The sequence below is a fragment of the Bacillus sp. FSL R5-0659 genome (assembly GCF_038008785.1).
GTDB classification, from domain to species: domain Bacteria; phylum Bacillota; class Bacilli; order Bacillales; family Bacillaceae; genus Bacillus; species Bacillus safensis.
Window position 1 is genome coordinate 403051 of record NZ_JBBOZU010000001.1, and the last position, 230686, is coordinate 633736.

The 230686-nt window shown below is 41.9% G+C and carries 210 protein-coding genes, 11 tRNA genes, 3 rRNA genes, 2 pseudogenes, 2 riboswitches and 1 other annotated feature (2 of these 229 running past the window's edge); of the genes and pseudogenes, 155 read left to right on the top strand and 71 right to left on the bottom strand.

The genetic code is table 11. The features are described from left to right. The 3 genes in view from NSQ72_RS01995 to NSQ72_RS02005 are tightly spaced (at most 13 nt apart) and all read left to right on the top strand, a layout consistent with a single transcriptional unit that may run on beyond the window. Nucleotides 1–5533, top strand: partial view of an amino acid adenylation domain-containing protein gene (locus NSQ72_RS01995; protein WP_341083177.1) — the 3' portion only. 4598 nt of this gene lie to the left of the window's left edge; only the last 5533 of its 10131 coding nucleotides appear in the window; the start codon falls outside the window, past its left edge; the stop codon is at nt 5531–5533. Between the two features lie 13 nt (nt 5534–5546). Beyond that, entirely contained in the window at nt 5547–13742 is an 8196-nt protein-coding gene (locus NSQ72_RS02000; RefSeq protein WP_341083178.1) for an amino acid adenylation domain-containing protein, read from the top strand. Nucleotides 13743–13748: 6 nt separating this feature from the next. Continuing rightward, nucleotides 13749–14489, top strand: coding sequence for a thioesterase II family protein (locus tag NSQ72_RS02005; protein WP_341083180.1), 741 nt, complete (start codon nt 13749–13751; stop codon nt 14487–14489). Nucleotides 14490–14526: 37 nt separating this feature from the next. On the opposite strand, the gene NSQ72_RS02010 is transcribed toward NSQ72_RS02005, so the two are convergent. Further along, nucleotides 14527–15441 (bottom strand): DMT family transporter, encoded by a 915-nt coding sequence (locus tag NSQ72_RS02010; RefSeq protein ID WP_144491723.1) that lies wholly within the window; start codon nt 15439–15441, stop codon nt 14527–14529. Nucleotides 15442–15571: 130 nt separating this feature from the next. Here NSQ72_RS02010 and NSQ72_RS02015 point away from each other — a divergent pair, with 130 nt between their 5' ends. Beyond that, nucleotides 15572–16909 (top strand): aminotransferase-like domain-containing protein, encoded by a 1338-nt coding sequence (locus NSQ72_RS02015; RefSeq protein ID WP_341083183.1) that lies wholly within the window; start codon nt 15572–15574, stop codon nt 16907–16909. On the opposite strand, the gene NSQ72_RS02020 is transcribed toward NSQ72_RS02015, so the two are convergent. The 3 genes from NSQ72_RS02020 to NSQ72_RS02030 all read right to left on the bottom strand — a co-directional run bounded on the left by NSQ72_RS02020 (nt 16906) and on the right by NSQ72_RS02030 (nt 19012). Then, nucleotides 16906–17598, bottom strand: coding sequence for a 4'-phosphopantetheinyl transferase family protein (locus NSQ72_RS02020; protein WP_073979278.1), 693 nt, complete (start codon nt 17596–17598; stop codon nt 16906–16908). The two genes, NSQ72_RS02015 and NSQ72_RS02020, sit on opposite strands and share 4 nt — an antisense overlap. A gap of 94 nt (nt 17599–17692) precedes the next feature. Further along, nucleotides 17693–18283 carry a hypothetical protein gene (locus NSQ72_RS02025; protein ID WP_144491724.1) on the bottom strand — a complete coding sequence of 197 codons (591 nt, stop codon included), beginning with the start codon at nt 18281–18283 and terminating at the stop codon, nt 17693–17695. Nucleotides 18284–18367: 84 nt separating this feature from the next. After that, nucleotides 18368–19012, bottom strand: a complete 645-nt coding sequence (locus tag NSQ72_RS02030; protein ID WP_099662957.1) for a YczE/YyaS/YitT family protein — start codon at nt 19010–19012, stop codon at nt 18368–18370. A 534-nt stretch (nt 19013–19546) separates the two neighbouring features. Between NSQ72_RS02030 and NSQ72_RS02035 the strand changes: the two genes are divergently transcribed. From NSQ72_RS02035 to NSQ72_RS02045, 3 genes are all read left to right on the top strand, one after another. Beyond that, a complete protein-coding gene (locus NSQ72_RS02035; protein WP_341083185.1) occupies nt 19547–23602 on the top strand; it encodes an isopeptide-forming domain-containing fimbrial protein in 4056 nt (1351 codons plus the stop codon). Nucleotides 23603–23608: 6 nt separating this feature from the next. After that, complete coding sequence (locus NSQ72_RS02040) at nt 23609–24169, top strand: class D sortase (protein ID WP_106025706.1); 561 nt, start codon at nt 23609–23611, stop codon at nt 24167–24169. 94 nt (nt 24170–24263) lie between these two features. Beyond that, on the top strand, nt 24264–24548 hold the full coding sequence (locus tag NSQ72_RS02045) for an AbrB/MazE/SpoVT family DNA-binding domain-containing protein (protein ID WP_039176465.1): 285 nt from the start codon (nt 24264–24266) through the stop codon (nt 24546–24548). A gap of 40 nt (nt 24549–24588) precedes the next feature. On the opposite strand, the gene NSQ72_RS02050 is transcribed toward NSQ72_RS02045, so the two are convergent. From NSQ72_RS02050 to tcyA, 3 genes are read right to left on the bottom strand one after another with little or no spacing between them, the layout of a single operon-like run. After that, nucleotides 24589–25332, bottom strand: coding sequence for an amino acid ABC transporter ATP-binding protein (locus tag NSQ72_RS02050; protein WP_041089051.1), 744 nt, complete (start codon nt 25330–25332; stop codon nt 24589–24591). Nucleotides 25333–25344: 12 nt separating this feature from the next. After that, nucleotides 25345–26037: an amino acid ABC transporter permease gene (locus tag NSQ72_RS02055; RefSeq protein WP_024424286.1), complete on the bottom strand. Its 693-nt coding sequence runs from the start codon at nt 26035–26037 to the stop codon at nt 25345–25347. Further along, on the bottom strand, nt 26024–26839 hold the full coding sequence (gene tcyA, locus NSQ72_RS02060) for a cystine ABC transporter substrate-binding lipoprotein TcyA (protein WP_039176473.1): 816 nt from the start codon (nt 26837–26839) through the stop codon (nt 26024–26026). The genes NSQ72_RS02055 and tcyA overlap by 14 nt, the downstream gene beginning before the upstream one ends. 314 nt (nt 26840–27153) lie before the next feature. Here tcyA and NSQ72_RS02065 point away from each other — a divergent pair, with 314 nt between their 5' ends. Beyond that, a complete protein-coding gene (locus NSQ72_RS02065) occupies nt 27154–28587 on the top strand; it encodes an amino acid permease (protein WP_081258475.1) in 1434 nt (477 codons plus the stop codon). Nucleotides 28588–28691: 104 nt separating this feature from the next. Here NSQ72_RS02065 and NSQ72_RS02070 read toward each other — a convergent pair whose 3' ends face one another. The 4 genes from NSQ72_RS02070 to NSQ72_RS02085 all read right to left on the bottom strand — a co-directional run bounded on the left by NSQ72_RS02070 (nt 28692) and on the right by NSQ72_RS02085 (nt 32990). Then, nucleotides 28692–30245: an MFS transporter gene (locus NSQ72_RS02070; protein ID WP_064498666.1), complete on the bottom strand. Its 1554-nt coding sequence runs from the start codon at nt 30243–30245 to the stop codon at nt 28692–28694. A gap of 84 nt (nt 30246–30329) precedes the next feature. Continuing rightward, entirely contained in the window at nt 30330–31184 is an 855-nt protein-coding gene (locus tag NSQ72_RS02075; RefSeq protein WP_126682201.1) for an SDR family oxidoreductase, read from the bottom strand. Nucleotides 31185–31207: 23 nt separating this feature from the next. Further along, entirely contained in the window at nt 31208–32275 is a 1068-nt protein-coding gene (gene uxuA, locus NSQ72_RS02080) for a mannonate dehydratase (protein ID WP_218676955.1), read from the bottom strand. A gap of 37 nt (nt 32276–32312) precedes the next feature. Further along, nucleotides 32313–32990: a GntR family transcriptional regulator gene (locus NSQ72_RS02085; RefSeq protein WP_059374431.1), complete on the bottom strand. Its 678-nt coding sequence runs from the start codon at nt 32988–32990 to the stop codon at nt 32313–32315. 355 nt (nt 32991–33345) lie between these two features. Here NSQ72_RS02085 and NSQ72_RS02090 point away from each other — a divergent pair, with 355 nt between their 5' ends. The 3 genes from NSQ72_RS02090 (at nt 33346) to uxaC (ending at nt 37200) form a co-directional block, all read left to right on the top strand. Next, on the top strand, nt 33346–34512 hold the full coding sequence (locus tag NSQ72_RS02090; RefSeq protein ID WP_151284003.1) for a Gfo/Idh/MocA family protein: 1167 nt from the start codon (nt 33346–33348) through the stop codon (nt 34510–34512). Between the two features lie 58 nt (nt 34513–34570). Continuing rightward, nucleotides 34571–35668, top strand: coding sequence for a Gfo/Idh/MocA family protein (locus NSQ72_RS02095; RefSeq protein ID WP_039176497.1), 1098 nt, complete (start codon nt 34571–34573; stop codon nt 35666–35668). An 80-nt stretch (nt 35669–35748) separates the two neighbouring features. Then, nucleotides 35749–37200, top strand: coding sequence for a glucuronate isomerase (gene uxaC, locus NSQ72_RS02100; RefSeq protein ID WP_341083189.1), 1452 nt, complete (start codon nt 35749–35751; stop codon nt 37198–37200). A 71-nt stretch (nt 37201–37271) separates the two neighbouring features. On the opposite strand, the gene NSQ72_RS02105 is transcribed toward uxaC, so the two are convergent. Beyond that, nucleotides 37272–38765, bottom strand: coding sequence for a peptide MFS transporter (locus tag NSQ72_RS02105; RefSeq protein WP_024425520.1), 1494 nt, complete (start codon nt 38763–38765; stop codon nt 37272–37274). Nucleotides 38766–39028: 263 nt separating this feature from the next. Here NSQ72_RS02105 and NSQ72_RS02110 point away from each other — a divergent pair, with 263 nt between their 5' ends. From NSQ72_RS02110 to NSQ72_RS02155, 10 genes are all read left to right on the top strand, one after another. Further along, nucleotides 39029–40816 carry a right-handed parallel beta-helix repeat-containing protein gene (locus NSQ72_RS02110; protein ID WP_039176499.1) on the top strand — a complete coding sequence of 596 codons (1788 nt, stop codon included), beginning with the start codon at nt 39029–39031 and terminating at the stop codon, nt 40814–40816. Between the two features lie 198 nt (nt 40817–41014). Beyond that, nucleotides 41015–42340: an LLM class flavin-dependent oxidoreductase gene (locus NSQ72_RS02115; RefSeq protein WP_058837321.1), complete on the top strand. Its 1326-nt coding sequence runs from the start codon at nt 41015–41017 to the stop codon at nt 42338–42340. Between the two features lie 16 nt (nt 42341–42356). Further along, the gene (locus NSQ72_RS02120; protein ID WP_107164139.1) at nt 42357–42860 is read left to right on the top strand and encodes a GNAT family N-acetyltransferase; all 504 of its coding nucleotides are present in this window, start codon (nt 42357–42359) and stop codon (nt 42858–42860) included. A 22-nt stretch (nt 42861–42882) separates the two neighbouring features. Next, a complete protein-coding gene (locus NSQ72_RS02125) occupies nt 42883–43677 on the top strand; it encodes an amino acid ABC transporter substrate-binding protein (protein ID WP_024427304.1) in 795 nt (264 codons plus the stop codon). Nucleotides 43678–43701: 24 nt separating this feature from the next. Next, a complete protein-coding gene (locus tag NSQ72_RS02130; protein WP_041089072.1) occupies nt 43702–44376 on the top strand; it encodes an amino acid ABC transporter permease in 675 nt (224 codons plus the stop codon). Between the two features lie 12 nt (nt 44377–44388). Then, nucleotides 44389–45135 carry an amino acid ABC transporter ATP-binding protein gene (locus NSQ72_RS02135; RefSeq protein WP_341083190.1) on the top strand — a complete coding sequence of 249 codons (747 nt, stop codon included), beginning with the start codon at nt 44389–44391 and terminating at the stop codon, nt 45133–45135. Between the two features lie 33 nt (nt 45136–45168). Then, nucleotides 45169–46326, top strand: coding sequence for an amidohydrolase (locus tag NSQ72_RS02140; protein WP_341083191.1), 1158 nt, complete (start codon nt 45169–45171; stop codon nt 46324–46326). Then, entirely contained in the window at nt 46317–47651 is a 1335-nt protein-coding gene (locus NSQ72_RS02145; protein WP_341083192.1) for an MmgE/PrpD family protein, read from the top strand. Before NSQ72_RS02140 ends, NSQ72_RS02145 begins: the two co-directional genes overlap by 10 nt. Before the next feature lie 369 nt (nt 47652–48020). Beyond that, nucleotides 48021–48713, top strand: a complete 693-nt coding sequence (locus tag NSQ72_RS02150; RefSeq protein ID WP_341083193.1) for a response regulator transcription factor — start codon at nt 48021–48023, stop codon at nt 48711–48713. After that, on the top strand, nt 48703–50130 hold the full coding sequence (locus tag NSQ72_RS02155; RefSeq protein WP_047202694.1) for a sensor histidine kinase: 1428 nt from the start codon (nt 48703–48705) through the stop codon (nt 50128–50130). Before NSQ72_RS02150 ends, NSQ72_RS02155 begins: the two co-directional genes overlap by 11 nt. A gap of 38 nt (nt 50131–50168) precedes the next feature. Here NSQ72_RS02155 and NSQ72_RS02160 read toward each other — a convergent pair whose 3' ends face one another. From NSQ72_RS02160 to NSQ72_RS02180, 5 genes are all read right to left on the bottom strand, one after another. After that, the gene (locus NSQ72_RS02160; protein WP_039176521.1) at nt 50169–51014 is read right to left on the bottom strand and encodes a GAF domain-containing protein; all 846 of its coding nucleotides are present in this window, start codon (nt 51012–51014) and stop codon (nt 50169–50171) included. Nucleotides 51015–51178: 164 nt separating this feature from the next. Beyond that, on the bottom strand, nt 51179–52555 hold the full coding sequence (locus NSQ72_RS02165; protein WP_144490729.1) for an aspartate kinase: 1377 nt from the start codon (nt 52553–52555) through the stop codon (nt 51179–51181). Between the two features lie 174 nt (nt 52556–52729). Continuing rightward, nucleotides 52730–54163, bottom strand: coding sequence for an MDR family MFS transporter (locus NSQ72_RS02170; RefSeq protein ID WP_107164135.1), 1434 nt, complete (start codon nt 54161–54163; stop codon nt 52730–52732). A gap of 16 nt (nt 54164–54179) precedes the next feature. Continuing rightward, complete coding sequence (locus NSQ72_RS02175) at nt 54180–55046, bottom strand: TetR/AcrR family transcriptional regulator (RefSeq protein ID WP_228280305.1); 867 nt, start codon at nt 55044–55046, stop codon at nt 54180–54182. A 138-nt stretch (nt 55047–55184) separates the two neighbouring features. After that, on the bottom strand, nt 55185–55562 hold the full coding sequence (locus NSQ72_RS02180) for a hypothetical protein (RefSeq protein ID WP_039176531.1): 378 nt from the start codon (nt 55560–55562) through the stop codon (nt 55185–55187). 137 nt (nt 55563–55699) lie between these two features. On the opposite strand from NSQ72_RS02180, the gene NSQ72_RS02185 reads away from it, so the two are divergent. After that, on the top strand, nt 55700–56011 hold the full coding sequence (locus NSQ72_RS02185; protein WP_126682231.1) for an ArsR/SmtB family transcription factor: 312 nt from the start codon (nt 55700–55702) through the stop codon (nt 56009–56011). Between the two features lie 31 nt (nt 56012–56042). Here NSQ72_RS02185 and gabR read toward each other — a convergent pair whose 3' ends face one another. Then, on the bottom strand, nt 56043–57467 hold the full coding sequence (gene gabR / locus NSQ72_RS02190; protein ID WP_126682209.1) for a MocR-like transcriptional regulator GabR: 1425 nt from the start codon (nt 57465–57467) through the stop codon (nt 56043–56045). A gap of 109 nt (nt 57468–57576) precedes the next feature. On the opposite strand from gabR, the gene gabT reads away from it, so the two are divergent. Genes gabT through NSQ72_RS02205 form a run of 3 tightly spaced genes read left to right on the top strand, consistent with a single transcriptional unit; the run spans nt 57577 to nt 61672 of the window. Then, a complete protein-coding gene (gene gabT / locus NSQ72_RS02195) occupies nt 57577–58893 on the top strand; it encodes a 4-aminobutyrate--2-oxoglutarate transaminase (protein WP_144490731.1) in 1317 nt (438 codons plus the stop codon). A gap of 21 nt (nt 58894–58914) precedes the next feature. Then, nucleotides 58915–60303, top strand: a complete 1389-nt coding sequence (locus NSQ72_RS02200) for an APC family permease (protein WP_144490732.1) — start codon at nt 58915–58917, stop codon at nt 60301–60303. Beyond that, nucleotides 60278–61672, top strand: coding sequence for an NAD-dependent succinate-semialdehyde dehydrogenase (locus NSQ72_RS02205; RefSeq protein WP_106025693.1), 1395 nt, complete (start codon nt 60278–60280; stop codon nt 61670–61672). Before NSQ72_RS02200 ends, NSQ72_RS02205 begins: the two co-directional genes overlap by 26 nt. A gap of 44 nt (nt 61673–61716) precedes the next feature. On the opposite strand, the gene NSQ72_RS02210 is transcribed toward NSQ72_RS02205, so the two are convergent. From NSQ72_RS02210 to NSQ72_RS02220, 3 genes are all read right to left on the bottom strand, one after another. Next, nucleotides 61717–62313, bottom strand: coding sequence for an NAD(P)H-dependent oxidoreductase (locus NSQ72_RS02210; RefSeq protein ID WP_058837334.1), 597 nt, complete (start codon nt 62311–62313; stop codon nt 61717–61719). A gap of 166 nt (nt 62314–62479) precedes the next feature. Next, nucleotides 62480–63094 carry a YcnI family copper-binding membrane protein gene (locus NSQ72_RS02215; RefSeq protein WP_041089100.1) on the bottom strand — a complete coding sequence of 205 codons (615 nt, stop codon included), beginning with the start codon at nt 63092–63094 and terminating at the stop codon, nt 62480–62482. A gap of 16 nt (nt 63095–63110) precedes the next feature. Next, a complete protein-coding gene (locus tag NSQ72_RS02220) occupies nt 63111–64745 on the bottom strand; it encodes a copper resistance CopC/CopD family protein (RefSeq protein ID WP_341083194.1) in 1635 nt (544 codons plus the stop codon). Between the two features lie 507 nt (nt 64746–65252). Between NSQ72_RS02220 and NSQ72_RS02225 the strand changes: the two genes are divergently transcribed. The 5 genes from NSQ72_RS02225 to NSQ72_RS02245 all read left to right on the top strand — a co-directional run bounded on the left by NSQ72_RS02225 (nt 65253) and on the right by NSQ72_RS02245 (nt 70804). Continuing rightward, a complete protein-coding gene (locus NSQ72_RS02225; protein ID WP_039176553.1) occupies nt 65253–66695 on the top strand; it encodes a PTS mannitol transporter subunit IICB in 1443 nt (480 codons plus the stop codon). Nucleotides 66696–66790: 95 nt separating this feature from the next. Beyond that, nucleotides 66791–67225, top strand: coding sequence for a PTS sugar transporter subunit IIA (locus tag NSQ72_RS02230; RefSeq protein WP_064498683.1), 435 nt, complete (start codon nt 66791–66793; stop codon nt 67223–67225). A gap of 1 nt (nt 67226) precedes the next feature. Then, nucleotides 67227–68348, top strand: a complete 1122-nt coding sequence (locus tag NSQ72_RS02235; protein ID WP_251181546.1) for a mannitol-1-phosphate 5-dehydrogenase — start codon at nt 67227–67229, stop codon at nt 68346–68348. 99 nt (nt 68349–68447) lie between these two features. Further along, a complete protein-coding gene (locus NSQ72_RS02240; protein ID WP_064498685.1) occupies nt 68448–70196 on the top strand; it encodes a methyl-accepting chemotaxis protein in 1749 nt (582 codons plus the stop codon). 215 nt (nt 70197–70411) lie between these two features. After that, nucleotides 70412–70804 (top strand): RidA family protein, encoded by a 393-nt coding sequence (locus tag NSQ72_RS02245; protein ID WP_039176565.1) that lies wholly within the window; start codon nt 70412–70414, stop codon nt 70802–70804. Between the two features lie 31 nt (nt 70805–70835). Here NSQ72_RS02245 and NSQ72_RS02250 read toward each other — a convergent pair whose 3' ends face one another. From NSQ72_RS02250 to NSQ72_RS02260, 3 genes are read right to left on the bottom strand one after another with little or no spacing between them, the layout of a single operon-like run. Further along, nucleotides 70836–71069 carry a DUF2651 family protein gene (locus NSQ72_RS02250; RefSeq protein WP_247544597.1) on the bottom strand — a complete coding sequence of 78 codons (234 nt, stop codon included), beginning with the start codon at nt 71067–71069 and terminating at the stop codon, nt 70836–70838. Between the two features lie 25 nt (nt 71070–71094). Beyond that, nucleotides 71095–71388, bottom strand: coding sequence for a DUF5316 family protein (locus NSQ72_RS02255; protein WP_212044261.1), 294 nt, complete (start codon nt 71386–71388; stop codon nt 71095–71097). A 25-nt stretch (nt 71389–71413) separates the two neighbouring features. After that, the gene (locus NSQ72_RS02260; RefSeq protein WP_041089114.1) at nt 71414–71791 is read right to left on the bottom strand and encodes a VOC family protein; all 378 of its coding nucleotides are present in this window, start codon (nt 71789–71791) and stop codon (nt 71414–71416) included. Between the two features lie 184 nt (nt 71792–71975). On the opposite strand from NSQ72_RS02260, the gene NSQ72_RS02265 reads away from it, so the two are divergent. From NSQ72_RS02265 to NSQ72_RS02300, 8 genes are all read left to right on the top strand, one after another. After that, on the top strand, nt 71976–72242 hold the full coding sequence (locus NSQ72_RS02265; RefSeq protein WP_216431101.1) for an excalibur calcium-binding domain-containing protein: 267 nt from the start codon (nt 71976–71978) through the stop codon (nt 72240–72242). Nucleotides 72243–72369: 127 nt separating this feature from the next. Further along, nucleotides 72370–73125 carry a Cof-type HAD-IIB family hydrolase gene (locus NSQ72_RS02270; RefSeq protein WP_024425552.1) on the top strand — a complete coding sequence of 252 codons (756 nt, stop codon included), beginning with the start codon at nt 72370–72372 and terminating at the stop codon, nt 73123–73125. 181 nt (nt 73126–73306) lie between these two features. Beyond that, a complete protein-coding gene (locus tag NSQ72_RS02275) occupies nt 73307–74065 on the top strand; it encodes a LamB/YcsF family protein (RefSeq protein ID WP_341083197.1) in 759 nt (252 codons plus the stop codon). A gap of 26 nt (nt 74066–74091) precedes the next feature. Then, nucleotides 74092–75309 carry an NRAMP family divalent metal transporter gene (locus NSQ72_RS02280; protein WP_341083198.1) on the top strand — a complete coding sequence of 406 codons (1218 nt, stop codon included), beginning with the start codon at nt 74092–74094 and terminating at the stop codon, nt 75307–75309. A 5-nt stretch (nt 75310–75314) separates the two neighbouring features. Further along, nucleotides 75315–76106 carry a putative hydro-lyase gene (locus NSQ72_RS02285; protein WP_341083199.1) on the top strand — a complete coding sequence of 264 codons (792 nt, stop codon included), beginning with the start codon at nt 75315–75317 and terminating at the stop codon, nt 76104–76106. Nucleotides 76107–76124: 18 nt separating this feature from the next. Beyond that, a complete protein-coding gene (pxpB, locus tag NSQ72_RS02290) occupies nt 76125–76871 on the top strand; it encodes a 5-oxoprolinase subunit PxpB (protein ID WP_341083200.1) in 747 nt (248 codons plus the stop codon). After that, nucleotides 76868–77914, top strand: a complete 1047-nt coding sequence (locus NSQ72_RS02295) for a 5-oxoprolinase subunit C family protein (RefSeq protein ID WP_144464122.1) — start codon at nt 76868–76870, stop codon at nt 77912–77914. Before pxpB ends, NSQ72_RS02295 begins: the two co-directional genes overlap by 4 nt. Beyond that, nucleotides 77898–78671 carry an IclR family transcriptional regulator gene (locus NSQ72_RS02300; protein ID WP_216431091.1) on the top strand — a complete coding sequence of 258 codons (774 nt, stop codon included), beginning with the start codon at nt 77898–77900 and terminating at the stop codon, nt 78669–78671. Before NSQ72_RS02295 ends, NSQ72_RS02300 begins: the two co-directional genes overlap by 17 nt. Before the next feature lie 34 nt (nt 78672–78705). Here NSQ72_RS02300 and NSQ72_RS02305 read toward each other — a convergent pair whose 3' ends face one another. Continuing rightward, nucleotides 78706–79341, bottom strand: coding sequence for an FMN-dependent NADH-azoreductase (locus NSQ72_RS02305; protein WP_024720223.1), 636 nt, complete (start codon nt 79339–79341; stop codon nt 78706–78708). A gap of 406 nt (nt 79342–79747) precedes the next feature. Here NSQ72_RS02305 and NSQ72_RS02310 point away from each other — a divergent pair, with 406 nt between their 5' ends. From NSQ72_RS02310 to NSQ72_RS02320, 3 genes are all read left to right on the top strand, one after another. Further along, nucleotides 79748–80380, top strand: coding sequence for a GDSL-type esterase/lipase family protein (locus NSQ72_RS02310; RefSeq protein ID WP_144491731.1), 633 nt, complete (start codon nt 79748–79750; stop codon nt 80378–80380). An 89-nt stretch (nt 80381–80469) separates the two neighbouring features. Next, nucleotides 80470–81552 (top strand): C45 family autoproteolytic acyltransferase/hydolase, encoded by a 1083-nt coding sequence (locus NSQ72_RS02315; protein ID WP_144516377.1) that lies wholly within the window; start codon nt 80470–80472, stop codon nt 81550–81552. A gap of 129 nt (nt 81553–81681) precedes the next feature. Beyond that, nucleotides 81682–83769, top strand: coding sequence for a BglG family transcription antiterminator (locus NSQ72_RS02320; RefSeq protein ID WP_341083203.1), 2088 nt, complete (start codon nt 81682–81684; stop codon nt 83767–83769). Nucleotides 83770–83785: 16 nt separating this feature from the next. Here NSQ72_RS02320 and NSQ72_RS02325 read toward each other — a convergent pair whose 3' ends face one another. After that, nucleotides 83786–84424 carry a class I SAM-dependent methyltransferase gene (locus NSQ72_RS02325; protein ID WP_341083204.1) on the bottom strand — a complete coding sequence of 213 codons (639 nt, stop codon included), beginning with the start codon at nt 84422–84424 and terminating at the stop codon, nt 83786–83788. Nucleotides 84425–84551: 127 nt separating this feature from the next. On the opposite strand from NSQ72_RS02325, the gene NSQ72_RS02330 reads away from it, so the two are divergent. After that, complete coding sequence (locus NSQ72_RS02330) at nt 84552–85421, top strand: SDR family oxidoreductase (RefSeq protein ID WP_024425561.1); 870 nt, start codon at nt 84552–84554, stop codon at nt 85419–85421. 293 nt (nt 85422–85714) lie between these two features. Next, the gene (locus NSQ72_RS02335; protein WP_039176603.1) at nt 85715–86137 is read left to right on the top strand and encodes a pyridoxamine 5'-phosphate oxidase family protein; all 423 of its coding nucleotides are present in this window, start codon (nt 85715–85717) and stop codon (nt 86135–86137) included. Nucleotides 86138–86757: 620 nt separating this feature from the next. Here the strand turns inward: NSQ72_RS02335 and NSQ72_RS02340 are convergent. Both NSQ72_RS02340 and NSQ72_RS02345 read right to left on the bottom strand, forming a co-directional pair. Then, nucleotides 86758–86940, bottom strand: a complete 183-nt coding sequence (locus tag NSQ72_RS02340) for a hypothetical protein (protein ID WP_041089145.1) — start codon at nt 86938–86940, stop codon at nt 86758–86760. Nucleotides 86941–86953: 13 nt separating this feature from the next. Next, a complete protein-coding gene (locus tag NSQ72_RS02345; RefSeq protein WP_058837353.1) occupies nt 86954–87172 on the bottom strand; it encodes a hypothetical protein in 219 nt (72 codons plus the stop codon). A gap of 158 nt (nt 87173–87330) precedes the next feature. Here NSQ72_RS02345 and NSQ72_RS02350 point away from each other — a divergent pair, with 158 nt between their 5' ends. After that, nucleotides 87331–89580 (top strand): hypothetical protein, encoded by a 2250-nt coding sequence (locus NSQ72_RS02350; protein WP_341083205.1) that lies wholly within the window; start codon nt 87331–87333, stop codon nt 89578–89580. 229 nt (nt 89581–89809) lie between these two features. Here the strand turns inward: NSQ72_RS02350 and NSQ72_RS02355 are convergent, their stop codons facing one another. Together NSQ72_RS02355 and NSQ72_RS02360 are read right to left on the bottom strand one after the other, a co-directional pair. Beyond that, entirely contained in the window at nt 89810–90106 is a 297-nt protein-coding gene (locus tag NSQ72_RS02355) for a DUF3817 domain-containing protein (RefSeq protein WP_008347156.1), read from the bottom strand. A gap of 129 nt (nt 90107–90235) precedes the next feature. Next, a complete protein-coding gene (locus NSQ72_RS02360) occupies nt 90236–90910 on the bottom strand; it encodes a GntR family transcriptional regulator (protein WP_041089325.1) in 675 nt (224 codons plus the stop codon). A 154-nt stretch (nt 90911–91064) separates the two neighbouring features. On the opposite strand from NSQ72_RS02360, the gene NSQ72_RS02365 reads away from it, so the two are divergent. The 15 genes from NSQ72_RS02365 to NSQ72_RS02435 all read left to right on the top strand — a co-directional run bounded on the left by NSQ72_RS02365 (nt 91065) and on the right by NSQ72_RS02435 (nt 110737). Beyond that, the gene (locus tag NSQ72_RS02365) at nt 91065–91892 is read left to right on the top strand and encodes an AraC family ligand binding domain-containing protein (RefSeq protein WP_058837355.1); all 828 of its coding nucleotides are present in this window, start codon (nt 91065–91067) and stop codon (nt 91890–91892) included. Further along, a complete protein-coding gene (locus NSQ72_RS02370) occupies nt 91889–92821 on the top strand; it encodes a DMT family transporter (RefSeq protein WP_341083206.1) in 933 nt (310 codons plus the stop codon). Before NSQ72_RS02365 ends, NSQ72_RS02370 begins: the two co-directional genes overlap by 4 nt. Before the next feature lie 97 nt (nt 92822–92918). After that, the gene (locus NSQ72_RS02375) at nt 92919–93974 is read left to right on the top strand and encodes a tartrate dehydrogenase (RefSeq protein WP_058837357.1); all 1056 of its coding nucleotides are present in this window, start codon (nt 92919–92921) and stop codon (nt 93972–93974) included. Between the two features lie 72 nt (nt 93975–94046). Beyond that, a complete protein-coding gene (locus NSQ72_RS02380) occupies nt 94047–96233 on the top strand; it encodes a DNA topoisomerase III (RefSeq protein WP_144490744.1) in 2187 nt (728 codons plus the stop codon). Between the two features lie 196 nt (nt 96234–96429). After that, on the top strand, nt 96430–97512 hold the full coding sequence (locus NSQ72_RS02385) for a glycosyl hydrolase family 8 (RefSeq protein WP_058837358.1): 1083 nt from the start codon (nt 96430–96432) through the stop codon (nt 97510–97512). Next, complete coding sequence (locus NSQ72_RS02390; protein ID WP_151284018.1) at nt 97493–98344, top strand: GGDEF domain-containing protein; 852 nt, start codon at nt 97493–97495, stop codon at nt 98342–98344. Before NSQ72_RS02385 ends, NSQ72_RS02390 begins: the two co-directional genes overlap by 20 nt. After that, nucleotides 98334–100046 carry a DUF2334 domain-containing protein gene (locus NSQ72_RS02395; RefSeq protein WP_064498697.1) on the top strand — a complete coding sequence of 571 codons (1713 nt, stop codon included), beginning with the start codon at nt 98334–98336 and terminating at the stop codon, nt 100044–100046. Before NSQ72_RS02390 ends, NSQ72_RS02395 begins: the two co-directional genes overlap by 11 nt. A gap of 37 nt (nt 100047–100083) precedes the next feature. Continuing rightward, the gene (locus tag NSQ72_RS02400; protein ID WP_395944224.1) at nt 100084–101307 is read left to right on the top strand and encodes a glycosyltransferase; all 1224 of its coding nucleotides are present in this window, start codon (nt 100084–100086) and stop codon (nt 101305–101307) included. A gap of 4 nt (nt 101308–101311) precedes the next feature. After that, nucleotides 101312–103399, top strand: a complete 2088-nt coding sequence (locus NSQ72_RS02405; protein ID WP_341083207.1) for a cellulose biosynthesis cyclic di-GMP-binding regulatory protein BcsB — start codon at nt 101312–101314, stop codon at nt 103397–103399. A 69-nt stretch (nt 103400–103468) separates the two neighbouring features. Next, nucleotides 103469–103613: riboswitch (cyclic di-AMP (ydaO/yuaA leader) on the top strand. Between the two features lie 112 nt (nt 103614–103725). Further along, nucleotides 103726–105552, top strand: a complete 1827-nt coding sequence (locus tag NSQ72_RS02410) for an APC family permease (RefSeq protein WP_048238041.1) — start codon at nt 103726–103728, stop codon at nt 105550–105552. A 67-nt stretch (nt 105553–105619) separates the two neighbouring features. Beyond that, nucleotides 105620–107341 (top strand): pyruvate oxidase, encoded by a 1722-nt coding sequence (locus NSQ72_RS02415; RefSeq protein WP_341083208.1) that lies wholly within the window; start codon nt 105620–105622, stop codon nt 107339–107341. A gap of 231 nt (nt 107342–107572) precedes the next feature. Further along, on the top strand, nt 107573–109279 hold the full coding sequence (locus NSQ72_RS02420; protein WP_247544591.1) for a T7SS effector LXG polymorphic toxin: 1707 nt from the start codon (nt 107573–107575) through the stop codon (nt 109277–109279). Continuing rightward, the gene (locus NSQ72_RS02425) at nt 109269–109715 is read left to right on the top strand and encodes a toxin-antitoxin system YwqK family antitoxin (protein ID WP_041089172.1); all 447 of its coding nucleotides are present in this window, start codon (nt 109269–109271) and stop codon (nt 109713–109715) included. Before NSQ72_RS02420 ends, NSQ72_RS02425 begins: the two co-directional genes overlap by 11 nt. A gap of 13 nt (nt 109716–109728) precedes the next feature. Beyond that, nucleotides 109729–110430, top strand: coding sequence for an endonuclease V (locus NSQ72_RS02430; RefSeq protein WP_144490931.1), 702 nt, complete (start codon nt 109729–109731; stop codon nt 110428–110430). Between the two features lie 82 nt (nt 110431–110512). After that, nucleotides 110513–110737 (top strand): hypothetical protein, encoded by a 225-nt coding sequence (locus NSQ72_RS02435; protein ID WP_059376056.1) that lies wholly within the window; start codon nt 110513–110515, stop codon nt 110735–110737. A gap of 40 nt (nt 110738–110777) precedes the next feature. On the opposite strand, the gene NSQ72_RS02440 is transcribed toward NSQ72_RS02435, so the two are convergent. The 4 genes from NSQ72_RS02440 to NSQ72_RS02455 form a co-directional block, all read right to left on the bottom strand. Then, entirely contained in the window at nt 110778–111041 is a 264-nt protein-coding gene (locus NSQ72_RS02440) for a hypothetical protein (protein ID WP_058837367.1), read from the bottom strand. Between the two features lie 98 nt (nt 111042–111139). Beyond that, a complete protein-coding gene (locus NSQ72_RS02445; protein ID WP_247544590.1) occupies nt 111140–111709 on the bottom strand; it encodes a GNAT family N-acetyltransferase in 570 nt (189 codons plus the stop codon). 71 nt (nt 111710–111780) lie between these two features. Next, nucleotides 111781–113058, bottom strand: a complete 1278-nt coding sequence (locus NSQ72_RS02450; RefSeq protein ID WP_039176681.1) for an Nramp family divalent metal transporter — start codon at nt 113056–113058, stop codon at nt 111781–111783. 223 nt (nt 113059–113281) lie between these two features. Next, entirely contained in the window at nt 113282–113542 is a 261-nt protein-coding gene (locus NSQ72_RS02455) for a GlsB/YeaQ/YmgE family stress response membrane protein (RefSeq protein ID WP_039176683.1), read from the bottom strand. Between the two features lie 156 nt (nt 113543–113698). Here NSQ72_RS02455 and NSQ72_RS02460 point away from each other — a divergent pair, with 156 nt between their 5' ends. Next, nucleotides 113699–114529 carry an EcsC family protein gene (locus NSQ72_RS02460; RefSeq protein ID WP_041089179.1) on the top strand — a complete coding sequence of 277 codons (831 nt, stop codon included), beginning with the start codon at nt 113699–113701 and terminating at the stop codon, nt 114527–114529. Between the two features lie 26 nt (nt 114530–114555). Here NSQ72_RS02460 and NSQ72_RS02465 read toward each other — a convergent pair whose 3' ends face one another. Next, complete coding sequence (locus NSQ72_RS02465; RefSeq protein ID WP_041116739.1) at nt 114556–115653, bottom strand: DctP family TRAP transporter solute-binding subunit; 1098 nt, start codon at nt 115651–115653, stop codon at nt 114556–114558. A 67-nt stretch (nt 115654–115720) separates the two neighbouring features. Between NSQ72_RS02465 and NSQ72_RS02470 the strand changes: the two genes are divergently transcribed. The 8 genes from NSQ72_RS02470 (at nt 115721) to NSQ72_RS02505 (ending at nt 124401) form a co-directional block, all read left to right on the top strand. Further along, a complete protein-coding gene (locus tag NSQ72_RS02470) occupies nt 115721–117340 on the top strand; it encodes an ATP-binding protein (protein ID WP_039182991.1) in 1620 nt (539 codons plus the stop codon). Continuing rightward, nucleotides 117337–118020, top strand: coding sequence for a response regulator (locus NSQ72_RS02475; protein WP_106025675.1), 684 nt, complete (start codon nt 117337–117339; stop codon nt 118018–118020). The genes NSQ72_RS02470 and NSQ72_RS02475 overlap by 4 nt, the downstream gene beginning before the upstream one ends. Before the next feature lie 124 nt (nt 118021–118144). Beyond that, on the top strand, nt 118145–119413 hold the full coding sequence (gene dctP / locus NSQ72_RS02480) for a C4-dicarboxylate transporter DctP (RefSeq protein WP_039176689.1): 1269 nt from the start codon (nt 118145–118147) through the stop codon (nt 119411–119413). Between the two features lie 198 nt (nt 119414–119611). Continuing rightward, on the top strand, nt 119612–120634 hold the full coding sequence (locus NSQ72_RS02485) for an AI-2E family transporter (protein WP_039176691.1): 1023 nt from the start codon (nt 119612–119614) through the stop codon (nt 120632–120634). 63 nt (nt 120635–120697) lie between these two features. Then, nucleotides 120698–120831: riboswitch (cyclic di-AMP (ydaO/yuaA leader) on the top strand. A gap of 76 nt (nt 120832–120907) precedes the next feature. Next, nucleotides 120908–122149 carry a dicarboxylate/amino acid:cation symporter gene (locus tag NSQ72_RS02490; protein WP_039176692.1) on the top strand — a complete coding sequence of 414 codons (1242 nt, stop codon included), beginning with the start codon at nt 120908–120910 and terminating at the stop codon, nt 122147–122149. Between the two features lie 127 nt (nt 122150–122276). Then, complete coding sequence (locus tag NSQ72_RS02495) at nt 122277–123203, top strand: ABC transporter ATP-binding protein (protein WP_338594074.1); 927 nt, start codon at nt 122277–122279, stop codon at nt 123201–123203. Further along, a complete protein-coding gene (locus NSQ72_RS02500) occupies nt 123181–123948 on the top strand; it encodes an ABC transporter permease (protein WP_039176696.1) in 768 nt (255 codons plus the stop codon). The genes NSQ72_RS02495 and NSQ72_RS02500 overlap by 23 nt, the downstream gene beginning before the upstream one ends. 117 nt (nt 123949–124065) lie before the next feature. Continuing rightward, the gene (locus NSQ72_RS02505; RefSeq protein ID WP_008359528.1) at nt 124066–124401 is read left to right on the top strand and encodes a hypothetical protein; all 336 of its coding nucleotides are present in this window, start codon (nt 124066–124068) and stop codon (nt 124399–124401) included. Nucleotides 124402–124498: 97 nt separating this feature from the next. Here NSQ72_RS02505 and fbpB read toward each other — a convergent pair whose 3' ends face one another. Together fbpB and NSQ72_RS02515 are read right to left on the bottom strand one after the other, a co-directional pair. Continuing rightward, a complete protein-coding gene (fbpB, locus tag NSQ72_RS02510) occupies nt 124499–124648 on the bottom strand; it encodes a Fur-regulated basic protein FbpB (protein WP_065215285.1) in 150 nt (49 codons plus the stop codon). Between the two features lie 307 nt (nt 124649–124955). Next, a complete protein-coding gene (locus tag NSQ72_RS02515; RefSeq protein ID WP_012008983.1) occupies nt 124956–125276 on the bottom strand; it encodes a thioredoxin family protein in 321 nt (106 codons plus the stop codon). A gap of 184 nt (nt 125277–125460) precedes the next feature. Between NSQ72_RS02515 and NSQ72_RS02520 the strand changes: the two genes are divergently transcribed. The 7 genes from NSQ72_RS02520 (at nt 125461) to NSQ72_RS02550 (ending at nt 132908) form a co-directional block, all read left to right on the top strand. Next, nucleotides 125461–126543 carry a D-alanine--D-alanine ligase gene (locus NSQ72_RS02520; RefSeq protein ID WP_341083209.1) on the top strand — a complete coding sequence of 361 codons (1083 nt, stop codon included), beginning with the start codon at nt 125461–125463 and terminating at the stop codon, nt 126541–126543. Between the two features lie 80 nt (nt 126544–126623). Beyond that, nucleotides 126624–127988, top strand: a complete 1365-nt coding sequence (locus tag NSQ72_RS02525) for a UDP-N-acetylmuramoyl-tripeptide--D-alanyl-D-alanine ligase (protein WP_039176700.1) — start codon at nt 126624–126626, stop codon at nt 127986–127988. An 18-nt stretch (nt 127989–128006) separates the two neighbouring features. Then, complete coding sequence (locus tag NSQ72_RS02530; protein WP_058837372.1) at nt 128007–128699, top strand: alpha/beta hydrolase; 693 nt, start codon at nt 128007–128009, stop codon at nt 128697–128699. Between the two features lie 127 nt (nt 128700–128826). Beyond that, on the top strand, nt 128827–129165 hold the full coding sequence (locus NSQ72_RS02535) for a glutamate synthase (RefSeq protein ID WP_039176701.1): 339 nt from the start codon (nt 128827–128829) through the stop codon (nt 129163–129165). 165 nt (nt 129166–129330) lie between these two features. Then, nucleotides 129331–130830, top strand: coding sequence for a degradosome RNA helicase CshA (gene cshA, locus NSQ72_RS02540; protein ID WP_024427371.1), 1500 nt, complete (start codon nt 129331–129333; stop codon nt 130828–130830). 112 nt (nt 130831–130942) lie between these two features. After that, entirely contained in the window at nt 130943–131422 is a 480-nt protein-coding gene (locus NSQ72_RS02545; RefSeq protein ID WP_216431082.1) for a PH domain-containing protein, read from the top strand. Beyond that, complete coding sequence (locus NSQ72_RS02550) at nt 131412–132908, top strand: PH domain-containing protein (protein ID WP_341083210.1); 1497 nt, start codon at nt 131412–131414, stop codon at nt 132906–132908. The genes NSQ72_RS02545 and NSQ72_RS02550 overlap by 11 nt, the downstream gene beginning before the upstream one ends. Before the next feature lie 54 nt (nt 132909–132962). Here NSQ72_RS02550 and NSQ72_RS02555 read toward each other — a convergent pair whose 3' ends face one another. Further along, a complete protein-coding gene (locus NSQ72_RS02555) occupies nt 132963–133568 on the bottom strand; it encodes a rhomboid family intramembrane serine protease (protein ID WP_126681956.1) in 606 nt (201 codons plus the stop codon). A gap of 94 nt (nt 133569–133662) precedes the next feature. Between NSQ72_RS02555 and acpS the strand changes: the two genes are divergently transcribed. From acpS to NSQ72_RS02625, 14 genes are all read left to right on the top strand, one after another. After that, nucleotides 133663–134028, top strand: a complete 366-nt coding sequence (gene acpS / locus NSQ72_RS02560) for a holo-ACP synthase (protein WP_059376208.1) — start codon at nt 133663–133665, stop codon at nt 134026–134028. 160 nt (nt 134029–134188) lie between these two features. Then, entirely contained in the window at nt 134189–135205 is a 1017-nt protein-coding gene (locus NSQ72_RS02565) for an outer membrane lipoprotein-sorting protein (protein ID WP_087975235.1), read from the top strand. 141 nt (nt 135206–135346) lie between these two features. Continuing rightward, entirely contained in the window at nt 135347–136528 is a 1182-nt protein-coding gene (gene alr / locus NSQ72_RS02570; protein ID WP_341083211.1) for an alanine racemase, read from the top strand. A 294-nt stretch (nt 136529–136822) separates the two neighbouring features. Further along, a complete protein-coding gene (locus NSQ72_RS02575; RefSeq protein WP_003214273.1) occupies nt 136823–137104 on the top strand; it encodes a hypothetical protein in 282 nt (93 codons plus the stop codon). Nucleotides 137105–137108: 4 nt separating this feature from the next. Next, a complete protein-coding gene (ndoA, locus tag NSQ72_RS02580; protein ID WP_024425388.1) occupies nt 137109–137459 on the top strand; it encodes a type II toxin-antitoxin system endoribonuclease NdoA in 351 nt (116 codons plus the stop codon). A gap of 116 nt (nt 137460–137575) precedes the next feature. Then, nucleotides 137576–138406 (top strand): RsbT co-antagonist protein RsbRA, encoded by an 831-nt coding sequence (locus NSQ72_RS02585; RefSeq protein WP_039176712.1) that lies wholly within the window; start codon nt 137576–137578, stop codon nt 138404–138406. Between the two features lie 4 nt (nt 138407–138410). Continuing rightward, complete coding sequence (gene rsbS, locus NSQ72_RS02590) at nt 138411–138779, top strand: RsbT antagonist protein RsbS (RefSeq protein ID WP_003214235.1); 369 nt, start codon at nt 138411–138413, stop codon at nt 138777–138779. 2 nt (nt 138780–138781) lie between these two features. After that, nucleotides 138782–139183 (top strand): anti-sigma regulatory factor, encoded by a 402-nt coding sequence (locus NSQ72_RS02595; RefSeq protein ID WP_024425390.1) that lies wholly within the window; start codon nt 138782–138784, stop codon nt 139181–139183. 10 nt (nt 139184–139193) lie between these two features. Then, nucleotides 139194–140201 carry a PP2C family protein-serine/threonine phosphatase gene (locus tag NSQ72_RS02600; RefSeq protein WP_039176714.1) on the top strand — a complete coding sequence of 336 codons (1008 nt, stop codon included), beginning with the start codon at nt 139194–139196 and terminating at the stop codon, nt 140199–140201. A 59-nt stretch (nt 140202–140260) separates the two neighbouring features. Next, nucleotides 140261–140590 (top strand): anti-sigma factor antagonist, encoded by a 330-nt coding sequence (locus NSQ72_RS02605; protein ID WP_017358393.1) that lies wholly within the window; start codon nt 140261–140263, stop codon nt 140588–140590. Then, nucleotides 140587–141075 carry an anti-sigma B factor RsbW gene (gene rsbW, locus NSQ72_RS02610; protein ID WP_039176716.1) on the top strand — a complete coding sequence of 163 codons (489 nt, stop codon included), beginning with the start codon at nt 140587–140589 and terminating at the stop codon, nt 141073–141075. Before NSQ72_RS02605 ends, rsbW begins: the two co-directional genes overlap by 4 nt. Continuing rightward, nucleotides 141041–141829 (top strand): RNA polymerase sigma factor SigB, encoded by a 789-nt coding sequence (gene sigB, locus NSQ72_RS02615; RefSeq protein ID WP_024427378.1) that lies wholly within the window; start codon nt 141041–141043, stop codon nt 141827–141829. The genes rsbW and sigB overlap by 35 nt, the downstream gene beginning before the upstream one ends. Then, on the top strand, nt 141829–142428 hold the full coding sequence (locus NSQ72_RS02620; RefSeq protein WP_039176718.1) for a PP2C family serine/threonine-protein phosphatase: 600 nt from the start codon (nt 141829–141831) through the stop codon (nt 142426–142428). Before sigB ends, NSQ72_RS02620 begins: the two co-directional genes overlap by 1 nt. 76 nt (nt 142429–142504) lie before the next feature. Then, a complete protein-coding gene (locus NSQ72_RS02625; RefSeq protein WP_341083212.1) occupies nt 142505–144664 on the top strand; it encodes a Tex family protein in 2160 nt (719 codons plus the stop codon). A gap of 19 nt (nt 144665–144683) precedes the next feature. Here the strand turns inward: NSQ72_RS02625 and cmpA are convergent, their stop codons facing one another. Next, nucleotides 144684–144818: a cortex morphogenetic protein CmpA gene (cmpA, locus tag NSQ72_RS02630; protein WP_008346893.1), complete on the bottom strand. Its 135-nt coding sequence runs from the start codon at nt 144816–144818 to the stop codon at nt 144684–144686. Nucleotides 144819–144917: 99 nt separating this feature from the next. On the opposite strand from cmpA, the gene NSQ72_RS02635 reads away from it, so the two are divergent. The 16 genes from NSQ72_RS02635 to NSQ72_RS02710 all read left to right on the top strand — a co-directional run bounded on the left by NSQ72_RS02635 (nt 144918) and on the right by NSQ72_RS02710 (nt 155131). Continuing rightward, on the top strand, nt 144918–145391 hold the full coding sequence (locus NSQ72_RS02635; protein WP_341083213.1) for a SprT family protein: 474 nt from the start codon (nt 144918–144920) through the stop codon (nt 145389–145391). Nucleotides 145392–145591: 200 nt separating this feature from the next. After that, a complete protein-coding gene (locus tag NSQ72_RS02640) occupies nt 145592–146569 on the top strand; it encodes a thiamine pyrophosphate-dependent dehydrogenase E1 component subunit alpha (protein WP_341083214.1) in 978 nt (325 codons plus the stop codon). Nucleotides 146570–146589: 20 nt separating this feature from the next. Further along, complete coding sequence (locus NSQ72_RS02645) at nt 146590–147627, top strand: alpha-ketoacid dehydrogenase subunit beta (RefSeq protein WP_008346887.1); 1038 nt, start codon at nt 146590–146592, stop codon at nt 147625–147627. A gap of 17 nt (nt 147628–147644) precedes the next feature. Beyond that, nucleotides 147645–148784 (top strand): dihydrolipoamide acetyltransferase family protein, encoded by a 1140-nt coding sequence (locus tag NSQ72_RS02650; RefSeq protein ID WP_341083215.1) that lies wholly within the window; start codon nt 147645–147647, stop codon nt 148782–148784. Nucleotides 148785–148802: 18 nt separating this feature from the next. Beyond that, on the top strand, nt 148803–150182 hold the full coding sequence (gene lpdA / locus NSQ72_RS02655) for a dihydrolipoyl dehydrogenase (protein WP_341085006.1): 1380 nt from the start codon (nt 148803–148805) through the stop codon (nt 150180–150182). A gap of 103 nt (nt 150183–150285) precedes the next feature. Then, nucleotides 150286–152133, top strand: a complete 1848-nt coding sequence (locus NSQ72_RS02660; RefSeq protein ID WP_341083216.1) for a sigma-54-dependent Fis family transcriptional regulator — start codon at nt 150286–150288, stop codon at nt 152131–152133. 223 nt (nt 152134–152356) lie between these two features. Continuing rightward, nucleotides 152357–152431, top strand: a tRNA-Asn gene (locus NSQ72_RS02665). Between the two features lie 4 nt (nt 152432–152435). Further along, nucleotides 152436–152526 (top strand) — tRNA-Ser (locus tag NSQ72_RS02670). 9 nt (nt 152527–152535) lie between these two features. Continuing rightward, nucleotides 152536–152607, top strand: a tRNA-Glu gene (locus NSQ72_RS02675). A gap of 20 nt (nt 152608–152627) precedes the next feature. Then, nucleotides 152628–152702: transfer RNA gene (locus NSQ72_RS02680), tRNA-Gln, on the top strand. Between the two features lie 31 nt (nt 152703–152733). Continuing rightward, nucleotides 152734–152809, top strand: a tRNA-Lys gene (locus NSQ72_RS02685). A gap of 7 nt (nt 152810–152816) precedes the next feature. Continuing rightward, a tRNA-Leu gene (locus tag NSQ72_RS02690) sits at nt 152817–152899 on the top strand. Nucleotides 152900–152947: 48 nt separating this feature from the next. Continuing rightward, nucleotides 152948–153031: transfer RNA gene (locus tag NSQ72_RS02695), tRNA-Leu, on the top strand. 161 nt (nt 153032–153192) lie between these two features. After that, the gene (locus NSQ72_RS02700) at nt 153193–153987 is read left to right on the top strand and encodes an alpha/beta fold hydrolase (protein ID WP_341083217.1); all 795 of its coding nucleotides are present in this window, start codon (nt 153193–153195) and stop codon (nt 153985–153987) included. 262 nt (nt 153988–154249) lie between these two features. Then, the gene (gene cspC / locus NSQ72_RS02705) at nt 154250–154453 is read left to right on the top strand and encodes a cold shock protein CspC (protein WP_008346765.1); all 204 of its coding nucleotides are present in this window, start codon (nt 154250–154252) and stop codon (nt 154451–154453) included. Nucleotides 154454–154747: 294 nt separating this feature from the next. After that, nucleotides 154748–155131, top strand: coding sequence for a hypothetical protein (locus tag NSQ72_RS02710; RefSeq protein ID WP_341083218.1), 384 nt, complete (start codon nt 154748–154750; stop codon nt 155129–155131). 121 nt (nt 155132–155252) lie between these two features. On the opposite strand, the gene NSQ72_RS02715 is transcribed toward NSQ72_RS02710, so the two are convergent. Then, complete coding sequence (locus tag NSQ72_RS02715; RefSeq protein WP_041089237.1) at nt 155253–156302, bottom strand: NAD(P)-dependent alcohol dehydrogenase; 1050 nt, start codon at nt 156300–156302, stop codon at nt 155253–155255. A 208-nt stretch (nt 156303–156510) separates the two neighbouring features. Here NSQ72_RS02715 and NSQ72_RS02720 point away from each other — a divergent pair, with 208 nt between their 5' ends. Then, the gene (locus NSQ72_RS02720; RefSeq protein WP_039176745.1) at nt 156511–156912 is read left to right on the top strand and encodes a MerR family transcriptional regulator; all 402 of its coding nucleotides are present in this window, start codon (nt 156511–156513) and stop codon (nt 156910–156912) included. Between the two features lie 42 nt (nt 156913–156954). Here NSQ72_RS02720 and bglS read toward each other — a convergent pair whose 3' ends face one another. Next, entirely contained in the window at nt 156955–157683 is a 729-nt protein-coding gene (gene bglS, locus NSQ72_RS02725) for a beta-glucanase (RefSeq protein WP_341083219.1), read from the bottom strand. Between the two features lie 247 nt (nt 157684–157930). Here bglS and NSQ72_RS02730 point away from each other — a divergent pair, with 247 nt between their 5' ends. Continuing rightward, a complete protein-coding gene (locus NSQ72_RS02730; RefSeq protein WP_445285733.1) occupies nt 157931–158527 on the top strand; it encodes a TetR/AcrR family transcriptional regulator in 597 nt (198 codons plus the stop codon). A 79-nt stretch (nt 158528–158606) separates the two neighbouring features. Continuing rightward, nucleotides 158607–160046, top strand: coding sequence for a DHA2 family efflux MFS transporter permease subunit (locus tag NSQ72_RS02735; protein ID WP_059376082.1), 1440 nt, complete (start codon nt 158607–158609; stop codon nt 160044–160046). Nucleotides 160047–160185: 139 nt separating this feature from the next. On the opposite strand, the gene NSQ72_RS02740 is transcribed toward NSQ72_RS02735, so the two are convergent. The 3 genes from NSQ72_RS02740 to NSQ72_RS02750 form a co-directional block, all read right to left on the bottom strand. After that, nucleotides 160186–161493 carry an aspartate aminotransferase family protein gene (locus NSQ72_RS02740; protein ID WP_341083220.1) on the bottom strand — a complete coding sequence of 436 codons (1308 nt, stop codon included), beginning with the start codon at nt 161491–161493 and terminating at the stop codon, nt 160186–160188. Between the two features lie 248 nt (nt 161494–161741). After that, the gene (locus NSQ72_RS02745) at nt 161742–162875 is read right to left on the bottom strand and encodes an aminotransferase (RefSeq protein ID WP_341083221.1); all 1134 of its coding nucleotides are present in this window, start codon (nt 162873–162875) and stop codon (nt 161742–161744) included. Nucleotides 162876–162974: 99 nt separating this feature from the next. Beyond that, on the bottom strand, nt 162975–164030 hold the full coding sequence (locus tag NSQ72_RS02750; protein ID WP_341083222.1) for an ornithine cyclodeaminase family protein: 1056 nt from the start codon (nt 164028–164030) through the stop codon (nt 162975–162977). 394 nt (nt 164031–164424) lie between these two features. Here NSQ72_RS02750 and NSQ72_RS02755 point away from each other — a divergent pair, with 394 nt between their 5' ends. From NSQ72_RS02755 to NSQ72_RS02780, 5 genes are all read left to right on the top strand, one after another. After that, entirely contained in the window at nt 164425–165306 is an 882-nt protein-coding gene (locus NSQ72_RS02755; RefSeq protein ID WP_039176759.1) for a LysR family transcriptional regulator, read from the top strand. Between the two features lie 308 nt (nt 165307–165614). Next, the gene (locus NSQ72_RS02760; RefSeq protein WP_039176762.1) at nt 165615–166508 is read left to right on the top strand and encodes an alpha/beta hydrolase; all 894 of its coding nucleotides are present in this window, start codon (nt 165615–165617) and stop codon (nt 166506–166508) included. Nucleotides 166509–166648: 140 nt separating this feature from the next. Then, nucleotides 166649–167026, top strand: coding sequence for an MmcQ/YjbR family DNA-binding protein (locus NSQ72_RS02765; protein WP_341083223.1), 378 nt, complete (start codon nt 166649–166651; stop codon nt 167024–167026). A gap of 112 nt (nt 167027–167138) precedes the next feature. Beyond that, nucleotides 167139–167900 (top strand): SDR family NAD(P)-dependent oxidoreductase, encoded by a 762-nt coding sequence (locus tag NSQ72_RS02770; protein ID WP_341083224.1) that lies wholly within the window; start codon nt 167139–167141, stop codon nt 167898–167900. Between the two features lie 783 nt (nt 167901–168683). Next, nucleotides 168684–169832 (top strand): type II asparaginase, encoded by a 1149-nt coding sequence (locus NSQ72_RS02780; protein WP_144495816.1) that lies wholly within the window; start codon nt 168684–168686, stop codon nt 169830–169832. Between the two features lie 35 nt (nt 169833–169867). Here the strand turns inward: NSQ72_RS02780 and NSQ72_RS02785 are convergent, their stop codons facing one another. Both NSQ72_RS02785 and NSQ72_RS02790 read right to left on the bottom strand, forming a co-directional pair. After that, the gene (locus NSQ72_RS02785; protein ID WP_341083226.1) at nt 169868–170761 is read right to left on the bottom strand and encodes an alpha/beta fold hydrolase; all 894 of its coding nucleotides are present in this window, start codon (nt 170759–170761) and stop codon (nt 169868–169870) included. A 56-nt stretch (nt 170762–170817) separates the two neighbouring features. Then, nucleotides 170818–171270, bottom strand: a complete 453-nt coding sequence (locus NSQ72_RS02790) for a MarR family winged helix-turn-helix transcriptional regulator (protein ID WP_039176776.1) — start codon at nt 171268–171270, stop codon at nt 170818–170820. 308 nt (nt 171271–171578) lie between these two features. On the opposite strand from NSQ72_RS02790, the gene NSQ72_RS02795 reads away from it, so the two are divergent. The 3 genes from NSQ72_RS02795 (at nt 171579) to NSQ72_RS02805 (ending at nt 174344) form a co-directional block, all read left to right on the top strand. Beyond that, complete coding sequence (locus tag NSQ72_RS02795; protein ID WP_341083227.1) at nt 171579–172184, top strand: TetR/AcrR family transcriptional regulator; 606 nt, start codon at nt 171579–171581, stop codon at nt 172182–172184. Nucleotides 172185–172215: 31 nt separating this feature from the next. Beyond that, nucleotides 172216–173418 (top strand): MFS transporter, encoded by a 1203-nt coding sequence (locus NSQ72_RS02800; protein ID WP_058837406.1) that lies wholly within the window; start codon nt 172216–172218, stop codon nt 173416–173418. A gap of 140 nt (nt 173419–173558) precedes the next feature. Next, a complete protein-coding gene (locus NSQ72_RS02805; RefSeq protein ID WP_341083228.1) occupies nt 173559–174344 on the top strand; it encodes a GNAT family N-acetyltransferase in 786 nt (261 codons plus the stop codon). Here NSQ72_RS02805 and NSQ72_RS02810 read toward each other — a convergent pair. Continuing rightward, a complete protein-coding gene (locus tag NSQ72_RS02810; protein WP_341083229.1) occupies nt 174339–174812 on the bottom strand; it encodes a GNAT family N-acetyltransferase in 474 nt (157 codons plus the stop codon). The two genes, NSQ72_RS02805 and NSQ72_RS02810, sit on opposite strands and share 6 nt — an antisense overlap. A gap of 54 nt (nt 174813–174866) precedes the next feature. Here NSQ72_RS02810 and NSQ72_RS02815 point away from each other — a divergent pair, with 54 nt between their 5' ends. Further along, nucleotides 174867–175136, top strand: a complete 270-nt coding sequence (locus NSQ72_RS02815; RefSeq protein WP_268473331.1) for a YesK-like family protein — start codon at nt 174867–174869, stop codon at nt 175134–175136. On the opposite strand, the gene NSQ72_RS02820 is transcribed toward NSQ72_RS02815, so the two are convergent. The 3 genes from NSQ72_RS02820 to NSQ72_RS02830 form a co-directional block, all read right to left on the bottom strand. Then, the gene (locus NSQ72_RS02820) at nt 175133–175672 is read right to left on the bottom strand and encodes a GNAT family N-acetyltransferase (protein ID WP_039176793.1); all 540 of its coding nucleotides are present in this window, start codon (nt 175670–175672) and stop codon (nt 175133–175135) included. The two genes, NSQ72_RS02815 and NSQ72_RS02820, sit on opposite strands and share 4 nt — an antisense overlap. Continuing rightward, nucleotides 175669–176064, bottom strand: a complete 396-nt coding sequence (locus tag NSQ72_RS02825; protein ID WP_039176795.1) for a VOC family protein — start codon at nt 176062–176064, stop codon at nt 175669–175671. The genes NSQ72_RS02820 and NSQ72_RS02825 overlap by 4 nt, the downstream gene beginning before the upstream one ends. Before the next feature lie 68 nt (nt 176065–176132). Continuing rightward, nucleotides 176133–176756 carry a GNAT family N-acetyltransferase gene (locus NSQ72_RS02830; protein WP_047204138.1) on the bottom strand — a complete coding sequence of 208 codons (624 nt, stop codon included), beginning with the start codon at nt 176754–176756 and terminating at the stop codon, nt 176133–176135. A gap of 148 nt (nt 176757–176904) precedes the next feature. Here NSQ72_RS02830 and NSQ72_RS02835 point away from each other — a divergent pair, with 148 nt between their 5' ends. The 6 genes from NSQ72_RS02835 (at nt 176905) to NSQ72_RS02860 (ending at nt 180987) form a co-directional block, all read left to right on the top strand. Further along, nucleotides 176905–177456 (top strand): TetR/AcrR family transcriptional regulator, encoded by a 552-nt coding sequence (locus NSQ72_RS02835; RefSeq protein ID WP_048240359.1) that lies wholly within the window; start codon nt 176905–176907, stop codon nt 177454–177456. An 85-nt stretch (nt 177457–177541) separates the two neighbouring features. After that, a complete protein-coding gene (locus NSQ72_RS02840; protein ID WP_341083231.1) occupies nt 177542–178084 on the top strand; it encodes a dihydrofolate reductase family protein in 543 nt (180 codons plus the stop codon). Between the two features lie 108 nt (nt 178085–178192). Beyond that, on the top strand, nt 178193–178666 hold the full coding sequence (locus NSQ72_RS02845; protein ID WP_059376106.1) for a MarR family winged helix-turn-helix transcriptional regulator: 474 nt from the start codon (nt 178193–178195) through the stop codon (nt 178664–178666). Continuing rightward, complete coding sequence (locus NSQ72_RS02850; protein WP_341083232.1) at nt 178650–179273, top strand: nitroreductase family protein; 624 nt, start codon at nt 178650–178652, stop codon at nt 179271–179273. Before NSQ72_RS02845 ends, NSQ72_RS02850 begins: the two co-directional genes overlap by 17 nt. 17 nt (nt 179274–179290) lie before the next feature. Further along, entirely contained in the window at nt 179291–180343 is a 1053-nt protein-coding gene (locus NSQ72_RS02855; RefSeq protein ID WP_058837413.1) for an LLM class flavin-dependent oxidoreductase, read from the top strand. Nucleotides 180344–180693: 350 nt separating this feature from the next. Then, on the top strand, nt 180694–180987 hold the full coding sequence (locus NSQ72_RS02860) for a hypothetical protein (RefSeq protein ID WP_341083233.1): 294 nt from the start codon (nt 180694–180696) through the stop codon (nt 180985–180987). A gap of 33 nt (nt 180988–181020) precedes the next feature. Here NSQ72_RS02860 and NSQ72_RS02865 read toward each other — a convergent pair whose 3' ends face one another. Further along, entirely contained in the window at nt 181021–181584 is a 564-nt protein-coding gene (locus NSQ72_RS02865) for a helix-turn-helix domain-containing protein (protein ID WP_106025655.1), read from the bottom strand. Between the two features lie 110 nt (nt 181585–181694). On the opposite strand from NSQ72_RS02865, the gene NSQ72_RS02870 reads away from it, so the two are divergent. Next, nucleotides 181695–182282 carry a LysE family transporter gene (locus NSQ72_RS02870; protein WP_064498152.1) on the top strand — a complete coding sequence of 196 codons (588 nt, stop codon included), beginning with the start codon at nt 181695–181697 and terminating at the stop codon, nt 182280–182282. 4 nt (nt 182283–182286) lie between these two features. On the opposite strand, the gene NSQ72_RS02875 is transcribed toward NSQ72_RS02870, so the two are convergent. Beyond that, the gene (locus NSQ72_RS02875; RefSeq protein WP_228280282.1) at nt 182287–182838 is read right to left on the bottom strand and encodes a GNAT family N-acetyltransferase; all 552 of its coding nucleotides are present in this window, start codon (nt 182836–182838) and stop codon (nt 182287–182289) included. Between the two features lie 124 nt (nt 182839–182962). On the opposite strand from NSQ72_RS02875, the gene NSQ72_RS02880 reads away from it, so the two are divergent. Beyond that, nucleotides 182963–183148 carry a CsbD family protein gene (locus NSQ72_RS02880; protein WP_034665964.1) on the top strand — a complete coding sequence of 62 codons (186 nt, stop codon included), beginning with the start codon at nt 182963–182965 and terminating at the stop codon, nt 183146–183148. Nucleotides 183149–183296: 148 nt separating this feature from the next. Continuing rightward, complete coding sequence (locus tag NSQ72_RS02885; protein WP_341083234.1) at nt 183297–183959, top strand: O-methyltransferase; 663 nt, start codon at nt 183297–183299, stop codon at nt 183957–183959. A gap of 36 nt (nt 183960–183995) precedes the next feature. Here the strand turns inward: NSQ72_RS02885 and NSQ72_RS02890 are convergent, their stop codons facing one another. Together NSQ72_RS02890 and NSQ72_RS02895 are read right to left on the bottom strand one after the other, a co-directional pair. After that, on the bottom strand, nt 183996–184322 hold the full coding sequence (locus NSQ72_RS02890) for an AzlD domain-containing protein (protein WP_039176830.1): 327 nt from the start codon (nt 184320–184322) through the stop codon (nt 183996–183998). After that, entirely contained in the window at nt 184319–185044 is a 726-nt protein-coding gene (locus NSQ72_RS02895; RefSeq protein ID WP_058837422.1) for an AzlC family ABC transporter permease, read from the bottom strand. The genes NSQ72_RS02890 and NSQ72_RS02895 overlap by 4 nt, the downstream gene beginning before the upstream one ends. A 296-nt stretch (nt 185045–185340) precedes the next feature. Here NSQ72_RS02895 and NSQ72_RS02900 point away from each other — a divergent pair, with 296 nt between their 5' ends. Then, nucleotides 185341–186216, top strand: a complete 876-nt coding sequence (locus NSQ72_RS02900) for a DMT family transporter (protein ID WP_341083235.1) — start codon at nt 185341–185343, stop codon at nt 186214–186216. 78 nt (nt 186217–186294) lie between these two features. After that, nucleotides 186295–187314, top strand: a complete 1020-nt coding sequence (locus tag NSQ72_RS02905) for a S66 family peptidase (protein WP_341083236.1) — start codon at nt 186295–186297, stop codon at nt 187312–187314. A 35-nt stretch (nt 187315–187349) separates the two neighbouring features. Here the strand turns inward: NSQ72_RS02905 and gltP are convergent, their stop codons facing one another. After that, the gene (gene gltP, locus NSQ72_RS02910; RefSeq protein ID WP_341085008.1) at nt 187350–188600 is read right to left on the bottom strand and encodes a glutamate-aspartate/proton symporter GltP; all 1251 of its coding nucleotides are present in this window, start codon (nt 188598–188600) and stop codon (nt 187350–187352) included. 370 nt (nt 188601–188970) lie between these two features. Between gltP and NSQ72_RS02915 the strand changes: the two genes are divergently transcribed. The 12 genes from NSQ72_RS02915 to tsaD all read left to right on the top strand — a co-directional run bounded on the left by NSQ72_RS02915 (nt 188971) and on the right by tsaD (nt 198210). Beyond that, nucleotides 188971–189047, top strand: a tRNA-Arg gene (locus tag NSQ72_RS02915). An 11-nt stretch (nt 189048–189058) separates the two neighbouring features. After that, nucleotides 189059–189132, top strand: a tRNA-Gly gene (locus NSQ72_RS02920). Between the two features lie 177 nt (nt 189133–189309). Beyond that, a 16S ribosomal RNA gene (locus NSQ72_RS02925) occupies nt 189310–190858 on the top strand. Nucleotides 190859–191040: 182 nt separating this feature from the next. Beyond that, nucleotides 191041–193971, top strand: a 23S ribosomal RNA gene (locus NSQ72_RS02930). Nucleotides 193972–194032: 61 nt separating this feature from the next. Then, a 5S ribosomal RNA gene (gene rrf, locus NSQ72_RS02935) occupies nt 194033–194148 on the top strand. Together the 16S, 23S and 5S rRNA genes with 4 tRNA genes alongside form the textbook arrangement of a ribosomal RNA operon. Before the next feature lie 18 nt (nt 194149–194166). Further along, a tRNA-Met gene (locus NSQ72_RS02940) sits at nt 194167–194243 on the top strand. Between the two features lie 4 nt (nt 194244–194247). Beyond that, nucleotides 194248–194324, top strand: a tRNA-Asp gene (locus NSQ72_RS02945). Nucleotides 194325–194597: 273 nt separating this feature from the next. Continuing rightward, a complete protein-coding gene (thiL, locus tag NSQ72_RS02950; protein ID WP_341083237.1) occupies nt 194598–195575 on the top strand; it encodes a thiamine-phosphate kinase in 978 nt (325 codons plus the stop codon). 13 nt (nt 195576–195588) lie between these two features. Then, on the top strand, nt 195589–196065 hold the full coding sequence (tsaE, locus tag NSQ72_RS02955; RefSeq protein WP_341083238.1) for a tRNA (adenosine(37)-N6)-threonylcarbamoyltransferase complex ATPase subunit type 1 TsaE: 477 nt from the start codon (nt 195589–195591) through the stop codon (nt 196063–196065). After that, nucleotides 196046–196735 carry a tRNA (adenosine(37)-N6)-threonylcarbamoyltransferase complex dimerization subunit type 1 TsaB gene (gene tsaB, locus NSQ72_RS02960; RefSeq protein WP_341083239.1) on the top strand — a complete coding sequence of 230 codons (690 nt, stop codon included), beginning with the start codon at nt 196046–196048 and terminating at the stop codon, nt 196733–196735. Before tsaE ends, tsaB begins: the two co-directional genes overlap by 20 nt. Before the next feature lie 25 nt (nt 196736–196760). Then, nucleotides 196761–197189 (top strand): ribosomal protein S18-alanine N-acetyltransferase, encoded by a 429-nt coding sequence (rimI, locus tag NSQ72_RS02965; protein WP_024424460.1) that lies wholly within the window; start codon nt 196761–196763, stop codon nt 197187–197189. Further along, nucleotides 197182–198210, top strand: a complete 1029-nt coding sequence (gene tsaD, locus NSQ72_RS02970; RefSeq protein WP_341083240.1) for a tRNA (adenosine(37)-N6)-threonylcarbamoyltransferase complex transferase subunit TsaD — start codon at nt 197182–197184, stop codon at nt 198208–198210. The genes rimI and tsaD overlap by 8 nt, the downstream gene beginning before the upstream one ends. 272 nt (nt 198211–198482) lie before the next feature. Here tsaD and NSQ72_RS02975 read toward each other — a convergent pair whose 3' ends face one another. Continuing rightward, a complete protein-coding gene (locus NSQ72_RS02975) occupies nt 198483–200405 on the bottom strand; it encodes an ABC-F family ATP-binding cassette domain-containing protein (protein ID WP_341083241.1) in 1923 nt (640 codons plus the stop codon). Nucleotides 200406–200543: 138 nt separating this feature from the next. Between NSQ72_RS02975 and moaC the strand changes: the two genes are divergently transcribed. From moaC to tatC, 4 genes are read left to right on the top strand one after another with little or no spacing between them, the layout of a single operon-like run. Beyond that, nucleotides 200544–201035, top strand: coding sequence for a cyclic pyranopterin monophosphate synthase MoaC (moaC, locus tag NSQ72_RS02980; RefSeq protein WP_039176857.1), 492 nt, complete (start codon nt 200544–200546; stop codon nt 201033–201035). A 15-nt stretch (nt 201036–201050) separates the two neighbouring features. Next, complete coding sequence (locus NSQ72_RS02985) at nt 201051–201704, top strand: redox-sensing transcriptional repressor Rex (RefSeq protein WP_008355687.1); 654 nt, start codon at nt 201051–201053, stop codon at nt 201702–201704. Between the two features lie 27 nt (nt 201705–201731). Next, on the top strand, nt 201732–201911 hold the full coding sequence (locus tag NSQ72_RS02990) for a twin-arginine translocase TatA/TatE family subunit (protein ID WP_008355689.1): 180 nt from the start codon (nt 201732–201734) through the stop codon (nt 201909–201911). Between the two features lie 6 nt (nt 201912–201917). Further along, the gene (gene tatC, locus NSQ72_RS02995) at nt 201918–202676 is read left to right on the top strand and encodes a twin-arginine translocase subunit TatC (protein ID WP_098676753.1); all 759 of its coding nucleotides are present in this window, start codon (nt 201918–201920) and stop codon (nt 202674–202676) included. Nucleotides 202677–202715: 39 nt separating this feature from the next. Here the strand turns inward: tatC and NSQ72_RS03000 are convergent, their stop codons facing one another. The 3 genes from NSQ72_RS03000 to NSQ72_RS03010 are packed head-to-tail and all read right to left on the bottom strand — an operon-like array spanning nt 202716 to nt 204324. Further along, nucleotides 202716–203342, bottom strand: coding sequence for an NUDIX hydrolase (locus NSQ72_RS03000; protein WP_341083242.1), 627 nt, complete (start codon nt 203340–203342; stop codon nt 202716–202718). A gap of 56 nt (nt 203343–203398) precedes the next feature. Continuing rightward, nucleotides 203399–203593: a YdiK family protein gene (locus NSQ72_RS03005; protein ID WP_003213897.1), complete on the bottom strand. Its 195-nt coding sequence runs from the start codon at nt 203591–203593 to the stop codon at nt 203399–203401. Further along, nucleotides 203590–204324: a CPBP family intramembrane glutamic endopeptidase gene (locus NSQ72_RS03010; protein WP_058837872.1), complete on the bottom strand. Its 735-nt coding sequence runs from the start codon at nt 204322–204324 to the stop codon at nt 203590–203592. The genes NSQ72_RS03005 and NSQ72_RS03010 overlap by 4 nt, the downstream gene beginning before the upstream one ends. A gap of 229 nt (nt 204325–204553) precedes the next feature. Between NSQ72_RS03010 and groES the strand changes: the two genes are divergently transcribed. Beyond that, nucleotides 204554–204838 carry a co-chaperone GroES gene (groES, locus tag NSQ72_RS03015; RefSeq protein ID WP_024426730.1) on the top strand — a complete coding sequence of 95 codons (285 nt, stop codon included), beginning with the start codon at nt 204554–204556 and terminating at the stop codon, nt 204836–204838. A gap of 57 nt (nt 204839–204895) precedes the next feature. Further along, on the top strand, nt 204896–206530 hold the full coding sequence (gene groL, locus NSQ72_RS03020; protein ID WP_024424467.1) for a chaperonin GroEL: 1635 nt from the start codon (nt 204896–204898) through the stop codon (nt 206528–206530). 474 nt (nt 206531–207004) lie between these two features. Here the strand turns inward: groL and NSQ72_RS03025 are convergent, their stop codons facing one another. Next, nucleotides 207005–207541, bottom strand: coding sequence for an LptM family lipoprotein (locus NSQ72_RS03025; protein WP_341083244.1), 537 nt, complete (start codon nt 207539–207541; stop codon nt 207005–207007). A gap of 236 nt (nt 207542–207777) precedes the next feature. Here NSQ72_RS03025 and NSQ72_RS03030 point away from each other — a divergent pair, with 236 nt between their 5' ends. Then, nucleotides 207778–208221 carry a hypothetical protein gene (locus NSQ72_RS03030; protein WP_445285734.1) on the top strand — a complete coding sequence of 148 codons (444 nt, stop codon included), beginning with the start codon at nt 207778–207780 and terminating at the stop codon, nt 208219–208221. A gap of 30 nt (nt 208222–208251) precedes the next feature. Here NSQ72_RS03030 and NSQ72_RS03035 read toward each other — a convergent pair whose 3' ends face one another. From NSQ72_RS03035 to NSQ72_RS03045, 3 genes are all read right to left on the bottom strand, one after another. Then, nucleotides 208252–208602 (bottom strand): DUF4064 domain-containing protein, encoded by a 351-nt coding sequence (locus tag NSQ72_RS03035; RefSeq protein ID WP_047202828.1) that lies wholly within the window; start codon nt 208600–208602, stop codon nt 208252–208254. Nucleotides 208603–208740: 138 nt separating this feature from the next. Continuing rightward, complete coding sequence (locus NSQ72_RS03040) at nt 208741–209208, bottom strand: hypothetical protein (protein ID WP_047202827.1); 468 nt, start codon at nt 209206–209208, stop codon at nt 208741–208743. A 125-nt stretch (nt 209209–209333) separates the two neighbouring features. Further along, nucleotides 209334–210008, bottom strand: coding sequence for a hypothetical protein (locus tag NSQ72_RS03045; RefSeq protein ID WP_058837869.1), 675 nt, complete (start codon nt 210006–210008; stop codon nt 209334–209336). Nucleotides 210009–210217: 209 nt separating this feature from the next. Here NSQ72_RS03045 and NSQ72_RS03050 point away from each other — a divergent pair, with 209 nt between their 5' ends. Together NSQ72_RS03050 and NSQ72_RS03055 are read left to right on the top strand one after the other, a co-directional pair. Next, nucleotides 210218–210586 carry an RlpA-like double-psi beta-barrel domain-containing protein gene (locus tag NSQ72_RS03050; protein ID WP_024424478.1) on the top strand — a complete coding sequence of 123 codons (369 nt, stop codon included), beginning with the start codon at nt 210218–210220 and terminating at the stop codon, nt 210584–210586. 73 nt (nt 210587–210659) lie between these two features. After that, nucleotides 210660–211709 carry a hypothetical protein gene (locus tag NSQ72_RS03055; RefSeq protein WP_341083246.1) on the top strand — a complete coding sequence of 350 codons (1050 nt, stop codon included), beginning with the start codon at nt 210660–210662 and terminating at the stop codon, nt 211707–211709. 214 nt (nt 211710–211923) lie between these two features. On the opposite strand, the gene NSQ72_RS03060 is transcribed toward NSQ72_RS03055, so the two are convergent. From NSQ72_RS03060 to gabP, 3 genes and pseudogenes are all read right to left on the bottom strand, one after another. Further along, on the bottom strand, nt 211924–212295 hold the full coding sequence (locus NSQ72_RS03060) for a carboxymuconolactone decarboxylase family protein (RefSeq protein ID WP_039176890.1): 372 nt from the start codon (nt 212293–212295) through the stop codon (nt 211924–211926). A 275-nt stretch (nt 212296–212570) separates the two neighbouring features. Continuing rightward, entirely contained in the window at nt 212571–214103 is a 1533-nt protein-coding gene (locus NSQ72_RS03065) for a multicopper oxidase family protein (protein ID WP_064497659.1), read from the bottom strand. 89 nt (nt 214104–214192) lie between these two features. Then, nucleotides 214193–215589, bottom strand: a pseudogene (gene gabP, locus NSQ72_RS03070) (GABA permease); the annotation flags it as partial. 482 nt (nt 215590–216071) lie between these two features. Between gabP and NSQ72_RS03075 the strand changes: the two are divergent. From NSQ72_RS03075 to guaA, 5 genes are all read left to right on the top strand, one after another. Next, a complete protein-coding gene (locus NSQ72_RS03075) occupies nt 216072–216971 on the top strand; it encodes a cation diffusion facilitator family transporter (RefSeq protein WP_034282879.1) in 900 nt (299 codons plus the stop codon). Nucleotides 216972–217073: 102 nt separating this feature from the next. Beyond that, nucleotides 217074–218036 carry an AAA family ATPase gene (locus NSQ72_RS03080; RefSeq protein WP_039176899.1) on the top strand — a complete coding sequence of 321 codons (963 nt, stop codon included), beginning with the start codon at nt 217074–217076 and terminating at the stop codon, nt 218034–218036. Nucleotides 218037–218137: 101 nt separating this feature from the next. Further along, nucleotides 218138–219223 (top strand): DUF58 domain-containing protein, encoded by a 1086-nt coding sequence (locus tag NSQ72_RS03085; protein WP_228285989.1) that lies wholly within the window; start codon nt 218138–218140, stop codon nt 219221–219223. A gap of 9 nt (nt 219224–219232) precedes the next feature. After that, complete coding sequence (locus NSQ72_RS03090) at nt 219233–221437, top strand: DUF4129 domain-containing transglutaminase family protein (protein WP_039176905.1); 2205 nt, start codon at nt 219233–219235, stop codon at nt 221435–221437. A 186-nt stretch (nt 221438–221623) separates the two neighbouring features. After that, nucleotides 221624–223165 (top strand): glutamine-hydrolyzing GMP synthase, encoded by a 1542-nt coding sequence (guaA, locus tag NSQ72_RS03095; protein ID WP_039176907.1) that lies wholly within the window; start codon nt 221624–221626, stop codon nt 223163–223165. Nucleotides 223166–223253: 88 nt separating this feature from the next. On the opposite strand, the gene NSQ72_RS03100 is transcribed toward guaA, so the two are convergent. Genes NSQ72_RS03100 through NSQ72_RS03110 form a run of 3 tightly spaced genes read right to left on the bottom strand, consistent with a single transcriptional unit; the run spans nt 223254 to nt 226466 of the window. Further along, entirely contained in the window at nt 223254–223730 is a 477-nt protein-coding gene (locus tag NSQ72_RS03100) for a YbaK/EbsC family protein (protein WP_039176909.1), read from the bottom strand. 18 nt (nt 223731–223748) lie between these two features. Continuing rightward, complete coding sequence (locus tag NSQ72_RS03105; RefSeq protein ID WP_039176911.1) at nt 223749–224804, bottom strand: helix-turn-helix domain-containing protein; 1056 nt, start codon at nt 224802–224804, stop codon at nt 223749–223751. Beyond that, on the bottom strand, nt 224805–226466 hold the full coding sequence (locus NSQ72_RS03110) for a 2-isopropylmalate synthase (protein ID WP_039183004.1): 1662 nt from the start codon (nt 226464–226466) through the stop codon (nt 224805–224807). It abuts the gene before it with no gap. Nucleotides 226467–226525: 59 nt separating this feature from the next. Continuing rightward, nucleotides 226526–226790, bottom strand: a binding site (T-box leader). Nucleotides 226791–227099: 309 nt separating this feature from the next. Between NSQ72_RS03110 and NSQ72_RS03115 the strand changes: the two are divergent. Further along, nucleotides 227100–227201, top strand: a pseudogene (locus NSQ72_RS03115) (GMP synthase (glutamine-hydrolyzing)); the annotation flags it as partial. A gap of 90 nt (nt 227202–227291) precedes the next feature. Here the strand turns inward: NSQ72_RS03115 and NSQ72_RS03120 are convergent. Continuing rightward, nucleotides 227292–229664 carry a hypothetical protein gene (locus tag NSQ72_RS03120; protein WP_039176914.1) on the bottom strand — a complete coding sequence of 791 codons (2373 nt, stop codon included), beginning with the start codon at nt 229662–229664 and terminating at the stop codon, nt 227292–227294. A gap of 253 nt (nt 229665–229917) precedes the next feature. Next, nucleotides 229918–230686, bottom strand: partial view of a hypothetical protein gene (locus NSQ72_RS03125; RefSeq protein WP_039176916.1) — the 3' portion only. It continues 122 nt past the right edge of the window; only the last 769 of its 891 coding nucleotides appear in the window; the start codon falls outside the window, past its right edge; the stop codon is at nt 229918–229920.

A 230686-nucleotide genomic window follows, 5' to 3' on the forward strand; every position in this document is an offset into this window, starting at 1 on the left:
GTATGACTACACGCGTCCGGCCGTTCAATCCTATAGGGGAAAAACGAAAAAATACCGCTTGTCGAAGCCGTTATCAGAACAGCTGGCGGTTCTTTCTAAGAAAACAGATAGCACCCTTTATATGACATTACTTTCGGCTTTCTCTACCTTGCTGCATCGATTGTCTTCACAGGATGAGTTTGTCATTGGATCCGTCATTGCCGGGAGAAATCGGACGGAGATGGAGCAGCTCATCGGATTTTTCGTGAATACGCTGGCACTTCGGATCGATCATAGCGGGAATCCGGCTTTCACAGAGCTATTAGAGCGAGTGAAGGAAACAACAATGGGTGCCTATGCACATCAAGATGTGCCGTTTGAGATGGTCGTAGATGAACTGAATATTGTACGTGAGGCTGGAAAGCAGCCGCTGTTTCAGGTCATGTTCGTTCTGCAAAACCTGCCTCTTGAAGCATCACCGATGGGTGAGGCGACATCCGTTTTAGCCATTGAAGATAACGATACGGCCAAGTTTGATCTATCCCTGTTTGTTTTTGAAGGGGCGGAAGGTCTTCAATTAAAACTAGAGTATGATGCAGACTTATTTTCTGACGACACGATGGAACGGTTCCTTCGTTACTACGAACAGCTGCTTGCGTGTATTTGTGAAAATCCAGCACAGCCGATCAGACAAATGAATTATCTGCCAGAGAAAGAGAAGCAGAAGCTGCTCTATGAATGGAGCGGCAAAACAGAACAACCAGCAGGCCCGCTTCTCATCACAGAACGGTTTGAAGCACAGGTGAAAAAGACACCTCATGCGATTGCCCTCGAATCTGGGGAAGACCAGTGGACGTATCAGGAGTTACAAGAGAAAGTCAATCGGCTTGCCGCTTATCTGCAGCAGCGAGGAGTGAAGCCGCATGAACCAGTAGGGCTGCTGATCGACAGGTCGCCTGAAATGATTTTTGGGGTGCTGGCGATTGTGAAAGCAGGCGGGGCCTATGTCCCAATTGATCCTGAATATCCAGATGCACGAATTGATTATATGCTGAGGGATACAGGTATTCAGCTGTTACTAACAAAAAATGAATGGCTGAAACAAGTCTCGATCAGTCAAACCGAGCTCATTTGTCTTGATCAGGGATATGAAGAGTTTTTATCGGAGGGAGAACTCCAACCTGCTGCCCTCAAACCTGATGGACTCGCTTATATCAATTACACATCAGGATCAACCGGTCAGCCAAAAGGGGTTTTGATTCCGCATCAAGCGGTCATCCGGCTTGTATGTGAAACAGATTATGTCACCCTTGATGAACATACGCGTATTTTACAAATCGCTAGCTTTTCCTTTGATGCCTTTACGTATGAAATATGGGGAGCCCTGCTCAACGGAGGAAGGCTGATACTGACCGATCGAAATACGATTTTATCAATGGATACGCTGGCTGACTCGCTGACATCTTACAAGATCACAACAGGATTTCTGACAGTGCCGCTGTTTAACCGATTAACAGAGGAACATCCAGAAGCTTTATCTGGATTCAATGCCTTATTGGTCGGTGGTGATGCTTTGTCAGCTGCTCATATCCGTAAAGCGCTGCCGTATTTACCTGAAGGCCTTTTAAACGGCTATGGACCAACTGAGAATACGACGTTCTCCTGTGTGCATCACATTCGGGCAGTGGATGAGGGGCAGGTGGCGGTTCCTATCGGTCAGCCAATTGCGTATTCACAAGCTTATGTACTAGACGACCAGCTGCAGCCGGTTCCGCAAGGTGTCATTGGAGAGATCTATGTAGGCGGTACAGGGCTTGCACTCGGTTACCTTGGAGATGAAGAAAAAACATCACAATCATTTATCCCGCATCCTTTCCAAGAAGGAGCGCGTTTATATAAAACAGGCGATATGGGCCGCTGGCTGCCAAACGGCATCATCGACTGCCTAGGAAGAATCGATCATCAGGTGAAAATTCGCGGACACCGCGTCGAATGCGGGGAAATTGAAGCCGCTATGCTGCGCTTTGAAGACATCATAGAATGTGCAGTCATTCCGCACCAGCATGAGAGTGGCCACAAGCGGTTGATCGGTTATTTTGTCCAAAAGGGCAGCGTGACCACGCAAGACATTCGCCATCAATTAAAAGAAATACTGCCAGATTATATGGTGCCAAGCCTATTAATAGAGCTGGAGGAACTCCCGCTCACGGCAAATGGCAAGGTAGACCAAAAACGTCTCCCGCCGCCAGAGTGGAGACAGGAAGAAGTGGACAAACCGGCTGACAGGGCACTCAGTGAGGAAGAACGTGTACTGGAAAAAGTGTGGACTCAGCTGCTCGGCACTCCTTCGATTGGCGTACATGATAACTACTTTGAGCTTGGCGGAGATTCGATTATTGTCATACAAATGGTGGCGCGCTTAGCACAGGAAGGCTACGTCATTCAGCCGAGAGATGTATTTGAAAAACAGACGATTTCACAGCTGGCACTCGCTATGAAAAAGTCAGATGCTGCTGCGTTCTATGATCAGTCGCCTGTCACAGGAGCTGTTCGCCTGCTTCCGATCCAATCATGGTTCTTTGAGCAATCATTGACAAATCAAGATTATTGGAATTTATCAGCGCATATGGAATTCAAGCAATCCATACAGCTCAAGCAGCTGACACAGGTTCTCTCAAAAATTGTCGATCATCACGATATGCTGAGAGCGATTTATACAAAAGCAGCAGATGGCTCGTGGATTCAAACCATTCGTGCGCCTGGCATCACCCCTTGTGTCACCTTCTTTGATCTGACGGGTGTTTCTCAGGAGGAAGCGCTGGAACAAATCTGCATGGAGACCGCCGCTTGTCAAGGAACGTTGTCATTAGAGCGAGGGGAGGTCATCAAAGCCGTTCTTTTCCACACAAGTGAAGGTACGTCTGAACTCTTTATCGCTGCCCATCATCTTGTGATGGATGGAATCTCATGGCGCATCATACAGGAAGACCTATTAAATGGACTGAAGCAGCTTGCGGCAGGGCAGGAAATCGCGCTTGCAAAGAAAACTGCGTCCTATCAGCAGTGGGCTGAGGCTCTTTATGAATATGCACAAACCGATCAATTACAAGAGCAGGTTCCTTTTTGGCAAAATATCATCAGTCAAGAGGAAGAGGGTTCTCCTTTTCAAACACCTGCGCTTTTCAATATAGAAGAACATGCAGAAATCCTGTCTATTCAATTAACGAAGGATCAAACAGATATTTTACTAAGACAGGCATCTCAAGCGTACCGAACAGAGGTAAACGATTTACTTTTATCAGGACTCACGCAAGCCGTTGGAAAGCCACTACTTATTACGTTAGAAGGGCACGGACGCGAGGATTTATTTGAACAAATGGATTTGTCACGAACAGTCGGATGGTTTACAAGCTCTTATCCTATTTTTATTCCTTTTATTCAAACCGATGTTGAGAGACAAATCAAAGATGTCAAAGAAACCTTAAGAGCTGTGCCGCAAAAGGGAATCGGCTATGGCTTGCTTCAATACATGACAGCATCTCGTTTACTCAAAAAGGCAGCGCCGCAGATGAGCTTTAATTACCTTGGACAGTTAGATCAAATAGACGAGACACACCTTTATATAGCTGATGAACGAAATGGACATGTACATGATCCAAAAGCAGAAAGACAGCATTTGATCGATGTGTACGGATATGTTGTGAACGGTCAGCTTCAGATGAATTTTATGATCAATCGTGAACTGCTTCAGTATGAAGAGGTGCGTCTGTTACCTGAACGGTTCAAAGAAAAAATGGAGGATATTCTGACGCATTGTGTAGAGACAAAAGGCGGTTTTACGCCATCTGATTTTCCAATGGTTCAGCTGACGCAAAAGCAAATCGATGATCTCCCAGACAATGTAGTGGATGTGTATCCACTATCTCCAATGCAGCAAGGGATGCTGTTTCATGCTCTATTAGATCAAGCGTCACAGGCGTACTTTGGTCAAGTGCATATGACGCTCGAAGGCTTAACGGACGGCGCAGCCTATGAAAAAGCCTGGAATCTGCTTGTGGAACGTCATTCGATTTTGCGGACAACATTTGCTTGGGAAGTGCTAAAGGAGCCTGTTCAGTTGATTCAATCAGAAGGCAGCATTCATCTCACTCAGCACGATGTGCGCCACCTGAGTGAAACGGATCAGAAGGAAGCCATCCAGCAATATTTGCAAACAGATCGTTTAAAGGATTTCAAACTAGAAGATATGGATGAACCGCTGATTCGTATTGCCTTATTCCATCGTGATGAAAACACATGCACGTTTGTTTTTAGCTTTCATCATATTTTAATCGATGGCTGGAGCTTGTTCAGCTTTATTGAAGAATCCTTTTCTTTGTACCGCTCTCTTGTGGATGAACGGGAGGTGGATCTTCCTGCTGTCCGTCCATATAAAGATTTTATCGAGTGGCTGCAAAAGCAGGATCAAGATAAGGCGCTAGCGTTCTGGAAACATTATATGTCAGGAGTAGAGGAGGCCACGCCGCTTCCAGGAGACGACGGGCATGCTTCAGATGAAGATGCAGGTGTTGATCAGCTAAGTATCAAACTAACGCCCGAAATGCAGGAGAAACTCGAAAAGATGACAGGCAAGCAAAAGGTGACAATGAGCACCCTGATTCAGACAGCATGGGGGCTGCTTTTGCATCTTCATTCAGGATCTGATGATGTCGTGTTCGGAGTGACGGTATCAGGACGGCCGGCGGATTTACCACAGGTTGAAAGCATGACAGGGCTCTTTATTAACACATTGCCGCTCCGTTTGCCGATCACGCCAGAGTGGACCATTTCCAAGCTGCTGGCACATACGCAGGACACAGTTTTTCAGATGCGGGAGTTCGAATATACCGTACTGCCAGATATTCAGCAGCTGACCCACATCCCGAATGGAGATTCATTGTTTAACAGCATTGTCGTGTTTGAAAACTATCCGATTGAATCTATCGAGCCATACGGAGTGCGCATTATAGACATTGCGAGTCATGAAGAAACGAACTATGATCTGACCCTTGTGGCAGTTCCGGGAGATACGCTGGAGCTTCGGGTCACATATCGCCTCAATCAATATACAGAAAAGCAAATACAATCGTTGATGCAGCAGCTGATCCACACACTTGAAGCGATGACAGAACAAATGGAGACACCCCTTTCTTCCTTCACAATCGTGACGAATGAAGAAAAAGAGCGGATGATCACCGATTGGGCGAAAAACGCACAAGTCAGTGTGCTGTACCCAGATCAAGAAGAGGTCTATTCAGGTGTGCATGATCCTTCCTGTGAGACGGAAATATATGTCCTGAGCGAAGAGCATCAGCTCATGCCGATAGGATTCCCTGGAGATATTTTTATCGGCGCAAAGGATATCAAAGCACTTTGCGGGGAGCTTGCTGATTGGATGGAGACGCATAAAATTCCGCATCCATTCAAACATCAAACTGGCGAATACCTCTATCCGACAGGGGATGTCGGCGTTTGGACTGAAAAAAATAAGATTCAGATTTTGGATTGGATGTAGGAGGAGAAGAACGATGTTAGTGAGTAGACGAAAAGGACATGCAGCAAATCATATCGTCAGAATCAACGGAAAACGGATGGATCTCAAAGCATTAGAGCAAGTCATGATGCTTCATTTTCCGCTTAAGGAATGTGCCATCATTCCGAAGAAAAATCAAGAAGGCAGTCTATCGCTTGTGCTATTTGCACAGGCGAAGGACCCTTCGCTGACAAGAGAGGATCTGATGAAAGGTCCGCTTCACCCTCATGAAGTACCAGCTGCTCTTGTCTTATTACCTTCTTTGCCAAAGACAGAAAGTGGAGCAGTCGATACAGAGGCACTACTTTCAATTGAAATCATAGATCAAGAGGAATTAAGAAAGATAGAAGAGCGCACCAAAGCTATAGATGGAGTAAAGGAAGCGGCCGCTTTCATTGAAAGTCAGTCAGAAAAACAAACGCCCTATCACTTAGATGCCCTGTTTCCTAATCGACAGCGTACTCAAGGGAACGGACCGCTTTCGAAGAAGGAAGCGAGCGAGACAAAGCAATCATCTGTACATGAGAAGCCGCCTGCACTTGTGTATGGCGGAGATGTGATCAAAAAGCCAGGCACACCTGTCACACTGACAGAGGTGCTGATTCGAGCAGCTTTTATGTCACCAGACCGCGGGGTGACTTATTTGAAAGAAGACGGGCATACGTTGACCCAAACCTATCCTGAATTACTAACAAGCGCTGAACGGGTTCTGTCCGGTTTAAGGGCAGCAGGACTCACAAACGGTGATCAAGTGTTACTTCAATTGAAAGATCATCAAGATTTTATCACGGTGTTCTGGGGCTGTATTCTCGGAGGAATCATTCCGACCCCGGTCTCCGTGCCGCCTGTTTATGATGAAATGAATCAAGGTGTGAATAAGCTGAAGGGCGTGTTTCAGCTGCAAAATGAACCTTTCATTATTACGAATGAAGCAAGTGCTGAGGACATTGCTGGGCTGCGTGAGACATTTGAAGCAAAGACCATGCCTATCTTAACAATTGAAACATTGCTGGCGTATGAACCAGATGAACAGCATTATGAGCCGGAGCCGGATGAGCCTGTGCTGCAGCTGCTGTCTTCAGGAAGTACGGGTGTGCCAAAGTGTATCCGTCATCATCATCAAAGCATTTTATCTAGAATTATAGCTTTTGAGCAGGTAAACGGCTTTACACATGAGGATGTGTCGCTTAACTGGATGCCGCTTGATCATGTTGGTGGAATTGTTATGTTTCATGTACATGACGTCTACCTTGGCTGCCAGCAGATTAGTCCATCCATCGATCAATTTATCGAGCGGCCGATGGTGTGGCTCGATTGGGTAGAAACATACGGTGTGACAAGAACATGGGCGCCAAACTTTGCTTTTGCTATGATGAATGAATATGAGGAGGACATTCGTAAAGGGAGCTGGGACCTGTCTACTCTGACTTATATCATGAATGCAGCCGAAGCAGTTGTCCCGAAAGTCACACAGCGCTTCATGCACATCATGGGTCATCACGGATTAAGTCGTCATGCGATGGTACCTGCTTACGGCATGTCAGAAACATCCTCAGCCATTGTTCAGTCAAAGAAATTTATGCGGAACGGTGAACAGGATGGCCAGCTGACGATTGATCAAAATTCATTAACAAGTGAGATCGAATATGTGACGCACGATCATCCGAACAAGATGACGTTTACAGAAGTCGGCACACCGATTCCGTCTGTATGGATTCGAATTGTAGATGAGCATCACGAGGTGCTGCCAGAAGATCAGGTTGGGCGCTTGCAGGTGAAGAGTCCAACAATTATGATGGGCTACTATCAAAATGAGGAAGCCAATCAAGAAGTATTTGCGGAAAACGGCTGGTTTCACACGGGGGATTTAGGCTTTATTCACGAAGGGCGTCTCGTTCTGACAGGTCGAGAAAAAGACATCATTGTTATCAACGGCGCTAACTATTTAAATTACGAAATTGAAGCGGTTGTAGAAGAGGTGGACGGGGTTGAAGTCACCTTTGCCGCTGCGTACGGCATTTATAATCCCGAATCAAGCAACGACACGCTTGCTGTCTTTTTTGTCTCACAAAGGGATTCAATAGAGGAACAAATCACAATGATTCAACAGATTAGAGAGGCCATCATTCGAAAAATCGGCATAGAGCCTGATCACATCATTCCGGTGAAAAAAGATCAATTTCCGAAAACGGAGAGTGGGAAAATCCAGCGTGCTCAGTTAGGCGCAGCACTAAAAGATGGAGCCTTCCGTGACATTGAACAGGCACTGGATCTTGCTTCTGAAAATGAACAAACACTCCCAGATTGGTTTTTTAAACGCATTTGGGCTAAGGAGAATATCGGTCCAACTCAGCCTTTTGCTGAACATGTCCTCGTTTTCGAAGATGAAAAAGGACTTTATCAATCGCTTTACGCCCAATTTGAGCAAAAGAATCAGCCATATATTTCTGTGAGAAAAGGGCATGAATTTTTGCGTCTGTCTAAAGGGATGTATCAGATAAACCCGAGAATCAAGGGGGATTACGTCAGGCTCATTGCAGCACTTGAAGCAGATGAACTAAAGACCGGGCGTATGCTCCATCTGTGGAATGTGTCAGACAAAGAAGACATCGTTGATCCTGCGCATTTCAAAGAGCTGCATGCCAGCACCAATCAATCCATTTTGTACTTGTATCAAGCATTGAGACAAGCAAATAAAGAGCCCAGCCGTTTTGTCGTTGTGACAAAAGGTGGACAATTTGTGCAGCCTGAAGACGATCTTCATGTGGAGAAAACGCCGCTTGTAGGTCTATTAAAAACCATTCCGCAAGAATGGGAAGGAGCAGAGGTGTCTCATCTTGATATTGAAGCGGAGAATGTAGAACAGGATGCCAAGCATATTGCGGATGAATTGTCTGCTATCCATATAAAAGCAGAAGTGTCTTACCGAAATGGGGACAGGTTCGTACCAAAGCTGGAAAAAGTCAATATGATGGAAGCATCTCAAACAGAAGGGTTTTTAGAATATGAAGGTCTTTATTTATTGACTGGAGGACTTGGCGGGATTGGGTTTGAGCTGTCTAAGCAGATGCTCCAATTTGGCTTAAAGCTCGTCTTGATTGGACGGACATCTCTGGAAGGCAGCTTGGAAAAGAAAGAAGCCTTCTCACAGTTAAAAGGTTTTGGTGACGTCATTTATGTCCAAGCGGATGTGACCAACTTATTTGACGTCGAACAGGCGATTTATGAAGCAGAAAAGCATTTTGGACAATCGATCCGAGGTGTGCTGCATTTGGCCGGTGCTGGCAATGTGTCTGAGCATTTTCAGCAGGCGGACAAGTATACACTGGCTCATACGTCAGAAGAGGATTTCACCAAAGAAATGTCAGGGAAAGCAGACGGGGCATGGGTACTGCAGGAAGCCTTTAAGTATGATCCGACAGTACCGCTTGTCTTTTTTGGATCGGTCAATGGCTTTTTTGGCGGCACGACATTTGGGGCATACTCTGCGGCCAACAGCTTTTTAGATGGACTCGCCCACGCTCTCAACTTTCAACAAGGAAGACGAGCGATTTCTTTGAACTTCAGTATGTGGGATAATCTCGGTTTGTCTAAGGGGCATACCGGAGCAGCTCTCACCGTTCGCAAGGGATTTCAATTGATTGGAAAGAAGCAAGGTCTCCATTCATTATGTCTAGGTGTTCGGCTGAATGAAGCGCATCTATTTATCGGACTGGACGGAGCAAACCGAGACATCGCCGGGTATCTTCAGCCAGCTCCAATACCGGTCTTTGAGAAAAAGCTTTTTTACACTGTTCAGCCTGGCAAAGAAGTGCATGTTGAAGAGATCAAGAGCGTCGCAGAAGGCAAATGGGACATTCAGCAAGTACAGGAAATACCGAAAAAACAAGATGGCTCTATTGATCATGAAGCTCTCAAATTGAATCATGACAAAAACGTACTAAGCCTTGAAAAGCAATTGCCAGAAACGAAGACAGAGCAGGTTCTTGCCGCCATCTGGGAGGATATTTTAGATGTAGATCGCGTGTACAAAGAGGATCAATTCTTCGATCTTGGCGGACATTCACTAAAAGCGACTCAAACCATTTCTCGGATCAATCATGAATTTTCAATGAAGGCGCCTTTAAAAATATTATTTGAAAGCACACATTTGGCACATCTGGCGCAAATGATTGATGACATCAAAGGGGCGCCAGCCGTTCAGGAAGCCAAAATTCCAAAGCTTGAAAAGAAAACAAGCTATGAGCTGTCACATGCCCAGAAGCGCATTTGGTTCTTATCCACATTAGAAAAGAGCCATCATTACAATATATTAGGTGCTTGGAAGCTGACAGGATCATTACACATTCAAGCATTAACAAAAGCGATTGGCCTTTTAACAAAGCGGCATGAAGCACTTCGGGCAACATTCGAATCACTTGGCGGCAAGCCGGTCCAACTCATTCGAGAAGACCTTCCGCCATCTGTGACTGTGGCAAATTTCTCGTTATTTAATGAAAAAACAAGAGCGAGAAGACTGAAGCAGCTCATTCAGCAAGAGGCAGAACGCGTCTATGATTTAGAAAGAGGGCCTCTTGCGCAGTGGACGATAGTAGATATGGGGAAGGAGGAGTATTATCTCCTTTGCGCGCAGCATCACATCATTTCAGATGCATGGTCACTCAGCCTGCTCATTCAGGAATTAGAAGTGGCATATGACGCACTGCTTGCAGATGAAACGCCGCAGCTCCCAGCCTTAGAAATCGAATGGACAGATTATGTACATTGGGAAAATGAACAATTAAAGCATCATCAAGCAGACAAAACCTATTGGCTCAATACGTTACAAGGTGAACTTCCAGTGCTGGATCTGCCGTTTGACCGCCCTCGTCCGCCGGTTCAAACATTTAACGGTGCTACAGAGCAAATCGTATTGGATGAACCGCTTATCCGCCGCTTGCAGGCTTTGTCCAAGCAGCAGGGCACGACACTGTTCATGACGATGCTGTCTGCGTACTACGTCCTGCTTCACAAGCTGTCCGGACAGACAGATATCATTGTTGGATCGCCTATTGCAGGCCGGGATGCCAAGCAATCAGAGCAGCTCGTTGGGATGTTTGTGAATACACTTGCGCTGAGACAGGACGTCTCAACAGCAGAGACGTTCGCCGATCTCTTGGAAAACGTGAAAGAGATGACATTAAAAGCGTTTGAACATCAGCATTATCCATTTGATAAGCTTGTCGATGACCTTTCGTTAGATCGAGATTTAAGCCGGTCACCTATTTTTCAGGCGGCCATGGGGTATGTCACCAATTCGCTTGATGTAAACCTTAAAGGGCTGACAAGTGAACATGTGATGGTCCATCATACAGTATCTAAATTTGATCTCACCCTGCATGTATTTGAACAGGAAGAGCAGCTGTCGATTCATGTGGAATACAATACGGATTTATTTGATCAAGAGACCATCCATCGTTATATGAACTATTATCTCCATGTGCTAGACGGCATGACGGCTCAGCCTGAGCGTACATTTGCTGATTATTGCTTAATGGACAAAGCGGAACAGGCGGCCATGATCCTAGGGAAAAATCAAACGGATACGCCTTATCCAAAGCGTACGCTTCAAGAATTGTTTGAAGAACAGGTGAAGCGTGATCCGCATCGTATTGCCTTGTCCTATATGGATGAGCATATGACGTATGAAGCCTTAGATAAGAAGGCGACAAAGCTTGCTGCTTACTTGCAGTCAAAAGGAATTGGACCAGGCTCCCTTGTCCCGATGCTTTTTGATCGCTCCTTTGACATGATTGTTTCGGTACTAGGAATCATCAAATCTGGTGCTGCATATGTTCCGATGTCACCTGAATATCCTGATGCACGCATCCGTCTCATCGTTCGTGATACGCAAAGCGATGTGATCATCACCCAGTCTCATTTTGCAGACCGTCTAGTAGACTTTACATGTACAAAGATCGTCATGGACAAGCCAATACCAGAAACAAATGCAGTGTATCAAAGAGAATCATCGATCATAGGTGAAGACCAGATAGCCTATGTTAATTACACATCAGGCTCAACAGGTACACCAAAAGGCGTGATGCTTCCTCATGCAGGAGTTGTCCGCTTGGTTAGAGAAACAAATTATATAAAGCTCGGTCCAGATGACAAAATGCTTCAGCTCTCAAACTATGCTTTTGATGCCTTTACATTTGAATTATGGGGAATGCTGCTGAATGGCGGTCAGCTGATTCTGCTCCCAAAATATGCAGCACTGAATATGGACGAATTAACACAGTTCATCAAAACGCATCAAGTCACAGCCAACTGTCTGCCAACCGCTTTATTTAATCGATTGGTGGAGCATGATCCAAAAAGCGTGGCAGGCTACCGCACATTACTCGTTGGCGGGGAAGCCATGTCTAGTGAGCATGCACGAAAGGCACTGCCGCATATGGAAGGTGTGCTCGTCAATGCTTACGGGCCAACAGAAAACACGACCTTAGCCACAACACATCAAGTCACACACGTGCCAGCAGGTGCAAAATCAGTTCCAATTGGTGTGCCGGTGTCGAACTCAACTGTTGTCATACTGGACGATGCGCTCAACCCAGTACCAGCAGGAGTCAAAGGAGAAATTTATATCGGTGGAACTGGCCTTGCTAAAGGCTACCTTCATGATCCAGAGCGGACAAAGGAGCGGTTTATTGACAATCCTTTTCCTGAACTAAAGGGAGACAAGCTGTATCGCTCAGGCGACCTTGGTACATGGCGGTCAGATGGCACCATTGAATACCTCGGGCGAAAAGATCATCTAGTGAAAATTAGAGGCTACCGAATTGAATGCGGAGAAATTGAAACAGCACTGCTCAAGCATCCACAAGTCAAAGAATGTACAGTCATCGCCAAAACGTATGGCAGCTCAAAAAGGCTGGCAGCCTACCTAGTGACAAACGGAGACAATCCTCTTCCGGGCTGGAAAGCCTTTTTGCAGGAAAGCCTGCCAGGTTATATGATTCCAAGTTACTTTGTCGTACTGGATGAAATGCCGGTGACAACGAACGGGAAGGTTGATCAAAAAGCACTGCCAGAGCCAACAGAAACAATCTCCCTTTCCCATGATGACGACAAACCGGTCACCGAAACGGAGGAACGGATTGTCGCAGCTTTCAAGGAAGTGCTTGGTGTGAAGCGAGTAGGTATGCATGACTCCTTCTTTGATCTGGGCGGCGATTCCATTATGAGTATTCAGGCTGTCGCCAAATTAAAAGAAAAAGGTGTCCGTGTTGATCCAAAATGGATTTTTATGCACCCTGCACCTGCGCAATTAGCCGCATATTTGGACGCAGTACCAGAAGCCGCTGAGAACGTCGAAAGGTCTCCGAAGGACTACGTGATCGAGCTGAAAAAAGGTGATCCAGCCGAACCAAGAATATTCTTTGCACCGCCTGCTGGTGGAACAGTGATGGGCTATATTGATGTTGCTAAGCTCATGACACATCAAGGTGCTGTGTACGCCTTGCAGTCTCCTGGCCTATATGAGGATGAAGAGCCGCAATTTCTCCATTACACGGAGCTTGTGACCCTTTTTGTTGAAGCTATTGAAACGTTCTACCGTCCGGGCATTGACTATCTTGCAGGGCATTCAATGGGCGGGCATCTTGCCTACGGAATGAATCAGCGGCTCTCTCATGCAGGAAAAGCACCAAAAGGACTCATCATTTTAGATACAGTGCCAGTACTAAGAGATGAGGCAGATCAGGCACTTCATGCCGATATGAACGAAGAAGAAGTGAAAATGCTCGCACTTGTCCTTGGAATGGGGAATCTGGTCGGCATTCAGCCAGAAGCTTTACAAGGATTGAGCTTCCAGGAAGTGAAGCAGAAAATACTCAAAGAGGCAGAAAAGGATGAAGTTGTTCATCAATTCATGAATGATCAATATTTAGATAAATATTTGCAAATGCAAACGCATAATACGATCATGTCACAAGCCATTGAATTAGAAAAAGAACCATTCCCTGTGCCATTTTATATTGTCCAAAGCAGTGATCACGCAAGCGATTTCCAGAAGAAGTTCGCAGACTGGGAGGCTTATACGAAAGGGTCATGCTCGTATTACCACATCAAAGGAGACCATGTCACCATGATGAAAAGACCGCAAGCAGATGAACTGGCACGGATTCTTCAAACGATTATAAAGGGGTAAAGACGTATGAATCAGTTATTTAAAACCTTTGAAAAAAAATCAGATCTCATTCAGCTTATTTGTTTTCCTTTTGCCGGCGGATATTCCGCCTCATACCGTCCGCTCTTTGAACAGCTAAAAGATATGGCCGAAGTCACAGCAGCAGAGCCCCCAGGGCACGGCACCAATCTCATGCCGCTTGAATCAAGCATTGACAGGCTGGCAGAGCTGTATAAAGAAGGGCTCACGAACAAATTGAACCGTCCATTTATTCTGTTCGGACATTCAATGGGCGGACTTGTGGTATACAGACTAACTCAGCTGCTAGAAAAAGAAGGGGTTTATCCCGCAGCAGTGGTGATCTCAGCCATTCAGCCCCCGCAAACAAAACGGCAGATGCTGACGCATTTATCCAATGACGCATTTGTACAGCATATTGCCGAAATGGGCGGGATTCCAAAGGAATTACTAGAGAACAAACCAATGATGGATTACTTTACACCATCATTGCGTGCAGACTATCGGGCGCTGGAAACCTTTCAGCACACAGATCAATCGATCATCGACACACCTGTTTATTTATTCAATGGAAAGCAAGATGAGAAATGCATGAAGGATGCAAGCGGCTGGCTAAAATGGGCAAAAACCATCGAACGCACCGATTTCGATGGAGGCCACATGTACATCAACACACATCCAGAGCCATTTGCAGAGCAGATGAGACATGTGATTGAGCTTGCAGCCAAGCAACAATTGATCAGACATTAAAAAAGAAAGCGGCTCTCTTTAAAGAGGCCGCTTTTTCTTATGAATTCGGTTTCTTTACCACATTCCCGCCAATCACCCCGCCAATGACCAGCACCCCTCCGAGGAAATGATACCAATCAATCGTTTCGTGTAAAATGAGAACCCCGGCGGCGACTGTGATAAACGCGGATAAATTATTAAAGATGCTGACCTTTGCCGCTTCTAGGTGCGAGAGTGCATAGTTTGATAAATACGCCGTGAGAAGCGATGAAAGAATACCTAAAAAGAGCATCGACCATACAAAGGATGCATCTGTAAATGGACTGAAAAACTCCGGCAATGAGCCATTGGTCGAATGCCGGATAAGCGCAGCGGCATTGAAAAAGACAAAGCCAAAGAAGGTCATCACAAAGGTGAGTTCGATCACATGGAATCGTTTTGTAATCACTCTAGCAAACACACTATATGCACTGGATGACAAGGCTGAAAGTAAAATCAGCACATAGCCGATGAAGTGAGAATGCTGGACATCAATTCCCTTCATGACAAAGAGAAGCATCACCCCGCACACAGAAAGAAGGGTAAACAGCACTTGTATCCATGTCGCACGTTCCTTTAAAAACCAGGCTGCCAGCAGCATCGTCAAAATGGGAATCGTTGCTTGAATGATGCCAGCCTCTGAAGAAGATGTATACATCAATCCCCACACTTGAAAAGCAAAGAACAAAACAGGATAAAGCAAGGAAAACGGTACGATATAAATGAGATCACGCCATTGAATGGATATGCGATTCTTCTTTCGTAAAAATGGATACAGCAATAGAGCGGCTGAAAAAGAAACAGTAAAGCGGTGTGCCAATAAATCGATTGGGTTTGCTGATTCTAATGCTATTTTGACAAACAAAAAGGAAAAACCAATGATAGAGGCATATGCGATCGCAGCAGCATACGCTTTTTGTTTTGAAATATTCATAACGTGACTCCTTACATGAGCATGCATGCTTCAAATGAATTGACCGGTTCTGTTCTTCTATCGTAATCGGAACATCTAACGTGTACAATAAGAGAACATAATATCTGTACCGGTACAAGGAGGAAAAGGCGTGAGGAAATATGATCAGCTTGTCTTGAGTTTAAAAGAAAAAATGGATTCAGGGGAGTACAGCGCTGGAATGAAAATTCCCTCCATTCGCCACTTAGCGGCTCAATATGCAGTGAGTAAAAGCACTGTTATCAAAGCGCTAGACACATTGGAGCGTGAACATCTGCTGTATTCTGTAGAAAGAAGCGGCTATTATGTCGTGAAAACGAAGCAATCAGTTGGTAAGCAGGATGGCACATGGATTGATTTTGCTTCCTCTGCACCTGATCCCGTGGTGTTTCCGTATGTCGATTTTCAGCACTGCATCAATCAAGCGATCGATTTGTATCAAAACGACTTATTTATTTACGGCACAGCCAACGGTTTACCATCTCTGCTGCCAGTCATTTCAAAGCGATTAATGGATTATCAAGTGTTTGCTCAACCAGAACAGATCGTCATGACCTCTGGTATTCAGCTCGCGTTATCCATTTTAAGCACCATCCCTTTTCCGAATGGAAAACAAACTATACTTGTAGAACAGCCGGGTTATCACTTATATCTCCAATATTTAGAGAAAAACCAATTGCCTGTGCGCGGAATTCAGCGGACGGAAAAAGGGATCGATCTGATCGAATTAGAGCGTATCTTTCGAGAAGAGGAGATTCGTTTTTTCTATACGATGCCACGATTTCAAAACCCGCTTGGAACGAGTTTATCAAAGCAAGAAAAAAGAGCGATAGCAGCCCTTGCAGAGAAATATGATGTCTACATTGTTGAGGATGATTATATAGCAGATTTAGAATTCGACACAAAAAGAGACCCGATTTATTCATACGATCAGGCAGGAAAGGTTATTTATTTGAAAAGCTTTTCTAAAATCATTTTTCCGGGGCTGCGAACAGGAGCGGTCGTCTTACCTGAAGAACTGATTACTCCTTTTAGCGAACACAAACGGCTCATTGATATCGACAGCTCTATGCTGTCCCAGGCAGCTTTAGAAATATATTTAAAAAGCGGGATGTTTGAGCGGCATAGAGACAGAATGCGGGCGAGCTATCGAAATCGCTCCAAGCAGCTCGGAGCAAGTTTAAAAAATGATCAGGGCGCTTATCAGCTGGGAGAACAGGAGCCGGCTACCCATACACATGTACGTGTCGACCGGTCGATTCCCATGAACCAGCTCATTCAGCAGCTGAAAAAGGCATCTGTTTCCATTCAGCCAATTGACCGCCATTACCTGAAGGCCTATCAAAAGGACCCGATTTTTCAGCTGAACATCTGGCAGGTGAAAGAAGAGCAGATCACACGCGGAGTCGATCTATTAAAGACGGTATTTCAGCAAATCACGCGTTATTAAAGGCGGGACAGTACATCACTGCAAGTGAGTCTCTCAACGCTATCAGCCGCAGCAGACTTTCGTGTGCATACCGCCATTTGGTAGGCAGGATCAATTGAATATGTTTGAACAAAGCAAGGCGTTTCATGATCAGGTAATGTCAACGTAGCCTGTCCATCCTCTGAAAGACGGGCTGTAAAGGACGAAAGACCATAGGATAATCCTTTTCCAGTCAGTTTGATAAAAGCCTCCTTCATTGACCATAGATGAAAGAAATAGGCTTCCTGCCGCTCTGCCGGCTGTGAGAGTAAATCCTGATACTCATCCGCTGAAAAAAATCGCTTGGCAATCGCCAGATCAATAGGTTTGATTTCCTCAATATCAATGCCAACAGGTGCATCATCTACTGCGCAAACGACCCAATCGCCAGAATGAGAAAGATTAAAATGAAAAGAAGGAAGCTGCCGGACGACAGGCTTGCCATTGCCCTCAGTTTCAAAAACGATCTGATCCATAGGCAGATCGTACATATCATGTATCGTTTGACGAACCAGCACCTCACCTAACAAGGTTCTTCTGGCATCGATCAAAAAACGAAAGCGATCAGCCGCTACACGCTTTTCAGATGACACAAAGAGCTTCAAACGCTCTATTTGTTGTTGTGCATTGATTTCATCTAAGTGTTGTAATTGGATAGCAAATATCTTCATAACGAACCTCTAATTTTTTACATTCATTGTACCATTGGAGAGTGACGTGCAAAAGGGTCCATTAATGTAAAAAGGACAGCGAGCCTCGCTGCTTTTATGTCTGTTTCATAATGTGTACACCATTCGGATCAATTGTCTCCATTTTATCAATATCCGTCATGACCACATCAAGCAGGGAAAGGCGTTCTCCTTTTTGCCAGTGAATGGGCTGATTCAAAGGTGATAGCAGCTGATCCACTTTAGGTGTCTGTGACAAATCAGGAATAGCAATTGTCATAGCATGCAGCGCATCGTTTCCAGTTTCAATGACATCTGTACGCCGCTGTAATTCAAGCCTTAAACGAAGAGGTGTCGAAAGAAACGTTCTCCGTTCCCCTTCTTGGACAGGCCAGTTTAATTCTTTAGCTTGTGCAAGCAGCTGATCATATTCTTCGTTTGGGACAAGGAAGCCGATGTGATCAAACAAGACTTTTTTACTATATCCGAATGTGATATTGATCTGACCTTTTCTCATTTCGATGATTCGAAAGGTCGGCTGCTTATCTCTAAAATCATCCCATGTGAGCGGGGGATGAAAGGAACCATCCTTTGTGAAACGTCCTTTTACCTCAAAGCCCAGCGAACGATACGCTTGTTCTGTCTCTTCAACAAATGGTGTCCAGTAATGATAGTGGAAAAGCTGCATGAGATCTCCAACTCCTATGTATGAATATTCTGTTTTTTTATTTTAACACAAGAAAAGCCATTCTGATCTTAGAATGGCTTGTTCTCATCTAGTAAGGGTTTGAACAGGTTTCTCTGCTGTTTTTGTAATGAGCAGCTGCAGGAGTCGTGTCGATTGCGGCAAGGAAAAACGAAGGACAAGACCTGTGAAGATCGCAGTCAAAATCGTTCCAATGCCAATCGGTCCGCCGAGCATCCATGCAAATAAAAGCACTGTTAACTCAATGCCATTTCGAACCCACTGTACGTTCAGTCCCGTTTTCGCTGAGATGAGCAGCATTAATGAATCCCTTGGCCCAGCGCCAAGATTGGCTGAGACATAAATGCCAACACCGTATCCAGAAACTACAACACCCGTAATAAATACATATAAAGCCGGTAAATACCCATGTGGTGCAGGTAATATCGCATTAAAGAAATCAATAAACACACCAATCAGCACCATATTCAGTAAAGCGCCGATCTTTGGAAAAGATTTCGTGAAAAAAGAAGTCAGTGTCACAATAAGTGCACCAATGATAATGGACCATTGTCCAATTGTGAGTCCAAAATGCTGAAACAGTCCGTAGTGGAAAGCGTCCCAAGGACCAATCCCAAGGATCTTCCCTTTCACTGTCAGCGATAGTCCAAAAGCTAGTACGATCAATCCAACAAAATAAAAAAACCAACGTAAAAGATGTTCCCGCTTCAAAAGCATTCCCTTCTTTCTTAAACACTCGATTTCCATCGTAACATACTCTCACACCCCTTTAAATGGCTTTGCTCAATTGTAATCGCTTACTCCAAAAAGAATTTTTTTGATTTGTAAAGGTCAAAACATCAAAACAAACAGCAAGACTTTCGAATTGTTTTTTTTACCAAACCAAGCCATTAATTCCCTCCTTTTAAAAGAAAAAGAAAAAAATTCAATATATTTTGACAAAAAAATAATCTAAACCAATTAAAGAATAATTATCTTTAGATAGAAGAGATTGTATGTAAACTGTGTCATTAGACCTGTTGGAAAATACGGAGGTTTACGATAAAAAAAGATCATTTTATTGGAAAAAACATATGCAAATCAAACGTTGAGAGGCACCTGTTACTAAAGGTCTATTTTTGTCGAAATTAGTCATTTAGTCATGTTGTTACTTTTGAAATGTTACTGATATTCTTTACCAAAGTGTGGGAGGTGAACTGGTACATACCATTACGATATAAAGCAAGAAAAAGGGGAGGTCAAAAAATGAATATATTGAAAAGAACAAGTCAGTTATTTCTTATTTTGGTGCTGATTATTGGAAATTTATTAACGGTCTCACCAGCTGTGACGAAAGCCGCGGGGACGGTTGTTGTGAACAATACGGATTCCTATATGTTTGGGAGTAGACCGCTGGTTCTTCAGCAGCTTGATGGAAATAACCCAACAAACGTAAAAGCTAGTGTACAGGTGAAAGGAATCGATGTAGGTGCAGTGAATGGTGTTGCTGTAAGTGATCGAGAAAATGTTGTATATGCAACTGCAGATAATATCGGTAGCCCTAGTCTATATAAAATAAATGCGACCTCAGGGCAGGCAGAGATCGTAACCAAATTACCTGAAGGTGCTACTAATGCCGTTGTGTATCAAGATAAATATATATATTCTTATGCTTCTAATGGTGAGTATTTCCTTGGAACGTACGATTTAGTTACGGGTAAAAAAACGGCCAAAAAAATCGTAGGCTATGAGATTGGGTCTGGCGTTGGCGGAGACCTTGTCGTTGATAAGGACGGTTATCTTTGGTTCGCATCCAATGGCAGTGGTGCCATTGCACAAATGAACCCTGATACAGCAGAGGTCATTCGTGTCATTCCAATTAAAAATGCGGATGGTAAAACGATTGACGGAGGCGTTCGGGGAATTAGCTTTTTGCCAAATGGACAAATGCTATTACAGTCAGGATTAAATGAATCCATTGGTCATTCCACTCTTTTTACACTTGATGCGAAAACATTAAGTACAACATATATGGGCACTGTAGGTGATACATTATCTTACGACCTAGCTTCACGTGTAAAACCAGAATTTGATCCATATCCGCCAGAGCTTGAATCAGAAAAATCAGTTGTCTTACAGAAAAAAGCAGAGGGCAACACGGATGAGAAGCATCCAGAAGTAGGCGATACCCTTCTTTATACAATTAGAGCCAAAAATACAGTACAATACGGCATTCTTAAAAATCTAATCATTTCAGATCAGCTTCCAAGCAGTTTAAGCTATGTTGCAGGCTCACTTAAGGTAGATGGTGCCAGTGTAACAGATGCAAAAGATCAAGACAAAGGTGATTATACAAACGGCACTGTTGCAGGACAAGTAGGTGACGTGAAAGATACCGATTGGCACACTGTGACATTTGAAGCGACAGTAGGAAAAGGTCAGGCAGGCAAGGATATTAAAAATACTGCCAATGTAAAAGGGGAGAACACACCACCAGGCAATCCAACAACAGATATAGAAATCTATCCTCGAGATCCAAAGCTTGAATCAGAAAAATCGGCGGTCTTGCAGAAAAAAGCAGAGGGCAACACAGATGAGAAGCATCCAGAAGTAGGCGACACATTGCTTTATACCATCCAAGCCCGTAATGCTGTTGAAGATAGCTTCATTGAAGAACTTGTCATTTCTGATAATTTACCTCAAGGATTATCATATGTACCAAATTCACTTCAGGTAGATGGAAATCCAGTCACGGATACAAAAGATGATGACAACGGCGATATAACAGATGGAACTGTTACTGGAACGTTCGGTGAAGTGAAAGATGCGAAGTGGCATACAGTGACGTTCGAAGTGACGGTTAACAAAGGTCAGGCAGGCAAAGACATTCAAAATACAGCGAGTGTCACAGGCGGTAACACACCACCAGAGAAACCGACAACAAAAACAGAAATCTATCCTCGTGACCCGAAGCTAACATCAGAAAAATCAGCCGTCTTACAGAAAAAAGCAGAAGGTAACACAGATGAGAAGCATCCAGAGGTTGGTGACACTCTTCTTTATACAATTAAAACAAAGAATACGAAAGAAGACAGTCTCGTTGAAAACTTAGTGATCTCAGATGAACTGCCGGAAGGATTGGCATATGTACCGAATTCACTACAGGTGGATGGAGATACAGTCACAGACGCAAAGGATGACGATAACGGAGACTTTACAAACGGAGCCATTTCAGGACAATTTGGCGACATTAAGGATACAGATTGGCATACGGTGACGTTTGAAGTGACGGTTGAAAAAGGACAATCAGGCAAAGACATTCAAAATACAGCCAATGTCACAGGGGGCAACACACCACCAGAGAAACCGACAACAAAAACAGAAATCTATCCGCGAGATCCAAAGCTTGAATCAGAAAAATCAGCGGTCTTGCAGAAAAAAGCAGAAGGTAACAAAGATGAGAAACATCCAGAAGTAGGCGATACCCTTCTTTATACGATTAAAACAAAGAATACGATAGAAGACAGTTTGATTAAAGATTTAGTCATTTCAGATCAATTACCAAAAGGACTGAAGTATGTCACTGGATCCCTGCAAATTGATGGAGAATCCGTCACGGACGTAAAAGACGATGATAGCGGAGACTACACAGATGGAAAGGTTACAGGATCTTTTGGTGATGTGAAGGATACGGACTGGCACAACGTGACGTTTGAAGTAACAGTTGAAAAGGGACAGGCTGGTCAAGACATTCAAAACACAGCTAGCGTCACAGGCGAAAACACACCGCCAGAAGAGCCATCAACCGAAACAAAAATTTACCCTCGTGACCCAAAACTAACATCAGAAAAATCAGCGGGCATTCAGAAAAAGGCAGAGGGCAACACAGATAAAAAGACACCACAGGTAGGCGATACCCTTCTTTATACGATCAAAACAAAGAATCTTGAAGAAGACAGCATCGTCAACAATCTCGTGATTTCCGATGAATTGCCAGAAGGTCTTCAATATGTCGAAGGTTCACTAAAAGTAGATGGACAAGCCGCAACAGATGCAAAAGATGACGATAACGGAGACTACACAAAAGGCACAGTAAGCGGTCAATTTGGCGATATCAAAGATACGGACTGGCATACAGTGACCTTTGAAGCGAAAGTCGCAAAAGGCCAATCAGGTAAAAGCATTCAAAACACAGCAAAAGTAACAGGCGAAAACACGCCGCCAGAAGAGCCATCAACCGAAACAAAAATTGATCCAAGAGATCCAAAGCTTGAATCAGAAAAAACATCTGAAATCTCTCAAAAAGCAAAAGGCAATACAGATGAAAAACAAGTACAGGCAGGCGACACTCTCCTTTACACTATCAAAACAAAAAATAGTGTAGAAGACAGTGTCATCAAAGATCTAGTCATCGCAGATAAACTACCAGAAGGTCTTCAATATGTCGAAGGGTCGCTAAAAGTGGATGGACAAGCCGCGACAGATGCAAAAGATGATGACAATGGAGAATACACAAAAGGCACAGTAACCGGTCAATTTGGCGATATCAAAGATACGGACTGGCATACAGTGACCTTTGAAGCGAAAGTCGCAAAAGGCCAATCAGGTAAAAGCATTCAAAACACAGCGAAAGTAACAGGCGAAAACACGCCGCCAGAAGAGCCATCAACAGAAACAAAAATTGATCCAAGAGATCCAAAGCTTGAATCAGAAAAAACATCTGAGATCTCTCAAAAAGCAAAAGGCAATACAGATGAAAAACAAGTACAGGCAGGCGACACGCTCCTTTACACCATCAAAACAAAAAATAGTGTAGAAGACAGTGTCATCAAAGATCTAGTCATCGCAGATAAACTACCAGAAGGTCTTCAATATGTCGAAGGTTCACTAAAAGTGGATGGACAAGCCGCGACAGATGCAAAAGATGACGACAATGGAAATTACACAAAAGGCACAGTAACTGGTCAATTTGGCGATATCAAAGATACAGATTGGCATACAGTCACATTTAAGGCGAAGGTTGCCAAAGGATCTGAAGGGAAAACCATTCAAAATATCGCAGTCGTAAGTGGTGAGAATGTAGACGATCCAGACAACCCTGAAAACTCAACAACTGTAGAACCACCGCATAAGCCAGAGGTGCCAGCAAATCCGGATACGCCTACTAATCCAGATACGCCTTCTAATTCAGAAACGGAGACACCTGGTCATCATCTTCCGAATACTGCAACTGCGATGTACAACCTTTTACTAGCAGGTTTTGCACTCGTATTAATAGGTGCAGCTCTTATCGTCTGGAACAGAAGAAAAAGAAACGGATAACCGGTCATGTTTCAAAAATTCATCTCAGCGATATTGATCATAGCAGGGCTTTGTCTTGCGATTGTAGGATATTTGAATATCGTTGATGGGCAAAAAGAAGTAGATCAGTCATTTCAGTCTGCACAAGCAGCCATTCAGCAAAAGGGGAAAACAGATTCCCCTTTTGCGCCGCAGACTGGTGAAGCGATTGGGCTTTTGCACATCCCAAAGCTAAAAGCTGAGTTACCGATTGTAGAAGGAACAGATGCAGATGATTTAGCAAAAGGCGTTGGTCACTTTCACGAGAGTTATTTTCCAAACGAGCACGGACAAATCGTTCTATCTGGGCATCGTGATACGGTGTTTAGACGAACAGGAGAACTTGTGAAGGGAGATCAATTGATTATCGAGCTTTCATATGGACGTTTTGCCTATGAAATCGAGAAAACAAAGATAGTGAAGAAAGATGATCAAACAATTATTACGTTACAACAGGAAAAGGAAGAACTTATCCTCACCACATGTTACCCTTTTTCCTATATTGGTCCTGCACCAAACAGATACATCATATATGGGAAGCGTATTTAGTCACTGTAACAGCCTGCAGATTAACCGATTTGATCGCTTAATCCCTTCATAAAGAGGGAATCATCTATATGTAGAGATGCAGGAGGGGGTCAATTTGTTAAATAACGATTATGTTAAATATATAGATAAGTTTGGGAGAATTGTTCTTCCGACAGAGATGAGAAAACGGTTGAACATTCATCCGCAAGATTTTATGGAGATTTACAGAGAAGAAGATCAAATTGTGATGAAGCCGTATTGGCAGGACAAACCTTGTATCGTAACAGGGCAAGTGACGTGTTCCAATAAGGTGCTATCCGGCGGTGTGGTCATCAGTCCAGAGGGAGCAAGGCTGCTCCTGCAAGATTTACTGGCGCTTCGCCTGCAAAAAGAGATATAAAAAAAGGCTGTCCTCACCACGTGAGAACAGCCTTTTTTCATCATACTGGATTCAAAATCCGGTTTAAGAATTGTTTTGTTCGTTCTTCCTTTGGTCGTTTGAAGATTTCTTCCGGAGGACCTTGTTCGACGATGACGCCGCCATCAATAAAAATCACTTCGTCTGCTACTTCTTGGGCAAACTTGATTTCATGTGTGACAACCGCCATGGTCCAGCCTTCCTTTGCTAGATCCTTCATGACCTTTAAAACTTCCCCGACAAGCTCAGGGTCAAGCGCAGAGGTTGGTTCATCAAAAAGCATAAGCTCTGGCTGAATGGCAAGTGCACGGGCAATCCCGACACGCTGCTTTTGACCGCCTGAGAGCTGAAATGGATACAGGTCTTTTTTATCCTCAAGACCGACCTTTTGCAAGAGCTGAATGGCTTCTTTTCGAACCATTTCCTTTGGACGGCGCTGCACCTGGACAGGACCTTCCATGACATTTTCAAGCACTGTACGGTGAGGAAACAGGTGATAATCCTGAAATACCATTCCTGATTTCCGGCGTAGCTTTAGCAGATCAGCTGATTTATTTTTTTTCGAAAAATCAATCGAGAAATCATCGAAGGTAAAGGAGCCGCCATTTGGTATTTCAAGTGCATTTAAACAGCGAAGCATCGTTGTTTTCCCAGATCCAGATGGACCAAGAATGGCCACAACCTGCCCTTTGTTGATCGAAAAATCAATCGACTTTAAAATCTCATTTTCACCAAAGGATTTCTTGAGACCTTTGACTGTTAGCATGTCGTTCCCTCCTTACCTTGCGACATATCGATCAAGTCGTTTTTCAATTTGATGCTGAACGAGCGATAGAATAAAGCAGAATACCCAATAGATGAGGGCTGCTTCCATATAAATAAACAAGATCTGATCCAAGTTCGCCGCAGCAATCTCCTGTGATTTACGGAACATCTCTGCCACGAGAATTTGGGAGGCAAGGGATGTATCCTTCACCAAGCTAATGAATGAATTAGACAGCGGTGGAATCGATACACGCACAGCCTGCGGTAAAATCACGCGGACGAGCGTTTTGCGATGTGTCATCCCAATGGAATAACCTGCTTCCCATTGTCCTTTTGGAACAGACAGGACGGATGCACGGATAATTTCCGACGCATACGCACCTACGTTTAAAGAAAAAGCAATAATGGCACTTGGATATGGATCCAGTGTGATATTAAATGTCGGAAAGAAATAGAAAATAATAAACAATTGCACAAAAAGCGGCGTTCCGCGAACGGCCGACACATAGATGGAGAAAATCCATCTGAGGGCTTTAATTTTAGACATTCTCGCAAGAGCTGTCACAAGCGCGATAAAAATACCAATAATAAAGGCAATGATGGCGAGGGGAATTGTATAATAAATCCCCTGCATCACCATTGGCCAAAAAGATTGCTGAAGAAGATCCCAAGGAATGACGACTCCTAGGATGTTATTTTGTAACATCTTCACCAAACCATTTCTTAGAAATCTTAGCGAGTGTACCGTCTTTTTTCATTTCTTTTAATGCGCCATTCACTTTGTCAACGACTTCGCCGCTGCCTTTTCTGAATGCGAAATAAGTTTCTTGAGGATCTCCTGTTTCAAATGCAACTTTTAGGTTTTTGTTACCGCTTGTTTTCAAGTAATTCAATACAGCCAATTTGTCATTGAACGTCAGATCAGCACGTCCTTGCTGAATCAATTGAATGGATTGCGCAAGACCTTCAACGCCTTCGATCTTAGCACCAGCATCTGTTGCTAGTTTGTTGTAGTTACTTGTTAACGATTGTGCTGCTTTTTTGCCTTTAACATCAGATAGTTTCTTGATGTCGTTATTATCTGATTTTGTCACAACAATAGCTTGAGATGTCGTGTATTTATCAGAGAAATCGTATTGATTTTCACGGCCAGTTTTCCCAACTTGGTTCGCTACCACGTCAAAACGTTTTGCATTCAGTCCAGCAAACATACTGTCCCATTGTGTTTCTTTGAATTCAGGTTTTAAGTCAAGGCGTTTTGCTACTTCAGTGATGACTTCTACATCGTAGCCAGTTAATTTATCTGTCTTTTTGTCATGGAAAGTGAAAGGAGCATAAGTACCCTCAGTTCCAATGGTTAATACACCTTTATCCTGAATGGATTTCCAAAGGTCTCCTGATTCCTTAGACCCAGATTGTTTATTCGCGTTGTCGCTTGCACCAGATCCACATGCCGTGATCAATGCAACACAAGCGCCTAAAATAATGGCAAAGAACATTTTTTTCATTTTATTCCCCACTTTTCTTGTTGGTATTTACAACATATGATCTTACAGAGAAGCAACCTAAAAGTAAAGCATTTGAAACTAGCTTGAGCGAATCTCACCAACTTTATGCCCGCAACCCATTTCTTTCAAACCTAAAAAGCCATTCAGTTTATTTGTGCGAACATTACTAAAATAAAGACTTTGAGACAGTGACCATAGAAGGAAGCATATTTATTATAAAAGATGTATAATTAGTAGGTTGTTTTGAAAATGGAATGAATCACATGGAGACATGTTTTAATAACAGAGCATCTTAGAAGAAGGAGGGCATCATTGTGGATGTTGGACGAAATCAGCCCGATCAATTGAAAAGGGCGATGACCTCCCGCCATTTATTTATGATTTCACTTGGCGGTGTCATTGGGACAGGCTTTTTCTTAGGAACGGGCTATACGATTGGACAAGCAGGGCCAGTCGGAGCCGTTCTTTCATATATTGTGGGCGGATTGATCATGTATTTAACCATGCTGTGTCTTGGGGAGCTGTCGGTTGCACTTCCTGTGTCGGGGTCGTTTCATACGTATGCGACGAAATTTGTCAGCCCGGCAGCGGGTTTTGCTGTCGGCTGGATTTATTGGCTCGGCTGGGCGGCAACGGTCGCCCTTGAGTTCTTATCAGCAGGACAGCTGATGAGGCGCTGGCTGCCGCAAGTAGATGTGTGGATTTGGTGTCTCATATTCGGACTCTGTCTTTTCTTATTAAATGCCCGGTCAGCGAAAGCGTTCGGGGAGTCGGAGTTTTTCTTTTCTACCATTAAGATTATTGCCATTTTACTCTTTATTGGCGTAGGCGGAGCGGCGATGTTTGGGTTTATTGATACAACGAGCGGTGAACCCGCCCCTTACTTCAGCCATTTTGTGAATGATGGGCTGTTTCCAAATGGTCTGCTGGCCGTTGTGGTCACGATGATTACGGTGAATTTTTCGTTTCAGGGAACAGAGCTGATCGGGATTGCGGCAGGAGAAAGTGAAAACCCTGAGAAAACCGTTCCCCGTTCGATCCATCAAACCGTATGGCGTACACTTGTCTTTTTCGTCTTATCTATTTTCGTCTTAGCCGGTATGGTGCCTTGGAAGGAAGCCAGTGTGCTGCAAAGTCCATTTGTTACTGTGTTTGAGAGAACGGGCATTCCTTTTGCGGCAGACATCATGAACTTTGTCATTATTATTGCTTTATTATCTGTTGCAAACTCTGGCTTGTATGCATCGACAAGAATGCTGTATTCCTTATCGAAGGAAGGAATGGCAGGAAAAGCATTTAGACGCGTCAATCAGCGCGGTATTCCGATGAATGCCTTACTGCTCACGTTCCTGTTTACAGGGATTTCGCTGTTATCCGGTTTTTTTGCAGAGAAAACGGTATTTGCCTGGATCGTGTCCATTGCCGGAATGAGTGCCCAGACAGGCTGGATCACGATTACATTATCACAGCTTCTTTTCCGTAGAAAATATTTGAAAGCAGGCGGAAAGCTGGAAAACTTAAAATTTAAAACGCCTCTTTATCCGGTGCTGCCAATCATTGCGATTACACTGAATACCATCGTTTTGGTCAGCCTTGCCTTTGATCAAGAGCAGCGCATCGGGCTATATGTCGGCGTACCGCTCATGATCATTGGATATGTTGTCTACCATCGCTATGTGAAAAAGCATCAGGCACAAAGTGAGCCGCTGAAGCTGCAAATCCATGGAGATGATGAGATTCGGTTTTAAAATCAAAAAACACTAAATTTAAGAAATTTAAAAACACCTCTGATATCAATCTGAAGGTGTTTTTTTTTGAAGTGATTCTGGAAGTTCTCAACTAACAACAAAAGTTAGTTCATATCCTGCTGTTTAAAATCTTGTTGTTCAAAATTTTGGCGCTTATTCTGATATCCTACGTTATTATTACCCCAAAGCTTCTCGTAATCCCATCCTGTTAGCGCTTTCAAAACACTTCTTGTTTCATCATCAGCCTGTTCCATTGAACCATTATTCTTTAACCTATTAATTTCATTAATCATAATGGAATGCGTTTTCTTAGATAATTTAAATTTAAATGAAATAACTAAACTAATACCGACTAGCCCTACAGTTCCGAAAAACAGAATACCTACAATCCCATTTATTGCTGTCGTAGACTGTGTCGTCGCGCTTGCAACGAATCCACTTTCCTGTAAAATAACTCCCACCAAGAATGTGGCTAAAGCTGTAGTACTCTTGCGTGTAAACGTCATAATACCTGCAAATATTCCTTCTCTTCTTTTACGAGTGACCATTTCATCTACATCAGGAATGAAAGTGTAAATATTCCATGGTATATAATATAATCCACTCTTTCCGATGCCTAAAATAACAGAGAAAGCATACAGCGCTATAATCATATAAGTTGGTTGTGTGAAGTATAAAAATATATAACCACTGATACATGTAATAATAGCAGTATAAGATATTTTCAAAGATGGCGCAGGACCTATTTTAATCACGAGCCAACCAAACAATATGGTACATACCATTTGAAGTAATGAACCAATAGATAATAAATCGGCTGCGAGCACTGCATCTTTATTTAAAGAAAACACAACAAAGTAGACAAAGACAGCGTTTAAAATATCCATGGCAGTAAACGAACAAATATACATCGTGAGGTGCTGACGGAAACTTCTAATTCTAAAAGTAGATGTTAAGTCAATGATGACTTTTTTTATGGATTCTATAGCAGGTACTTTTTCTACACCATCAGGTTCTATCATGTCTTCTTCTATTTTACGTTCCCATGTTGTTCTATGTGTAATTAATAATGCAGCCATAAAAATAAAGGTGAAGATAATTCCATTGTAAAGAAAAACTTGAGGTGAATCTTTTCCGAATATTTCGAATAATCTGCCTGGAATAAAGGTAGCTAAAAATGTTCCTAGTCCTGAGTAGATTAATCTTATTGTTGAGAGCTTGGTCCGTGCATTAAAATCATTCGTCATTTCAGCTCCAAGTGTTTCAAATGGAATTAATACCATTGCTGCAAGGAATTCTAACAAAATATAAACCGTTAAATAGTACCAGTAATTCATATCAGAAATCCAAAGAAGAGAATAAATAACCATCAAAGGGCTTCCAATTAGTAAAAAGAACCTGCGTCGTCCAAATTTTTTCCCAAGTTTTGTACGACCAAAATTGTCAGTGATATGGCCCATAATTGGGCTTGCTATCGCATCAATAATACGAGCAATTGCAATAATAGATCCTGCTTCAACAGGGGTAAGACCACAGTATGTAATAAAAAAATATAACATCCATGCGCCTATGATAGCGAATGCTCCCCCTCCAAATAAATCCATTGTTCCATAACCAATATAATTTTTGAGTGTTAGTTTCCTGTTCTCAGTCTGCATTCTTATTTCTCCTTTCCAAGCCTACTTATAAATTTAAAAAAACATATAAAATAAAGATGTATGACAAGGAAAAAAATAAAAATATTAAACACCTGAATACGCCATAAAACCTCCATCAACAGGAATGGTCACGCCGGTAACAAATGCTGACATATGATCATCAACAAGCCATAATAGGGTACCAAGAAGATCTTCTGGCGTACCAAACCTTCTCATTGGTGTGTTCGAAATAATCTTATGAGACCTCTCTGTATAATCTCCTTCTTCAGTTAGGAGAAGGTTTTTATTTTGTGAGGTTAAAAAGAAGCCCGGTGCAATGGCATTTACTCTAATTCCTGCCTCGGCCATATGAACAGCTAACCATTTGGTGAAATTTTCAATTGCTGCTTTTGCCGCGCTATAAGCAGGCACTTTGGTCATTGGAGAAGGGGCACTCATAGATGACATGTTGATGACAACTGCTCCCTTTCGATGAACCATATTTTTAGTGAAAATTTGTGTAGGAATAAAAGTCCCCATAAAATTTAAATCAAATACATTTTGTACACTATCTGTACTTAAATGAAAAAAAGTATTTACCTTAGGATTAGTAAGGTCTTCTGTTTGAAATATTTCATTGGTTGTATTTGCACTGGAGTGGTTACCACCAGCTCCATTTATCAATATTGTACAATTGCCTAATTCCTCTGTTACAATCTTCTCGGCTTGTTCAACACTCTCTTTATTCAGAACATCACATTTAATCGCAATCGCTTTCCCGCCCATAAGGTTAATTTCTTCGGCTACCTTTTCACCTTTTTCGACTGTTCTATTTAAAATGGCAACAGACACGCCATGTCTAGCAAGTTCCTTTGCCATGGCGCTGCAAAGTACGCCACTTCCTCCTGTTATGACAGCTACTTTACCAGCTAAATTTTTATTTTCTTGTATGTTTACCATGTAGCTTCCTCCTTTGCTTCTTTTCATACAGAATGTTTATTTTGTAAAGCATCCCAAGCTCCCCACAAATACATAATTCCAAGTGCTCTATCATAAAGACCATATCCAGGCCTGCATTGTTCATCCCAAATGTGTCTTCCGTGATCGGGTCTACAATAACCTTTGAATCCGCTTTCATAATAAGCGTGTATGATAGCTGAAACATCTACTGATCCATCTTTTGATCGATGCGATGTTTCAACAAAGTCCCCGTTATCATATACACGTACATTTCTTATATGAGTAAATGGGATTCTATCAATAAATTCGTGAATCATAGAAACTAAATCATTTTCTAAGTTTGCTCCTAAAGATCCTGTACAGAGCGTTATACAATGATGTGGGCTATTATTTAGTTGTAAAATTTTTCTGATGTTATTTTGGTTAGTTACTATTCGCGGTAGCCCAAAGACAGGCCAAGGTGGATCGTCAGGATGAATAGCCATTTTAATATCATGAAGTTCTGCAATTGGAATAACCTGATCTAAAAAATATTTCAAGTTGTCCCATAAATCATCGTCTGTTACATTTCTGTAGGCTTCAAAAAGGTGGTGGAGGTGATTTAACCGCTCTGGTTCCCAGCCTGGCATGGTTAAACTGGAGTTCTCACTAATTTTATTTACTAAGTCTTTCGGATCAATATCTTTAATTCGACTATGTTCATAAAATAGAGCTGTAGAGCCATCAGGAAGTGTTTTATTTAAGTCTGTACGGATCCAATCAAATACAGGCATAAAGTTATAACATATGACTTTAACACCGACCTTTGCTAGCTTCTGAATTGTTTTCTTATAATTTTCTATGTATCGATCTCTAGTTGGAAGTCCGAGCTTAATGTCTTCATGAACATTCACGCTTTCAACCACTTCAATATGAAGGTTATGTTTATCAGCTAATTTTTTCATTTCTACAATTCTTTCTAATGGCCACTCTTCTCCTGCGGGCACATCATGCAGTGCCCAAACAATTCCTTCCACTCCTGGAATCTGCTTTATTTGTTCCAGTGTGATTGTGTCGTTTCCTTCGCCAAACCATCTAAATGTCATCCTCATCTACCATCACCCCTAAAATATAAGTAACAACCTATTTTTATTTAAAATAATTTGGATATTCTTTCTTCAATAATTCTTTATCAACAAGTGCAATTTTCAAATGCTCTTCCATGATTGTTTCAGCTTTATCAGCATCTTGATCTTGTATTGCTTTGAAGATATTTACATGTTGAGAAAGAATATTATCCCAATTATAATCTGTTACTAGCCTTAACATGCGACTCCTATTAAAGTGTACATTCATCTGTTGAATAACTAACCATGTTTTTTCTTTTTTACACCGTTTGAAAATAGTTCTATGAAACTCCTCATCTAATTCAAACATTTTTTTATAATCTTTTTTCTTAACGCAAATTTTTTGCATACTTAAATTCATATCTAAATCATTAATCAACTCTTCAGAAGGTTCCTGACAGGCTAGTCTAATCACTGCCTTCTCGAGATGTTCTCGCATAAACCGTGCTTCCTCCACAAGGTTCAAATCAATTAAAGAAACAAATGTACCTCGTTGAGGGTAGATACTTAATAATCCTTCTTGAGATAATTTTAAAAAGCTTTCTCTTACAGGAGTTCGACTAACATTAAATTGAATGGATATTTCTTTTTCAGAAATATTTGTCCCAGGTGGAAGCTTCAGGCTTAATATTTGATCTTTTAGCATATTGTAAACTTGTTCCCTCGTAGAGAGGTTTTGGTTTTTAAAATCAATATTCATTATTCTAATCTCCTTTCTCTAACATACTACCATACAAGTGCATTAGAATGGTAGACACTAATTTAATTTTTCTGAATATTACCCTGTGAGCATTTATAACTCTTGATGATTCTAACTATGTAAGCCATGATCAATCATAAAAGTGAGGGATATTAAAAAGAAAATTCAAAAAACTATACAAAATTCAAAAAGATTGAGTTATAATGTTTTTGAGCTACCATACTAGTATAACTAGAATATTAATAGAACGAACGGTACTCTGATCTATCAGTTAGGTGAATCATTCAGTTTTTTGAAAGCGCTATCTCATTATTAGAAGTGAAAATTTATCTTCTTGCAGAAGGGAAAGATTGATATGACCAACATCGCAATTATAGGAACTGGATCTATTGCAACTGCCCATATCGAGGCTTATCTTGCAATGCCTGAAATCAGTAAAATTGTAGCTTTAGCTGATATTTATCCTGAAAAAGCAATGTCTGCAGCAACAAAATATAACCTAGAAGCACGAGTTGTCGCTAACTACCAAGAGTTATTGAATGATCCTACGATTGATGCCGTTTCCATTTGTACACCTCCTTATATGCACGCAACCATTGCCATCGATTTTCTTAAAGCAGGCAAACATGTCTTAGTAGAAAAACCTATGGCTTCTTCTCTAAAAGAATGTGACGAAATGATAAAAGCATCTATTGAAAGCCAAAAGCTTTTATCCGTTGTTGCTCAAAACAGGTTTATGACGCCCATTATGAGATTAAAACATGTCCTTGATCAAAACCTCATTGGAAAAATCGCTCATACTCAAGTTGATTCTTTTTGGTGGCGTGGTCATAGTTACTATGATTTATGGTGGCGCGGTACATGGGAAAAAGAAGGTGGAGGTTGTACACTTAATCATGCTGTCCATCATATTGATATGTTGCAATGGATGTTAGGATTGCCGACTGACATTTTTGCAGCAACTAGTAATACCTTGCATGATAATGCAGAGGTTGAAGACCTTTCGATTGCTGTACTTCGCTATGGAAATGGCAGCTTAGCTCAAGTAACCAGTTCTGTTGTTCATCATGGAGAAGAACAACAATTGATTTTTCAAGGTGAAAAAGCTAGAGTATCTGTCCCATGGAAAGTAAATGCTCAAATAGCTAAAGAAAATGGGTTTCCTCAAGAGAAAAATGATGAGGATTTAGAAAATCGTATTCAGGAAGCTTTTAATCAATATCCGGAATTACTATTTGAAGGGCATAAAGGACAAATAAATAATTTTTTAATGGCTATCAAGGGTAACCAGAAGCTTTTAATTGATGGAACAGAAGGAAGAAATACACTAGAACTTATTACAGCCATCTATAAATCTGCAAACCAAGGTGTTCATGTGAAGCTTCCTCTTTCAGCAGACGATCCTTTTTATACACGTGAAGGAATGCTTGCGAACGTTAAGCATTTTTATGAAAAACAAAGCAGTGTAGAAAATTTTTCAGACGATACGATAACCGTTGGAGGAAATTACGAGAAACTATGAGTCTAACGTTATTAAATTATTAAAAATAAACTGGAAGCTAGCTAGAGGAGGAACAATCATGCAGAAAAGTGATGGAATGAATTATGCTCCTAAGGGAAAAAGTGCCCCTGTTGTTACAGAAGGACAATTCGTAATAGCAGCTATAGGTCTTGATCATGGACACATCTATGCAATGTGCAATGGATTAACTGAGGCTGGGGCTACATTAAAATGGGTGTATGATCATGATCAGAAAAAAGTACAAGAATTTTGTAAAGCATATCCGGAGGTACAGGCAGCCAAAAGTGAGAAAGAAGTTCTCGAAGATCCTGATGTAAGGCTCGTGGCAGGCGCAGCCATTACATCTAAACGCTGTGATTTAGGGCTGCGTGTTTTAGATCATGGTAAGCATTACTTTACGGATAAATCACCTTTTACAACGTTAGAACAATTGGAGCTTGCTCGTAAAAAAACAGCTGAAACGGGGCTTAAATGGGCTGTTTATTATAGTGAACGTTTGCACGTGGAGAGTGCCGTATTTGCTGGTCAATTGATTGAACAAGGAGCCATTGGAAAAGTGGTACAAGTTCTTGGGACTGGCCCACATCGTAGTAATGTAGAAAGCAGACCAAGCTGGTTTTTTGAAAAGGAGTATTATGGAGGTATTCTATGTGATATTGGTAGTCACCAAATTGAACAATTCCTTTACTATTCTGGCGCAAAAGATGCAAAAGTTGTACATAGTAAAGTGGGCAATTACAAACATCACCAATATCCAGAATTGGAAGACTTCGGCGATGCTACTTTAATTGCGGATAATGGGGCTACAAACTATTTTAGAGTAGACTGGCTGACTCCTGATGGCCTTAGCACTTGGGGGGATGGGCGTACATTCATTCTTGGAACAGATGGGTATATTGAAATTCGCAAATACGTAGACATAGCAAGGGATAAAACAGGAGACCATTTATACTTAGTAAATCAACAGACAGAGCAACATTTTTCTTTAAATGGAGAAGTAGGATTCCCTTACTTTGGTGAACTTATTTTAGATTGTTTAAACGATACTGAAAATGCTATGACTCAAGAACATACTTTTAAAGCCGCAGAACTATGCTTAATTGCACAACGAGACGCAATCTATGTAAATACGGAGATTGAATTAAGTAAGATCTAAAAAAGTGAGGTGTTATTTTTGTTAATAACACCTTATTTCATTTAATTGATTTTCTAAACATAAGTATAGAGGTGACTATATTGTCTACATTCCTAAGCGAAGATATGATGCTTAATCACGAAAGTTCAAAAGTTCTTTATCATGATTACGCGAAAAATATGCCAATCTATGACTTTCATACGCATTTAATGGCTGATGATATTGCTGCTAACAAAAAATATGAAAATATGACTGATATTTGGCTGAATGGAGACCACTATAAATGGAGGGCTATGCGGTGGTTTGGCGTAGAAGAAAGATTGATCACGGGGAATGCAAGTGACAAGGAAAAATTCTTAGCTTGGGCCCAAACGGTTCCATATACAATAGGAAACCCTCTTTATCATTGGTCACATTTAGAATTAAGTCGTTATTTCAATATAAATGAGTTGTTCTCAGAAAAAAATGCACATAAAGTTTGGGATATCTGTAATGAGAGATTAAATGAAAGGAACATGTCCACAAATGGAATTTTAGAAAAATTTAATGTAAAAGTGGTATGTACGACTGATGATCCAATCGATACTTTAGAAATTCATCAAATCATACGTAAAGATGTAGGAATTACTACTAGGGTCCTACCTACATTTAGACCGGATCAAGCTTTGAATATTGAACAATCAAATTTTGTGAATTATATAGAAAAATTAGGTGAGTCAATCAACGGCGTTGTTTTAACATATGAAAACTTTATTGCTTCATTACATTCACGAATTGATTATTTTCACGCGAATGGATGCAGAATGTCTGATCATGGTTTTGAAATATTTCCATTTTCACCAGCTACTGAACAAGAAGTGTCTTCTATATTTGTGCGTGCGCTGCAAGGAAAAACACTATCCCAAGAGGATATCAATAAATTTAAAACAAACACTCTTCTTCACCTGAGTAAAAAATATCATTCTCTTCATTGGACCATGCAATTACACATAGGTGCTTTAAGGAATAATAACACACGAATGTTCAAGTTAACGGGAAAAGATAGTGGGTACGACTCTATGTCTGACTTCCACCTAGCAAGACATTTAAATGGTTTTTTGAATGAATTAGACAAAGATAACCTTTTACCTAAAACCATTATCTATAATTTAAATCCCGTTCATAATGCGATTGTGGCCTCTACTATAGGGAATTTTCAATCTTCTGATGCCAGAGCAAAAATTCAATTTGGATCCGGGTGGTGGTTTAATGATCAAAAAGACGGCATGCTAGATCAAATGAAAACATTATCTAATATAGGTTTGCTTAGCACTTTCGTAGGTATGCTTACAGACTCCAGAAGCTTTTTATCGTTCCCTCGTCATGAATATTTCAGAAGAATTTTATGCAATTTATTTGGGACTTGGATAGAAAATGGAGAGCTTCCAAGGGATTACGAATTTATAGGGAAAATAGTCAAAGATATTTGTTATCACAATGCCGTGAATTATTTTAACATTGAAATAAATGAGACAGTACCAATGAAAACGAATGAATCATGCAGTCAGATATAAAATTTCTATATGAAGACTGATCATCAATAAAGTGAAAAACTGGACATGATGTACTCATGTCCAGTTTTTTATTAATGAACGCCTTTCATCGCTTTCTTAATCACTGGTGTCAGTAATAGCATTACAACGCATAAAACGATGGCCAGCAGTCCGATGATACCGAAATAGACGGTTTCTGGCACTTTATCAAACAGTTTGACTACTTGCGCATTGATCGCCTGTGCCATCGCATTTGAAAGGAACCAAAGGCTCATCGTTTGTGCTGAGAAGGCAGCAGGTGCCAGCTTTGTTGTCGCTGACAGTCCAACTGGTGATAAGCAGAGCTCTCCGATCACGACGAGGAAGAAGCTCAGAACGAGCCATAATGGGCTCACAAGTGTGTTCGGACCAGACATGTATGCAGGAATGATCATGATGATGAAGGATAACCCCGCAAACAGAAGGCCGAGTGAGAATTTAATCGGGGTAGACGGCTGTTTCTTCCCAAGTCTGACCCATAACCAAGCAAACACTGGAGACAGCAGCACAATAAAGATTGGGTTCAATGATTGGAACCATGAAGACGCTAGTGTCATCCCAAGAAAATTCAAGTTTGTTCGTTGATCTGCATATGTCGCTAAAATGTTTGAGCCTTGTTCTTGAATCGCCCAGAACATCACGGCAGCAAGGAACAATGGAATATAAGCGAGAACCCTGGATTGCTCCACTGCACTCGTCTTTTTACTGAAATACATGACAATGAAATAAACAATCGGAATGAGTACACCAAGGGCACTGACAAACCAAGTGAATAGATTAATTGTGAGCGCGCCTGTTTGAATGCCAATGACAGCAAAAACTGCGAGCAAAATCACAACCAATGATCCGTAAATTTTGAAGTTCTTACGTTCGGCAGCTGATAATGGATTTGTCACATAAGTGCCGGCAAGACCAAGATTCGGTTTTTTTGTGACCACAAATGTAATGAGTCCAACAAGCATCCCAACGGCAGCGAGTGAGAACCCGAGGTGGAAATTCACTTTTTGACCGAGTGTTCCGACAATTAATGGGGAGATAAAGCCACCCATGTTGATCCCCATGTAGAAAATACTAAATCCAGAGTCCCTGCGTGGGTCTGTTTTTGTATACAGGTCGCCAACAATGTTTGAAACGTTTGGCTTGAGAAGACCTGTCCCAATAATAATCAGTCCCATACTAATAAAGAGCGCTGTTGCTCCGCTTGGCAAAGCCAAAATCACGTGGCCAAGCATAATGAAAACTCCGCCATAAAACACCGTACTGGACGAACCAAATACCCGGTCGGCGAGCCATCCGCCAATAACTCCTGACATATAGACAAGCGCACCGTAGACAGACATGATCGAATTGGCTGTCGTCTGGTCAAAGCCTAGACCGCCTTTTGTCACCTCTGTGTACATATAATAAATAAGCAGTGCACGCATGCCATAATAGGAGAAACGCTCCCAAAATTCAGTGAAAAACAGTGTGTAAAGTCCTTTAGGATGTCCAAAAAACCCTTTTTGAGGAACACTTTTAACAATTTTATCGTGGTCAATTGTAGACATGGCATAGATCCTTTCTTAAAAAAAGAGATATGAGAAAAATGATATTCTTGTATAGTTCTTGTGTCAATATAAAACTATTCTAAAACAGGAAAATGTTAGTTCAATAGGCTTAAAGACTCAAAAAATTGAAAAATTCATTGAAGTAAAAATTATCGGAAAGTTATTTCGGAAGAATTTATTTAAAATTTGAAGCAATGTACAAGCAAACCTTTACCACATGCATAGGATGACGAGAGAACATGTGTGAAAAGGAGTGATTTAGGTTGGGGGAATTGAATGAAGCTGATCTAAAAAAACCTGTTGTCAATGTACTAGATTTTGGCGTGATTGCTGACGGGAAAACGGATTGCACAGCCAAGCTCAATGAATGTTTAGAATGGACAAAAGCACAAGGGTATTCCCATGTCTGGCTGCCGAGCGGCACATATTTAATCGATGCGGTGTACAGAGGTGATTCATTTTTTCCTTTCCGAGGTGCAGGTATACGGGTGCCAAGTCATATATGCATTGAGATGGCGCCAGACGCTGTGATAAAGGTAAAACCAAATGATTCATGGGGGTATGCAGCCTTTTATATAGGAAAGGTTCAGAATGTGACCATCCGAGGCGGACGTATTGAAGGGGATCGTCATGAGCATGTATACAAGCCGCTCCCCTCTGAACGAAAAACCCATGAATGGGGCTTTGGGGTGTGCATTGAAGGTGCCTCCCATGTCGAGGTGAATCATGTCCAAATCAAAAATTGTACGGGAGACGGCATTATTGTCAGTCCCCATGGTTTATTGACAGAGGGTGAACCGTACTCGCCTGCTGCATCTATTGATATTTCCGGCTGCACCATCACAGATTCGAGGCGCAACAACATTTCGATTACAGGCTGTGATGGGGTCATTGTGGAGGACTGTCTCTTGGAAAGAGCAGGAGTAAATGGGGTCGAGCCAAGAATGGGCATTGATATTGAAGGCTATGGAGAAAATGCCGTTAATATGGAAGAACCGCTGAATATTCAGATTCGAAACAACATCGTCAGAGGAGGGGCTGCGAGCTCAATCTATAACTTTAACGGTTATGGTGTGATCATTGAAGGCAATCATACAGATAGCAGTATCTCCTATGGCTTCTCCACCGAAACGATCATTGCCAACAATATGATTCGTGCAGTGGGAGGAGGTGTTACAAAAGCAGGGATTACGAGCTTAGGCGTCTCACTTGGCCAAACCGAAAACAATGTGATTATTATTGGCAATATGATTGAGGGGTTTGAAAAAGGGATTGATGTGAGGGGAGACAGTGTTCACATTACAGGTAATAAGATTAGTCTTTTTGAAGATGCGGCTGTGTCCGTTTATATGGCGAATCGTATTCTAATAGAAGGAAACCATATTGAATCAGGAACGAATACCGGAAAAAGGAGCGCCTCCCTGCGTATCTATCAATCGGATAGTGTCGTCTTTTCAAACAATACGGTCTATTCTGTTATCGATGCGGCCGTGGTGAGAGGAACGAATATCCTGATCCAGCACAATCAATTCAAAGAATTCAGCAGAGGAATCTGGGTGCAGGAAGGGGAAACAGGGATCAACGGCAACCACTTTATTCAAGAAGGACACCCGGAGCTAGATTCTTCCTATACGATCAGTGTCACCGAAAATGCAAAGGCTTTCATCTGGCAGAATCGCTTTAAAAACTATCAAAACTACGCTGTATACAGCAGCACGACAGGGGCATTAGAAATTAAAGACAATTCCTTTGAAGAAACATCCTTATATGTGGTGATGTATATTAAAAATGGTTCACCACAAATTGGAGATAACCGTTTCTATTTAAATCGATCGATCGGACAGCCGACAGCGATCTTTATTGACCAGGCTTCCTCAGCTCGTGTGCTGCGCAATAACATCATCAATCTATCTCCTCAAAAAGCGATTGCCGTCCGCACCGCAAATTCCACTCATTCTGTCATCGCTCACAACATGCTGGAGCGCAGTCAATTGTTGACACATACCACAGACCGGCTCATCGGAAATATTGAGATTGATACGCCATCATAAGCGTTTGAAATCCCTTATTTTGGAGGTTCAGAAGGCGGTTGACAATCCTGTAAAAAGGGCATATAGTAATAATTATTTTTCATTTTTCGCAACATTTGCCCTTTTTTTATTAATAAAACCGATTAATTCAATCAGAAAAATGTATCTTCTAAGGACTTCAGTTTGATACATGTAGGATATAGAAAGGATGAAGAACAAGTGTCACAGCCGAAAAGGAAGCTCAAGCTAGGCGTATTCATCGCAGGAACTGGACATCACGTTGCCTCTTGGAGACATCCGAATGCAGTACCAGACGCAGCCATGAACCTAGATTATTTTAAACAATTAGCGAAAAAGGCAGAGGAAGGAAAGCTGGATTTGCTCTTTTTAGCTGACAGTTTATCCATTAATCAAACCTCTCATCCGAACGTATTAACGAGATTTGAACCGCTCACGCTGCTTTCATCGATTGCTGAGTCTACTTCAACGATTGGTTTAGCAGCAACAGCATCCACTACATACAGTGAGCCTTTCCATATTGCAAGACAGTTTGCCTCCCTTGATCATTTATCAGGCGGAAGAGCGGCATGGAATGTGGTCACATCTTCTATTGAAGAAACAGCGAAAAATTTTAGCGGAGAAGAGCATTTAGCACACCATAAACGTTATGAACGGGCAGAAGAGTTCGTCGAAGTCGTCAAAGGTCTCTGGGATTCTTGGGAGGAAGACGCCCTTGTCAGAAACAAGGAAACAGGAGAATTCTTCGAATCTAGTAAGCTTCATGAGCTCCAGCATAAAGGTGAGTTCTTCTCAGTCAGGGGGCCTCTCAACGTATCACGCACGCCGCAAGGGCAGCCCGTGATCATTCAAGCAGGATCTTCCGAAGATGGTCAAAAGCTTGCAGCAAAAACAGCAGAGCTCATTTTCACTGCACAAAACGATCTCGAAAAAGCGAAGGGATTTTATCAAAGCTTGAAGGGGAAAGTAGAGGCTGCTGGCCGTGCTAGAGAGGACGTCAGCATCATGCCGGGTATCTTCCCGATCATTGCTGAGACAGAGGAAGAAGCCCGAGCAAAATATGAAGAATTACAGGAGCTGATTGTTCCTGAGATTGGACTGAGCATTCTGCAAAATTACTTAGGCGGGATTGATCTGTCTCAGTATCCGTTAGACGGACCGCTTCCAGAGATTGATCCGAGCACGTCAAATGCTGTGAAAAGCCGTTTTGATCTCGTGATGAATATGGCGAGAAAGGATAACCTGACCATTCGCCAGCTCTATCAATCAGTTGCCGGCTCACGCGGTCATAATATTTTCATTGGAACGCCGGAGCAGCTGGCAGACGTGATGGAAACATGGCTGAATGAAGAAGCAGCAGACGGCTTTAATGTCATGCCGCCGCTCTTGCCAGAAGGGCTGGATGTGTTTGTAGACCGCGTCGTCCCAATCCTTCAGGAACGAGGCTTATTCAAAACCGATTACACAGGACAAACCTTACGAGAAAATCTCGGACTAACAGAGCCAAAAAATCGCTACACGACATAAGGTGAGGTGACTAACGTTGGGATACACGTTTCGTCTGGCAACAGAGGCAGATATAGAGGCGCTGCTTGAACTAACAACAAGAGCCTATGAGCCAATTCGTGAGCTCGGCATCCAGTTCCAAGCAGCACATGCCGATTTCGCTCTCGTTCAGAATAATGTACAAAAGAATCTTTGCTATGTGATGGAAGAAAACGGAGAGCTTCTATCCACCTTATCACTCCGAATGCCTTGGGGAGAGCAGCCAGGACCGTTCGGCGTCCCTCACATCTGGTGGTTTGCCTCAGAACCAGCCGCCAAAAAAGGGACAGGCTCTGCCTTGCTGGAATGGGTTGAAACCGAAGTACTAAGGGATACACTAAAGGTACCGTACGTGTCACTCGGTACAGCTGATAAGCACCCGTGGCTCGTAGAAATGTATGAGCGCAAAGGCTATGTCAGAGCAGGAGAAAAGGATTTAGGTAAAGGTCATATCACGATTTATTTTAAAAAACAATTAAGATCAGATATCACACAACCATAAGACGAAAGAAGGGTTTTCGAACATGAAAAACAAAAAGTGGCTAGTCGTTCTTTTTGCAGCAATGCTGGCAGTTTTAGCAGCTTGCGGTGGTAACAATCAAAGTGAAGGCAAAGACGAAAAAGTATTAAAAGTAGGCGCTACTGGACAAAGCTATCCATTTGCTTATAAAGACAATGGCAAGCTTGTCGGATTCGATGTTGAAGTAACAGAAGCCATTGCGAAAAAGCTTGGCTACAAACTAGACTGGCAGCTGAGCGAATTCAGCGGACTAATGGGGCAGCTGACATCTGGTAAGCTCGATACGGTGTCAAACCAAGTTGCCATTACAGACGAGCGTAAACAAACATTTAACTTTACAGATACGTACGCTTACGCAGGAACACAAATCATCGTGAAAAAAGACAACAACGACATCAAAGGTCTTGATGATTTAAAAGGAAAAACAGTGGCGGCGGTTCTTGGCTCTAACCATGCTAAAAACTTAGAGAGCAAAGACCCAGATAAGAAAATTAAGATTAAAACATATGAAACGCAAGACGGCGTATTAAATGAAGTGGCAAATGGCCGCGTAGATGCTTATGTCAACGGACGCAGTGTATTACTTGCTCAAATTGAAAAAACAGGTCTGCCGCTGAAAATCGTAGGCAACCCAATTGTGTATGAAGAAGTAGGCTACCCATTTGCGAAAGATAAAAAGCATGACAAACTAAGAGAAGAATTTAACAAAGCCATCAAAGAATTAAGAGAAGACGGGACACTTAAGAAATTGTCTGAGAAATATTTCAAAGACGATGTCACAGTGCCAATTAAAAAATAACAACAGCGGCGGTGAAGAGCAGACATGAACAAAATTGATTGGCAGTATATGGTGACGGTTTTTCCGACACTGCTTCAATACTTGCCGATAACGATCTTCATGGCGATTGTCTCCATGGTATTTGCCATTATCATTGGTGTGGTATTCGCTCTTATTACAAAAAACCGGATACCTGTTTTATACCAATTTGCTAAGCTGTATATTTCTTTCTTCAGAGCGGTTCCAACCTTGGTTCAGCTCTTTCTCATTTATTTTGGTCTCCCGCAGCTATTCCCTGCGATGACCTCAATGGATGCTTTAACAGCGGTCATTATCGGATTAAGTATTAAAAACTCAGCATACTTAGCAGAAATTTTCAGAGCGGCTCTGAACTCAGTGGATGAAGGGCAGCTGGAGGCATGCTTATCTGTCGGTATGACAAGATGGCAGTCTTACGTCAGAATTATTTTCCCGCAGGCCATCAGAAATGCGATTCCAGCGACGGGGAATACCTTTATTGGTCTTTTAAAAGAAACATCTCTTGCCTTTACCATTGGTGTGGCAGAAATGTTTGCACAAGGGAAGATGATTGCATCGGCGAACTATAAATACTTTGAAACCTATTTAGCCGTAGGGATTGTATATTGGGTGCTGACGATTATTTATAGCTTCCTGCAAGACCTATTTGAACGAAAAATCAGCAAACCTTACCGGAATTAAGGAGGTGTGGACATGATCAAGCTCACCAATTTGAAGAAATCATTCGGCGACCTTATCGTCTTAGACGGAATCAATCTCGACGTGCAAAAAGGGCAGGTTGTGGCCATTATCGGACCTTCTGGCTCCGGTAAATCCACCTTGCTGCGCTGCTTAAATTTATTAGAAACACCAGATGAAGGCACGATTGAAATTGGCGATGCGAAGCTCGATGCGTCTAAATATTCACGTAAAGAAGCCCATCACCTGCGTCAACAAACGGCCATGGTGTTTCAAAACTATAATTTATTTAAAAACAAGACAGCACTGCAAAACATTACAGAATCATTGCTTGTGACGAAAAAAATGACAAAGCAGCAGGCGAATGAAATCGGTATGAAACTGCTGAAGCAGGTAGGGTTAGAGCAAAAGGCTGACAGCTATCCAGTCACATTATCTGGCGGGCAGCAGCAGCGGATTGGGATTGCCCGCGCGTTAGCGGTTGATCCACATGCGATTTTGCTGGATGAACCAACATCAGCGCTTGATCCAGAGCTTGTCTCAGGTGTGCTTCAAGTCATTAAATCCATTGCGATTCAAGAAACAACGATGATCATCGTTACACATGAAATGGCGTTTGCAAGAGAAGTGGCAGACCATGTGATTTTCATGGCAGATGGTCATATTATTGAGCAGGGCACGCCAACTGAGCTATTCGATGAAACGAAGAATGAACGGACGAAACGATTTATCCAAAAAGAAGCAGCGGCTGAAGAAGCATAAGCTGCTTTTTATTCTTTAGAGGGGTGATTGACAGTGAAATCAATAGGAAATGAAGCTTTAAACAAACGTTTAATCAACATTCGCCGAGCGCTTCATGAGCATCCAGAGCTGGCGTTTGAAGAATATGAAACGACAATGAAACTGCGCCGCTGGTTAGAAGAGGAAGGGATCACTGTACTTGATATCCCAGCCCTGCAAACAGGCGTTGTCTGTGAAATCAAAGGAGAACAAGAAGGACCGACAATTGCTCTGAGAGCCGATATTGACGCTCTTCCGATTGAAGAAGCATCTGGCGAACCATTTTCTTCAAAGGTACCGGGCAAAATGCATGCATGCGGTCATGATTTCCATACAGCTTCTATTTTTGGGGCGGCACTTTTATTAAAGGAGCGGAAACACGAGATCAAAGGAACGGTCCGTATTTTGTTCCAGCCGGCTGAGGAAGTTGCTCAAGGAGCGAAACACGTCATAGAGGCAGGCGTTTTAGATGGAGTCGATGCGATTTTCGGTATGCACAACAAACCTGACCTGCCAGTTGGCACGATTGGCATTAGAGAAAAAGCATTGATGGCGAGTGTGGATCGGTTTGAAATCGATATTAAAGGAACGGGAGGTCATGCCGGAATTCCAAATCACACGGTGGACCCAATTGCCATCAGCGGGCAGATCACTAGTGCCCTTCAGCAAATCGTCAGCCGCCGCATCAGCTCCTTGCATCATGCGGTTGTCAGCATCACACGCATTCAAGGCGGTACATCATGGAATGTCATACCCGACCGTGTCGAGATGGAAGGAACGGTGCGGACGTTTGAGCCTGAAGTAAGAGCAATGATTCCACAGCTCATGAAACAAATCGTCAGCGGAATTGCAGAGGGATTTGGAGCAGAGGCTGAAGTGAGATGGCATCCGTATTTGCCTTCTGTCATGAATGATGAGCGTCTGACAAAGGTGGTAGAAGAAACGGCTGGCTCGCTTAACTTAGATGTTGTGCAGGCAGAGCAGTCACCGGGCGGAGAAGATTTTGCCCTTTATCAAGAACGCATTCCAGGCTTTTTTGTATGGATGGGGACTAGTGGTACGAAGGAGTGGCACCACCCTGCGTTTACTTTAAATGAAGACGCACTTCCGGTTGCTGCTGCCTTCTTTGCTGAGCTTGCCGTTCGGGCATTGGAGTCTCGATCATGGAATTAACAAAACAACTGGCAGAGGCAGTGCTTTCTGCTGATCCGCTGCAAGATGAACGGGCCATTCAGATGGCTAGAAATGGCCTGTTAGATGCTGCGGCATCAGCGCTTGCTGCGAAAGAGGATGAAGGGATTCAGAAGCTGATGGCGCTTGTTGAACAGGAAGGCGGAGCCGCTCAGATTCCTGTCATGGGAAAAGGGAGGAAGGTGAGCCGCCAATACGCAGCAATGCTGAACGGCTACCTCATCCATGCCCTTGATTATGATGATGTGCACTCAGATGTGAGAGGACATCCAAGTGCGGTCATTATTCCGGCGCTGCTATCACAACTGACAGCCGGCAAAGGGTATGGCGAGCGGTTTTTAGCAGCCTACATCACAGGTGTTGAAGTAATGGCAAGACTTGGCGAATCCATCGGCAAGGCGCATTATGAGCGGGGGTGGCATAATACGGGAACACTCGGTGCCATTGCGGCAGTGTGTGCGATTGGCTATTTGAAGCAGGTCACACGAGAAGAACTGACGAAAGCAATCGGCTTTGCCGGGGCGCAATCAGCTGGAATGCGAAAGCAATTTGGCTCTGATATGAAACCATTACAAGCCGGATTAGCTGCTAAAACAGCCATTTGGTCTATGGATTTAGCTTGTTCAGGTTTTGGCGGGAATGACTCGGTTCTTGATGGCGCACTTGGTTTCTTTTCACTCTATGGAGATCAGGAGCGTGCGGAAAGTCGTTTGCTAGAAGGCTATGGTTCTACATGGCGTATCGTTTCACCTGGGCTGTGGTTCAAAGTATATCCATTCTGCTCAGCAGCCCACCATGCTGCAGATGCAATCCAATCTTTAATGAAAGAGCGGTCTTTCTTGCCGGAACAGGTAAAACAGGTCGATGTCATATTCCCGCCAGGCGGAGATGCAGCGCTTATTGAGCGAACACCTTTGACTGGAGAAGAAGGACGATTCAGTGTTGAATATGTCATCGCACTTGCAGTGTTTGGACAGACGCTTACGCTGGATGCCTTTTCGAAAAAAAACATTCCATCAGACATGCGGATATGGATGAAACGGGTGAGCAGAGGATATGATCAAACGATAGAGCCCCATCCCGATGCTGTTCCAAAAGGACGCTTTACGATTGTGAAGCTCACCTTATCTGACGGCACCACCATCAGCAAACGAGTTGATGTACCTCGGGGAGCACCAGGCTGTGCGTTATCGAAAGAAGATATCATACAAAAGTTAAGCAGCGTCACAAGCGCATCACAAGCACAACAGATTTTACAGGCGGTTGAAGAGGGAAACGACGCTGCGTATTTGAAGTTGCTGGCATGATAAAAAAGCTCATCAATAGAGATGAGCTTTTTTTAAATAGATCTATCATAAACTGTCAGGAAGTTCTTTATCTAAATATATGAGAATTCCTCATGAGTTAAAGAACCATAAATGACAATGTCCTCATCTTGATATGTTGTAAAGTAATGTTGAATCATAACTCAACTAACATCTTGACCATCTTCTGCAATTCCATCATCAAAAAACTCAGGTGATTCACCGCAGTATTAGTTCTTTCAAAAAGTATGAATAAAAGATGACCAAACGATGATAAGTTCATGAAAACAGTGGAATCCAATTGAGATTTGAGAGGGAAGATGTAAAATAAAGCTACATAAAGAAAAACAATGGCAGCAGCGGAGGCTGATGATGAAAATATTAATGATTGAAGATAATCAGAGTGTTTGTACAATGACGGATATGTTTTTTCAACGAGAGGGATTTCAAGCTGAATTCGTTCATGATGGATTAGAAGGACTGAATCGCTTTCAGCAAGAGGAGAATTGGGATCTGCTCATCTTAGATGTCATGCTTCCTTCGATGGATGGTCTGACCATTTGTCAAAAGGTGCGTCAGATCAGTGATGTTCCGATTATCATGTTGACAGCAAAGGAAACCGAATCTGATCAAGTGCTTGGTTTTGATCTTGGGGCAGATGATTATGTGACCAAGCCCTTTAGCCCACTAACCTTGATGGCAAGAATTAGAGCGGTGAAACGACGCTTTGCTCATACAACGACTCAAGAAAAGGTGAATGAGGGTGAACGGCTGGAGACAGTACATTTTCAGTTGGATAAGAAAACGAGGGAAGTTTTCCTGGATGGAGAGCGAATAGAGAACCTCACACCGAAGGAATACGATCTGTTGTGCTTTTTTATTCAGCATCCTCGGCAAGTATTTTCACGAGAACAATTGCTTGAGCAAATTTGGGGATATCAATTTTATGGAGATGAACGAACGGTAGATGTTCATATTAAACGGCTGCGCCAAAAAATTGGGGACGGGCCTAAACCCTTTTTGTATACAGTATGGGGCGTAGGGTATAAGTTCGATGAAGATTAAATATTTTTATCAGCTGCTGATCAGTCATCTTGGGTTATTGCTCATCGCCATTGTCATTATCAGCACCCTTTTATCTCATTTTGTGAAAGATATTGCCTATCAAAACAGAGTGAATGAAATGAGCTCCTATGGGAATGAAATCTTGCAAGATTATAAACGACTCCCTAAAAGCGAGATGACCTTTCGTCTGCGTCCATTTGAAGATATTCTTTCGACGAGGCAAATTCGTTTTTTCGTGTTTGATGAAAAAGGAGATATTCTCTCTCAGCAGCAAGAGATGCCGCCGCATGAAGTATTATTGACAAAGGATTTATGGGCCAAACTCTCAAAAGGAGAGCAAATCATTGACAAGCGAAGTGATTCACGCCGCCTTGATCAAGAGGCATCACTTGTGGCACTCCCTGTCATGGAGGATGGTAAGCTAAAGGGCGGAGTCGTCCTTATTGCCCCGATTCAAGGCGCTGAACAGCTCATCGCTCAAATGAATCGTTATCTGTATATCATCGTATTTGTGGCACTGACGATCACCTTTATTCTCAGCCTGTTCTTGTCTAAATTTCATGTGAACCGCATCAAAAAGTTGAGAGAGGCGACTGAAAAGATTGCGCAAGGTGATTACAACATCAAGCTTGAAAACAAACACCTTGATGAAATTGGCACACTTGGTGAGGATTTTAATATGATGGCCAAGCGTCTTCAGCAATCAAGAGAGGAAATTGACCGGCTCGAAAAGCGCAGACGCCAATTCATCGCAGATGTGTCTCACGAATTGAAAACACCGCTGACCACCATTCGAGGACTGGTGGAATGGCTGAACACAGCGGATGTGTCAGCAGAAGAGAAAGAGAAATGCTATTCCTTAATTACTGACGAGACAAAACGTATGCTGCGCCTCGTCAATGAAAATATGGATTATGAGAAAATTAGATCGAATCAAATTACCCTTCAGAAATTTCACTATCCACTCATTGACACATTTGAAGTGATGAAAGAACAGCTGGGCCGAATCGCCGAAGAGAAAAACAATCAGCTGATCGTGGATGTTGATCCCAAGCTAAAGGTTTATGCGGATTATGACAGGCTCATTCAAATGCTTGTCAATATCACAAAGAACGCGATTCAATTCACAGAAGGTGGTCGTATTTACTTAAGAGGAAAACAAGGAAATCAAGAGACGATCATTGAAGTGGAAGACACAGGCATTGGCATTGCGCCAGATGAAGTCAAACACATATGGGAACGTTTTTATAAAGCGGATATCTCAAGAACGAATACACCGTATGGAGAATATGGATTGGGCTTGTCCATCGTGAAGCAGCTTGTGGACTTACATGAAGGGCATATTGATATGAAAAGTGAAAAAAACAATGGAACGACATTTACCATTCGACTGCCGTTTCCAGAAGAAAAGGGCTAAAATGAAGTTCATTTTAGCCCTTTTTGGTGAATCACCACTTATTCATTTTTGGTAAACGTTAACCCAATATGAGCAAGTGCCTGTGGTAAATCTTTTCGGATGGTGATGTCCTTAAACGATATATTGGATTGAATCGCACTTAAAGCAAGGTCTTGTTTAATGCCTGTTAAAACTGCCGAAATTCCTAAAAGTCTCAGCGTTTGTGCGTAGCTGACCAAATATTGAATGCTCTGTTCATTCAGGCTTTTTGTTCCCGATACATCAATAACCAAATGAGAGAGCGACAGCCTGTAGCTTTCCTGTAAAATGGTTTCCAAAATATGCTGAGCACGTGTCTCTTCAATATCACCAAGCAGAGGAAGCACGGCGACACCGTCAACAACTGGTACGATCGGTACAGACAATTGCTGAATCTGCCTGTTGGCACGGTCTAGCTCGAGAACGTAGCTTAATAAAGAAGCCATCGTTTCAAACATATACACATGCTCTTCTGTGAAATGATTTGGTCTCACATCAAGTCCGCAAATCGTTCCGTAGTTCGTCCCATCTGTGAAATCAATGGGAACCCCAATGAACGAGCCGCCTTGAAGATTTTTCGTGACCTCTAAGTATTTAAAACGGTCATCTTTCGAAATGTCAGGGATCACAAGTGTAGCCTGATGGTCGACCGCCAGCTTGCAAAATGTCTTTTCGTAAGGAAGTTCTTCCCCTTCTTCAAGAAGCTGCTCGTCATGATTTAACACTTTTACAATTTGATTGGTGTTTTGATCATTTTTAGCGATAAACAGTGTATTCACACCAATGAATTGACTCATCATGTTTAAAATACTAGTAGAAGCATCATGAAAATTGCGAAACTGTTTTAATAGTTGTTGACGAGGCATTGTTTTAGGACTCCTTGTAGCTCCGATCATAGGTCGGAACGGATAGTTGATTTGTCTCTATCATACAAAATCAAACGAGAAATAGATACACTTTAATGCGCAGAGAACTCGAATCGGCGAGAGGAAAAAAGACTGCCGGATCTTAAGATCTGGCAGCCTGCTGATTAAAGGGAGACAGGGACAGTAGACATAGAGAAAAATTCCTCATATAAGGCTTGAACAGCTTCTTTTTCTTGAGCCGCTTTGACGCCAAACATCATGCTGACCTCTGAAGAACCTTGATTGATCATTTCAATATTGACCTTCGCTTTTGACAGCGCTTTTGCCGCTCTTGCTGTTGTGCCAACATTATGACGCATCGCTTCTCCTACAACCATAATCAGCGAGAGATTCCGCTCTAAAACGACCTCATCTGCATCAAGCACGAGCTTTAAGCGGTCTAGCAGCTCTTGTTCAATATGCTGCTCCTCCAGCTGATCCTGCCTTAAAATAATGGTCATATCATCAATGCCAGAAGGTACGTGCTCATATGTAAGCCCATATTCCTCTAATGTTTGCAGCACCTTACGACCAAAGCCGACCTCTCTGTTCATCAAATATTTACTAATGTAAATGCTGCAAAATCCATTATCTGAGGCGATTCCAACAACAGGTCCATTTGTATGATCGCGCTGATTCACAATTTTTGTGCCTTTTGCCGAAGGATTATTGGTGTTTTTAATCTGAACCGGAATGCCTGCACGGAAGGCTGGAATGAGTGCTTCATCATGAAAAACAGAAAATCCAGCATACGACAGCTCGCGCATTTCCCGGTATGTCAGCTCTGTAATCTCTTTCGGTTCATGAACGATCGTTGGATTGACAGCATAGACAGCATCCACATCTGTAAAGTTTTCATACACATCTGCCTTTAGACCGTTCGCCAAAATGGAGCCGGTAATATCGGAGCCGCTTCGCGAAAAGGTAACGATGTCTCCCGCTAGACTAAAGCCAAAAAAGCCAGGGAATATAATAATGCCAGAGCGCTCTCTTAATTTGTACAAATGATCATATGACTCCGGCAGGACTTGCGCTTGACCAGGCTCATCGCTCACAAACAAACCAGCTTCCTTTGGATTCACATAATGAGCTTCCACACCCTGGTGGCGGAAATAGGCAGCAATGAGCTTTGCATTATTGTCTTCGCCGCTTGCTTTGATGGCATCAAGATAGCACTCAGGGCGAGATGAATCAGCCTGTAATAATGCGTCTAGATCTTGCCTGATGGTGTCGATAATGTCTTGACCTAATCCGAGTTCATCCGCTATTGAGGCATACCTCTCGATGACGGCTTCCTTTAAATCATGTGCTTCGCCTAAACGTAAATATTGTTCACCACAGCTAATTAATAGATCGGTGACCTTCGTATCCGTTGAATGCCGTTTTCCTGGTGCGGAAACAACGACTGCTTTTCGAGCTGGATCTGCTGTTACAATGTCAAATACCTTTTGCAGCTGCTTGCCAGATGCAAGTGAACTGCCACCAAATTTCACGACCTTCAATGCATACATCTCCTATAGTAAAAATTTTCTCACAAATTGAATAGTTCCTATTATCAACTCTTTTCTTTAAATTATCAAGGTTTTTCTTCACTAGAAATACAAATGTATTTATAGAGAGGACGGTATTGTGTGAGTATATGAAAAAAGAGCCGGCCATATGCCGAGCTCTTTTTCTTATGAAGAAGACGAGGAGGAAGATATCTCCTGCTTCATCACTTTGTTATCACGTTTTGCCTTTAAGAAAAAGGAGAGGATGAGTCCAATGACTGCAATCAGACCAGAAATGAAAAATGACGTATTCATTCCATGAACGGCTGATTTTAATGGATTGGCTAATTCTGCATTTGCAGCAGAGCTGCTCATGATGGAAACAAGCACAGCCGTTCCAATGGAACCGCCTACTTGTCTCATCGTGTTATTCATCGCTGTCCCATGCGGGATCAAATGAGGCGGTAATGCGTTAATACCTGCCGTTGTCAGCGGCATCATGATCATCCCAACCCCGATTAAGCGAAGCGTATAGGCGACCGTAATGAGAGCGATCGATGAATCAAGGGTGAGCAGCATAAATGGCAGGGTGGTAACGGTGAGGATCGTAAATCCGCCTAATGCGAGCCCTCTTCCGCCGACTTTATCAAAAATCCGTCCGATAATTGGTGACAGGAATCCCATAAAGAGAGCACCTGGCAATAAGATCAGCCCTGTATCAAGTGCAGACAGCCCTCTGACATTCTGCGTATAAAGCGGCAGAATTGTCTCTGTACCAATTAATAAAGCAAAGACAAGCATTCCAAGGAAGGTTGTTAAGCTAAAGATAGCAAATTTAAATACGCCAAACTCAAGCATCGGTCTTGTTAAGTTCGACTGGCGCAGGATAAAGAAGAACAAGCTCACGGCGCCGACAATCAGCGAAATGAGAACAGTCGCACTCGTCCATCCATACGTGCCGACACTAGAAAATCCGTAAAGCAGCCCGCCGAAACCGAAGGACGACAAGATGACAGATAAGACATCAATACGTGTCTCTCGCTGCTGTGTGACATTTTTCATTAAGAAGAAAGCAAGAATAAGGTCGATGATACCGATTGGCAGAACAATATAGAACAGAGCCTTCCAGCTGAAGGAATCGACAATCCAGCCGCCGAGTGTTGGTCCAAGCGCTGGTGCGAACGAAATGACAAGTCCGACCATGCCCATTGCCTGCCCACGTTTTTCTTTTGGGAAAATGGTTAAAAAGATCGTTTGCATCAGCGGCATTAAAATCCCTGCACCGGCTGCCTGTACGATACGCGCTGCAAGTAACACCGGGAAATTCGTAGCAAATGAAGCAAGAATTGTACCGGCTGTAAAGATGCTAAGTGCCGTTAAAACTAAAGAACGGCTCGAAAATTTCTCAATTAAGAAAGCCGTAATCGGGATGAGAATCCCGTTTGTCAGCATAAAGGCTGTTGTAAGCCACTGTCCTTTGCTGACCTCAATATTGAAGTCCTCCATGATATGTGGGATCGCTGGAATAAGAAGCGTTTGGTTTAATATCGCGACGAATGCCCCAACGAGAAAAATCCCAACAATCACAGATCGATTGTAAGATGTTGTTGATTGGTTCATGTTATCCCTTCTTTATCTATAAAATGATGCTTTTCAGCTGTGACACGTTTTGTGATAAAACGCTGTTTTTGCCTAAATAATCGAGCAGTGAGCTGATTAAAAAGGTTCTCGGTTGGTCCTTTGATAATTCCTGATTGAGCAGCTCATACGCAGAGAGGAGATCATTTTTTTCTTCTCCGTTTGGCCATGAGTGAAGCTCTTGTTTGATCTTTGTTAAGTACGAATTGACAAGTTTTTCTTCGTCATATTCGTCCTGTGAGGAAAGCAAATAAGAGTTCATCAGCTCGTCTGTTAACACAGGTTCAATGGAACAAGGCTTTTTCGATACACGATCCATCACACCGATGATCATTTCGGCAGCAATTTCTAATTGGATGTTTTTTTGCTCAATCGCCAGCATTAAGATGAATTCTCTCATTAATCCATTGAGAACAATCACTAAATCCCAGACATATGGAGCGACAGATTCACCATATGTACTTAAAATAATGTCTCTGTGCCGCTGCATGATAATGGAGCGTGTTTCACGTAAATGCTTAATGACAATGGGCGAATGCTGAGAAAAAGCTTCAAAGGACAGCATGTTCAAAAATTTATGATTCTCTTTAAACTCTTCAAGCTCAAGCTTGATCTTCTTTGTGAATTTTTCCTTTTTGGACAGCGTCGTTTCTGAATGAATGATGCGGGAAATCTCTCTCATTTTGCGCTGATTGTATTTAATCAGTTCTAATAGAAGAGCTTCCTTTGAATCAAACAGTTTATAAATAGACGCTTTGGATATTTTACAGGCATCGGCAATTGACTGCATGGAGACACTCATATAGCCTTTTTGAGAAAACAATTTCTTCGAAACCCGCAAAATCTCTTCTTGCTTTTCGTTCATCTTCTTAAGTCCTTTCCGAATCGGCAAAACCATATGGTCACAATGGAAACCGAGTGGTCACTTTGGCTATCATAACAAAACCAATGCCTTAAGACAAGAAAATGAACTTAAAAAATACCCGTCTGTATGACAGGTACTTTATCCTTCCGCATGTGCGACATATATTTTTGTTTTGCCGTGAAGTTCAACGACCAAAAGGTCTTCTCTCTCCTTCACAGAGTAAATAGCGGTCCCTTTTTGCAGCCTAGAAGCTGTACCATGTTCAAAATTTTTGGCGGCTGTTTTCTGAATGACACCTACTTGCTGATGTTTTGTGACGTGTAAGGATGTCGTCCAATCTACATTTGTTTCATACACGGTTCCTTCCCATTGAAATAAATCTGCCTGCTGATCCATAGCTAATAACTCTTCCGCACTAGGTGGTTTTGACTGGGAATGATATTGGACTGACTGGCAGGCGCATAAGGAAAACGTGAGCAGCAAGAGCAATAAACTAAACCATATGTTACGTATCAAAAAAGGTTCCTTCCCTTCAATACAGTGTTTCTTAAGTAATGGACGTGAATGAAGTTAAATCGTTACATGCCTAGTCAGTTCATGAGTTTTAGGTGAATGAGATTGTATGTTGGCACAAAATACGATACATTTATCGTATGACGAATCCAAACCATCCAAACAAAGAAGATATGAGACTGATTTCTGTGCTGCACGCATTGGCTGATCCAATCCGGTTAGAAATTGTCCGCTGCTTGGCAGAAGCGGGGGAGAGGACATGCGGCACGTATGAGATGAATATTGCCAAATCCACGCTTTCCCATCACTTCAAAGTGCTGAGGAAGGCAGGCGTCGTGAAAGTGAGAATTGACGGGAAGCACCGTTACTATTCTTTAAGAAAAGAAGACATCGAGACCGCTTTTCCTGGACTCATGTCATCGATTCTAGCTGTAGATAAAAAGCGGTGGTAAGCCAGCTGTCTATGAAGAGCAGCTGGCTGTTTTATTTCCCGAAAATGGCGTCGTACAGCCGTTTCACTGCCGGTTGAATATCCTCTCGCCTCATATGCGAGAAGCCGAGGACGAGCGGAACAAAGCCTGGCTGATGTCCCGGCAATTGCTCATCAAGGGTAAAACGATCCATACCGTACATTTTCAGCTTCCTTTCTTTCGCTCGCTGTAAAATCTCATGCTGCGTCCGATTTGAACGGAACTCTGCGATAAAATGAAGCCCGGCATTTTCTCCAATAATCCGCACATTGTCAGCAAAAACCATATTGAGCTCTTCAATGAGCTGCTTCCGTTTTTCCTCATATAAACCATTCATGCGTTTAATATGCCGTTGATACGCCCCATCTTTTATAAAATGAAGAAGGGTGTATTGTGTAAAAAGATTAGCTGTTTGAATGAAAAAATGCTGTTCCTCCTTATAGCGTCTCAATAAATGCTGAGGCAGCACCATATAGCTTAGCCGCAAGCCGGGCAGCAATGATTTTGAAAAGGTACCCATATAAATGACTTTGTCATATCGATCGAGACTTTGCAGCGCTGGAATGCTGTCTGTGCCATATTTAAATTCACTGTCATAATCATCCTCAATGATGTAACGGTCTGGCTGATCAGCTGCCCAGTTTAACAGCTGAATGCGCCGGGAAATCGGCATAATCACCCCTGTTGGAAATTGATGTGAAGGGGTGATGATCAACACATTCGGCTGTTTCTTATAAATGTCGTTCATCCGCACACCTTTTTGATCAATGCCAATCGTTTCAATTTGATGATGATTGTTTTTCAGCATTTGATAGAGCCGGCGGTAGCCAGGGTTTTCTAGCCCGTATACTTGACCGGCTGGAAGGATGCTTGATAACGAATGGATCAGTGACTGTGTGCCTGCACTTAAAATGAGCTGTTCTGGATAGCATTTGACTCCTCTCGCAAGTCCGATCAGCCGGGCAATCGTTTCCCTGAGCTCATACACACCTTGTGGATGCGGAAGCTCACCGAAGGCATCTTGGTGGAGATGGATCGCCTTTTGTTCGCTTTTCAGCCAGCTTTTAAATGGGAAGTTCGCTGTATCGACGGAGATATGTGAAAAGGAATACCAGTCGTCTCGTGCAATCGGTTCTTCCTTTAAATCTACAGGAAGAGAAGAGGGTTTTAGCTGACCAGATTCATGAAACGTTTCTAGTGACTCCACGAAAAAACCTTTGCGCTCAACCGAGTATAAATACCCCTCGGCAAGCAGCTGCTGATAGGCGCCATTCACTGAATTAACGCTGACGTTTAATGTATCGGCTAACTCTCGTTTGGACGGTAATTGATCGTGTGGCTGCAAGTTGCGATTTAAGATTTCTTCTTTGATTTTCATATAAATTTGATGATAAATATATCCGTTTTGCCCTGTTTGATCTAGTTGAATTGTCAGCATCTCACCATTCCATCCTCTCTGGTACCATGAAAAAAATGATATTGGTACTTTCTATCATACCAAAAAATATTCAGAATAATAAAAAAGGATATAAAGGGGATGGATGACAATGAGTCAAACGACAACAAACCGTTTTTCAACTGAAGAATGGCAGGGGAAAAGAGATCAATACGTCGCAAGAGGCGTGAGTAATGGCAACCGTCATCTTGCAGCGAAGGGGAAAGGAGCCGAGCTGTTCGATATTGATGGGAAGCGATTTATCGATTTTGCAGGCGCCATTGGCACATTAAACGTAGGACATTCACATCCAAAGGTGGTGGAAGCGGTCAAAGCACAGGCAGAGAGCCTGATTCATCCAGGTTTTAACGTGATGATGTACGAATCGTATATCGAATTGGCAGAGAAGCTGTGCCGCCTCACACCAGGAGACCATGATAAGAAAGCCATTTTCCTTAATTCAGGTGCAGAAGCTGTTGAAAATGCCGTGAAAATTGCCCGTAAATATACGAAAAGACAGGGCGTTGTGTCGTTTACAAGAGGTTTTCACGGCAGAACGAATATGACAATGAGCATGACGAGCAAGGTCAAGCCATATAAATTTGGCTTCGGACCATTCGCATCTGAGGTGTACCAAGCACCGTACCCTTATTACTATCAAAAGCCTGAAGGATTAAGTGATGCCGCATACGACGAGTACATCATTGATCAATTCAATCAATTCTTCGTCGCAGCCGTTGCACCAGAAACCGTTGCTTGTGTGGTCATGGAACCAGTCCAAGGGGAGGGCGGATTCATTGTACCATCGAAGCGTTTCGTTCAGCATGTTGCATCATTCTGTCAGCAGCACGGGATTGTCTTTGTTGCAGATGAAATCCAAACCGGTTTTGCGAGAACAGGGAAATACTTTGCGATTGAGCACTTTGATGTGGTGCCGGACTTAATTACTGTGTCAAAATCTCTTGCAGCTGGCTTACCGCTGAGTGGTGTCGTTGGCAGAAAAGAACTGCTTGATGCGGCAGATCCAGGGGAGCTCGGGGGAACATATGCAGGAAGTCCGTTAGGCTGTGTAGCAGCAATGGCTGTTCTTGATATCATTGAAACTGAACAATTGAATCAACGATCTGAACACATTGGACAAGTCATTGAGGACAAAGCCAATGAATGGAGAACAGCGTATCCATTCATTGGGGAAGTACGTCGATTAGGGGCAATGGCGGCGATTGAAATTGTGGAAGATCAAACAACACGTACACCGGATAAGAAAACAGCCGCAGCGATTGCAGCATATGCAAACGATCACGGGCTGCTTCTATTAACGGCAGGGATTAATGGGAATATTATTCGCTTTTTAACACCACTTGTCATCACAGATGAGCTGCTTCACGAGGGACTAGGGATCATTGAGGACGCCTTCAAAGCACGCTAAACAACAAAGGGGGATGGTTGTATGCAAAAACAACAAATGGCAAAAACGATGTCGCAGTCAGACGTGCTGTTTTTATCCATTGGTGCAATGCTTGGCTGGGGCTGGGTTGTACTTTCGGGAGATTGGATTTTAACAGCTGGCTTTTTAGGCAGTGTGATTGCCTTTGTGATAGGAGGCATTCTCGTGATCTTTATTGGACTCACGTATGCCGAGCTTTCATCTGCAATTCCAGAGACAGGAGGAGGGCTCGTTTTTGTCCATCGGGCATTTGGGATGAAAGCAGCGTTCGTCTCAGCATGGGGCGTATTGTTTGGTTATGTGTCCGTGATTACGTTTGAAGCTGTTGCCTTGCCGACCGTCATTGATTATGTGATTCCAACAAAGCATGCTGGCTTTCTATGGAATATTGGTGGATGGGACGTGTATTTCACGTGGGTATTGATTGGGTCTGGCGGTGCATTGTTTTTAACAGCACTGAATTACATTGGGGCTAAGCCTGCCGCCATTTTCCAGTCCGTGTTCACTGTGGCAATTATTCTGACAGGTTTTCTCCTTTTAGGCGGCGCAACATTTAATGGAGATTTTGCAAACCTTGAGCCGATGTTTCAAGGCGGGGTTGGCGGTCTCATGGCGGTATTAGTCATGATTCCCTTTTTATTCGTTGGGTTTGATGTCATTCCACAAGTAGCAGCGGAAATTCATGCACCAAAGAAAATCATTGGGAGAATCTTGATTATTTCTATCGTAAGCGCGGTCGTTTTTTATCTGCTTATTGTCTTTGGGGTAGCTGCTGGAATGTCAAAAGGACAGCTTGAAGCCTCTTCCTTAGCGACAGCAGATGCCATGGTTCAGCTTCTCGGTCATCAAGCATTTGGAACAGTGCTGGTTATTGGCGGTGTAGCAGGGATTGTGACAAGCTGGAACGCTTTTATCATCGGGGCAAGCCGTATCCTATATGCCATGGCGGAAAGAGGCATGATTTCCAAATGGTTTGCGTATATTCATCCAAAGTATAAAACACCGACAAATGCGATTTTGTTTCTTGGGGCATTGGCCTTTTTTGCTCCATTATTAGGCCGTCCTGCCCTCCTGTGGATTGTCAATGCGGGCGGTGTCGGAATTATCGTCGGGTACTTAATTGTGTCCATCGCCTTTATGAGACTTCGCAAAATAGAACCCGAGCTTGAGCGTCCATACCGCATTAAATATTGGCGGACGACAGGCGTTCTAGCCATCGGATTGAGTCTTCTTTTCCTTTCATTTTACTTTCCAGGAATGCCGGCCTCCTTATCTTGGCCAGCTGAATGGATATTGCTTTTAGGTTGGGTACTCATTGGGTATATACTATATGTAATGAATCCAAGAACGAAGGAGACGGTAGAGCATGACAAACGAACTCAAAGTGTATAATCCTGCAACAGGAGAAGAAATTGCTTCAGTTGCTCAGCATACAAAAGAACAGATCGAAGACGCAATTTCCCGCTCACACAAAGCATTTAAATCATGGGCGAAAACGTCAGCGCATGAGCGTGCCAATATCATTCGCAAGTGGTTTGATCTGATGATTGAACATAAAGAAAGGCTTGCGAAAATCATTACAGAAGAAAACGGGAAGCCGTATCAAGAAGCATTAGGGGAAATCGTCTATGCGGCTGGTTATATTGAATGGTACGCGGAGGAAGCAAAGCGAATCTACGGAAGAACCATCCCATCACATACGACAAGCAAACGCCTTTTCGTCACAAAACAGCCAGTTGGTCCTGTTGCTGCCATTACTCCGTGGAATTTCCCTGCGGCGATGATTACGAGAAAGGCAGCCCCAGCGCTTGCAGCAGGCTGTACGTTTATTGTAAAACCTGCCGAAGATACGCCTTTGACAGCTATTGAACTAGTAAAATTGGGTCATGAAGCTGGCATTCCAGAGGATGCACTGCAATGGGTTGTCGGAGATGGCAAAGAAGTGGGTGAAATCTTCACAGATAGTCCATTGATTCGAAAAATCACGTTTACAGGCTCAACGCCCGTCGGAAAGCATTTGATCAAAAACAGTGCCAGCACAGTCAAACATGTATCAATGGAGCTTGGCGGTCATGCCCCGCTCATCGTAGACAAGGACGCAAATCTTGAACTAGCTGTCAAACAAGCAGTGGCGTCTAAGTTCCGGAATGCAGGACAAACCTGTGTCTGTGCCAACCGCTTAATTGTGCATGAAGACATTCATGAAGCATTTGCGCAAAGGTTCAGCAAAGAAGTAGAAAAGCTGAAAGTGGGAAATGGCTTTGAAGAAGGCACATCTATCGGTCCAATTATCAACAAGCGCGGCTTTGATAAAATTGTCGGCCAAATTCAAGATGCAGTGGATAAAGGGGCGAAAGTTCTTGTTGGCGGCGATACGCATTTCGACGATGACAAATCATATTATTTTGTCCAGCCAACGGTTCTTACACATGTGGACACTTCAATGAACATTATGCATGAAGAGACCTTTGGTCCAGTGGCGCCGATTACAACATTCAAAACGTTAGACGAGGCAATTGAATTAGCCAACGATACACCTTTTGGCCTTGCAGCTTATTTCTTTACAGAAAATTATCGGAACGGGCTCTACATTTCCGAACATCTCGATTATGGAATTATTGGCTGGAATGATGGCGGTCCATCAGCTGTCCAAGCACCGTTCGGCGGTATGAAAGAGAGCGGGATAGGGCGAGAAGGCGGAATCGAAGGAATCGAACCATATTTAGAAACAAAATATGTATCTATTGGTTTAGACGAATAAACGTGAAAAAGACTGTCTGAGGAATCTCAGCAGTCTTTTTTATGTTATACAGCCGGCGGGAAAAGCTGGTCCACCGTTTCTTTCGTTTCTTTCAGAATTTCATGTATGTAATCTGCAGATGCCTGTTCCATACTGCTGAACAAAAGCCGTTCGACAGGCTGAACCCCAATAAGATTAAAGACTTCTGTATCCGTTGTCATGTGATGAGAGGAGGAGAAGCTCATATTGGAATCAAGAAAATTCCTCGGGGCATCGTGCGTGTTGATAATGACCCCTTTTTTGTGCCGAAGTAAATTTTCAATTACTCCATGCTCATTCTTCTGATAAGCAAAGCCCTCAGAAAAGACGCGCTCTACATAGCCCTTTAGCATAGCCGGCAAGCCTGTCCACCATATTGGAAAAATAAACGTCAGCACATCGGCTTGCTGAATCAGCTTCTGCTCTCTTTGAATGTCGATCGGAACATCACCGCATTTGATCGCAGCCTTTTCTGCAATGGTGAGCTCTGGCGGAAAACCTAGCGCATAGACATCACGAACAGTCACTTTATGACCATTGTTCAATAGAGTGCTCACAACAAGATCTAATAAGGTTTGATTTAAGCTTTGCTGGGGATGAGCAAAAATGATTACATGGTTCATCTCATAGCCTCCTATGTGGTCATCTGTCTCATTATGGCATGTGGATTTATCCTATTCAATCCTATATTGGTAATAACAAGTTGGGAAAATGGAAAATAATTGATTTTTAAATGTGTAAAGGAAGAAAAAGCGATCGTTTCTAAGAAAACGATCGCTCATACAGCTTTTATTTTTTTCTAAAAGCAAGTCCCAGTGCAATCAGTGCCACGACTAGAGCAGCAATGGACAGACCAAGGACAAGTGGTGAGGAAGAAGCAGAGGCTGTTTCAGAGGCCTTCTCTTCTTTGGGTTTTTCTTGACCATGTGAATCCGTTACGGTATTAGATGCCACAATGTTTGTGATGGAATGAGGTTTATCAGCATCTTTATCGCCAGTCCATTCAACGACTGTTCCATCCTTATAATATTGATACGCATCCCATGCAGCTTCACCAGCTTTTTCAGGGTTTTTCGCTACAAAAACGAATTGCTGAAATTGTCCAGCAAGCACACCTTTACCAGTTGCCTCCCAAGTCACTCTTGTCACCTTGCCATCTTTCTCTTCAGTTGACGTTTTCCAGCCAGGTACAGGCTCATATTGCTGGAATTCTACGCCTTTAGGAATTGTCACGACAACCTTAGTCGTTGGACTGTCACTTTCAGAAGGAACCTTTAATGTATAGGTCTCCCAAGCATTTGTCGCAGACGTATCAGGCTTGACTGTTACGTGCGCACTCACAGGAATCGCCAATAAAAATGAAGCGAGAAGCATTGGTAATAAAGCTTTAACGTATTTTTTCATATGTGATGAACTCCTTTTAGTTTCTTCTAATAAAGGTGGTATCGATATTCTCAAAAGAACCAGTTAACGCATGGATTTCAATTTTCCATGTGCCTTTTTCATTTAATAAGAGATTTTCAGCAGAGAAATGACCATTTTTTAATCGTTTCAGCTGAAATTCACTTGGTGTCTCATCACCGAATAAAGCCACCTTATGAATCTTGGCTGTCACAGATTGAATATCAGTCATCGTTTCACCATTCTTCTTTGTAAATGCCACTTCGAATGAGTTTTTCCCCGGGGCATTCGGGGTAATGCTCAAGGACACAATGTCACGATGCTCGACCTGATTTGCGCCAAAGAAAGGCTCAGGTGCAGGCGGAGGAGGGCTCGGAATATTAGTAAAGACAGCCGTTAATAACAAAATGGCGATCCCGATCATCCATTCAGCTCGTAACGAAACGCTGCGTTTCTGCTTTTTTTCCCATCTCAGCATCAAGTAATGCATAAGTCCAAGCAGGCCCATGATGATAAATAAACCAAGCTTGATTAAAAAGGTGCGTCCGTATGCTGATTGGAAAAGAGCATCAAACGATTGCAAAATAAAGATGGCATTCACAAATCCTGAAAACACAATAAGTCCAACAGAGAGCAGTGCCCAAGGATGAAATGCTGCTAGCGTATTCCGTATGAGCGGCTCATCTTCATTTGGCAGTTTCTTCATCAAAAGAAGGACAATGGCTGTTAAACCACCGACCCAAATCGAAGCAGAGACGAGATGGATGAAATCAAGTGATGTTGTGAGTATTTTATTGTCTGTTGCGGCTGGATGTCCGATTTGTGCTTTCAGCCAAAGCAGCACTGTGAAGAGAAGCAGTGGAAACAGCCAAACACGAAAAGAAGAGAAGTCCCCTTTTCTCATCGCCACAATTGTCCAGATGGTGAGAAGTACAAATGACGCCATAAGCATCATCCACAGACTACCGCCAGAAGTGGACGCAATCGTTTCTTGTAAAAGCGAAGGCTGAAATGCCCCAAAAAAGGACACGTCTGCCGCTGATTTTGTCTGAATCGGCAGCTGGAACACAAGTGCTCCGCCCATCATGATCAATGACAATGTCAAAAGCCGCTTCATTCGTTTCGCCAATACAGGTGAAATCGCTGCCCTGAACCAAAGCAGTCCAAACAAAATGGTGCCAAGGAATAAGCTGAATGACGTATAAAGAAAGGCTTTATCAATAGTTGAAGCCACATCAATGGATTCATCCGTCTGACCTTGCTCTAATTGGTCAAAACCGCCAGCCGCTTTTCCAATACTAAACGGAATCATGCCAGAGACAGAGTGTCCATCCGCTGATACCGCATTCCACTGAATGGTGTAAATCCCTTTAGGTAAATTCTTTTTTAAAGCCGCTCCCATGATCTTTTGATCTTTAATGACCGTATCTCCTTTATCCACACGATCACCTTTTGCATTTAGCACCTTAATGGCATGAAACCCGCTTTCAATACCTTCACTAAATGTGATCGAGACTGAAGGAGGCTGCTGATCCAGCTCTTCATTTGCCGCTGGGTTCGAGCTCACGACGTATGCGTGAGCAAATGCTTCCTTTGGAATGAAAAAAGCGAACATGACCATAAGAAGCAGAAGCCACTGACTATTTTTAAACAAGGTAATTAACCGCCTTTCTACCTATGAAAATGTCTCATGTATCAGAAAGAAAGCGGCAGTAAACTGTGAGTCACAGAAAAAACCGCTCTTCCTATTGTACCGCCCTCTCTAAAAGGTAAACGAAACAAACAGCAAGATGGTTCACTTTTTCTGTGTCATGTCTGCGCAGACATTTCTTAATTGAATAGGTTTGATCAATTATAAGACTATTCGATTTAAGAAGAGGAAACAAGAAGAGACCATTTGAAAGTTGTGAAATTCCCATGAATTTTGCGTGAAAACAACGGCATATCAAGCTTTCCACCCATTATATGTTGAGACCTGACAGAGAATTCACATCATTTTTCAATTTTGTCACACACGATGTGACAAAGTGACATTTAGTTTCAATTGATGAGAAAGTGAAAGCGTTTTACGATAGGCATAAGGGCTTCACTGAATCTTGTTCTTATATCTTTTGACCTATAAAGCCCTAAATAAAGGGAGAGAAGAAAGGAGTTTTCATAGATGCAGGAAAAAAGCGGATTTCGCGTAAAAGTACAGCGCTTTGGAAGCTATTTAAGCGGTATGATCATGCCGAATATTGGAGCGTTTATCGCTTGGGGACTCATCACTGCATTGTTCATTCCAAGTGGTTATTTTCCAAATGAACAATTAAATACACTTGTTGGTCCAATGATCAACTACTTGCTGCCGCTCTTAATCGGTTACACAGGCGGGAAGCTCGTATATGACCATCGAGGCGGGGTACTCGGTGCAACCGCTACGATCGGGGTTATTGTCGGTTCGGACATCCCAATGTTTTTAGGTGCGATGATCATGGGACCGCTTGGCGGGTATCTCATTAAGAAAATCGACCAGCTGTTTAAAGACCGAATCAGATCAGGTTTTGAAATGCTGATTAATAATTTTAGTGCAGGTATTCTAGGTGCCATTTTAGTCGCCATTGCTTTCTACGCCATCGGCCCAGTGGTACTAGGTCTGAATAAAGCCCTTGCGGCAGGTGTAGATATCATTGTCAATGCACATTTACTTCCGCTGGCAAGTATCTTCATTGAACCAGCAAAAGTATTGTTCTTAAACAATGCAATTAACCAAGGAATTTTAGGTCCATTAGGGGTGGAGCAAGCGGCGAAGACAGGGCAATCCGTTCTGTTCTTGCTTGAAACAAACCCAGGACCAGGTCTCGGTGTTCTTCTGGCCTACATGTTCTTTGGAAGAGGGACAGCAAAGCAGTCTGCACCGGGTGCGATTGTCATTCAATTCTTAGGGGGAATCCATGAGATTTACTTCCCATACATCTTAATGAAGCCAAAGCTCATTTTAGCGGTAATTGCTGGGGGAGCAAGCGGCGTTCTAACTTTTACACTGTTAAATGCAGGCTTAAAGGCTGTGCCGTCACCAGGAAGCATCATCGCTCTTATGCTCATGTCACCAAAAGGCGGCCACCTTGCCGTTCTAGCAGGTGTTGTCGTGGCAGCGGTCGTATCATTCCTTGTCGCTTCTGTCATTTTGAAAGCGTCTAAAGCAGTGGATGAAGACTTAACAGCAGCAACAGAAAAAATGCAAGACATGAAAGGCAAGAAAAGTGCAGCAGCAGCTGCTCTTACAGCACAAAAAGAAGGTGCTGAAGCAAGCGAGCAAGCAGCATCTCCAGATGAGATCAATCCAGATGACGTGAACAAAATCATCTTTGCCTGTGATGCAGGAATGGGCTCAAGTGCGATGGGCGCATCCGTTTTAAAGAATAAAGTCAAAAAGGCAGAACTTGATATTGATGTGACAAATACATCCATCAGCAACATTCCAGATGATGCCGATGTAGTCTTTACTCATAAAGATTTAACAGATAGAGCGAAGGCAAAACTGCCAGGAGCTGTGCATATTTCAGTTGATAATTTCTTAAACAGTCCGAAATACGATGAGCTGATTGAGAAATTGAAAAAATAACATGACGAAACGGGTTGAGTCCAATTTTTCCTAATTGAACTCCCCGTTTTGGTTGTTTTCTGATTTTCTATTCTAAAAAAGGTGTGTGATCTCTCATGAAACAAGTACTTTCAAAAGACAATATTTTTCTAAACGAACAAGCGGGCTCTAAAGAAGAAGCCATTAAAAAAGCAGGCGAAGTCTTAGTGGCAAACGGTTATGTCACAAGTGATTATGTGGACAAAATGTTTGAAAGAGAACATATTTCTTCTACATTTATGGGCAACGGAATTGCCATTCCTCATGGAACAGAGGATGCGAAAGCGGCTGTCCTTCATTCAGGGATTTCCATTATCCAAATTCCAGACGGCGTTGAATACGGCGAGGGGAATATTGCTAAAGTTGTATTTGGCATCGCTGGTAAAAACAATGAGCATCTCGATATTCTTTCTCAAATTGCGATTGTCTGTTCAGAAGAAGAAAACGTAGAGCGTATCCTTCATGCAAAGGATCAGGATGAACTGATCGCCATCTTTAACGAGGTGAACTAACATGAAGGCACTTCATTTTGGAGCAGGAAATATTGGCAGAGGGTTTATCGGGTCTTTGTTAAAAGCATCAGGATTTGAGCTCGTTTTTACCGATGTAAATGAAGCGGTCATCAACGAGCTGAATGAAAAAGGAGAATACACGGTTGAACTCGCAGCACCAGGGCAGCAGCAAGAAGTAGTCGGTCCTGTGTCAGCCATCAATTCCGCAAAAGATCCGGCTGCTTTAATAAAGGCGATTGCAACAGCTGATCTCATTACAACAGCTGTTGGACCAGCCGTTTTGAACATCATTGCTTCGTCGATTGCTGACGGTTTAAAACAGAAAAAGCCTGATCATATCATCAACATTGTGGCATGTGAAAATATGATTGGCGGCAGCTCTCATTTAAAGAAAGCCGTTTTCTCTCATTTAACAGCTGATGAACAAGAAGCGCTGTCACACACAGTTGGTTTTCCAAACGCTGCGGTTGATCGCATTGTCCCAATTCAGCACCATGAGGACATATTGAAAGTATCAGTCGAGCCATTTTTCGAGTGGGTGATTGATGAGACAGGTTTTATTGGAGACGTTCCTCAGATTGACGGAGCGACCTTTGTACAAGATTTGACGCCATTTATTGAACGTAAACTCTTTACTGTCAACACAGGACATGCACTAGCTGCTTATGTCGGGTACGAGAAAGGTGTGCAAACGATTAAAGAGGCTGTCGATACACAAGAGATTCGTCAAGTGGTCGAAGGTGCACTTCACGAAACAGGCAGTTATTTAATCGACACATATGGCTTTCAAAAAGAAGAACATGATGTGTATATTCAAAAAATCATTAAACGATTTGAAAATGCCTTTATCTCTGATGAAGTCACGCGTGTCGCACGCTCTCCACTTAGAAAGCTCGGAGCAGATGACCGTTTAATCGGTCCAGCGAAAAAGATCAAACAGCCACATTATTTAATTAAAGGCATCGTGGCAGCTTTGGCTTACGACTTTACTGAAGATGAAGAAGCTGTTCGTCTGCAGGCATTACGAAAAGAAAAAGGCATTGAAGGTGTGCTGGAAGAGGTATGTGGACTCTCGCCAACAGACGATCTTTATCAAGCCATTCTTAAAGAAGCAACTCGATAATTTGAACATCCCTTTCCAACGTGCGAAAGGGATTTTTTTCTATGACTTTTTAATACTTTTCCCTGCTTGACGATATATAAAATAAGGGGGAATTTGTTTATGAAAAAGAAAGCGTTCGCGTCAAGAAGTGTCTTTTTTCAATTAATGTCTGCCATTATCGTGATCACGATTTTAACGGGCGGACTTGTTGGAACTACGGGATATTTGTTAGCGAAACATGTATTAATTGATGCAGGGAAAGCAGATTTAAAGCACATCGTCAGCGGAGCAATGGCCACACTTGAACAATTGAATGACCGTGTGGAGAAAAAAGAACTGACGCTTGAGCAGGCGCAAGAACAGGCCCGCCTTTACTTGAGCGGACCCAAAAATGACAACGGGAAGGGATACCAATCTCAAAAATCAGACTTTATCTATAAAAATAAAGGCTATCTGATCGCATATGGCACTGACTACTCAACCCAGGTCCATCCGGTCAACGACATCGGCGTCATTCCAGATAACACGACCAATCGTCAAAAAATGGTCGCCGGCGCGAATGCAAAAGATGAGGATGCACACTATGTGACCTATATGGATAAGGACGATGCAACCGGCGAAGAAAAGGAAAAGCTTGCCTATATGAGCCAGTTTACACCGTGGAATTGGAGTGTAGGCATCGCTGTCTTCCAGGACGAATTTTATAAAGAATTAGAGCAGATGAAGCTCTATATTATTCTCATTACAGCGGGTGTCGCCCTTCTGAGTTTAGGCGTCTTTTATTTAGCTGCCCGAGGAAAAGTCAGACTGCTTAAGCAAGTCACTGCTGCTTCAAAGGAAATTGCGGCGGGGAATATTGAACGCACGAGCTTAAAGGAAACAACGGATGAAATCGGACAGCTGGCAAAAGGCTTTAACCATATGTCAGGAGAGCTCAGAACACTGGTGAGCGGTTTACAGGAAACGAGCAGTCAGCTTGTGGAATCAGCGACAGATTTATCGGCGATATCTGAAGAAACCTCAGCCAGCAGTGAAGAAATTGGACGAGCCATCGGAGACATTTCGACTGGAACACTTCATCAAGCATCCGATCTTGAAGTAGCCAATCAACAAATGACCCAGTTTAATCAATCTATTGAGAATGTCAAAGAACAGAGTGATCAAATTAAACGGATTTCCGACCAATCGAGTCAATCATCACAGCAGGGCCAGCAAATCGTACAGCAATTAAAACAATCGAATGAACAATCGATTCAGGCGTCTCAAGGCATTAGAGCAGGAATCGAGCAGTTAAGTACAAAAGTACAGGATATTTCTCAAATCACAGATACGATTGAAAGCATTTCAAATGAGACCAATTTACTGGCACTGAATGCCAGCATTGAAGCAGCACGTGCAGGAGAGCACGGCAAAGGCTTCTCAGTTGTGGCGAGTGAAGTGCGGAATTTAGCTGAGCAGACAAAACAATCAGCCGTTCAAATTCAGCAAATGATTCAAGGCATTAAAGAAGAAACGACAACAACAGCTGGTATCATGTCTAACACAATGGATCGTTTTGCCGAGCTGGATGAAGCGGTGCATGCAACAGAACACGAATTCAATGCCATCTCTACATTGATTTCACAAACCATCGTTGAAACAAACGCGATGGCAAAAGAGCTGAATACACTGCTGGAGCAAAACGACCTTATCACAAAAGCCATGCACGGCGCAGCACATGTTTCTCAAGAAAACGCAGCGGCGATCGAAGAAATCACTGCATCCACAGACGAACAAGTGACAGCCATCTCTAATGTGGCAAAAGCAGCAGAAAGACTCAATGAACTTAGCATGCGGTTGAATCAGGACATTGCGCGTTATCGTCTATAATTCATTTTGACTATGTGGTACTATGAAGTTAATCAAAACCTTGCTCACGCAAACAAAAGGAGTGTTTCAGTCATGAAAAAGAAGATATTGATGTTCTTACCTTGTGGCTATGGATACTCTACTGCTGTTTTCTTTGAAGGTAGATAGAAATTGGTGAAGTCTGTCTACAAAACGAAAAAACTAGCAGAAAAATAAACGTGAGTGAGGGACATAACATGGAAAAAATCACGAGAAAAAACCCAGAAAGTATGCCGAAACCTGTTGGTAACTACAGTCATATTACAAGGGTGCCAAAGGGTGCGGGATTATTTGTTACATCTGGTCAGGTAGGGACAGATATAGATGGGCAGATCCCATCAAGCTTAAACGACCAAGTAACGAATACGTTTGAAAATATCAAAAAAATCCTTGAATCAGAGGGATTGAATGAAGAACATGTGATCAAGGTCAATATATGGGCAACAGAAGAAATTGACTGGGACCATCTATATCCTCAGTGGGATACGATTTTCAAAACAGCTTACCCATCAATGACGGTTGCTTATGTATCAGCTTTAGGATGGCCTGAGCTAAAAATTGAAATTGAACTATGGTGTGCGGATATATGATTTAAAAAAAGAACAGCGATGCTGTTCTTTTTTACTTGAGCCGCTTTGTAATCCATCCAGCAAAGAATGTAAAGACGGTATAGACAATAACCCAAATGAGAAAAGATTCATCCCCGCCAATATAGGTGAACATGAAGATCATGCTCGCTAACAGCACAATCAAAGTAGGCATCCAAACATTCTTCAAAAGGAGCGTACCGAAAATACCAATCAGCACAGAGATAATGGGGAAGCCAAATACAATGAATAAAATAAAAACAGCCATACGACTAACTCCTTTTAACAAGTGTTTACATCAAAACATAAAAGACCGACGCAGCCATGTGCGGAAGTGCAAAAATGATCAAAAGAAAAGCCGTATCAAGGCGCCACAAGCGGTGTTCTTTTGTTTCCGAATGATAGGCTGCTCGTGTCTCTTCTCCACTTGTCCAAGCACCCATTAGCACCCCAGACATCACGACCCCAATAATAGAGATTCCGCCACTGATAAACCCAATCCATTCAAGGTGCTGCAACAGGATAGCGGCGCTGCAAATCACAATCATTGAACAAACACCGACGAAAAAAGCATGTTTTTTTCTCATTTTGGTTCACTCCCTTCAAAAACAATTAGGAGATCGCATCACATATTTCAATGAAATGACCATCAGGATCAGACACATAAGCGACTGTTTGACCCCATGGTTTTTTTGCAGGTTCCTTGATGATCGGAACCCCTTTATCTTTCATTGAAGCAATTGTTTGATCCACATCATCCACAACAAAGCCAATCTCAAACGTTTGAGACGCTTGATTTGCTTCTGGGACAGGCAATCCGAGGGCCTCTTTGACATCCTGGCGTGAATTAATCGATAACGTCACGTCTCCAGTGTCAAACTCAACATAAGATTCAACCCTCAATTTTATAGGGAAACCAAGAACATGTTGATAGAAATGAATACTTGCCTCAACATCGTTTACATATAGAATGGTATATTTCATTTTCATGTGAAAAACTCCTCTCTTCATATACGTGTCAAAAACGGAAAGGTTTCCCACTCATTGTACCATATAGGATATAAGGTGTATTTCATACCAAAAAAATCAAAATAATTAGCTCAATAGTCTTGAAAAACAAAAAGTGGTGACATATGATAAAAATGTAAAATTAGAAAAAATAGGGGGATTTTACATGTTGAAAAAAATCATGGTAGCTGTCTTGTCTTTAGGTCTTTTACTAAGCTTTACACAAGTCGACTCCTACACAGCAGATGCAAAGACAGTAAAGTACAAAAACTGCAAAGCGCTGAACAAAGTATATAAAGGCGGCGTTGCAAAAAGCAAAAACACGAAAAACAAAGGCGGAAAAACAAAGTACAAGCCTTATGTATCAAAAGCACTTTACCAAAAAAATATGCGGCTTGACCGCGATAAAGACGGCATTGCGTGTGAACGCTAAGCACCTGTGAAAAGACCTGTCACAAGGTCTTTTTTCTATGGGATCATACTCGTCCCTTTGTGCCAGCTTCATCTTTATATTAAAATAAAGATAGTTTCAAAAATCGATACAAAGTGGGGTACTCAATTTGTCAACACAAGCTCATAAGAAAGACATCCGATTGATTGCCATTGATATGGATGGCACGCTGTTAAACAGTGAGCACATCATTCCAGAGGAAAATAAACAAGCGATTAAAGAAGCTGAAGCAAAAGGGGTCCATGTAGTCATTAGCACAGGACGGACACTGATGACATGCCGAGAGCTGGTTGAGCCGCTCAAGTTATCTTCTTACCTTGTGACAGCAAACGGAAGTGAGATCTGGGATTCAAACTTCCAGCTGATCGAACGAGATCTGCTGCATCCTGATCACGTCCAAATGATGTGGGATTTAAAAAATAGGTACGAAACCGATTACTGGGCTTCGACTGTGGATAAGGTGTGGAGAGGTGAATTTCCAGAACGAATTCATGACCATGAATGGCTAAAATTTGGCTTTGATATTCATGATGATGACGTTCGTGAGGAAGTCCTCAATACATTGAAAACAAATAAGCATCTAGAAATCACAAACTCAAGTCCAACGAATATCGAAGTCAATGCTGCTGGCATTAACAAAGCGGCAGCTCTTGCAAAAGTAGCAGAACGCATTGGCTGTACGATGGATAACGTCATGTCACTTGGCGACAGTCTCAATGATATGGCGATGATTCAAGAGGCCGGATTAGGCATTGCCATGGGAAATGCGCAGGAAGTGGTGAAAGAGGCCGCTGATTGGATTACAGCTCCTAATACAGAACATGGCGTTGCAAAGGCTATCCAACATTGGGTGCTGTCTAAATAGAATGCATTTCATACAAGAAAAAGTGAGAGGACTTTGCCTCTCGCTTTTTTTGTTTTCTCTAGTTCTATTGTTATGTTTTCTGCCAATTTCATGTGCAGTCTATGCAAAGTTGGTATAATCAGTATAAATTCGAATATTCGGACTTTATATTCCGTATTTCGGAACAATAAGGAGGGATTCTATGTATCAAGTGGATATCAACTGTGATTTGGGAGAAAGCTTTGGTCAATACACAATCGGTGCAGACGAACAAATCTTAGAATATGTCACCTCAGCCAACATTGCTTGCGGTTTTCATGCAGGAGATCCAACGGTTATGAGAAAGACAGTCAGAATGGCACTGGGTAAAGGGGTCAAAATTGGTGCACATCCTGGTTTGCAAGATTTGGCCGGCTTTGGCAGACGTCCAATGGCTATCTCTGCAGCGGAAGCCTATGATCTTGTCATCTATCAAATTGGCGCTCTATCAGCCTTTCTCAAGGCCGAGGGCGGCACGATGCAGCATGTCAAACCACACGGCGCCCTCTACAACATGGCGGCTAAAAATACTGAATTATCTGAATCAATTGCGAAGGCTGTGTATGATGTAGATCCAAACCTTGTGTTATTTGGTCTGTCAGGGAGTGAACTTGCGTTAGCAGGTGAACGGATAGGTCTGCAAGTGGCACATGAAGTTTTTTCTGATCGGACGTATCAAACAGACGGGACGCTGACATCGCGCCGTGAACCACATGCACTCATTGAAGAGGATGAACGAGCCGTCCAGCAGGTTGTTCGTATGGTGAGAGAAGGCAAGGTTCGTACAGTTCAAGGGGAAGATATCGAGCTCAAAGCAGATACGGTCTGCATTCACGGAGACGGCAGCCATGCGCTTCAATTTGCAAAAACCATTACAGCGAAGCTAAAAGAAGCTGGCATCCATCTCAAGGCCTTTCAATAAAAATCGTCATCAAAGGGGGAAACAGCATGAAAACAGAGAAAGTCAAACACATGAAGGCACCAAAGGGGAATCGGTCTATGCTGATGGGCGCTGCCTTTTTAATGGCGACGTCCGCAATTGGACCGGGATTTTTAACACAAACGACCGTCTTCACACAGCAGCTTGCGGCTAGCTTTGGATTTGTCATTTTGATCTCAATTTTATTAGATATTTTTGCACAAACAAATGTATGGCGCATCATTGCCGTGTCAGAAAAACGAGGTCAGGATATTGCAAATATGGTGCTCCCGGGTCTCGGGTATGTGCTCGCCTTTTTGATTGTCATTGGAGGACTTGCCTTTAACATCGGAAATATCGCTGGGGCTGGTCTTGGTTTTCAGGTGATCTTCGGTGTCGATCCGCGAATTGGCGCAGGGATCAGTGCTGTGATTGCCATTCTCATCTTTGTAATTAAAGAGGCTGGGAAAGCGATGGACCGTTTCACACAGGCAGCAGGCTTTGTCATGATTGGCCTGATGCTGTATGTGGCGATTTCAACAGCGCCGCCAATTGGAGAAGCCGCGGTGAGAACATTTGTCCCAGAGAAGATTGATATTTTATCCATTGTGACACTTGTGGGCGGAACAGTAGGCGGCTATATCGTCTTTGCTGGTGGGCATCGCTTGCTGGATGCAGGTATTAAGGGGAAGGAAGCACTGCCGCAAGTGACGAAAAGCTCTATTTTCGGTGTCTTAATTACTTCTGTCATGCGTGTAGCACTCTTTCTTGCCACATTAGGAGTTGTTTCAAAAGGCTTGCAGATAGATCCATCCAACCCGCCTGCCTCTGTTTTTCAATTAGCTTCAGGAAATATCGGATATAAAATGTTCGGGATTATTATGTGGGCTGCGGCGATTACATCCGTCATTGGAGCAGCATACACATCTGTTTCTTTCTTCAAAACCTTCTCGCCAAAAATTGAGCAAAACCAGCGTGGCATTATCATTGGTTTTATTGCTCTTTCAACCCTTTGTTTTATCACGATCGGAAGACCTGTGAACATCTTGATATTAGTTGGAGCGATCAATGCATTGATTTTGCCGCTCGCCCTTGGCACATTGCTTGTTGCGGCTTATAAGAAAGACATTGTCGGAGATTATCGCCATCCTTTCTTTTTGACAGTGTCTGGTGCATTTGTTGTGGTCATCATGGCGATAATGGGCGGTTATACCATCATCAATGAAATCCCGAAACTATGGAGCTGATTCAGATGAATACTTACCAAACATATGAACCTTCACAAATTCGAGAATTGATTCGCGAAAAAAAGATCACAGGACCAACGGCTGGCTTTGCTGAGGGGTTTGCTCAAGCCAATTTAATGATTGTCAAAAAGGAACTTGCCTTTGATTTTCTTTTATTTTGTCAGCGGAATCCGGCTGCATGTCCCTTGCTTGATGTACTGGACCCAGGTGATCCAGTGCCAAGACGGTCGGCGCCTCAAGCGGATATTCGTAGGGACTTTCCTAAGTACCGTATTTACCGAAAAGGGATTCTTGAAGAAGAGGTTACAGATATCACTGCTTATTGGGAGGATGATATGGTTGCCTTTCTCATTGGATGCAGTTTTACGTTTGAGCACGCGCTTATGCTGAATGACATTCCTGTCCGCCATATTGAAGACGGTCATAACGTACCCATGTATCAAACGAATATAGCTTGTGAAAAAGCAGGAGTCTTTCATGGCCCAATGGTGGTCAGCATGAGACCCATTCCGGTGCATCAGGTCACAAGAAGTGTTCAAGTGACGTCTCGATTTCCATCAGTCCATGGCGGTCCAATTCATATAGGGGACCCAGCGGTGATTGGTATTTCCGATGTGAACCAGCCTGACTTTGGAGAACCATCTGTGATCAAAGAAGGAGAAGTCCCGGTGTTTTGGGCATGTGGTGTGACGCCGCAAGCCATTGTCATGCATACAAAACCCGACATTGCGATCACTCATGCACCTGGGCATATGTTCATCACAGATCGAAGAGATCAAAAGCTCGGTGTACTGTAGAAAGAGAGGTGTCCTCAAGTGGCTTTTTCAACGATAAAAGATTCCATCACCTACCACCCGCTGGGAGATGCAGCGATCGTCATCCAAGCTGGAGCTGACATACATGAGGAGATTCATGCACGTGTTGAGCAGCTGTTTGCATGTATTGAACAGCACCCATTTGAAGGGTATGTAGAAGCGGTTCAAGCCTTTACAAACGTGACTGTTTTTTACGAGCCTTATACCGTTCATCAATCGGCCCAGCTTCAAAAACATGACCTGTCTCCGTACGAATGGGTCAAAGGCTATATTGAACAACTTCTTGAAGACAAATGGCAGGAGGGAGTTCAGGTAAAGCGCCGCATTGTGGATATTCCAGTCTGTTACGGGGGAGCGCTGGGCCCTGATTTAGAAGAGGTTGCCCGTATCAATGGTTTAACGCCAGAGGAAGTCGTACGTATTCACACTGCCGGGACGTATCTTGTCTATATGATTGGATTTGCCCCAGGGTTTCCGTTTTTAGGCGGGCTGTCTGAAAAGATTGCAGCACCACGCAGAGAAACACCAAGAATGTCCATTCCAAAAGGCTCTGTTGGTATTGCGGGAAAGCAGACAGGCGTTTATCCAATTTCCACACCAGGGGGCTGGCAGCTCATTGGACAAACCCCGCTGCCACTTTTTCGCCCAGACGAGGAAATTCCGAGTCTATTGAAAGCAGGGGATGAGGTCAGATTTGTCCAAATGTCTGACAAGGAATTTTTCAGCATGAAGGAGGCAGAGCGTTGAGTATTCATGTCATCAAACCAGGGATGTACACAACTATTCAAGATAAAGGGCGGCAAGGTTATCAAAAGTATGGCGTCTTAACGAGCGGCGGCATGGACCCGCTTTCACTTAGAATCGCCAACATTCTCACTGGCAACCAAGAAAACGAAGCCGTACTGGAAGTCACGTTGATGGGGCCGGGCCCTGTGCTCACATGTGAGAAGGATCAGCTCATTGCAGTCACTGGTGCTGATGTAGAGATTGATATTGACGGAGAGCGGGCACCTTTATGGAAGCCGCTCTTTGTCCGATCAGGAAGCACGATCACCTTTGGTCTTTGTAAGAGAGGCTGCCGCGTTTATCTTGCTGTGGCAGGTGGATTTGATGTAGAGCCAGTCATGCAGAGCAAAAGCACCTATGTAAGAGCAGGGATCGGTGGACTTAATGGGCGTCCTCTTGAAAAAGGCGACGTTCTGCCCATTGGAGAGCCGTCTATCGTAGCGGATCATTTGTTTGATAGGCTAAAAAATAAAGTGAATCAGGCGGGATGCGGCGCACCAGATTGGACAGTGAGTCACGATTATTTTTTGCCGCTGCGGAAATCGCTAGTGATTCGTGTGCTGGCAGGGAGGCATTTTTCTCATTTTCAAGAAACATCTCAAACCGCATTTTTTGAGCAGCCTTATCAGGTCACACCCCAATCAGATCGTATGGGCTGCCGGCTGAAGGGGGAGCCGGTTCATTTAAAAGAAAAGCTGGAATTGATCTCAGAAGCTGTCGCCTTTGGATCTATTCAAATCCCACCCGATGGCCAGCCGATTATTCTGCTGGCAGATCGGCAAACGACAGGCGGATACCCGCGTATTGGAGAAGTAGCGACTGTAGATTTGCCGCTTATTGCACAGGCGATGCCTGGAGCAAAGCTGTATTTTGAACAAATAGATCATCGGGATGCAGAGCAGGCGTTATTTAAGCAAGAAGCAGAACTGAGGGAGCTTACCGCAAGAATCAAGCTGGAAGCATTCTCGTTTAGAAAAGGTGAAGAAGATGCAAAACACAAATAAAACGGTTGTGAAATCAATGGAGATTTTGCGGCTGTTTATTGCTCACGATCAATTAACATTAAATGAAATGATCGAGCTATCTGGTATGCCGAAAACATCTGTCCATCGCATGGCGACCTCTTTAGCCGATATGGGGCTGTTAGAAAAGCAAGAAACAGGTGCTTATCGATTAGGCTTAATGTTCCTTGAATACGGTCAGCTTGTGGCGGACCGCCTTGATATTCGGAGGATTGCGAGACCATTTATGGAAAGCTTACGGGATGAAGTGGGAGAAGCTGTACAGCTCATTGTTCGCGAGGGTGACGAAGCCATTTACGTGGAAAAGATAGAAGGTACGCAGCCTGTTCGTCTCTACACCGCCGTCGGTAGACGTTCCCCCCTATATGCGGGTGCCTGTGCGAGAAGTATTCTTTCCTTTTTGCCAGAGAGTGAAAGACTTGCCTATATTGACTCAATTGAGCTGGGGAAGATCGGAATTGGGACTATTACAGATAAAGAGGTGCTAAGAAACATGCTCGAAGAATCAAATGTGCGGGGATATACGCTAAGCTATTCTGAGCTTGAAAACTATACAGCAGCGATTGGAGCTCCTATTTTCAATCATCTGGGGGAAGTGGCAGCAGGTATTAGCATTGCAGGATTTGAAGCGGGCTATCAAAAAGAACGCCTGCCTTACTTAATTCAACAGGTGAAAAAAGCCGCCAGTGATATTTCGAGAGAATTAGGCTTTTCGTCCGAACAAATAAAAAGCCAATGACCGTCAAGATCATTGGCTTTTTTGCGTGCAGTTATTAGAAAGTTTTTCCTAAAGCTTTTGCACGTTCGATTGCATCTGCTTTAATTTGCTCTGCTTTCGCAGGCTCAGCATTGTGACCTTCAACGATAAGACCTTCGAAAGAAGGAATTCCGAAGAAGTTCGCAATTGTACCAAGGTAACGGTGACCTGCTTCAAGTTCAGCAGCAGGACCTTCAGTGTAGTATCCACCACGTGCTTGGATGTGAAGAGCTTTTTTGTCTGTTAATAAACCAACAGGACCTTGCTCAGTGTATTTGAATGTTTTACCAGCTACAGCAACAGAGTCGATGTATGCTTTAAGAACTGGTGGGAATGAGAAGTTCCAAAGTGGTGAAACAAATACATATTTGTCAGCAGAAACGAATTGATCACTTAATTCGTTTAGGCGAGCAACTTTTGCTTGCTCTTCAGCTGAAAGTGTATCGAAGCCAGCACCAGATTGAAGTTTGCCCCAGCCAGCAAATACATCTGCATCAATGTGAGGAATGTTTTCTTTGTACAAATCGATATGTACAACCTCGTCACTTGGGTTTGCTTCCTTATAAGATTCGATAAATGCCTTAGCAGTAGCCATACTGTAAGAAACTGTTTCATCATGCGGATGTGCAGTGATGTATAAAACTTTTGCCATGTTCATTCAATCCTTTCTGTTTCGGTTATTTTTTTAGCGTATCCCAAAGGTACGCTGAATATGTGGCATCTTTAATCATATTGGAATGCTATGAAAAAGATGTAACAAGCACAGTTACATAAAAACTGATATTTTCATTGTAATCACATTGTAGTTTGAAGTCAAGATATAAAGTCTCGAAATCAAGATAAAAAGTTTGTAAATTTTTCTGGAACGCATAAACACGCAGATTTCAGCGCAAAAAACCTACTCTTATTGAACAAAAAATCGTTCAATACCGCAAGTAAAGAGTTTGTAAAGGCGCTCCAGCTCAAAAAAAGATGGATGCCCCTAAGTCATCTGCTACAAGCATCTGTTCTCCAAATTCGTATATATAAGAGAAGGCAGGAGAGAGTGAGGGATAAGAGTGGGACGATCCTATGTTGCGATTGGAGATTCCTTAACAGTTGGGGTGGGGGCACGTTTATTTGGCGGAGGATTTACTCAGCGGTTTCGATGGCTGCTTGAAAAAAAGACGCATGCACCGGTCGAGCTGTCTGTATTTGCAAAGTCAGGGTTAACGACCGATCAGATTTTACAGCTCTTCAAACGGTCTGAGGTGAGACGTGCCATTGCAGCTGCTGACATCATCACCATCACAGGCTGTGGGAATGACCTTGTTCAAGCTGTTCAGCAGTATGAAGAAGGTGAAGATGAAAAGAAATTGCTGCAAGCGGTCATGCATTGCCAGGCGAATTTCAGCAAGATGATTCAAGAAATTGCTCAGATCAAAAGAGGGCAGCATGAGCCCTATTACGTATATCTCATGAATTTATATAATCCTTTTCCACAAATACCAATAGCCGGGCGGTGGCTTCAGCAATATAATCAACAACTTCGTTTGCTTGCTGCGAATCCGCATGTAGAAGTTGTGGATGTGTATCGCGCGTTTGAAGGACATGAAAGAGCTTACTTATCGATTGATCAATTTCACCCGAATCCTAAGGGGTATGATGCAATGGCAGAAGCATTGTATCAACAATATTGTAAACAGCTTTAATCCGGTGGGATTGCAGTTTTTTTCATCCTTTTCAATAAATGACGGTTTCGATATGATAAAAGAAACGAAGGCGAAAGAGGTGTGCAGGCATGGAGGAGATCAATGCGTTTTTTCAAAAAACGACAGGAACGGCTTATGAAGTAGGAAAACAGCAGGCTCTCTGGCTGAAGGAGAACCCGCTGCTGCAGACACAATATATTCGAACAGAACCGGTAACACAACAGGCTGTGAAGGAAACGAAGCAGCTGATCCGTCCTTTTCTTCCTCAATTAGATGAAGAGATTGCTGGGTTTTGTGATGAAATGCAATTAGATGAGCGTTATTTGACCTTTTTCTATTCATCGCATCTTCAGCCAGGCTGTTCCCATTGTGTGAGGCAGGGGAATATGGCAGCCGGTCAACAAACGGTCATGCTTCGTAACTATGATTTCTCCCCGATTTTTGATGATATGCGTCTTGTGACGACACATGTAAAAGAATCGGCATGTCATACAGGTTCGTCGCTGCTGTTGTTTGGCAGATCTGATGGAATGAATGAGCATGGTCTTGCTGTGACTTTCTCCGCTTGCGGTCCGCCGGTTGGCAATGAACCCGGTTTAAAGCCTCCAGCAGTCGCCGGTTTGCAGGTGTATCATGTGATTCGCTCTGTTCTGGAATCCTGCCAAACGGTCGAGGAAGCCATTCGCTCAATCCAGGAAATGCCCGTTGCCTCAAATGTTCATATCATGCTTGCGGATCGAAAAGGAGAGGCGGCTGTGATTGAAATCATCGATGGTCAAAAAAGGGTGAGAAGACCGGAGACAGGTTATATTGCCGCAACGAATCATCCGGTAGCTGATCAAACAGCAAAAGGGATGACCAAACATCATTCTATTGTCAGATACGATATGTTAATGGAGGCTTTAAAAGAACAACGATCAAATGATTCTCTTGTGAAGCTGTTTCAGACAGAATATCCTGATGGTCTAACTGTGCACAATTATGAAGAGCTGTTTGGAACGATGCGAACCGTCATGTTCCGTCCGGAAGAAGGCACAATCGATTATTGCTTTGGCTCTCCAGTGTACAATCCGACTTATTCTTTAAAAGCTGGGGGTTCACTGCCTTTCCATGAACAAAAGGTTCAATTTCATCAAAAGGATTATGGACCGTCATTTTGGAGGAGTGTCTAATGATCCCTTGTTTATATTTTGTCACAGTCGCTGTGCCAAATTCAGATCAACTTAAGATTGCATCGCTCGTTGAAAGCGTTTTATATTAAGGTGTGACAATAGACCTATTTATACAGAAGGAGGCATTTCATGTACATAACGGCACGAGAACAGAAAGTCATTAAATACATCATTCAGCAAAATCGTTATGTCACCATTCGTGAGATAGCCGATTCTGTTCAGGTGAGTACAAGAACGATCCATAGAGAACTAAAATCTATTAAACCAATTTTGAAAGATTATCATCTTTCATTAGATAAACAGCCGGGAAAAGGCTTAAAGGCAGTTGGCGAACAGGAGGATAAACAGCGGCTTCTTGCTCATATGTCAAGTGAGGATCAAATTGAATACAGTTCGGACGAACGAAAGCTCTTAATCCTATGTGCGCTGCTTGAAGCGAAGGAACCGGTGAAATTGTACACCCTCGCAGCTGACTTGCAGGTAACAAATGCGACGATTAGCTATGATTTAGATGAACTGACGGAGTGGATTGCTCCATACGGTTTGCAGCTTATCCGCAAGCGCGGGTACGGCATTGAATTAAAAGGGCCGGAGGAAGCAAAACGGAAAATTGTCGGCAATCTCATTGTCGACCGGCTCGACATTCAATTGTTTTTAGAAACGATTGAAATGAATATCAAACATCGAACGAAAGCGACGGAAAAGGTGTTTGGCGTTGTCAGCAGAGGACAGCTGCTTAAGGTAGAAAGACTGCTCTTTCATTTGAAGGATCGGCTGTCACTCTCCTTATCTGATAGTGCCTATATTGCACTTGTTGTTCACTTGACCTATGCCATCGAACGTATTCAGCTTGGGGAAACCATTCGAATGGAAGAGGAAGAGCTGCTGGAATTAAAGCGGACGAAGGAGTTTGAATCATCACTCCGAATGGCAAGAGCGCTTGAACGCATGTTTAATGTGGAGATCCCTGAAGCGGAGGTCGGATATATGACCATCCACCTTCGCAGTGCAAATCGCAGCTTTGGGGCAGAATACCGTATTGATGAAATCGAGCTGGATATCGCGCTGAGAACGAAAAAGCTCATTGATTTTATTTCAAATAAAACCGGCTATCATCTCAATGAAAATGATTCATTGTATGAGGGACTCGTGTCTCATCTCGAACCTGCCATGAACCGTCTAAAGGAAAAGATGAGAATCTATAATCCGCTCACACAACAAATTAAAAAAGACTACTTTTTGCTGTTTATGGCGATTGAAGAAGGAGTCGATCGCTTCTTTCCTGAGATTGAATTTCCAGAGGATGAAATCGCCTTTATTGTGCTTCACTTTGGTTCAGTGCTTGAAATCAAAAAAGAAGAAATAAAAATTCATGCGCTGGTTGTTTGCTCAAGCGGAATCGGTTCCTCAAAAATGCTCGCCTCCCGGTTGAAAAAAGAATTGCCGGAGATCGCCAAATTCGATCTATCCTCTTTGATGGAGCTAAAGGAAATCGATGCATCGAGCTATGACATGATTGTTTCGACCGTTCCGATACCATATGAGCATATCGATTACATTATGGTCAGCCCCCTCCTAAACGAGGATGATGCCATGCGTGTGAAGGCTCATATTAAACGGAAGATTCCTTATATCATCGAGAAAAAAAGAACAAAAGAATCTCCCAAAGAATTAGTGCAAGAAACCGTTAATATGATGACGGTTGCAGAGCAGGTGACGAATTATATGTTTGTGATTCGCAGCATCCTGTCCCGTTTTACCATTGAAAAAAGAAAGACGATGCCGAAGCATGATGAAACCATCAGTCAGCTGCTTCGTCAGCTTGAAGAGGAAGGGCTTATCATACATGCAGATGATGTGGCGAGCGGCCTTTTGGAACGTGAACAGCAAGGCGGCTTAGGCATACCTGGTACTGAATTTGCTCTTTATCATTTAAAGCATGCATTCATCAAGGAACCAATCTTTCATATTTATGATCTTGATCAAGCATACGAGGTTAAAAGCATGGATGGCGGGCAGCAACAGATGTCACGAATGCTCATAATGCTGGCGCCGCAAGAGCTTGGCAAGGAAGGGTCAGAAATGTTTAGTCTGATCAGTTCATCCATCATTGAAAGTGAAGAAAGCATGGCGCTTTATGGACAAGGGACAAAGGAACACATTGAACAGAAATTACATCAGCTTTTCTATCAATTTGTCAAAGAGGCAAAGTGGTAAGAAAAAGGCCGAGAGCTTAGTCGCTTCTCGGCTTTTTTGCTGTGACACAGACAGCAAGGGTAGGACGAATTTCTTCATACTCAATAGAAAATGGGTCAAACCCTGCAAACTGCATGTCATTTAATATGCTTTCACCCATCTCTTTTGTCCGGTTGGCGTCAGCTCCTTTTTCTCTTGGCTGCATGACAATAACGAGTGTTCCGCCTGGTTTCAAGGTATGGTAAAGATTGAGTAAGCCCGTCTTTGGATCATCCCAAATTGTAAAATTGTTAACAGACAGCACTTTGTCATACTGCTCTCCGGGAAGGCGTGTTTTCTCGATTTTTCCGACATACAATCGGACCTGTTTGTCTTTTGCTCGTTTGCTGACGCGGGACTGTGCTTGCTCCTGCATGGTTGAAGAAGCATCCAGCCCATCAATGTGAAGATCTTGATAATGCTTGAGCATATGTTTAATGCTGTAGCCGGGTCCATAGCCAATCTCCAAAATGTTTTCGCCATCTGTCAGATCTAAGTGGCGGATGGCCCACTGATTCAATGCTTTATTTTCATTTGCCATAATGAATCCAGCGATGCTTCCGAGCCAGCCTTTTGGTCTGCTAAAGGTTTTTGAAAGGGTAGACAGCATGTGAGAACGCTCCTTTTTGATGATCATGTAACCGATTTTTCTCCTCTTCAAACATGCTGATTTCGGAACACATCTGTACAGCTTCATGATGTTTGAGTGGAAAAATGAGGTGGTAATGAAAGGATACATCAACAAATCAAGGAGGAGCTTACACATGGATTTACGTGAATATTTAACAAATGGCATTCCGCGCCAAACGCAGGATCAGCAGCCAGGCAGTGAAAGAGAAATGAATCCAGCGCCGATCTTTGAGGATGAATCATATCAAGGTTCTGGCAAGCTAAAAGGAAAAGTGGCACTGATTACAGGCGGAGATAGTGGAATCGGACGGGCAGTATCTGTTGCCTATGCAAAAGAAGGAGCACATGTCGCCATTGTGTATTTAAATGAACATGAGGATGCAGAAGATACGCAAAAACGTGTAGAACAGGAAGGCGTCAAATGCTTAACGATTGCAGGAGATGTCGGTGACGAAGCCTTTTGCGAGAAAGCAGTAGAAAAAACAGTTGAAGCCTTTGGACAATTAGATATTTTAGTAAATAATGCGGCTGAACAGCATCCGCAAGAACGTATTCAAGATATTTCAAGTGAACAGCTTCACCAAACCTTTAGAACAAACTTCTATTCCTATTTCTATTTTACGAAAAAGGCACTGGATTATTTAAAACCGGGAAGCTCCATTATTAACACAACATCAATTAACCCATATCGAGGTAACCCAGTGCTGATTGATTATACGGCGACAAAAGGAGCCATTAACGGCTTTACGCGTTCTATGGCACAATCACTTGTGAAAGATGGGATTCGGGTAAACGGTGTAGCGCCAGGTCCAATTTGGACACCGCTCATTCCATCTACATTTGATGAAGACAGTGTGGAAAGCTTCGGGGCAGAAACCCCGATGGGAAGACCAGGACAGCCTGTAGAGCATGTCGGCTGCTTTGTGCTGCTGGCTTCTGACGAATCGTCTTATATGACAGGACAGACACTTCACGTCAATGGCGGTTCCTTTATGAATACATGATCTACGCGGCACCGCCCAGCTTTGATTGGGCGGTGTTTTTAGTATTTCTTGCGATTCTTCTGCACAGATGTGACAGACCATACGATAATGCCCACAACAACTGCCGCAATGACAAGTGAACTCAAATGGAACATCGTTTCATGATGCATGTTCAACTTCTCCCTTCATTGAACCTGTTTTCTATAGCATCAGCCAGAAGGTCTCTTTTTATGAAAAACACATTTCTTTGTTTAATGAATGGGCCGTCGTGGAAACCTAAGAATACGGATGAAATTTTGAAGGAGTGAAATGATATGTCTCAAGAAGAATTAAAACAGAAGGTATTAAACCTATTAGATGAACAAAAGGTCGGAACATTGGCGACTGTTGAACAGGATAAGCCGCATACTCGCTACATGACGTTTTTCCATGAAGATCTGACGTTATATACACCAACGAGTAAAGAAACACATAAAGCAGATGAAATTGAAAAAAATCCAAATGTTCATATTCTCATTGGATATTCAGGCGAAGGATTTGGTGATACTTATGCAGAAATTGCAGGTACCGCAACATTAACCGATGATCCGGAACTGATCGACCGCCTTTGGTCTGATGAGATGGAGAAATGGTTTAAAGGAAAAGATGACCCGAATCTAGTGATTCTGAAAATTGATCCAACCTCCATTCGTTATATGAATGAAGGAAGCCGTACACCAGCAGAATTATCACTTTAACACTTGCGTAATCAGGGGGAATGTGTTATAGTTTGATATTAAGTGTTGAAATAAGCAAATAAATAAAGAAAGTAAACTTTCTTTTTTCTATGACACAATGAGAAGCAATAGAGCTTCTACTTGATAAGAACGAGACGCTGTCAAAGCGAACAAACTTATTCTTTTCCTTCTGCACCCGCCCCCCTATATAAGCGGAAGAATGGAAAAAAGACGTTTTGATTTACAATTCACACTGGCACGGCTTCGGAGCCGTAAGGACGAATGAGAGGTAGGGCTTTCGTTGTCTTGTTATCCAGAACTTCCATGGCGTTTACTTTCAAACGTAGGTTCACTCGGAACACATATGACACACTGATATGATCGAATCTTAATTCATACACTCCGTAACGGAGATTAAACATTGATTATTTATTTGCATGAAAAGAGTAAGTAACAGGCTGCCATCTATTTGGCAGCCTTTTTCATTTGGTTAAACAAGAGGACCCCAAAACCAATGAGCCCAAGAAAAGGGAAGATGGAGATAGAAACCAATCGCATCGCGTCCGCTCCAAAAGGGTTCGACACTAGTAGCAGACCAATGAATGCACAGATGATCAGAGTGAATAAAGCGGGCTTCATGATCATTTCCTTTGTCCTTTCTTCTGATACCGCCAAATCCGTTCAATAAAAAAGAACATCACTGCAAACAAAATAGAAAACATGAACATATCCAGCAGTGTCACGCCTCTATTTGGGTGCACAAGACCAAACCAAACGAATTGCAGAACAAAAGAGATCGCAAAATATAGAATTAATTTTTTCATCTTTTTCCTCTTTTCACTTATTTTTTTGACCCTTAAGCCACATCAGCCAAATGATGAAAGAACCAATCACACATGAGAGCAAAGTGCTAGGCGGCAAGGTGTGCCAGCTAGTCAGCCCCTTTACAAAACACATATAAAAAAAGAAAATGGAAATGGATACGAGTACCCATTGCTTGAGCCAGCGAGGGACACGCAGCCACGCCGCTAGAATGATTGATGATAGCTTATCCAATGAGAGAACTCCTTTTTTGAATCTGATTGGATTTTATCGTAAACAACAAAGTTTGTAAAATATGGATTTCAAAGGCTTTGATGGTATTCTTCTAGCGTGAAACATTTTCGCTGTACTGACGTATAAGTTAAAGGAACCTCATGAAAGGAAGCGATCAAGTGAAAAGAATACCAGTCATCTTCCTCAGATATATTGTCTTCTTTATTCCAGCAATCATTCTCAGTGTCTTGGTGTGGAATCATTATCAAGATGATTTGTCAGATGGGAAAGTAACAGAGAATAACGTCAAAGGAATGTTCACATTTGATGAAGGCAAACGAGTGGTGAGTGCTGTATCAAAAGACCAGCAGCTCCATTTTGCAATGGTTGATCCTCAATCAGGGAAAAGAATGAGTGAATGGACCACAGAAAGTGATTCGTTTAATGAAATGCTGCCATCCATTCAAGGAAACAATCTCTTGCTTGCTTTAAAGAATAAAGACGGGCAGCTGTTGATTGAGAAATTAACACCAAGCGGAGAAAAGAAAGAGCTCGTTCAAAATAACCTGCAGATTCCCTCATTTTTAAAAACGAATACATACCAATGGAATGGACGACTTGTATTTACAGGAGAAATGGACGGTGCCGCTGCAGTCATCGGTGAGCTAAAGAACGGTCAGTTTCATATGCATAATCTGAACGAGCTAAAGCTGCCAGCAAGACCCGTCTCCATGGATGTTGTCATGAATTCCTTTAGAGGACAGACGCCAATTCCTATATTTGAAGTAACTTTGAAAAATGACCAGAAGGCGTATGTCAGCGGAATCTCAAACGAGAAGCATCAGCTTGGGGTTTATGTCTCCAAAAACGCTGAACCGTTCAGCCTTGTGGAAGATACAGTTGAGCAGAGGCTGCAAAAAACGATCGGATCATCACAAAACTTTGCTGTCGCCGTGGAATCGGAATATCCAAAAAGGGCAAGGAAAGTGAATGCAGAAGGAAGACTTGGAGAAGTCGTTCCAACACCAAAACCAATTTACCAAACGTATGTGTACCAGCTTAATGAGGAAGAAGTGTTGATTGCAGGCTCTACAGCAAAGGACGAAGCAAAAGGCAAACTGACTGGTTATATTTATAACCATCGCACGAATAAGGCGGTGTCTGCCAGCAAGCTTTTGCAGTCGCTTTCATATGAATCTTTACAAAGAGAAGGGCTCTCTTTCAATAAAAATGTGAAGAGCGATTGGCTCTATTATTCATTTGACAATCAATTAACGGGTGCATTTGAGACGAAAAGCAAAGAGCTAAAGGAATTTCCTTTGCAAAAGGTCATCTCAATTGAAAACGCCAGTCCAGCCCACCAAACGTCTGTTGATACCTTTATGCAATATGTAATGAAGGGCGGACCGCTCATTCTCAACTGGGCGATATGGATCTTGATCCCACTGTTATTATTTGTGCTAGCGATCTTCCTGCCGCCGATTTTGAGACTGGTGAGAAGAAACAAGATAAAGGACAGTGTCACATTACAAGCCTATATTGTGTCCGTGAAAGAAACGGGCACCTATATCAACGAACAGCCAGTTGTCAGCATGCGGCTTCAATTTGAATATGAGGGGCAAAGTATAGAAAAGACGGTTAAAACGGTTGTATCCTACACCCAGATACCACAGCCAGGCCAGCCTATTGCCATTCACTATGATCCGAAGAAGCAAAAGGCAATGCTTTTAAAAGAGGGTGACGTCTCGCAGCCAAGTGAGCCAAAGTTCATCAAAGGCGCTGTTTTAAGAAATATAGAATCATATGGAACCGTAGGACGGGGCACCGTCTTATCACTCACATTTGAATTAGATCAGAAAACGTATATCATTCCGATGATTCAAGCCGCTGGTTTTGAATTTAGAACAGGAGAAAAAGCCGATCTCGTCGACATCAATGGCCAGCTGAAAATGGCTGCCTATGGCTATGAAGTTCGGAATCGATCGGGGAAAGATATAACGTTAACTGGAACCATCCAGCGTGTGAAGCAATATCCAATTGCCATCCATGAACAAAAGCCTATTCAGCTGGATGTGACAGTGTCAAACGGAGATCAGTCCATTACCAAAACGGTCAGCCAGTTCATCCCTGATCATATGCAGGTCGCAGTGGGCACTCAAATCACGATCCAGACAAAGAAAGAAGAGCTGGATAGAGAAATGAGCCTTATGCAAGAGAAACAAGGAAGTGCAAAAGTGACCAATGTCGAATTTGCTGGCGTCATCGGCAATCTGCCGTTAGCAATCATTCAAGTTGAGAGAAATGGCATGATGTATGAAGTGAAACAGCCAATCGATCCAATCACCAGTGTCTTGCCTGGTGATGAATTATGGGTGGCATATCACGATATGACGCGTCAAGCAGCCATTGTGAAATATGCATCAATATAAAAAAGCGTTCCTTTTAGGAACGCTTCAGCGTGTAGACAAACCCTCGCATTCGTTGTCAGGTCTGCGCTTCGGTGCTCACGAATGTCAAATTTGCTCCGCAAAGGTAGCCGTCCTTCCTAGACTGCAAAGGTTTTCTATCACGCTGAAAAGAAGACAAAGGGCTAAAATCAAAATCATTTTAGCCCTTTGTCAACAATCTGAAGCGTTCCTTTTAGGAACGCTTTTTCTATTAAGCTTTTGTATCATATTGGCGGAGCACCTTATCGTAGGCGAAATTGCCGAAAGGAATGAATGCCGCAAAAAAACCGGCGATGGACCATTTCAAATGCCAGCGAACTTTAAATGTCACATATGCCAAAATGAGCATATAGATGACAAACAATGCGCCATGAAGAGAGCCTACAATGGTGACTGCCATCGGAATATCCGCAAAATATTTTAGAGGCATGGCAATTAAAAGAAGGGTTAAAAGAGACATACCCTCAATAAAACCCGCCTGTCGCAGACGGCTGATACTTGTATGCATATACAAATCCTCCTGTATAAAAGCTAGTTTCTCATCTTCTAATATAAACGAAAGATCGTCTGGGCATGCTGAAATCTACGAAAAATTCAAAATATGTTCATGGATTGCTTAAAAAATGGGAAAAGTCCTTTACTGTTTGTTTGTTTCAGAGAGTACTTGCTTTAAGTGCATCACATCATGTAATAAATGCTCCGTCATTGCTTGAACCGCTTCTGTGGAGCGGCGCTTTTTTATTTCAGAATAGATCGCTGCATGCTCTCTTTGAATGGTTTCAGCACGAGTGCCGCCGCTAAAATGGAAGATGCGACAATAGTGAATGAGTGCATTCACGTGATTCAATTGTTTGGATAAACGGTCATTGTGACTCGCCAAAATGATTTTTTGGTGAAAGGATTCATGTAACTGGACGATCTCTTTAGATGGCAGCTCCTGCTTGATCGCTTCGTCCGCCTCCGTGAGAACCTGCTCAATTTCATCCATTTCTCTTTGCGTGGCTTCCTTACAGGCAAGCTCAACAGCAAGTGTTTCTAAGGCAACCCGAATTTGATAGAGCTCCTCGACATCTTTTTCTGTTAACGTATAGACTGAATAGCCTGATCGATGATCCGCGATTAAAAGCTCGTCTTTTTCTAACAGCCTCATCGCCTCTCTTACAGGTGAACGGCTTACGCCAAATTGCTTGGCAAGCTGTGTTTCATTGATGCGCTCTCCTGGCTGAAACTGGCCATCAAAAATCATTTGCTTCAGCTGTTCATAAAATTGCATGTGATACGGTGTTGGTCTTTCCATCTCGAATGAATTCATCCCATCATTCCCTCTTTTGTACATCATCTTTTGTCTCATGTTATCCAAGTTTTTCCCTCTAGGCAAGCCTGCATCGAAAAGTCAATATCGTACAATCCAAGAGAAAAAGGGTGTGCTACACTAATGATGAGTTCAGTGAAAAGAGGGGATCGACATGAGAACATTAGAGGAACGAACAGTCCATTTTGACCAGGACTTGCAAATAGAGGCGTATCGCTTTCATGCCATCATCAAAAAGTTCCCAAAACATTTTCATACATACTATGTGATTGGATTTATTGAAGGCGGTCAAAGACGTATGTTCTGCCAAAATCAAGAATACATCATTGGAAAAGGAGATATCCTTCTTTTCAATCCGTACGATAATCACGGATGTGAACAATTTGATCACAAGCCGCTAGATTATCGCAGCTTAAATATTGAACCAGAGTTGCTGGAGAAGATCTTTCAGCACAAGCCGCATTTTAAAGCCCCTGTGGTTTCACAAAGTGAACTAGCAAAGCAATTATATGATCTTCATCAAATGATCACAGAAGAAGCTCCTGCTTTGAATAAACAGGAAGCCTTTTACTTTTTGATGAAGCAGTTGATCGAAACCTATTCTGATATACCAGAGGAAAAAGCATCAGCAGCCAATGCCAATGCCAATGAACAAAAAGTCCAAGACGTACAGCAATATATTGAAACACATCTCACGGAAAATATATCGTTAGATGACTTAGGTGAGCTCGTGTCCATGAACAAATATTCATTGCTGCGTGCTTTTACAAAGTTCAGAGGAATTACGCCGTATCGTTATTTACAGACAATCAGGGTGAACTATGCGAAGGAACTACTCGCCCAAGGAATGAAGCCAATAGATGTAGCTGCTGCCGCTGGATTTTCTGATCAAAGTCATTTGACTCATTTCTTTTCGGAATTTATTGGGCTTACGCCAGGGCAGTATCAGCAAATTTTTGAAAAGCAGGTAACAGCAAAATGAAAAATAAACAGCTTCTTGGTCATATAGCAGCCATGTTCACCATTTTTTTATGGGGATCTACCTTTATATCAACCAAAATATTATTAACGGCTTTTTCTCCAACAGAGATTTTATTTTTTCGTTTTTTCCTTGGGTACCTTACCCTGATGATCATTTATCCAGTCACCATGAAGGTGCAGCGTAGAAAGCATGAAGGGATGTTTGCGCTCGCAGGGTTATGCGGTGTGGTCTTATACTATTTTTTAGAAAATGTTGCACTTACTTATACGTTCGCTTCGAATGCAGGTGTCATCAGCTCCGTTGTCCCATTTTTCTCTTTTCTATTGTCTTATTTTTTATTAAAAGATGAGCTGCTGCACAGCCGCTTTTTCATAGGCTTTTTCATCGCGATGATGGGAATTGTACTGATTAGCTTTAATGGGATGACGACGTTCCGATTGAATCCGCTCGGTGATGCTTTAGCATTTATGGCTACCATCGTCTGGGCATTTTATTCCATTTTATCGAAAATGATCAATCAATATGGCTACCATATTATTCAGGTGACAAGACGTGTCTTCTTTTACGGGCTGCTATGGATGATTCCGCTAATCTGGCATTTTAAGATTCGTTTAGACTGGGAGCGGTTCACGAATCCATCGTTTGCCTTCCACTTGCTGTTTTTAGGCGTCTTTGCATCTGCTATTTGTTTTCTGACATGGAGCTTTTCCGTGAAGACGATCGGTGTGGTGAAATCAAGTGTGTATATTTATGGAGTGCCCATTATCACGATGATCATTTCAATGATCGTTCTTCACGAAAGTCTGACCTTCATGTCGGCACTAGGAACGGTACTGACCTTAGGAGGTTTGCTGCTTTCAGATAAAAAACGTGCGGGAAGAAAGAAACAGAAGTCCCCGATACTGGTGCAGGATAAAAAGGCGCTTTGATCAAAAAGCGTCTTTTGTCCATTGTAAGAACAGGCACTCTTTAGTAAACTCAAATTAAACGGTCGACGGTCGACCGATGACAAAGGGGGAAAAATCAATGAAGCATGTTTCAATTGCAGCGATACCAGGAGACGGAGTTGGAAAGGAAGTTGTGCCTGAAGCCATCCGAGTTTTGAAAGCGATATCAGAGGTGCATGGCGGTCTGTCTTTCACCTTTCAGGATTTTCCGTGGAGCTGTGAATATTATTTAGAGCATGGCGAAATGATGCCAAAGGATGGATTGGAACAACTAAAAGCCTTTGACAGCATTTTCTTAGGGGCCGTCGGAGATGCCAATTTAGTGCCGGATCATGTATCACTTTGGGGATTGCTCATTAAAATTAGACGTGAATTTGAGCAGGTGATCAACGTTAGACCTGCAAAACAGCTGAGCGGAATTCGCTCACCGCTTGCTCAGCCAAAGGATTTCGATCTTCTTGTTGTAAGAGAAAACGGTGAAGGTGAATATAGTGAAATTGGGGGCCGTATCTATCAAGGAGAAGATCAGCTTGCCATTCAAAATGCTGTTTTCTCCAGAAAAGGGACAGAGCGAGCCATGCGTTTTGCCTTTCAATTAGCAAAAAAGAGAAGAAAGCATGTGACAAGTGCAACCAAATCGAATGGAATCGTTCATACAATGCCATTTTGGGATGAAGTGTTTCAAGACGTAGCAAAGAATTATCCAGAGGTGACAGCAGACTCGCAGCACATTGATGCACTCTCAGCCTTCTTTGTGACAAGACCTGAGAAATTCGATGTGATTGTCGCCAGTAATTTATTTGGTGATATTTTAACTGATCTTGGAGCTGCCATTATGGGAAGTATTGGCGTGGCGCCTGCCGCCAACATCAATGTGAATGGCAAATATCCGTCTATGTTTGAGCCTGTACACGGATCAGCCCCAGACATTGCAGGAAAAGGGATTGCCAACCCAATCGGTCAAATTTGGACGGCTAAACTCATGCTTGATCATTTCGGAGAAGAAGAACTGGGCACACACCTCCTCGAAATCATCGAGTCAGTCACAGCAGACGGCTTTTTAACAGCAGACATCGGCGGAGCCTATCAAACACAAGAAATCACCAACGAAATCATCAAGCGCTTGAAGAAATAATCCGTCATTAGAACCGCATCTCCACGTCTGCTATAATAAAAGGATGGATAGAAGAAAGAGATGTGAAATCTAGTGTCAAAAACAGTTGTATTAGCAGAGAAACCTTCAGTAGGACGTGACTTAGCACGTGTACTGAAGTGTCATAAAAAAGGAAATGGTTTTTTAGAAGGAGATCAATACATTGTGACGTGGGCGCTTGGCCATTTGGTCACACTGGCTGATCCAGAAGGCTACGGAAAAGAATTTCAATCCTGGCGTTTAGAGGATTTGCCGATCATTCCAGAGCCGCTCAAGCTTGTCGTCATGAAAAAGACAGGCAAACAATTTCAAGCAGTGAAAGCGCAGCTTGCAAGAAAAGATGTAAAAGACATTGTCATCGCAACAGATGCTGGACGTGAAGGGGAGCTAGTCGCAAGATGGATTCTTGAAAAAGCGCATGTGAAAAAGCCACTGAAACGACTATGGATCTCATCTGTTACGGACAAAGCCATCCAAGAAGGCTTCAAACGATTAAAAGATGGCAGAGAATATGATAATCTGTATCGCTCGGCTGTTGCACGTGCAGAGGCAGACTGGATTGTAGGGATCAACGCAACAAGAGCGCTGACGACCAAGTTCAATGCACAGCTTTCCTGCGGACGGGTACAAACACCAACGATTGCCATGATCAATAAACGAGAAGAAGACATTCAGCAATTTCAGCCGAAGCCGTTCTATGGAATGACTGCACAAGTAGATGGGCTTACGTTGACATGGCAGGATGCCAAAACAAAGCAAAACCGCACATTCCAAGAGAATGTCATAAAAGAGCGTTTGGCAGGCTGCAAAGGAAAACCAGCAGTGATCGATGCATTGAAAAAAACAGCGAAAAAAGCTTTTGCTCCAGGGCTGTATGACCTGACTGAATTGCAGCGTGATGCACATAAACGCTACGGCTTCTCAGCAAAAGAAACCTTGTCTACGCTTCAGCGATTGTATGAGCAGCATAAGCTTGTGACATATCCGCGTACAGATTCAAGATTTATTTCAGCGGATATCGTTCCTACATTAAAAGATCGTTTAAAAGGAATGAACGTCAGACCGTACGCACAGCATGTGAACCGCATTTTACAATCAGGCGTGAAAGCGCACAAAGGCTTCGTCAACGATGCAAAAGTGTCAGATCACCATGCGATCATTCCAACCGAGGAAGAGCTGTATCCTGGTGCACTAAGTGATAAAGAGCGTAAATTATATGATCTTATTGCCAAACGATTCCTTGCTGTACTGATGAATCCTTTTGAATACGAGGAAACAACGGTGATTGCCAAGATAGGCAGTGAAACGTTCACGGCAAAAGGAAAAACCGTACAATCAGCCGGCTGGAAAGCCGTGTATGATGATTCCTATGAAGACGAGGAATCAGCCGAAGCAGATCAGCATCTGCCGCTGCTCTCAGAAGGGCAGTCACTTGAAGTACGCCAGCTGAAAGAAACAAATGGAGAAACGAAACCTCCTGCCCGTTTTAATGAAGCAACTCTGCTATCTGCTATGGAGAACCCAGCGGCATTTATGCAAAATCAGGAAAAGGACTTAGTGAAAACCCTCGGTGAAACAGGCGGACTAGGAACAGTGGCCACAAGAGCCGATATCATTGAAAAACTGTTCAACAGCTTCTTAATCGAGAAAAAGGGCAAAGACATTTTCATCACATCGAAAGGGAAACAGCTGCTTTCCTTAGTGCCTGAAGACTTAAAGTCACCTGCGTTAACAGCGGAATGGGAACAAAAGCTTTCTAAAATCGCAAAAGGACAGCTGAAGGCTTCTCAATTCATGAGTGAAATGAAGTCCTATGCAAAACAAGCCGTATCTGAAATCAAACAAACGAATCAAACCTTTAAGCATGACAATGTCACTGGCACCCATTGTCCTGACTGCGGAAAACTTATGCTGAAAGTGAACGGAAAACATGGCACAATGCTCGTGTGCCAAGACCGAGAATGCGGCCACCGTAAAAATGTAGCGAAGAAAACAAACGCACGCTGCCCGAACTGTCATAAAAAGCTCGAGCTGCGCGGAGAAGGTGATGGCAAAATCTTTGCTTGTGTGTGCGGCCATAGAGAAAAACTGTCTGTTTTCGAAAAACGCAAATCACAATCCAATCAAAAGAAAGCCAGTAAGCACGATGTGTCAAAATATATGAAGAAACAAAAGAAAGTGGAAGAACCAATCAATAACGCACTGGCTGAGCAATTAAAGAAATTAAAATTAGATCAATAGTAGTATATAAACCCATGCTGAAATGCATGGGTTTTTCTGTGCAATCAAGTATATCGGCATATGGTTTTTCTGAAAATGGGAATATGTATGCAAAAAGACTCGTAATTTGGTATAAAATATTTATTTAAATTTTAACAAAAACACTCTATAATAAATCGTTGGATGCTAAGAGAACGGGAGTTGAAAGGGGACACGAATGGTTACAGCCATACATCGCACGGCTATTGTTTTACTCATTGTTTTTTTATTAGGCGGATGTACCTGGGAACAGCAGAAGGAATCAGCTGATCCAGTATCTCCACAGCCTGTATTGCCTGGAGAATATTTTATCACTCATCACCTCATGACAGATCAAGGCATGATTCGCACTTCATTAGCAGAGCAGCACATCTACTTATCTGAGTCGCTTGGACTTTGGATGGATTATCTTGTTCGAAAAAAAGATCAAAATTCTTTTGACCAACAATTTGGTGTCCTGCAAGATGAATTTTTACTAGATGATCACCTTCTCAGCTGGCAAATCGAATCTGATCAAAAAAGTAAAGCCAATGCTCTAGTTGATGACTTACGGGTAGTGGCGGCACTTCAAAAGGCAGATCGTTTATGGAAGAATGCAGCGTATCAAACCACAGCAAAAGAAATCGCACAAGCGTTAAAAGACAAGAATATGTATAGAGGCATCTTGTCCGATTATTATGATGCGTCAACAAACCGAACTTCACACACAATCACACTCTCATATTTAGACCCAAAAGCAATCAAAGAATTGGAATCCCTCAAAATATTCACGAAACAAATGACGAGTAACCAATTGACCATTCTAAAACAAGCACCGAGAAAAAAAGGATTCTTTCCTAAATCCTATGATATAAAGAAAAAAGCCTATTCATTTGATCGAGAAATCAATATGATTGATCAACTCTATACGGCTCTACATGCCGATCGTGCAAAGGTGAGTACGTCTGCGATCATGAAATGGCTGAAAACGACTTTTAAAAAAGAAGGAAAGCTGTACGGTAGATATAAACTGAGCACATTGCAGCCATCGGTGACGTATGAATCGCCTTCTGTATATGCACTGGTCATCTTGTATGCTCTTAAACGAAACGAACCGGAATTCGCAAAAGAGGTTTATGACCGCATGAAAGAATTACAAATTCAAGATCCTCTCAAGGATTATTATGGAGGATACATGAACGAAAAAGACACACACTCATTTGACAACTTATTGCCTCTCATTGCAGAAAGGGAGCTTTTTAATGAATCGGTTATTCAGTAATACGTATCGTTTATATTATTCTCTGCTCCTCACGTTTGCAGGTCTTATTTTGTTTATGAGCTACCTTGGCTTGCATGATGCAGAGAGCTTTTTGATGATCACACTGACTTTTGTCGTGTTAGGATGCGGGATTTTATTTGGCATCTTACCAGCATTAATTTTTACCTTGCTGATGTTGTTCTTTATAGGAAGTGCTATGTTCTTTACAGAGCTTGGCCACACAAATCCTTTCTTTTCCAATCGAACATTGCAGGATGTGGTGGTTTGGGGCGTAGCCCTTCTCTTTTTCGCGATTTCAGCAGGAAGCTTGCATGAGCGGATCAAGACGATGCGTCACACCATTGAACAACAAAAGCAGGCGATGAAACAATTTGTGGCGATTGACTCGACAACTGGATTTGACAATGCAGATCGGATGAAGCTGGAATTATCCGAGGAAATGAAGCGGGCAGAACGTTACAAACAGCCATTCGTTTTTATCCTTCTTCATATCCATTATGCAGCGGAATTCAAATCGTTATATGGAGAAAAAGAAATGCAGCACCTATTTCAGCAATTAAGTATCAAGATTCGCGAAAGTGTCAGAGAAACTGATAAGAAATTTCGATTATCCGAAGAACGAATAGGCTTGCTGCTTACTCACACACCAGAAGAGAATGTCTCTGTCGTCCTTGAGAAGCTAAAAGATAAATTGCAAAAGCATGTGCTGTTAAACGGTCGTGAAGTCACCCTGACTTTTCATGTCTGTCATTTAACAAGCAGTTCGGATTATCGTACGCCAGAGCAATTTTTAGAAGAACTAGAAAAAGAGATGATGATGAATGAACTTTAATTCTTTGATGAAATGCTGTTTGCTGCTTGCTCTTTTTTTGATTCTTTCTTTTAAATACATGGCTTCAGCCGACGCACTTGCCAAGCCAGATACCCTGATCGTTTATTCGACAGAATCGGGGGAAGCGACACCAGCAGTGCATATGCTGGATCTACTCGCCGGACATTTTTCCAAACAGCTGACGATTGTATCTGATGAACATTTGGCTGAAAAGAAGATCAGTGAATTTCAGCAAGTCATCTACCTAGGGGAAATAAAGAGAACCTTACCGAAGCAGACCGTTCGTATGATGAATGAAGCACAGAAGGTAATAGCCATTGGATACAATGCGGAACAGCTTCGCCCATTCTCCAATCTTACTTTTCACAAACAAGATCACACGAGTCAAATCAAATATACAGATGATCAATCTTACCGTCAGCTAGAGAAAAGTATCAGTGCGTTAACGGTTCAAGGGGCCGACTTGCAAAGTGAATTTTTATTGAAGAAGCATGAAGCTGATCTTCCATTTGTGATCCAAACAAAGGAAGGTGCCGACTATATTGGAATTTTAAATGTCGTGCAGCAGAACGAGCTGCTTGCAGAAGTGCTGGAAAAACGCCTGTCTTCTTCTCATCAGCTGACCACAAAGTACTTAAGGTTTGGGAACATCAGTCCTGTCTCTGACGAGAAGAAGCTGCTTGAGCTTGGACAATACGTATCCACTCGGCATATTCCGTTTCTGATAGCGGTAACCCCTGTATGGGTGGATCGAACAACAGGTGATGAAGTGACACTGAGTGACCGCCCGCAGCTCGTAAAAGTGTTAAAACAATTGCAAAGCAATGGAGCCAGCATCATTCTTCATGGATTTAGCCGTACGTACCGAACGGAGGATTCTGGTCAGGACTTTGAGTTCTGGGATGCAAAGAATGATCAGTCCATTACATCAAATGACCCAAAAAAAGCCGAGAAGAAGCAAAGTGAAAGCCATTTTTCGAATGAAAAAGACTTCCATGCTTATACGAGATCGAATCAGCAGCAAGAAATCATCTATACAGAAGAAAAAATCACAAAGGGCATTGACCTTCTTGCGCAGCAAGGTCTATATCCACTGGCATTCGAAGTACCGCGTGATGCCATATCCCAACAAGGCTACGAAGTGATATCTAGGCATATGTCCAGTCTGTTTGGACAGGTACAGTTGTCGGATCATACGTGGAAAACAGCCGGTGCTCCGCCGCTGGTGACGAAGCCCGCTATGCTTCACGGCATGACCTTATATCCTCAGCAATCAGTAGAGCCAGCATCTGACCAAGAAGGTTCAAATATTTTAACAGAGCAAAAGATTCAATCCATCCAGCATCTTCAATCAGCCGCAATCGGGCTGTCCTATGATGTGGAATCAGGAATAGATGGACTGCAAAATCTGATGACGCAGATGGATGCAATTCCTTCTAGTGAATGGCTGGATTTAAAGAAAACAAAACAGACGGTCCAAACATCACATGTGCAGATCAAAACATCAGGGAATGGACATATTCAAGTAGAACAATCCAATAGAGCAGAAACCAAAACAGTCAAACGAAGCGGCATGGAAAATATGCTGCGAATTCTCACAGTCGTGGTGATGCTGTTTATTGCGGCATTTGCTTTTTACACATTGTATTTAAGACTGACAATGAAAAAACGAATTTTTAAGGAGAGAAAATTAGGTGGCTGATGTCTTATTTTATCTTTCATTAATATTGATTTGGATCATGCTCCTATACCACATGTTTCTCATGCAGGGCGGCTTTCAGCACTACCTGACATACGAAAAAGTGCTGCCTGAATGGACGAAACAGGGGAAAGAGCTGCCGACCGTCAGCATTCTAATTCCTGCTCATAATGAAGAAGTTGTCATCCGACAAACGCTAAAAGCAATGGTCCAGCTATCCTACCCTAAACATCTCCTTGAAATCATTGTGATTAATGACAATTCCTCTGATGGCACAGGGGACATCGTGAGGTCATTCAGTGAGCAATATGATCATGTCCATATGATTGAAACAAAGCCGCCATTTGCCGGAAAGGGAAAATCCACTGCATTGAATGAAGGCTTAAAGGCTTCAACAGGAGAAGTCATCTGCGTATACGATGCAGATAACATGCCTGAACAAAAGGCTGTCTATCACTTGGTTCTTGGTTTATTGAACGACCCAAAGGCAGGCGCTGTTGTCGGGAAATTCAGGGTCATCAATGCAGCCAAAAATCTCCTGACCAAATTTATTAATATTGAGACCATCTGCTTCCAATGGATGGCGCAGGGCGGAAGATGGAAGTGGTTTGGCATTGCGACAATACCAGGCACCAACTTCGCCATCCGCCGGCACATTTTAGAAGAACTTGGCGGCTGGGATGTTCATGCGCTGGCTGAGGACACCGAATTAACGATTCGTGTCTATAACCATGGCTATGTCATTCGATTTTTCCCGGCAGCGATCACTTGGGAACAAGAGCCTGAGACGTGGAAAGTCTGGTGGCGGCAAAGAACACGCTGGGCACGAGGCAATCAATATGTTGTACTCAAATTTTTAAAGCAGTTTATGAAGCTGAAACGAAAACGAATGATTTTCGATTTGTTTTATTTCTTCTTTACGTATTTCTTATTTTTCTTCGGTGTCCTGCTCTCAAATGGGATCTTTATCGTGAACCTATTTGTTGACCTTCACTTATCTGTAGGAGCTGTTGCCCTGATCCTGTGGGGATTGGCCTTCTTCCTCTTTCTAACAGAAGTGATGATTACATTAAGTATTGAGAAAACAGAGCTCACCAAACAAAATATACTCATTGTGGCGCTCATGTACTTCACTTATTCTCAAGTATGGATTGCGCTAGTCGTGTACTCTTTATTTGTAGAGACAAAGAGCCGTTTATTCAAACAAGAAGTAAAATGGTACAAAACCGAGCGTTACGATCAACAACAAAAGAAAAGCGGGTGACAAATTGAAATCAGTAAAATGGATGATTTTTATATTGGTGATATCCCTTGCCATTCAGCCTTTTTTCATGGCGGGGCAAGCACTGGCGCAATCAAATCAAGTACAAGTGAAAGATGACTGGATTCGCTCATCAAAAGGAAGTCAAACAGAAACGCAAGCATTATCAGAAGATGTAGTGACCTTGTATGGACAAGAAGACCGCACTGAATTTTCCTATCAAATAGAGAAAGAAAAAGTAGAGTCTAGCACCCTTACATTGAATATAGAGGCATCACCATTACTCATTTCGCCATCATCGTTCACAGTCATGATTGATGGAGAGATTGAAAAGACCATTCCCGTATCAGGGAAAAACCAAAAGAAATCGATTCAAATCAAATTGAACAAATCGCAATTGAAAAAAGGTTCTCATCGGATTCAGCTCGCATTTTATGGCGTGTTAAAAGAAGGTGTGTGTATCAACCAAGAGACACCTGCCAATTGGCTGAAAGTATATCCTGAAAGTGAGCTGGATTTCAAAGGAACTCAAACGACAGACGTGACGTTAGACAGCTTCCCTTCACCTTTCATTCAAACAGGTGATCAGAAAGAACAAACAGATATTGTGATTCCAAATTCACCGGAAGCAGCTGAATTAGAAGCGGCTGTGCAAGTATACCGTACGTTGAAAAACAAAGACCGCCAAGCAGACCTCAAAATCGTCCAAGAAAAGGACCTCAAGCAAATCGCGCATCCAACGATTGCTGTTGGAGCGAAAGGAAATTGGGAGGGACGAGTGAAATCGATCGAGCAAGCTGCGAAAATGAAAACAGCAAGCAACCAGCTTACGTTAGCAGTGAGAACACTGACTGGGAAGAAAAAAGAACAGCCCATTTTATTTGTCACTGCTGAACAGCCAAAGACAATTGCTGAAAAAATCAATGTCCTGACTCAACCAGAACTGACCGATCAGCTCACTGGGACAGATTTGCTGCTTCAAAAGGTTACTGCTAAAGCATCAAAACCATCTCATCAAATTCGTTTAAAAGATTTTGGTGGTGATGATGTAACGGTTGGAACCAAAAAGACGGCATCGGATCATTACTATTATCCGAAAGCATTGATCGCTAATCAAAAATCTGGTGCAAAGTTAAATCTATCATTTAAAAAAACTGATACAGCGAACAAAGCGGAACGCTTAACAGTCATGATTAATAATGAACCACACGATGTACCGTTAACAAAACTAGGAAACAAAGATGAGAATGGATTCTATCATGTGTCAATTCCAGTAGATTCACAAGTGCTCCAAAAGAATGAATATATTGATTTGCAATTTGTCACTACAGGCTTTAAAAACATGGAGTCCTGCAGACATACGGATGAAGAAAGCTGGATTTACATTGATAAGAATAGCTCTCTTCAAATACCAGAAGGGACAGCTAGTGATACACCGGATTTAGCTGCATGGCCGCTTCCTTTCACATCAAAAACACAGCAAGGAAAAACATTGATCATCATGCCAAATCAAATCAAGCAAGAAACGATCAATCAAATGGCGATGCTGACAGAATCATTTAGTCAGCCGGAAGCTGCTCAATATCAATTGATCAAAGCATCAAATGTGACAAAGGATCAATTGAAAAATCACTCTCTTATTTTCATCGGTGGCATTCAAACGTTCTCTCTTTTAAAAGAAAAGGCAGACGATCTCATCGTTCCTGTGACAAAGGATCAGTATGATGTATCCTCCTTTGGCATGATCAACGAAACGACTGCACGTATTGTATGGACGCAGCCATCTGTATGGAATAAAGAGCAAACAATGACCGTCTTTTCAGGAATGAATGCAGCAGACGCTGATCTTTCACATGAAGTGCTTCATTTCCTGCAAACAAATACGGAAACGGCAACAGTTGCCATCGAGAGCAAAAACAAAGACATGTTCTCTAATCATCAAACGGTCAGCAGCACAACAAATGATCTCAAAAAAGGTGAAAAGAAAGGCGTCGGTGATTCTTGGATTTATTTTGCATGTATCGCTGTGCTGATTATTTTTGTGGTCGGAATGATTATTTATTTTGTACGAAAAAACCGCAAAAAGACTGATTGATAAACGATCAAAAGACCTTGAAAAAATGTCTTTACTTTGGTGTCAAACGGGAGTATGATCTCTTTTATAAAAGACCAATCGCTGAATCATTTCGATGAGCGGGGGAACCATTAGTGGTGCAGGACACCACGTGGGGTGAATCCTTTTTAGGTAGGGCAAAGTCTCATGCGCCCGAATCCGTCAGCTAACCTCGTAAGCGTTAAAGAGAGCAAAGACCAACCTGTGATCTAAACAATAGACGCAGGGGCATTCTATTGCCTCTGTGTCTTTTTGGCGATCCATCTTTTGTAACTTAAATCGTTTGACACTAAAGGAGCGGGCATCACATGTACAGTTTGATGAAGCGTATTTTAATTGGGAAACCATTAAAATCACAGGCAGCAGGAGAACAAAAACTATCAAAAATCAAAGCGTTGGCATTATTGTCATCAGACGCATTGTCATCTGTTGCATACGGTACAGAACAAATCTTGATTGTTCTTTCAGTCGTTAGTGCAGCAGCATTTTGGTACTCACTCCCGATTGCAGGTTGTGTATTAATTCTTTTAATGGCGTTAATTCTATCTTACCGCCAGATTATTTATGCTTATCCAGAAGGCGGGGGGGCCTATGTCGTCTCTAGCCGAAACTTAGGCGAAAAGCCAGGACTGATCGCTGGCGGATCATTGCTTGTAGATTATATTTTGACTGTAGCAGTGAGCATATCAGCGGGTACCGATGCCATCACATCAGCTTTTCCGGCACTATATCCATATCATGTGCTGATTTCAATTGTATTGGTCATCTTGATTATGGTGCTCAACCTTCGTGGGTTGACAGAATCAGCATCTATTTTGGCTTATCCCGTATACTTGTTTGTCATATCACTCCTTATATTAATTGGAGTCGGCGGCTTTAAATTATTAACAGGAGGCGTTCCACCAGCCCCTGAGCATACTGCAATAGGTACACACGTACCTGGCATTACATTATTTCTTTTATTAAAAGCATTTTCGTCTGGCTGTTCTGCACTGACTGGGGTAGAAGCTATTTCAAATACCATTCCATCCTTTAAAAAACCAGCTGCACAAAATGCAGCGAGAACATTATTGATGATGGGTGGATTACTAGCTGTATTATTTGTTGGCGTGACATTGCTTGCGTTTGGTTTTGGCATCTCACCAAAGCCAGAAGAAACAGTTGTATCACAAATTGCATCAGATACATTTGGACGTACATTTTTCTATTATGTCATTCAGGCTGTCACAGCTTTAATTTTGATATTAGCGGCAAACACCGGCTTTTCCGCCTTTCCTTTATTGGCGGTCAACTTAGCAAAGGATAAATATATGCCGCGTATGTTTACAGTAAGAGGGGATCGTCTCGGTTACTCTAATGGCATTATCTTCTTAGGTGTAGCTTCCATGCTGCTCATTTGGTTGTTTGATGGGAAAACGGAACACCTTATCCCGCTATATGCTGTCGGTGTATTTATTCCATTTACCTTGTCACAGACCGGTATGTGTGTGAAATGGATTCGTGAAAAACCGCAGGGCTGGAAAACGAAAATGCCTATCAATATAGTCGGAGCACTGATTTCCTTCACGGTTCTCATGATTCTTATTTTGACCAAGTTCCATCTTGTATGGCCAGTATTTGTTTTCATGCCAATTGTCTTATTAATTTTTCATTCCATTAAAAAGCATTACCTGTCTGTCGGAGAACAACTGCGTTTAATGAATGAAACAGAGCCTGTTGAGATTAAAGGAAATGTGGTCATTGTGCCAATTGCCGGTGTAACGCGTGTTGTTGAGCAATCTGTTCAATATGCAAAATCCTTATCAGAGCAAGTCATAGCAGTTCATGTATCCTTTGATAAAGAAAAAGATAAGAAAATTGAAGCGGATTGGGAAAAACTGAACAGCGGTGTGCGGCTTGTGATGCTGCATTCGTCTTATCGAAGCCTTATTCATCCGCTCGATAAATTCCTTGAAACGGTTGAGGCAAAAGCAAATGCGCATCAATATAAAGTGATGGTGCTCGTACCTCAATTTATCCCGAAAAAAAGATGGCACACGATCTTGCATAACCAATCTGCCTTCTTATTAAGATTCCGTCTGTTATGGAAGCGGGATATAGTGGTTGCCACCCTTCCATATCATTTTAAAAAGTAGCAGCAAGTTGAAACGTTTGATCAAAAGGGTGCGGTGGTATGGAGTAAGAAAAAAGGAGTTTTCTCACATGCCGCAAAGAACCGCAGGAAAAGAAGTAACAGCGCTACTGGAAGAGTGGGGCGTAAAACATATTTATGGAATGCCCGGCGACAGCATAAACGAATTGATTGAAGAGCTTAGGCATGAATCAAGCCAAATACAATTTATACAAACGAGACATGAAGAAGTGGCGGCACTTTCAGCGGCGGCTGATGCCAAACTAACAGGTAAGCTCGGTGTCTGCTTATCCATCGCTGGACCGGGTGCTGTCCACTTATTAAATGGACTATACGATGCAAAAGCAGATGGCGCACCCGTTTTAGCAATTGCAGGGCAGGTTGCGTCAACGGAAGTAGGGAGAGACGCCTTTCAAGAAATCAAATTAGAGCGGATGTTTGACGATGTTGCTGTCTTTAATCAGCAGGTACAAACAGCAGAAGCTCTGCCTGATTTATTGAATCAAGCCATTAAAGCAGCTTATACTCACAAAGGTGTGGCAGTTCTCACCGTATCGGATGACTTATTTTCTCAAAAAATTAAGCGCAAGCCTGTTTATACATCTCCTCTTTATGTTGAGGGAGAAGTACGGCCAAAGAAAGATCAACTGCTAAAGGCAGCACAGCTAATTAACAATGCGAAGAAGCCAGTCATCTTAGCAGGTAAAGGATTACGAAATGCAAAAGAAGAGCTTCTTTCATTTGCAGAAAAGGCTGCTGCGCCTATTGTCATCACACTTCCTGCAAAAGGTGTTGTGCCAGACAGGCACCCATATTTTTTAGGAAACCTAGGTCAAATCGGAACGAAGCCAGCATATGAAGCGATGGAAGAGTGTGATCTCTTAATTATGCTTGGAACTTCCTTTCCATATAGAGACTACTTACCAGAGGACACAGCTGCTATTCAACTGGATATTAAACCAGATCAAATCGGTAAAAGATACCCGGTAGACGTAGGAATCGTGAGTGACAGCAAGAGTGGTTTGCATGAACTGACCTCCTACATTGAATATAAAGAGCAGCGTGGTTTCCTTGAAGCTTGTACTGAGCATATGATGAAATGGCGAGAAGAAATGGATAAGGAAAAATCCGTTGCCACATCCCCGCTTAAACCTCAGCAAGTCATTGCTAGATTAGAAGAAGCAGTCGAAGAAGACGCTATTCTTTCTGTTGATGTTGGGAATGTGACCGTATGGATGGCTCGCCATTTTGAAATGAAACAGCAAGATTTCATCATCTCCAGCTGGCTTGCCACAATGGGCTGTGGTTTGCCTGGTGCTATCTCTGCTAAGTTAAATGAACCGAATCGCCAAGCGATTGCTGTCTGTGGCGATGGTGGCTTCACAATGGTCATGCAAGACTTTGTGACAGCGGTAAAATATAAACTGCCAATCGTTGTTGTGATTTTAAACAACAACAATCTTGGAATGATTGAATATGAACAACAAGTAAAAGGAAACATCAATTATGGTATAGAGCTAGAAGATATTGATTTTGCTAAGTTTGCAGAAGCATGTGGCGGCAAAGGAATCTCCGTGTCATCACATGAAGAACTAGCTCCAGCCTTTGATACAGCTCTTCAATCAGATAAACCTGTCATTATTGATGTTGCTGTCACCAATGAACCGCCGTTACCTGGAAAAATTACGTACACACAAGCAGCCGGTTTTAGTAAGTATTTACTGAAAAAATTCTTCGAAAAAGGCGAGCTGGATATCCCTCCACTCAAGAAAAGTTTAAAACGCTTTTTCTAAACAAAATGTAGTCGGTCCTCTCAAAAGAGGACTGACTTTTTTGTGATGAAAGGAAAAACATTTCAATTATCACTTGTTTTATTTCCTCTATAAATATATGGAAATTATTTTTGTAACTTAAAGCCTATTTTTCCAATTCGCTGAGAAAGGTAAAATAGACTTTATGATCAATAATGGAGGGAGTGACTTCTTCTGGGTAAGATACTTGATGCAAAAGCACTAACCAGTGCCATGGACACAAGAGCAAAACACTATCAGGAACTCCGTGAACAAATGGTAGATTTAAAAAAGGCATTACAAGGTGTTGCCAATCTTGGTGACGACTTCACTGGGAAAGGTGCCGATAACATTAAAAGCTTTTATAAAGAGCTCTCCGGAAATGTAGACATGTTTATCAGCTTCATTGATAAGCAAAAAGCCTTTCATGACGGTGTTTCTGGGACACTTGATGATACGAGCTTTGGCGGCGATACCTTTGTAGAAGAACACTTTTTAGACAACGCAGTACATATGGGCATCAAGAATGCCAAAAGCATTGTAAAGGATCAAAAAAAGGCACTCAAAACGATTTTTCAAGACATTGATGATCTCATTTCTCTAGAAGTATTTGATAGTCAAACCTTTGATGAAAAAATAGAAGATGCGGAAGATGAACGAAAAAAGACAGTCAAAGATTTAAGAGAGCTTGATCAAAATTTAAAAGATGAATATGCTTTGTCAGAGACAGAGCAGCAAGCTACAATGGCATTGTACGCTGAAATGATGAATGCGACAAATGATGGAAAAGCGATTTCGCCTATGAATTTTGATAAGAAAGCGTATCAAAATAGCGAAATCTACAAGGCAAAAAGCGATATTGAAAAGCAAACTTCTGAATATCTGAAAATCAAAAAAGAACAAGAAGAAGCCCGCGAGATTGCAAAAGAACAAGAAGCCCTCGCCAACCGTCCTTGGTATGAAAAAGCGCTCGATTACGGTGGAAATATCGTCAATGAACTGACCGGCGTGAACGATGCAAAACGTGCCGCAACAGGCGTTGATCCAATCACGGGCGAGGAACTCACCGCAGGCCAGCGAGTCGCCGCAGGCGGCATGGCAGCAGCAGGCTACATCCCAATCGTCGGCTGGGCAGGCCGCATTTTCAAAGGCGGAAAGGCTGTCTATAAAACCACCCAAGCCACATCAGCCGCAGTAAGAGCAGTCGACATTTACAAGACATCACAAAAATCCTTTGACGCCCTGAAAACATCTCAAAAAGGTTTATATGGCCTCACCGCCACCAACGGCTTCAGCGAAGCAATCACAGGCCGCGATATGTTTGGAAATAAGATCTCGAAAGAACAGCAGGAAGCAAGTATGAATGCGGCGCTAGGAATGCTTTTGCCGTTTGGGGCGAAAGGGTTTCATGGGAAGATGGGGGTTAAAGAGAACACGAAAAGTCGAATTGATTATTTGAGAAATAAATATGGAAAGATCGATTCAAAAGAATTAAATGAAAGAATTAATTTACGCGGAGAAACGGTGAAAGAACTAAATAAATTAAAAGAAACTGGCATTAGCAAGAAGAAAATGGGTCCTGCCTTTGCTGGAGTTTATGATAAGCAGACTGGAAAATATTCGTATGCAATAAATGATTATGATGGAAAGTTACCAGATTTCCATCCCTTAATAAATGCCAAATATGATAGAATGCCAAAAGAGGTTATAGATTCATACACATATACAAAAGGTGCGGGGTCACATGCAGAAGTGATCGCCTTGAATAAGGCCTTAAAGGCTAATCCAGGTGCTAGTTTGGATAATTTTATTTTGAATGTTGTTAGGACAGGTCAGAGTAGAGTGAAACCGGCTGGAATGATGTTTCCAAGGTGTCCTCATTGTGCTTATCTTACAGATGGATCTAAAATTATCACGGAGGTTCCTAAAAATGTTAAATGATATATTGCAAAAAGATTTTATTTTAGAGAATGGCACTGAGTTTGAAGAATGTTTAGAATATGGAGGCCCTTACGAACTAGCAATAGTGGAAATTACCGAGGATGGTAAAGAAGAGCTGTTTACGGGATTAGCATATGATATATATGAAAATGGGAATATTGAGAGTTATTTCTATGTTGAACAAGGAGTTAAACAAGGAAAGTATGTTGAATTCTATTCAAATGGAAATGTTAAGAAAATAGGTCATATGAGTAAAAATGCAGCCGACGGCTATCAAGTTGAGTTTTTTGAAAATGGAAATAAAAAGTATGAATCTGAATGTGTTGCTGGTCGAGAGATGACTTATATAAAGTATGATGAAAGTGGAAATATTGTAGAGAAAAAGGCAGAACCTAATGAATCCGATTTGAAATATGCCGAAAAATTCAACAGCTAATCGTGTGGATCTTATGCATAATGATGAAATAAATGATTTATTAGAAAAATTTAAAAGTGAACAAAAAGCGCTCTTGCCTAAAGTGCAATTGAAAAATAATTTTCAACTTGAGAACATAAGGTTTATTGCAGGTGTAGATGTAGCTTATTTTGATATGCATGGAAAAACGAGCGGTGTTTGTTGTATCGTCGTCTATGATTTGATAGAAAAAAAAATCATAGAAAAAGTGCATAGCCATGGAGAAATAAGGATTCCTTATATAGCAGGTTTTCTTGCTTTTCGTGAAATGCCATTAATTAAAGATGCAGTAAAAAAACTGACGAAACAAGTAGACGTCTATATGTTTGATGGAAATGGTTATTTACATTATAGACACATGGGCATTGCTACACAGGCGTCTTTCTTCTTAAATAAACCTACCATTGGAGTCGCAAAAAGTTATTTGAAAATTAATGGTATAGATTTTACCATGCCCCAAAATAAAACAAATGCATACACAGATATTATTATAAATAACGAAATATATGGAAGAGCGCTCAGAACCAGAGTGAATGTTAAGCCTATTTTTATTTCATGTGGGAATTGGATTGATTTAGATACAACTACAAAAATTATTATGAAACTTGTTGATAAAAACAGTAGATTACCAATACCCGTAAGGTTTGCAGATATTGAGACACATGCTATTCGAAAAGAGTTATTAACAAAAGAATAGGGGAAGTGTAACATAGCACATTTTTTAGCTGTATTGAAAAGGGCTAACGACATTCAATCAAACAATAAAAGGAGTTATAACCATGCTATGGATTTTCGCACAAAACCAGCAAAGTTTCGTTCATGTCCACGAAGTCTCAGTAACCGGCAAAAAGATTGAAGGAATGATCGCAGGAGGCGATACTTGGGTAAAGACTCTCGGCAAGTATGACTCAAATGATCGAGCGTCAGAGATCCTACAAGACATTGTGAAAACAATTGAAGCCAATCAAGATGCCACCGTGACTTACAGAATGCCAAATCAATAAAAAAGAAACCACCTTTCCATTGCAAAAAGGTGGTTTTTGTTTATGATGGTGTTTTTGTAAAGGCTAAAAATAAAGGGATGCTTGTGCCGACAAGGGTTGTGGCAAATAGGAACATACCACAAATGAATAGAAAATGGCTGGCTGAAAAGACAAGTGCCAGAATGAGAAAAACGATGCTGAGTCCTGCCATGCTATATGATGGGACAAAGCGGCGTTTGTAGGTGGCTTTCTTTGTTAAGAATGAGAAGAAAATACCAAATAATAAAGGGACGATCCATAAGTAAAATAAAATAATAAGAGACATACTTCATACCTCGATTTTTCCTTCTATTTTATCAGATGCTGATCGCAACGGATACCACAAAGCTTCACTTTGTAAAATAATTCATGCAATCGACACAATTAAGTGGGTTGATTCATAGAATGCGTTTTTTCTTTCATATATTCAGGCTGCAAGAGCGCGTATACACAATGGTCCGTAAAGCGGTCGCCCAGCCATTCACATTGTCTCAAAATGCCTTCAAGCGAAAAGGATAACCGCTCTGCGATGCGTCTACTCTTCTGGTTATCGACAGCAGCCCTGATTTCAATGCGGTGCAGTCCACATTCTTCAAATAAATATTGAATGACTGCTTTGCATGCTTTTGTCATGATGCCTTTTCCTTGATAGCCTTCTCCGAGCCAATAGCCAATTGAAACAGTCCTGTTGATCCAATGAATTTGGTGGGTGCCAATGATCCCGACAAGCTCTCCATGTGACCAGATGCCCGCTTGAAAACCGTTGTTCTGCAAGGCTTGCTGCATTGCGCCTTGAATGAATGCCATGCTGTCTTCCTCTGTCTGTGATGAATCCACCCAAAGCATCCATTCACGTAAATGCTCTCTTGACCGCTGGATGAGCAAATATAGACTTCTTGCGTCTCTTGGCTCAAGCAACCGCATGGATATCTCTTGATCTTGATAAAAAAACATGTGCCCACATCCTCTCAGGGGAATTTTACCATAACCATATGAAAAGAAAAAGACAGCATCACGACTGTCTTTTACATAAACGTATCTACAATTAAAAAGAGATTGAGTGCGACAACAAGAGCTGCTATCACCCAAGATATTCCTGTCACCCAGCGGGCATTCGTCAATTCGCCCATAATTCGTTTTTTACTTGTAAATAAAATGAGCGGAATTAAAGCAAAGGCAATACCAAATGATAAGACCACCTGACTCATCACAAGTGCGGATGTCGGATTCACCCCAGATGCAATGATCACAATAGGGGGAATCATGGTAATCAGCCGGCGGACATACAGTGGAATGCGGTATTGAATAAAACCCTGCATAATGATATCGCCTGACAATGTACCGACAGAAGAGCTGGATAGTCCGGCTACAAGCAGGCCTACACCAAATAAGATAGCTGATACAGGACCTGCAAGTGTGCTAAAATGCTGGAACGCAACATCCAGATCTTCAACAAAGAGACCATTTTTATAAAATAGAGCGGCTGCCACAATCAACATACTGGCATTGATGGCTCCAGCAACTAACATCGCAATGAGGATATCGAAAAACTCAAAGCGAAAAATCTGTTTTTTCTCCTTTTCTGTTCTGCCGACGACTCTTCTTTGGGTTAATGCTGAATGTAAATAGATCGCGTGCGGCATCACAGTGGCACCTAAAATTCCAGCTGCAAGCAGTACACTATCTGTGCCATCAAATTTTGGAATGAAAAGCCCGCCTGCGACACTTGCCATATCAGGCTTGGCGACAAAGGTTTGCACAGCGAAAGCGATCACGACAACGAACAGCATGCCGGTAATGCCAGCTTCTAATGCGCGATATCCCCGTCTTTGCAATTCTAAAATCGCAAATGATCCAATGGCTGCAATAATAGATGCTTCAAGCAAAGGAATCCGAAAGAGCAAGTATAAACCAAGTGCCGCTCCAATAAACTCAGCTAAATCTGTGGCAATAATGACGAGTTCGCCCTGAATCCATAAACCGATGGATACAGGTTTTGGAAACTCTTCACGTGCGATTTCAGGTAAGTTTTTACCTGTCGCTATTCCAAGCTTTGCGGACAAGGATTGGATGAGCAAAGCCATGAGATTTGATATGAGAATGACCCATAAGAGGAGGTATCCATATTTGGAGCCAGCGGCAATGTTGGTGGCAAAATTCCCTGGATCAATATATGCAATGGCAGCGATAAAAGCAGGGCCTAGAAAAGGAAGAAGCCTTCTAAATCCTTTGACCTTTCCTTCAAGTGCACGCTCAGCTGCCGCTGACATGTGTGCTTGTGCCTCGATGTATTTGTTTGTCATATGTCATCACCTAAATTCTACAAAGTTTTGCTTGGGCACAAAAAGTTTCCTTCATGCAATTTTTAATCATCATATGCCCATCTTCATGAAAAGTCAACTATCTGAACTAATAGGTTTGTTTATCATATGTAAGTGAAAAAAATAGATACCTTGTCAACGCGCCAACATAAAAAACACCGCCCCTTAGACGGTGTCCCTACTGCTTCCTCTGCTATTCGTTTTTTTAAGATACCCTTGATCCAACGCTGCGGAAGATCAGGCTTAAAATAATGACAAAGATTGCTGCTCCTAAGATCGCTGGAATGATCGCAAAGCCTGCCAGACTAGGACCCCACGTTCCAAGTAATCCATGACCAATCCAAGCGCCTACAAGTCCGGCAATCATTGAACCGATCCATCCTCCCGGTACACTGCCTCCAGCGAGTGCACTCCCAATGAGCCCGATGACAATCGCCACAACCAATGAAATTAGAAATCCTAACATGTTGATCACTCCTCTTTTGTTTGTTTATTAAGCAATAACCGTTTTGAAAAAGATTAAAACCTTTCGGAACCGCTTCAATGTTCTATACGTATGATGGACAAGGATTGTGTATAATAACAGACAAATACTTCAGCGGCATCTAAGGAGGCATATGACATGGAGGAAAGAGAATGGCTAAAGGCACAATTAAAGGAGATTGAAAAGTGGGAGAAAGACCAGCAAAAGGTATGGTTTTGGGAGAAACTCAGCCGTCTTCCATTTCAAATGCTGGACAAGCTGACGCCTGCTTTTATTCAGAAAAAAATCGGTGTACTGCTAGACGAAATGGGCCATTACATTCAATCCGGCGGTGCCTATTTGACATCGGAAAAAGGCATCATTCATCAATTTCAAAAGAAGTGTGCCGATGAATCCATTCAGCGCATAGAAGATATTGGAAAGGCTCCGATCGAAATGATGGATGCCATTAGTGAGCATATGGGGAAAAACAGAACAAATCTCGCGACGGTACAAGGGGCGACAACTGGTGTTGGCGGAATGTTTACACTAGCCGCTGATATTCCTGCGGTACTCGGTCTCTCTCTGAAAACATTACAGGATATTGCCGTCACCTATGGCTATGATCCTAAAAACAAAGAGGAGCGGGTCTTCATCATTAAATGCTTGCAGTTGAACTCTGCGGATGTCGTTGGAAAGAAATCGATTCTAAAAGAGCTGAAAAGCTATCATGCATCTGAAGGGAAGCATGAGAACATGATTTCCCAAATCCAAGGGTGGCGTGAGGTTGTCTATAATTATCGAGATTCGTTTGGCTGGAAGAAACTGTTTCAGCTTGTGCCCATCGCTGGGATTTTGTTTGGTGCCGTTTCGAACCGCTCACAATTAAAAGGAATTGCCGAAACAGGCATGATGCAATACCGAAAGCGAAGAATTTTAACAAGATTAGAAGAGCTCACCGAGCAAGAACAGAGTGAGTCCGGCGCATAAAAAAATCCCTTATCAAAGGGATTTTTTTATTTGCTCTCATCCTCTTCCTGAAAAGCATGAATAGGTGAGTGTTCATAACGTGCACGAAGTTCGCGGATCTGTTTGATGAGGGTGGAGCCAATCGTTTTTTCGGCTTCGTCATACAAAGGATCAAGGGCTTTCATCCATTTTTGTCTTTCAGCTGGCGTCAATTCATGAATGGCAATCGGCGATTCGCGTTTAATGTCCTCCAACTGATCTTTGTTCATCTGTTCTGCATGCTTTTCATTCCAAGCTGTTGTTTCTTCCATGGCTTCAAGTAAAATTCGTTTCGTTTCGGGTGTCTGGCGGTCAAAGAAGGATTGATCTGTTAAGACCACATAGCCTAAATACCCGTGATTGCTGATCGTCATATAGTCTTGTATATGATAGAATTTTTTTGAATAAATATTTGAAATGGTATTTTCTTCACCGTCTACTTTTTTGGTTTCTAATAGCTGAAATGTTGAATTAAATGATTCCTGATAGGGCTTTGCACCAAGAAGTTTAAATTGTTTCTCAATCATGTCGCTTTGCATTATGCGGAGAGACTGGTTTTTTAAATCAGCCGGCTGTTTGATGGGTCCTTTATTTGAGGTAATTTGCTTAAAGCCATTTGTCCAATAAGCCATTCCCTTTAATCCATCTTTTTGCAGCGTGCCAAACAACCTTTGTCCAATTGCACCGTGCAGGCCTTCTTGAACCGCGCTGTAATTTGAAAAAGCAAAGGGAAGATCAAGTGCCAGCCACTCAGGGGACAGCATGCCGAGCTTCGAGGTAGACGGAGCGATAAATTGAACTTGATTCTCTTTGAGTGCATTAATTTCTTCAATATCAGAATAAAGGCTCCCGTTGGAGAAAATTTGAATGCTGATCTTTCCATCCGATTTTTCGTGCACAAGCTCAGCAAATTTCTTTGCAGCAAGTCCTTTAGGTGTATTGTCTGCCACGACATGACTGAATTTGAACACAAGCTGGTCCTTCAGTCCGGTTTGTTCATCATCAAAGGTTGTCGCTGATTTTGGCATCATATGATAAAAGCCAAAGTATAAAGCGGTTACAAAACCGATCATGAGTAATAGCGTATAAGCGAGTAAATTCTTCATGCGTCAGATCCCCCTTATGTCAAGCATACTTGACAGAGGAAGAATTCGTAAAGATACAGGTGAAAAAATGATGAGAAATCGATTGAAATTGCAACAATTATCTATTAGATGGAAGCTTACCATCCTCACATATTTCGTTGTCATTTTCGCCCTTTTAATCGGAGGCATTGTCCTTGTCGGGGGAATTCAGCAAACAGAGGAACGGGAGCTTCGAAAGAGACTCATGAACACGGCGAGAACTGTGGCTGAGATGAATGAGGTGAAGCAGGCGTTAGCTGATCAGACAAAGGAACGTGATCGATTACAGCATGCAATCGAAGAAATTCGGATTATTCAAGACGCTGACTACATTGTCGTGATGGATATGGATCATGTGAGATTAACGCATCCAGTAAAAACAAGGATTGGCCAGCGCTCAGAAGGAACAGATGAAGAGCCGGCTTTTGCAGAGCATATTTATTTCTCAGAAGCAGAGGGAGAGCTTGGAACAGCCATCAGAGCTTTTTATCCAGTGAAGGATGATCAATTTAATCAAACAGGGGTTGTGCTTGTAGGAAGAACCCTGCCAAGTATGGCAGATATATTAGGAGAAATGAAGCGGGATATCCTCATGATTCTCCTGCTGACGCTCAGCTTTGGGCTTGTAGGTTCATTTTTGCTCGCCCGCCATATTAAACAGCAAATGTTTAAGCTGGAGCCGCATGAGATTGTTAGAATGCTGGAGGAACGCACTGCAACCTTTCACTCTATTAATGAAGGGGTCATCGCCATTGATAATCAGCACATGATCACCATTTTTAATGAGAAGGCGAAGCAGATTTTTGGCGTGACAGGTGATGTCGTGGGCCAGAATATTTGGGGTGTGCTCTCTGATACACGACTTCCTGAGATCATCGATCGCGCAGAACCCGTCTACAATGAAGAAATTCATATGAGCGGAAAGCGGATCATGAGCAGCCGGATTCCGATTGTGATGAAAAAGAAGATCATCGGAGCGGTCGCCATTTTTCAGGACCGGACGGAAGCGGCAAAATTGGCAGAGGAGCTCACAGGGGTTAAAAACTTTGTGGACGGTTTGCGGGTGCAAAACCATGAGCATATGAATAAGCTTCATACGATTGCCGGGCTGATTCAGCTTGGTAAAGCCGATCAGGCGCTCGATCTAGCCTTTCAAACGACAGAAGAGCAGGAACATGTGACGGACTTTCTTCATCGCGTCATTCAGCATGATGCTGTCGCAGGATTATTGATGAGTAAAATCAGAAGGGGCAAGGAGCTTGGCATCAAGGTCGAAGTAGATGAACATAGCAGTCTCCGTCATTTCCCTGAGCGGCTTGATCAGCATGATATGACAAAGCTGCTCGGAAATCTCATTGAGAACGCCTTTGCTTCGTATGATACTGTAGAAAGAGACACAAAAGTCATTTCCATTAGCATCGATCAAACGGAGGATGTCCTCGCGATTTTAATTGAAGACAATGGCTCCGGAATCGAAGAGGAACTAATTCCTTATCTTTTCGATAAAGGCTTCACACACGGCAAAGAGGGCGGAACAGGCTATGGCCTGTATATTGTAAAAACGATTATCGACAAAGGGATGGGAAATGTAGAAGTCACATCAAGCATCGGCATTGGTACCACCTTCTCAATCGAATTCCCAATGACCATAGAGGAGAGAGACAGATGACTCAGATTAAGGTGCTGTTAATTGAAGATGACCCAATGGTGCAAGAAGTGAATAAAGAATTCATTATGAGTGTTCCTGGCTTTCAAGTAGCAGCTGTCGCTGGAAATGGGGAGCAGGGCATCCAGCTGATTAAAGAGATTCGTCCAGATCTCGTGGTACTTGATGTGTATATGCCAAAAAAGGATGGCGTCAAAACGCTGCAAGACATCAGAAAACAGAAGATGCAGGTGGATGTGATTGTGATTTCAGCAGCGAAGGACAAAGAGACCATCGGCATCATGCTTCAAAATGGTGCGCGGGATTATATTATTAAACCTTTCAAATTTGAACGAATGAAAGAATCTCTTGAAAGCTATAAGGCGTTTAAATCAAAAATTAGAACCGCCGTGGAATTTTCTCAGGAGATGCTCGATGATATCATACGAAAGCCTGCTGTTAAGCAGGGAGATACTTGGCTTCCTAAAGGGCTGAATGTGCATACGATGAACGAAATTAAAGCGTATATGGGCTTGCAGGAAGGCGCACAGTCTGCAGAGGAAGTTGCCAATGCACTTGGCATTGCCCGTGTCACGGCACGCCGGTATTTAGACTTCCTTGTAAAAGAAGGCGAGCTGAAATTAGATATGCAATATGGCGGGGTAGGACGACCCGTGAATAAATATATCGTACATTCTGACTAAGAGACCAAAAAGACCAAAATGTACGATATGTCCATAAGCTTCACAGTCTTTGATGAAATCGCTATCATTTACCTACAGATAATAGTTAAGCGTTTACATCAAAGGGTGAGGGAGTTGATTTTTTATGAAAAGGCTTTTGAAGAACCTGACATTTCAGGTGATTGCAGCTGTCATCATCGGGATCATTGTCGGGATGGTGTGGCCAAACGTCGGAAAAGAAATGAAGCCGCTTGGTGATACCTTTATCAATGCCGTTAAAATGGTCATTGCACCAATTATTTTCTTAACCATTGTTCTTGGTATTGCCAAGATGGGGGATATGAAAAAGGTTGGAAAAGTTGGGGGGAAAGCATTTATTTATTTTGAAGTCGTCACGACACTTGCTCTGGTCATCGGTCTTTTTGTTGTGAATATCATGAAGCCAGGTGCAGGTCTTGACTATAGCAAGCTTGAAAAAGGGGATGTCTCACAATATACCCAAAATGGCGGACAGGGCATCGACTGGATGGAATTTGTCACACACATCGTTCCATCTAACATGGTAGATGCTTTCGCAAAGGGTGATATTTTACAGGTCTTATTCTTCTCTATTTTATTCGGTGTTGCGCTCGCTGCACTTGGCGAGAAGGGGAAAGGCATCATCGAATGGCTTGATAAGCTTTCACTCGTTTTCTTTAAAATCATTGGATATATCATGCGTGCTGCGCCGCTCGGTGCATTTGGGGCAATGGCCTATACGATCGGACACTTTGGGCTAGCATCGATTAAACCGCTCGCGAGTCTGATGCTCTCCGTTTATATGACGATGTTCATATTCATCTTTGTTGTGCTGAACATCATTTGTAGAATGTATGGTTTTAGTCTGTTCAGTTATCTGCGATTCATCAAGGATGAAATTTTGATTGTTCTTGGCACAAGCTCTTCAGAATCTGTGCTGCCAAGAATGATGGATAAAATGGAACGCTACGGTTGCTCTAAGTCTGTTGTTGGTCTTGTTATTCCAACAGGCTATTCCTTTAATCTAGACGGAACTTCAATCTATTTATCGATGGCCGTCGTCTTCTTGGCGCAAGTGTTTGGTGTAGACCTGTCCATCGGTCAGCAGATCACGATTATCCTTGTTCTGATGCTGACATCAAAGGGAGCTGCTGGGGTGACAGGAAGCGGATTTATCGTGCTTGCATCTACACTTGCAGCACTTCAGGTCATTCCGTTAGAGGGGCTTGCACTGCTACTTGGGGTTGACCGCTTCATGAGCGAAGGAAGAGCCATCACAAACCTCATTGGTAATGGAATCGCAACAATTGTTGTCGCGAAGAGTGAAGGTGAATTTGACGAATCGAAGAGCAAAACAGCACTTCAGGAAATGCGGAATATGAAGCAGGCTGTTTAGTATAAAAACAACCAAAAACCGAAACCTTATGTTCTACATAGGTTCGGTTTTTTCTTGTGTAAAAAATAAAATCAATAAAATGACTACGAATCGTAAGACCTCGTTGACCTTTTATTATATAATTTACAGAAAGATCCGATATAATGTATATCAGATACGATGAAAAATAGACTTTAGTCCTGGCAGGTGTGTAACGTAATGGCGGCATTTTTAAAATTGTTCGAAAAACCCGGTGTTAAGCGGTTTTTAGTATTTGTAGTATTAGCTACAGCATTATATCTATTAAGAGGAATGATGAATTTAATTCTTCTGACCTTCATTTTCACCTTTTTGATGAATCGGTTAGAAGAGGTCATTAGAGGCTTTTTAAATCGCTTCCTGAAAATAGGACAGAAATCGGTCATTACTATTTTGTATATTCTTCTGGCTGGTGGTTTGACATTTGGCGGTTTCGTTTTTGTACCAATCATCGCCAAACAGGTGGAGCAGCTATTCCATTTAGGAAAGAAAATCGCAGATCATCCACAAGATTTACCCTTCTTTGACGTCATCACGAACGTATTTGGTGATTTCAAAATATCAGCTTTCTTTGAGAAAGGGTTTAATTTCCTCTATACATACTTAACAGATTTCAGCACGTTCAGTATCCAGGTCATTATGTCCTTAATATTAAGCATGTTCTTCCTGTTCGAAAAGGAACGCCTCATTCAATTTATGAACAAGTTCAAAACGAGTAAAATCTCCGTGTTCTATCATGAAATTGCCTTCTTTGGACGTAAATTTTCCCGAACGTTTGGAAAAGTACTCGAAGCACAGTTTATTATTGCAACCGTTAATTGTGTGCTAACGACAATTGCGCTAGGCATTATGGGTTTCCCGCAGTTATTTGGCTTAGCGGTCATGGTCTTTTTGCTAGGTTTAATCCCAGTAGCGGGTGTGGTTATCTCTCTTATTCCACTCAGCATCATTGCGTATACACTTGGAGGCGGAATGTATGTCCTCTATATTGTGCTGGTGATCGTGATTATCCATGCCATTGAAGCTTATTTCTTAAATCCGAAGCTCATGTCAGCTAAAACAGAACTCCCTATTTTCTTCACGTTTATTGTGCTGATCTTCTCTGAACACTATATTGGCATTTGGGGACTTATTATCGGTATCCCAATCTTTGTGTTTATTTTAGATATTCTTGAAGTTACAAATAGGGAAGAAAGTAATTAAAAAGTTCATATGAACCTGTTTACAATTTTCCGAAAATAAGGTATAAATGGTATGAAAATATCATATTACCACACGCTTAATCCTTCTAAAGGAATGGGGGACCCATGTTTTTGGGGTGAATTTTTCTTATCTGAGAAAAAAGGACATCTCTTCGTCCTAACCCGTCAGCTAACCTCATCAGCGTGAAGAGAGTAGACAGTGGTACACGTATGGACACGCAGGCCCACGAGAAGACTCTCTCGTGGGCTTTTTGACGAGGAAGGGGAGATTTTATTGAAGCTAGCGACGAAAATTATTATTGCCTTGTTTGTAGGTGCCATCACAGGATTGCTGCTTAACCTTTTTGCTCCAAATGTATTCAAAGTGTTAGATCCGTATTTATTTACACCTCTAGGTCAAATCTTCTTAAATCTGATTAAAATGCTGGTTGTGCCCATTGTATTCTTTTCGATCACGCTTGGTGTAGCAGGCCTTGGTGATCCGAAAAAGCTAGGCAGAATCGGCGCAAAAACCATTACTTACTTCCTGCTCACTACGACTTTTGCCATCATCATTGGCATTTCATTAGCTGTGTTAATCAAGCCGGGAGCCTTCGGCAATTTTGATACAAAAGCAGCTGATTATTCCGCAGAGGAAGCCCCATCAATGGCAGAAACACTACTCAACATTATTCCAACCAATCCAGTCCAATCGTTAGTTGAAGGAGATATGCTTCAAATTATCGTCTTCTGTGTATTTTTAGGTCTTGGCATCGCCATGCTCGGTAAAAAAACGGAAGGCTTGCTAAAGCTGTTTGAACAAGGAAATGAATTAATGATGTATCTTGTCGGTGTTGTGATGAAATTTGCACCATACGGGACATTCGGTTTGATTGCAACCGCCATCGGCAGTCAGGGGCTGGATGCCATGAAAGCGATGGGACTTTACTTCTCGGTCGTGTTAATTGCGCTCATCCTGCATTTCTTCCTGACATATGGTTCAACCGTTGCGATCTTAGCTAAACGAAATCCGATGGAATTCTTTAAAGGATTTTCCCCGGCGATGGTTGTTGCATTTAGTACATCAAGCAGTAACGCAGTGCTGCCTGTATCAATGGAAACAGCGCAAAAGCGTTTAAAGGTACCAGAGCCGATTTCAAGCTTTGTGCAGCCGCTTGGTGCAACCATCAATATGGATGGCACAGCCATTATGCAAGGTGTTGCGACCATTTTTATCGCTCAAGTATATGGGGTTGAACTGACGTTTGTTCAAATGCTGACTGTTGTGTTAACGGCTGTATTAGCAAGTATCGGTACAGCAGGCGTGCCAGGGGTAGGGCTCATCATGCTGGCCATGGTTTTAAATTCCGTGAACCTTCCTGTTGAGGGAATCGCGCTGATCCTTGGAATAGACCGCTTATTAGATATGGCGAGAACCGTAGTGAATATTACAGGTGACGCAGCATGTGCGGTGATTGTTTCTGAAACCGAAAAGAAACATGAAAAAGAAGCGCCGACACCTAACTTATCACTGTAATAAGCAAGAAGGGCTGACTGGATCAGTCCTTTTTTTCATGGATTGATTTGTCTCGCGTGATATACTTTTTACAGGATGAGCGGTCGTAACTGCCGCCATAGGCTTTACATCAGAAGGAGGAACCACTTTGCAGTCTGCTGTTTTAAAAGTAGAGAAAGTCGATAAACAAATTGGCCGGAAAATGATCTTGCAGGATATTTCTATAGACATTGGGCGGGGAGAAATTGTCGGATTACTTGGTCCCAACGGGTCTGGAAAAACAACCTTGATTCGATTGATCGTTGGTTTGATGAAAAAAAACAATGGCCGCATCATGATCAATGGATATTCACAAGATGAGGATTTTCTCCAGGCGATGTCATCTGTTGGTGCGATCATAGAAAACCCAGAATTTTATTCGTATTTAACAGGCTTTGAAAACCTTGAAATGTATGCAGCGATGCACGACGGGGTGACGGAGGAACGCATTCAGGAAGTAGTGGAAAGAGTTCGCCTAGAGGATGCTATTCATCAGAAGGTCAAGACGTATTCGCTAGGGATGAAACAAAGGCTTGGGATTGCACAAGCTATTTTGCATCGGCCAAACCTGCTCATTTTAGACGAACCGACAAATGGACTAGACCCTGCAGGAATGAAGGAATTCCGGGAGCACTTGCAAATGCTCGTAAAGGAAGAAGGAACCTCCGTATTATTTGCGACGCATTTATTGCATGAGGTAGAGGAGCTATGTGACCGCATGATTATCATTCAAAAGGGACAGATCAAAGCTAGCACTCATCTCCGTGATATGGAAGGGAAAGAGCAGGTGCTGATGAATATTCAGCCAATAGAAAAGGCGGTTTCATGGCTTGACGCACAGGAGTATACATACGAACGAGACGGAGCGCGCGTACTGCTTCAACTGAACAAAGAACGTGTGCCAGAACTGAACAAACAGCTTGTGCTGGCGGGGTTTGATGTACTTGAAATGACGCCTCAAAAGCAATCAATTGAAGAGGCGTTTATGAAATGGACGGAAGGCGGGAAGACAGATGCTGAACCTCATCAAGAATGAGCATAAGAAAATTATGAGGAAAAAAATCACATTCATTGCTCTTGGGTTGATCGTTGTATTTCAACTAGCAATGGCTCTCACCTTGAAACGAGTCATATCAAGCTTTGGTGGACAAGACACAGTCGCAAACTATTTTGCTTATTCCACGAATGTCGTGTTTATTTTACAGGTGCTTGCTGTCGTTATTGGGGCGACCTTGATCTCAACAGAGTTTCAGAAAAGGACGATCAAGTTTTTATTGATCAGGCCAAAAACAAGACTGCACATTTTTCTGTCAAAATACATCACACTTCTGCTGACAGTCATTTATTTATTTGTTTTTTATTATGTGTTAGCTTTTCTATTTGGTCTTATTTTCTTCGGTACTGATTTTGATGAAAGAACGGGGCAATTATTTCAGCATACGTTTGCCGTCATTGGATCTCAGTGGGTGGAAGTGGTCATGATGGCAAGCTTTGCTTTTATGTGTTCCAGTTTGTTTAGAAACAGTCTTGTTGCACTTGTGACCTCGTTTTTTGTTTTATATGCAGCGAAATCACTTGTACCGATCATGTCGCTCTTAGAAAATCAGTGGGGGAAAATCCTTCTTTTTGCGAATACGGACTTTACTCAGTACAGCTTTCAAGGACCGCCGCCTTTTCATGGGATGAGCCTTTTGTTTTCTCTATTTATAGTGGGGGCGCATTTTGTTTTCTTTGTTGGATCGGCTTGGATTCTTTTTTGGAAACGTGATGTAAATGTGTAAAAATTGTGTCAAATAACAAGAAAAATTCGTGACATCTTTGTGAAAACGAGTCTGTATTTCACGATAACCGGCTGATTTTGTCTTATAATAAGAAGGAGTCATGGAGGTGGCACTATCGTGAAAAATTTCATTACGGCTTTACCAATTTTGTTGCTGCTGTCGTTTTCGTTTGTGTCTTTTGCCTTCCAGTTTGATCATCTTGTTTATTTCAGACTAGCGCTGGGGATCTTTTCGTTAGCCGGTCTTTTCTTTCTGTATACACTTAAAAGAAACATGAAATGGTTCATGGTTTATTTATATGCGAGCTGGATCATTCTTGCTGCCGTTACAACATTTGAGGAACCAGTCTTTTCTCAATTTTTCTTCGGTGGTTTAACGATGACAATGGGTTATCTCACATATATGCTCATTTATTTAGGAATGAAGCAGGACCGTGTAGCGAAATCACATTAAAACAAAAGCCGATAAAATCGAATAACAGATTTTATCGGCTTTTTTATTTTATTGAAGCAGACAAAAGAGCAGCCAGTGATGACTGCTCCTCTTGTAGTTATGATTCACGCCCAGCAGCTGCAAGCTGCTTCTGGTGTTTTTTGTCGATGGTTTCGTATATACTTTCCATCATTTGAGGATCGCGCATGATCGCCTTTTTGTTCTCTTCAATCAATTGCTGATAGGTTTTGATCTTCTTCTTAGACATGTGACTTATCGCTCCTTTATTAGAATGACCGTCTATAGGATTTCACATAGATGAAATTGATAATCATTTTCAATTAGCAACTCCATTATACAAAGACAAATGTCAGAAGTAAAGATTCAATTCAGAAAATTCACGTAACCGACATATTCCAAGCTGTATCGACGCTGCATTCTTTCCCAGGAAATAATTTTGTCATGACTTGTCGTAAGGAAAACATCAATTTGAAACGTTTTGGCTGCGCAGCTCGTCTTATGAAGAGATTTAAAAAGAAAAAAGACATCAGCAAAAGTTTGCTGATGTCCTTCAATTAAGAAACGTGCTCTTGAAGAAACTCTGTCACTTCTTCAGGCGATTTTGCGTTTGCACTGTGTAAATGACCTGTTTTTTCACCATTTTTGAAAATTAACAAGCTTGGAATACCCATTACCTGATACGTTTCCGCTAATTCAGGGAAATCATCTTTATTTATTTCAAACCATTCATGGTGAGCATAAGCTTCTAGGATGTCTGGAATGAACATGTCCATTCTTGTGCAGTCAGGACACCATGTTGCAAAGAATTTAACGATGACTTCTTTGTCTGATTGAATAATTTCATTGAATTGTTCAGTACTTGTGATTTTTTTCAATTTGTCACAACTCCTTTTCAATGTCATTTTAATATAAAATAAAGGCGAATGACATACAAATGCTCGGGAGGCGCTTACAACCTTTACAAATCATTTCAATTACGTAACAACAAAAATTAATTAGAGCATTTTTGCTTGAAAGTGATAAGATAGTAAAGATGAATTTTAGTGGGGGGAGTATCCATTGAAAATAAGTTTAGGATTGATTTACGGCGGAAAGTCAGCCGAACATAATGTATCACTGCAAACAGCCCTTGCAGTTACAAAAGCACTTAACACTGAGAAGTTCGATATACATCCAATTTATATTACAGAAGAGGGTGAATGGTTAAGAGGAGAAAAACTCACTGAACCAGTATCAAACGTCAAAATGCTTCAATTTGAACAGAACGCAAAGACGTTTTTACCAACTTCTTTAAATGAAAGCATGTTTCCACAGCCTGCAATGGCTGATGAGAAAATTGATGTTGTCTTCCCATTGCTGCACGGACCAAATGGAGAAGATGGCACAATGCAAGGATTACTTGAACTGTTAAATATCCCGTATGTCGGCAACGGCGTTCTCGCGTCTGCTGCGGGTATGGATAAAGTCATGATGAAAGATGTTTTTGCACAAGCAGGCCTTGCACAAGCAAAGCACCTTTCCTTCAATAAAAAAGACTTTGAGAAAGCGACACCAGAAAGCTTAGAACAAGTGGAACAAGTACTTGGCTATCCATGCTTTGTGAAACCTGCCAACATGGGATCAAGTGTTGGAATTAGCAAATGCCGCAGCAAAGAAGAGCTGCAGACTGCATTCGACCTCGCTTTCCAATATGATCGTCGTGTGGTCGTAGAAGAAGGCGTTGTTGGAAGAGAAATTGAGATTGGTGTATTAGGCAATGATGAGCCAAAATGCTCTGTCGTTGGTGAGATTGCACCTAAAACAGATTTTTATGATTACAAAGCAAAATATGAAGATGGCGATACAGATTTGATCATTCCTGCGAGTGTGTCAGAGGATGAATATAAGACGATTCATGACATGGCAATTAAGGCATTTAAAGCCCTTGATGGATCTGGTCTCGTACGTGCAGACTTCTTCCTTACAGAAAAAGGTGAAGTGTTGATCAATGAAGTGAATACAATGCCTGGATTCACACCTTTTAGTATGTTCCCATTACTTTGGAAGCACACTGGTGTAGAGTATCCAGAGTTGATTGAAAAGCTGGTGTCACTTGCAATTGAACGCCATCAAGAAAAACAAACCATTAAAACAACTTTTTAATGTGAGCAGCAAGCAGACACTATCCTTAGGTAGTGTCTCTTTTCCTTCAAACGTGAAATGAGAAAGAGAGGCGAAAAATCATGATCAAACGTACAGTGAAACAAATCGCCCAAATGGCTGGTGGAACCCTATCTAATCAAGCTTTTGGCGAAGAGCAGATTCACGGAGTGACAACAGATACACGAAAAGTATCAGACGGCGCACTGTTTATCCCGCTTATTGGAGAACATTTTAACGGTCACACATTTGCTTCAAAAGCAGTAGAGCTTGGAGCATCAGCTGTTCTATGGAATCAAAAAGAAGCCAATCCGCCAGAAGGCGTTCCTGTTATTCTTGTAGAGGATACACTAGCTGCGCTTCAACAGCTGGCGAAATCATACTTAAAAGAAGAAAATCCTCGTGTTGTCGGTATTACAGGAAGTAATGGGAAAACCACAACAAAAGACATGATTCATTCCGTCTTGCAAACAGCGTATCAAGTTCATAAAACAGACGGTAACTTTAATAATCATATCGGTCTTCCGCTCACCATTCTTGCAATGCCAGAAGGAACCGATATTGCGGTTTTGGAGATGGGTATGAGTGCAAAAGGCGAAATCGAATTTTTATCAGACCTCGCTGAGCCGGATGCAGCAGTCATCACAAATATCGGGGAATCTCATATGCAAGATTTAGGATCAAGAGAAGCCATTGCCGATGCAAAATATGAGATCGTAAAAGGCTTAAAAGAAGACGGCGTCTTTTATTACCTAGGTGATGAGCCATTGCTTCGAGAAAGATCAAGTTCACTTTCTCAGCGTGTAAAAACCTTTGGAGAAGCAGAGGACTGTGATATCAAGGTAACGCACATCAACCAGCTTGCAGAAGGAACAGAATTTCAAGTAGAAGGGTATGCCCAGGGTTTTCTCATTCCTGTATTAGGGAAACATAATGTGAAGAATGCACTTGCTGCTATTGCAATAGGTCAGCATTTTGGGCTGAATGAAAGACAAATTGCCCAAGGACTGATGCAAACGAAGTTGACAGGGATGCGTCTTGAGCTGTTTAAAACAGACAAAGGAATCACTGTCATCAATGATGCGTATAATGCAAGTCCTACTTCTATGAAAGCCGCCATTGATCTTGTGGGGGATATGGACGGCTTTGCCAACCGTATTCTTGTACTTGGAGATATGCTCGAAATGGGCAGCGAAGAAGAAACGTATCATTATGAACTTGGCCGTTACATCAAGCCAGAATTTATTGATCATGTCATGACGTATGGCCGCCTAGGTGCATTTATTGCTGAAGGAGCGAAAAAATCATTCGGGGCTGAGCACGTATTCTCCTTTATGGACAAAGAGGACCTGAAGAAAAAACTAGCTGAAGTGGCAGGGCCTGACGATGTTGTGCTTGTCAAAGCCTCACGCGGTATGAGATTGGAAGAAGTCATTACTGCACTATAAAAGTGAGAAGGTGACAGAATGATTGGCTGTTTATGTATTCACGGTTTTACTGGTGCCCCTTATGAAGTAGAACCGCTGGCGCAATATTTAAAACAGGCGGCAGATTGGAATGTGCAGTCTGTCACGCTTCCAGGGCATGGGGATGAGCTGCAGTTAAAAGGCATTCTTTATCAAGAATGGATAGCGACAGCTGAACTCGAACTTCTATCCCTTTACCGGACTTGTGACACCGTGTATTTGGTCGGCTTTTCTATGGGCGGAATGATTGCTTCTTACTTAGCGGCGAAGTACCCAGTTGCCCGCCTTGTCCTTTTAAGTGCTGCGGCCAAATATGTGAACCCAAAACAAATGATGCAAGACACACGGCAGATGGTAAAGGAGTCCCTGTCAGGGATCGTTGATACAAACCCTTTATATGATCGATATCGCCATAAGCTCACAAGCACGCCGCTGTCAGCTGCGATAGAATTTATGAAGCTGGTAAAGCAAACGAAGAATTCGCTTGAGAAGCTTCATCTGCCTGTGTTAATTGTTCAAGGTGAAAGCGACGGGATTGTGCCTGCTTCAAGTGCAGAATTTATTTATCATAAAGTCCCGTCTCGCCAGAAAGAAATGTTTTATTTGCCGGATTGTAAACATCATGTTTGCCATGAGCCATGTGCCCAGCAATTGTTTGAGAAAGTAGAACATTTTCTAAAAAAAGCAATTTAATATATAGAAAAGCTAAAATGTGGCTAAACTAATATAAATTGAATCCCACTTGTTAAAATTTGCATCATTTTTGTCGAATGAGTGACAGGCCTATGGTACAATAGGAAAGAAAAGGTGGTTGATTCGGTTGTTTCAATATGACGGAAAAACCTTTATCCCGCAGTCTAATTCGAGTAACGGAGAAGTATCAGCAGGAACCATATTTCAATATCGTCAAGACGGGAATATATTAACGGGCACATATCAAGGCGGCAGTATTGTATCTGGCGTACTTGTAGGAACTGTGAATGAGGATGGAACACTTCATTTTAGATACCACCATGTAAGCAAGGACGGCAGCATGAGAAGCGGGTCTTGCGATTCCACTCCTAAGCAGCTGGATAATGGAAAAATCCAACTGTTTGAAAAGTGGAAATGGATGGACGGAGACCAAAGTGAAGGTGAATCTGTCATTGTAGAGCAGTAGATATATCCATTTCTGTCTTGTTGAAAAACAAATAGTGTAATGGTAAGATATAAGGTAGGGTAATTCGGGCTTTGTATATAATGGACCTGTCCTTTCAGAAAAGGGCAGTTTTTAATGATCATTCACGAGATTACTGAAACAGCAATTAGAAGGAGTTTGAATAAATTGACTATAACGTTTCAAGATTTTCAATTAAGCGAAAGTCTCATGAAGGCTATTAACCGCATGGGATTTGAAGAAGCAACACCGATTCAAGCAGAAACGATTCCTCTCGGTCTTCAAAATAAAGATGTCATCGGACAAGCACAAACAGGTACAGGAAAAACTGCAGCATTTGGTATTCCTCTGGTTGAAAAAATCGACCCAGCGTCTCCAAATATCCAAGCGATTATCATTGCGCCAACAAGAGAATTAGCGATTCAAGTATCTGAAGAGCTATATAAAATCGGCCAAGACAAGCGTGCACGCGTACTTCCTATTTACGGTGGACAAGATATCGGCCGTCAAATCCGTTCGCTCAAGAAAAATCCTCATATCATCGTAGGGACTCCAGGACGTTTACTCGATCACATTAACCGTCGTACAATGCGTCTTCAAAATGTTGAAACAGTCGTGCTAGATGAAGCAGACGAAATGCTAAACATGGGTTTCATCGAAGACATTGAAGCGATCCTTTCAAATGTACCAAGTGAACACCAAACACTTTTATTCTCTGCGACAATGCCTGCACCAATTAAGCGCATTGCAGAGCGTTTCATGACAAACCCAGAACACGTAAAAGTAAAAGCGAAAGAAATGACTGTATCTAACATCCAACAGTTCTATTTGGATATTCACGAACGTAAGAAGTTTGATACATTGACTCGTCTTCTTGACATTCAATCACCTGAGCTCTCAATTGTCTTCGGCCGTACGAAACGCCGTGTTGACGAATTGACTGAAGCACTTAACCTAAGAGGTTATACAGCTGAAGGAATTCATGGTGACCTGACTCAAGCAAAACGTATGGTTGCGCTTCGTAAATTCAAAGAAGGTTCAATCGATGTGCTTGTCGCAACAGACGTTGCAGCACGTGGACTTGATATCTCAGGCGTCACACACGTGTATAACTTCGACGTGCCGCAAGATCCAGAAAGCTACGTACACCGTATTGGACGTACTGGACGTGCTGGACGTACAGGTATGGCGATGACATTCATCACACCACGTGAAAAAGATATGCTTCGTGCGATTGAGCAAACGACTAAACGTAAAATGGATCGTATGAAAGAACCTACACTTGATGAGGCAATTGAAGGACAACAGCAAGTAACAGTTGACCGTCTACGCACGATCATCAGTGAAAACAACTTGAACTTCTACATGACAGCTGCTGCTGAATTGCTGGAAGATCATGATTCTGTAACAGTGGTTGCAGCTGCTATCAAAATGATGACAAAAGAGCCGGATGCAACGCCTGTTCGTTTGACAGATGAAGCACCAATGATTTCAAAACGTCATCGTAACAACCGCAGCTCTTCTAAACGCAGAGACGGCGGCGGTGGCGGAGGCTACCGTGGAAAAGGCAAGAACAGCCGTTCATCTTATGGTGATAAAAAGCGTTCTTCAAATGACCGCAATCGTTCTTCTAACGATCGTCGTCAAAAGAAATCTTATAACAACTAATACAAGAGCGAATCCTTTGCAGGGTTCGCTTTTTTTAACAGGCTAAAATTGAAACTTTTTAGGCTTTGTTACGTAATATATTGATAGAAAAGTAAGAGAATGGGGGAAGAATGTGAGAAAACAGCCGCAACGTCAAATTAGTCTAAATGGTTTAAAGGTATGGCGTCTTCAAAATGGAATTATCTCATTGATTTTCTTACTCATCATCATTGGGGTATTTGTTGCTAGCTACTATTTACAATGGCCATATTGGATTGGAGCGATCCTTTCTGGTTTATGGGTCTTACAGGTCATTTTTGGCATTTGGCTCATACCAAAAATCCGCCATCACATCTGGCGCTACGAAGTATTCGAAAATGAAATTGAAATACAGCATGGACTCATTCGTGTCACACGTGTCATTGTGCCGATGGTTCGTGTTCAGCATGTTGATACATCTCAAGGGCCGCTTTTAAGGCGCTACCGTTTGGCCTCTGTTCAAATTTCGACTGCTGCCACAGTTCATGATATACCGGCGTTAGAATTAGAAGAGGCAGATGAGCTTCGTGATTACATATCTCGTTTAGCAAGGGTGACGGAAGATGATGTCTGAACCAAAACGTGTACATCCCATCTCGATGTTCATTGATTTTATATCAGATGCTGTGTCCATGATTAAAAACTTCATTATCCCTTTTTTCGTGTTGATTTTTGTGAACTCAAATTCGAGCATCCGCTTTTATGCATTTATCATTCTTGGTGTGCTTCTTTTATGGAAAGCTGTTTTTACCATTTTAGAATGGAGACGATTCACTTACCGGATGGAAGACGATGAATTTCGTGTGGAATCGGGCGTAATTACGAAAAAGAAAAAATATATCTCATTAGAACGAATTCAAACGGTCAATACAAGTGAAGGCATTTTCCAGCGGATTTTTGGTTTAGTACGGGTTCAAATCGAAACGGCAGGCGGCACGGATGGTCCAGAAGTGAGCCTGACCGCTATTACTAAAGCAGAAGCAGAACAATTAAAGCAGTCGATTTTCAACCGGAAGAAAAGCTTGCAGGAAGAAGAAATGACGGATGAAGCAGGAGATCTGCATGGCCATTTGGCTGCCCAGAAACCTGTGCAGGAAGAAATCAATGTCTCCTATCGTATGGGTGTGCCAGAATTGCTTTTGGCTGCGACCACTTCAAGCGGTATCGGGGTCATTATATCTGGGTGTCTTGCCATCTACACGCAAATAGATGAAATTCTCCCTTTGGACGGGTTCTTCAAAAAGTTCTCTTTTTTAAGTCATGCGAGCGTTGAAATTTATGCGATTTTGATTTTTCTTGCCGTATTGATCGCGTGGATCCTGAGTGTTGGGGTAACAGCGCTTCAGTATGCGAATTTTGCTGCAAAACGAAAAGGGAATGACATCATCATTACAAGAGGACTCATCGAGAGACATCAAATGACCATTCCACTTGCGAGAATTCAAGCAGTGAAGATCAAAGAGAATATTATCCGTGAGCCTTTTGGCTTTGCGACAGTGATGCTTGTTAGTGCAGGAGGTTCGATTACAGAGAAAGAAACCTCTTCCGTCTTATTTCCGCTCATTCGGAAGAAAAAAATAAATGAATTGCTGTCCCAATTCACGGATCATTATCATGTAGCACCAGAAACTGAGCTGAAAAAGGTGCCAAAGCGTTCACTCAAACGCTACCTGATCTCATATGGCTTTGTGCCGTTACTTGTAGGTGTCATCCTGTCGGTACGCTTTCCACCATGGGGGTATTTGGGACTCATTCCGTTACCGCTTGCTCTATTCTTTGGCTATTTAGCTTATAAACAATCAGGATATACAATCAAAGATTCATTGATTCAACTGACATCAAGAGGCATTGGCAAGACCACTGGCATTGTCTTGAGAAAACGAATGCAAAACTATACGATGACGCAATCCTTTTTCCAAAAGAAAGGCCGGGTCGCAAGTATTCACACCTTTGTGAAATCCTCTGCGCTGCTTGATTCCTTTGGTGTGCATCACCTTGAGGAAGAAGATGCTGCACGTGTATTTGATTGGTATTCGTATGAAAAAAATCAATCGTCTTAAACGAAAAATGTCGATCAGCTCCAGCTCAAGGAGGGATCGACATTTTTTATGAGATTAATAGCGTCTTTTTTTCGAATGGAAGAACAGCGTAATAGGTGCTAGAATCATACCGCCGATCAATCCAAATAAGTGAGCCATGATATTGATATTCGAATTGACGAAGGTCATGATGACAGAAACAGCAAGAATCGTTAAAATCACTTGTGAATTGCCGCGGTCCATCATGTGCGGTTTAAATAGGACAAGGTATAGATACACTCCAAACAAACCAAAGATCGCACCAGAAGCGCCAACGTGTACATACTCTAAAGGCTCCACCCAATAGGTCCCGAGATTGCCAATGAACCCTGCTCCAAGATAAATGATTAAAAATCGAACCTTCCCGAGCAAATGTTCAAGCGCTGGGGCGAATAAGAAAAGGGACATAGAATTAAATAAAATATGCGTGAGACTTCCGTGGAGAAAAATAGGTGTGACGAGCCGCCACCATTCCCCAGCCGCTACACCATAGTTGAAACCGACGAGATGATCCTGTCCAAGCTGTATAATAGGGATAGGAATCGCAAATATAAGCCACAGGCCGATTTGTAAAGCGAGGATCGCTGTTACGATTGGATACGATTTAATAAATTGTTGAAAGCTCTCCGTTCGAATAAACATAACAAACCCCTTTTGACTAGATAATGGTAAGTTTATAGTAACACGTTTATGAAGAGAACACTCAAATTAGTACGAGTATCATAGGAGGTACCTCATGATCAAAGGAATAGGCATTGATATTGTAGAGATCGACAGACTATCGCGAGTGCTCAGCAGACAGCCCCGTTTACCAGAACGCATTTTGACTTTAAGTGAACAGGATGTCTTTCGTACACTCAGTGAAAAAAGACAGCTGGAATTTTTGGCAGGACGTTTTGCGGCAAAGGAAGCTTTCGCTAAAGCATACGGAACCGGAATCGGTCAGTATTTAAGCTTTCATGACATAGACATTCAAAAAGACGATAATGGAAAACCCTTCATCAAAAGCGAGAAAGCGGAGGGAGATCAGGTTCATGTGTCCATTACTCATACAAAGGAATATGCTGCTGCACAAGTTTTAATTGAAAGGTTGTCAAGCTAGTCTGCATATTGTTTGTCCCCCCTTCATATATTGGGTAGTGCGATAAGGAAGGGCGAGTTGCTAACAGGCTTTGATGGTTCGCGGTACGCAGTTAACTCTTGAGGCGTACTGTTAAAGTCAAACAAGCGGTTTCTTCCTTTTAACACAATTAACGAAGGGGTTGAAAAGGGTGAGAAAAAGCTTTGTTTTGCTTGTAACGGGAATCCTTTTTGTACTGATTCTCTCCGCATGCGGTCAAAAATCTCAGCAGGATATCGTTGGAGATTTAAACAAAAAGGCAGAGGAAATGACATCATACAAAGCCAAAGCAAAAATGACCATTGAGACAGGAAATGACCCGCAGGAGTACCAGGTAGAAATTTGGTACAAAAAGCCGGAGCTTTACCGTGTCTATTTAGAAAATCCGAAAAAGGATCAGAGTCAAGTCATTTTAAGAAACGGCAATGGTGTGTTTGTGCTGACACCTTCATTGAACAAGAGCTTCCGTTTCCATAGCGATTGGCCGAATAATAGCAGTCAAGTCTATTTATTCGAATCACTCGTGAAGGACATTAAGAATGACAGTGCAGCTCAGTTCAAAGCGAAAGAGTCTAAGTATGTGTTCGAAACGAAGACCAATTATCAGCACAATCAAATGCTGCCTACCCAAGAGATTACCTTTCATAAGAAAACAATGGCGCCTGCCAGTGTAAAAGTGCTGGATAGCGACAAAAAGCCAATGGTGAAAGTGGAATTCTCTCACTTTGAATTCAATAAATCCTTTGACAAAGATGCATTTGATGAGAAGAAAAACATGACACTCTCTCAAATGGATGTTGCCACAAGTGCAGACCCATCTGACAGCTTTGCGGTGAAAACACCAGTTGATATGCCAGAAGGCGTGAAGAAGATGGAAGAGAAAGAAATGACAACAGATGCTGGGAAGCGTTATGTGATTACGTACGGCGGCAAGAAATCCTTCACACTCATCCAGGAAAAAGCGAGAGTAGCGGAAGCATCTACGCCTGTCACGATGAACGGCGAGCCGGTCGATCTTGGTATGACAGTAGGGGTTCTGACAGATCAATCTCTCTCATGGACTTCTGACGGAGTTGACTACTTAATTTCCTCAAGTGATCTATCGAAGGAAGAGCTGTTGATGGTCGCAAAGAGTGTAGAAGGCCAGTCAGCTAAATAAATGAGGTTCTCAGGCGGAAAGCCTTGATAAATGCAGCATCAGCCCTGTGCAAGGGCTGATTTTCTTTGATTTGTTTCACATTATTCTTGATTTTTAGTATCATATGAGGGGATTGAATCATTCAATAGGGAAGTGTGACTGATGGACACAAATGCCTTTTATAGAGACACATGGGCAGAAATTAATTTAACAGCAATCAAGCACAATGTTTCACATATGAAAGATCATATCGGTCAAAATGTTCAACTGATGGCTGTTGTGAAAGCCAATGCATATGGACATGGAGATATAGAAGTGGCAAGAGCTGCCCTCAAAGCAGGAGCAGACTTGTTAGCTGTAGCCTTTTTAGATGAGGCCATTTCTTTAAGAAATAAAGGTATCAAAGCACCGATTCTTATACTCGGCGCAGTGCCGCCGGAGTATGTCAAAACCGCTGTTCGATACAATGTAATTATGACCGCTTACTCCACCAGGTGGCTGAGGGAAGTCGTCGATATGGTGAAAGGGCAGATGGGACAACCCATTCGTTTTCATTTGAAAATAGACAGCGGAATGAACCGTTTAGGTGTGAAAACGTTAGAGCAAGTGAATGAAGTAAAGAAGCTTGTCAGCGAGCATTCTTATTTACAGCTGGAAGGAGTATTTACTCACTTTGCGACCGCGGATGAAAAGGATGAGAACTATTTTGATCGGCAGGTCGACACCTTTCAAACCCTGCTTAAGCCGCTTCATACGGAAAAACTGCTTGTTCATTGTGCCAATAGTGCAGCAGGATTAAGGTTTAAAGAAGTGTTATTTAATATGGTTCGCTTCGGCATCAGTATGTACGGGCTGTCGCCGTCAGAGGAAATCAAAGATGAACTTCCTTTCAAGCTGGAAGAAGCCATGTCGCTTCATACAAAGCTTGCCCATGTAAAGCTCATTCAAAAGGGTGAGAGTGTCAGCTATGGGGCGACGTATACAGCTAATCAAGATACGTGGATCGGTACGGTACCAGTCGGCTATGCAGACGGGTGGATTCGGAAGCTGGCAGGTACGGAAGTACTTGTTGGCGGAAAGCGCCGGAAGATTGCCGGAAGGGTATGTATGGATCAATTCATGGTTGAACTGAAAGAGAACCTTCCAGTAGGGGAGCCAGTCGTTTTGATTGGTGGACAAGGTGAAGAAATGGTATCAGTCGATGAAATTGCAAAAAGGCTTGAAACCATTAACTATGAAGTCACATGCTCCATTGGACACCGCGTCCCAAGAGTATATATAGAGGACGGCAAAAGGGTGCATGTGCGGAATCCGCTGCTTCAAGGCGGGCCAAGCTTTTTCTAAACAGCTTTCACAGGAACGATCGTCAAACTGACATCGTTCCTTTTTATTCTACAAAGAAGGGGTAAACATTCTCCCTTTTTTAGAGATTTTGGAAATACCGTATGATTTTCGGAAAAAAGCGTATAATGTGAAAGAGGAACTCCATTATCATCTTTGATTTACGGGTGAACAGCCGCTTCATGTTCTAATAAGAAATCATGAAAAAACAGCTTTGCTTGCGCATTGAATAATGGTATGATTAGTCTTGGAATGGATCGAAACGGTATCCGTAAGTTTTGTGGAGGTGTATGTTTTTTGTCTGAATCCAGCGCAACAAACGAAATGAAGATTCGACTACCGGAGGCTTTGATGTCTGAAATCGAACGAGTAGCAGAGCAGGATAAGGTAACAAGAAATGAATTGATCTACCGAGCGACAAAAACGTATATTCGTGAACGTAATATTCGACAAAATCGTGAATCGATGAGACGCGGCTACATGGAGATGGCGAAAATTAATCTGAATATCTCTTCAGAGGCACAATACGCAGAATTTGAGGCTGAGAATACAGTTGAGCGATTAGTCAGCGGGGGTTAAACATTTGATTGTTAAACGCGGTGATGTTTACTTTGCTGATTTATCTCCTGTTGTTGGCTCCGAGCAGGGCGGGGTTCGCCCAGTATTGGTGATTCAAAATGACATTGGAAATCGCTTCAGCCCGACTGCTATCGTTGCAGCCATAACAGCCCAAATACAAAAAGCGAAATTACCGACTCACGTCGAAATTGATGCAAAGCGCTACGGCTTTGAACGAGATTCTGTCATTCTCTTGGAGCAGATTCGTACAATCGATAAACAAAGATTGACAGATAAAATCACACATCTTGATGATGAGATGATGGAGAAGGTTGATGAAGCCTTACAAGTTAGTTTGGCTCTTATTGATTTTTAATATGGTGAGATTTGGTTGCTCTCGTGAGAGCAACTTTTTTTTGTGTTCAATTTTTATTAACGTTATAATGAAGAAAGAATAAAAGAAGTGCTGTTTATGTACGTAGGGGGTAAAACATGTCGAATCATATCGTGTTAGCTTTCGCAAGGGAGCATCAAGAGGAATTACAAAAAGAGTGGACGGACATTTTTAGACGACTCGGAGAAAAAGAAACGGACATGATGCTGAACGACAAAATGTATGAAACCATCTGTTCGGAATATGTTCAACTAATCATTACATCTCTTTCAGAGGGGTATAATGAGGATTTTGAAGAAAAAGTGCAAACTCTTGCTTTAAACATTGTTCAAATGGGTATATCACTTAAGTTACTGGCAAATGGTCTAACTGAAATCCGTACACATTTATATCAAAAAATGAACGATGACAAAGATACAACAGAAGAAAGTCATGACCTCATCTGGCAAATCGACCAATTCATCACACCAATTCATAACGAGATCTTAAACCAGTATTCCATCTCATGGGAGAAAACAGTCAGCCTTCAAAAAATTGCGCTGCAGGAACTTTCTGCCCCGCTGATCCCTGTATTTGAGCACATCACCGTCATGCCGCTTGTTGGAACAATTGATACAGATCGTGCGAAAAAAATTATGGAGAACCTGCTCAATGGTGTCGTCAAACATCGCTCACAGGTCGTCTTAATTGATATTACGGGTGTCCCTGTTGTTGATACAATGGTAGCCCACCATATCATTCAAGCGTCTGAGGCTGTGAGATTAGTAGGTGCGAAGTGTTTGCTTGTCGGTATTCGCCCAGAAATAGCCCAAACCATTGTGAACCTTGGAATTGATTTATCTCAAGTTACAACAAAGAATACCCTTCAAAAAGGAATTCAAACTGCTTTGGAAATGACAAATCGAAAAATTGTTTCATTGGAGGGATAACCTAGTGAGAAATCACCCGAAGATTCCAATCTTAAAATTATATAACTGTCTTCTGATTTCAATACAGTGGGAGCTTGATGATCAGACAGCTCTCCACTTTCAAGAAGACTTGCTGAATAAAATTCATGAAACAGGAGCAAACGGTGTTGTCATTGACCTCACATCTGTCGACATGATTGATTCCTTTATTGCAAAGGTATTAGGCGATGTCATCACGATGTCCAAGCTCATGGGGGCAAAAGTTGTATTAACAGGAATACAGCCAGCAGTCGCTGTGACGCTGATTGAACTTGGAATATCGCTTGAAGAAATTCAGACAGCACTAGATCTTGAACAAGGGCTTGAGACACTGAAGCGGGAATTGGGGGAATAGATATGAAAGACCAATCCTGTGTAAGAATATTGACGGAATGGGACATAGTCGCAGCAAGACAATTGGGGCGCAATGTTGCAAAAGAACTTGGATTTGGAACAGTTGACCAAGCAAGAATTACGACGGCCATTTCAGAATTAGCTCGAAACATCTATTTATACGCTGGTAAAGGTCAGATTTGTATAGACGAAGTGATGGAGCGCGGAAAGCGTGGACTCAAAGTCATCGCAGCCGATGAGGGCCCGGGTATCATGGATATACGTAAAGTAATGGAAGACGGATTTTCAACATCAGGCGGACTCGGAGCAGGTCTTCCGGGTGTCAGAAGACTGATGGATGAATTTAAATTAGACTCTGCACCAGAACAAGGAACGGAGATACAAGCTGTTAAGTGGCTTCGCTAGGAGGGAAACCATGGATTTTAAGGAGGTAATGGAGCAGCGGTACCATCAGCTGCTCAGTCGTTATATCAGTGATTTAACTGAAACATCGCTTTATCAAGCTCAAAAATTTAGCCGTAAAACCATTGAGCATCAAATACCTCCTGAAGAAATAGTGAGTGTTCACCGAAAAGTGATTCAGGAGCTTTACCCTGATTTGCCGGAAGATGTTTTTCATTCACTAGACTTCTTAATTGAAGTCATGATTGGGTACGGACTTGCCTACCAAGAACATTTAACACTCAGAGGCATCCAGCAAGAAATAAAATCTGAAATCGAAATTGCTGCAAATGTTCAGCAAACCCTTCTGGAAACGAAAATTCCAGAAGGAGATACCTTTGATATTGGTGCGATTAGTGTACCGGCAAAACAGATGAGTGGAGATTATTACCACTTTGTAACGGATCACGATACAATCAATATCGCGATCGCAGATGTCATTGGAAAGGGAATCCCGGCAGCGCTCTGTATGTCGATGATTAAATATGCGATGGATTCCTTACCAGAGTCAGGGAGCGGCCCAACAAAGGTACTGAAAACCCTGAATCGTGTAGTCGAGCAAAATGTAGATCCAAGTATGTTTATCACGATGTTCTATGGCAGCTATAATAAAGAAACGCATGAGTTTAAATACGCATCGGCTGGTCATGAGCCGGGCTTTTTCTATTGCAAAAAAGAGGACAAATTTTACGATTTAGAAGCGAAAGGGCTTGTCCTCGGGATTGCACCAGACTTTGATTACAGACAGTATGAGAAGCATTTAGACATAGGAGACATGGTGATCTTATTCTCTGATGGGGTCACAGAATCCAAGTCAGAGGACGGTTTCCTAGAGCGGGAAGACATCAAAGCACTCATATCAGAGCACCTATCCTACTCAGCTCAAGAAATGGTGGATGCCATCTACGCCAGCTTACTCAAACTGCAGGATTTTCAGCTGCACGATGACTTTACTTTACTTGTTCTCAAAAGAAAGGTTTAGAAAGTGAACATGCGGGTATATAAAACTTTAGGAAACAAGAATTTCGAGGTGAATGCATAATGAATATGTCTGTAAAAGAGCATCAAATAGATCAAAAAACGAAAATCAGTGTCAGCGGAGAAATCGATGTGTACTCCGCTCCTCAGCTAAGAGAAACGCTCATGCCTAAAGCAGAGGCGGGAGAGCATCTTGAAATCTGTCTAAAGGATGTTACGTATATGGATAGTACAGGTTTAGGTGTATTCGTTGGGCTGTTTAAAGCGGCTCAAAAAGCAGGTGGAACATTAAAGCTTGAGAACTTGTCAGAACGGCTTGTAAGGTTGTTTGAAATCACTGGATTAAAGGACATCATTGACATTTCTGCAAAGTCAGAGGGTGGGGTACAATGAACGAATCAGTAGATCTAATCGAGATGAAAATACCGGCAAAACCAGAATATGTAGGCATCATTCGTTTGACTCTTTCAGGCGTAGCGAGCCGGATGGGCTATGCCTATGAAGAGATTGAAGACTTAAAAATTGCCGTCAGTGAGGCCTGTACAAATGCAGTTCAGCATGCCTACAAAGGTGAAGACGGCGAAGATGGAGAGGTAGCTGTTCGCTTTCTTGTCTACGCGGATCGTCTAGAAATCATTGTCGCTGACAAAGGCGGTAGCTTTGACTTTAAGCAAAAACAGGAAGACTTGGGACCGTACACATCTGCTCATACGGTGGATCAATTGGCAGAAGGAGGTCTTGGTTTATACTTAATGCAAACATTGATGGATGAAGTCGAGGTGCAAGCAAACTCCGGAGTTACCGTGGCGATGACAAAGTTTTTAAACAGGGAGCGAGTTGACCATGACACAACCATCCAAAACTATGAAACTAACTAAAGATGAAGTAGATCGCCTCATCCAAAGCTATCAAACCAATCAAGATGAGCAGGCGCAGCTCACGCTGGTCGAATGCTATACAAACTTGGTTGATATGCTGGCGAAAAAATATTCTAAAGGAAAAAGCTTTCATGAGGACCTCAGACAAGTTGGAATGATTGGTTTACTTGGCGCCATTAAACGATACGACCCGCTCGTCGGTAAATCATTTGAAGCCTTTGCTATTCCAACCATCATCGGGGAAATCAAACGCTTTTTACGAGATAAGACATGGAGTGTCCATGTACCAAGGCGGATCAAAGAGCTTGGACCAAGAATCAAAATGGCAGTCGATCATTTGACAACAGAGACACAGAAATCACCTAAAGTCCAAGAAATTGCAGAATATCTGGATGTAACAGAAGAAGAAGTACTTGAAACCATGGAGATGGGCAAAAGCTATCAAGCACTGTCTGTTGACCAAGGCGTAGAGGCTGATTCTGAAGGAAGTACTGTGACGATTTTAGACGTTGTCGGCTCACAGGAAGAAGGCTACGAACGTGTGAACCAAAAAATGATGCTTGAGAGTGTGCTTCATGTGCTGTCGGATAGAGAAAAAGAGATTATCAATCTGACTTACTTGCAAAATAAGAGTCAGAAAGAGACAGGCGATTTACTCGGCATATCCCAAATGCATGTATCGAGACTGCAGCGGAAGGCAGTGAAAAAACTGCGAGATGCATTATCAGAAGATGCGTCTATGGAGCTAGGGTAATGAAACAGATTGAACAGCATGAGCATGTAAACGCCATTATCTATCAATCGAATAAAGAAGGAAAACCATGCTGCGGGGACAGTTTTTTTATTAAAGCAGATGATGAAGAACTAATTTGTGCTGTAGCAGACGGATTAGGCAGCGGCCAGTACGCCAATGAATCATCTTCTTTAGTCAGCGAAATTGTCGAAGAATATGGACATGAGGATGTGGCGACCCTCATCGACAGATGCAATCAGGCCATGAAAAATAAACGCGGTGCCACAGCTGCGATCTTAAAGGTGAATTTTTCCCAGCAGCAATTTACCTATTGTTCGGTTGGTAATATTCGTTTTATCTTGAATGCACCTTCTGGCGACTATATTTATCCACTTCCGACATCAGGATACTTATCAGGGAAACCTAGAAAATATAAAACATACACCTATTCCTACGAAAAAGGATCGATATTCATTATGTATTCAGACGGACTGAATGTGCCAAACATGCGCATGTGTTTAAAGCATGGACATTCAGTTGAAGACATCGCCAAACAGCTTGAAACATACACACAAGACAAAAAGGACGATCTCACCTATGTACTTGGTCAGCTCACGTAAAATAGCTGACCTTTTTTCTGTTTTGCCGGTTTTTTTGATACACTAAAAGAGAAGACACAGTGAGAGGATGCAAAGTATGAAGACATCTGACTTTTTTTTGAAACAAATTGCGACAGAATTAAAGCTTTCAACGAAACAAATTGAAAGTGTGATCAAGCTTTTAGAGGATGGCAACACCGTCCCGTTTATTGCCCGTTATCGGAAAGAGCAGACAGGCTCACTGGATGAGGTGCAAATTCAAACCATTTCAGAGCGCTATACATATATCCAAAATGTCACGAACCGAAAAGAAGAAGTCATTCGCTTAATTGCTGAACAAGACAAACTAACCGATGAATTAAAACAGAAAATTGAACAAGCTCATAAACTGCAAGAGGTCGAAGATTTATACCGGCCATTCAAACAAAAGCGCAAAACAAAGGCGAATGTAGCCAAAGCAAAAGGGCTGGAGCCGCTGGCAGAATATTTACTCACGCTGCCAAGCGATCAGATCAAGAAGAAAGCAGCTGCTTTTATTAGCGAAGAAAAAGAAGTGGCAAATGTAGAAGAGGCACTTGAGGGTGCGCAGCACATCATTGCTGAACAGCTGGCAGATGATCCCGATATGCGAAAATGGATTCGCAGTGAAACGTACCAAAAGGGCAGTCTGGTCACATCAGGAAAAGACGTCGAAAGCGATGAGAAAAACGTCTATGAAATGTATTACGATTATCAAGAGCCAATCAAAAAGATTGTCCCGCACCGTATATTAGCGGTCAACCGCGGAGAGAAAGAAGGCATTTTAAAGGCAGCCATCGAACCACCTGCTGAAAATATTCGCTTCTATCTCGACAAACAAGTTCTAAAAGGCAAACAGACGACGGCGAGACCGTTTATTGAAGCAGCAATCGATGATGCATATAAACGTCTCATTCAGCCTTCCATCGAACGAGAAATACGAAAAGAGCTGACAGAAAAAGCAGAGGAACAAGCGATTCATATTTTTGCTGAAAACTTAAGAAAACTGCTGCTTCAACCGCCGATGAAAGGGAAGCGTGTACTTGGAGTCGATCCCGCATTTCGGACAGGCTGCAAATTAGCCGTCGTGGATGATACAGGAAAAGTCCATCATATTGGCGTCATTTACCCGCATCCGCCTGTACAGAAAAAAGCGGAAGCGAAACAAAAAGTCAAAGAGATCATTCAATCATCCAACATCGAAGTCATTGCGATTGGAAACGGAACAGCCTCAAGAGAGACTGAACAATTTATTGCAGACTTGATTCAAGAGCTGGATCAGCCGGTGTCCTATTTGATCGTGAATGAAGCAGGAGCAAGTGTATACTCCGCATCTGCACTTGCACGAGAAGAGTTTCCAGATCTGCAAGTCGAAGAACGAAGCGCCATTTCAATCGCTAGAAGATTACAAGATCCTTTAGCAGAGCTCGTGAAAATTGATCCGAAGTCTGTTGGTGTGGGCCAATACCAGCATGACGTCAGCCAGAAGCAATTAAACAGCTCGTTAACCTTTGTGGTAGAAACAGTCGTCAACCAAGTTGGCGTAAACGTCAATACCGCCTCACAGGCGCTGCTGCAATATGTATCAGGCCTTTCAAAAGCCGTCGCTGGGAATATCATCAAAAGGCGCGAAGAGATTGGGAGATTCACAAGCAGAAAAGAATTGAAGGATATTCCAAGGCTCGGTGCTAAAACATATGAGCAGTGTATCGGTTTCTTGCGTATTACAGACGGACAAGATCCGCTTGACCGTACAGGCATTCACCCAGAGAGCTATAAAGAAACAAAACAGTTTTTACGCATGATCAACATGACACCAGACGATCTTGGCACAGAGCAGTTAAAAGAGAAAATTGCTGAAGTGAAACTGGATGAAGCAGCAGAACAGCTAGATATTGGGACAATTACACTTCAAGATATCATCGATCAGCTCACAAGACCTGAGCGTGATCCGCGGGATGAAGTACCAAAACCGCTGCTCAAAACAGATGTATTGAAATTGGAAGACTTGAAGCAAGGAATGGAGCTGCAAGGAACAGTGAGAAATGTCGTAGACTTCGGCGCATTCGTTGATATTGGCGTAAAGCAGGATGGGCTTGTGCATATTTCCAAACTAAGCAATCGTTTTGTGAAGCATCCGCTTGACGTTGTATCAGTTGGTGACATTGTGACCGTCTGGGTGGACTCCGTTGACCAGGCAAAAGGCCGCGTTGCCCTCTCCATGCTGAAACCAGAGTAAACAAAAAACGAGGCGCACCTTAGGATGGGGTGTGCCTTGATGTGACTGAATGTTTTTTTCTATAAAAGTACCAGCATTGATTCAGCAATTTGATTTGATAATGATTTTTCTCATAAAATGCCTTCTGCATCTGATTTTTCAGCCAGTTGGGCATCGCCCATTCCTCCTTTGATCGAAACAGTGGGTGTATCTTCAATGTATGCATAGGGGAAATTGTCCCGTTCGAGGTTTTTATAGAAAGGAACGATCTTGATTGAACGAGAGAGAGTTACAGCAGTTAACAGAGCACATTTCCCAGCAGTTCTTTGGCAAGACATTCCGCCATCAGGCTGTTTTTAATGACCGGTTAAAAACGACAGGCGGGCGATATTTACTTGGTACACACAATATTGAACTGAACCGCCGATACCTAGAGGAGCATGGACGAGAAGAATTAATCGGGATCATCAAGCATGAGCTTTGTCATTATCATCTACATCTTGAGGGAAAGGGCTATCAGCATCGCGACCGTGATTTTAAAGAGTTATTAAAACAAGTAGAAGCCCCGCGTTTTTGTACACCGCTTAAGACTGTACAAAAGAAGCGACGTGCGGGGAAACGCCATGAATACATTTGCACAGGATGCGGCCGGTCTTTTATCAGGAAAAGACGGTTTGATACCTCTCGTTATGTATGCGGCGTCTGCAAAGGGAAATTAAAGTGGCAGTGTACAACCGATTCATTGTGATAAGCATTCCTCTAAGGGGGTGCTTTTTTTATTCGATTAGATGTGTGGACATATGGAGACAAAAAGAGACGCATGTCTCATTTTGTCTCTTTTTTCATCGGTGTGATTCGGTCAAAGCCTAAATGTTCATGTATCTTCATGTTGGCACGATTTTTGCTTGTATAGTAGTGCAAGCAAAAAAGGATAGGAGGTTTTACCAAATGGAAAAGGCATTGACTAAAGAAAAAGCCGTATGGATGTATCAAAAAATGCAGGAAATCCGCCAATTTGAAGATCGAGTACACGCGCTTTTTACAAAAGGAATCTTGCCGGGGTTTGTCCATCTTTATGCTGGCGAAGAAGCTGTTGCCGTAGGAGTCTGTGCACATCTGAATGAAAAAGACAGTATTACAAGTACCCACCGCGGCCACGGCCATTGTATAGCGAAGGGCTGTGATCTAAAAGGAATGATGGCAGAAATCTATGGAAAAGCCACAGGTCTTTGTAAAGGCAAAGGCGGATCCATGCACATTGCAGATTTTGATAAAGGAATGCTTGGTGCCAACGGAATTGTTGGAGGCGGCTTTCCTCTTGCGTGCGGGGCAGCCCTCACAGCCAAATATAAAAAGACAGAAAATGTAAGCGTTTGCTTTTTTGGAGATGGTGCAAACAATCAAGGGACTTTCCACGAAGGAATCAATCTCGCGGCCATCTGGAAACTGCCCGTCATTTTCATCGCAGAAAACAATGGGTACGGAGAAGCGACACCATTTTCCTATGCTTCAAGCTGCAAATCAATCGTCGATCGAGCGGCCGGTTATGACATTCCTGGGATTCAAGTAGACGGAAAAGATGTGATGGCCGTTTATCAAGCCGCAGAACAAGCAATTGAACGAGCGAAAAATGGAGAAGGTCCGACATTGATTGAATGCATGACATATCGGAATTATGGCCATTTCGAAGGAGATGCCCAACGTTACAAAACCAATCAAGAAAAAACAGAACATCAAGAAGAGAGAGATGCGATCACTCTTTTTAAAAATGAATTGATCAAGCAGCAGCTGCTGACGAATGGAGAGCTATCAAATATTGAAACGACTGTAACAGAAGCGATAGATGAAGCCGTTCAATTCAGTGAAGAAAGTGAATATCCAGATCAGACCGAATTATTGACCGACGTGTATGTTTCGTATCAATAAATCAGAAGGAGGAGAGGAAAATGACAAGAGAAATCAGCATGTCTAGTGCATTGAATGAAGCGATTAAACTTGCCATGAGAAGAGACGAGGATGTCATTTTAATGGGGGAAGATGTTGCTGGAGGCGCTCATGTAGATCACTTACAGGATGATGAAGCATGGGGCGGTGTGCTCGGTGTAACGAAAGGAATCGTTCAGGAGTTTGGACGTGAGCGAGTCCTTGACACACCGATTAGTGAAGCTGGCTATGTAGGTGCGGCCATGGCAGCTGCTTCCACAGGGCTAAGGCCAATTGCAGAACTCATGTTTAATGATTTTATCGGCACTTGTCTGGATCAAGTGCTGAATCAAGGGGCTAAATTTCGATACATGTTTGGCGGAAAAGCAGAGGTGCCAATCACGATCAGAACGACACATGGAGCGGGTTTTAGAGCAGCTGCTCAGCATTCGCAAAGCTTGTATGCGCTATTTACAAGCATCCCTGGATTGAAAGTGGTGGTGCCTTCTTCACCATACGATGCCAAAGGATTGCTACTAGCAGCCATCGAGGATCAGGACCCTGTCATCTTTTTTGAAGACAAAACGCTTTACAATATCACAGGAGATGTTCCGGAGCGATATTACACGTTGCCGCTTGGCAAAGCAGATGTGAAAAGAGAAGGATCAGATGTGACCATTTTTGCAGTAGGCAAACAAGTTCATACAGCACTCGAAGCAGCAGAGCAATTAGCTGCGCAAGGAATTGAAGCAGAGGTGATTGATCCTAGAAGCTTGTCGCCGCTCGATGAAGAAGCCATTCTGACTTCAGTAGAGAAAACAAATCGGCTTGTCATTGTGGATGAAGCAAATCCAAGATGCGGAATTGCCGCAGATATTTCTTCTCTGGTTGCGGATAAAGGCTTCGATTTACTCGACGCTCCAATCAAAAAAGTGACGGCTCCTCATACACCGGTCCCATTTTCACCACCGCTTGAAGATATCTATTTGCCGACACCTGATAAGGTTGTGAACACTGTCTTAGAGATGGTTGGAAAAAGTCATGACAAGATCTTGAACTAAAGAAAGGAGAGAGGGAGATGGCTGTCGAGGTTGTGATGCCGAAATTGGGCATGTCAATGAAAGAAGGAACGGTATCTGTCTGGAATAAAGAGATCGGAGAGACCGTGAATAAAGGGGAAAGCATTGCAAGCATCAACTCTGAAAAAATTGAAATGGAGATCGAATCACCTGCAGAAGGAACCATATTGGATATAAAAGTGTCTGAGGGAGAAGGTGTACCGCCTGGCACGGTCATCTGCTATATCGGTGAAGGAAATGAACAGGTCGAGGAAAAGAAAGAAAAAGACCTGCCGCCAAAACAAAAGAAAGAGAGAATAAAAATCTCCCCTGTTGCACGTAAGATTGCTCAAAGTGCTAATCTGGATATTCATACATTAGTGGGAACAGGTCCAGATGGGAGAATCACGAAAGCGGATGTGCTTCGAGCACTTCCTGATGAAAAAGAAAAAGAAAAACAACACAATGAACTAACAAAGCATCAGCCAGTCAGCATGATGCGGAAAACCATTGCCTCGCGAATGATGGAAAGCCTGCAAACAAGTGCACAATTAACAATAACGATGAAAGCGGATGTGACAAAACTTACAGCATTACAGTCTGAGTTGAACGAAACAGCTGGAGCACAACACGATATGAAATTAACCATGACCGATTTTGTAGCCAAAGCAGTGATTCTTTCTCTGCAAAAGCACCCTGCAATGAACAGTCAATATCAACATGATAGAGTCGAAACTTTTGAGCATGTACATCTTGGAATCGCTGCTGCTTTAGATCACGGGCTGGCAGTACCTGTTATTCGGCATGCGGAAAAGCTTTCACTTATTGAACTGGCGAAGAGTATCAAATCGTATGGCAAAAAAGCACGTGAAGGCAAACTTCTCCACGATGAAATTGAAGGCTCTACCTTTACAATCACTAACCTAGGTGCCTATGGTGTGGAACATTTTACCCCGATTTTGAATCCGCCGGAAGCAGGTATTCTTGGCGTTGGAAAAGCGGATCACATGCCTGTTTATCAGGGGAATGAATTATGTAAAGGGACGATCCTGCCACTCAGTCTGACATTTGACCATCGCGTGCTGGACGGGGCGCCGGCATCACAATTTTTATCAACTGTTAAAGCCTATTTAGAAAAACCAGTATCCATTCTTTTATAGGAAGAAGGTGAAATGACCATGACGCTAGTCATTATAGGAGGCGGGCCAGCAGGATATGTGGCGGCAATAACAGCCGCCCGTTTTGGTAGAGAGGTTGTATTAATCGACCGAGGCCTGTTAGGAGGTACCTGCCTGAATGAAGGCTGTATCCCAACGAAAGCCCTTTTGCAAAGCGCCGATATGTACGAGCATGTGAAATCAGCTGGTCATTTTGGAATTGAGCTTCCAGAAAATGACCCTATCATTCATTGGGATGCTGTTCAAAAGCGGAAGCGGTCAGTCGTGAAGCAGCTGACTGATGGCGTTCGTTATTTGATGAATAAAAACAAAATCAGCGTGTTAAATGGGAAAGCATCATTTCTTTCAGCACATGAGCTATTGATAGAAAGTGAAGGGAAATCAGACATCATTCAAGCAAGACAAATCATTATTGCTTCAGGATCAGAACCTGCTGCTTTACCTTTCGCCCCATTTGATAGAGAGTGGATCATTGATAGTAAGGATGCGATGACGCTCCCTTCAGTACCAGATTCGCTTTGTATCATTGGCGGAGGAGTGATCGGCTGTGAGTTTGCAAGCATCTTTAGCAGAATGGGATCAAAGGTTGTCATGGTTGAACAGGCAGCACACATTTTACCTGAAGAAGATCACGATACCGCTAACTGTCTTCACGATCAGCTTCAAAAAGCTGGTGTGGAGATTTTGACATCAGCAGCAGTCAAACAGCTTGATGCAATCTCAAAAAAAGTGGTGGTTGAGAAGGAACATGGAGAGCGCTGTGACATCAAGGCCGATCATTGTTTAGTCGCCATTGGCAGAAAGCCGAGGCTGGGAGAGCTGAATCTTGAGCAGGTCGGCATAGAATTTGACAGAAACGGCATCTGCGTCAATGAGCATATGCAAACCAATCTAACGCATATCTATGCGTGCGGTGATGTGACAGGCGGCGTTCAGCTTGCTCATGCTGCTTTTCATGAAGGAACGATTGCGGCATCTCATGCATCAGGTGAAGATGTAAAGGTCAATGAACACGTGATTCCAAGGTGCATCTACACGTCTCCAGAAATCGCGAGTGTCGGTTTAAGTGAAGAGAGTGCTAGAAAACAATTTGGGGAGATTCGGATAGGGAAATTCGCTTTTTCTTCTAATGGAAAAGCACTCATTTTAAATCAGCCAGCAGGTCAAGTAAAGGTCATTGTCGAACCGCAATATCAAGAAATTTTAGGTGTATCAATTATCGGGCCAAATGCAACAGAACTGATTGGACAAGCGGCAGTGATGATGCATACAGAGTTAACAGCTGATACATTAGAGCAGTTTATTGCGGCACATCCGACACTCTCTGAGGCGATACACGAAGCCTTGCTGCAAACAAATGGACGAGCGGTGCACTGCTAATAGAGAAACATTTTATCCGAATGAATTCCTGGGTCAGTCAATAATTGAAAGCGCTTTTATAATTATCTATAATGGATAAAAAGCCCCCAGAGGAGAGGATGGAATGAATCCGACGCCTTGTTATTTAAATACTTGGAAACGTTTTGTTCGTGAAGGTTTACTTGATAGGTCTCGTCTGGATAAGAGAGTGATGGAGTCATGGCGCAGATGTAAACAGGCAAATGTGAACCCGTATTTAGATAAAGGACAGTCGTTATTAGAAAAGGAATTATTCAGTGTTCAAAAAAAGAAGTACTCACTATTCCTAAATGCCGCTCTTCCTTACTTAAATAAAATTAGTCAGCAATTAAAAGAATCGGACATGATGGCCTTACTCATCGATGCAGATGGCTATGTGCTGAGTTTGACAGGAAGTCAAAGGACGCTGGTAGAAGCGAAAAAAATAAATTTTATGGAGGGCGCGCGCTGGACCGAAGCCGATGTGGGGACGAACGCTATTGGAACGGCACTGGTCATTGGGGAAGCTGTAGCGATCAACGGAACTGAGCATTTTTCAATCGCTTCCCACCATTGGAGTTGTTCAGCGGCCCCTATTCGTGACGCAGACGGCACGATCATAGGAGTCATTGATATCTCCTGTATGGCGGATCAAAGGCATCCTTTTATGCTTGGCATGGCTTCAACAGTTGCATATGCCATAGAGAGAGAAATTCAGGTCCAGCAAAAAAGGAAAGAGATGGAGCTGGTCAGTCATTGTCTCCAGCAGGTAGAAGCGGACGAGCCGTATGTTGTCTGTAATGAGAAAAAGCAGATTGTTTTGGCAAGCAAACCGATTAGAGATCGATTTTCAGACTGGTACGGAATGGATGTTGAGCTGCTCATGGCTGATACATTTGTTACACGAGACAAGCGTCTCATTCAGTCAGAACAAGACGGAGAGCTGCTTGGGATGTCTTTTTCTCTTGAAGAAGCAGAGAAGAGAAATATCACCGTTTCTTTTCCTCAATTTCCCGGGGAATCTGGAACAAGTACAGTATTTCAGCAGACACTTAGCGAATTGAAACGAGCGGCACAAACAGATGTAAATGTATATATTTGGGGAGAAACAGGTACAGGGAAAGAACTGGCCGCTCGAGCAATTCACTTAGCTAGTGAAAGACATAAAGGACCGTTTATTGCCGTTAATTGTGGAGCCATACCAGAAAGCCTGTTAGAAAGCGAACTATTTGGTTATGCTGAAGGAGCTTTTACAGGGGCAAAACGTCATGGAGCAAAGGGGAAATTTGAACAGGCTCAGAAAGGAACTCTCTTTTTAGACGAAATTGGCGAAATCCCTTATGCGATGCAAGTGGCGCTTCTTAGGGTCATTGAAGAAAGAAAAGTCGTACCGCTCGGCGGGACACACGAAATCCCTTTGGATATTAGAATCATAACAGCGACACACCGGAATATAAACGAACTGCTGAAGGAAGGAAAAATACGTGAAGATTTGTATTACCGTCTTCATGTCTATCCAATCAACATCCCGCCGCTTAGAGAAAGAAAAGAAGACATTGTTGATTTCTATCGCTATTACCAAAAGAAACACCAATGGAATGCGACATTTCCTGAATCTTTTTTTCGTAAGCTAGAAGCGTACCACTGGCCAGGAAACATACGAGAGCTTTTTAATCTGTTTGAACATATAAGGGTACTATTTCCTAAAGGAGGATGGATTGGTGAATCGCAATATGCGGCGTTATTAGAGGCGATGGATCAGAAAAAGCAGAAGCTGCATCTACCAGAGTATACCGAGAATCCAAAAGAACTCACGCTAAGGGAACGCATTCAAAAGCAAACGGTGATTGAAGCATTGCACAAAACAAAAGGTCATGTGTCAGAAGCAGCGAGGCTGGCAGAGGTGCCAAGAAGCACCTTTTACAAGTGGATGCGAAAGTATAAGCTGTCATAAACTCATAGGGATCACAGCAGCAAGGAGACCTTGGTCTTTCAGTTAGAGGTCGGGGTCTTTCTGTCATGTCTAAACAGAAAACAAAAAGGAAGGAAGAAAGGCTTGACTGTTATATTAGTATATGTTAAATTATAAAAGCCGTCGCTAATGAGACAGGAATGAAACACTTAAAAATTCTTGACACATTTTTCTGGCATAGATATAATGAAACATGTCTTATTATTCCGCAGTAGCTCAGTGGTAGAGCTATCGGCTGTTAACCGATCGGTCGTAGGTTCGAGTCCTACCTGCGGAGCCATAATGGAGAAGTACTCAAGTGGCTGAAGAGGCGCCCCTGCTAAGGGTGTAGGTCGTGTAAGCGGCGCGAGGGTTCAAATCCCTCCTTCTCCGCCATTATTGTATGGCCCGTTGGTCAAGCGGTTAAGACACCGCCCTTTCACGGCGGTAACACGGGTTCGAATCCCGTACGGGTCATGTTTTGTTTTTTGATTCGTTGGGCTATAGCCAAGCGGTAAGGCAACGGACTTTGACTCCGTCATGCGTTGGTTCGAATCCAGCTAGCCCAGCCATTTTATATATATGTTTTTCTGCATAGCAGATGAGCCATTAGCTCAGTTGGTAGAGCATCTGACTTTTAATCAGAGGGTCGAAGGTTCGAGTCCTTCATGGCTCACCATTGTCACGCGGGTGTGGCGGAATTGGCAGACGCGCTAGACTTAGGATCTAGTGTCTTTATGACGTGGGGGTTCAAGTCCCTTCACCCGCATTGTTTTTTCAAACAGTGCACTTATGAATATATGAGCACATCATACACGCGGTCGTGGCGGAATGGCAGACGCGCTAGGTTGAGGGCCTAGTGGGTGAATAACCCGTGGAGGTTCAAGTCCTCTCGGCCGCATCTAAGAAACCAAAGGTTGTAGACCTTTGGTTTTTTTTGTGCTTTCTAATTAGTTTGAACAGTTATATATGATAGTTTACGATGATAACAAGTTTAGTGAAAAAAGAATTTTTCTAAAATTGTGATAAAATATTGAAGAGTAGGAAAGGGGAAATAAAAACATGTCAATTTACCATAAAGTCATTGGAGAAGGGTATCCGATCGTGATATTGCATGGTTGGACTCTTGACCATCAGGTAATGTTACACGCATTGGAACCGGTATTCGAAAAACGAAGCGGTTGGAAGAGAATATACATAGATTTACCAGGTATGGGACGTTCAAAGCCACATCCGTCAATTCAGAACTCTGATGATGTGCTAGAAGCGATATTGTGTCTTTTGGACGAGATTATCCCTGATGAACAGTTTATTGTTTGTGGTTATTCATATGGAGGGTACATAGCCAGAGGTATCGTTCGTTCACGTCAGGAAACCGTTCGTGGATTACTGCTTGTGGCGCCAATGACTATACCAGAATTCAATGAAAGAGTCGTACCAGAGGCGACGGTTTTAAAAAGTGACAGCAGCTTCATATCACAATTGTCTTCAGAGGAGGCAGATGAATTTTGCTCTATGATAGTTGTGCAAGGAAAAATGGAATGGGAGAGGTTTCGAGATGAAATTTTACTTCCTTCTAAACAAACAAATCATGATTTCATCAACAACATTCATCAAAATGGATATGGTTTTACCTTCGATATTTCAACTGATCTTAAGTATCCAACGCTCATTATCACAGGGCGCCAGGACAATGTAGTTGGATACCACGATGCATGGCGGCTCATCGAAGATTATCCAAGAGCCACTTTTGCGGTGCTTGATATGGCTGGTCACAACCTACAAATTGAACAACCCGATATATTTAACTCATTAGTTGATAATTGGTTAAATAGACTTGAGTTGGAAAGTTTTTAGTAAGGTACAACTTATTATAAAAATTCAAGCTTTATGATTAACATGTCTATACCTTAAACCATCATCCCCCTGTCTAATGATTATGTACTTATGTTTCTTCTAATCAACAAATTGCAATTATTACCGATTCATGCTATAATGAAAAGTAATTATTTTTGTTCGGCGTAAAGGATAGTATGAAGATTGACTTTTCGTCTTGAGGGTACTTTGGGCAAGGATAGTATAATACATTGTGTGGTAAACGCACGAGGAGGCAACAATCATGGAACAAGGTACAGTAAAATGGTTTAACGCAGAAAAAGGTTTTGGATTTATCGAACGTGAAGAAGGCGACGATGTATTCGTACATTTCTCAGCTATCCAAGGCGACGGATTCAAATCTTTAGACGAAGGTCAAAAAGTATCATTTGACGTAGAGCAAGGTTCTCGTGGAGCTCAAGCTGCTAACGTTCAAAAAATTGCTTAATCTTCATTCTTTAAAACAGGTTCTCTACGGAGAGCCTGTTTTTTTTGCATGAAAAAACCCTACTCAACGTACAAGTAGGGAGATGGTACAAGGTATTCGTTAAAATTTCATGCTTCAAAGGTTAGTATAGTATAACATACTGGATTGACAATATGCGGAATTTCCATAAATTATTTTATTTTCTTTTTTACCGAATCCAACATTCTGACTGAACGTAAAAAACAGCCTTTGAATATTTAGTTTATTTTGGTATATTTTATTATAAAATGTAAGATCAAATAAGGGGATATCGAAATGCTAAAACGATTCTTATTCATTTTTTCAACGCTCCTCATGGCGATTGCAGTATTGTTCATCGCCGCAAAGGATTCAACTGGGAAGAACACGATTTCGTTAGATGACCCATTACCCTTCATGCTGTCACTAGGGATGGTCGTTTTCTTGTTTATTCCTCCTCTGGTGATGTCGTTTTTTGATCATATTGTGGTTAGATTGATATCTGGAATCTATCAATGTTTTATCGTGTTCTCATTTTTTGTTTTAATCCCTATAGGCTTTTTTATTCCAAACGGGGGAATGACTATTTTGGTTGCAATTTTAGGTTTTTTGGTTAGCTTGTTTAGTATGGTTGTTACATTTATGCGTGGCCATCATAAAGAAAAAGAGATTAACATATAGCTATCCATTAAAAAGCCACGACTCAATAGAGAAGTGGCTTTTAGACGTTTGATCAAAAATCATAGAATTCTCATCGGTCAGCCATAAAGCAACCAAACATCGTCATTTCAAAGAATCTCAATCACAACGTAGCAATATCAATCACAAACCGGTAACGCACATCACTTTTCAGCACACGTTCATACGCTTCATCAACTTGATTCGCGTTGATGACCTCAATTTGTGGTGCGATGTTGTGAGCAGCTGCGAAATCGAGCATTTCTTGTGTTTCTTGGATGCCGCCAACGAGTGAACCAGCAATGCTGCGGCGGCCGGAAATTAATGAAAAGACGTGGAATTGATCCGGCTTAGGCGGTGCACCGACGTTTACCAAGGTTCCATCTACACGAAGTAAGGACAGATAGGCATCCACATTAATGTTGGCAGAAACCGTATTGAGAATGAGGTCATACTGACCAGCTAGTGTCTGAAACGTTTCAGGATCACTTGTAGCAAAATAGTCTTTTGCGCCAAATGATAGTGCTTCTTCTTTTTTATTCAAAGAGCGGCTTAAAACCGTTACTTCAGCGCCAAGTGCGCGTGCGAATTGAATGGCAACATGGCCGAGTCCGCCCATTCCGACGATAGCAACCTTTTTGCCAGGGCCTGCCTTCCAGTGCTTTAATGGAGAATATGTTGTAATGCCAGCACAGAGAAGAGGGCTTGCGGCATCAAGAGGCAGTTGATCAGGAATGCTGACGACAAATCGTTCAGTCACGACAATTTTTTGACTGTAGCCGCCATAAGTCGGTTCCCCGTCATAGTCACGGCTGTTATACGTTTGGACGACTCCTTTTGTGCAATACTGCTCGTCTCCATTTTGACAATATTCACAGGTGCCGCAGGAATCCACAAAGCAGCCAACACCTACACGGTCACCGATCTGAAACTTCGTCACATCATCCCCTACAGCTGCAACGACCCCAGTAATCTCATGACCAGGAACCATTGGGAAAATACCGCCGCCCCATTCATCAAAAGCGCTGTGGATATCTGAATGACAGATCCCGCTAAATTGAATATCAATTAAAATATCATGTGGACGAAGCGCTCTTCGTTCAATGGTCGTCCGTTCAAAATTCGCTTTTGCGTGTGAAACACTTAAAACATTTGATTGGTGCGTCTGGCACATTCTTGATCATCCTTTCAAAAATAAGCTTCGATTCTTTCTTCTATACTGTACTTCTTAAAGTGAACTATAAGTCAACAGAAAACCTTTTGTAATAACGAATTCAACATTCTTGAATCAAGAATTGAGTCAAAAGCATCTTGCTTTCTTTTTCAAAATGGAGATGATGAGGAAAGGGAGATCGGAAGGTAAGAGAAAGAGGGAGGGCACAATGAAAATAGCACAAGCAGCAAAACAGCTCGATTTATCCACTGCGACACTTAGATATTACGAAAATATTGGTTTGATTAGGGAAATCAAACGTGATGATCATGGGATTCGTGATTATACAGAGGATGATCTTCAATGGATTGAATTTATCAAGTGTATGAGAAATGCTGGGCTCTCGATTGATGCGCTTAGAGAATATACAGCCTTATTTTTTGAGGATGATAATCATACGTTATCTTCGCGAAAAAACATTTTGGTCAATGAACGAGAAAGACTCGTCCAAAAACAAAAGGAAATCGAAGAGACCATTAAACGATTGGATTTCAAAATAGAAAGTTATGAAGATATTATCCACAATCATGAGAAAAAACTCGCTCATCAGCTGAAAACTAGTTCAAATTAAACGAAGAAAAACCTGTGACAAGTCACAGGTTTTTTGATAGAGTTATCTTTTTGTGTAACGCACCCAGTTATAATGTGCGTGGAGTGGTGTAACACCGTTGTAGGAACCAAGCCATTCATCGACACCTGCACCATTCCACAGGTTCATCATAATTTTCCCTGGTGTTTGAGGAATTTGTGTGGTGGCGGTATGCTTTAATTGTCCATCGACATACCATTTGATGGAGTTTGGCTGCCAGTCAAATGCATACGTGTGATAAGAGTTTGCTGCATCGAAACCAAGGTTGACGATCTTTTCATGATTTCCTACACCATTGGTATAGTAATTAAACTGTACCTTTGTCGTATCTTTTCCTAGAAATTCAATGTCAATCTCATCCCAAGGCGTGCCATCAGTCGGTCCCGTATAAGTGAAGAAAGAAGAGACGATCCCCACATTTTTGGCGGGCTTCATGTTGACTTCGTATAGCCCATAGCCGTACGTTTGAACGGAGCGGTTTTCTCCGCAGTCAAACTTGTTATAGGCGGGACTTGTGAGCGATAAACGCATTTCACCTGCTGAGGTCATCGACACATTATTTGCACGCCACGTACAGTTAAACATGTTTCCATTCGAGTATCCATCGGCTTTTTGCCATAACCCCGTATTATAGTTATTAAAAGGTTCATAAAACGATCCACCCGTTTGTGCCGAGGCACCCGCAGTAAATGTGGACAAACTCAAGACTAATCCAGTGACAACAAGCAACAACATTCGTTTCATACGGTACATATTCGCATTCTCCTCTCCTTTTATGGAAGCGCTTTCTTTATTGATCATACATGATTCTTTCAAAAGGGAAAATCGGTCTAAATAATGATAAACAGTGTGCATCATTTAATAGAATTGAAAGAAAGATCATAAGTAAAAAATAATGATTGACAATGCGGACAGTTGTCCGTAAGATAATATCGGGACAATTGTCCTAAGAAAAACCTAAAGTGTTTTGATTTAACACATAGAGATGAGTGTCATGTGGATGAAGGTAAAGAAGGTGTGTATGGTGGAAAAGGATATTGGTGAGGAAATTGAAGAGATCGCATTCTCCTTGTTTCAAGAATTTGGTGTAGAAAATGTCAGCATGCATAAAATTGCGAAAACAGCTGGTGTTGGACAGGGTACTTTATACCGCCGCTACGCCAATAAAAGTGATCTGTGCCTTTCTATCCTTGGGGAGAAATTTGAACAGCTGATCCCAGCTTTGCATCTTTACTTGAGCAAAATAAGTGATCAGCCGGTTCGTGAACGTTTACGCTATGTTCTCGAAGAAATTCATCTGATCGTCGGTCACCATTTAGACTGGATTCGGATGCTCACAATCTCTGGGAATTTAGAGCAGACAAGTAAAGTGTATGATAGTCATTACAGTCAATCACTCAGACAAATCATTCGTGAATTGCTTGAAGAAGCGAGAGAAAAGGGAGAAGCGAATATACAGGATATAGAACTGACAACGCTATGTATGTCTTCTCCAATGACGCCTGAGCTCATGTTTTATATACATGAATCTGGCTATTCGATCGACAAAATTGCTCAATTTGCTGCAGAAAAACAGATTTTATCCGTCTTTCAATAGACATGAAAGTGGCTCATTTCTGACCACCCTGACTTCCTAAGGTTCATCTAAATTGAAAAAGAAAAGGAGCCAACTTAATATGAACAAACAGCAAGCAGCAGCTTCTGAAATTCGAACGCTGCCCATTATTATTTCTTTTATCACAGCTGGATTTATTGGCCTGTTCAGTGAAACGGCATTAAACATGGCGCTGAGAAGTTTAACGTTAGACTTTGGAATTGAAGCGACGACTGCTCAGTGGCTGACAACAGGATATTTATTAACACTTGGTATTCTCGTACCGATTTCAGGACTCATTCTTCAATGGTTTACGACAAGGCAGCTTTTCATTACGTCGCTCGTCTTTTCGATCATCGGAACATTTATTGCGGCGGTTGCCCCGGTCTTTAGTATTTTAATGGTAGCACGTGTCGTGCAGGCAGTCGGTACAGCATTGCTTCTGCCATTGATGTTTAATACGATTTTGGTCATCATCCCGCCTCATAAACGAGGCCGATCAATGGGGATTATTGGTCTTGTGATTATGTTTGCACCAGCTGTCGGCCCGACAGTCTCTGGCCTTATTTTGAAATCGTTGACTTGGCATTGGATTTTCTGGATTTCACTTCCTTTATTAATGGCTGCACTTGTTTTTGGTTTTATTTTTATGCAAAATATTACAGAACCAACAAGACCGAAAATCGACATCTTATCGATTGTGCTTTCAACCATTGGTTTCGGTGGAATAGTATATGGCTTTAGCAGTGCCGGTGAAGGCGGCGGCTGGAGCAGTATGCATGTCATCGTTGCAATTGTAGTTGGTGTCATAGGGATTCTCGTGTTCTCTTTAAGACAGTTGAACATGAAAGAACCAATGCTGAACTTAAGCCCGTTTAAATATCCGATGTTTGTCATTGGGTTACTTCTGATTTTAGTGTGTATGATGGTAATGCTGTCTGCTATGATGATTTTGCCATTGTATCTGCAAACGTCCTTGGCGCTTTCTACATTTACAGCAGGTTTAATGCTGTTGCCAGGTGGAATTATCAACGGACTGCTATCTCCAATCATGGGGGGGCTATTTGATAAGTTTGGTCCAAAATGGCTTGTCATTCCAGGTCTTGTCATTGTCGCAGCGACGATGTTTGGCTTTACGAATCTAAGTGTGAATACGTCAATTGGATTCATTGTAACCCTTCATATTACCTTAATGATCGGAATCGCAATGATCATGATGCCTGCTCAAACCAATGGATTAAATCAGCTTCCGCCAGAGCTATATCCGCATGGTACAGCGATTATGAATACCTTGCAGCAAGTGTCAGGAGCTATTGGTACTGCGATCGGTATCTCGATCCTTTCATCAGGAACTCGCAGCTTTATGGAAAATGTATCTGATCCCGCAAATCCGGTGAATCAGCTGCTCGCCTTTACAAATGGTGTCCAGCATGCATTTATCTTTGCTGTGATCATGACCGTCATTGGATTGATTATTGCTTTCTTCATTAAACGAGTGAAGGTAGAACAGCAAGTATCATAAGAGAAATGAAAAGCACTGAGGACATAGCGCCGCAGTGCTTTTTTTCAATAAATTAGTCTTTCATCAAATAATGATATCATTAAATATGAAAAAAAGAGTCGTACATAGAATAGCGGTGAATACTCGAAACGGCTTCTACTTAATATTCTTTCTCAAATTGGTGCAATGCCTTTTCTAATTTTGAAAGCCCATCGTCAATCTGTTCTTTTGTGACGGTCAGAGGAGGGATCATTCTAATCACTTCTCCTTCGTTACCGCATAAGTAAAAGAGAACTCCCTGCTCAAGGGAATAATCTAAAATCTTCATGACGGCGCTTCCATCGGGTTTTTTTGTTTTTGGGTTTATCATTTCAATTCCAATCATTAAGCCTACCGAGCGTATCTCTCCAATGATCGGGTGATTTTTTTTCATTTGTTTTAGTTTTTCAGCAGCATATTGACCAACCACTTTTGCATTATCTAGTAATCTTTCTTCTTTCATTATTTCAAGAGTGGTCAACGCTACCGAACAGGCAATTGGATTTCCACCGAACGTTGTTCCATGACTTCCAGCAGGCCATTTGCTCATCAGTTCTTTTGAAGCTACTGTGGCACTTAAAGGTAGACCAGAAGCTATTCCTTTAGCGATAGCCATAATGTCTGGGGTGACTTCAAATGTCTGAGCAGCAAACCACTCCCCTGTGCGTCCAAAGCCAGTTTGTACTTCATCAAAAATAAGCAGTATACCATGCTGATCGCATATTTCGCGGATCTTTTTCAGCCACCCTTTAGGAGGGATGATGTAGCCGCCTTCTCCCAATACAGGTTCTAATATGACGCAGGCTACTTCTTCAGGTGTCACTTGGTGTTTAAATAATTCTTCAAAATGTTTTTCTAATTCGTTAATGCAGAAAGTTTCTGGGTCTTTACCTTCGGGGCATGCCTGCATATTAGCGTAAGGCAGATGATAAGTCAGGTGAGACGGATTTATATATTTTCTATATTTACTTTTTGATGTTGATACGCTTAAAGCACCTAAAGAACGGCCATGAAAGCACCCCGTAAAAGAAATAGCATAAGGTCTCTTTGTTGCATATTTAGCCAATTTTAAAGCTCCCTCAATTGCTTCAGCGCCACTATTGGCAAAGAAAAAACAATTTAAATCTCCTGGCAGAATTTCACCTAGAGATTTGGCCAGCTTTAAAATAGATTCATACATAATGACTCCCGAAGGGCCATGAGTTAATTGATCTGCTGCATCCTTGATACTTTGTACGATTTTAGGATGGCGATGTCCTGTATTAGCTACTGCAATCCCGGAAGTAAAATCTAAATAGGTTTTCCCATCCAGCCCGTAGTAATAACAACCTTCTTCTTTTACCACAGGTAAGTTTGGATGATCTTTGGCCATGCTAGGTGCTAAATAATCACTCATGTTCTCAACTAAGGAACTCCAGTTGTTGCTCATAAAATCTCCCCCCTTAAGCTTTTTACACCTCTACCTTTCCTCTGTTGCAGGTGTAGAATAACACGAAAATAATTAACTGAAAATTTTAACTTATTTATGGTAACTATTGATTAATGATGTGAGATAATCTGACAAGATGAGGTTTTTAAATATCTTTTAACTTTACAAAAAAACCGAACTAACCATTATTGGCAGTTCGGTTTTTTGTACGATCAGATATTCCAAATATTTATCTTAATGGTTTTTAATCAGCTATTTACTTTAAGGGTACGCAAATATTCAGAGAATTTCTCAAGACCTGCTTTTAATACATCTGTTGAACATGCGTAACCGATACGAACGTATCCTTCCATATCAAAGCAAGAACCTGGCGTTAAGAATGTGCCATTCGTTTTAAATAGGTCAACGCAAAATTCTTCTGATGAAACAGGGTAATCGTATTTCAGCATAGATGTTGTGCCTGCACGTGGCTTTACGTAGGAGATTGAAGGTTCGTTTTGAACCCACTCATCTAAAATAGCCAGATTATCTTTGATAATTTTGCGGCTTCTCCCTAGGACTTTGTCGTAGTTTTTAAGAGCATGAACGGCTAACATATCGTCAAGCACACCACAGCTGATTGTTGTGTAATCACGGTGTTTTATGCATTCAGCGATCACATCACTTGGACCTGCAATCCAGCCAAGGCGCAAGCCGGCTAATGAAAATACTTTTGACATACTTGATGTACTGATTCCTTTTTCATATAAATCAGCAACAGATGGCACAACAAGGTTATCTTCCTGTAATAGGTTTCTGTATACTTCGTCGCACAGCAAGTAAGCATCACATGAGCGTGCAATTTCTACAATTTCTTCAAGCATTTCTCTCTCAATAATAGCACCTGAAGGATTATTCGGATTGTTGATAATAATCAATTTTGTTTTTTCGTTAATCAGAGACTTTAATTCGTTTAGATCCGGCAGGAAGTTATTTTCTGGTCTCAATGGCAGCAGATCTACATTCGCGCCAAATGAAGCAGGCACATCATATAACTGCTGGTATGTTGGGTGTACAGCAATTACATGATCTCCTGGCTCAATAAGAGAATAGAGCACTAAGAAGTTTGCACCAATAGCTCCATTCATGACAAGTATATTATCAGCTTCAACTGTCTCATACAGGCCAGATACTAAGCTTTTAAACTCTGGAGATCCTTCAATATGTCCGTATGTTAATTTTTTCTTTCCGACTTCATTGAAAAAATCTGCCGGATTTGTGCCGTCGATTCCAATCAACTCATTTACAGTGAAAGATTCAACACATGTTTCCGCGATATTATAAACGGCCTCTTGCTCGTATAAATTCATCCAATGTTCTACAGCAAATGTTTTAATATTCATCCTATTAACTCCTCTGTAAGTATTATTTATTTTTTGATACGTAGTCTTTTGATAAAGAATACTCTCTAAAATCTGCTTATTTAAACGGCTATCGATCAGTTACAGCTTTGTCGACATCCCGATTTGTTTTTCTTCTGCCTGTTCTAGAACATAGCTCGCTGTCAATAGATCTTGAAGAGAGATGCCTGTACTGTAAAAAACTGTGATATCTTCTGGAGAAATGCGTCCTGGTGCTTGATTTGTAATCACTCCTCCAATTTCCGAAATGATGCTATCTTTTGCGATGATGCCTTTTTTAAATGCAGTTTCAAATTCTCCTACCGTAACAGACTGTTCATGGTCATCAACGAATATGCGAGCATCAGTTAAAATATTTTCATCAATTTCCTGTTTTCCTGCCATGTCTGCACCCACACATGAAAAATGAGTACCTGGCATTACCCATTCTTTTAGAATAATTGGTTGGCGTGCTGGAGTAGCTGTAATAATAATATCTGCACTTCTCGTAGCTGTTTCAATATCATTAACCGGCGTATACTCAATCTCTATCTTTTGAAGCATTTCTTCATAAACTTCCGGGTTTTGTTCTTTAGTTTGAGCTAACAGCTCTTTTAACTTGCCTTTGATGTCTGCGCAAAACTGACCAGCTCGGTCAAATGAATGAGCATTATACACTCGAACTCTTTTGATATGGTTCATTGTCATTAAAACAGCTAAGATTTGATAAGCCGCAACATGACCTGATCCTACCATAAGCAATTCTTCTGAATCTTTTCTTGCTAAATATTTAGCTCCAATTCCACCAGCTGCTCCGGTGCGCATCATGGTCATATACTCACCGCTCAAGATACCGATTGGAAGGCCTGTACGGCTGTCAAGAACTAAGACAGTTCCAACAACAGCAGGAAGGTTTTTAGAAGGGTTGTCACCGAACCAGGAAACAAGTTTTAAACCGAAAATGCCTGCTCCTGACAATTCTCCTGATTTAATATCCATGTCCGCTTTACCAGGTTCGAACTCGTGAAACACCATTGGGAATAAAGAAGCTTCTTTATTTTCTTTTAAGACGTAAGCTTTTTCTACGATATCGATTACAATTTTCATATCAAGAATAGCTTTGATATCTTCATGATTTAATACTTTAAATGGGTACATAATATTCTCCCTTTCCCTTACTTCGTTAAGCTCTTTATCAAATCTATCACAGGATGAAACAAGCTAAAAATTAATTAATTTAATAGTATGCATTAGAAAACTTTAGCGATATATCATAACCTTAAGAGTAAGGAGATGATTTGGTTTTTTATTGGTATTTTAAATTAGGCGATTCAATAGTTACCAATAAAAAATGAATGATTCGTATCAAACTTTTAGATTTTCTCGTTAAAATTTTTGATATAATGATTTGATTGCTATTCTCTTCAGAGCATCTTGTCTATGGGGTTATATGGTTAACCTTATATCCTATGTGAAAGATGATTATTTTATATACTTTTGGTTAGGAGCTTTTGTAGGCTATAAAAAACATAGATAGTGAGATGAAGGTTAAATGGAACTCAGGAATCTAAAAACTTTTCAAGTAGTAGCCAATGAATTGAATATGACCAAAGCTGCAAAGATCTTAAAATATACTCAACCCACTATTACTTTGCAAATTCAAGTATTAGAAAGGGAACTAAACCATTCTCTATTCACCCGTATTGGAAAAAAAACGTTTTTGACGCCTGCTGGAAAAAAATTAAAGCAGCATACAGATAGATTATTTGAATTAATGGAATATATGGAAAGAGACATGGAAGAGTTAAATGGTCCTTCCGGAAGTCTAACTGTGACAGCTTCAGAATATTATTGTACGAATCACCTTTCCCTACTGCTTAGTTCTTATACAAAATTGCATAAACAAGTTAAGCTGCGCCTCATGCCAGCAAACAGCCTTATAGCTGTCGATAAAATTTTAAATAATGAAGCAGATATTGGGATTGTTGCAGGGGAAGTTGATTCCTCAGAATTAGAAAAGTTTGTTTTAGAAAGGGAAAAGGCGGTGTTGGTTGTCTCCGCCGATCTTACAAAAAACCGCTCTAAAGAAGAGATTATAGAATCTTTTCCGTTTCTTGCTTATCATGAACATTGCGGTTTTAGCTCAATTACAGAGCAGTGTTTTTCTGAAATTAACACCCGTCCATCTTCTATCATTGAATGCGGGGGAAGTGATGAAACGATTAGGCGGGCAGTTTTAAATAAAACCGGAATCGCCTTGCTTGGTGAAAATATGATTAAAGAAGAATTAGCAGAGGGTATTCTTATCCCATTGCATTACTGTGAAAAACCAATTGAAACATCTGTCGTATATTTAAGAAGTCGTTCAGAAGGACCAACCATTCAATCTTTCTGTGAATTGCTCAAAGAAACTTGGTTTGCAGTTACAGATTGATCATTTTTTCTTAAAAATTATTTATTTTTATAGGTTTTCAGCTGTGATATAAAAATGAGTTTTCCCGTTTTACATTGAACATGGAAAACTCGTTTTCTTCTTTTTTCATTCTCTTAGTATCGTGTGTTAAATTCAGTGTGTTACTTAGCTTTATTGATTAGTTTTAGCTAATAAACGTATACCTTCTTCAATGTCTTCTCTTTTTTATTTTGATTAATCCAGTAAGGTGCTGCTGATTCAGTAGAAGGAAAAGAGGAAAAAGGAACGAATGAGTTAAGAAGAAATGAATAAGATAGGAGTCTGAGATCATGAACTTAGAAGAACAAATCAAAATCGCTGCTTCATTACGCCAGCCATCTGAAGGTTCATTAGCAAGTCAATCGGAACTAAAGCCAGTAAATCCTCCTGATGTGAACAAAATGGAATATGACATTCCAACAAGTGCTGGCGAAACAAAGGTGTGGGTGTTTAAGCCAGTGAACACATCAAAGCAGCCACTTCCTGTTTTTGTGAATTTACATGGTGGCGGATTTATCATGGGCAGTGCTGAAATGGATAATCCATGGTGTCCAGTCATTGCAGACCGGGCGCAATGTATCGTGGTCAATGTCGAGTATCAGCTTGCTCCTGAGCACCCTTTCCCAGCGGCTCTTCATGAATGCTACGATGTACTGAAGTGGCTGTATGAACACCCTGACGAGCTTCAAATCGATCGGAATGCATTAGCCGTTGGCGGACATAGTGCAGGAGGAAATTTGGCAACGGCTGCTTGTCTATTGAATATTCAAAAAGGAAATACACTCCCAATTGTTTATCAGGTGCTTGATTATCCGCCGCTTGATCTAGCCACTGATCCAGCAGAAAAGCCAGCGTTTGATGAAGCGATTCCAGTTGAATTGGCGAGACTCTTTAATTCCTTCTATCTGCAAGGCCAAGATCCGCGCAATCCGCTCGTTTCTCCGGTTTTTGCAGATCGTACATCCTTGGCACAAATGCCTCCAGCTCTCGTCATCACAGCAGAGAAGGATTCGCTGGCTGAAGAAGCTGAGCAATATGCTGCCAAGTTAAAAGAAGCTGGGATAGACGTCACGTATAAACAATTTAAAGGAGTTCCACACGGCTTCACGCACGCCGGAGATTTAGCCATAGCTGAAGAAGCTTGGCATTTAATGGGGGATCAACTAAAGAAGGCGTTTGAATAAAAAAAGCAGAGTGATTCAAAAGCACAGGAGACAAAGGGCCTGTGCTTTTCTTATTGTTTCTGAAAAAAAGCGTCAGATATCTTTCCTCATTGTCGATATAATAGAAAAAATAGATGATTTCTAAAAAAGGAGCTAATGAAATGAAAAAAGAACAGCTGCAGGCATTTTGTCTTTCCTTAAAAGGAACAACCCATGATTATCAACCTGAGTGGCAGGCAGATCGTTATCATATTGGCGGAAAGATGTTTGCTATGATGGGGGGAGATGCGAATCGAAAGCCTGTCATCACTTTAAAATGTGATCCTCTTCGTGCTGAAGAACTAAGAGAGATGCATGAAGGAATTATCCCTGGCTACTATATGAATAAGACTCATTGGAATTCCATTTACCTTGATGCAGACATTCCATCCTCATTTGTAGAGGAGTTAATCGAACATTCCTATCAATTGGTTTTTCAGAAATTATCAAAAAAATCTCAGCATGACATCCTCCAAAATGATTCAAAAAGAAGTAACTGAGGAGCTGTATCTAAGTTGACATGATGCCCTTTGACTCTCTTCAAAATTGACTTGAGTGAAACGCTGTCGTTATAATTTAACCAGTTAGAAGACGCGAATAGGGGGATATAAAATGGGCTATACAGTCATTACAGGAGCAAGCTCAGGTATTGGATATGAGGCGGCTCTCGCATTTGCAGCACGAGGGAAAAATCTTATATTAGCTGCACGCCGGCTCAATAAACTCCAAGAATTGAAGAAAAAGATTCATGATCAATATCCCGATATCACAGTAGTCATACAGTCAGTTGATTTAACAAACATAGAGCAAGTGTATTCATTTTATGAATCATTGTCAGATTATGAACTGGATACGTTCATTAATAATGCAGGGTTTGGTCATTTTGGCTCTATAGGAGAACAAGATTTAAGTAAAATTGGGGATATGCTTCATCTGAATATCGAAGCATTAACGATTCTATCCACCTTATTTGTTCGTGATTATGAGCAAGTAGAGGGAGCTCAGCTCATTAACATTTCTTCACGAGCAGGCTATACAGTCGTTGGCAATGCCGTCACCTATTCAGCAACGAAGTTTTACGTGAGCGCCTTTACAGAAGGACTGGCCCTAGAATTGAAAGAAAAAGGTGCCAAATTACAGGCAAAAGTATTAGCGCCATCCGCGACAGAATCAGAATTTGCAAAGCGTTCATTGGATGTAGACGAATTTGAATATGAAGGCAATTTCAAGAAATATCATACATCAAAAGAAATGGCTGCTTGTATGCTTGAGCTTTATGACAGTGAAAAAACAGTCGGTATTGTGGACGGAAAGACATTCGAATTTGAATTGAAAGATCTAATCTTTTCACACGCAGGTGCAATGAAGAAATAACGATTCCCATCACTGAGGTAGATATCCTCAGTGATTTTTTTATGGCATGATTGACTGTGTGGTCAAGCATAGGAGGTATGTAACAAGATATATACCCTTCGTCTCTATTTAGAACAGGAGCTTGTACGTCCTGCGCATTAGGTATTTTTTTCATGCATCCTTTGATAAAACAAGGAATCACAGGTCCAGTAGATAAGACTGCTCATGATGATGATGGGGAAAGATGCCTGGCTCCCAATACCATCAATGAAAAAAAGCATGACAACCATTGCAATTAGTAAATAAGCAGCTAAATAAAGAGGATGAAAAGCCTTTGGCTGCAAAGAAAACAATAACTGCAAAGGAACCGCAAAGACGAAATAATAAACAAAAAAGATAGGAATGTAAAATACCAGAAACGCAGGCTCAGCTTGAATAGGTGGAAATAAGCAGACAAACAAGCCGAGTAAAGTAGAGCTGATGAATAGTGTGATAAGGATTTTGTGAAAGGGTAGAAGTGAATGCAAAATGTATACTCCTTTTTTGTAAAATTTACTATATTTTATCATAAATTCAGTAACAAGCATCGGTTATTTTTAAAATACGCCACCGTCAATACTCAATTTAATTACAGCAAATTTAGGTATTAAGAATTGAAGAAACTCTTAATATCATGCCCCTTTTACCTTTATTTGGTTCTATATCTTTAGCCTCATGCCGATGAATGAAGGTATGGTATAAAGTAAAGTCTATAGAAAGAGATTTAGCCATGAAATCCATCAAATGAGGAAAAGAGATGATCCAATGAACATGACAAAATGGTTAGGTGCTGTCCTTCTTTCTGTTTTATTACTAGTGACAGCAGCTTGTGCGAACACAGGCACTCAAGAGAATAGTCAAAGCGAAAAAGAAAACGTATCCAGTGAAACAAAAGAGAAAAACAATGCAGTTGAAACAGGGAATAAGTCCTTATCAAATATTAAGGTATTAGCCACAGGCGGGACGATTGCTGGCAGTTCAGACAGTGATACAGATACGACGGGCTATAAATCTGGTGCACTTGGCATCGATAAAGTCATTGCTTCAGTTCCACAGCTGAAGGATATTGCAAATGTCACTGGTGAGCAGGTTGCGAATGTTGGAAGTGAAAATGTTGATGACGCTCTTCTTTTAAAATTAGCCAAACGAGTCAATGAGCTATTAAAAGATGATCAAGTGGATGGCATTGTCATCACGCATGGAACAGATACACTTGAAGAAACAGCTTACTTTTTAAATCTGGTGGTCAAAAGTGATAAGCCTGTTGTGGTTGTTGGCTCAATGAGACCAGCATCGGCTATCAGTGCAGATGGCCCGCTTAACTTGTATCAGGCGGTGAAAATTGCATCCACCAAAGAAGCGAAGGGCAAAGGGGTCATGGTCACATTAAATGATCGAATTGCATCAGCTCGTTTTGTTACGAAAACAAACACAACCACAACTGATGCCTTCAAGTCAATTGAGCAAGGATACATCGGAGTAGTTACTGGTGAAGTGGTGTCCTTTTATAACGAACCGACAAGAAAACATACAATTGAAAGCGATTTTGATGTATCGAAGATAAAAGAATTGCCACAAGTTGATATTTTATACGGCTATCAAAATGATCAAAAATATATGTATGATGCTGCAGTAAAAGCAGGAGCAAAAGGGATTGTTGTAGCCGCAGCAGGAAATGGAACGATGTCAACAGAAGCCATCAAAGGAGCAACAGATGCAGTGAAAAAAGATGTGGTTCTCGTGCGATCAAGCCGTACGGGTAATGGAATTGTCACCCATGAAAAAACGGATGATGAACATCACTTTGTGTCGTCTGATTCATTAAACCCGCAAAAAGCACGTATTCTGCTCATGCTTGCACTGACGAAGACAAAGGATCCAGATAAAGTGCAGAGGTATTATGAACAATATTAATAAAGAAAAAGACCCGAGTCATATCGGGTCTTTTTTCATGCAAGTTTCTGATGTTCAGCCCGCTCCTTTAAAGAGCGTAATATATTTCGCCAAATATCGTCTACATCAGTAAGAAAGTGCCCTGCTTGATCTATATAATGCGTTTTGACGTTTGGAATCGCCTGAGCTATTTTTTCTATTTCTACAAATGGAGCCATCGTATCTTCTTTTCCATGCCAGACATCAACAGGGATTTGAATATCTTTCATATCGAATGCCCATGGTTTCGAAAGTAAAATGGGTTCACGAATACACTCATCCACCGATTGACGAGTCGCTTCGTGTAAATGTGTCATCATCATTTCTAACTGCTCATCGGTTTGAAGGAATTGCCGATCCCACGGATGTAAATGCTTGTTCCCGTTTTTGGCCAGCTTCTTAAATTTCTCTGGTTTGTTCTCAATCATTTTTTTCTGGGAACGATAGCTTGTTTTCAATAGCCAAGGAAACTTCTTACTAAGGAAAAAGGCTAATTTATTTTCTTTCAGCATGCTTTTCGGCGGTTTTCCGTCCTGAAAAGGGGTTGTACTTGAGATCAGAGCGGCTGAAAGGACGCGATCCGGCAATTGATAGGCACAACCAGCAGCAAATGCACCGCCTCCAGATACACCCATCACTGAAAAATGTTGAATGCCAAGATCATCTGCCACTTCCTGCACGTCTTTTGCCCAGTCTAAAATTGTGCGGTCAGGTAGTGGGGTGGATAAACCAAATCCAGGTCGATCCAAACAGATGAGACGAATGCCGAGCTTTTGAGAGATTGGATCATCATCTAAAAACATCACTCTTGATCCAGGTGTTCCATGAAAAAAGAAAATTGGAAACCCCTCAAGATCACCGTATTGAGTCAAACCGATGTGCCGGCCATCTTGTAAATGAATGCTTCTCATATTTTCAACCCCTTAATAGTTTAGTTAACTTAAATGTTGGGGAGAGAAACACCGTATTAAGGCGCTTCTTTCGCAATCTGATAGATTTTTTCGTATAGAGATAGTAATGTTTTTAAATCTTCTTTTGGAAGCTTTGCATAATATTTTTGAATTAGGTGCAATTGAATGTCTTCTGTATTCTTGTGATAGTCATGGCCCTTTTGAGCACAATCAACAATGATTTCTCTTCGGTTATGCGGATTAATTTCTCGTGTGACATAGCCGAGCTGCTCAAGCCTTGATACAAGCTGGCTAGCTGCGCTGGCAGAAATCGAAAAGTAATCAGCTAATTCATTGATCGTTCTCGTTTTCGTACGCAGCAACTCAAGCGTCAGCTCTTGCTTGGCTGATAAATCTGCATACTCATGTTTTAAAAATCGCTGATACTCTTCTACATAAATAGAGCCTAGAGCATTCGAGTATTCAATGATTTTTTTACTGTAATGAATAATTTCTTCATCCAATGACATCACCTCTATTCTATTATAGGCAATCTTTATATTTAAGTGAAGTTAAATATAAAGGGAAATTAAATGAATGATGAACACGTAGTAGGCCAAGGCAGACATGAAAAGGTCGCAGAAGAAAAATGCGTATAAGTCTTTTTTGGTGATAGCGCAGATGACTGTTTTGTTTGTTCTCACATGAATTACGCCTTATGAATCGATGCCTTTTTCATTGTATTATGAGGAAAATCCATTTATAATAAAAAAATAAACCAACTGGTCGGTTTTATTTTGTCCGCATTAAGAAATGCAGGAGAAAGGGATTGTGACACATGACAAGTACACAAAGCGGGGCTGGAAAGAGTGAGAAGACGAAGCAAAAAATCGTCACCGCTTCTCGTGATTTATTTGCGAAAAAAGGTTATTCAGAAACATCCGTGCGCGATATTTTAGAGGCTGCTGAGGTGAGTAAAGGCAATCTCTATCATCATTTCAAAGGAAAAGAGTTTTTGTTTCTTCATATTATGGAAGAGGATCATCGTTTGATGATGGAAACGTGGTATGAGGAAAAGAAAACACTGAACCGAGCTATTGAAAAGCTTGCCGGGTTTGCAGAGCTGCTCAGTCAAATGGGGATTAATTACCCATTAATGAGAGCGAGTGAGGAATTTTGTGCCAGCGCCTTTACATCAGACGAAGTCATGGAACGGCTGAACAAGATTGATGTCGATTTTGATGATGTGATGAGAGATATCTTACTTGAGGGAAATGAAGATGGCAGCTGGTCGATCCAGCATGTGGAGTCAAAAGTGAAAATATTACTTTCCGTTTTTTATGGATTAGACGTGTTATATAAAAATGACACCATTGAGCAGAAGAAAGAGTTAAAAAAAGAGGCGATCTCATTGTTTATTCACGGAATCAACCATCATGAGTAACAAGTGAGTCAGTAAAGGGGAAACAAACATCATGCAAAAACCGATTCGTGAGCAAAAAGCAGTACTCGTTATTTTATTGAGTAATATATTTATTGCGTTTTTAGGCATTGGTCTCATTATTCCTGTCATGCCGCTATTCATGAATGTCATGCATCTAACAGGGAGTACGATGGGATACCTTGTGGCGGCGTTTGCCGTTGCTCAGCTCATCGCATCACCGATTGCAGGGAGATGGGTAGACCGCTACGGAAGAAAGATTATGATTGTGTCTGGACTGTTCCTATTCGCGTTATCAGAACTCGTTTTTGGTCTTGGAACACACGTGTACGTTCTTTATGTTGCAAGGCTTCTAGGCGGAATTAGTGCGGCATTTATCATGCCTGCTGTCACTGCGTATGTCGCAGATATTACGACCGTTCAAGAAAGATCAAAGGCGATGGGCTATGTTTCTGCGGCCATTAGTACTGGTTTTATCATTGGTCCGGGAATTGGCGGGTTTATTGCAGAATACGGCGTACGCCTGCCATTCTTCTTTGCAGCAGGGATTGCGTTTATTGCCGTCATTTCGTCTATGTTTATGCTGAAGGAGCCTTTAACAAAAGAAGAGCGAGAGAAGCAAATGAATGAAGTGAAAGAATCGACTTTCTTTAAAGATTTGAAAAAATCGATTCATCCAAGCTACCTCATCGCCTTTATCATTGTATTTGTCCTCGCATTTGGATTATCTGCATATGAAACAGTCTTTAGCTTGTTCACAAATCATAAGTTTGGTTTTGGTCCAAAAGATATTGCCGTGATCATTACCGTCAGCTCGATTGTAGCAGTCATCATCCAAGTACTTGTGTTTGGTAAACTGGTAAATACCCTAGGAGAAAAAAGAGTCATTCAGCTATGTCTGATTATCGGGGCTGTCCTTGCTTTCGTTTCAACCGTTGTGTCAGGCTTTTTGGTTGTCTTGATTGTCACATGTGTCATTTTCCTTGCGTTTGATTTATTGCGTCCAGCATTAACGACCTTCTTATCCAAAATCGCTGGCAACCAGCAAGGATTTGTCGCAGGAATGAACTCTACCTACACAAGCCTAGGTACGATTTTCGGGCCGGCACTTGGCGGCATCTTATTCGACCAAAATATTCACTTCCCATTTTTATTCGCAGGTGTTGTCTTATTTCTTGGATTAGGCTTAACCCTGATTTGGAAGGGAAAAGTAACAGAAGAGGCAGCGGCAGAATAATGTCATGCAGAAGTAAGAGACCTTTTAACTAAGGTCTCTTTTTTAAATTCCGCGATTGATGCAGAAGAATTCCTTTTGCTAAAAAGAGTCCTGTATGTCAGTAGCTTTTTCTTTATAATGGAAGGGGAGGAGGAAAAATCATGCAACTCTTGGAGCGGCAAAAGATACCATCAATGAAAAAAGGAATTAGGCAGATCGATCCGGCATATCCAGTGTTTGTAGATGCAGTCATGGATGGCATGATACAAGGACATCTTTATGTAGATGATGAAGCGCATCCGCTTGTATATTTTCTCGAAGCTTCATGCGGCATTTATTATGTGGCAGGAAGGAGTGAAGCGGAGCTGTTACGCTGTTCAGCCTTCATTGTGGATGTGTACGAAAGGCAGAAAAGACAAAATGCCCGGTTCACCATATTTTCAGCAAATCCATCAGCAGATGCGATGATGAAAAAATGTCTTGGGTCACATTTGAATGAGATGAAAAGACATGCGTACGTTTATTCACAGGCACATTCTCATGTCTCTGCGCCTTATCTAGGCTATAGAGTAGAGCGGACAAATGAGCAGGTGATGACTGCAAGCAGGGCTTTTCCTCCTAGCTATTACGAAGCCTATTGGGGAGAAACAACTCGCTTTCTATCAAAGGGAATCGGGATTGCCATTTTAGATGGAGAGAACGTGGTGAGTGAGTGTGTCTCTATTTTTTCAAGTGAGGATCGTGCAGAGATAGATATTTGGACAGATGAGACTTATCGAGGAAAAGGTTTGGCGCTGCTGGCAGCTCAGCATATGATCAGCATCTGTCATGAAAAAAAGAGGACACCGCATTGGGATTGCGATGTCCATCACCTAGCTTCAATCAAACTAGCAGAGAAGTTAGGCTTTCAGAGGATCAAAACCTATCGATTGTTTTATGGTTCATGATGAGAAGGTCTTGAGATACCAAGCATCCATTGCAGAATGCTCGGAGCCTTCAAGCGGTTCTGAAAGAAGAGAAAAGCCGTATCGCTGATAAAGGCCTATAGCCGCTGTTAATTCCCGGCGGGTTTCTAAATAACACGCTTCGTAGTATGTAGAGGCATATTCCAGCGCCGTATCCATCAGTTTTTTGCCCGCACCTTTTCCTTGTGCTTTTGGACTTAAATAAAGCTTTTGTAATTCACATACTCCATTTGTGAATGGAGCAATCCCTACACCACCCACAATCTCACCATGCTCTTCAGCAATCCAATAGGCTGCATGAGTCAATGATTGATAGTATTCGAAAAGATGGTCAAGCTGGGGGTCAGTGTAGGCTGTTCCTTCAATTGCTAGATTCGCTGATTCTAGTGACTGGCGGATAATCGCTGCGATATACGGATTGTCTTTTTGCTCGATGGGTCTAATGTTCATTTGAAGTACCTCCGTTGTCATGGGATCAAAAAAGAGAAAGGGAGTTGATATTATATGTTCTGGCTGCAAACCGCCATTTTTACAATGGTTGTATTGTGTCTCTCATGGTGGGCAGGGAAAAGAAGCCGGCAGCGCCATGCGGGGTTCATTGTCCCTATATGCTTGATTTTATTTGGTTTGGTTTTATTGATTGTTAGTCTCTTTATTGGTAGATGGGAAGGCATGGCGCTCAGTCTATCAAGCGTCTCTATCGTTCTCTCTTCCATCATTTGTTTAATCATCGTCACTGGGATTCAATTTTTTAAAAAAGATGACCCTTCTTAAGCAGGAGCATCTGTATTCATCATGTTTTTATATTCTTCACGAAGGATGCCCATGATGATGACATCTGAGTATGTACCGTTGAAATAGAGCGCTTGGCGTCTTTTGCCTTCATATTGAAATCCGGCTTTCTCATAGCTTCGAAAGGCCCTTGGATTGTGGGAAAAGACTTCAAGCTCAAGACGGTTGAGTTCTAATGTGTCAAAGGCAAATGCTTGAACCATCCGAACAGCTTCAGTGCCATAGCCCTTTTGAAAATGCTCCGGCCCGTGAAGCGCAATGCGGAAGCTTGCCGTATGATTGATTGGATCAATGTCCACAATCGCCGCATCTCCAATCATCTCTTTCGTATCCAGCAGACAAATGGCGAAATCTCGTCTGCTGTCATCCTGCAAAAAACGGGTATAGGCGGATCGAATTTCTTCTAGTGTGAACGTTTTTCGTGTACCAGTCATATGAAGTGTTTCTGCATGCTGACACCCTCTTTGAATACCAGGATAATCTTGCTCTTCAATCGGTCTCAAAAATATACGAGTCATGACGGATCACCCTCCTCTATATATCGAGAGATTTCAATTAAATTCAGATCAGGATCACGGATATAAACAGATTCAATTGGACCTAATGTACCGGTACGTCTGACCGGTCCCTCTTCAATCGGGACCACTTGCTTCCGGAGGTGCAGCAGCAAACTGTCCATGTCTAAATCGGTGATAAAGCACAAATCATGAGATCCAGGAAGAGGATGAGCCGCTTTTGGCTCAAATTCATGACCAGCTTCATGAAGGTTGATCTTCTGTAAACCAAAACGAAGCGCTTTACGGCCTTCACCAAAAGTTTCTTCCTTCATTCCTAATACGTTCGTATAAAAGCGAATGGTTTCCTCCATATGTTGTACAGTCAACACGATATGATCAAGTCGTCGTATCATCAGTCTCTCCTCCAAGTATGATCATTGATTGAACTGACTCTATTATATCATCACCTGAAGAGGATACCTTATTTAATCACGGTTTTATAGCTCCAGCTTTCCAAGGACATTTCCTTTCCGCGCAATACCCTTTCATCAAACTCCATCCAGCCATTTTTCCGGTAGAAATGACGATTGGCCTCGTTATGTGTAATCAGTGTGAACAGTCCGCCGCCTTGCCGGGCGATAAAGGGAAAAAGGCATTGCTTTAACATGCGGCTTCCGAGTTTTTTTCCTTGCTGGTCTTTTGCCACGACAAGTGCTTCTAAATACCAGTAAGGCTGCTTTAAGGAAGAACACGCTTTTTTTGCCTCCTTTAAAACACGGAACACATGCTGAATGGCCGATATACCGCCAGTGAAGAGCAGCTTTAACCCACCTGACAATACATAATTCATGACGCCTGGTTCAGGAAGATGCGGATGCTTTAAAAGGGCAGCAGACACAACCTTCTCGTTCTCAACCCCGACAAAACAGATTTGATGCTGAAAATACACCTTTGTATTGACCAAATGCAGCTGACGAGCGAAAGCAGAGCGCTTTGAGACCTTTTCACATAATAAGTCAAAAAATGAATAGTCCTGAAACGAATCATCTAACAACTCTGCCACTTGAGGCAGTTCATCCTCTCTGGCAAGTCTGAAATGAAGCATATGATGGCCTCCTTTTTTGAACAGATATATATTATTGAACATGTGTTGATTATAATAAGAAGTAAAGAAATCGAACATCGGCAATGGATGATAACCTGTTCATAATTAGACAGTTAGCGCCTGATTGTTCAAAAACGGAGGGGATTTCATGAAGGACAGACGAACGATCAAAACAAAAAGAGCCATTCGGGAAAGCTTCCTTGAGCTGTTAAAGGAAAAGGAAGTGCAGCAGATTACGGTATCAGAGCTATCAAGGAAAGCGGATTTAGGCAGGGGAACCTTTTATTTGCACTATCAAGATGTGTTTGATTTATATGAACAGCTTGAGAAAGAACTATTCGATCAGCTCGGTGGGTTATATGATGAAACCTTTCCAAGTCAGGATCCTCTTGATATGCTTTCCTTTTTAAACAAAACGACTGAATACTTGAAAGAGAATCAGTATATGTTGACGTTATTTGTAAAACCAAATGGCCCAACGACCAATCAATTCAAAGCCTTTTTCAAAGAAAAAATCATGAAAGAGTGGCAGCTTGATCAGCGTCCTATTACAGAGAATGAACAAATAGAGGCCTCTTTTGTCGTGTCTGGTGTAGTGGGGGTACTCGAGGAATGGATTCATGAAGAAATGACCATTGATGCCGGCAAGCTCGCGCATAAATTATACGAGCTTCTCGTCAAGGTGGAACAGGAATCGTAAAAAGGGAGAAAGTTATGTAGCCTTTGTCTTTCCTTTTTGATAAAATAGAATATATGTTCTTATTTGAAGTAAGGGAGTGGTGGGATTGAGTGAGAAAAGGAAACTGCTTTTTTATGGGGCGATGAGTATCGATGGATATTTAGCGAGAGAGGATCACCGGCTCGATTGGCTAATAGGGACAGAGGGTGAAGATGAAACGAGCTACGACACCTTTTATGCGTCAGTCGATACACTGATCATGGGGCGCAATACATATGAACAAGTTCTTCAACTGTCACCAGATGAGTTTCCTTATGAAGGAAAGACATGTTATATCATTTCACGTACGTTACAAGACAGTCTGGAAGGAACCCATATCATTCGCGAAGATGTCTTATCATTTGTGAAAAAATTAAAGAATGAAACAGGCCGGAATATTTGGATTGTCGGCGGCGGGGGACTGCTTCAATCTTTCATAAAAGAAAAATTGGTGGATGAGCTTTTTCTTCAAATCGTACCTGTCATCATTGGAAGAGGAATTCCTCTGTTTTCGCCGGCGGATCTGGAATCCAAGTTTTCATTACAGGAAGTACATCAATATAAACAAATTGCTGAAATGCATTTCACCTTAAAAGAAGAGGACCACTGAACCAAGGTGGTCTTTTTTTCATGAAACAAACTCATTGACAAGAAAATATCCTAGTGTTAGGATAAATTTATCCTAGTTTTAGGATTTATTGAAAAAGGAGTAGTTGCCATGGTGCAGCATGATCATGAATTAGATTTAAGGCTATTCCGCGTATGGATGAAAGCCTATCAAGCCCTTTTTACAAATATCCAAAAAGACATTGAACGGTATGATATCGGATTTGAAAACTTTCAGATCCTTGAATTGCTCTACAGTAAAGGGCCTCAGCCTGTTCAAAAAATCAGCGACATCTTGTCAATCCCAAGTGGAAGCATGACATATGTCGTGAACAAGCTAGAAAAACAAGAACTGGTGAAAAGGCAATGTGCGCCTTCAGATAAGCGGGTATTCCATGTACAGCTTACGGAAAAAGGGAAGCAATTGTTTGACGACATTTTCCCTAAACACACAGAGGTCATTTCGCAAAATCTATCCTTTATTGAAAAAGAAGAAAAAGAGCAGCTCATTGAATTACTAAAAAAAATCGGTTTAGGTGCAAAACAACTTCGCGAAAAGGGGAAACAAGATGACACTCAGCTTTGATACATTGGTACGTGAAAGACGATCCGCATCAAATTTTTTGCCAAATATCTCGATTTCGAGAGAAGAGCTTAACAGCATATTTGAAGAGGTCAAGCTCGCACCATCTGCTTTTAACTTACAGCACACTCAATATGTTGTTGTCCAAACAGAAGAGCTGAAAGAACAAGTAAGAGAAGCGGCATTTGGACAATATAAAGTGCACTCTGCTTCAGCAGCGATCATCGTACTCGGAGATCCAAACGCTTATGAGCACGCTGGGGACATATATGAAGGCCTGAAAATGCTAGGCATTTTAAATACGCAGCAATATGAAGAAATGGTCAGAGAGACCGTGAGCTTTTATGAGCAGAGAGGGGCAGATTTCCAGAAGGAAGAAGCGATCCGAAATGCTTCCTTATCTGCCATGCTGTTTATGCTTGCCGCTAAAAATAAAGGCTGGGATACTTGCCCGATGATCGGTTTTGATCCCGAAGCAATGAAAAATGTATTAAACATTCAATCAGATTTAGTTCCTGTGTTAATGATTACACTTGGAAAAGAAAAAGTAGAAAGCAGACAAGCGAGAGGCTATAGAAAGCCAGTTTCTGAATTTGTGACATATTTATAAGATAGGGGGTTCCAATCATGGAACTAGGAATTAGTACATTTGTCGAAACAACACCTGATTTTCAAACAGGAAAAACAGTCAGTCACGCACAGCGTATTCGAGAAGTAGTAGAAGAAATTATTTTAGCAGATCAAGTCGGTCTCGATGTATTTGGCGTAGGTGAGCATCACCGTGAGGATTTCGCCGCATCGAATCCAGCTGTCGTCTTAGCGGCTGCAGCAACACAAACAAAAAATATTCGTCTGACAAGTGCAGTGACAGTCCTTTCATCAGCAGATCCTGTACGTGTATTTCAGGATTTTGCAACGCTAGATGGACTATCAAACGGACGTGCAGAAATTATGGCAGGCCGTGGTTCATTTATTGAATCATTCCCGCTCTTTGGCTATGACCTTGATGACTATGAAGAATTATTTGAAGAAAAGCTTGATTTGCTGTTGAAGTTGCAGCAGTCAGAGCGTGTTACATGGAGCGGCAAGCATCGCCCAGCCATTCAGGATGTTGGGGTATACCCAAGGCCTGTTCAAGATCCGCTTCCGATCTGGATCGGCAGTGGAGGAAACCGTGAATCCGTCGTACGTGCTGGATTATTAGGATTACCGCTTGTACTTGCCATCATTGGCGGAAGTCCAAGACAGTTCGCACCGCTCGTTCAGCTGTACAAGCAAGCGGCAGTGCACGCTGGGCATGACCCTGAAAAATTAACTGTAGCATCACATTCTCATGGATTTGTTGCGGCAGAAACAGAGCTGGCAGCAGATCAATTTTTCCCATCCACACAGCATGTGATGAACACATTAGCGAGAGAGCGAGGCTGGGGACCTTATACTCGTTCTACGTTTGACGCAGCGAGAACTTTAGAAGGTGCGCTATATGTAGGAGATGCAGATACGGTGGCAGAGAAAGTCATTCATCTTAGAAAAAATGTAGGCATCACACGTTTTATGCTTCATGTACCGGTTGGTTCAATGCCGCATGATCAAGTGCTAAAAGCCATTGAGCTATTTGGAAAAGAAGTGGCTCCTAAAGTAAGAGAAGAGGTTGCCCGCTGGGAAGCAGAGCAAAAATAAATAAAAAGGCCGATCAAGAGAATAGGCTTGATCGGCCTTTTCTTATGCTTAAGGATCAGTGATACATGGTTTTACTGTAGGACATTTAGCAGCAGAAGCAATTGGTGTGATCGCCAAGGTGAAGAGGAAAACAATTTGAAAACAGATGAGCCATTTTTTCATGAAATCACCTCCGTTCACAATTGTTTCACTAGATTGAGATGAGGACAAAAGCATAGAAGTATGTAACACACTCTATCCAGTATAAGACAATGATATCATAATTTTCAAAAAAATGAAAAAATAAACTTACAAAAGTTCTAAATTATGGTATAGTTTATACGTTCAACAAAAAAGGGAGGGATTTTTTTATGAAAAAGGTCATATCTTCTGTTTTGGTTGGAGCAATTGTCTTAACGGGTGCTGGGGTCACAACTGCTCCAGTGGAAGCAAAGGAGCAAACAAACAGTGGAGTAACAGTTCAAGCGAATCGAACTGTCTCAGAAACAAGAACATATACGACATCAAACATCCCAGACAGTATTGTATATGCACTGGATGGCTGGGTCGGCATTTTAAAACGAACATCTATTGAAGAGTTAGGATTAGGAAAATATAGAGTCACATTTACTGGAACGGTTGTACGCGATCCGGGATTTAATTAAATAAAACACAAAGCTGACAGGTGGACAAGCCTGTCAGCTTTTTTCTTGAGGATAATAAAGAATCATTTGCATCCGTACCATTTGTTCTCCAGTTTGTTTATACGTGTGCGTCCGGTCCGCTTTAAAACGAATTGAGTCTCCGGCTTTTAAGGTGTATTGTTCATCACCAATGGATAAATCAAGGACTCCCTCAAAAACAGTGATCAATTCCTCCGTTCCCCCAATGTGTTCAGTCGCACGCAGCGACCCGCCACGATCAATTTCTACTCGGTACATTTCAAATTTCCCCCGGTCATCGAAAGGAAACGTCGTGTACACACGATAACGACCGTCGTCCTCCGTTAAAACCTGCGCATCCTCCTTGCGTACCACCTTGATTTCAGGCTGTGGTGCGTAAATGAGCTCACTAAAAGATACTTTTAATCCGTTGGCGATTTTCCATAAAGTCGTGATGGTAGGGGTTGATTCTCCTCTTTCAATTTGTCCAATCATCGTCTTGCTGACACCAGTTAATTCTGCCATCTTTTCGAGGCTTAATTTTTTTTGATCTCTAAGAAGCCTCACGTTTTTAGAAATAATCGATTGTACGTCTTCCATGAAAAAAGCTCCTTTCTCTATTTACTTTATAAAGACCGAACGTTACAATAAAACGTAATATACGCAATAAAGTAATTAAAGTCTAAATAACGTATAAGGGAGGCGGCATCTTGATTGTATCTATGTTGATCTATGCTTTTGTTAGCAGCTTTACCCCAGGGCCAAACAACATCATGGCCATGGTCTTTACGAATAAATATGGGGTCAAGCAAACATTTCGATTTTGTTTAGGTGTGGGTATCGGATTTCTCGTTATTTTGTGTTTGAGCTGCTTCTTTAATATCATTCTTTATCAAGTGATGCCGAAAATAGGCTGGGTCATGGCGTTCATCGGAGCCGCATACATGATTTATTTAGCGGTCAAAATCATGAAAAGTAAAGGCGGTGATGACGAAACACTTGATCGCTACAATCATTTTATCCCTGGTATGATGCTGCAATTTATCAACCCAAAAGCGATCTTGTATGGATTGACTGTGATTTCAACATTTGTTTTGCCATATGGACAATCTAATATGCAGTATGTCATATGGACGCTGATTCTCGCACTTATTGGTTTTCTCGGTACATTCAGCTGGAGCTTATTTGGCTCTTTGTATAAGCGCTTTTTGACTGCTTATGAAAGACCGTTCCAGTATGTGATGGGGGTGCTTCTGATATACAGTGCGATTTCGATGATATGGGGCTATGTGATGTAAGCGGTCAGGAACTTGGCCGCTGCCTGCCCATCACAACAGTATCATAATATAATCCGTCACTCAGCCGTTTATCGTTTTTTAATACACCTTCAATCAAAAAGCCATGGTTCTCATATAACCGGATGGCTTTTTTGTTCGTTTCAAGCACATGAAGAGACATCTTCTGAATGCCCTGCTGATCTGCCCAGTCAATTGAAGCGGCTAAAAGCTCTTTCCCAATGTAATAGCCCCAAACGTCCTTTTGAATGGCGACGCCAAAAGTTACTTTGTGAGCAAAGCGTTTGAGTGAATGTCCCTCACATCTTGAAAAACCGACAATCTTTCCTTCAATAGCAGCGACCAAAAATAAATGCCGGCTTTGCTTGGTATCCTCTTGAATCAAAGCCTCAAATGCTTTTTCATCAAGAAAGGCTTCGCCTTGTTCACGGTCTAAATATTCTGTTTCACCGTCGATTTTCAGTCTGAGAGCTGATAACTGTTTGGCATCGGCCATTGAAGCGGACCGAATATGATAGGTCAAGTCACGAACGGTGAATATTTTTTCAGAGATGATCATTGATGAACACCCACCCTTCTTTCCAGTATGTCTATCATACCTGAAACGTGTACATCGCACACTCAGATGTTTTGTATCTTTCAAAAAGGCTAAATGAATAGTATCAAACTTGGAGGTGGAACAAATGAGTGAAGAAAAAGGACATATGGATAAAGCGAAAGGAAAAACAAATCAAGTCAAAGGTCAAGTCAAGGAAAAGCTTGGGGAAGCAACGGATCATCAAAACCTGAAAGCAGAAGGGAAAAAGGATCAAGCAAAAGGAAAACTTCAAGATAAAAAAGGCGATGTCAAAAATAAACTGAACGAGTAGATCCGAAACCAGTGCGTTGCTCCATGTATTCATCATCACATGTCTTTCATCAAAAAAATGAATAGATGTGTGAAAAGAATTGATTATACGCTCTCACGATCATCATGTAGACTTGAGATAGAAGACATGATCAAGGGAGATGGATGAAATGGAGCACGTGTGGGAGAAAGTTGACGAGTATATCACAGACAAGTTGATTCCTAAAGATGACGTATTGGAGCAAGCCCTTACTCATAATAAGCAAGCAGGCCTGCCAGAAATTGATGTGTCACCAGCTCAAGGGAAAATGCTATATTTATTAGCAAAAACCAAGAATGCAAAGCGCATTTTAGAGATCGGGACACTCGGTGGATACAGTACCATTTGGTTGGCGCGTGCTCTTGAAGAGGATGGAGAACTCATCACATTAGAGGCTGACAGCCATCATGTACAAATCGCACAGCAAAACATCAGCAGAGCGTGCTTATCGGAACGAGTGAGCATTTTGCAAGGAAACGCATTGGATACGCTACCTCAGTTAAAAGAGAGGGGTGTGCTTCCATTCGATTTGATTTTCATTGATGCAGATAAACCGAACAACCCGAATTATCTAAAGTGGGCGTTAGATTTCTCAAAAAAGGGAACAGTCATTATTGCGGACAATGTCATCAGAAATGGAGCAGTCCTTCATGACTCTAGTGGGGATGAACGAGTGCAAGGAACTCGTGAATTTTTTGATTTACTCAAACAAGAACCGAGAATAGAGGCAACAGCGATTCAAACTGTTGGTGAAAAGGGTTATGATGGATTTGTATACGGAATCGTCAAATGAAACAAAGCTTAACCACATGTGGTTAAGCTTTTTCTTTTAGAAAAACCATCTAGCAGTGCCCATCAGCATGACGCCGACAAGAACAGTAAGTGACAAGCTTTTTGTCCAAACAGCGATGAGTACAGTGGGAGTCAAGACAGCAAGATACATCCAATGGATAGTGACGCCTGTGCCTGTTGTTGTATGGATGAAGAGATGCTCTGCAATCAAAGCTGTAAAGATACAAATAGGAATAAACGATAACCATTTCAGCACCACCTCAGGCAGCTGAATACTTCGTACAAATATAAAGGGTACGACTCTTGGAATGATGGTGACGATCATACAACCAACAATGAGCCATAACATAAAGCTGCTGATCATTTATCTGTCACCACCCCAATGGTTGCGACAATCATGGTGGCTAACAGAACAGCCACGTGTGAAGGAACGAAATGAAGCAGAACAAACATGGCAATGACCATATACAAAACAAGTGACAGGCGATGAGTTAACTTATTTTTGGGAACTGTCTGTAACGAAAGGACTAGGAGTGCAGCAAACATCGCTGATAAAGCGAAATCAAGACCAAGTGCTTCAGGATTTGAAATCCAGTGTCCAAAAATGCCGCCAAGTATGCAGGCTGCAATCCAGCATAAATAAGCCGTTATGTTCAGTCCGTGCATCCACCGGTTATTCAGCTTTCCATGCTGAGCTAATTTATTCATGGCTACGCCAAAGGATTCATCAGTCAGCAAGAGACCGAATCCGATATTTTGTTTTAAAGAGTAGCGTGTAAAATGAGGAGCCAGCGTCAGGCTGAGTAATAAATGACGCAGATTCACAATAAATGTAGTGAGAATAATAGCGGAAAGGGGACTTCCCGTGACAAGCAGTGCACAGATAATAAACTGTGAAGCACCAGCATAAATAAAGATTGCTAGAAGTGCAATGTCCCATAAGCTCAACTGTGCACTAATTCCAACAATTCCAAAGGCAAACCCGATACTCATATAACCAAGCAGGGTTGGCACACAATCTTTTATTCCCTCGAGAAATGGTTCATGTTCCGTGCGGGGAATATGTTTCCTTGCTTCAATATCCAACGACCTCTACTCCTTCTCTGCATGACGATCTATAGTTTTAATTACTATATGAAAACGAATTCAGCATGTCAAGACCCGTTTATCTTCTATTATATGAAGAAAAATGGTGAAAAAAAGGATTGAAGTCAACCAGAATTTGTTATAAAGTAGTCTGAAAATAAAAACAAATGAGGTGACGACAATGCAATGGAAGCCTTTATTTGAACATGATGTACCAAACACCCTCCGTCCATAACGGAGAGTGATCTCCGTTTGTGGATATGGCGATCAATATATCCAGTAACGGAGGGGAAAAGATGAATGAAAAATATATAGGCGCCCTTTACCTAGCAATCGCTGCAAGTATTTGGGGCGGCATGTACGTTGTTGTCAAAGTAACAGTAGCGGTGGTTCCGCCGCTTGAGCTCGTATGGATGAGATATGCTGTAGCAGGAATTGTGCTTGTGTGCACCATATGGCGCTTGGGCTATTCCTTTCGATTAGATAAAAAAGATATCCCGCTTGTTGTAATGATCGGATTGATCGGAAATTTCCTATCAATTGTGACCCAAGAAATCGGCACCATGTATACAACTGCACAAATGGGGGCTGTGATTACATCTGCGACCCCTGCTTTTATGGTGCTTTTTGCGTTCTTTCTATTAAAAGAAGCCATGACTGTTAGAAAATGCGCATCCATCCTGCTTGCTACAGCAGGTGTATGGCTCATGATTGGACCAGTTGCAGTGCAAACAGATGAATTTATTGGCGGTCTCTCACTCGTCATCGCTGCTTTTACATGGGCACTCATGTCTGTTTTGCTTAAACGAGTTCCAGGAAAGTACCCTCAAGTGGTGACGACCACATATGCGATTATCATTGCATTCATTGTCTTAACACCACCTGCTTTATTTCGTTTACCTCACCTAGATGTGGAGCAGATGGCAAGACCGGAGATTTGGGGCGGTATTCTCTATCTAGGCATCATCTCAACAGCTCTTGCATTCTTTTTGTGGAATAGAGGGCTTCAATTGATGGATGCCTCGAGCGGCGGTTTGTTCTTCTTCTTTCAACCGATTGTAGGGGCAGCTCTTGGCTGGCTGCTTTTAGGTGAAGAGATGGGGATACGCTCATTCATTGGGATTCTATGTATCTTTGCAGGAGTCTATACTGTACTGCGCCAAAAAGAATAAAAAGAGATGTCCCTTATAAAAGGGGCATTTTCTTTAAAATGGATAGGGTAAGAGAGATAGAGATTGGAGGGAAGCAGAGTGATACAATTTCCGCATTTGCAAAAAGGACAAACAATTGGTGTCACTGCACCTTCCTCAGGTGTACAGCCAACTTTACATGATATGTTTAAGCTTTCATGTGAACGAATGAAAAATAGAGGCTATGATGTCATATGTGGAGAGACCGTCTGGCAGCAGGAAAAGGCAAAATCTGCTCCTGCGATAGAACGAGCAAACGAACTTCAGTACATGATGACATGTGATGAGATTGATCACATCATCCCGCCATGGGGAGGACAGTTGCTTATGGAAGTGTTAGAGCACCTCGATTTCTCATCGATGCAGAAAAAGTGGATTCTTGGTTACTCAGATACGAGTGCACTCCTGCTGGCGCTCACATTAAATACAGGCATTGCCACTGCACATGGACCGAACTTAGTAGATCTTCAGGGAGAAGAACTTGATCAAACGACTGTCATGTGGGAAGAAGTGCTTTCAACAAAGGGAGAAATGGACATCAGTCAGTTTTCTTCATCTATGTATCAAAAGGAATGGCAGCGTGACGATCCGATTAAACATGTTTTTCATTTAACAGAATCGACCGCATGGCATACGGTTGATCAACAAGAAAAAATAGTAAAGGGAAGACTGCTGGGTGGCTGCATTGATGTCATACGTCATTTAGCAGGGACACCTTATGGGGACGTCAAAACTTTTCAGGAAACATTCATAAAAGATGAACCAATTCTTTGGTATTTCGAAAACTGCGAATTAAATGCTGCAAGTGTGAAGAGATCGCTTGTTCAATTAAAACTAGCAGGGTGGTTTGATCACTGTTCAGGTATGTTGTTTGGGCGAAGTGCAGTAGATGTGCCTGTTGAAGGGTATCAGTATCAGGATGTATATGAAGAATTACAAAAGGAACTACAAATCCCCATTTTTTACGATATAGATTGTGGACATGTCCCGCCGCAAATGACGCTGATTAATGGGGCATATGCAGAAGTGCAGCTGCATCCTCGAGGAAAAGCCGTACTAAAGCAAACGTTTTTAGCATAAAAAAGGAAAGGGCGAACCCTTTCCTTCATATAACATTACATCCCTTTTGTTTCTTTACCTGCTTTTGGAATTTCCCAAGCTGACTCGCGGAATACTTTTTCCCATTTAGATACGACAATACAAGCAACGGCATGCCCTGGAACATTCACGCCTGTTCGTGCCATATCCATAATTCGGTCAACACCGGCTATAATGGCAACGCCTTCTGCTGGAAGACCGACTGCATGAGCGGTTGCCAAAAGAACAACGAGTGAACCGGATGGCACAGCTGCAATCCCTTTACTCGTTAACACAAGAACAAGCATCATCAAAAGCTGCTGTGACAGACTCATGTCGACACCAAACGCTTGTGCGAGGAATACGCAGGCAACTGATAAATATAAACTCGATCCATCACAATTGAGAGAAAGTCCAGATGGAATCACGAAGGAAACGATTCTTTTTGGACACCCGTATTTCTCCATTCGTTCCATCAATTGAGGAAGGACAGTTTCAGTACTCGTAGTAGAGAAGGCAACAAGGAACAAATCCCAAATCATTTTTAATACTTCGAAATAGTTAAAACGGAAGATCAGTGCGACCAGAGGGAATAAAGCAAAGAGAATAATGAATAATCCTAAAAAAACAGTCCCGACAAGCTTCATCATTGGGATTAATAAAACAATGCCATATTGGCCGACAGAAGCAGCCATTAATGCAAGAACCCCAATAGGTGCTGTTACCATCACCATCTGTGTGAGCTTAAACATGATTTGTGCCACTGATTCAAAGAAGGTGAGAACAGGAGCAGATGCTTTACCGATGCCGCTTGCCGCTACACCAAATAATATGGCGAAGAAAATGACAGCAAGTAAATCATTCTGAGCCATAACATCGACGATATTGGTTGGAATGATATCTAATACCATTTGTTTAAAGTCAACGACCTTCTCAGTATAACCATCTAATTCCCCAATATCTTTCTTAGCTAATTTAGAGAAATCGAGACCAACGCCAGGCTTTAGACCATTTGCCAATAATAGCCCGATCCCAAGAACGATGGTTGTGATGACCTCAAACCAAATGATCGTCTTTAATCCAAGGCTGCCCATTTTCTTCATGCCGCCGCTACCGGCTGCACCAATAACAATGGTAGAGAAAACGATTGGAACAACGATCATTTTAATCAGCCTGATGAATCCATCTCCAATTGGCCGCAGAGCCATTCCGAAGTCAGGGAAGAAATGGCCGATAAGAGCTCCTATCACCAAAGCGATCATGATCTGAAAAGCGATAAACTTTTTCATCATCTCCTACCTCCTTTAAATGCTTGGAAAAATATTAAGAATTTTCCAATAAATAAAAATTCTATGTGGCCATGTTTTGTCCTCCTTTGTATTTAGAAAGATTTTATTTAAGAATCATTGGAATTATGAAGAAAGAGAAGAAAATAGGGCTATTACATGTCTATTGATCTAAGAAAAAATCAATTTTAAAAAAACATGAAACTTTTTTAGAAAAATGTATTGACCCTTTTGTGTGATCCATGGTATATTTTTATTCGTCGCTGATGACGTATTTGAAACACAGACGTTCACACGGATGCGGCAAACAAATTTTAAAAAGATGTTGACTTAATAAAAACGATATGTTAAGATAATTAAGTCGCCTGATTAAGCGCCCGTAGCTCAATTGGATAGAGCGTTTGACTACGGATCAAAAGGTTAGGGGTTCGACTCCTCTCGGGCGCGCCAATACAAACCACGCGGGTGTAGTTTAGTGGTAAAACCTCAGCCTTCCAAGCTGATGTCGTGAGTTCGATTCTCATCACCCGCTCCATTTTGAACATGATCTTTGAAAACTAAACAAGACAAAACGTACCTGTTAATTCGAGTTTTTATAAAAAATCCTATGATACTTCATAGGTAGTCAGTCAAACGCTGACGAGGCAGGAAATGATCACATGCTAAGTTCGCTACATCGTGTAGCAACGCATGTGTGATATGCATCCTGCATACCTCGGAGAGTTTGATCCTGGCTCAGGACGAACGCTGGCGGCGTGCCTAATACATGCAAGTCGAGCGGACAGAAGGGAGCTTGCTCCCGGATGTTAGCGGCGGACGGGTGAGTAACACGTGGGTAACCTGCCTGTAAGACTGGGATAACTCCGGGAAACCGGAGCTAATACCGGATAGTTCCTTGAACCGCATGGTTCAAGGATGAAAGACGGTTTCGGCTGTCACTTACAGATGGACCCGCGGCGCATTAGCTAGTTGGTGGGGTAATGGCTCACCAAGGCGACGATGCGTAGCCGACCTGAGAGGGTGATCGGCCACACTGGGACTGAGACACGGCCCAGACTCCTACGGGAGGCAGCAGTAGGGAATCTTCCGCAATGGACGAAAGTCTGACGGAGCAACGCCGCGTGAGTGATGAAGGTTTTCGGATCGTAAAGCTCTGTTGTTAGGGAAGAACAAGTGCGAGAGTAACTGCTCGCACCTTGACGGTACCTAACCAGAAAGCCACGGCTAACTACGTGCCAGCAGCCGCGGTAATACGTAGGTGGCAAGCGTTGTCCGGAATTATTGGGCGTAAAGGGCTCGCAGGCGGTTTCTTAAGTCTGATGTGAAAGCCCCCGGCTCAACCGGGGAGGGTCATTGGAAACTGGGAAACTTGAGTGCAGAAGAGGAGAGTGGAATTCCACGTGTAGCGGTGAAATGCGTAGAGATGTGGAGGAACACCAGTGGCGAAGGCGACTCTCTGGTCTGTAACTGACGCTGAGGAGCGAAAGCGTGGGGAGCGAACAGGATTAGATACCCTGGTAGTCCACGCCGTAAACGATGAGTGCTAAGTGTTAGGGGGTTTCCGCCCCTTAGTGCTGCAGCTAACGCATTAAGCACTCCGCCTGGGGAGTACGGTCGCAAGACTGAAACTCAAAGGAATTGACGGGGGCCCGCACAAGCGGTGGAGCATGTGGTTTAATTCGAAGCAACGCGAAGAACCTTACCAGGTCTTGACATCCTCTGACAACCCTAGAGATAGGGCTTTCCCTTCGGGGACAGAGTGACAGGTGGTGCATGGTTGTCGTCAGCTCGTGTCGTGAGATGTTGGGTTAAGTCCCGCAACGAGCGCAACCCTTGATCTTAGTTGCCAGCATTCAGTTGGGCACTCTAAGGTGACTGCCGGTGACAAACCGGAGGAAGGTGGGGATGACGTCAAATCATCATGCCCCTTATGACCTGGGCTACACACGTGCTACAATGGACAGAACAAAGGGCTGCAAGACCGCAAGGTTTAGCCAATCCCATAAATCTGTTCTCAGTTCGGATCGCAGTCTGCAACTCGACTGCGTGAAGCTGGAATCGCTAGTAATCGCGGATCAGCATGCCGCGGTGAATACGTTCCCGGGCCTTGTACACACCGCCCGTCACACCACGAGAGTTTGCAACACCCGAAGTCGGTGAGGTAACCTTTATGGAGCCAGCCGCCGAAGGTGGGGCAGATGATTGGGGTGAAGTCGTAACAAGGTAGCCGTATCGGAAGGTGCGGCTGGATCACCTCCTTTCTAAGGATATATGGAGCAGCGTACGTTTTCGTCTTGTTTAGTTTTGAAGGATCATTCCTTCAAAACATGTCTCTATCGAGACAGGATTGTTCTTTGAAAACTAGATAACAATAAGTAATACATTCACATTGAATGCAATGCAAAGTTCATCACACATAGTGATTCTTTCTAAAGTAAGAAATGGTTAAGTTAGAAAGGGCGCACGGTGGATGCCTTGGCACTAGGAGCCGATGAAGGACGGGACGAACACCGATATGCTTCGGGGAGCTGTAAGCAAGCTTTGATCCGGAGATTTCCGAATGGGGAAACCCACTGCTCGTAATGGAGTAGTATCCATACTTGAATACATAGAGTATGAGAAGGCATACCCGGGGAACTGAAACATCTAAGTACCCGGAGGAAGAGAAAGCAAATGCGATTCCCTGAGTAGCGGCGAGCGAAACGGGAACAGCCCAAACCAAGAGGCTTGCCTCTTGGGGTTGTAGGACACTCTATACGGAGTTACAAAGGAACGATATAAGCGAAGAGGTCTGGAAAGGCCCGCCAAAGAAGGTAACAGCCCTGTAACTGAAATGTTGTTCTCTCCAGAGTGGATCCTGAGTACGGCGGAACACGTGAAATTCCGTCGGAATCCGGGAGGACCATCTCCCAAGGCTAAATACTCCCTAGTGACCGATAGTGAACCAGTACCGTGAGGGAAAGGTGAAAAGCACCCCGGAAGGGGAGTGAAATAGATCCTGAAACCGTGTGCCTACAAGTAGTCAGAGCCCGTTAACGGGTGATGGCGTGCCTTTTGTAGAATGAACCGGCGAGTTACGATCCCGTGCAAGGTTAAGCAGAAGATGCGGAGCCGCAGCGAAAGCGAGTCTGAATAGGGCGCATGAGTACGTGGTCGTAGACCCGAAACCAGGTGATCTACCCATGTCCAGGGTGAAGTTCAGGTAACACTGAATGGAGGCCCGAACCCACGCACGTTGAAAAGTGCGGGGATGAGGTGTGGGTAGGGGTGAAATGCCAATCGAACCTGGAGATAGCTGGTTCTCTCCGAAATAGCTTTAGGGCTAGCCTCAAGGTAAGAGTCTCGGAGGTAGAGCACTGATTGGACTAGGGGCCCCTACCGGGTTACCGAATTCAGTCAAACTCCGAATGCCGATGACTTATCCTTGGGAGTCAGACTGCGAGTGATAAGATCCGTAGTCGAAAGGGAAACAGCCCAGACCGCCAGCTAAGGTCCCAAAGTATACGTTAAGTGGAAAAGGATGTGGAGTTGCTTAGACAACCAGGATGTTGGCTTAGAAGCAGCCACCATTTAAAGAGTGCGTAATAGCTCACTGGTCGAGTGACTCTGCGCCGAAAATGTACCGGGGCTAAACGTATCACCGAAGCTGCGGACTGTTCTTACGAACAGTGGTAGGAGAGCGTTCTAAGGGCTGTGAAGCCAGACCGGAAGGACTGGTGGAGCGCTTAGAAGTGAGAATGCCGGTATGAGTAGCGAAAGACGGGTGAGAATCCCGTCCACCGAATGCCTAAGGTTTCCTGAGGAAGGCTCGTCCGCTCAGGGTTAGTCGGGACCTAAGCCGAGGCCGAAAGGCGTAGGCGATGGACAACAGGTTGATATTCCTGTACCACCTCCTCACCATTTGAGCAATGGGGGGACGCAGGAGGATAGGGTAAGCGCGGTATTGGATATCCGCGTCCAAGCAGTTAGGCTGGGAAATAGGCAAATCCGTTTCCCGTAAAGGCTGAGCTGTGATGGCGAGCGAAATTTAGTAGCGAAGTTCCTGATTCCACACTGCCAAGAAAAGCCTCTAGCGAGGTGAGAGGTGCCCGTACCGCAAACCGACACAGGTAGGCGAGGAGAGAATCCTAAGGTGATCGAGAGAACTCTCGTTAAGGAACTCGGCAAAATGACCCCGTAACTTCGGGAGAAGGGGTGCTTCTTAGGGTGTTAAAGCCCCGAGAAGCCGCAGTGAATAGGCCCAGGCGACTGTTTAGCAAAAACACAGGTCTCTGCGAAGCCGTAAGGCGAAGTATAGGGGCTGACGCCTGCCCGGTGCTGGAAGGTTAAGAGGAGCGCTTAGCGTAAGCGAAGGTGCGAATTGAAGCCCCAGTAAACGGCGGCCGTAACTATAACGGTCCTAAGGTAGCGAAATTCCTTGTCGGGTAAGTTCCGACCCGCACGAAAGGCGCAACGATCTGGGCACTGTCTCAACGAGAGACTCGGTGAAATTATAGTACCTGTGAAGATGCAGGTTACCCGCGACAGGACGGAAAGACCCCGTGGAGCTTTACTGCAGCCTGATATTGAATGTTGGTACAGCTTGTACAGGATAGGTAGGAGCCTTGGAAACCGGAGCGCTAGCTTCGGTGGAGGCATCGGTGGGATACTACCCTGGCTGTATTGACCTTCTAACCCGCTGCCCTTATCGGGCAGGGAGACAGTGTCAGGTGGGCAGTTTGACTGGGGCGGTCGCCTCCTAAAATGTAACGGAGGCGCCCAAAGGTTCCCTCAGAATGGTTGGAAATCATTCGCAGAGTGTAAAGGCACAAGGGAGCTTGACTGCGAGACCTACAAGTCGAGCAGGGACGAAAGTCGGGCTTAGTGATCCGGTGGTTCCGCATGGAAGGGCCATCGCTCAACGGATAAAAGCTACCCCGGGGATAACAGGCTTATCTCCCCCAAGAGTCCACATCGACGGGGAGGTTTGGCACCTCGATGTCGGCTCATCGCATCCTGGGGCTGTAGTCGGTCCCAAGGGTTGGGCTGTTCGCCCATTAAAGCGGTACGCGAGCTGGGTTCAGAACGTCGTGAGACAGTTCGGTCCCTATCCGTCGCGGGCGCAGGAAATTTGAGAGGAGCTGTCCTTAGTACGAGAGGACCGGGATGGACGCACCGCTGGTGTACCAGTTGTTCTGCCAAGGGCATCGCTGGGTAGCTATGTGCGGACGGGATAAGTGCTGAAAGCATCTAAGCATGAAGCCCCCCTCAAGATGAGATTTCCCATTCCGCAAGGAAGTAAGATCCCTGAAAGATGATCAGGTTGATAGGTCTGAGGTGGAAGCGTGGTGACACGTGGAGCTGACAGATACTAATAGATCGAGGACTTAACCTATATTCTAATGTGAAACATGAACATTGTTATCTAGTTTTGAGAGAACATTCTCTCCATCAGGTTTGGTGGCGATAGCGAAGAGGTCACACCCGTTCCCATACCGAACACGGAAGTTAAGCTCTTCAGCGCCGATGGTAGTTGGGGGTTTCCCCCTGTGAGAGTAGGACGCCGCCAAGCTTGTAATATTTATATCATCGCGGGGTGGAGCAGTTCGGTAGCTCGTCGGGCTCATAACCCGAAGGTCGCAGGTTCAAATCCTGCCCCCGCAACCAAAATGGTCCGGTAGTTCAGTTGGTTAGAATGCCTGCCTGTCACGCAGGAGGTCGCGGGTTCGAGTCCCGTCCGGACCGCCATTTTTATGACTTGTAAACGAAAACGTATAGTTTCGTTTTTTTTTATGTCTTTTTCTTTCTACAAGTACCCACGATGCAATGAAATGATTTGTGTTTGGCTACACTGTATGAAAGAATAGATAGATTACTTCAACCCAGCCTGGTTTTTACACACCAGGCTTTCTTTATATCATTTTTAGTTGGAACTAAGATTTATATTCGCTACACTAATACTAACTGTGTTTGACATCATGTATACTTAACCAATTGATTGCAAGAAGGGGCTGTCTTTTTATGGATGAATTTGATCTTATTCGCCGAATCACACCAAAAGATACATATCAGCGCTCTTTGATCATGGGCATCGGTGATGATGCAAGTGTTTATCAACCTCATTCACATTGTGAAGAGGTCGTTTGTGTTGATACAATGGTGGAACATGTTCATTTTCGTTTTGACTTTTCCACACCTTTTGAAGTTGGCTTTAAGGCACTGGCAGTCAATGTCAGTGATATCGCTGCAATGGGAGGCACGCCAAAGTATTATCTTGTTTCAATTGCAATCCCGCCTCATGGTGATGAAACAATCGTCACGGCTCTTTATGAGGGAATGAAAGCGTTGGCTGACACCTATCGTATGGATTTGATTGGTGGAGATACAGTAGCCACCCGCAGTGACTTTGTCATTACCGTGACGGTCATTGGTGAGGTGTCAAAGGGAGCAGCTTGTTATCGCCACAGTGCTCAAACTGGAGACGTCGTCTTTGTCACAGGTGAACTCGGTTCGTCGGCTGCTGGGTTATCAATCTTAATGAACGAAGCAGTCCCTTCTAAGGCGGTCGACGCTGATTTCTTTCTTAAGCGTCATAAAATGCCTCAGCCTCATATTGCTGCTGGTCACATTTGTTCAAGTTTCCCGCGGGTCACCTTGAATGATGTGAGTGATGGATTAGCGAGTGAGTTGAATGAGATAGCCGAAGCGAGCGGTGTGAGGATCGAGATAGAAGCTGATAAGCTTCCAATTCATCCAGATTTACAGGTGCTGCGCAAAGACTGGCTTGAATGGGTGTTATTTGGGGGAGAAGACTTTGTTTTAACTGGTACGATACCAGAATCTGATTGGGAAAGCTTTGAATCTGAATGTCAAAAAGAAGGCATTCAGATCACACGTATTGGACAAGTCAAGGATGATCAAGCAGCCAGTGTTATGTTAAAAGACAATGATCAACAAACAATGTTAATGAAAAAAGGATATAATCATTTTAAGAAATGAGGTGACATCAACGGTGAAATTAACATGGACAACAAAAGGTGCGGATGAGACGAAACGAATTGCCGCTGCTTTGGCCAAACTTGTGATGCCAGGCGATGTATTGACATTAGAAGGAGATTTAGGCGCAGGCAAAACCACTTTTTCAAAAGGTTTTGCGAAAGGCTTAGGAATTACCCGTATCGTCAACAGCCCCACCTTTACAATTATTAAAGAATATACCGATGGCAGACTGCCACTTTACCATATGGACGTGTACCGCATGGAAGATGCGGAAGAAGACATCGGACTAGAAGAATATTTTGAGGGTGAAGGTGTATGCTTGGTTGAATGGGCACATCTTATTGAACCTCAATTGCCTTCTTCCTATTTAAAAATTGAAATGCTGAGAACAGAACGTGAAGAAGAACGGCATCTCACGTTTGATGCAAAAGGGGAGCGTTATGAGTCCCTTTGTAAGGAGATGAAAGAATTTGACCATACTGGCCATTGATACATCAAACCATACACTAGGAATTGCTCTTGTAAGAGACCTCACTGTGATTGGCGAGAGCATTACGTATTTAAAAAAGAACCATTCCGTTCGAGCGATGCCCACTGTTGAAGCATTGATGAAAGAATGTGGTGTAGCACCAAGAGAACTAAGTAAAATCGTTGTGGCAAAAGGACCTGGTTCTTACACTGGCGTCAGAATAGGTGTTACTATAGCAAAAACACTTGCGTGGACGCTGTCTATCCCGATATCGGCTGTTTCGAGTTTAGAAGCGCTTGCGGCAAATGGCCAATATTTTGATGGGTATATCTCACCTCTATTTGATGCGAGAAGAGGACAAGTTTATACTGGGCTATATACGTTTGAAAAAGGTAAGATCAAAGAGGTCGAACCAGATCAAAATATCCTGCTCACGGATTGGCTTCATGAGCTGAAGAAGACAGGAAAACCTGTTCTATTTCTTGGACAAGATGTGCACCTTCATGAAGAGAGCATTCGCTCCATTTTAGGAGAAACGGCTGTACTGGCAGAGGGGACATTTCATAACCCAAGACCTTCAGTGCTTGCATTTTTAGGCGCAGATCGTCCTGCTGAAGATGTTCATCAGCTTGTTCCTAACTATATTCGTTTGGCAGAAGCGGAAGTGAAATGGCTTGAAGGACAAAAATAACCTTAACATAGCAGAAATACGACAAATGACAGTAGCGGACATTCCAGAGGTGTATACGATTGAAGTGCATTCGTTTACAGCGCCTTGGAAAAAGGAATCGTTTGTCTATGAGATTCTGCATAACCAATACAGCCATTACTTCCTCATCGAGGAAGATAAGCAGCCTGTTGGATATTGCGGGGTCTGGATTGTCATGGACGATGCACAAATTACGAACATTGCGATTCTCCCTGAGCATAGAGGAAAAGGCTACGGGGAAGCATTGCTTCGATATGTCATGGAATTTTGCAAAGAAAAAAAGACAGATCATCTTTCTTTAGAGGTGCGGGTTTCGAATACACCAGCACAATCCCTCTATGAAAAGCTCGGTTTCAGACCAGCTTCTATTCGAAAGAATTATTATACGGATAATGGAGAAGATGCGTTAGTCATGTGGGTGAATATAAATGAGTGAACAAACAGATCGATTCATATTAGGTATAGAAACAAGCTGTGATGAAACAGCTGCATCCATTGTGAAAAATGGAAAGGAAATCGTGGCAAATGTGGTCGCCTCGCAAATAGACAGTCATAAACGATTTGGCGGTGTTGTACCTGAAATTGCTTCGAGGCATCACGTGGAGCAAGTCACCATCGTATTAGAAGAAGTGATGACACAGGCGGGTATGAGCTTTAAGGATTTGGATGCGATTGCTGTTACGGAAGGACCTGGCCTCGTCGGTGCCCTGCTGATTGGCGTCAATGCAGCAAAGGCACTGAGCTTTGCCCATCAAATTCCTCTTGTTGGTGTTCATCATATTGCAGGGCATATTTATGCCAACCAGCTCGTTGATGAATTGGAGTTTCCATGTTTAGCTCTTGTTGTCTCTGGCGGACATACTGAGCTTGTTTTAATGAAGGAGCACGGATCTTTTGAGGTTATCGGAGAAACATTAGATGATGCAGCTGGAGAAGCCTACGATAAAGTGGCCCGGACGATGGGTCTCCCGTACCCAGGTGGACCTCATATTGATCGGTTAGCACATGAAGGAGAGCCGACAATTAAGCTTCCTCGTGCATGGCTTGAAGAAGGGTCTTATCACTTTAGCTTCAGTGGTTTAAAATCAGCTGTGATCAACACCTTACACAATGCGTCACAAAAGGGAGAAACGATTGCCCCAGAGAATTTAGCCGCAAGTTTTCAAGCAAGTGTCATTGAGGTGCTTGTTGGGAAAACATTGAAAGCAGCAGAAGCCTATGGTGTGAAGCAGGTTGTTCTAGCTGGAGGAGTCGCTGCCAATAAAGGACTAAGAGAAGCTTTAACATCAGCATTCACGAAACTGCCAGACGTGAAGGTCATTATTCCGCCATTATCACTTTGCACAGATAATGCAGCCATGATCGCTGCCGCTGGAACCATTGCGTTTGAAAAAGGAATCAGAGGCGATATGGCGATGAATGGCCAGCCAGGATTGCCGCTAGTCTCATATGGATAAAAACTCCTGTGGATTACAGGGGTTTTTATTTTTCTATGAAAGCGATTTATTCACATGTAAACGTTATATATCCACAATTGTTAGAAAATTTTGTTTTAAAGTGAAGAGGATGTGTATAAATACGACCTTTTTTGTGGATATGTGATTAAAACTCTGTGTATAATGTGGGTAAGTCCCAAGTGATTAAGAATAATCAAGAAGTTATTGTGGGTATCGTTGTGGATAATATATTTTCATTGAAAGGAAAAAAAGAGTACCCTTTAGGGCACTCTTTAAGAATCTGACAGCTCTTCCCACTCCGCAAAAAGTGATTCTAACTCTTGATTGAGCGTATCATTTTCTGTTTGAATGGCTTGAATCTTCTCGTGATCTTGAAAAATATCAGGATCACATAACAGCTCTTCATTTTCACCGAGCTTGTCTTCAATGACAGCAATCCGTTTTTCAATTTCTTCAATCCTGCGCTGCTTTTGTCTTTCTTTCTTTTTCAGTTCTTTTTCTTCCGCATAAGAAAGCTTTGTTGTTTCTGCTGGCTGGGCAGTTTGTTTTTTAACCGGTTCATTTTGTTGAAGTGCCTTCAGCTCTAGTTGTTCATTTTTCTTTTCGAGGTAGTAGTCATAATCACCGAGATATTCTTTAGTTTCTGTAGGCGACAGCTCAAATACTTTCGTTGCCAGACGATTGATGAAATAACGATCATGCGAAACAAATAAGATGGTTCCTGGATAATCGATCAGTGCATTCTCTAAAATTTCCTTACTATCTAAGTCCAGATGGTTTGTCGGTTCATCGAGAATAAGGAAATTGGCTTTTTGGAGCATTAGCTTTGCCAGTGCAAGACGTGCTTTTTCCCCACCGCTTAATGCATGGACAGGTTTTAAAACATCATCACCTGAGAAGAGGAAGTTTCCTAAACATGTCCGAATTTCTTTTTCATTCATATGAGGATAATCATCCCAAAGCTCATTTAGCACTTTTTTCGAGGATGTCAGTTTGGCTTGCTCTTGGTCATAGTAGCCGATCGTGACATGAGATCCAAAAGTGATGTCGCCTTTTACCGGTGTTAATGTGTTCGTTAACGTTTTTAAAAGGGTTGATTTCCCGATCCCGTTAGGACCAATGAGTGCCACACTATCCTCGCGTTTAATCTGAAAAGAAAGCGAGGATAGGAGCGGTGTTTTTTCATCATAACTAATATCGAGATCATGTACCTTCAGTACATCATTGCCGCTTTGTCTCGTAATATCAAAATGAAAGTTTGCAGATTTTTCATCTCCTAAAGGCTTATCTAAACGATCCATCCGTTCGAGCTGTTTGCGTCTGCTTTGAGCGCGCTTTGTGGTGGAGGCTCTTGCCAGGTTGCGGTCCACGAAATCCTGGAGCTTTGAGATCTCTTCTTGCTGCTTTTCGTATAGTTTCATATCCCGCTCGAGCTGCTCTGCTTTCAGATCCAGATACTTACTATAGTTCCCTGCAAACTTTTTCATCGAAGTTCTTGAGACTTCATAGACGTGGTTTACGACTTTGTCTAAGAAATAGCGGTCATGGGACACGATGAGAATAGCACCTGTATAATTTTGCAAATACTGCTCAAGCCATGATAAGGTATCAATATCTAAATGGTTGGTCGGCTCATCCAGAATTAAGAGTTCTGGTTTCATTAACAAGAGCTTTCCAAGCGCTAGACGGGTTTTCTGGCCGCCGCTTAAGGATTGGACGGTTGTCTCATCTTCAAAATGACTAAAGCCGAGTCCATGAAGAATGGAGCGGACATCTGCTTCATATTGATAGCCGCCTTGATCTTTAAATTCCTGCTGAAGCCTGTCATAGGTTTTCATAAGGGCATCCAGCTCAGAACCTGTGGAAGAAGCCATTTTCTCCTCAATGGTTCTCATCTCTTGTTCCATCTCTTTTAAATGATCAAAAACCGATAATAATTCGTCTTTTAGCGTACGTGTAGACGTCACATCGGTATGCTGTGCTAAATAGCCGATCGATAGGTCTTTTGGTTTGATGATCTCACCTTGCTCGTAAGACATTTGACCGGCAATGATTTTCAAAAGCGTGGATTTGCCTGCGCCGTTACGACCTACAATGGCAATTCGATCCCTTGCTTTGACTTCCAATTTTATATTCGTTAAAACGGTATCAGCGCCAAACGATTTGGACAGCTGATTCACTTGTAGAATCATCATGTAACTTCACCTCTGCTATAATATGTTAAGTGTAGCTTATCAGCAGTAAACCGGCAAATGTTACATACAATCGCCATATTCAAATGAAAGACAGATAGGAAAAAATAGTGTATCATTTGAGTGAGGGAGCGTTGAAAGATGAGTCAATTTAGCCACTTTAACGAACAGGGGAGAGCAAAGATGGTCGACATTAGTGACAAATCGTCTACAGTGAGAACCGCCGTTGCTGTTTCAAGTGTTCGTATGATAAAAGAAGTGTTTCATAAAATACAACAGCATGAAATTGGAAAAGGGGATGTGCTGTCTGTTGCACAGGTTGCTGGCATCATGGCAGCAAAGCAAACATCTACCATCATTCCAATGTGTCATCCGCTTGCACTAAAAGGCGTGGATATCTCCTTTAATTGGGAGGAAGACGGAAATGCGCACATCCTGAACATACAAGTACAGGTGAAAACAAAAGGAAGTACGGGTGTGGAGATGGAAGCGCTCACTTCTGCTTCAGTATGTGCACTGACCGTTTACGATATGTGCAAAGCGATTGATAAAGGCATGATCATCGGTCCAACCTATCTAATTGAAAAGACAGGCGGGAAAAACGGTGATTTTCACAGAGCATCTGATATTTAAGTTGGAGGACCTTATATGAATATAGATCAGTCAAAAATTCCACAAGCGACAGCCAAACGTTTGCCGCTTTACTACCGTTTTTTAAAAAATTTGCATGCATCAGGAAAACAAAGGGTGTCATCAGCTGAGCTTAGTGATGCAGTCAAAGTGGATTCTGCTACCATTCGCCGAGATTTTTCGTACTTTGGTGCACTTGGGAAGAAAGGGTATGGCTATAATGTCGATTATCTCTTGACCTTCTTCAGAAAGACCCTTGACCAAGATGAAATGACCAATGTCATGCTCATCGGTGTCGGGAATTTAGGGACTGCTTTTTTACACTATAATTTCATAAAAAATAATAATACAAAAATTTCAATGGCTTTTGACGTCAATGAGAGTAAAATAGGAAGTGAGATAGGCGGCGTGCCTGTCTATGATTTGGATAAGCTTGAAGAGCATGTTCAAGAGGTAGGAGATATCCCTGTTGCAATTTTGACAGTACCTGCCGTAGCAGCTCAATCCATTACAGATCGTTTGATTGCCCTTGGCATCAAAGGAATCCTTAACTTTACGCCGGCTCGATTGAATGTGCCGGAACACATTCGAATTCATCATATAGATTTGGCGGTTGAACTTCAGTCTCTTGTGTATTTCTTAAAGCATTACTCTGTTACGCAGGAGGACTGACGAAAAGGGGTAAAGGGGGTGGAGCAAATGGGTCCGATCGGTCCTGGGAGTTTGATTCTGATTGCGATTGTAGCGCTCATTATTTTTGGGCCGAAAAAGCTTCCTGAATTAGGAAGAGCAGCAGGAGATACATTACGTGAATTCAAAAATGCCACAAAAGGCTTAGCTGATGATCAGGAAGAAAAAAAGAAAAAAGAAGATCAGTAGAATAGGATGAGCTTCATGAATGTCAAAGATATGCCGCTTATGGAGCATATTGTGGAACTGCGAAAACGCCTAGTGATCATTGCGATGTTTTTTGTCGCCTTTATGGTGGCTGGTTTTTTTCTCGCTAAGCCGGTCATTGTGTATTTACAAAATACCGATGAAGCGGCAACACTGACGCTGAATGCATTTAAACTTACAGATCCACTGTACGTGTTTATGCAGTTCGCATTTGTCATTGCTTTGGTTTTGACGTGTCCCGTTATTTTATATCAGCTGTGGGCGTTTGTGAGTCCTGGCTTATATGAGAAAGAAAGAAAGGTGACACTTGCTTACATTCCGATTGCACTGCTTTTATTTTTGAGCGGTGTGGCTTTCTCTTACTTTATTTTATTTCCGTTTGTCGTCGATTTTATGATGCGAATGTCGAATGATTTAAATGTAGAGCAAGTCATTGGGATTCATGAGTATTTTACATTTCTAATGCAGCTAACACTTCCATTTGGCTTTTTGTTTCAGATGCCCGTCGTGTTGATGTTTCTCACAAGACTCGGCATCATCACACCGATGTTTTTATCAAAAATACGGAAGTATGCCTATTTTGTCCTCCTTGTCATTGCCGCACTCATTACACCGCCAGAGCTTGTTTCTCACCTCATGGTCACCTTGCCAATGCTCGTTTTATACGAAGTGAGCATTATCATTTCAAGAGTGACCTATCGCAAAATGCAGCAAACAGAGGAGAAAGAAAAACATTATGTTTCATAAAAAAGCATCATGATCCAATAAGGGATCACGATGCTTTTTCTATTGTGTAAGAAATTGATTGATCGTGTGAAAGAGGTGCTCATAATAGGCAGGCTCATGCGAGACAAAATCATGAACACCCACTTCGATGCTTTCCTCACATCGTTCTCCGTTTGTATCAACTTTAAAGCCCTCGATTCGAATTCTTTCACATGATCCTGTTAAAAGCTGCTGTGCATCAACCAGTTTTGCTCTGTACAGACCAGCGACTTCTTCTTTCTGTAGATGAACTTCCATATGATTTTCTTCATTCATATAAAGATACACATGGCAGAACTCACGGTCAATGAAAGAAGGCAGGTGAATTTCATCTTTTATGATTCCTGTATAAGTAAGGTTCTCAAAAGGGATAGAAAGACCAAGCTCTTCTTCTACTTCTCTTAAGCCCTCAGAAGGCTGTTCATCTGCAAGAAGGTGACCTGCTGCGGTGATATCAAACAGTGAAGGAAAATCCTTTTTTGCAGGACTCCTTAGCTGAAAACAGAGATACACGGTGCCAAGCTCCTTTTTGAGAAGCCAGAAATGAAATGTTTCATGCCAAAGACCTTGGGCGTGGACATCTGAACGAGCGGCAGCTCCAATGGTTTCATGCTGATCATTAAAGGTGCGAAGTTTTTCATGTTCCATCAAGACACGTCCTCCATAAAAAAACCATTTTCCAAACGCGGAAAATGGTTTTTAATTTATTTTTGCTGCTGTTTTTTGAGTTTGACAGAGAAGGCAAACATTTTAAGCGCGATATTGATATTATAGGCCGCAAACACCATCAGCAAAATGCTGTAAAATGACCACATGTCACCTGGATTTTGAATGGCCATATAGGTGAAAGCGACACCTACGGCAAAATAAATGATGCCCCATACGACTGGGTTTCTCATGAGAAAAAGCCTCCAATAATCATTTGCATGGTTTGAGATTGTTCTTCAATCATTTTTTTCACTGGCTCAATCTGCACAAGAACGACAAGTGAGTTCATCAGCATATGAGCGCCGATTGGGACAATGATTCGTTTTGTTTTCGCATATAAAAAGGCAAAGGTAAAGCCCATTGCGGTATAGAGCAAGATATGGGGAAAATCATAATGTACAGCAGCGAAAACCACTGAACTGGCAAGTGCTCCAATGAAGAAATTCGTTTTTTCATAAATCACACCAAAGATGATTTTACGGAAAATGATTTCCTCTAATATCGGTCCAATCAGGGCGATGACGATCACAAGCCAAGGAACGGCATCCATAATGGATAAAATGTTTTGGGTATTTTCAGATTCTCGTCCAATGCCAAATGCATATTGTTCAATCGCCCCCGCAATCGATTGTGCAAAGAGAGAAAGAAAGAAACCGCCAATGATCCATGCGATAGCAGAACCGATTGAAGCTGGCGCTTCATTTCGCAGTGAAGCTTTTGGGACGGTTCGAAGGATGAGCAGAATAATGATCAATCCGATACAGAAACTGATGATTGTCCACGTTCCTGATAATTTTGAAAGCTCTGTTTGAGTCATCGGTGATTGAATGAATCCCAGCCATTTCATTATGAGAAAATAAGGAAACGCAGATACCTGTACCAATATATACGTTAAGATGATGTACCAATATTGTTTTTTCAAGTAACGAAAACCCCTTTACTAAAAGAACTAAATTTATTGTAACACAAGTCTTCTTTTTCGATGAAAAGGAAAGAATCTGAGATTCAAAAAGATCGTGAAAGCGTAAAAATTTTTAAAGGTTTTCACTTGAAATTGCAGAAGACATTCTTTATTATAATAAATGTGTTAGCACTCACTGGTGATGAGTGCTAAAAAAGACTACATATAAAAATTGAGGAGGTTGTTTCTTATGTTAAAGCCATTAGGCGATCGCGTAATCATTGAACTCGTTGAATCTGAGGAAAAAACCGCTAGCGGTATTGTTTTACCGGATTCTGCAAAAGAAAAACCGCAAGAAGGTAAAATTGTTGCAGCAGGTTCAGGGCGTGTACTTGAAAGTGGTGAGCGCGTTGCGTTAGAAGTAAGCACAGGCGACCGCATTATCTTCTCAAAATATGCAGGCACTGAAGTGAAATATGAAGGAAAAGAATATTTAATCCTTCGTGAGAGCGACATTTTAGCTGTTATTGGTTAATCACATAAAAAGGCATTGAGATATATTTTCTAAAAAGACTGAGGAGGTTTCGTTATTATGGCAAAAGATATTAAGTTCAGTGAAGAAGCACGTCGCGCGATGTTACGTGGTGTAGATGCACTTGCAGATGCTGTAAAAGTAACTTTAGGACCAAAAGGACGTAACGTGGTTCTTGAGAAAAAATTCGGTTCTCCACTTATCACAAATGATGGTGTAACGATTGCAAAAGAAATCGAATTAGAAGATGCATTTGAAAACATGGGTGCAAAACTTGTGGCTGAAGTTGCAAGCAAAACAAATGACGTAGCTGGTGACGGTACAACGACTGCAACAGTTCTAGCTCAAGCGATGATCCGTGAAGGTCTTAAAAACGTAACAGCTGGTGCAAACCCTGTTGGCGTTCGTAAAGGGATCGAAGAAGCAGTGAAAGTAGCACTTGAAGGCTTGCACGAGATTTCTAAACCAATCGAAGGTAAAGAATCAATTGCTCAAGTTGCGGCTATTTCTGCAGCAGATGAAGAAGTCGGCAGCCTAATCGCTGAAGCGATGGAGCGCGTTGGCAACGACGGAGTTATCACAATTGAAGAATCTAAAGGTTTCACAACTGAGCTAGAAGTGGTTGAAGGTATGCAGTTTGACCGCGGATATGCTTCACCATACATGGTGACAGATTCTGATAAGATGGAAGCAGTTCTTGAAAATCCTTACATCTTAATCACTGATAAAAAAATCACAAACATTCAAGAAATCCTTCCTGTACTTGAGCAAGTTGTACAACAAGGAAAACCATTATTGCTTATTGCTGAAGATGTAGAAGGCGAAGCACTTGCAACTCTTGTTGTGAACAAGCTTCGTGGTACATTCAACGCAGTAGCAGTAAAAGCACCTGGATTCGGTGATCGTCGTAAAGCAATGCTTGAAGACATCTCTGTTCTAACTGGCGGAGAATTAATCACAGAAGATCTAGGACTTGACCTGAAATCAACTGAAATCGGTCAGCTTGGTCGCGCGTCTAAAGTCGTTGTGACAAAAGAAAACACAACAATCGTAGAGGGCTCAGGAGATTCTGCTCAAATTGCAGCACGTGTGAACCAAATCCGTGCACAAGTAGAAGAAACAACTTCTGAATTCGATAAAGAAAAATTACAAGAACGTCTTGCAAAACTAGCTGGAGGCGTCGCTGTCATCAAAGTTGGTGCTGCAACTGAAACAGAACTAAAAGAGCGTAAACTACGTATCGAGGATGCACTGAACTCAACTCGTGCAGCAGTTGAAGAAGGTATCGTATCCGGTGGTGGTACAGCACTTGTGAATGTATACAACAAAGTCGCTTCAATTGAAGCTGATGGTGACGTTCAAACAGGTGTAAACATCGTTCTACGTTCTCTTGAAGAGCCAATTCGTCAAATTGCTCACAACGCTGGACTTGAAGGATCAGTCATCGTTGAGCGCTTGAAAAACGAAGAAATTGGCGTAGGCTTCAACGCAGCAACAAACGAATGGGTAAACATGATCGAAAAAGGAATCGTTGACCCAACAAAAGTCACTCGCTCTGCACTTCAAAACGCAGCTTCTGTAGCAGCAATGCTTCTAACAACTGAAGCAGTCGTTGCTGACAAACCAGAAGAAGGCGGCTCAGGCGGCGGAATGCCAGATATGGGCGGCATGGGTGGAATGGGCGGAATGATGTAAACACCCTCGAAAACCCCTTGAAATATAGGGGTTTTTGTTATGTCTTCATGATTTTGGCCACGATTTGGTCACATGCAATAAAAAGTACCAGGGATGATGAATTGAAACCTTTACTGTTTTTCAATCGTTAAAATAAGAGACAGTGATTTCATGGGTCTTTACCCGATATGAAGAGAATGGGTAATTTAAAGAGAAAAGCGGTGATTGTATGGGCTTGACGACGTGGGTGGCGATTATTGTTGCACTGGCCGTCGTGTTTGGATTGTTTGGATCGAAGAAGCGTGATAAATAATGAAAGAGTTAACCCCCACTTTCAAATAGGAGTAGGGGTTTTTTTGTTAAGTGGGAAGCATTTGCTGAGTTTTAAAAGGAGATCGTGATTTTCTAAGGACCGTATGCATAAAGCATATCCTCTTCACAGAAGCCGTTATCAAATAAAAAAAGCCCTCATCATTCAAGGGCATTAGTGAAAGTTTATTTTACTTTAACTGTGAATGTCACGTCTTTACTATTCATGTAATCGTCAGTTGTGACATTTCCAAATTTCAGTTTTAATTCTTTGATGTTTTTAATGTTGATCTCTTTGCCTTCGGGAGCTAAGAATTGAATAACACCATCTTGTTTAACGCCACCTTCAACTTCGCCACCAATATCACCATCAGTCATAAACATATTCGCATCTAATTGCATGCTTCCCGCTACAGCTTTACCTTGATCTGGATAGAAGTTTAGAACTTTATCTGTCGTATTTTCAATATTCATTCCAACATTGATTCTATCTTTCATAATTTTAATTTCGCCAAGGTTTACTTTCATTCCTTGAGCAGTTGTTTTGTGTTTGCTCGCATTTATTTTCTTTGATCCATCATCTTTTTTGTTTTTTGATTGTGTTTTTGTGCTTGTAGACTCTTTTTCTTTAGACGCACCTGTAGACACATCTGCTGTTGAACCGCAAGCAGCCAGTGTAAATGTTAGCCCTAAAGCTAAAAATAAAGCATAGAATTTCTTCAAAATGAAAGTCCCCTTTTGTTTAATTTATATAAGCATCTTGTGCTTATACATTGACCATGACTATTATAATAGGATAAAAGTACTTTAAAATCAACAAAAAATGATAAAAATAGAAAATAATTGTTTTATAGTGTTTTTTTATAAACCGGTTAGCTTAAAATTACATAAAATCCACTTCTTGTGACTTAAATCGAACTTGAATTTCCTTATAATAGAATTATTATAAGGGATTGGGAGTGATTGAGATGGAAGGTTCGTCAATCAAGACGGTTAATAGAGAGGATCAACATGAATTCTTGTTTCTGAATATATCCTCAAATACAGTTGGGGCTCTTTCAAAGGAATCTGCTGAGAGGATTCTAAGGGGGAGGGATACCGATGAAATACACCAATTGATGTATGTTCCTATTGAAAATCATGAAGACCTCAAATGGCTGATTCACTCTTTGCATAAAGCCATCATGGATGAAAAAGATGTACGTGTCGCTCTTGAATTGGCTGATCTACTCTATTTCTTTGTTGTCCCTGCTTACAAAGAAGAATTGATGAGCCGGGAAGATTTGTCACAGATGATGAATGACATTCTATTTATGTTGGATCTTTGGACAGATGAAAACATAATAGAGTTAGTTGTTGCCATACAATATGAATTACAAAAAGTAGAGAGAAAAGGCTTGTAGAGCAATCTCTACAAGCTTTATTCTCTCTACTTATACAGTTGTGTTATTGACGACAGGCTCTTTTCTAAACACGCCCATGCAGCCTGCAATGATGATTAATACAGCTGGAAGGATGAAGAACATAGAAATAGAAATAATGCCACCAACAGCAGATACTAATAATAAAATTCCACCAAGCTTTGCTTTTTTCTTTACAATCACAGATGCGACAATGGCAAGAATAGAGAAAAGCATTGCTGCCCAGCCTAATCCTGTAATTTCACTGGTGCCTGAATCGCTAAATGCCGCATCGATTCCTCCGAAAGCAAGAGCGAACATTGCGCCGAAAAATCCAAAAATACCTCCAATTAAACCTAAAACAAATTCTGTCGTTCTTTTCATAATACTTTCCCCCGATATGTACATAAGAATTATTGGTACTTAAGAACCAACACAATCTTACTAATCGGCATTTCTTTCATAATGTTAATAGTTTTGTTAAAAAAAACAAGAAAATCCATAAAGGATTTTCTTGTCCAGTTATTGGGCTCTTCCCCAAGTGATTTTTGTTTCATTTGTTGTTTTCTTTCCTTTTGCGAGCACTTTGCCGTTTTCTTGTTTCACGGTGATGTTTAGATCATAAAAGGAATAGAGGGCGCCGAGGCTGTCGTTTTCTGGTTTATGCAGATTGTTTTCTTTTTCGGTTGATGCTCCAATGGCGAGCGTCTTGGCAAAGTTTAAACCGATGACTTCAGCGTAATCACTATTGGTATCAGAGGAAGCTGTTACGTTTAAAGAAATGATTTTTTTCTTTTGATCCACGGTGATGTCAGTGTCTTTGATGAGTTTAGACTGCTCCATCACTTCTTTCGTTTCCTTTTGAATGCGTTCATTAATTGTTGGAAGTGTCTTCGTTTCTGTTTTTTGTTCTTTCGTCGTATTTGAGCAAGCTGCTAGGATACAGAGAATTACAGCTAGACTCATGAAAACAAGTAGACTTTTTTTCACGTTCGATCTCCTTTTTTCTTCGAAGTATGTATGCTTATGTTACCACGAATCCTTGTTTTGATTAAAAGAGAAGTGTTGATAAGCTGTGAACAATAAAAAGCACCCTCTATCGGGTGCTTTATTTCTTATTGTGCTGAAAGGCTTGTACTTAATGGAATAGAAGAAATAACGGTGAATTTAGGAGTGGCAGCACCAGATTCTAAATTTTTACGTAAAAGCGATGATTTGATTGACCCATCCCATTTTTTATAGACACTTCCTGATGTATTTGCACGAAGCTGTACATTTGAGAAGCTTGCTTGTGAATAGCTGTTTGTTCCATTATCCTGTACGCCGTGTACCATTTTGACAACATCAAGATTTTTCAGACGGCTAGGGTTGTAAACAGGCTGCTTATAGCGCAGTTTTCCATTGACGTATAGTGACACTGTACCATCACCGTTGTTGATGAGCTTTAAGTTTACGCGTGCGCCATCTTTAATACTTGAATCGTATTCGCTGTTCCAGTATTTACTGCCGCCTTGTGAGCCGCTGCCCAGAAAGACCTTATAGCCAGAAGACGTTTTTGAAATACCGCTCTCTACAACGGCAGAGCCGAGACCGAGATACCAGTCCGCATAGCCGTTTTTAATGGTGGCTGTTTTCGGCAGGACAATATCGGCAGAGATACCTGACCATTTGGCTTCATCCGTTTGTGTCACAATGGCGCCGTGACGAGGACTAGCCGCTGAGGCAGGAAGGCTTGAAAACATCAAAACGAAGGCCAAGCTTACAATCAAAACAGTGAACCACTTTTTCATGAAAATTCCCCCTTAAATTTAATTCACCTTCATTATATAAAATGAAAGAGGGGAGCTACTTACAATGTTCTAGCTGATTTTGGCAGTATTTATGAACTTTATCGGTCATAAAGTGGTCAACTTGTATTTGAATTGTAATGTGTCTGTAAAATAACTGGGTTCATCTTCATGTATAATGAGTGCAGAAACCAAAAACGGAGGATTTCTTAATGAATAAAAAGCTTATCACGACAATCGTAACAGTAGCTAGTTTATTTTTAGCATTCAGTTTCTCACATGGAGCAAGTGCAAAAAAAGTAAGCGGCAATATTACTTGGTATAATGGTGTCGGTAAAAAAGGCGCAGATGGAAAAAAACTCGGTCATTGGGATGCAGCAACTAAAATGGGCTTTGACGTACCGAAAAAAGGTACAAAACTAAGAGTGACAACAAAAGCGAAACCACATAAAGTGATTACAGTATATAAATATGATGTAGGCAGAATGCCAAATGCTGTACTAGACGTAAGTCCAAAAGCATTCAAAGCACTTGGGTATAAAACAAGTAAAGGTGTCGTAAAAGGGCATTACACTTATTAATACATAGGCATGCAAAGAAGCGGGAAAAGTTCATTTTCTGGCTTCTTTTCTTGTAGAGAGGGTCTGAAAGGCAATGAAAAAATCAACATGGTGGATCATCACAGTCATCGGCGTCGCAGTGATTGCGGCAGTTATTTTCTTCATGATGAAGCCGGGGCAAGAGGCAAAACATGCAGGGAAAGTCAAAACAAACCAAGATGCAAAAGACGAATTGCTCGTTTCATTTACAGATCAAAAGTTAAACAATACTTATTACTTGCATGATCGGGCGCTTCATACGGAGAAACTGACAGCATATCCTTCGATTGCTTATGATTCTACGAAACAGGTTTTATATTACACGTATACAGATGAAGATACGCAAAAGGTGAGTATTCGGGAATTAAAGGTGAAATCTGAAGAAGAAAAAACACTGTTTACGAGTGATGATTCCATTGACAGTATGAGGCTGTCTGGTGATGGGAAGAAGTTATTTCTAAGGTATAACAAGGATTCTGGAGAGCAATTTTATGTCGCGTCTTTTGATTTGAAAACACACAAAATGAAGGAGCTGTATCCAGAAAAAAGCAAGGACGATACGGTGAGTTCTTTTGCATATGATCCGACTTCAAATGATTTGGCGATCCAGCATTATTCTTTAAAAGAAGATTATCAAAAAACCGATGAAGCGAATGAAAAGGGTAGAGATCCTGAACCAACAACCATGAAGATCACCCTTCAAACAGGTGAGAAGGGGAAACGCATTGCACACATTTCACAAACGATCAATGATATTTCATTTTCTCCAGATCATAAGAAATTGATTTATACAGAAGTAAAGGTTCGTAAAGAAAAAGAAATATCCTCTATTAAATTGCTTGATGTAGACACAGGAAAAACGACGACACTCGTTAAAAACAGTCAGGATGTTCATATTTTAAGTGCTGCACAGCCGCAATTTTCTACGGAAGGGTCATCTGTTTATTTCTTAGGTGTTGCAAAAAATGCAAAAGAATTAAAGGATGACACTGGACGAAAAGCGAAGGTAAGAACGATTTTTGAATACAATATGAAGAAGAAAACAGTGGAAGCCGCTTGGGAGAAGGATGGCGGAATCATTAACAATTTCACTGTCAATCGATAAAGGAAACGTTCAGTTATTTATATAACTGGACGTTTTTTTATTTTGTTACTTGAAATGCTGGAGAAATGGTGAATTTATAGGAAGAAAATCAGCTTTTAAACAGTGATACGGGTGCTATTTTCATATTTTGCTTATGTGACAGACGAAAAGAAAAAGAGTAATATGAGTGAACACAAAAAAACGAGAGGACTGATGACATCTCGTTTTCTCTGTTTTATTTGTTTTCATCTAATAAGTTTTGAAAGATAAACAGGGCATTAATGGAGTGAGGGAAGCCAGCAACCTTTGTACAGTGTTTAATAATCTCCATAATCTCTATGACAGAAAGTCCAATATGTAATGCTTGTTCAAAATGAGTCTTTAAGTCTTCATCACAATCGCCTTTTGTGATGAGGGAAGATAATGTGCTGATGGCCTTTTGTTTTTCATCTAATATGAAGTGGTTAAATTCTTTTTGTTCACTGAGTTCAATGGTTAGTTGTTCAATGTTTGACCGAATGCTCTCGTTCTCATGAATTGAAAGCTTCTCTCTGTTACCTGCCGCTGTTTCTTGTTTGACCTGGCAAGTTTCTTTTTCTTCATTCAAATTGAACTCCTCCGTTTGTTATCGCAATTTTCCATTTGTTCGTTCATTATGGCTTATGTGCCTTTTGATAGATGTAATGGGTATATAGTAGTATTATCGGTTTGCTGCGTCAACTTTTTAAGTGTGTAATGCTCCTCAAAGGAATGATTCATGCGATTTATTTTTCCATTTTGAAATGAATCATAAAAGGGCTAATGAATAGATGTCCGTTAGCCCCTTTGTAATCAGCAGTTTCATAAAAGTTCTACGCATTTAGCGGAAGAGTGGTTTCATTTTTAATGAATGATATCCATCGGCCTCATCATGTCATAATCTTCATGCTCTAAAATATGACAATGCCACACATATCGGCCGGTATATGGAACAAATCGAGCAACGATCCGAATGACTTCACCTGCATGCGCCTGAATGGTGTCCTTGTAGCCTTGTTCATGTAAAGGAGGTGCTTCGTTTGGTCCTGTATACACAATTTCTCCTGTCGATTGATAGACTTCTGTATCAAACGGCCTTCTGTCTAATACCCTAAATTGAACAAGATGCAAATGAATGGGGTGTGTACCCCTGGTTGGATTGACGATGGACCAAACCTCTAGACTGCCAAGACGAGGATTTTCCGTGACAGGGTCATTCCAAAAGTGGTTATCGAGCAATAGAATAGGGCGGCCGTATTTATCCTGTGTGCCGGTAAGTGTGAGTGTACGCTCTCGATCAGCTCGACTTGGCCGAAGCGGTGGCAGCGGTTTGAAAATCGGACGTAATGTTTTAGGTACCCTTCCTTTTAGCGGACGTGTAATTTTGAATTGCATAATGTTCGCATCTGTTTCAGGATTCACATCCTGTCCGCAGCCGGCTGTATTTTTGAGAGTGATCGTTTTGTTTTCGTAAGCTGAAAAGTCGATGATGACATCGAAACGTTCAGCAGGCGCGATGCTAAATGATTGATGGCGAACGGGTCTTGGCAAAAATCCCCCATCGGAACCAATTTGCATGATTGTAGCGTCGTTATCTAGATGCAGCTCATAAGTTCTAGTATTGGACGCATTTAAAATACGAAAACGGTATTTTCGCGGCTCTACTTCTAAATACGGCCATACTTTTCCATTGACTAAGATCGTTTCTCCACAAAAAAAGGGCACGATGGATGGGTCTGGAATGTCACTGTCCTCTGGTGTGTTGTTTGGTCTGCTAGGATAAAATAGTGAGCCATCCTCTTGAAACGTACGGTCCATAATCATTAAAGGAATGTCATAGTCATCTTTCGGAAGCTCTAAGGACTTTTCAAATGCATCTGAGATCAAATAAAACCCAGCTAAACCGGCGTACACATTTAGTCGTGTCAATGCCATCGCATGATCGTGATACCACAATGTGCAGGCTTGCTGATGATTTGGGTATACGTAAGTCTCTCTTTCAAAAAAAGGACCGGTTGCTTCAAAGTCCCGTGAAAACCAGGCCTCTGGGTAGCCGTCACTGCTTGCTGGCGTGACACCGCCATGCAGATGAACGACTGTTTTGACTTCTGGTTCATCGTGATGCCCAGGATGAATGGTGTGATCGACAGGGAGGAAATGTTTCAATGGCAATTTGTTCATCCATTTCACTTTGACCTTTTCATTTCGATTGGCTTTAATGGTTGGACCAGGCAAACTGCCATTATAGGTCCATAACTTGGTTGGGGGCAGGTCTCTATGAACTTTTAAGAATACCTCCTCCATAGCAATTTCATAATACGTTTGTCTTGGGTTTTTTTTGACGGGCTCCGCGACTTCTGGAATTGGAAGCTCGTCAACAAATTTTTCTAGGTTCATGTTGACTAATCCTCACTTAAATACAATTTGATACAGTATAAGTGCGGACATCCAAATAGGTGAATAAAATAAAAAAACCCGCTTTTCAGCGGGAGAATTACGGGTGTTTATTTTCAAGCGCCGCATTTGCAGGCACTTTTTTATTCGGTTTAAAGATAAAATAAGCAGCCAGTACGCTAAAGGTAATGATACTCGTCAAAATGAGCTGTGGCCGCATGGATTCGATAAACAGCATCGATGCCAAGATGGCGCAAATGACCAAAATGGTAAAGTACGTGAGGTATGGGAACAGCCACATTTTGATTTTGAGCTGTTCTGGGTTTTCTTTTTCGATTTTACGGCGCATTCTTAATTGTGAAACGGCGATGACCAAGTAGACAAGAAGGGCAATGGCTCCAGATGCATTGACTAAGAACAAAAAGATGGTTTCAGGATAAAAATAGTTCATCATGACAGCAATGTAGGAAAAGAAGGTACCTGCGACTGTAGCCGCTACAGGAACACCACGTTTGCTGATTTTCATAAAGCGTTTCGGTGCTTCGCCTCTTTCTGCTAATGAATAAAGCATTCTGGACGTTGTGTACAATCCGGAGTTTAAACAAGATAGAACAGCTGTTAAGACAATAACGTTCATGACTTGAGCGGCTGATGGAACACCGATGTATTCTAATACCGCAACGAACGGGCTTGTTAAAATACTTGCGGAATTCCACGGAAGCAAGGTGACAACGACAGCAATTGATCCGACATAGAATACGATAATACGCCATACAACAGAGCGTGTGGCTGTCGTCACAGATTTGACTGGGTCTGCTGATTCACCAGCCGCTATTGCCACAATCTCCGTTCCCATGAAGGAAAAGATGACGACGACGATTCCGAGTAACACAGAGCTGAATCCATTTGGAAGGAAACCGCCGTTCCCTGTTAGATTGGCAAGACCTGAAGTATGATGACCGCCAAAACCAAAGATAAATGCAAAACCAATGAGTAGAAAGAGAATGATGCTGACGACTTTAATCAATGAAAACCAATATTCAAATTCGCCAAAAGATTTAACAGAAAAGATATTTGTTAATGTTAAGAGGATTGTGAGGATAAGACTTGTGAGCCAAACAGGTGCATCTCCATACCAATATTGAATAATGGCAGCACCAGCAATGGCTTCGATGGCAATGACGATCACCCAGAAGAACCAGTAAAGCCAGCCGATTGTAAAACCGGCCCATGGACCGATAGCATCGCTCGCATATTGTGAGAAAGAACCGCTTGTCGGATAGGCACATGCCATTTCTCCGAGCATTCTCATAATAAAGATCACCAGAAGTCCGGCAAAAGAATAGGAAAGAATGGATCCAGGCCCTGCAGAATGAATGACAGCGCCGCTACCAACAAATAGCCCTGCCCCAATGACCCCAGCAATGGAGATCATCGAAATATGTCTTGTTTTAAGGTTTTTTTGAAGACCGTTTGTCATGTTGGACATTTCTTTACCTCCAAACATTTCTCATGAATAGAGAATTTGTTTTTAGAATATTTTAAATTTTATCACACTGAATTGTCATTCAGCATTGGACAGGTTATCAAACTGACATTTCAAACCTCTTAACATGATGTTAAAAAGTATAAAGGATTTGAGAGATTATGTTCCCTCTTTTCCTTCGGATGATTCTTAAAATAACATAAAAAAGGGGGTGGGGAAGTTGTGTCACAAAATAAAATTATTCTGATAATTTACCCAAGGAGAGAGATTTGACGATATGTCCATTTCGAAGAGAATTGGAAAAAGGTTGATAGGAGTAGGTCTTGAGGTCATTTGACCTTGTAAAAATAAGTTTACTTAGGTCAACACATTTCTATTTATCCTATTTTGCTGACATAAGCGAATCATGTTGCTGTAGACCCACACGGGCTTTGCTTTGTAAGATAAATAATAGAAAAGTGATGTGTGAGGAGGCGCGGTTCGACATGGAGCGCTATAACGAATTAAGACAAGGTGAAACGGGTGCTTGGGTCAGCATCATTGCCTATGTGATCTTATCTGCGGTCAAACTCATTATTGGATATGTGTTTCATTCAGAGGCTCTTTCTGCAGATGGATTGAATAACACGACGGATATTATTGCATCCCTTGCTGTGTTGATTGGGCTGCGTATTTCTCAAAAGCCGCCTGATGAAGATCATCCATACGGTCATTTTAGAGCGGAAAATATTGCGTCTCTTGTGGCTTCCTTTATCATGATGCTTGTTGGGCTTCAGGTTTTGCTGAGTGCAGGGAAGTCGCTCTTCTCATCTGAGCATCAAACGCCGGATATGATCGCGGCTTGGACGGCAGCAGGAAGTGCTGTTGTGATGTACGGTGTGTATATTTATAACCGCAATCTGTCCAAACGGATCAATAGCCAGGCTCTTCATGCGGCAGCTGCTGATAATAAATCAGATGCGTATGTGAGTATTGGAACATTTGTAGGAATTATGGCTTCTCAATTTCAGCTGGCATGGATTGATACGCTTGCAGCGTTTGTCATTGGCTTAATTATTTGTAAAACTGCATGGGAGATTTTCAGAGATGCCTCTCATTCGTTAACAGACGGTTTTCATATCAAAGATATGTCTAAATATAAAGAGACCATTGAAGCAACACCAGGAGTGGGCGATTTAAAGGATATTAAAGCGCGTTATCTTGGAAGTACAGTCCATGTGGATGTAGTGGTTGAGGTCGAGCCCAACTTGAACATTGCAGAAAGCCATGATATTGCAGATGAAATTGAACGCAGAATGAAACAAGAGCATGATATTTTACACTCTCATGTTCATATGGAGCCAGCAAGTGAGCCGAAAGAAGAGAAGAAGTCTTTTCCATCGTGAGAAGGCTTCTTTTTTATACGTGCTGATGTTATATGCAAATGCGTGTTGTATGGTAAAGTTAGACTATATGAAATTTGACAGAAACGTGATAGGAGGATCAGGATGGCATTTGAAGAACCGATGCATTCAGATTTACAAAAAATCGTAGATAACATCAATAAAGTCATGGTTGGGAAAAAAGACATTGCGATATTAAGCCTTGTTGCGATTTTGGCGAAGGGGCATGTGCTGCTAGAGGATGTGCCTGGTGTAGGGAAGACGATGATGGTTCGTGCTTTGGCAAAATCCATTGGTTGTGAGTTTAAGAGAATCCAATTCACTCCTGACCTTTTGCCGTCAGATGTAACAGGCGTGTCGATTTACAATAAAAAGACGAATGAATTTGAATTTAGGCAAGGACCGATCATGGGGCAGATTATTTTAGCTGATGAGATCAACCGGACCTCTCCTAAAACACAATCAGCATTACTTGAAGCGATGGAGGAAGGCAGTGTCACTGTGGACGGGGAAACGATGCCGCTTGCGGATCCATTTTTCGTCATGGCGACGCAAAATCCAGTTGAATATGAAGGAACTTATCCGCTGCCAGAAGCGCAAATGGACCGGTTTTTATTCAAGCTGCAGATGGGATATCCGACCATGCTCGAGGAGCTGGAGGTGCTCAACTTGCAGGAGAAGCAATCCCCGATTGATACGCTCCAAGCTGTCATGACAAAGGAACATATCCATGCGTTGCAACAGGCTGTTCAAACCATTCATGTGGATGCATCCATTAAAGAATATATTGTTGAAATTGCTCAAGCGACGCGTAAACACCCATCTGTTTATCTAGGTGTCAGTCCAAGGGGATCGATCGCCTTGATGAAAGCGGCACAGGCGTATGCGCTTTTGAATCAGCGCGATTATGTGATTCCTGATGATGTACAGTATTTGGTGCCTTATACATTACCGCATCGTATGATTTTGACATCAGAAGCGACATATGAAGGGAAGAAGGCGGAGACACTGCTGCGACAAATGCTTGAGCAAATTGGCGTGCCAGTTCAAAAGTCGATGACTCAATGAAGTCGCGTCATCGTTTAGCAGTTTCATTATGGTTACGGGTGATGATGCTCATCATTCTCACCGCGGCAGCCTTTTGTTATGCCATGTTTCAGGGAGGGTTTGTGAGCTGGTTCCTTTTTTATGCATTTTTACCATATGCTTTGTATGCATTGCTGTTTGCGCTCGTACCGCTTCGCGCGACAGCCAAGAGAACATTACAGCAAACCCGCTTGAAGGCGGGGGATGTGCTGTCCGTTGACCTTGAAATCAAGCGTACACATCCATTTCCGTACGTTTACGTCATGATAGAGGATGCTCCGCCAGACACCTTTCATTTACAGGAACAGATTGAAATGAAGAAAATGCTGTTTCCTTGGTTTCGGAAAACATGGCGATTTACTTATCAATTGAACGATATTCCGCGGGGAGAGCATCATTTGACAGCGATTAGAATCAAAACGGGTGATATGTTTGGGTTTGTTGAAAAAGAAATCATCATTCCGCTAGAGAAAAAGCTGCTTGTCTACCCAAAAGTGCTGGATATCCCTGTAGAGCCTGCTGAGTCAGTGAGTGAAAATGGAGGCAAAGCGGTTCACTCGTGGTTAAATGAACCGACCCATGTGACAACAGGCGTACGGGAATACCAGCAAGGAGACCGGTTTGCTTGGGTGGATTGGAAGACGACGGCCAGAAGAGGCCAGCTGATGACGAAGGAATTTGAACAGAATCAAGCAAAGGACCTTGTCGTGTTTGCTGATTTTACTGATCAAGCTGTTTATGAAACAGTTGTCTCTATTACAGCATCTGTTCTTCAAACGGCTGTGAAAAAAGGAGTGCCGTCCGGTCTTGTCCCTCTGGGAGATCAGCATGCCTTTCGAGTCGATCAAGGAGAACTTCATTTACAGGACATGCTTTATTATTTAACAAGGGTGCAGCATCAGCCTTCCCGCGCACTAGAATATAAACCGTTAGCAGCGAGTGAGTATCAGCATTCAGGAAAATATGTCGTCACAGGTCAGCTGCAGGAGGAGCTTGCGGCAAGTCTCTTTGGAAATCGAAATAGAAAGAACATCACCGTGCTTTTAGTGAAGAAAGCCGTTGACCGTTTGACGACAAAAGAAAAACAGCTTGCAGACCGGCTCAAGGCCTCTGGAATACGCATCACCCTTTTATTTGAAGACCGGCTGCACGAAAGAACTGTGAGGTGACAAACATTTATGCTGCATACGCATCTGCGGCAAAGCCGTTTTGAATTGTTCATCTATTATGCTGTAGCTTTTCTGCTGCTATGGGAGTGGCTTCGTCCACTTCAAGATTTTACAGAGACGAGCCATACGTCTTATTTCATCATTTTTATCGGGCTTACGTGTTTGTTTACGTTCTTTCGTCTGAAGTGGTATGTGACGTTTCCTATTTGTGCTGGACTGATTTTGCTCGCCTTATATTTGATCTTTTATCAATCAGCGCCAGGCTATCCGTCTGCTTTGTTTGCTGATATTAAGGATAATATCACGTTAATGAGCATGGGTATGTGGAGTGATATGTATCCGTCTTTCCGCACATTGTTGTTTTATATTTTGCTGTGGCTGCTTGTCTACTTGCTTCATTATTGGGTGGTCTATCAGCAGCGTATCTTTTTCTTTTTACTGATGACGATTGTGTATGTCACGATTCTTGATACGTTTACGCCATATGATGCGACCTTTGCGATCGTTCGTATTATGGTATTTGGCTTTTGTTTGCTTGGATTGCTGTATTTCGATCGACTGCGTTCAGCTGAGGGCGTTCGGGTGTCACAGAAAGCGCGTCTAAAGTGGTTTTTCCCCATGCTCGCGCTTGTCCTTCTATCAGCGTCACTCGGTGCTTCTTTGCCAAAGTCTGATCCGAAATGGCCCGACCCTGTCCCGTTTTTTAAGGCGGTCACGAATCAAGATGGAACAGCCGGGCAGAATAAAGTGGGATATAGTGCAGATGATTCGGCGCTTGGCGGACCGTTTAGTGAGGACCGCACACCTGTCTTTAAATGGAGCGGAAAGGAGCCGTCCTATTTTCGTGTAGAAACAAAAAGTATTTACACAGGAAAGGGCTGGGAGGATGCATCAAATGATACGAAGCCTACTCGGCTAAAGGACGACACTGTGCCGAATCGGTGGTTTACTGAGCGAGTGAAAACAGAGGAGCATGAAACAAGAATCGATATAGAATCGGATTATCGATTTAATCATGCTGTGTATCCTATTGGAACGATCATGCTGACGCCAATGGAAAACATTCCGCTGCAAATCATGGGCAAAACGGAGAAAATTGTCCCGTCTATGCAAAACCCACCCAAAAATTTAGGGAACTATCAAGTCAGCTTTTTATCTCCTACATTTATCCTAGAGGATTTGCAGAGAATCAAAGTACCGACAAAAAAGCAGGTGAATCAGCAGGTTGGCCGTGAATACTTGCAGCTTCCATCCTCACTCCCAGAGCGTGTGAAAACTTTGGCAAACAGCTTAACGGAAACGAAGGATAATATGTATGATAAAGCGAAAGCGATCGAGGATTATTTAGGATCTGCGAAGTTTTCATATGAAACGCAAAATGTCGCTGTGCCTGGTCGTAATGAAGATTATGTGGATCAATTTTTATTTGATACGATGATTGGCTACTGTGATAATTTTTCAACCTCTATGATTGTGATGCTTCGTTCGATCGGTATTCCGGCGAGATGGGTGAAAGGGTATACGTCTGGCCAGTTATATGAAACACAAATGGATGGAAACAATGTGTATGAAGTAACCAATAACAATGCGCATTCATGGGTAGAGGTTTATTTTCCAAACAGAGGCTGGGTTACCTTTGAACCGACAAAAGGATTTACAAACCCAGAGACATTTACGAATGAATCCGTTTCAAGCGATCAAACGGATGATCAAAAGGAAGAAGAAAATCAGTCTAGTTCTGATGCAAGTGAAGATCAGCCGCAAGACCAGCCGCAGCAGCAGGAGACAGAGCAGCCGGCACAACAAAAGAAACAAGCAGCGAAGGCAAAGCCAAATATGGTACATGCGGGTTCAATTGCAGGTTATGCGGCAGGAGCTATTGTCCTGCTTGGATTCATCAGCTGGTTGCTTTATCGATTCAGAACAAGATGGCTGCCATTCTTTATTGTAAGAAAGGTGAAACGTCTGCCGGAGGACGAAGCATTCTTCTATGCATATGCGGCTCTATTAAAGCAGCTAGGGCGCAGGGGAATTGAGAAAAAGCCAGGTATGACGCTAAGAGAATTCGCTTCTTTGATCGATGACAAGGACGGAGATCATGACATGTCAGAGCTGACGCAGCTCTATGAACGTGCGCTTTATCGGCGAGAGGATTCGTCGGCGCTTTGGCAGCAGTCGGCAAAGTTATGGGAAAATTTAATAAACAGGAGATAGTCTTGACCGCGTACCTTCCTGTTGTTAGAATAGGTGAATATTAAAACCTTCTAAAATACATGAAATTGAAGCGTTCGGATGTGAGTCTGGGCGCTTCAAAAGCGTGATTCACACTGAGAGCAGGTTTTCTCCTCTCATTTTTTCTGTGCGTTTATAAAAAACTATATTGGACATAGAGGTGACACCATGACAAATTTAGTAAATGAAATGATTTTGGTTCTCGATTTCGGCAGTCAGTACAATCAGTTGATCACACGCCGTATTCGTGAATTTGGTGTGTACAGTGAGCTTCATCCGCACACTTTAACTGCTGAAGAAATTAAAGAAATGGCGCCTAAAGGAATCATCCTTTCTGGTGGACCAAACAGTGTTTATGATGAAGGATCTTTCCGCTGTGATGAAAAGATTTTTGATCTAGGCATTCCGGTTCTAGGCATTTGCTACGGCATGCAGCTCATGACTCACTATTTAGGTGGGAAAGTAGAAGCGGCAAGCCAGCGTGAATATGGAAAAGCAGATATTCATATTAACGGAACACCTGCTTTATTCAAAGACCTTCCAACGGATCAAGTCGTTTGGATGAGCCATGGTGACCTCGTAGTTGAAGTACCAGAGGGCTTTACAGTCGATGCAACAAGTGCACATTGTCCAAACTCAGCGATGAGCTTAGCTGAGAAGAATTTCTATGGCGTTCAGTTCCACCCAGAGGTTCGTCACTCTGAGTACGGAAATGACCTATTGAAAAACTTTGTCTTCGGTGTGTGTGATTGCGATGGCAAATGGTCAATGGAGAACTTCATTGAAATCGAAATGCAGAAAATCCGTGAAACAGTAGGCGACAAGCAAGTATTGTGCGCACTAAGCGGCGGTGTCGATTCATCTGTTGTGGCGGTATTGATCCACAAAGCCATCGGCGATCAGCTGACATGTATTTTCGTTGACCACGGTCTTCTTCGCAAAGGCGAAGCTGAAGGGGTTATGAAAACATTTAGCGAAGGTTTCAACATGAACGTGATTAAAGTAGATGCAAAAGATCGTTTCTTAAACAAGCTAAAAGGTGTGTCTGATCCTGAGCAAAAACGTAAGATCATCGGTAACGAATTCATCTATGTATTCGATGACGAAGCGGACAAGCTAAAAGGAATCGACTACTTAGCACAAGGAACACTTTACACAGACATTATTGAGAGCGGAACAGCAACAGCGCAAACAATCAAATCTCACCACAACGTAGGCGGTCTTCCAGAAGACATGCAATTCGAATTGATTGAGCCACTCAATACGCTATTCAAGGATGAAGTCCGTGCCTTAGGTTCAGAGCTTGGCATTCCTGATGACATCGTCTGGAGACAGCCATTCCCAGGTCCAGGACTAGGTATCCGTGTACTAGGTGAAATTTCTGAAGAAAAACTAGAAATCGTCCGTGAATCTGATGCGATTCTACGCGAAGAAATTGCCAACTTCGGCCTTGAGCGCGACATCTGGCAATACTTCACGGTTCTCCCAGACATCCGTAGCGTAGGTGTCATGGGTGATGCAAGAACATACGACTACACAATCGGTATCCGTGCTGTTACGTCTATTGACGGTATGACGAGTGACTGGGCAAGAATCCCTTGGGACGTGCTTGAAAAGATCTCAACTCGTATCGTCAATGAAGTGAAGCATATTAACCGCGTGGTGTATGATATTACGAGTAAGCCGCCTGCTACGATTGAGTGGGAATAATTGTAAAAGAGCTAGAAACCTTTGTGTATCAAGGGTTTCTAGCTCTTTTTTATTTTTAACTGCACTTTTTCCTTCCGTCTTCATGTGTTCATTCATCATTCCATCCCTTACACACATCAATCCATTGTGAATAACCGGAGTGTTTTTCTAATTGTTTTATTGTGAGTTCAATAGCACTGTTACTGCTCCCGCAGGCTGGATAGACTGTCTCAAAACGTTTGAGTGAAATATCTAAATAAACAGAAACGCCATTCTTTGTAGCGAAAGGACATACTCCGCCAATTTCATGACCGACCAAGTCAACAACCTCATAAGGAGAAAGCATTTTAGCTTTTGTTTTAAAATATTCCTTGAATTTTTTGTTATCAACTTTTGCATCGCCAGAGGTCACAACTAAAATAGCTTGTCCATTTACTAGAAAGGAGAGTGTTTTTGCGATTCTTTCAGGTTCGCAGCCCAGTGCAGAAGCAGCCAAGTCTACGGTTGCACTAGATACTGAAAATTCTTGAATTCGAGTATCCATATCATATTGTTTAAAATAATCTTTTACTTGTTTGATTGACATGATCATTTCTCCTTTTTATTATCTATTATTTAATCGATATTGATGTGGTGTTAGGTGATACTTTTTCTTAAATAAACGAATGAAATGCTCTGCATTTTGATAACCAACGGCTGCCGCAATATGATCTACTTGTAAATGGCTACCAGTGAGCATTTCGCAGGCTTTTTCCAATCTTATTTCTTGTCGAATCTCACGAAATGATTTGCCAAGCTTACGAGCTATATATTTTGACAGATAAGATTGTGAAAGGTTAAATTCCTCTGCCATCTTCTGGATGGTGATATGCTCACAACATTGCTGAATATATTGTAGCATTTGAATCATACGTATATCACTAGATTGTTTGACCTGATTGACGTTCATATGGCTTGGTTTGAATCTTAATAAGAGACATAATAATATCTCAAACACATTATTCATAATCAACTGGTAACTAGGGAACCGATTATAATTTTCTGCAAATAGTTGAAGAGAGCAGTCTAGCAAATGTTTATCCAAGTGACTATGGAAAATAAGAATATTTTTATTTTCTTTTATATACAATGCATTCAAAAAGAACTCTGAAATGACATGATTTCCTTTTAACATTTTAAAAAACACTTTTTGAAAAGTACTCTTACGGATCATGATTTGCATGGCGATTGTATTCTCCATTACAATTGGCTTGTGAATTGTGTTAGGTGGAATAAAGGCAATATCTCCTGATTTTAAAGCCATTTTTTTGCCTTCCACTTCTACATACATCTCATTTTCCAGAACATAGATCATCTCAAAGAAATCATGGATAGCCGACAATTGGGGCATAAAACGGCTATACTTTCTCACTTCGATATCTTTCTCCTGATCTAACCACATAGTATCTTCCTTTTCAAATTCATTCTGCCCATTTAGCAAAAATTCTTCTATATATATTTGTTTATGCATTAGACTGTGTTTATCATAATCCTTCAAAAATAATTGCAATGATGTATTGTCATGCTTTTTCTGTTGGTATTGTTGATAAAAGATTTCTTGTTCGTTATATTCTCTTAAATATTGCATCACTTCATGTTTTTCAAGTTTATCTTTTTTCATCTACATCCAAACCTCTAGTTTATTTACTGCAACCACCAGAGCCTTTACTGTTGCTTCTATAATATCTTTATCAATTCCCGCACCCCAATGCATTTTTCCTTGAGATGAAATTCCAATCTGTGCACAGGCTTTTGCTTCGGAATCCTTGCCCAAAGAATTCTGTTCATAGACTTCCAAAACATAATCGAGATGAAAATATGCTTTTAACGCATTACTGATGGCATCTAAACTTCCAGTGCCAGTTCCTTGTATGTCAATTTGTTGCTGATCTCTCAGCAAAGTTAAGGTGACTTCCTGCTTATTTCCCTTATTAAATTGATAATCAAGCAGCTGGAAATGAGGGTGAAAATCAACATACTGCTTTTCAAAAACATGATATATTTCTTCGATAGACAATTCCCTATTTGTCTGATCAGATACTTTTTTCGCTGCATATCCCATGGCTTCATTCATTTGATAAGGAAGTTTAATGCCATAATTTGTTTCTAGTATATAGCCTATGCCGCCTTTTCCAGACTGGCTATTGATTCGAATCACATCCGTTTGATAGTTCCTCCCCAAGTCAACTGGATCTACTGGGATATACGGAACGTCCCATTTATCAATATTATTTTCTTTTCTATATTTCATCCCTTTGGATATCGCATCTTGATGTGACCCAGAGAATGCAGTGAAAACCATCTCCCCAGAATAGGGCTGTCTCTCAGGAACAGTGATTTTTGTTAGTTTTTCATATTTTTTACGAATAGCTTCTAGGTTATTGAAATTCAATTTTGGATCATAACCTTGTGAATACATATTCATCGCCAAGGTAATCAAGTCTACGTTCCCTGTACGTTCACCGATACCAAATAATGTACCTTCGACTCTTTCTGCGCCAGCCAGAACACCAAATTCTGCATCACTCACCCCAGAGCCACGGTCATTATGAGGATGAACAGATAATGTCACACTGTCTCGGTAAGACAGATTTTTGTGTATATACTCAATCTGACTTGCAAAGATATGAGGCATTGAATATTCAACTGTTGTCGGAATATTGATGATTGCTTTATGATTTGGTGTCGGTTTCCAAATATCTAAAACACTATTACAAATATCTAACGCATAATCAACTTCTGTTCCTGGAAAGCTTTCTGGACTATATTGAAAATAAATATCACTTGTTGTTTTTTCGGCAAGTTCTTTTACTAAAATAGCTCCATCAATGGCAATTTGTTTAATTTCATCTTTTGTTTTCTTAAATACTTGTCTGCGCTGCGCTTCTGAAGTCGAATTATATAAATGAACAATCGCTTTCGGTACCCCCTTAATGGCTTCGAAGGTTCGGCGGATAATATGCTCTCTCGCTTGCGTGATCACCATAATCGTGACATCGTCTGGAATCATGTGATGATCAATCAGTGTCCGCAAAAACCTAAACTCTGTATCAGAAGCAGCTGGAAATGCGATTTCAATTTCTTTAAAACCGATCTCTACTAGTAACTGAAACATTTCCAATTTTTCTTCTAAGTTCATAGGAATAGGTAATGCTTGATTTCCATCCCGTAAGTCCACGCTGCACCATATCGGAGCACTTTCTAGTGTTTCTTTCTTCACCCAATCATAAGTAAGCTTCGGTGGCAAAAAGTATTTCTTTTCGTATTTTTTGTGATTAAACATCATCATTGATTCCTCCTGTAATTGGAATATAAAAAAAGCCTTTCATCCCCAAGATTTAACTTGGAGACGAAAGACTTCTTCTTACGCGGTACCACCCCTATTTCATGATAAACAAACATTATCATGCCCTTATTCGGATACAGATTGTTTGATCTTATATCCTTCCCATATAACGGTGGGGTGCCGACCTTAACTACATCAATCCTTTTCATTTCACTAAGGCTACTCTAAGGTGAGTTCCTTGCCTTTTTGTTATTGCTTCTCATCAGCCAGCAACTTTCTGAAAACAATTCGGCAAGTACTATTCCTTATCATCGCATTCTAATTTTTCTGATTTTTTCTATTATACCAAGTTTACAAAAAAGAGATAGTGGTAGGGATATCTTTTTTAATTGATTTTTTTTGTCTTCTCGGTGTCTTATCTTTTCAATTTTATTTTGTTTGAGCCCTTAACCAATCTATTTTTGTAATTTTATTCTTATAAGGGATTAAAAATAAACAATCTTGTATTTATTCTACAATCATCCAGTTCCTATCTTTCTATAAAGTCAAATCATACTGTGAAAATTGTGTCGCTTTGCTTGCCTCATCTAAATATTTTACTTTGACGGGTAAGAATCTCTTGGGACGCACGTGCTTGAAAAGATATCAACTCGTATTGTGAATGAAGTGAAGCATATTAACCGGGGGATGGATGATATTACGAGTAAGACGTCTGCTACTAATGGGTGGGAAGAGCCGAATTCCTTAAGGAGGGTTTCGACTCTTTTTTATGGACATTGTTGCTTCTTTTGTTTTAGTTTTATGAAAGATACTATTAAAAAGTTAATCAAAAAGAATTTTTTCTATTTTAATAGAAAGCAGCCTCAAACTAGCCTTCCCAATTTTTCCGTAGATTGAATTTTTTAACCTTTCATAAATTGTTTCTAGATATTCATCTAATGTCATATCTATTCTATCAAGAATAGAAATTCCACCAGTTTTAAACGCATATAAAAATTGTTTGTTTTTGAAATATTGTTCATAGTTACTGTCAATAATTTTTAACGCAAAAAATGTGAATATAGATTCTCTATCTAAAATAATAAATATGTCACCTTCATTTCCATATGTGATAGATTCAAGAAATAGATTACTTGCCGAGCTTCCCTTTTTATAAGTTACGATGACTTCATAATACAACAGACTGACTATATTCAAATCATCAACTATGCTTTTCATATTTAGGGGAATTTCTCCTAGTAAATATTCCATTGTTTTTGTTAATTCTTCATATTTTGCTAATTTAGGTATTTTATCAACGGCACGTAAAAATTCCATACAAAGATTTTTAATCTTCCTTAAATCATTTTCTGTTTGTTGTTTTGTTAAGACAATTCTATGGGAATATTTGTTGTTAGGCGATAATATCGCTTGAATGAATAATATTTTAAGAGGTGAGATAAGGCTATAATCAAATTGATCATAGTAGTCCATATTTTCAATTTGCTTTCCTCTGTCAGTATAAATAGTCGTTAGCACTTTGAAAGTGATTCTGTGATTTATATGAGTTTGTGCAACTATTTTGGCGGATGAAAAATATAATTCCTTTTTCTTGTCCTCTTCAGGCCAATAAAATGCATCTATTAGTTTTCTTTTGAAATATAAAGTATTATCATTCCATTTTTCATTAGCTGGATAAAACAATTGATATAAGGAATAAGCAACGATATATTCCTTATTCATCGAAGAAATTAATTTTTCCAATTTTTCATTCTCAGAAATTTTCTCTCTTAAATTACCATGATTTCTAATTAAGTAATCAAACACTGCTTTTGAATACAATTCATCGTTGTAGTATCTCGAAAAGTTAGGCAGGTCAAATTGAGATTCTGAAATTAAATATTTTTTAACTATTGTCTCCCAATTATATTTTTCAACTCCAGCATAATATTTATTTAAAAGGTCAGCTGTTTTGTTCTTTAATACAGACTTTAATTTAATTCTTGTGAGATTATTGTTGATATCTTCATATAAGTCCTTCATTTTACTTGAATTAGAAACTGCTTTTTCTATTAAATGGTCAAATAAATAATTATGAACATTTCCTATTTGTTTATTTAAGACAGATCTAAGCTCAAATTTTTCATTGGTCTTTTCAAATATCTCTGGTGTTTCAGCAACTAAATAATTAAAGGTATTCATGTCTTTGTCAATAAGTTCTTTGAAATAGTACCAATCAATATTTTTTTGAATTTTAGATAAAAATTTCCATTTTTCGTATATAAATCTTTTGTAGTCATCATATAAATAAACTTTTTCTTCTCTATAAATACATTTTTCAACTCGGACACTTTTAAATTCTCCAAATTTCGAGCCTACTTCAATATCTATTTTAGAAAATACTTGGGTTAAGAAGGAACCGATTGATGGATTATCTACTTTCGATATATCAGATTCGAGAACTCTAAAGAAAAATATTATATCTCCATAATCAAACTTTCTTCGATACATTTTTCTAAACTGTCTATAGTATTTATTAGATATTGATTCACTTATAATATTTTCTAAAACTACGTCTGATTTTCCCTTTATTAAAAATAATATACGAATAATTTGTAGGCTCATCCCGATTAAAAAGATGTAAATCCAAAATAGCATTGTAATACTTGTTTGCCAGGAATATATTAGAATGTCTTTCAGTTCTCCACTAGTATTAATAATTAGAATGGGAGAAATAATAGTTAATAATAATATCCCTAAAAATGTTTTTGTATGCGTGACCTGATACCAAATAGACGTATCTGTTAAATGCTTAATTTTACTTCTTCCTAAATATCTAACTTTATCACTGTCACCAACTATAAATTGCAAAAAACCTATATAAATACCATAGAGACTTAAAAGTCCAATAACAAATCCATATACACCAATTAAATTGAAATATTGATTTTGATATTCAATAAATTTGATTTCAAATTTACTTTGAACAATAAGCAAAGAAAAATATAAAACTAAAAATACTGAATTACTAATCCGTGGTAAACTTTTTTCAGATAAAAGGTCATTTTCTATAAAGTTTAGAAATCTTCTACCAAGTTTTGTTTGAATCATTAACAATTTAATATATAGTTTAATTGATTTTAAAAACATAGATATTAAAATAAATGCTACTATTACCAATTCGATTCGGATAACTTCATGACTAAATATTTTCAAAATCTAACCTCATTTCTTTGAAGGTGTTTCCATGTCTTTCAGATATTGTTACCGACATTCTTTCACCCTCAAGATTCTCTTGAACTTTTCAAATGGGATTATATTCTTATCAACTTAACTCATAGAAAGTGTAAGGGAACATAGAGTTTTATCGTGAACGTTGTCTAAGTGCCGTGGCAAGTGAAAACCTTCTTTCTAATTTCTTTTATATAAAAGAAAAAAAGAAGAGTTGCTTGTTTTCACTCATGTTTATTTAATTCATTTCGTTAGAAAATCGAATCTGCATATCTTTTAATTCATCATAAAATTTGAAGTGTTGTAATATCAATTCTTCACAGACTTTTTTGATGATCCATTTACCTCGTTCTTCAATTCTTAAATTCACTTTATGTATATACTCAATTAGTTCCTTTTGATTTTTAGGTGCTAGTTTTTTGGGTTTCTCTATGTTTAAGAAATGTCCTTCCCAAAATTCACAAACTGTCCATTCTTCATCATTGGTTACATAAGGTTGAAGAAAGTATGTTTCGACGAAATTTTTCCAACATCCCATTGGTTTGAAAAAATCATAGAATGATTGTAATGTCACATCCCAATAATCTTGAGAGAAACAGTAGCGACCAGTATTCATCCAATGAGGTAATACAGTGAAATTTCCAATACTATGAGATAAAGTAGCGAATTTTTCAAACGCTGAAATGTTATTTTTAACAAGCTCAAAGTCTCTAAAGTTGTCATTAGAAATTAATAAATGACATTGATCTATAAGAGCCATTCTTGGATCAATGCCAATTTCATCGTATAAAGTGTTTTTATTAGATGAGTTGATCACACTGTTCTTAAAAGTGGTCCAAAACGAATTCATTGTTTCGCCACGAATCAAATTGTAACGATCTAAATAACGCTTTGTTTCGATCTTTTGATCACTCTCTGTACCCCAAAGTACTTGGTAAATATGAAAAGGTCTTTTATCGCAATCAGCTACTTTGAGTTTACCAATCTTATACTCTAACATGAGTTTA

Excerpts from the sequence above, each read along its gene's own strand:
- NSQ72_RS02835 (WP_048240359.1), top strand. The coding sequence starts at position 176,905 with ATGAAGGACAGACGAACGATCAAAACAAAAAGAGCCATTCGGGAAAGC.
- thiL (WP_341083237.1), top strand. The coding sequence starts at position 194,598 with ATGGATGAATTTGATCTTATTCGCCGAATCACACCAAAAGATACATAT.
- NSQ72_RS02175 (WP_228280305.1), bottom strand. The coding sequence starts at position 55,046 with ATGAACGAAAAGCAAGAAGAGATTTTGCGGGTTTCGAAGAAATTGTTT.
- cmpA (WP_008346893.1), bottom strand. The coding sequence starts at position 144,818 with ATGCCCAACTGGCTGAAAAATCAGATGCAGAAGGCATTTTATGAGAAA.
- NSQ72_RS02645 (WP_008346887.1), top strand. The coding sequence starts at position 146,590 with ATGACAAGAGAAATCAGCATGTCTAGTGCATTGAATGAAGCGATTAAA.
- NSQ72_RS02395 (WP_064498697.1), top strand. The coding sequence starts at position 98,334 with ATGAACTTTAATTCTTTGATGAAATGCTGTTTGCTGCTTGCTCTTTTT.
- NSQ72_RS02300 (WP_216431091.1), top strand. The coding sequence starts at position 77,898 with ATGCAAAACACAAATAAAACGGTTGTGAAATCAATGGAGATTTTGCGG.
- NSQ72_RS02265 (WP_216431101.1), top strand. The coding sequence starts at position 71,976 with ATGTTGAAAAAAATCATGGTAGCTGTCTTGTCTTTAGGTCTTTTACTA.
- NSQ72_RS02600 (WP_039176714.1), top strand. The coding sequence starts at position 139,194 with ATGGATTTTAAGGAGGTAATGGAGCAGCGGTACCATCAGCTGCTCAGT.
- NSQ72_RS02605 (WP_017358393.1), top strand. The coding sequence starts at position 140,261 with ATGAATATGTCTGTAAAAGAGCATCAAATAGATCAAAAAACGAAAATC.
- NSQ72_RS02485 (WP_039176691.1), top strand. The coding sequence starts at position 119,612 with ATGGCGGCATTTTTAAAATTGTTCGAAAAACCCGGTGTTAAGCGGTTT.
- tatC (WP_098676753.1), top strand. The coding sequence starts at position 201,918 with ATGAGCTTCATGAATGTCAAAGATATGCCGCTTATGGAGCATATTGTG.
- NSQ72_RS02785 (WP_341083226.1), bottom strand. The coding sequence starts at position 170,761 with ATGAGAAGCATTCATTTACAAGATGGCCGGCACATCGGTTTGACTCAA.
- NSQ72_RS02155 (WP_047202694.1), top strand. The coding sequence starts at position 48,703 with ATGAAGATTAAATATTTTTATCAGCTGCTGATCAGTCATCTTGGGTTA.
- NSQ72_RS02285 (WP_341083199.1), top strand. The coding sequence starts at position 75,315 with ATGAATACTTACCAAACATATGAACCTTCACAAATTCGAGAATTGATT.
- NSQ72_RS02525 (WP_039176700.1), top strand. The coding sequence starts at position 126,624 with ATGATCAAACGTACAGTGAAACAAATCGCCCAAATGGCTGGTGGAACC.
- NSQ72_RS02795 (WP_341083227.1), top strand. The coding sequence starts at position 171,579 with ATGACAAGTACACAAAGCGGGGCTGGAAAGAGTGAGAAGACGAAGCAA.
- alr (WP_341083211.1), top strand. The coding sequence starts at position 135,347 with ATGGACACAAATGCCTTTTATAGAGACACATGGGCAGAAATTAATTTA.
- NSQ72_RS02500 (WP_039176696.1), top strand. The coding sequence starts at position 123,181 with ATGCTGAACCTCATCAAGAATGAGCATAAGAAAATTATGAGGAAAAAA.
- NSQ72_RS02440 (WP_058837367.1), bottom strand. The coding sequence starts at position 111,041 with ATGTCTCTTATTATTTTATTTTACTTATGGATCGTCCCTTTATTATTT.
- NSQ72_RS02410 (WP_048238041.1), top strand. The coding sequence starts at position 103,726 with ATGTACAGTTTGATGAAGCGTATTTTAATTGGGAAACCATTAAAATCA.
- NSQ72_RS03000 (WP_341083242.1), bottom strand. The coding sequence starts at position 203,342 with ATGGAACATGAAAAACTTCGCACCTTTAATGATCAGCATGAAACCATT.
- NSQ72_RS02000 (WP_341083178.1), top strand. The coding sequence starts at position 5,547 with ATGTTAGTGAGTAGACGAAAAGGACATGCAGCAAATCATATCGTCAGA.
- NSQ72_RS02550 (WP_341083210.1), top strand. The coding sequence starts at position 131,412 with ATGATGTCTGAACCAAAACGTGTACATCCCATCTCGATGTTCATTGAT.
- gabT (WP_144490731.1), top strand. The coding sequence starts at position 57,577 with ATGAGTCAAACGACAACAAACCGTTTTTCAACTGAAGAATGGCAGGGG.
- NSQ72_RS02315 (WP_144516377.1), top strand. The coding sequence starts at position 80,470 with ATGGAGGAGATCAATGCGTTTTTTCAAAAAACGACAGGAACGGCTTAT.
- NSQ72_RS02755 (WP_039176759.1), top strand. The coding sequence starts at position 164,425 with ATGGAACTCAGGAATCTAAAAACTTTTCAAGTAGTAGCCAATGAATTG.
- NSQ72_RS02730 (WP_445285733.1), top strand. The coding sequence starts at position 157,931 with ATGAAGGTAAAGAAGGTGTGTATGGTGGAAAAGGATATTGGTGAGGAA.
- NSQ72_RS02855 (WP_058837413.1), top strand. The coding sequence starts at position 179,291 with ATGGAACTAGGAATTAGTACATTTGTCGAAACAACACCTGATTTTCAA.
- NSQ72_RS02595 (WP_024425390.1), top strand. The coding sequence starts at position 138,782 with ATGAAAGACCAATCCTGTGTAAGAATATTGACGGAATGGGACATAGTC.
- NSQ72_RS02335 (WP_039176603.1), top strand. The coding sequence starts at position 85,715 with ATGTCTCAAGAAGAATTAAAACAGAAGGTATTAAACCTATTAGATGAA.
- NSQ72_RS02770 (WP_341083224.1), top strand. The coding sequence starts at position 167,139 with ATGGGCTATACAGTCATTACAGGAGCAAGCTCAGGTATTGGATATGAG.
- NSQ72_RS02420 (WP_247544591.1), top strand. The coding sequence starts at position 107,573 with ATGGACACAAGAGCAAAACACTATCAGGAACTCCGTGAACAAATGGTA.
- NSQ72_RS02585 (WP_039176712.1), top strand. The coding sequence starts at position 137,576 with ATGTCGAATCATATCGTGTTAGCTTTCGCAAGGGAGCATCAAGAGGAA.
- NSQ72_RS02900 (WP_341083235.1), top strand. The coding sequence starts at position 185,341 with ATGAATGAAAAATATATAGGCGCCCTTTACCTAGCAATCGCTGCAAGT.
- NSQ72_RS02050 (WP_041089051.1), bottom strand. The coding sequence starts at position 25,332 with ATGCTAACAGTCAAAGGTCTCAAGAAATCCTTTGGTGAAAATGAGATT.
- NSQ72_RS02650 (WP_341083215.1), top strand. The coding sequence starts at position 147,645 with ATGGCTGTCGAGGTTGTGATGCCGAAATTGGGCATGTCAATGAAAGAA.
- NSQ72_RS02475 (WP_106025675.1), top strand. The coding sequence starts at position 117,337 with ATGACTCAGATTAAGGTGCTGTTAATTGAAGATGACCCAATGGTGCAA.
- NSQ72_RS02170 (WP_107164135.1), bottom strand. The coding sequence starts at position 54,163 with ATGAACCAATCAACAACATCTTACAATCGATCTGTGATTGTTGGGATT.
- cspC (WP_008346765.1), top strand. The coding sequence starts at position 154,250 with ATGGAACAAGGTACAGTAAAATGGTTTAACGCAGAAAAAGGTTTTGGA.
- NSQ72_RS02640 (WP_341083214.1), top strand. The coding sequence starts at position 145,592 with ATGGAAAAGGCATTGACTAAAGAAAAAGCCGTATGGATGTATCAAAAA.
- NSQ72_RS02885 (WP_341083234.1), top strand. The coding sequence starts at position 183,297 with ATGGAGCACGTGTGGGAGAAAGTTGACGAGTATATCACAGACAAGTTG.
- dctP (WP_039176689.1), top strand. The coding sequence starts at position 118,145 with ATGAAAAGGCTTTTGAAGAACCTGACATTTCAGGTGATTGCAGCTGTC.
- NSQ72_RS02765 (WP_341083223.1), top strand. The coding sequence starts at position 166,649 with ATGAAAAAAGAACAGCTGCAGGCATTTTGTCTTTCCTTAAAAGGAACA.
- NSQ72_RS02230 (WP_064498683.1), top strand. The coding sequence starts at position 66,791 with ATGAAACAAGTACTTTCAAAAGACAATATTTTTCTAAACGAACAAGCG.
- NSQ72_RS02455 (WP_039176683.1), bottom strand. The coding sequence starts at position 113,542 with ATGTTAGGATTTCTAATTTCATTGGTTGTGGCGATTGTCATCGGGCTC.
- NSQ72_RS02880 (WP_034665964.1), top strand. The coding sequence starts at position 182,963 with ATGAGTGAAGAAAAAGGACATATGGATAAAGCGAAAGGAAAAACAAAT.
- NSQ72_RS03055 (WP_341083246.1), top strand. The coding sequence starts at position 210,660 with ATGAAAAAATCAACATGGTGGATCATCACAGTCATCGGCGTCGCAGTG.
- NSQ72_RS02845 (WP_059376106.1), top strand. The coding sequence starts at position 178,193 with ATGGTGCAGCATGATCATGAATTAGATTTAAGGCTATTCCGCGTATGG.
- NSQ72_RS02735 (WP_059376082.1), top strand. The coding sequence starts at position 158,607 with ATGAACAAACAGCAAGCAGCAGCTTCTGAAATTCGAACGCTGCCCATT.
- NSQ72_RS02330 (WP_024425561.1), top strand. The coding sequence starts at position 84,552 with ATGGATTTACGTGAATATTTAACAAATGGCATTCCGCGCCAAACGCAG.
- NSQ72_RS02360 (WP_041089325.1), bottom strand. The coding sequence starts at position 90,910 with ATGAATTCATTCGAGATGGAAAGACCAACACCGTATCACATGCAATTT.
- acpS (WP_059376208.1), top strand. The coding sequence starts at position 133,663 with ATGATCAAAGGAATAGGCATTGATATTGTAGAGATCGACAGACTATCG.
- NSQ72_RS02320 (WP_341083203.1), top strand. The coding sequence starts at position 81,682 with ATGTACATAACGGCACGAGAACAGAAAGTCATTAAATACATCATTCAG.
- NSQ72_RS02400 (WP_395944224.1), top strand. The coding sequence starts at position 100,084 with ATGCTCCTATACCACATGTTTCTCATGCAGGGCGGCTTTCAGCACTAC.
- NSQ72_RS02815 (WP_268473331.1), top strand. The coding sequence starts at position 174,867 with ATGTTCTGGCTGCAAACCGCCATTTTTACAATGGTTGTATTGTGTCTC.
- lpdA (WP_341085006.1), top strand. The coding sequence starts at position 148,803 with ATGACGCTAGTCATTATAGGAGGCGGGCCAGCAGGATATGTGGCGGCA.
- NSQ72_RS02075 (WP_126682201.1), bottom strand. The coding sequence starts at position 31,184 with ATGGTAAACATACAAGAAAATAAAAATTTAGCTGGTAAAGTAGCTGTC.
- NSQ72_RS02760 (WP_039176762.1), top strand. The coding sequence starts at position 165,615 with ATGAACTTAGAAGAACAAATCAAAATCGCTGCTTCATTACGCCAGCCA.
- NSQ72_RS02710 (WP_341083218.1), top strand. The coding sequence starts at position 154,748 with ATGCTAAAACGATTCTTATTCATTTTTTCAACGCTCCTCATGGCGATT.
- NSQ72_RS02780 (WP_144495816.1), top strand. The coding sequence starts at position 168,684 with ATGAACATGACAAAATGGTTAGGTGCTGTCCTTCTTTCTGTTTTATTA.
- NSQ72_RS03105 (WP_039176911.1), bottom strand. The coding sequence starts at position 224,804 with ATGAAAAAAGATAAACTTGAAAAACATGAAGTGATGCAATATTTAAGA.
- NSQ72_RS02700 (WP_341083217.1), top strand. The coding sequence starts at position 153,193 with ATGTCAATTTACCATAAAGTCATTGGAGAAGGGTATCCGATCGTGATA.
- NSQ72_RS02105 (WP_024425520.1), bottom strand. The coding sequence starts at position 38,765 with ATGTCTACAATTGACCACGATAAAATTGTTAAAAGTGTTCCTCAAAAA.
- NSQ72_RS02460 (WP_041089179.1), top strand. The coding sequence starts at position 113,699 with ATGGAGGAAAGAGAATGGCTAAAGGCACAATTAAAGGAGATTGAAAAG.
- NSQ72_RS02200 (WP_144490732.1), top strand. The coding sequence starts at position 58,915 with ATGCAAAAACAACAAATGGCAAAAACGATGTCGCAGTCAGACGTGCTG.
- NSQ72_RS02390 (WP_151284018.1), top strand. The coding sequence starts at position 97,493 with ATGAATCGGTTATTCAGTAATACGTATCGTTTATATTATTCTCTGCTC.
- NSQ72_RS03090 (WP_039176905.1), top strand. The coding sequence starts at position 219,233 with ATGCTGCATACGCATCTGCGGCAAAGCCGTTTTGAATTGTTCATCTAT.
- rimI (WP_024424460.1), top strand. The coding sequence starts at position 196,761 with ATGACAGTAGCGGACATTCCAGAGGTGTATACGATTGAAGTGCATTCG.
- NSQ72_RS02860 (WP_341083233.1), top strand. The coding sequence starts at position 180,694 with ATGAAAAAGGTCATATCTTCTGTTTTGGTTGGAGCAATTGTCTTAACG.
- NSQ72_RS02750 (WP_341083222.1), bottom strand. The coding sequence starts at position 164,030 with ATGTACCCATTTAAAGTATTAAATCATGAAGATATCAAAGCTATTCTT.
- NSQ72_RS02235 (WP_251181546.1), top strand. The coding sequence starts at position 67,227 with ATGAAGGCACTTCATTTTGGAGCAGGAAATATTGGCAGAGGGTTTATC.
- NSQ72_RS02890 (WP_039176830.1), bottom strand. The coding sequence starts at position 184,322 with ATGATCAGCAGCTTTATGTTATGGCTCATTGTTGGTTGTATGATCGTC.
- NSQ72_RS02125 (WP_024427304.1), top strand. The coding sequence starts at position 42,883 with ATGAAAAACAAAAAGTGGCTAGTCGTTCTTTTTGCAGCAATGCTGGCA.
- NSQ72_RS02250 (WP_247544597.1), bottom strand. The coding sequence starts at position 71,069 with ATGGCTGTTTTTATTTTATTCATTGTATTTGGCTTCCCCATTATCTCT.
- NSQ72_RS02555 (WP_126681956.1), bottom strand. The coding sequence starts at position 133,568 with ATGTTTATTCGAACGGAGAGCTTTCAACAATTTATTAAATCGTATCCA.
- NSQ72_RS02325 (WP_341083204.1), bottom strand. The coding sequence starts at position 84,424 with ATGATCATCAAAAAGGAGCGTTCTCACATGCTGTCTACCCTTTCAAAA.
- NSQ72_RS02135 (WP_341083190.1), top strand. The coding sequence starts at position 44,389 with ATGATCAAGCTCACCAATTTGAAGAAATCATTCGGCGACCTTATCGTC.
- NSQ72_RS02055 (WP_024424286.1), bottom strand. The coding sequence starts at position 26,037 with ATGTTACAAAATAACATCCTAGGAGTCGTCATTCCTTGGGATCTTCTT.
- rsbW (WP_039176716.1), top strand. The coding sequence starts at position 140,587 with ATGAACGAATCAGTAGATCTAATCGAGATGAAAATACCGGCAAAACCA.
- NSQ72_RS03100 (WP_039176909.1), bottom strand. The coding sequence starts at position 223,730 with ATGTCAATCAAACAAGTAAAAGATTATTTTAAACAATATGATATGGAT.
- NSQ72_RS02280 (WP_341083198.1), top strand. The coding sequence starts at position 74,092 with ATGAAAACAGAGAAAGTCAAACACATGAAGGCACCAAAGGGGAATCGG.
- NSQ72_RS02090 (WP_151284003.1), top strand. The coding sequence starts at position 33,346 with ATGACCAACATCGCAATTATAGGAACTGGATCTATTGCAACTGCCCAT.
- groL (WP_024424467.1), top strand. The coding sequence starts at position 204,896 with ATGGCAAAAGATATTAAGTTCAGTGAAGAAGCACGTCGCGCGATGTTA.
- NSQ72_RS02010 (WP_144491723.1), bottom strand. The coding sequence starts at position 15,441 with ATGAATATTTCAAAACAAAAAGCGTATGCTGCTGCGATCGCATATGCC.
- NSQ72_RS02975 (WP_341083241.1), bottom strand. The coding sequence starts at position 200,405 with ATGATGATTCTACAAGTGAATCAGCTGTCCAAATCGTTTGGCGCTGAT.
- NSQ72_RS02240 (WP_064498685.1), top strand. The coding sequence starts at position 68,448 with ATGAAAAAGAAAGCGTTCGCGTCAAGAAGTGTCTTTTTTCAATTAATG.
- gltP (WP_341085008.1), bottom strand. The coding sequence starts at position 188,600 with ATGAAAAAGTTTATCGCTTTTCAGATCATGATCGCTTTGGTGATAGGA.
- NSQ72_RS02985 (WP_008355687.1), top strand. The coding sequence starts at position 201,051 with ATGAATATAGATCAGTCAAAAATTCCACAAGCGACAGCCAAACGTTTG.
- guaA (WP_039176907.1), top strand. The coding sequence starts at position 221,624 with ATGACAAATTTAGTAAATGAAATGATTTTGGTTCTCGATTTCGGCAGT.
- NSQ72_RS03050 (WP_024424478.1), top strand. The coding sequence starts at position 210,218 with ATGAATAAAAAGCTTATCACGACAATCGTAACAGTAGCTAGTTTATTT.
- gabR (WP_126682209.1), bottom strand. The coding sequence starts at position 57,467 with ATGCTGACAATTCAACTAGATCAAACAGGGCAAAACGGATATATTTAT.
- tcyA (WP_039176473.1), bottom strand. The coding sequence starts at position 26,839 with ATGAAAAAAATGTTCTTTGCCATTATTTTAGGCGCTTGTGTTGCATTG.
- NSQ72_RS02245 (WP_039176565.1), top strand. The coding sequence starts at position 70,412 with ATGGAAAAAATCACGAGAAAAAACCCAGAAAGTATGCCGAAACCTGTT.
- NSQ72_RS02850 (WP_341083232.1), top strand. The coding sequence starts at position 178,650 with ATGACACTCAGCTTTGATACATTGGTACGTGAAAGACGATCCGCATCA.
- NSQ72_RS02260 (WP_041089114.1), bottom strand. The coding sequence starts at position 71,791 with ATGAAAATGAAATATACCATTCTATATGTAAACGATGTTGAGGCAAGT.
- NSQ72_RS02620 (WP_039176718.1), top strand. The coding sequence starts at position 141,829 with ATGAAACAGATTGAACAGCATGAGCATGTAAACGCCATTATCTATCAA.
- NSQ72_RS02040 (WP_106025706.1), top strand. The coding sequence starts at position 23,609 with ATGTTTCAAAAATTCATCTCAGCGATATTGATCATAGCAGGGCTTTGT.
- NSQ72_RS02255 (WP_212044261.1), bottom strand. The coding sequence starts at position 71,388 with ATGAGAAAAAAACATGCTTTTTTCGTCGGTGTTTGTTCAATGATTGTG.
- NSQ72_RS02020 (WP_073979278.1), bottom strand. The coding sequence starts at position 17,598 with ATGAAGATATTTGCTATCCAATTACAACACTTAGATGAAATCAATGCA.
- NSQ72_RS02805 (WP_341083228.1), top strand. The coding sequence starts at position 173,559 with ATGCAACTCTTGGAGCGGCAAAAGATACCATCAATGAAAAAAGGAATT.
- NSQ72_RS02830 (WP_047204138.1), bottom strand. The coding sequence starts at position 176,756 with ATGCTTCATTTCAGACTTGCCAGAGAGGATGAACTGCCTCAAGTGGCA.
- NSQ72_RS02095 (WP_039176497.1), top strand. The coding sequence starts at position 34,571 with ATGCAGAAAAGTGATGGAATGAATTATGCTCCTAAGGGAAAAAGTGCC.
- NSQ72_RS02430 (WP_144490931.1), top strand. The coding sequence starts at position 109,729 with ATGCATAATGATGAAATAAATGATTTATTAGAAAAATTTAAAAGTGAA.
- NSQ72_RS02370 (WP_341083206.1), top strand. The coding sequence starts at position 91,889 with ATGAAAAATAAACAGCTTCTTGGTCATATAGCAGCCATGTTCACCATT.
- sigB (WP_024427378.1), top strand. The coding sequence starts at position 141,041 with ATGACACAACCATCCAAAACTATGAAACTAACTAAAGATGAAGTAGAT.
- NSQ72_RS03110 (WP_039183004.1), bottom strand. The coding sequence starts at position 226,466 with ATGTTTAATCACAAAAAATACGAAAAGAAATACTTTTTGCCACCGAAG.
- NSQ72_RS02205 (WP_106025693.1), top strand. The coding sequence starts at position 60,278 with ATGACAAACGAACTCAAAGTGTATAATCCTGCAACAGGAGAAGAAATT.
- NSQ72_RS02130 (WP_041089072.1), top strand. The coding sequence starts at position 43,702 with ATGAACAAAATTGATTGGCAGTATATGGTGACGGTTTTTCCGACACTG.
- NSQ72_RS02210 (WP_058837334.1), bottom strand. The coding sequence starts at position 62,313 with ATGAACCATGTAATCATTTTTGCTCATCCCCAGCAAAGCTTAAATCAA.
- NSQ72_RS02185 (WP_126682231.1), top strand. The coding sequence starts at position 55,700 with ATGACGAATCCAAACCATCCAAACAAAGAAGATATGAGACTGATTTCT.
- NSQ72_RS02385 (WP_058837358.1), top strand. The coding sequence starts at position 96,430 with ATGGTTACAGCCATACATCGCACGGCTATTGTTTTACTCATTGTTTTT.
- NSQ72_RS02825 (WP_039176795.1), bottom strand. The coding sequence starts at position 176,064 with ATGATACGACGACTTGATCATATCGTGTTGACTGTACAACATATGGAG.
- fbpB (WP_065215285.1), bottom strand. The coding sequence starts at position 124,648 with ATGTCTAAGAAGAAGATCAAAACCTATCAGCAATTGATTGAAGAGAAC.
- NSQ72_RS02745 (WP_341083221.1), bottom strand. The coding sequence starts at position 162,875 with ATGAATATTAAAACATTTGCTGTAGAACATTGGATGAATTTATACGAG.
- NSQ72_RS02445 (WP_247544590.1), bottom strand. The coding sequence starts at position 111,709 with ATGTTTTTTTATCAAGATCAAGAGATATCCATGCGGTTGCTTGAGCCA.
- NSQ72_RS02865 (WP_106025655.1), bottom strand. The coding sequence starts at position 181,584 with ATGGAAGACGTACAATCGATTATTTCTAAAAACGTGAGGCTTCTTAGA.
- NSQ72_RS02005 (WP_341083180.1), top strand. The coding sequence starts at position 13,749 with ATGAATCAGTTATTTAAAACCTTTGAAAAAAAATCAGATCTCATTCAG.
- NSQ72_RS02530 (WP_058837372.1), top strand. The coding sequence starts at position 128,007 with ATGATTGGCTGTTTATGTATTCACGGTTTTACTGGTGCCCCTTATGAA.
- NSQ72_RS02820 (WP_039176793.1), bottom strand. The coding sequence starts at position 175,672 with ATGACTCGTATATTTTTGAGACCGATTGAAGAGCAAGATTATCCTGGT.
- NSQ72_RS02305 (WP_024720223.1), bottom strand. The coding sequence starts at position 79,341 with ATGGCAAAAGTTTTATACATCACTGCACATCCGCATGATGAAACAGTT.
- uxuA (WP_218676955.1), bottom strand. The coding sequence starts at position 32,275 with ATGAGGATGACATTTAGATGGTTTGGCGAAGGAAACGACACAATCACA.
- NSQ72_RS02035 (WP_341083185.1), top strand. The coding sequence starts at position 19,547 with ATGAATATATTGAAAAGAACAAGTCAGTTATTTCTTATTTTGGTGCTG.
- NSQ72_RS02790 (WP_039176776.1), bottom strand. The coding sequence starts at position 171,270 with ATGTCATTGGATGAAGAAATTATTCATTACAGTAAAAAAATCATTGAA.
- NSQ72_RS02450 (WP_039176681.1), bottom strand. The coding sequence starts at position 113,058 with ATGACAAACAAATACATCGAGGCACAAGCACACATGTCAGCGGCAGCT.
- NSQ72_RS02340 (WP_041089145.1), bottom strand. The coding sequence starts at position 86,940 with ATGAAAAAATTAATTCTATATTTTGCGATCTCTTTTGTTCTGCAATTC.
- NSQ72_RS02990 (WP_008355689.1), top strand. The coding sequence starts at position 201,732 with ATGGGTCCGATCGGTCCTGGGAGTTTGATTCTGATTGCGATTGTAGCG.
- NSQ72_RS02465 (WP_041116739.1), bottom strand. The coding sequence starts at position 115,653 with ATGAAGAATTTACTCGCTTATACGCTATTACTCATGATCGGTTTTGTA.
- NSQ72_RS02875 (WP_228280282.1), bottom strand. The coding sequence starts at position 182,838 with ATGATCATCTCTGAAAAAATATTCACCGTTCGTGACTTGACCTATCAT.
- NSQ72_RS02715 (WP_041089237.1), bottom strand. The coding sequence starts at position 156,302 with ATGTGCCAGACGCACCAATCAAATGTTTTAAGTGTTTCACACGCAAAA.
- NSQ72_RS02225 (WP_039176553.1), top strand. The coding sequence starts at position 65,253 with ATGCAGGAAAAAAGCGGATTTCGCGTAAAAGTACAGCGCTTTGGAAGC.
- NSQ72_RS03035 (WP_047202828.1), bottom strand. The coding sequence starts at position 208,602 with ATGAAAAGAACGACAGAATTTGTTTTAGGTTTAATTGGAGGTATTTTT.
- NSQ72_RS02355 (WP_008347156.1), bottom strand. The coding sequence starts at position 90,106 with ATGCATACAAGTATCAGCCGTCTGCGACAGGCGGGTTTTATTGAGGGT.
- tsaD (WP_341083240.1), top strand. The coding sequence starts at position 197,182 with ATGAGTGAACAAACAGATCGATTCATATTAGGTATAGAAACAAGCTGT.
- NSQ72_RS02625 (WP_341083212.1), top strand. The coding sequence starts at position 142,505 with ATGAAGACATCTGACTTTTTTTTGAAACAAATTGCGACAGAATTAAAG.
- NSQ72_RS02415 (WP_341083208.1), top strand. The coding sequence starts at position 105,620 with ATGCCGCAAAGAACCGCAGGAAAAGAAGTAACAGCGCTACTGGAAGAG.
- NSQ72_RS02070 (WP_064498666.1), bottom strand. The coding sequence starts at position 30,245 with ATGCAGACTGAGAACAGGAAACTAACACTCAAAAATTATATTGGTTAT.
- NSQ72_RS03080 (WP_039176899.1), top strand. The coding sequence starts at position 217,074 with ATGGCATTTGAAGAACCGATGCATTCAGATTTACAAAAAATCGTAGAT.
- NSQ72_RS02435 (WP_059376056.1), top strand. The coding sequence starts at position 110,513 with ATGCTATGGATTTTCGCACAAAACCAGCAAAGTTTCGTTCATGTCCAC.
- NSQ72_RS02145 (WP_341083192.1), top strand. The coding sequence starts at position 46,317 with ATGGAATTAACAAAACAACTGGCAGAGGCAGTGCTTTCTGCTGATCCG.
- NSQ72_RS03005 (WP_003213897.1), bottom strand. The coding sequence starts at position 203,593 with ATGAGAAACCCAGTCGTATGGGGCATCATTTATTTTGCCGTAGGTGTC.
- NSQ72_RS02660 (WP_341083216.1), top strand. The coding sequence starts at position 150,286 with ATGAATCCGACGCCTTGTTATTTAAATACTTGGAAACGTTTTGTTCGT.
- groES (WP_024426730.1), top strand. The coding sequence starts at position 204,554 with ATGTTAAAGCCATTAGGCGATCGCGTAATCATTGAACTCGTTGAATCT.
- bglS (WP_341083219.1), bottom strand. The coding sequence starts at position 157,683 with ATGTACCGTATGAAACGAATGTTGTTGCTTGTTGTCACTGGATTAGTC.
- moaC (WP_039176857.1), top strand. The coding sequence starts at position 200,544 with ATGAGTCAATTTAGCCACTTTAACGAACAGGGGAGAGCAAAGATGGTC.
- NSQ72_RS02375 (WP_058837357.1), top strand. The coding sequence starts at position 92,919 with ATGAAGCATGTTTCAATTGCAGCGATACCAGGAGACGGAGTTGGAAAG.
- NSQ72_RS03075 (WP_034282879.1), top strand. The coding sequence starts at position 216,072 with ATGGAGCGCTATAACGAATTAAGACAAGGTGAAACGGGTGCTTGGGTC.
- NSQ72_RS02025 (WP_144491724.1), bottom strand. The coding sequence starts at position 18,283 with ATGCAGCTTTTCCACTATCATTACTGGACACCATTTGTTGAAGAGACA.
- NSQ72_RS02810 (WP_341083229.1), bottom strand. The coding sequence starts at position 174,812 with ATGAACATTAGACCCATCGAGCAAAAAGACAATCCGTATATCGCAGCG.
- NSQ72_RS02740 (WP_341083220.1), bottom strand. The coding sequence starts at position 161,493 with ATGAGCAACAACTGGAGTTCCTTAGTTGAGAACATGAGTGATTATTTA.
- NSQ72_RS02425 (WP_041089172.1), top strand. The coding sequence starts at position 109,269 with ATGTTAAATGATATATTGCAAAAAGATTTTATTTTAGAGAATGGCACT.
- NSQ72_RS02470 (WP_039182991.1), top strand. The coding sequence starts at position 115,721 with ATGATGAGAAATCGATTGAAATTGCAACAATTATCTATTAGATGGAAG.
- NSQ72_RS02160 (WP_039176521.1), bottom strand. The coding sequence starts at position 51,014 with ATGCCTCGTCAACAACTATTAAAACAGTTTCGCAATTTTCATGATGCT.
- NSQ72_RS02150 (WP_341083193.1), top strand. The coding sequence starts at position 48,021 with ATGAAAATATTAATGATTGAAGATAATCAGAGTGTTTGTACAATGACG.
- NSQ72_RS02720 (WP_039176745.1), top strand. The coding sequence starts at position 156,511 with ATGAAAATAGCACAAGCAGCAAAACAGCTCGATTTATCCACTGCGACA.
- NSQ72_RS02215 (WP_041089100.1), bottom strand. The coding sequence starts at position 63,094 with ATGAAAAAATACGTTAAAGCTTTATTACCAATGCTTCTCGCTTCATTT.
- NSQ72_RS02365 (WP_058837355.1), top strand. The coding sequence starts at position 91,065 with ATGAGAACATTAGAGGAACGAACAGTCCATTTTGACCAGGACTTGCAA.
- NSQ72_RS02085 (WP_059374431.1), bottom strand. The coding sequence starts at position 32,990 with ATGAATATTGATTTTAAAAACCAAAACCTCTCTACGAGGGAACAAGTT.
- NSQ72_RS03045 (WP_058837869.1), bottom strand. The coding sequence starts at position 210,008 with ATGAAAAAGTGGTTCACTGTTTTGATTGTAAGCTTGGCCTTCGTTTTG.
- NSQ72_RS02800 (WP_058837406.1), top strand. The coding sequence starts at position 172,216 with ATGCAAAAACCGATTCGTGAGCAAAAAGCAGTACTCGTTATTTTATTG.
- NSQ72_RS02275 (WP_341083197.1), top strand. The coding sequence starts at position 73,307 with ATGTATCAAGTGGATATCAACTGTGATTTGGGAGAAAGCTTTGGTCAA.
- NSQ72_RS03065 (WP_064497659.1), bottom strand. The coding sequence starts at position 214,103 with ATGAACCTAGAAAAATTTGTTGACGAGCTTCCAATTCCAGAAGTCGCG.